Below are 230,686 nucleotides of genomic sequence, written 5' to 3'. Positions count from 1 at the left end.
TTAGAGCAAGACGTAAGCAAAGATTTAGACCCGTTCGATCTTATTTGCCACGTAGTTTACGACCAACCGGCGTTAACGCGTAAAGAGCGCGCTGACAGCGTTAAAAAGCGCAATTACTTTACCAAGTATTCAGACGTAGCCCAAAAGGTGTTAAATGCCTTGCTTGACGGTTATGCCGATGACGGCGTCAAAGCCATTGAAGGTAAAGATGCGTTAAAAGCCAATACCATTGTTGATTTTGGTCGGCCGCTCGAAATAGCGAAAAAAGCCTTTGGCGGCGCAGACAAATATAACAATGCGATCACCGAGTTGGAAGAGCTATTATACGACTCGCCCAACAAGTCAGCGTAGCGCCCTTTAAATCGAGTTAAGTAATTAAACAGATGAACGCTAATAGATAACAAACAACTTAAACCAACCTAATGCGAAAAGTCATAGCCAAGCTAGCAAACCAAGTTAGCAGCCGTGACTTCACAAGATAAAATAAACCAAAGAGAAGTCCATGTCAGTCAGTTCAGTAATAAAGTCCATTCAAGATATTATGCGTAAAGATGCCGGTGTTGACGGAGATGCCCAACGATTAGGGCAAATGTCTTGGTTACTGTTTTTGAAAATATTCGACGCACAAGAAGAAGAACTAGAATTTGAACAAACGGATTACCAATGCCCGTTACCTGAGCAATATCTTTGGCGTAATTGGGCTGCCGACAACGAAGGTATAACCGGTGACGAGCTTCTTGAATTTGTTAACGACCAACTGTTTCCGGATCTTAAAAACCTTACTGCACCTATTAAGCTAAACCCGCGTGGTTATGTTGCTAAAGAAGCGTTTAGCGACGCGTTTAACTATATGAAAAACGGCACGTTACTGCGCCAAGTGATCAACAAGTTAAACGAAATTGACTTTACCGACTCAGAAGAACGCCATTTGTTTGGTGATTTATACGAGCAAATATTAAAAGACTTACAAAGTGCCGGTAATGCGGGCGAATTCTACACGCCTCGTGCCATTACACGCTTTATTGTTGACCGCGTAGACCCTAAGCTAGGTGAAAGCATTATGGACCCTGCCTGTGGTACGGGTGGCTTCTTAGCTTGTTCGTTTGACCACGTAAAAAACAACTATGTTAAAACTGCCGATGATCACCAAACTTTGCAACAGCAGATTCATGGCGTAGAGAAAAAGCAATTACCGCACTTACTGTGTACTACCAACATGCTGCTGCATGGCATTGAAGTACCGGTGCAAGTTAAGCACGGCAATACCTTAAACAAGCCGTTAGCAAACTGGGACGATGAGCTTGACGTTATTGTCACTAACCCGCCGTTTGGTGGCACAGAAGAAGACGGCATAGAGAAGAACTTTCCTGCCGATTTACGTACCCGCGAAACAGCTGATTTATTTTTACAACTTATTATAGAAATATTAGCTTCTCCAAAAAACGGTAAAAACGGTGGCCGTGCAGCCGTGGTGTTACCCGATGGCACTTTATTTGGTGAAGGCGTTAAAACTAAGATCAAAAAGTTGTTAACCGAAGAATGTAATCTACATACCATTGTCCGTTTACCTAACGGCGTATTTAACCCGTATACCGGCATAAAAACCAACATACTCTTCTTCACTAAGGGCAAGCCAACCGAAAAAGTGTGGTTTTACGAGCACCCGTACCCTGACGGCGTTAAAAACTATAACAAAACCAAGCCGATGAAGTTTGAAGAATTCCAAACCGAAATTGACTGGTGGGGTAACGAGGCAGACGGCTTTGCATCGCGTATTGAAACTGAACAAGCATGGCAAGTCAGTATTGACGAGATTATTGCTCGTAACTTTAACCTTGATATTAAAAACCCGCATGTTGGCGAAAAAATAAGCCACGACCCACAAGAGCTATTGGGCGACTACGCGAAACAACAAGCAGATATTCAAGCCTTGCGCGGCCAGCTTAAAGGTATTCTAGCTAATGCCTTATCTAATAAAGAGCAGGGCGCGAAATAATGGCTGGCGTTGAAAAGTTAATCACTGAGCATATTGATGTTTGGACTAGCGCGATTAAAAAACGCAATGCCACCGGCCGTGGTACGAGTAAAAAAATTGAATTAACTGGTATTAAAAAATTACGTGAACTGATTTTAGAGCTCGCGGTACGCGGTAAATTAGTACCGCAAGATGCTAGTGATGAACCGGCAAGCGTATTGCTTGAAAAAATAAGTCAGATAAAGCAACAGTTAATTAGTAATAAAACAATAAAGAAAACTCGAAAACAACCTGAAATATCTACAGAAGATCAATTATATACGCTTCCAAGTGGTTGGGCATGGGCGCGTTTAGAAGATGTTTATGATGTTAGAGATGGAACTCATGATAGTCCTAAGGCGCAGTTAACAGGCTACCCTTTGGTAACTAGCAAAAACCTTTCTTCAGGGAAATTAGATCTTTCTGATATTAAATATATTTCTGAGGCTGATCACCTAAAAATTATTGCTCGCTCAAAAGTTGATAGAGATGATATTTTATTTGCGATGATTGGCAGTATAGGCAATCCGGTAATCGTGGATTTAGAGCCAGACTTTAGTATTAAGAATGTAGGTCTTTTCAAGTATTTCGATAAAGATCTTTCTGTACCTTTATTTTTAAAAAATTACCTAATATATGCTTCAGTTATAATAAAAAGTCAATCTGGTGGAGGTGTTCAACCCTTTGTGTCCTTAGGTAAGCTCCGCTCATTTGTTATTTCTTTACCTCCTCTAGCCGAACAACACCGCATTGTTGCTAAAGTCGATGAACTGATGGCCTTGTGTGACCAGTTAGAGCAACAAACTGAGCAAAGTCTGAGTGCACACCAAACCTTAGTGGAAGTGCTGCTAGCAAGCTTAACAAACGGCACATCGGCAGACGATGATAACAAAGAAGACTTCCAAACCAGCTGGCAACGCATCGCTGAGCACTTTGACGTATTGTTCACCACCGAAGCAAGCATAGAGCAGTTAAAGCAAACCATCTTACAACTCGCCGTCATGGGTAAACTCGTGCCGCAAAACCCCAACGACGAACCAGCAAGTGTACTACTTGATAAAATCGCAGAAGAAAAAGCGCAACTCATCGCTGATAAAAAAATCAAAAAGCAAAAGCCATTACCTGCCATTACGGACGAAGAAAAGCCGTTTGAGCTGCCGAACGGTTGGGAGTGGACGACTCTATCTCATATTGGTGTATTCACTGGTGGAAAAACGCCAAGTAAAGCTAACTCTGATTATTGGAACGGTGACGTACCTTGGGTTACGCCTAAAGATATGAAAGTTGAAGAAATATTTGATAGTGAAGATCATGTTACCAAGTTAGCAATAACTGACGGTTTGGCTCAAATAGACACAGAGTCACTTTTGTTTGTAGCTAGAAGTGGAATATTGAGAAGAAAGTTCCCTGTCGCAATTACTAAGTCTGTTTGTACTGTTAATCAGGACTTAAAGGTCTTGAGCTTAATCGATAAATATATAGCAAATTATGTTTTGCTTATGATGAAAGGTTTTGAAATGTATATATTAGAAAACTTGACAAAGATTGGCACTACAGTTGAAAGCTTAAGGTTTGATGATTTTTCTAAACATTATTTCATTATGCCTCCGTTAAAAGAACAACAGCGAATCGTAGCCAAAGTAGATGAGTTGCTCGCCTTGTGTGACCAACTCAAAGCTCGCCTAGGCGACGCCCAAACCACCCAACTGCACCTCGCCGATGCCGTGGTTGAAAATGCCTTAGGAGATGCCTTGTAATGACAATGCCAAGACCTGTTCGACTGTTTCATATTACTGCTATTGATAATCTCAATATGATTTGTCAGCAGGAAGCATTGTTAAGTAAAACTAAAAGTGAGGAATTAGATTTGCACTATCATAATATTGCTCATGGTGGTGCACAAGGAGCGCGTTCAATCAAAAGTGTCAATAATCCACCAGGTGGATTAATCCATGAGTTTGTACCTTTTTATTTCGCTCCTCGTTCGCCTATGTTATCGGCTATTCATCACGGGAGAGTAAATAATTGTCAGTATGACCAAACAGGTATTATCTACTTTGAAACCACCATTGAATTAGCGCTTAAAAATGACTTACAAGACTTCGTTTTTTACGACCGTAATGCAACCCTAGATTACAGCCAATGTTTTACAGACTTACGTATGTTGTCGAGCTCTGTCGATTGGGCTACGATGACAGAAAGTCCTCGCCTTGATGGATTTTGTAAATACTTTATGAATTCTCATGCCAACCCTCGATATGTAGATAGGGTGGAAAAAAGACAGGCGGAATTTTTGATAAAAGAAAAAGTTCCGCTTACTTTGATGACCAGAATTGGTGTGTTAAATCAAGCGAGAGCACAAGAAGTTAATGCTATCTTGGCACGAAATGGCGTAAACTTAGCGGTAGAAGTAATGACAGACTGGTATTTTTAGGACAAAACATGGCAATTAATTTAAACATTCATTCAATGAAAGGTGATCTTCTTAAACAAGAAGATGTTGATGCTATAGTAAATACAGTTAATTGTGTTGGTGTTATGGGTAAAGGCATAGCACTGCAATTTAAGAAAAAATGGCCAGATAATTTTAAGGCTTATGCGCTAGCCTGTAAAAATAAAGAAGTAGAACTAGGGCAAATGTTTACTTTTGAACTAGGCGCTTTAGCAACACCTCGTTTTATTATTAATTTTCCAACGAAAGATCATTGGAAAAGTGCTTCTAAAATTGAAGATGTTGAATCTGGCTTACAAAGTTTAGTAGAACATATTGCACGCTTTGATATTCGCTCTATCGCGATCCCTCCATTAGGTTGTGGCCTAGGCGGTTTAGCTTGGAATGAGGTAAAACCATTAATAGTTAAGTACTTAGGTTGTATAGAAAACTTAGAAGTGAGGCTATTTGAACCGAATGATGATATTAAAGCAACGACTATTGAAACTAATACAGTAAAACCTAAAATGACCGCGGGTAGAGCGGCCATCCTCGCATTGTTAGAAACTTATCAGACGGTAAATTACGGTTTGTCAAAAATAGAAGTACAAAAGCTTGCTTATTTTTTACAAGAAGCCGGCGAAAATATGAAACTTCAATTTGAGAAGCAGACGTATGGCCCTTATGCTGATGCCTTGCGTCATGCATTAAACACTATGGATGGCCACTATATCGAAGGTGTTGGCGATGGGGTTGTTGAGTCTGAAATAACACCTATTGCTTCAGCATTAGCGGATGCAAAACAATTTTTAGCTGAATCCAATGACGATATTAAGTTACGAATTAATAGAGTAGGTGAATTAATCGATGGCTATCAATCGCCTTATGGTGTCGAACTTTTATCGACAGTGCATTGGGTTGTTAAAAATGAAGGTGCTAATAGCCCCGAAGAAGCTCATCAAGCTATTCAGCAATGGAATGAACGCAAAGCTACGCTAATGACGCCTGCACATGTTAAAACGGCATGGAATAGATTGAAAAATACAGGGTGGATTCATTAAACTCTAATGGCTATTTATCAAATAACAGATAATGAAATTAAAACGATTTCTCGTACAACTTTTTCCGAATCAGGATTAAAAGAACGCGATGATTTACAGCGCTTGCTTAAACACCAAATTGAAATTATTTCTCCTGATACACTAGTGGTAGCTGAAGAATTTGGTGAGTGGGATGAAAGCCGCAGACGTATCGATTTGTTAGGGATTGATAAGCAAGCCAATATTGTTGTGATTGAACTAAAACGTACTGAAGATGGCGGTCATATGGAGCTGCAAGCTGTCCGTTATGCTGCAATGGTTTCAACTCTTACCTTTGATCGTTTAGTTGATATTTATGCTGATTACATCAAAAGCAATACCCTTGAATTAGATGCTGAAGCTTCAATATTAGAATTTTTAGGTTGGGATGAAAAAGAAGAGGATGAATTTGCCCAAGAGGTAAAGATTGTTTTAGCATCTGCTGAGTTTTCTCGTGAGTTAACAACGACTGTAATGTGGCTCAATGATTACGGTTTATCTATTCGATGTGTGCGTATGCATCCATATGAAAGCGAAGGTAAAATCCTTTTAGATGTTCAGTCTGTTATACCCATTCCTGAGATTGAAGATTACCAAGTTAAGATTCGTGAAAAACGTCAAAAAGAACGGGCGTCTCGTTCTGGGGGCAGAGATACAAGCCGTTATTCGATATTCTTTAATGACGAGCAAGCTTATGGGCATATTCGTAAATCAGATATTGGGTTTTGTACTGTGCAATTACTAAATGATAAAGGTTTAATCGGTCAAGAGACTTTGGATTTCTTAAGAGCTGATAATACCTGTGCCTTTCAATTACTAAAGCTGGAGTCTGAAGTAACTGAAACCAACAAAAAGTATAACAAATATCGAGTAGCTCGTGAGCCTGAACTTATATACTCAGACAAAGGGTATTATGTTGCCCGTAACTGGGGCAAAGAGAGTGCAGAAGTGTTCGCAACAAAAATAACAGATAGATTTCCTGCAATTAAATACAAGTTGCATACTGACTGATTTATTTTCCCTTAGAGAGCCTTTGTTTATGAGCGCCTATCAGTAAGTCATTTAATTTTTAACGTTGCTAAAGTCAGTCATGACTTCGTCAAATTCTTCAGCCGTAAATGCTGCTTCCCAATCTTCTAGCCATTCATCGACCGTTTGTTCTTCAGGACGTTTTTTTTGTAAACTTACCTCGTTTATATTTTCATCTACTTCTTTATCATTTGTATTGTTAATAGGTGTGTTATCTAAACCAACCCCTGTACTTGCGTAATATCATGAAGCCGATCGGTCAATACTATTCAAGCCGATCACTTTTTTGTCTGCCAGTAGACCTTAGTAAAATCTAACTTGAGTGATCGCCATCAGTCAAGGAATTTAGTTTTTTTCGCATCGATTCGCCTTTTAATTCCAACTTTATTGCTCCGTGAACAAGCCGATCTAGGATCGCATCAGCATGTGTCGATTCTCCGATCATTTCATACCAATTTTCTATCGGTAATTGGCTGGCAATTAAGGTCGATTTTGTGTCATATCTCGCATCAATTAATTCCAGTAAATCACTGCGTTGTTGAGCTGTTAATGGCTCTAATCCCCAATCATCTAGGATCAGTAAATTGGCAGAGCTAAGCTTGTTGATCAGTTTTCGATAACTACCATCGGCTTGCGCTAAGAACATCTTTTCTAATAGCTCTTTAAGCCTAAAATAATAAACGCTACTCCCTTGTTGGCAGTGGTTTTGACCAAGAGCACAAGCGAGGTAAGTTTTGCCACACCCCGTTGCTCCCGTGATCAAAATGTTTTGGTGAAGGCGTAGCCATTCACCTTGTGCTAATGAACGGATCTGAGTTTTATCTAGTTGTCGTGCTGCGCCATAGTTGAGTTGAGCAAGCGTACCGCCAACTCTGAACTTTGCTTGTCGAGTTAGGCGGTCAATTTTACGCTGATCACGCTGAGTTATTTCATGGTCAAGCAATAAGCTTAGTCGCTCTTCGAAGCTTTGTTCAACGTAGAGATTGGGTTGCTCATATTGCTGCAATAGTGCATCACGTATACCGCTTAGCTTTAAGTTACTTAACTGGTTATTGACTTGTTGATTGATATTTTGCATAAGATTTCCTTTGGTTTGTTAGTTTTGATTAATGGTAATAGTTGTTGCCGCGGATATTTTTATGATCAATATCTTGTAGTAAATCACCTTGAGCTTGTGGCAAGGGTTGCTTATCCAAGCCCTTTTCTAAAATGTTTTTTACTTGTTTTACGCGAGTAACACCTGTGGCTAATGCGCGATGACAGGCTGCTTCAAGACGTTGGTCAGTAAACTTCTTACCTAGGCTTAATAACCCCATACAAGCACGGTAGCTTTGCTCTGGATGCTTTTTAGCTTGCATCAATTGCATAACAAACTGCTCCGTTGAACCACCGAACTTAGCTGCCCAACGTTCGAACCGTTGTGGTGACCATTGCTGCTGCTTTTGATGAGCTATTGGCATATGTAGATCAAGCGTGGTGTGTGCACCTTCTCGGTGTGATCTTGGGTGAACGGCTACTTGAACACCCTGATGGTAAAGTGTCACCAGTTGACCTGTGGCATGGGCTTCAAGCTTTTGTTTGATCAAGGTATGAGGTACTGAGTAGTAGTGTTTTTCAACTTCGACATGATAATCAATATGCACGCTTACTTGTTTGACTAAGGTGTAACTGTAAGCCTGTGTGGGTAGTGGTTTGAGAGCAGGTTTATCAATGGATTCAAACTGACTGAGCCTTGAACCAGGGTGCTTCTTCATTTTCCGCTGGTTTAAGTCGACAAGCAGTTTTTGTATCTTTAGGTTTAATTGGCGCAAGCTAAAGAAGCTTTCATTGCGAAGCCGTGCCATTATCCAGCGTTCGACAATTTGCACACCCACTTCTGCTTTGGCTTTATCCTTGGGCTTATAAGGTCTAGCAGGCACAATGACCGTATTGTAGTGTGTCGCCAATTGTTGGTAGGTTGGATTTAAATCAGGCTCATATCGACAAGGTTTAGTTACCGCACTTTTTAAGTTGTCAGGGATTACCAGCTCTGGCACACCACCAAGAAACTCAAAACAACGAGCATGACTCATCACCCAATCTTCTAGCTTTTGGCTATACGTTGCCTCCGCATACGTATAATTAGATGCGCCCATAACTGCGACAAACACTTGAGCTGTACGGTATTCACCTGTACTAGCATCAACAATATTCATAGTTGGGCCGCAGTAATCAACAAACAGTTTTTCACCTGCTTTATGGTTTTGTCGCATGGACGGTTTTTGACATTTAAGCCATGCCTTGTACTGTCGGCAGAAGTGGGTGTAACTGTAAAATCCTTCCTCGTGTCGCTCTTTGTATTCTTGCCAAAGCAGCAATAGCGTCATGGTTTTGGGTCGCAGCTCCTGCTGAACTAACAACCAGTCAGGAATACTAAAGCCTTTTAGTCGGGGCTTTGTTTTGAAGAATGCTCGTTGCAGAGAATGATCATCCCATTTTTCATCAAGCGGCCAGCAAGTGATACCTAACTCTGCTGATTTACAGGCATATTTAGAAACAATTGAAGGTGAAATAGATAAGCTGTTTGCTATCTTTCGATGACTGAGTTTACAGTCGTATTTTAGTCTTAAAATCTCTTTAAGTTTACGCATTGAAATAGGTGCCGTTGGCATGGTTATTCTCATCATCAAAAATGAAAAGAATAACGGTTAAAAACACCTACTGGATAGACAAAAATGAGTATAAATTGAACGATACCATTCAAGCCGATCACTCAATACCATTTTGACCAAAAAGTGATCTGCATCGATGGTATTGAGTGATCGCGATGGATAGTATTAAGTGATCGGCTTAGATGGTATTAGGTGATCGCGATGCATGAGAATATGCAGTACTTAAAGCCTCCTTCCTTATAACCGTATTACCGTACTTTGAAGTACACGTACTTTGATTTGCTGCTAGCCCATTATGTGTATACTTATGCTCGATATCCTTAGCGGGAAAACTTAGCGGTTGCTTAGCGGTGTATTGGCGAAAAATTAGCGGCGGCTTAGCGGTTAACTCATCGTTTTGTTGACCGGTTAAAGCTACTCTGTGTCTGTCTAATAGTTCGTGAAAGTTTATATCGAGTAGCGGTAGTTTTTTATCTGTGATCCTGTTATTGAAGTCTATCGCACTTGTAAATACTAGTGGCTTTAACTTCCCCATACATTCATAAAATTTGGACGCTGATCTAGGTAAAGGCAACCCAGTAGAGAGCCAAAACTTATATAAACCGCTTCTTTCGCCAACAATAAACTGCTTACCTGGCAATGGGTCTCCTTTTTTGCCGTTCTTATTAGTTCGACTTCTTTCTAGACTAGCGTTATAAATTATGTACGCATCTTCACCTGTCTTTAAGTTACAAAATTGAAGTGTTATGCCTTGGCTTTTTTTAGCGCCATAACGACCGGTTGTGTAACTAATATAACGAAGTGGAACTATGTTAAATAAACAGCAAATATCATTGATTAGCAATGTCTCATTCTGCTTTAGCCAGCCCAAGGGCACTGCAAGGCCACTACTAGGTTTAATAAGTAGCTTGCCTTGAACAATATCAATCTCGTCACCTTTATGCAGTAACTTGGCTAATAAGCTTGAGTCGCTGACAACGTTATGATTTTTTAGCTTTAGCATAATCAGCACTGTTGTTAGTTTGCTCGGGATTTTTATTGTTCATCGTTAATCTCCTTTCTATTGGCACGTTGAGATAACAGTTCGTCCAAACACTCTACTAGGGTAATTGCTTGGTTTACTATTTCATTTGAATAAGGATCAAATGAATGGCTAATAATCAACTTTGCTAAGTGCTCGCCTACCGCTTCAGTATCTATGACTTCACTTTGCTGTCTGCGATTAATTTGGACTATGGTCATTTTTATCTTTAACTCCCTAAATGCTGGCGTTGGGTATTTAAAGACTTAACTAGTGCTTTGATTTCCTCTTGGCTCTTATCGGTAGCCATGGCTATTAAAACGGCTGTTACCTCATGCTTAAAATACCCCTTAGAATTTGCACCAAGTGTTATAGCTGCTGGTAATAGGCCGGCATTTATCTTGTTATGGAAGTTGCTCTTAGATATGCCAAGCATGGTTAATGCTTGTGGTCTGCGGATTATTTGTAAGTCGGGTGTTTGTACATTAATTGACTTTGGGGTTTGTACAGTATGTTTCATGGTTCGCCTCAGTTGTTTTCGATTGGATTAACTGAGGGTATTTTGAAGGGCTATTAAAAATGGTGTGGTAATTACTGATAAACAGTTGGCAATTAGTAATTAGGATTGGTAGTTACCAAATGATATTTAGGCATCCCTTAATAGTTCAACGCCTTGTTTTACCTTTGTTCTTACTGTTTTATCACCTAACCCTATAGGCTCTAAAGGAAGAAACTCTAGTAACGTTTTATAAATTTGATTAGCATTTATATTATTTATATCACCAAATCGGTTTGGGTTCTTTTTTGCAATAGCCAGTGACAACAAGCCTATAGTTTTATAGAGATTATCCTTTTCCCTGGTGGATAAAAAATTACTGTCTATGTTGTTATTTTTTAAATCTTCAATCACTCTACTTGGTTTGCTAAATAAAGCTTCTTGCCATACGTCAGGCAATGTTTTTTTAAATTGCTCTATGGTTTCATTAGTGACTTTAGTATCGCTAAAAAATTCGGATATATCATTAAGCTTTTCTCTTGCTATTTCTTCTGGGGGGGTGGTTTGCTGATTAACCGTATCATATCGAGCACTAGCTAGCTCACAAGCAGCTATTATTGTTTCTTCAAGTATTCCGTCACAGTACTTCAAATATTTATTAGCAGCTTGTTTGAGGTTGAAGTTACCATCAGGGGCAATTTTAGATAACCTTTTTAACTCACGAAATGTACTGTCATCACTAATTATTGCCTCTACAAAAGCAACGTTTAAATCAATACCAACTTCTTTCGCATAAATAATAAAATCAGGTAAGTATATTTTGCTACAAGCTAAATAATTGTGGAGAGTAATATGGTGGTCTATAGGGGTTATCGAATAACCTATAAGGTTTTGGTTTTGGACACTCGAAAAGTGACACAACTCTAATCTTACCTTAATCTTATCCTGCCACTCTCCTCCGTAATCAAAACCGACTTTGCACATACCCGATATCTTTCGAGTTAGTGTTGTGCCTGCTCCATCGCTAGCACTAACTTTACAAATATCAAAAACATAGGTATATAAATCCAATTCATTAGCAATATGTTCTATATATTTATTTTTATCACTTAACAGTGCAAACTCATCAAAACAGTTTGCCGCTGTTTCAAGTGAAATGAATGGTTCCCCATTGCTAATATGCATCTTGAATCCCTCAATACAAAACCTCAAGTGAAAGCACCAAGTCAAGGCGGTGAGGTTACCGCTTGTTCGGGAGCTACCCTAGAATTGATTGGCTAGTATTCTATCTTTGGTCTGTTTATTTATCCAGTGCTTTTATTCTGGATTGGATGGGATTGGTCAAAAAGATATTAAATAGCCTTCAATAATTTTGTTCCTGATAAGGAAAAATTACCTGTCGCACACTTTTCAATATGTTCAGACCACCAAGCCATCATTGATGCTCTGCGCTTTAAGTAATCAGCTCGGTTATAAGCGCGTCTGACTTCGTTATCATCAACATGAGCTAGAGCAGATTCAATTACGTCAGCATCAAAGCCTTGTTCGTTAAGTGTAGTACTAGCGACAGAGCGTAGGCCATGAGCGACTAACTTTGCTTTGTAGCCCATTCTTTTAATTGCCGCGTTTGCTGTTGATTCGTTTGCGTGACTTCTAGGATTCCTATCTGCCGGAAATATATATTCTCTATGCCCACTGATAGGCCTTATCGATTCAAGTAGGCTCAATACTTGATCTGAAAGAGGAACTGAGTGAGGACGTTTTTTCTTCATTGTTTCAGCTGGTATATTCCAAAGCTTTTCAGTGTAGTCAATTTCAGCCCATCGAGCCTTTACTGCTTCACCTGGTCTAACCATCGTGTGTAATTGCCACTCAATCAAATGCCGAGTAACAATCTTGATACTGGCAACACTTAACGCTTTCATGAACATAGGCAGTTCGTCAGGTTTGATAGTAGGCATATGCTGTTTCTTAGGCTTCTCGAACGCGGCCTTGATACCAGTTAAAGGGTTAGAGTGTATAACACCTGTATTTACCGCATAGTTCATGATTTCATTTAGACGTTGATTAATACGCTTAACAGTCTCTAGACTACCTTTTGCTGCAATTGGCGTAACGGCTTTAATGGCAATAGGGGCTGTTATTTCTGAAATGGGATATTTGCCAATCTCTGAGAAAGCATGCAACTCAAGAGAACGCCAGATATCAATGGCATAATCTGGTGTCACTTCGGTCTTTTTAAGCTCAAACCATTTTGAAGCCACATTCTGTAAGGTGCTTTCTACCCGTTCTTTTTGCTGGTTTGCTAAACTTTCTTTGTCTTCTTTTGGGTCGATGCCTCTAGCAAGTAGCTCTTTTGCTTCAGCTCTAAGTTTTCGCGCATGAGCCAATGAAACGTCAGGGTATACACCAAACGTTAGGTTGGTACGCTTCTTATCAGATGGTTTGTAGTATTTAAAAATCCATTTTTTAGTACCTGAAGGATTAATTTTTAGCTCAAGGCCTCCCCCATCAAATAAACTACATATTTTAGTTTGAGGCTTAGCCTTATCTACTTCAGTATTCGTTAAAGGCCTAGTAATTCTAGCCATTGTGATCTCCATATTAGTACCACAAATAAATGGGTTTTTATTCTTAGGTACTAACCATGGTACTAAAATGTATGGTCACTATCAATCTAGGCTGGACAGGATTGGCTTGAATTATATGGGTAGACATTGATTTTAAACGAAAAAAAAGACGCCCTAGGACGTCTTTAATTCATTGTGTGGTGGAGCGGGGGGGGATCGAACCCTATCAAGGGGCAGTAAAAATAGGGGGTGTGGCGTTTTTAAAGGGCTTCGCTATACCATGATGTGCAATAAAACCCAGTTTAATACATCGAGTGCCGCCACTTTGTCGCCACTTTTGCTTCAGGGGGTTATTCGGGGGTTAGTGGGTTTAGCTTTACCGCATCGGTTAAATGCGTTGGTGAAAAGTGCGCATACTTCATTGTTTCGGTGATACTGCTATGGCCTAAAATTTGTTGCAGCACTAATATATTGCCACCGCGCATCATAAAAAAGCTAGCAAAAGTGTGTCGTAAAACGTGAGTTGATTGCCCTTTAGGGAGTTGAACCCCCGCCCGAATTGTTGCCATTTTAAAAGATTTAATACAATTGCTAAACAGCCGTGCATTGCCCTTGGCTTTCGGTAGTTCGTCGAACAATTCTTTACTGATCGGAATGCTGCGATTTTTATTCGATTTAGTATTTAAAAAAGTAACTTTGTTATTGCTCAACTGCGAACCTGTCAAATTCTCAGCCTCACCCCAACGGCAACCAGTAGAAATACAAATTTTAGCAACAAAATAAGCATCTTTATTGCGGCCCTTTGTTAACTCGTCAAAAACTAGCGGTATTTGTTCAGCAGTTAAAAAACCCATAGGTGGCGTGCGATATTTTAACGCGCGTAAATCGTCAATCGGGTTGCCATATTGCCACTGGCCCAACCGTCGTAACTCATTAAACAAGGCATTAAAATAAGTTTGATCATTATTCACCGTTTTAATGCTAACGGTCTGTAATCGTAATTCACGATACTTTGAAAAGTCAGCCTTTGAAATAACCCGCGCTATCGGGTTATTCATCAAATCAGCCATCGCCAACATTTTACTTTTACGTTTAACCCCATCAGCTAACGCTTGGCCGTGCAGGGTAAACCACGTTTCAACCAAATCAGCCAATCGGCGGTTGTCGGCTTTATCAGGCAGCCATGGCTTTTGCTCAGCTTCATTTAATTGAAATTGTTCAAAGCGTTTTGCCTCTGTTTGTGTCGCAAAAGTTTTACGAACGCGCTTACCGTCGCGCCCGTTCGGGTACAACTCAACTAAATACTTACCGCTTTTTTGTTTTCGAATAGCCATATATACTTAACACCATCTTTAAAAGACACTAACCTATTTATAAATAAAAAAAAGGACGCTCAAGTGATAAACATCATCAGTTGGATACTAGGAACAATTTTCATACTTTTCACTATCGGTTTTTTTGGCGATGGTGCAATAATCGCTGGCCTCATTGGTGTAGTAGCCATATGCCAAACCTTGCCAGTTACCTATAAACTCATACATAAAAAAACCATGGCCGCTGCAAAAGAAAAAGGCATTGAAGAAAAACCATTAAAACAAAGTGCTGGTCTAACTATCGGTTTATTTTTATTTGTTATTTCGCTTGTTGCATTTGGTTTTAGTATAGATAGCAACAAACCAAAAACAGAATCCGAAATAATTGCTGAACGTAAAGAAGAATGCGAAGACACCATAACGCCCATGTTTTATGTTCAAAAAGCTGTAAAGCAAAACTTAAAGTCTCCTGCAACGGCGGAATTTCCTTTTTATGATGATAGCCAAATACAACATATAGGCGATTGTGTTTACCAAGTGCGTTCTTATGTTGATTCACAAAACAGTTTTGGCGCAACAATTAGGACCAGTTTTTACGTTAGAATAAAACGAGGTGAAACGGAAAATGACTGGCAAATACAAAACATAGAGCTACATTAATCACCAAAGCCGCATTCACCCGAACGCGGCTTAACTTTCAAACCTAAAGTTCTTTTCCCGCAAAAACCACCTTACCCACAACCGTACAATTGCCGTTTATTTCTATAAATTTATTAGGCCAATCAGGGTTAAGTGCTTTTAAGTATTTTTTATTGCCGTCAATAATTAATTGCTTAAAAGTCGCTTGGTTCTCATCGTCTAATCGAGCGATAACAAAAGATCCGTTAATTGGCTGAGATTCAGGGTCAACATACAATAAATCGCCAGGTACAAAAGCATTCATCATGCTATCTCCCTCAACCCGTACAACAAATGAGTATTTGCTGCAATTAACTGGGCAAGGATAAAGCTTAGTATCTGAAACAGGCGGCTCTTGAATTTCAGACCACGCACCCGCCTGAACCATGCTCACTAAAGGTAAATAATTATTAGCGGCAGCTACTACCACGCCGTTATCTATATCACCAACGCCAAACTGTAAAAATTCAGGAGAAGTGTTTAAAGCAGCTGCTAACTGCTTAATATTTCTAGGGCTTTTTGTTAATCCTGCCTCAATTTTCTGTAATGCTGTTTGGCTGGTCAATGCTGCTTCAGCAAGTTCAGCTTGCGTTAAGCCCAGCTGTAAACGTCTTTTTTTTATTCTTTCTGCGATATCCATAAAAACACCCTAAATCAATTGGTTATTAAGTTAATAAAACACAATAACAACTTTTAGTTATTGTTAAAACTTTTTAGGGTATTTACAAAGGATAAAAAGTAATATCTAATACGCTAAAAGGTAATATAAGGATTTAAAGGGATATGAGTAACATTAAAAAAGTAGTTGAAATAATCGGAAGTCAAACAAAAACGGCTGAAAATTTTGGGTTAAGCCAAGGTCATGTGTGGAAGTGGATAAATGTAAACGGCCAAGCCCCCGCCAAATACATAAGAAAGTTATCAGAACTAACCAACAACGAAGTCACCGTTGAACAGTTACTCGCTGATCACGAAAAAACACAAACAAAAGGGTAGTTCGCACCATGTCAAAAATTACCATTCAAGTCGAAAAGCCATTGCTATCAATAAAAGCTTACGCGCAGTTAGTCAACGAATCTGAAAAAGCAATCAGCAACCAAATTGACGACGGCATGTTGCCATACGTACAGCCAAAACCACGCGGCAAACGTTATATAAACATGACCGCACTATTAATGCTAACGCTACAAGCTGAAGAGAAAAAGCCAACGCACAACCGCGCGTCGTGGAACTAGCCGTTTAATTTAATTGTAAATAAGCAACAGGTGAACACATGAGTTTAGCAACACAACAAACCGCAAGCATTGAACCAAATGCCGAACCAAGCACAGCGCCAACGCTCAAGTTAATTTCAAACCAAGTTAACAGCACAGCAGGGCAAAAGTGCATAGCCGAAATACGCGCGAAGTTAAGCAGCAAAACCAGAAACCCAGCTTATATCTACAACAAAATACTAAACACTAGGCAGCGAAAAACACTTTGCTTTAGCGCTGGCCTAACACGCACCGATTTACAAACACCGTTTGAACAACTGAGTGACGATTCACGCCTAGCCATACAAAAAGCCATTTTATTGTGCGGCCACTTGTTCGACACCTTTAACCAAGCGCAAGCACTCGACGCCAAGCAATACGTTAAGTGCAAATAATGCTGAACGCATTCGAGCAAGCGACGCTTGAACAGCTAGTAAGTTACAAAGCCAAAAACGAAAACGACATTGCCAGATTTATGCAATGTGAAAAGTTACAACAAACCGCTAAAGCACTTTGCAAAAAGTGGAACAAGCAAAGAACAAACAACGGGTGGGAGCCTTGGACATGAGCAACAACACAGCACAATTTTTAGACCCTAAAAAAGTCAAACCAGAGTCAGACGTTGAATATTTAGTCATAGATGAAAACCAGTGTTTTTACACCGCCTTTTTTAACCCGCTTGGTTATAACGGTTGGATGGACGTTAGCAACAACCGAGAGCTAAACGTAGTGGCCTACCAAGAATTGCCCAACACAGACGACGCATTACTAGCTGTATACAAAACCAAAAAAGCCATAAGTAAAGTGCTCAACAACTACTAAGCCCAAGGATAAATAATGATTGAACAAATAATACAAGCAAAAAACGAAGAAATTTACGCCGACATCACCGAACAAGTGATCGACACCGCCAACTACGCCATAAATTTTTACTTTGCACGCCCCACGCGCCAAAGCCTCGTTTATGTAGAAGACACACTTTTCGACTTAGTGCCATTTGCCCAAATCACCACAAAATGCAGATTAGCAAACAAACTCGTTTGGGCATTAAAAGAACGCTTACAAGCAATACAAAGCGGCGGCGTAGTAACCGAAATCGACAGACTAGACATGTTGACCAATTTTCCACACTTTTCAAAAATGGGAGGTTAAATCATGCAAGTACTAAACAACCAACACAACACAACAGGCCAAGCAGCCCCAGCGCATATTGTCGCGTTAGCTAAAAAAGTTAATCACCTAAACCGTCTGCAATTTTTAAGAAAGCACGGTTTTACCGAGCAAAACAACATTGCCCAATATCAACAAAAACTAGCCGACAACCGCAACGCCCGTTTATTCCGACAAGCGAAAACACTGGCCAGAAAAATGCGCGCGCTTAACAAGCAAATTGACCGCGCGCTAGGGTTAGCATGAACCGCGATATAAAAACAAATCTCGATACCCTTAATTTATCGGGTATCGCGTGCGGCATTATCAGCTCAATTGACGATGTACGGGATCATAACTTTATCGCCAAAGGATTAGGCCGCCTGCCTTTTCCTTTGCAATCTCGCATCGCCCGTAAATACATCGAGCGTTACGAAACCAACAACCCAAAAATAAAATACAAAGCCAACCGCTGGTTCGACCGCACCATACAAAAACTAAAGCCCCGCTTTAACATACTATTCAGTATTACTCAGAATATGCCATTACCATGGCATATTCTCAGTAATAAAGATAAAACAAAAAATTACAGCAACACAACTGCAAAGGAATGCACCCGCCTATTAATCGAAAGCGCCGACGGCATAACAACCGAAAGCTACGAACAAAACCTACGCGCCGCTTTTGAATACATTGGCGACTACGCACAAACCATGCAAGTAACGCCCGACCACTGGCACAAGCGCGATAAAAAAACCGTCGAACAAATCGAAAGCGCCATGCTAAAACTGCAGTGTGATAAATGGTGGGCAAACAAATTAAAAGGCGTTCGTGCCCGTTACTTAGAACTAATAGAAATTGCCACCGGCCAAGTGGGAAAAGATTTATACCACGTCAAAAAAACTAAACAAACCGTGCGCCGTGGCATCAGCCCGTATTCATCAAAACAAGCACAGGCCGAATACATAACAGCGCAAAAGTCAGGCCGTGAATATCTCGACAAATTAGAACTACAAAACGAGCAAGGCGAAGTCATAAACCTACTGCAAGCCGTTGACGCAGGCATGGCAAACCCCGTAAACCGCCGTAACGAACTTATGTTACGCATGCGCGAAACTGAAGAACTCGCCAACGAAATGAACTACATCGGCGTTTTTTACACCATGACATGCCCGTCAAAATATCACGCAAATTCTGACCACTGGAATGGCGCCACCCCAAAAGACGCACAAAATTATTTAGTTAACACCTGGGCACGCGCACGCGCAAAGCTTGACCGACTAGGGCTTGACTATTACGGCATTCGAGTAGCCGAACCACACGCCGACGCCTGCCCACACTGGCACATGATGTTATTTATTCCACAACACCGCGTGCAATGGGTAACCGCCATATTACGTAAATACTTTATTGCTGAAAACGTTGAAGAACTGCGCAAGCGCGGCAGCAAAGAACAGCGCCAAATACTATTCAAAGCCTACAAGCAAAAGCGCCAACTTTGGGGCCATAAAAAAAGCCAAGGCATAAAAGCCAAAGCGCCCGAAAAGTTTTACCGCACCTTTGCGCCACGTTTTACCGCCGTAGTAATCGACCCCAAAAAGGGCAGCGCAGCCGGTTACATTGCCAAATACATATCAAAAAATATTGACGGATACAAAATACATGATCACGAAGATGCAGAAACAGGCGAAAGCATAGCCAACGAAAAGCACGGTGTTAGCCCCGTTTTGGCATGGGCAAGTACGTGGAACATACGCCAATTTCAATTTCAAGGTAGCCCAAGCGTAACCGTTTACCGCGAATTACGTCGCGTGCGTGAGCCTATAGAACAATTCGATCTTGAACGCATTCGCCAAGCTGCCGACCAAGGCCAATGGAAAGAATTTGTAAAACTTATGGGCGGCATGCGCATTGGTCGCAATGCCAACTTTAAAACCGCTTATGAAGAAATAACCATGGGCAACCAATACGCTGAAACCGTTAAAAAAATAAAAGGCGTAGCCACCGGCACCACAGCAGTTGCCCAAGCCCTGCGAGAAATGCGCGGTGAAGTATCGGTAATTGAAGACGCAACACTGCTTACCCGTGTAACCCAATGGACCAAACAGTTAAAGGGAACAGCGGAAAAATTAGCGGCGCAGGAAGTTGGTTTTGTCGGCCCCGCCGACCAGTCTTGGACTAGTGGGAATAACTGTACTCCAAGCAAATCAGGGGTTGCCACCACGTCGAGCCAAAACAACAAGCTCGACTCGCTAGGATTATCAGACACCCAGCTACATACCCTAAAAAGCGGCAAGCGGGTGCGGATAAAAGACCAAATTTTTCAGCTTTGCGGTGATCAAATAAAAATAATTAACAGTGATCAACAACTCGAACAACAAAAACGCGCTGAAATCGCCCATTTTGCCAACGTGCACGGCATACAAAACAACTTAATAACGCGCGTTCGCTTGCCCAATGGCGAATACAGCTTGCACGAATACACGCAGCCGCCGCGCCAAAGTTTTCAGCATTCAACCGATTTAGTAAATATTGCCTTTAACCAGGCAAAAAATAACGGGCGAAGAACACCAAACCAACACGACTGGCAACACGCCAACGCCGTGGCCAACGGCGAAGCCGAAATTGATTGGTGGGACTGATCATAAAATTTATTTAAACGTTTTGATCTTACTTAATTTTAAAAGGGGAAATGCATGGCAAAAACAAAACAAGGCAATATCGACATTGATTTAGGGTTAAGCGTGCTTTGCACAATAGCCCAACGCGGCGACACATTAAACACCGGCGAAATTGCCGACATATGCGGCTGCAGTCAACAACATATTTCAAACATTATTCGCAACGCGCTTAAAAAGCTACGCGGACCACGCGGCCACAAATTACGTGAACACTGGCAACTATAGCCAAAAACAACAGATAAAAATTTTATTAAACGGGATGGGAGTCCACAGCATGTCAAAAACACAGGTTAACTTTTGTATCAACGTATTTGATACCGAACAAACAAAAAAAATAAAAATATATAAAACCGAAAAAATAGCCAAACGCTACATCGACCAATGGCTAAAAAAATCAGGCCATAACTATTGTCGTGTTTACAGCTTCACGAAAGAAAAATGGTTTACCTACTGCACAGCATAATTTTTTAGGGATGGGAGTCCACAACATGAACGAATTAACCAAAGCACTAGAACTAGCAGACAACACAAATACACTAGACATAAACGAATTATTAACCGTAGTAACAGAGCTACAAAGCCATTGGGTTGGCAAGTATTTAGCCAAAGCATTTATCAGCTGTTATCGCGGCAAAAAAAGCCCGATTGATTTACGCCAGTTCAGCAATCTTGACCATGACAACCGTGAACTATTTATCCAAATTTTAAACATGCGCACGCACTCAAATTGGAACGACGAAAACCTATACCAATGTGAATTATGGCTAAAAAAAATAGTAGGTATTAAATAATGAAAAAAAACATAAAAAAAGAATGTGAAAAATTTTGCGCAGCCTTGGGTTCAAAAGAATGGTCAGAAATTCAAACTAACAGCATGCAATCTAGTTTCTATTCGGGAGCACTTACCGCATTTATTTTATTTTCTGAGTTAAGCGCAAGTGAAAACGAAGATATAGCCGTTACTCAGGTTCAAGCGTTATACGAAGAAATCAATAAAAACATTACCGAGCAACAGCAGGTAATGCAAAAGATATGGAATAAGAAAAAACATCATTAAGGACTTAACCATGAGCGCTGCAATTGAAATAGCCGAAACGGCCAGCAACAACATTGAGCAACTATTGCAAGAAATGTTCGCCGGTGACTACGCCAACAACGAAATAGCCCTTGGCGTATTACTTGACGGAAAAGAAGAAATACAAATACAGCTAAAAGTTACCCGAACCCCGTCGGAATTTATCGATACCGACTTTTACGACGACGAAAGCGCAATTAAACCGCTTGATCAACAACTGAAAATTGAAAGCTAAAAAAATTAACTAACCAAAGGAAAAAACCATGAACAATCAGAACCAAAGCCAATATGCACCAAAGAACCACCCGCAAGCCCATGGCACAAACCAAAGCTATGCACCGCAAAACCAAGCCCGTAGTCAAGTGATCGACAAAGGCCGCGTTGTTGCCGCCGTTGACAAATTCCCCGAAACCATTAACGGCCAACCGGTATTTATACCAGGTACACAAACACCAAAATTAAAAAACAAATGGATGGCCATAGGCGAAGCAACCAAATGGCAACACCCCGACGGCAACATTAGCATAAGAGAAAAAATTTACCTTAAACCCGTGAATTGCCAAAACACCTATTTTGAACAAAAAACCTTTTGGGACAGCGAAAGCAACCAGAACGGCCAAGGCCAAGGCAGCTATCGAGGCTAAAAAAAAGCAAAGTCCGGAGTTAGCCAAGCAGCTCCGGACATTAATAAAATAAACGGGAGTATTAAAAGAATGATTTTACCAGATGAGTTAGTCGTTGATAATTTTGCAGGGGGTGGCGGTGCGAGCACTGGCATGGAAATGGAGTTAGGATTAAATCGTTATGTTGATATTGCAATAAACCATGATCAAGATGCTATCGACATGCACAGAATGAACCACCCAGAAACAAAACATTATTGTGAATCAGTGTGGGACGTTGACCCCGTTGAAGCGTGTAATGGTAAGTCGGTGGGGTTGGCTTGGTTTAGTCCCGATTGCAAACACTTCTCAAAAGCAAAAGGCAATATTCCAGTTAATAAAAACATTCGTGGCCTTGCTTGGGTTGCTGTTCGTTGGGCGGCTCTTGTGCCAGTTAGAATGATAATGCTTGAAAATGTTGAAGAGTTTTTAACATGGGGGCCAGTAGAAGACGGTAAAGCCTGCAAAGAACGTAAAGGCGAAACATTCAAAGCATTTGTTGCAGCCTTATCAACAGGGTTATCATTGAATCACCCAGCCATAGATGAAGTAAAGTCAGCATTAGGTGATGATTTTGACTTATCAGCTATTGAAAAAGGTTTGGGCTACACCGTTGAATGGAAAATATTAAAAGCGCATCACTACGGCACACCAACCATTAGAAAACGTTTGTTTCTAGTTGCGCGTAATGACAATAAACCCATTAAATGGCCTAGCGCTACACATGGCGATGGATTACTGCCATTTAAAACCGCAGCAGACATTATTGATTGGAATGTGCCAGTTAGGTCTATTTTTAATCGTAAAAAACCATTAGCTGAAAAAACAATGGCACGTATTGCAAAAGGTTTAGAAAAATTTGTAATTAACTCGAACAAACCATTCGTCGTTCCTCAAGAATGTTCAACACCTTTTATTACTGAACATGCAAATGGTTCAAGTCAACGTAATATGGCATTAGATGAACCGTTAAGAACTATATGCGCCCAAGTAAAAGGAGGGCATTTTGCTTTAGTTTCAGCGCATATTGCAAAGCATTACACAGGCGTTAATGGCTCAGATATTCAAACGCCATTGCATACAGTTACAGCCAAAGACCATAACGCGTTAGTAACAAGTCACATGGTTAAAATGCGCGGCGATAATATCGGCCACGGAACAGACGAACCAGTTCATACCATTTCAGCCGGTGGTTTTCATATTGGGGAAGTAAGAGCATTTCTAGTTGAATATTATGGCACTGGTAATGCTCACCGATTAGATAAGCCTTTGCACACTGTAACCACTAAAGACAGATTTGGCCTGATCACAATTAAAGGTGAAGATTATCAAATTGTAGATATTGGCATGCGTATGCTTGAACCGCATGAGTTGTTCGCCGCTCAAGGTTTCCCAAGTGATTATTTAATTAGTCATGACAGCAACGGGAAAAAATTATCAAAGGCAAAGCAAGTGGCTAGATGTGGTAACGCTGTTTGTCCACCAGTAGCGCAAGCTTTAGTTAGTGCAAATATAGGGGAAGAGAAAGAAAATCAATTTGCAGCATAAACTAACAACTATTCAACAAATCCAATTGCGCTTGCCGTGGTAACTGCTTCAACAGTGCCGCGGCCATTTCAGTGGTATTGGTCACCGGTGGGTTTAAAAAATGGTCAAAGCTTTGGCAAATTCTAAACGTAGCGCCGCACGCTTTCGTGTTATTACACGAGCAATACAAATGTACAACATGGTCTGATTGTTTTTCGCGTGACGTTACCGTTGCTTTCGCCAAACAATTAGGACAATTAACCCGTGCCATATTTCACCCCATGAACATAATTTATACTGTTATTTTATACAGTTGTTGTGAGGTCAACAACAACAAAGTAAAATAATTTATCAGTTAAGTGATAAGTTTTAACAGCACCAATAAAACCAAAAAAGTGCTAATAGGGCAGGCATAAAAAAATGAAGTGTTTATACAAAGGTTCACAAAGCCAAAAAAGACTAAATTTACTAGTAAAATTTAGCAGCATAAAAAGCGAAAACATAAAAAACGCACTAAGTGATCACCTAGTGCGTGGCATAAATAAAACCGCAGCGGCAGCGTTGAACAGCGTGCCCAGTAGCAACTTAACCCGCGCATTAAAAAAGCTAGAACAACACGCGCAAATTATCGAACAAATAAAAGAACACGATTGGGTAGGCCGTTAAGCCCTATCGTCAAGTTGTTAATTATTCAACCTCTAGATCAAACACCAACTTTAAACGACCGCCAATTTCAGCGTCGTTCGCCACCGCATCAATCAACTTTTTAATTAAGGGTTTAGTCTCATTTTTAAAATACACTTTATCGGTTTTTTCAGGGTCGCCAAAGCCAGCCGTATTTGCCGGAATAATACCCGCCAAGCCCGGTGGAAAACGGTGCGCGTTTAACACGTCTTGCGCCGACACATTTTTAACGTTCATAAACTCGTCTTTGCTTTCAAAATTACCCACGGGAATAATTTGTAAGCCTTTTTCTTTACCGTTAGGAATATTGACAAACAAACTTTTAAAATTGCCCACACCTTTACTGTCTTGAATTTTTGCTTTAATTTCGTCTTCAACATCAGGGTCCATATTCGGATCGGTCGAATACAAAATAAACCCCATGTGCGCGCCATTAATAAAATATTTACGGCGAAATAACGTCGCATCTTCATTTAACAAGGCCGCTTGTAAACCGCCTAAATAATCAGGGCAACCATAAACTTGTTGCACAACGTCGTACTGTTTTACCCACACAATATCGCGCGCTTTATAACGCTTAATGTTATTTTCGCGCTCAAGCACCGCAGCGCCACCGTCACCCGTAACGCGCGTTCGGTAGCTGGGCAACGGAAACAACCGCACAGGCACGCCAAAACCGTTCCGTATTTTTAACAATGCCAAATCACCAAATTGCACCAAATTAATCAGCCCCGCTTCAACCTGTTCGTTGGTCATGCCGCCGCTTTCAAAACGCGCCGCGGCCATTTTAGCGCGCGCATAAATAATGCCGCCATGCTGCGCGTTTCGTCTTACTAAATTAGCCAACAATAAACGGTCAACGGGCGGCTCCCAATAACCGTCGCCGTCGTTATAAAATAACGAATCGTAATCGGTTAGCCACATATTTGGCATAACCGTTTCGGGCATACTAAACACCACAGGCGCGTTTTGTTGTTTTTGCGGAGATTTATCGCTTGGCGTGTCGCCTGGTGTATTTGTTGTTAATTCTGCATTGCCCATGATGAAGACCTTTTATGTGCGTGGTTAAGTGGTTCGTTAATAACAGCGTGGCTAATGGCAAAAAACACATCAGCGTGGCCCGTTACATTATCGCGGCTAGCTTTAAACGTAATACTGCTGCCGCTATCGGTAGTTGTTCGCCTAATCGCTAAACAACTCATTGCTATATCTTTATGGCTCGCGTCAAATTCCAAGCGGCCACCCTCAATAATATCAATCATTTTCAACACCAAGCGCGTTTTACTGCCTACGCTGTAATGAATAGCCGTCGCTTCACGCGGAAACAACGTGCTAATTGAATCAAATACCCCTGCGCCAATGCCGGTAGTATCAACCCCAATATAAGTAACTCTGTACTTAGCGTATATTTTTTGAATCTCGCTAACATGGTGCGAAAAGTTCAAACCGCGCCAATAGTGTTTTTCTAATACTCTGAATTTTTCGCCTTTTTTCTCCCCTGGTGCAACAACCACCAACGTGGCATTGTCGCGCGTTCGTGACGGGTCATAACCAAGCCAAACCTCGCGGTTACCAAATGGCCTTGGCTCGGCAGGTTTATGGTCTTGCCAACGTGCCGCATCAACCATACATTTTTCTAAGTCGCTAAACTTAAATACACCGTCGGCATCATCAACAAAAATGCACATAAACAGGTTGTTAAAATCATCGGCGTTGTATTCGTCGCGCAGTTCTTCAATGTCGAATAACTCACAACCACCGGCTAAGGCATCTTCAATAGTGACAATAAAGCGCCATTGCTTATCAGGGCAAAGACGCCCTTTGTCGCGCATTTCAATAAACGAGGGAAACTCGATATTTTCGCGATCAGCTTTACCCCGTCGCCAGTGATCACCCGTCCAAAAGTTGTACGCGGGGTGCGCTTTGGTCGACGGCGTACTAAAGTAAGTTTTACGCCAATTTTTATGCGTAGCCATGGCACTGGCCAGTTTGTTCAACTCGTCAAACTTACCTATCCAAAAGTATTCATCTATATACACATGGCCATGATAACTTTGCGCGGTTTTACTGTTGGTACTTAAAAACCGCAGTTCGGCCTCGCCGTGTGCGGTATTTAATACAATAGGGTTGCCGGTTAATTCAATTTCGAAAAACTCATGGGCAATAGCAATAATATACGTGCGAAAAACTTCAGCTTGTGCGCGCGAAGCCGACAAGAATATTTGTGGGTCGCCGGTTAATACCGCTTGTTCAAATGCTTCACCGGCAAAATAATACGTTGCGCCAATTTGCCGACTTTTTAAAATATTACGAATACGCTGGTGCAAATTCTCGTGCATGGTTTTTTGGTATTCAAACAACGAGTCATACCAAGTGCCAAAGTCTTCAGCCACCAAATGGCTAACATCGTTCTTTTTCTTACGACCACTTTTTTTATGATCGTTTTTCCCATTTTGGGAATCACCACCTTTGCCGCGCTTACCATTTGGGGAACTTGTCGCGGCAGCTGCACCGCCTTGTTGCCTTTGTGCTTGTTGTTCAGCATTCGCCCGTTGCTTTTTCAGCTTTACATGCTTTTCAATCAGCATGTCTAATTCTTTAATTTGGTTGCCGCTTTTGTCGCTAATATCCGTCAGCATTACAATGCGGCGTGCAATCGCCTCGTCAACGTCTTCCTCGCGTAGCATATCGCGCCAATTGTGCTTGTCTGCCCAATAGTAAATAACGCGGTTATTTGGCAAGCCCAATTCATTGCGAATTTCATCTGGGGTATGGTGGCGTAAATAAAGCCGTTTTGCCGCCTCCCTAATTTCTACACTATATGCCATTGCGTTTAATAAAATACCCACTAAGTTTAATAACTCGTCACAGTGTATTCATTTGCAACACGCATATAACGCATTAAAAAACCTAGCTTTTCCTAAAAGTCAAATCTAGGAATTCACCAAAACAATACCGATTTAATCAGCGTGTTTTTATGGCTATGCTGCAAGCAATTAAACAAATAATTGCAGGCTATAACATGGCATCAGATAAAACAGCGAAAACGGGTTGGGTAGTTGCCGCCAAAGAGGGCGCAACCGTTGACGGTCGAACGATTACCAAACAATGGATCGAAGACATGGCCGAAACCTATTCAATCGAAGAATACACCGCTGTTATTTGGCCGGAACATTTCCGCTCAAGCTGGGGACCATTCGAAGGCAAAAACTGGGGCACAGTTGACGCCGTAAAAGCCGCGAAAAAAGGCGGCAAACTTTGCTTATTCGTTAAACTTACCGCAAATAGCTATTTACTCGACGCCAACAAAGACGGACAAAAGTTGTTTATGTCAATCGAACCTAACCTAGATTTTGCAGGTAGTGGCAAATGTTACCTACAAGGTTTAGCGGTTACCGACAGCCCCGCCAGTACCGGCACAACCATGCTTAAATTCTCTATTGGTGATAATGAAATACAACACGACTACAGCGAATTAGAATCGCTGCAACACAGTGACTTCATTATCGCCGCCCCACAAAGCACCGCCAACACCGCAGCCGCAACACAAGAACAAGCCAAAAGCTTATTCAACCAACTTATTAATCTCTTTTCAACATCACAAACGGCTGAGGTTGAACCCAATATCGCCGAGGAAAACACCATGACTAAAGAACAACACGACGCCCTAATGGCTCAATTCGGCGATATTACGACAAAAATTGACGGCATTGAAACAAAGTTTAGTGACCTTGAAGCTAAAGTTGAAAAATTCAACGTGGCAGCTCCTGCAGAAGAACAAGCACCGGCAGAAGAAACAGCCGCGCCAAGCGTTACCGCTGAACAATTCGACGAACTAAATAACACATTAGGCGGTTTAGCTGAAAAGTTCGGCGCCATTGAAACAAAGTTTAACGCACTTAGCCAAGAAACAGGCGGCCAAGAACCCGACCCAGCAGGCAACGGCGATAGCGTTTCACTCGTTTAAGTAAACGCTTAAACAAAAACCGTAACTGTTATTAAACCCATATTTAAGCGAGCAACCACATGCAATTAAATAAACAAGCGTCGGAATTTTTACAAAATTTCGCTGAACAATTAGCAAAAACATACGGCGTTGAAGCCGTAAACCGCCAGTTTGCCATTACTGGCCCACAAGAAACCAAACTAAAAGCCGCGCTTTTAGAATCGGTTGAATTCTTGTCGATGATCACAACCATGGAAGTTGACCAAATCAAAGGTCAAGTGGTTAAAGTTGGTAATTTTGCCATTGCTACAGGCCGCAAAGGCGGCGCACGTTTTGTTACAGAACAAGACGTAGACGGCCACACTTACGAGTTAACCGAAACAGACTCATGTTCAGCATTAACATGGGCGTTATTGTCAGTTTGGGGCAACGCAGGCAGCCAAAACGAATTTATGCGTTTAATCAACCAAAACGCAACACAACGTTTTGCGCTTGACATGCTACGCGTTGGTTTTAACGGTGTATCGGCAGCCGCCAACACTGACCCAGTGGCAAACCCACTTGGCGAAGACGTAAACATTGGCTGGCACAAATTAGTGACCGACAAAGCCGCAGGCCAAATCATGACCGCGCCAATTTTCTTTGACCCAGCAGGCGGCGGCGACTATGCAACACTTGACGCTATTGTTACCGAATTACGCAACACGCTAATTCACCCAGCGCTACGCAACGACCCACGTTTAGTGGTATTGGTTGGCTCTGATTTAATCGCGGCAGCACAAACAGCCATGATGAACAAAGCCGACACGCCAAGCGAAAAAGTGGCAGCGCAGCAAATGGACAAATCCATTGGCGGCCTAACAGCGTACACGCCACCGTTTTTCCCTGGCAAACGTATCGTAGTAACCATGCTTAAAAACTTACACATTTACACGCAGCGCGGCACAAAACAGCGCAAGTCTGAAAACGTGGAAGACCGTAAGCAGTACGAAGACAAATATTGGCGCAACGAAGGTTACGCGGTTGAAGAGTACGAAGCATATGCAGCCGTTGACGAATCAGCCCTAACCATTGGCCCAACGGTTTAAGCCCAAGCTTAACCTTGTAATGCACAAATAGCGCAGCCGCACCGCGCTATTTGTGCAAAACCCAAACATAAAAGAGTGATTTACCCATGAGTAAAATTGCCGAATTTAGACAACGCCAATTAAAAATTGCTGCAGAAAACGCCAAAAAAGCCAACCAAGCGCCGGTTAACCCTGCACTGGCATTACTGGCACAACTGTTAAATGTGCCCGAAGAAAACGCCATAGTAACCGCCCAAAAATACATTGATGAAAACATCAGTTTTTTTGCCGCAGATATCGCAAAAGGTGAAGACGTAACCATGACCGCAAAAGTGGAAACGAACGACCAAGGCGAAATCACCAAAATTTCAGACGTTGACGAACTTAACGCCGTTAAAGACGACATTGAAAACAGCGCCGACAACGTAAACGAATCAGCCGCCAACGTTGACCAAGCCGCCGATAATGTCAGCCTAGCCGCTAGCGATTTGGCCTACACAGCCGACGACATTAACAACGCGACTGAAACATTGAAAGAGGCAACCACCGAGCTAAAAAAGCCATCGGCGGCGCGAAAATCCTCCAGTTCAAAGAAAGCCAAAAAGCCGAAAAGCAGCTCGAAAAAGTAACACTAACGGGCGACGGAACTTACGCCCCAAGTCTGCATTTGCAGATAATTGAACTTGAAAGCGACGTTAAAAAGCTTAAAAGCTTTGTTAGACGCGCCGACAAAATAGCCCACAAACGCGATGTTTTATTGCCGAAGTGGTTACCGATAACCGAACAATATTTAAAGGTTCTACCAAATGAAGAAAAGCAAATTGATAATCCCATCTTTAGTTTTTGCATTATTTGGCTGTTTGACACAGGCAGCTACAGCCGCGCCATTGAGTACGGCATCATCGCCATTGAACAAAATCAGCCTATGCCCAACATTATCAAGCGAAAGTGGCCCGGCTTTATCGCCGACACTGTTTTCGAGTGGGCAGAAACTCAAGCAGAAAACGGCCAAAGTATCGAGCCATATTTTAGCGACGTATTCACCAAAGTTGTTAACGAGTGGGCGCTACCAGAGCAAGTTACCGCAAAATTTTATAAATTTGCCGGACTCGCCTTACTTAGAAAAAGCAACGGCGACGTTACACCAAGCCACGTTGGCGACCTTAAACGGCTACGAAAGGCCGACGAACTACTGGCAAAGGCCGCAGAACTACACAAACATGCGCAAGTTAAAACCGTGCGAAATAAAATCGCCATGCGTATTAGAGCCATTACCGAACTTACGGCCAGTTAATAGCTAGCTGAACAGTAACGGCAGAACCAGCTCCCAACCCTCCAGAGCGCTAGCCGAGCATTTAAAAGGCGACTTTTAATAATTGCGTCGACGCTAACCGCTCTGAACCCTTTTACAGTAACGTTTTTAAAAATTGGAATACGGCATGACATTTGGATTTGAAGCAGAACAACAAGCAAACATCATTATCGACACCGATAGTGGTTGGCCTGTTTTATCTACTGCAGAATTTAGACAACACCGCCGCATACCTGAATTTTATGAAGAAACGGTACTGGCCGACTCGCTTAACCGCAGCGTTAGCGAAATTCAACAACAAGTGCTGTCCATAGCCACCGGAGATTACAAGGACGTTGCTCCAACCTTACCGTTTACATTATCGCTTGGCGTGCCCGAATTTTCAGAAATGCAAATCAGTATTTATCGCGGCGCAGTATACGCCCGTTCGCATGCCGACTTAATGGGGTACTTTTCAGCGGTTGACCAAAAAGACACAGGCAACAACAAAGCCCAAGACGCAGACCAACAAAACGCGATATTAGCCCAAAGTAACCGCAGCGTGCGTTTATTGCTTGGCCTTGGTCGAGCAGGGGTGCACACGCTATGAGCCAATGCAGCCAAAAAACCCAATTACAACAACTGGGCGAACACCTATTAAAAAGCCTACAGCCGGTTATAAAAACCAACAATATTGACGCGTGGCAAGAAAGCGGCACGCTGATCATAAACGGCGAAGACCGAGGCGAAAACGGTTACCAGGTTGCAAAATGGAAACATACCGGCGTAATCGTTATTGAAAATTTTCCACACCGCCGCATAGCAGCTTACTCCCTATTAGCTATGGTGGCGGCTTTTTTAATTGACCACGATAACGAACGCGACATTTACCAATTAAATGATCCTGAAATTGACATAGACGAAATCAGCAGCGACAACGCCACGGTAATTATTGACGTTGAACTGATCGACAACATCGAGCTAATACCCGACGTTAACGGCCCCGTGTTTTTTAATAACGCCCGTTACAAAGTCAACAGCGCACCGATCAACATCGCTGAAAACGTAGACGTAACCGTACAGCAACAAAATTAAACAGGTTTAACCGTATGCAATTAAGCATTAAGCCAAACGCTAAGCAGGCACTAAACCTAAAACAACAAATGCAATTGTTAGCACTACCAGCCAACAAGCGCATTAGGTTATTAAAAACACTGGGCAGGCAACAACGCGCCAAGGCACGTAAAAGAATACAGGCACAAAAAACCGTAACGGGTGAAACATTCACCCCAAGGGCAAGCGGCAAAAAAGGCAAAATGCTAAAAAAGCTAGGTCGCACATTAGAGCCTTACGTAAAAAATGCCAAACGCTTAGAACTAAAGCACAAAAATGTATTAACAGGCCGTATTGCCGCATTACAGCAGGGCGGCGGTAGCGAAAAAATGACCGCTAGCCGTATGGCACGCATACACGGCAAGCCAGATTACAAAGCGCCATGCAGTCGCAGCCAAGCCAAAGCATTACGGGCCGAGGGTTACAAAGTAAAACGCGGCAAGGGCAACCGATACCGCCGCGCCAGTATTAAAGAAATTATGGCAACACTGAGCCACGGCAAAGCCGGGTTTATATTGCAAAAATTGCGTAACAAAACGGTAAAAACAAATTGGCAAATACCCGTACAAGCAAGGCCATTTTTAGGAGATAACGCGCAAGCGGTGCAGCGCGACCTAGCAAAAATATTACAACAACTTAACCGTTAATAAACGTATTAACGAACAGTAAAACCAAACAGCAAACCAAGAGGAAAAAACGATGTCATTAGGCAAAGTGCAAGTAAACAATTTAAATCTAGGTCAGGGCGATATTGCCGCCGTTGAACGTCATTTTCTTTTCATTGGTTTAGCAGGCCATGTTGATGAAGAAAGCCAACTGTTTAGCGTAGGTGCACAAACTGACTTAACCGACGTATTCGCCAATAGCGACCTACGCACGCAATTAATTGCCGCGCAGCTTAACGCAGGGCAAAACTGGACAGCAGCGGTTTACCCGTTAGCCGCAGTTGAAGACCTATTTGAAGCATGCGACCGCGCCAACGAAGTACAAAGCTTTGAAACCATAGTATTTTGTGACCCGCAAACCACCGCGCCAGAGCTTACCGCCACGCACGACTACCTAAAAGCATTACAAGCCAGTTTAGGCCGCTTTGTTTCCGGCTTAATTGCCTTGCCAGGTATCGACGACGCAACACAAACATGGTCACAGTATGAAACGGCCAGCATTGCGTTGCAAAACGGCATTGTCGCCGAATTGGTTGTACCCGTACCGCAATTGCACACTAACAACATTGGCGTATTAGCAGGCCGATTATGCGACAGCAGCGTTAGCATTGCCGACAGCCCAATGCGCGTAGCAACAGGCGCGGTTTTAGGGTTAGGCGCAGCGCCTACCGATAGCGCAGCCGCACCGCTAACACTTGCCACACTAGAAACCTTAGCCAACAACCGTTTAAGTGTGCCGCAATGGTATGCCGATTTTGAGGGTATTTACTGGGGCGACGCCACCACGTTAGACGCGAACGGCGGCGATTATCAATACTTTGAACATTTACGCAGCGTACACAAAGCCAGTCGCAAAGTGCGCGTGTTAGCTATTCGCCGCGTCGGTAATCGTGCGCTTAACTCAACGCCGAACAGCATCGAGTTAAACAAAAGCTACTTTATGAAGCCACTGCGCGAAATGAGCAAAAGCACCACCATTTTAGGCACGCCGTTCCCCGGTGAAATACAACCACCAGTCGAGGGTGACATTTTAATTGAATGGACCAGCAACAAAAGCGTAGTGATCTACATGGTAGTTCGCCCATACAACAGCCCGAAAGAAATTACCGTCAACATTTTATTAGATTTATCTAACGAGTTAGGAGCATAAACCATGCGTTTATCAGGAATGAATTTTAACGTTAACTTGGGCGACATCATGGTCCACGTTGACACAGCAACACTAAACATTACCGACAACAGCGCCGTCAGCCAAACCAGTGGAGTGCCAGACGGTTACGTTGATGGCGACGTATCAGCAAGTGGAGAAATTGCCGTCAATGCCAGCAACTTTAAACTGATCTCAAACGCGGCAAAAAAAGCCGGTTCGTGGCGCGGCATGAAAACCTTTGACATTTTATTTTATGCAAAAACAGCAAAAGACGAAATGAAAGTTGAAGCCTTTGGTTGCCGCATCAAGCTTAGCGACATTTTAGACATCGACAAAAAAGGCGGCAGCGCCTCAATGTTCAAAATACCGTTTGACGTAACCGACCCTGATTTTGTCAACATCAACGGCGTGCCATATTTGCGCCCAGAAGAAATCAAAAACATCCAACAGTAAAAAAGCAAAAGCTAGGAAAAAGTAAAAATGCAAAGTTTAAAGCAAACGTTAATCGCACAAGTTATCCGCGCCGAGGGTGGTTACAGTAACGACCCAAGCGACCGTGGCGGCGAAACCATGTACGGCATTACCAAAGCGGTAGCGCGAGAAAATGGTTACACCGGCCCCATGGCAGACTTGTCGTTTAACGTGGCCTTTGCACTTTACGAAAAACGCTATTGGCAACCGCTAAAGCTTGACCATATCGCTAGTTACCACGACGACTTGGCCGTGCAGCTGTTCGACTTTGGCGTACATTCGGGGATCACCAAAGCAGGCAAAACCCTGCAACAAGTGCTTAACGTGCTTAATCAGCAACAAACGCTTTATAGCGATTTAACCGCCGACGGTATTGTTGGCAGTAAAACCCTTGAAGCGTTAAAGCTGTTTTATCAGCACCGCCAAAAACAAGGGTTAGTGGTGTTATTTCAAGCCATTAAAAGCAAGCGCATTAGTTTTTGTATAGACATTGCACTAAAAGACCAAACGCAAGAGCGCTACCAATACGGTTGGTTAAAACGCATCGTAAATTTATAAGGGCAATAACATGGGCTGGTTTAGCAAAATAATAGGCACTGGTAACCCAATTGAAGCCATCGGCAAAGCAGGCGACGCGCTGTTTACGTCAGACGAAGAACGCGGCCAATTACAAAACGACTTAGCCGAAATAAAGCAAAAGCCGTTATTAATGCAAGCCCTTGCCAATGTTGCCGCCGCGAATCACCGCAGCAGTTTTGTTGCTGGTGGTCGGCCTGCATTGCTTTGGGTTGCCGCGCTAGGCTTGTTTGTGTTTTTTCCGGTTAAATTTGCCATTGGTGCATTTATTTGGGCGCAAGCGTGTTTGGCGCAAGACGTTATTTTAGCGTTTCCGTTTACCGGCGACAATATTATGGAACTTGTCGGCATGTTGCTTGGCTTAGCCAGTTTGCGCACCGTGGAAAAAATAAAAGGCGTAGCCAAATAATGAGCGATAAAAATCCAAGCGAATGGCACTTAAAAAAAGAAGTAAACCTTACGCACATTATATCAACGGCCATTGTCACTATTAGCGGGTTTTGGTTTATTTCGGGCATTGATAAACGCGTTGATTTAAACAGTGTTGAAATATTGCATTTACAAAAAATACGCGAAGAAGATCAAACCCGCAGCATGAAGCAGTTTGACAAAATAAACGCCAAGTTAGACCGATTATTAGAAAGCAAATAAAAAAAATTTAACAACACGTAACACTATCGAGGGTAAACACATGAAAAACAAAATTACATTAACCATTGCAGGCACCGACTTTAATTTTAGCATTGCCGTACAAGACCACAGCGCCTTTGTTGACAGCGCCGCGCGTGGTGAGTCAATGACCGCCGCAGCCCATAACTTTTGCATGCGCACTATTGACGCAAACCAAAAAGACGACTTTAAAAAATTACTGGAAGATTCGCCAGGCACAGAACTGCAGATAGCAGGCACGTTAAAAGCTGAATTTTCGCCCATTTTGGAAATTACCGTAAAAAAATAGAAGCGCTGATCGAATCAATTGAACAAAACGGCTTTGAACAACTGCTAACCATTCGCCGCCACTTGCTACCACACGAAGCCGACGACGAACACAGCCTAGCCAGAGCCGCATGGTTAATGAAAAGACAGCGAGAAGACCTAGAAAACATAGTAGTAAACGCCGTAAGTAAGGCATTTTCGGGCTAGTTTTTAACTAGTAAACCGATAGAAATAGGATAACCACGAATGCTACCAAAGCAATTAATGTTTACCGTTGGACTGATTGACCAAATAACTAAGCCTATTGCCAAAATAACCAAAGGCTTAAACGGGTTAACGTCTAACTACCAACAAGGCACCATGCAAATGGCGTCGGGTATTGCAGGTATTGCGGCCAGTGGTTACGCCTTAAAAAATGCGCTTATGCCTGCAATTGAAATGGACCGCGCACTAGGCGAAGTAAAAAGTTTAGGTGTGCGCGAAAGCGCCCTGAAACAATTGGCTGAAACCGCATCATTATTTTCAATTGAATATGGAAAATCGGCCACCGAGTTTGTTAGATCAAGTTATGACATACAATCAGCCATTAGCGGTTTATCCGACGCTGATTTATCCGCCTTTACGTTATCAAGCAACGTATTAGCCGCCGCCACCAAAGCCGACGCCGACACGATTACAAGCTATATGGGGGTTATGTATGGCATCTTTAAAAACCAAGCCATTGGTATGGGCAAAACCAACTGGGTTGAACAAGTAACGGGTATGACATCAACCGCCGTAGAAATGTTCAGAACTACCGGTGCGGGTATGTCAGGTGCATTTACTGCTATTGGCGCAGAGGCCACAAGCGCTGGCATTGGCATGAACGAACAAATGGCAATATTAGGCACATTGCAATCCACATATTCAGGCAGTGAAGCAGGCACAAAATACAGAGCCTTTTTAGCCGGAGTGGGTAAAGCACAAAACGCCCTCGGCTTAACCTTTACCGACAGCGCAGGACGAATGCTGCCCATGGTAAACATATTAGAAAAAATAAAAGGCAAATACGGCGACACCTTAGAAGTGGCCGAAAGTGACGAGCTAACTAAAGCGTTCGGATCCAAAGAGGCCGTTTCCACCGTTAAGTTATTAATGAACGACATCGACGGTTTAAACGGTTCAATAAAAGATTTAGGCAAAGTAAAAGGCATGGAACAAGCCGAAAAAATGGCCGCCGCCATGACTGACCAAAGCGAGCGATTAAGCCAAAGCTGGACAGCAATAAAACGTACTTTCGGAATGGCTATTCTACCCATGTTCAATAGCTTTGCTAGTTGGCTGTCTAGTGTTGGAAGTGACGTGGTGTGGTTTACAAAAACATTTCCAAATCTTACTAAATTCATTGGTTATACCACCGTTGCTATTATCGCCATGATTGCAGCAGGGGGGTTATTCACCTTAGTGATGGGCGCAAGCAAAATGGCAATGGTAGCGTGGGGCGTTGCCGCCATGTCATGGTCAGGCATTACCGCCGCATTAACACTTGGACTGTCAGGTTTACGGTCAGTATTACTTGCCGTAAATATAGCCATGTTTGCCAACCCAATTGGCCTAATTGTCGCGGGTATCGCCTTGGCGGTAGCTGCCGTTGCTGGCTTAATTTATTACTGGGACGACCTAAAAGCGTCAATGGGTGATGTTGGTTGGATAGATTTTCTACTGTTTCCATTAAAAGCGGCGTTAACGTTATTAAAAGGTTTTTTAAATGGGGTTATGTGGGTAATTGATCAGGTTGCAGGGTTTACTGGTTTAGATATCAATCTCAATTCATCAGGTACCATTGCTCCAAGTGTTGATGCGGTTGCCCCAATTAAATCACGTGTAGAAAACGGCGGCATAACTCAGCAAATATCAAACGCGAATCAACAAAAATCAACATCAATTGGCAACGTTAATGTTTACCCAGCCAAAGGTGAAACCAACTTTATGAACTTTGTGGAGATGCACGGCTAATGGCAATTTATATGGATTTACATATTGAAAACGGCGATGTCATGCTAGACGCAGGAAAAAACCCAACCTACTTAACCGACCGCAACGCCATAGCGCAAGACATAGTGCACGCGATTATAGAATCAGGCTTAGCGAAACTATTAGTTAGCGACCGTGGCACAGGCGTAGGCGCCGACACCCAAACCCGTATTAAATTATTGGTTGAAGACGATTTGCGCATTATGCCAGGCACAGTAACCGTGCAACAAAACGACATTAAAAAGGGCGAATGGTGGGTAAGCGCACAAACCATTGAATTTGGCACAATTAACACATTAGTAGGCGCATAACATGGCATTAGAAAACCCAAACATTGACTTTAAAAGCATTGTTGAAAACGCAGGCATACCCACAACAGAACAAGGGTGGAAAGACCTATTTAAAAACGACGTTGAAACCGCGGGCAGCATTATTGCTAACGACTCGCCATTTTCACCGTTTTGGCGATTAATTACTGCCATTGTTGCCAAGCCTGCAAACTGGATAGTAAACAAAGTCTTAATCGACACTATGTTGCCAAACCTGTTTTTACAAACCGCGACCGACAGCGCCTTTATTGAAGCAAAGGCGTGGGAGCATGACATTACCCGAAAAAGCGAACAAGCCGCCCAAGGCCATGTTGTTTTTTATCGCGCGGCAAGTACAGGACCAAGCTTATTAATTGCCGCTGGCACCGTAATACAAACCGACGAAATAAACGGCCAAGTGTACCGAGTGATCACAAATAACGACGTAATACTGCCCGAAAACCAGTTAAGCATTAACGTACCCGTAACCGCAGAATTTGACGGAGAAGATTATAATTTAGGCGCAGGATATTACCATATCTTACCATCAGCAGTTACGGGCATTGGTAGCGTAAATAACGACGCTGACTGGTTAACAACGCTAGGCGCTAATGCCGAAACCAACGACGAACTAAAGCTAAGAACGCGCAACGCTTTTACCGCTGCAGCGCCTTGGCACATTGACGCGGTTTACCGCGCCATATTAACCGAGCAAAGCGGCTTAAATACCGACAATGTTTATTTTGAACACGACGCGCCACGCGGCCCCGGCACAGCAAATGCGTTTATATTGTTAGACATTGGCGAACCCGCCGCGCAATTACTCAGCGACTTAAACGACTATGTTATGGCGAAAGGCTACCACGGCCACGGCGACGACTTACAAGTATTAGCCATGCCAAGCACAAGCGAAACCCTTGGCGTAACCATTTACCCGCATAACTACTTATTAGCGGAAGAAGTCACCGCGCTACTCGCCAATATTGACGACTTTATCCGCTGCGCGTTTCGTAAAAACAACAACTACACCGCCACCAAAACCACGCCAAACAGCCGTTTTAGTTTCAGCCGATTAAGCCAAGAACTACACCGCGAATTTAGCGGTATCGACTCAATAAACTGGGCACAAGGCGATATTACAAGCGCCAACAGCGTACCGCGCATTAATACCTTAACCATTACGGACGGTAACGCCTAATGATCGACTGGCAAAATATTACAAAAATGCCCTACTGGTTGGCAAAGCCTGCCAGTGAACTAGACAAATTACGCCAAGGCAGCGTGCTTTTTTGGCAGCGTTTCGCCGACATGCTGGCATGGCCAGCTAAACAGCTTGACCCCATGACCGCCGAACTAGCACTAGTGCACCTACTCGCATGGGAACGCGACATTAGCCAAATACCCAACGAAACTGAGCTAATGTACCGCACCCGCGTTAAATACGCCCTGCCATTTGCTAAAGGTGCAGGCAGCAAAAACGGCTGGCTTGATATGTTTGAAAAGCTTGGCATGCCGTGGATAACAATTGACGAGCGAATAAGCACCGTTGATTGGGATGTAGTGAGCCTGCAGTTATTAGATACGGACCTAGGCGCAAGGCAAAATTTAATAAATGCGCTGTGCCGCCAATACGGGCGCACAACTAGACGCTATGAATACGTAACTATTGCAAAACAACCATTAGCAGCACCACCAAAAAACTTTGATGGCGACAGCGATTACACCGTTGCCACAATTAACACCAATTTATTACCAGCAACCCGATTTATGACGATGGACAGCCATGCTGAATTTACCGTCGCAAATGTTAAACAGGAGTACTAAACCATGGCACAAGTTATAACCCTTGCAGGCGAAAAGTTATTTGCAACTAAAGCACAAGCAAACCAGCAGCTAGATATTGATACCTTTATTTTTGCCAACGTAGCAGGGCAAGACCCAGCCGCCGCAATTGATCGTAACGAAGGCATTCCAACTAACGCTATTGTGCATCAACAAAATGTGCAACAAACAGGCCGAATTAACGACAACGTAGTTGTTTACTCAACCGTGCTCGACAGCGTAACGGGCCCGTTCGAATTTAACTGGGTGGGTTTGTATTCATCTGTAAACCAAACATTAGTAGCCATTAGCCATGTACCAACTGTTGCCAAAACAATTACCGCGCCAGGCAGTGCCGGTAACACACTAAACCGTAACTTTGGTATTGAGTACTCTGGCATAGCCGACCTAGCAGGCATTAGCGTATCACCCGAAACATGGCAGTTAGACTTTACTGCACGTTTAAGCGGCATGGACGAACTAACCCGAAACTTAGCAAAAGATTTAAATGGCACTGATTCATTCATTGATAATGGTTTTAAAGTTGAATCGCGCAAAACCGAAAACAGCTTTAGCGTATTGGCGGGGGTTGGCTATGTAAATGGGTTACGTGTAGAACTTGAAGAAATGGTAATATTAACAGCATCAACTTACCCACAAAATATTTATGTAGACGCCTACTTTGATGGGGATGACTCAAGTGCTTGGAAGCCAAAGCACGGATTAAGGATAGTCAGCGACGAATTAACAAACTACATAGACGAAACAGGTAAGCAACACTACTTAGTGAAAATTGCAGAAGTAACGTCCACCGATGAAATTAAAGATTTACGAAATTTATTTAATGACTTTGCATTAATACGTACAGATATAACTACACTACAAAATGATTTAGAAATAGAAAAATTAAAAGTCACCACAAACAAAAACAACATTGAAGCGGAAAAGGAAAAAATAAGAGCGAATGAGAATAGTATAAGTGAGATTGGCCTTAACTTAGGTTCGGTTAAATCAACAGTAATAACACACGGTAATGACATTGCTGGGTTAAAAACAAATCAGCAGTCTGGTGTACTTGTGTTTCAAAATTATGCCCTGCTCGATGCCTACACACCTGTAGATGCTACAGAGCAGAAAGCGTCATATAAGGTAGTGAATGACCCTAACAGATCATTAAATGGCTATTATTACTGGGTAAGCGATAACACTTATGCTAAAGATGCATCCATAATTAAAAATGAGCTCGACTTGTCGAATACAAGTGACCCTGTGAGTGGTAGCGCCGTTTTAGGTTTTTCTGGTAAGCAAGTTCGCAGGTTAAGCTTAGCTGATATACAGACCGACAGTGTTAATCTGTTGTCCACGGTAGAGAATAGCGGTGCAGGGTCTAGAGCTGATATTGATATATTAAATGACAGTTTTACATATAGAAAGGAAAACGCTAATTACAGCTGGCTTACAATGGATGCATTTACACCCGATGTAACTAAAGTTGTTAATATTAACTTTTATGCTGAAGTTGATAATGACCTAGCTTTTCCTACTGTCAACGGGGTTAAAGTTATACTAACCGACGAAAATTCATTTTCAGGGAATTTTCAAGTTGAATTGATGGTACTCGTAGAGTCTGGAAAAGTTAGTTTATCATTCGATCCTGCCGAGTATTATAACCAATACGGGACAACACAGTTTAGAATAATTTTTAACAACTCCCCGATGCAAGCAGGCGATTATGTACAAGCGAAGATAATGAACTACAGAGTCACGCAAGATGTGACAAAAGCTCCATTTGATAACCTTGACGGCAATACAAGTAAAGAGCTATTTGAATCTGTAGATCGAAACTTTAGTAATGGTGTAAATCTCTCACGAGTAAGTAATGGTGATATAACAACACTTAGTGACATAGAAACATTAACTGAAAATGGTCCTATGACTGAGCTGGATATAGCTAATAATAGTTTTGTGTATACTAAAACGGGGGTGGGTAACTCGTGGATTGTTACAAATAAATTTACTCCATCTGGCAGCAATATTGTGACGATTAAGTTTGATGTAGTGTTTAGCAATATAGACTCTTATAAAGGGCTGCAATTAGTAGTAGCTGGAGGTACGAGAGCTACTGATTATTACAATATGATTGGAACCCCTATAACTGAAGATGGTTCAGTTACAGTGACGTTCGATCCCGCTTACTACACTGTCTACCATGGGCTAACAAGTTTTTATGTGTGGATAAATAACCAAACAGGTCAAACGTCTACAGAGACAGTTAGAGCAACAATATCTAACTTCAGAATATATGAAGCCAACGGTGCGGTTTCAGGTACGTATATAGATGGAGATAATGCAAAGCAGCTATTTGAAGCGACAGACTCTGCGATTGGAAATATAGATCAGAAAGTGGGTAGAACTCCGACTGTAACTGCTGCAGATGGAAAGAAATACGAAATAGGTGCTACTACAACAGGTGAAATAAAGCTGCTACCAATGGTGCCGACAAAAGCTGCGTACTTCGGTAACTCTCTGATATCTGGCTTTGGTGACAAGTTCGCGATGGCCTCGTCTGCGATAACTAATGGTTACTACCAGCTAATTAACAACTACATACTCACACTAAACCCCCAGTTTACAGCTACAGGTCAGAGCGCATCCGTGATAGAAAACATAGCAAGTCCAGAGCATGTCGCAGCTAATGTACAGTTATACGTAACAGATAAGCTTGACGGCGATGAAACACTAGTTGTAGTCCAGCTTGGTGATAACGTTAGTGCAGGCGCTATTGATAACTGGCCTTTCATGTGTTTATCGATACTACAAGCTATCAGAGGAAAGTGCCCGAACGCGAGGGTCTTCTGGATGGGTATGTGGTACGGAGGATCAGTTAAGTACGATGCCATAATAGCGGCGTGCGAAGCTACGGGCAGTACATTTGTTAATATCGGAGCTTTACGCAATATAAGTGGATCTATGGCCAGTATCGGAGATTTAATCAATAGAGGCAGTGAAACTAGGGTGCTAGAAAACGTGACCTCTGTGACTGAGAACTCACCTACAGAGATAGTATTTGATATGGCAGGTAGAACCATAACCATGCCAGTGTCCAGCTACTCCCTTTCTGGAAGTACATTAACATATACTGGTAATTACTATGTGATAACCACAGGCGGAGTTGCATCACACCCATCTGATTATGGGTTCAGGTTAATAGCTAATAAGTTTTTGTTAGAATCTCAGATTACAACTAATGAAGCAATTTATAGCAATTAATATACAATTCGAAGTGTTCAATTTTACTAAAACGCTGCGGCTAACTTAACAATTTAAAAAGACCATATGCTAACCCTAAATACAATTAACATTAGCCTAAAATCACTTCGCATCACCGCAAGCCAAGAACTTGCGAGTGAAGACGCAAGCGGCCAAAGCTCAAGCACCGACGTAGCCGAGACGGGCACGAAAGCAAAAACGCTCAGCGTTAGCGGTTACATACCGTTTAACAATGCCGAAAACTTGTCGCAATTATTCGACTTGGCCGAAGCATTAGAAAACGGCTCGCGCGTTATTTATCGGGTAAGTAACCACACGGCCAGTGCACTAGGTATTAAACAAGTGCGCTTTAGCAGCAAAATTGAAGCGGTTGAACAAGAAACAACGCGCCAGTGGCGCATAAGTTTTGCCTTAACCGAACACCGTTCAGTGCCCGAAAAGGTAGAAGAACGCCAACCCGAAACCACCGCCAACGTACAAGGCGGCGACGCTAATTTTTCTTTCGCCAATATTCAACAAGGGCTAGAAGAAAACTTTAATAAACTACGCACAGGCACAGCATAATGAGCCAAACCAACGCACGTTTTATTGCCAAAGCTTATGTAAACGCTAAACCCGTAAACATAAAAAACCATTGGGTTGTGCTGCAAGCGAAAACCCCTGGTACTTGCCAACTAACCGTGCAAAAAAGTGCTGATCAAACCTTTAACCAATTTGGCCAAGTGGCCCTTGATTTAGGTTGGGGTAATATGATTGACCGTGTGTTTTTTGGTTACATTGAGCGAGTAATGCCAAGCGAAAATGGTTTTGTTACCTTGTTCTGCCGAGAACTGGCCGCCGCGTTAAGTTTTAATTTTAACGTCATGTTAAGACACCCAACACTGAAACAAGTATTAGACGAACTGGGCAAACAAAGTGGCCTTGAATTTGTGGTGCCAGAAAAGGCATATGCGCAAACGTCAATACCGTGTTTTTATTATGACGGCTCAGGTTATGGCCTATTAGACAATATTGGCCGCGCTTATCAAATTAAAGACTTTATCTGGCAACAACAGGGTAACGGTAAAATATTTATTGGCAGTTATGCCGACTCGTTCTGGGCAGATAAACCGATACAAATACCGCTAAATTTAATGACCGGACACCAAGCAGGCAACACCGCAACTATGGCAGCCGCGCCAATGATCCGACCTAACGTGCTTGCTAATAATCAGCGCATTGAAAAAATAGAATTTAAAGCCACCACAATGGAAATAACTTGGTAACGCCAATATGGAAAAAGTGATCAACAGAATAATAAAACGCCTATTGCCAGAGCTAACCGCAAGTTTACACTTGCCACGGTTAGCCAAAGTGGTGGCCCTGCCAGAGCTGCCAGAGCAAAACGGAGAACGTGCAAGCGATGCGTTTTACCCACGCTACGCGGTAGACGTGCAATTACTCGACGAAAACGGCACCGCCACCAAAGCCAAAGTTTTACAGGCCGTGCCATTACCATTGCCAGGTGCAGGCAACAAAGCAGGCCGACTAGAGCCGCCAACCATTGGCGCCATTGTAGAAATAGCCTTTGCTTATGGCAGGCCCGACAAACCTTTTATTCGAACAGTGCTACCGTTCGGCTTTGACCTACCGGCCATAAAAGAAAAAGAAACACGCGTACAAACGCGCGACGGTGTTTACCAGCACATTGATGAAACCGGCAATATTGAAAGTAAAACCGACGAGTCAATGGCAGAGATTATCGGAAAATTAGCAACGTTAGAATGTAAAACGCGTACCGTTACCGCAAGCATTGAGCAAAGTCATAAAAGCCCAAAAACATGGTTGGGATCAGATGGCGAAAATGTATTAAAACTTTTGTCAGAATTAATGGCCACAGTAACCGAACTGGCAACCACATGCGCACAGCATAAGCATTTAGGTGTAGCAACAGGCACAGGCAAAAGCGGCGTACCAGATAAAGCCGGAGATTTTAACGACCAAAGTAGTGAAGCAACCGCACAAAAAGAAAGACTCGATCCAATAACTAAGGCTGGTGAATAATGGCGTGCAAGATAGCGGTATTAAAAGACAACTTAGGAAAAAAACGAAAGTTCGATTGTCTCAAGGCATACAACGTTACTGATTCGCTTGGTGCGGCAGTTGAACCTGTTGGCGGTCATTATCTTGTGTTGGTAATATTGGACCGCGATAAAGATGATGCTGATATAATATCGCTAACATCGCCTTGGGTAATCATAAACCCTACATTTGACGCCAGTGACGAAGATTCATCACCATACATAAGTCATCCTGAGTTTGATAGAAAATTCAATGTAGATTTATCTAATTTATCAATCACAGATGACAGATTAGAAGTTAACATGTCTGTCATTAGCGAGCTGATAGTGGAGCGAGATAATGCCTAGATTAGCGCTTGTTGGTGATGAACATGACGGAGATCATGATTATTTAGATAGTGATTTGTGGTGGGCTGCCGAGTCTCAAACTGACTATGGCGCACCCATAAAGGCGCTATGTAAGGGTAATATCGGTTTCGTCAACTTGTCAGGTAATACGCCTAATGGTTATGAGATTGACTCGATAGACAGCATTTATGACGGGAAGAATCACAATAACTTACCCGTCTTTAGTGGCCTAAAAACATTATCACCAAATGGCGTAATCAGTAACTTTTTACTTACTGATCCTGTTGGTTATCAAAATGCTTTTTTAGAGTCTGGCGCAGACAATGTACTAATTAAAAATTTCTATTTGAAACCATCGGCTAGCCCGTCATCCCACATGTATGCAATGTATTTGTACAGCGCATCAGTTAACAGGGTTGTAAGAAATTGTGTTATTGACGCTCGCAATATCGGTCAAAGCACATTAATAAGAACAGGTTACAATCGGCCTTTTAACGTAAGCAATTACGTCATCTTTGGTGGTGGCGTTAACTGTGCAGGCTCCGCAGGCATTCAGAACTATATCAACGGATTATCTTATAACTCAACAACATCAAATTATGATGCAACAACGGAAAAAACAAATGCTGCATCAGAAGATAATACAGGCTCCGTAGGTTGGACCGGATACAATGGCGGAGAGCTAGTTGATCCTGAAAATGAAGACTTCAGGACCAAAAAAGATTCACCTTTAGCTGATGATGGTAATGGTAATGGTGGGTTTATTGGTGCATTTTTAGAAAAAAGTAGCACACCAAACGAAAGCTATAATTTTTCAGCAATCATAAATCAACAAATAAAATTTAGCGGCACAACGAATAAAACCGGCAATGCTAACGCGCTAATAGCACAAAATTACCAAGCTAACTCGTTAACAACAAAAACCATAAATTACGCAATTAACCAAAAACAAGTTGTAAGCCTAAACAGCAATACAATAAAAAGCGCGAACCTAAACAGCGTTATAGCTCAACATTATCAAAAAACCGCCACGGCCAACAAACAAAATAATGCCACAGGCGCGATCACACAAACGGTTTTATTAATGGGTTATTTCAATAACTCAACAATTGAAACGCATCAATTTAGCGCCAACATAACCATAAACCCAAACATTAGCGCAGCGCTAACCAAGCAAAACACACTTGGTGGCGACGTAAAACAGACGCAAGCACTAGCCGCCACCGCAACTAAAACCGCAACACTACAAAGCAATTGTTTTTACCAGGTAACGTTAAGCGGCCAAAGCACAAAACAAACAAATATTAGCGGCCTGATAAATCAAACCGTTCAACTTAACGCATTATTTATCAATACTGCCGCCCCGATACATTTACGCCTATTTCGTATTGACGGCCAAATAGCGTTTCAACGATTTAACGGCGCAATAGCAAAACAACGATTTAACGGAGCATTAACCTAATGTCATGCGAGCAACTATACCAAGAAAGTGATCAAGAATTTTTAACGGCACTAACAACAGGTGAATCAGCGGCCGACTTCAGTGCAGCAAAATACGAACTATTCGAACAGTTCGCCCAAACACCGTTTCTAACCAAAACACTAGGCAACGGCATAGTAGTCATTGGTGACGAATTTAAAACAACAATCAACAAAAGCGAACTGCCAAAAGCAGGCACGTTTTACCACCAGTTCACCCTAAGTAATCAACTAAACCAAGAGTTACCGCCAATATTTAGCGGCTCTGTCAAAATTAAGGAAGTCAGATAATGCCTTTAACTACCGCAACAAAAAACATAATGCTTGACGCAATAACGCCCGATTCAATTAAATTACACTCAGGCGACCCAACAGCCGCCGGAACAGCTAACGAAATTTCAGGAGCAACAGCTGCATGCACATACGCAGCTGCCGCCAGTGGCGAACGCGACCTAAGCGCAACCCTAGAAATTGACGTACCGCTAGGGGCAACAGTCAGTCATTACACAGTTTGGCAAGGTGAAACATTACGCGCCTACCACCAGTTCGACAGTAATCCAGAAACATACGCCAACGCAGGCAAAGCAAAAGTAACCAGCGCAAAAATATCATTGCCCGACGTCTAACGTGCCAGGTTAAACACTACGTTTAACCAAGCCAAGCAACAAACAAAAAGCCCAGCAAATTCGCCGGGCTTTTTTACGCCTAAAACCCACCAACCCACACAAAAACACACCCCATACAACGCAATATAAACACCATAGGCAAACATTAAATAAAAACAACCACAGCCACGAATAAAGCAAATAAACACCACAGAGCAACGCCCAAGCGCTTTAATGACGTAAAACAACACCACACAGAAACTATTTGACGAAATCCGCACTCTTCCACTCCCTCCTGCGCGCTATTTGTCATTAATTTTTTACAGTTTTTGATTACTACAGTTCTAAACGCTAGGCCGCGTAGTTACTAAGCCTTTGTGATGATCGAAAAAATGAAAGGATCGAAACAAATTACACTAAAATGAAATAATAGGATCGAATTAAGTGCGCTATAAAAATAAACATCTTTGATTTAAAAGGGTTTTTGTAGTTTATGTGAGGATCGAAAAGAAAGCATGAAAAACAAAGGTAAAATAAAAGCTATATAAAACAGCAGTGTAGCAAAAAATAAAATGAAATAAAAAAAGTGTAAACGATCAAATAAAAAGACAAAGAAAAAAGCAGGTAAATAAAAAACAGCCGCCGCCACTTTGTCGCCACTAAAAAGAAAAGCCCTTTGCAAGATATTGATTGCAAAGGGCTTTATGTGGTGGAGCGGGGGGGAATCGAACCCCCGTCCAAAAAACCTACATCCTCGGTACTACATGCTTAGTCGATTATTTGTTTAACCAATTAGACGCCAACCGACAGGCTTCGTCATGGTGAGCTTAATACTATTTCGCGGTTCAGCCTTAAGCGTGCTTCCCTCGCTATCCTATTTGGGGTGACCATCGATCCTCTAAACAATAGGAGAATTTTTGAGGCGATGGCTAGCCTAAGCGGCTAGTGCGAACGTTTCGTCGTTTGCAATTATAGTTTTGCGGCTTTTTACGAGGCCAACCGCCCCTCGGCATGCACCTTGGGTTTCGTGAATCTTGTCGAATCCTAGATCCGCCCCAAAGTTTAACTCTTTTTCTATAAGCTAATGTTAGCCTATAAAACGTATTGTACAGCGCTTAGATTAAATAGACAACGTGGTATTTTTTAACCAGTTATCGCTCTAAGTTTTTATTTTTCATGATACGGCCTTTATCAACAGCCCATTCACGATCTTTAATGTCAGCGCGTTTGTCATGATCTTTTTTACCTTTACCTAGATAAAACTCAAGTTTTACCCAGCAGGCTTTCCAGTACATTGCTGTAGCAATGAGTGAATAGCCATCGCGGTCAACGGCACCAGCAAGCACATCCAGCTCTCGACGATTTAGCAGCAGCTTGCGCGAACGGTTAGGATCACATACAACATGACTTGACGCGGCGTTCAGCGGCATAATTTCTGCGCCCACTAAATAAGCTTCACGGTCTTTTACAAAAACATAACAGTCAGATATATTGACCTTTCCACTGCGTATGCTTTTAATTTCCCAACCTTGTAAGCTCATACCTGCTTCAAACTTGTCGGTTAAGTTATAGTTATGACGCGCTTTCTTATTCAGAGCGATAGTATTACTGCTTGTTGATTTTTTTTTCTTTGCCATTATATTTCCATTCTGTTTACTACCAAAAATAGCAATCGCCAACATTATACGGAGTATTGTTGTTATTTAAATGGCTTATTTATCATTTTTGCCAATAATGTGTTTTTTAAAGATATTTGCTATGATAGCGCCCTTGAGAATTGGAGGGTGAATGCCAAAAATAAGCCGTAGTGCATTAGTGATGCACAGTGTAGAAGATATGTATTATTTAATTAATGATGTGCTTGCCTACCCAAAATTTTTACCAGACTGTAGTGATAGTAAAATTATTGCCCAAGATGAGCACTCGATGACTGCAGCGTTGTTGGTATCTAAAGGTGGTTTAAAAAAGTGGTTTACCACGGAAAATATTTTGATCAACAATCAAGAAGTAAAAATGAATTTAGTTGATGGACCATTTAAACAGTTGGTTGGTGGTTGGCAATTAAAGGCGTTGTCTGATGACGCTTGTAAAATTGAATTGAATTTAGATTATGAGTTTTCTAATAAAATGTTTGATTTAGCCTTTGGCCGTGTGTTTAATCATTTAGCCAATAATATGGTCCAAGCTTTTACGCAGCGAGCTAAAGAAGTATACGGTTAGCACCTGTTAAATAAGTACAATAAAGCTTTAACTTAGTATGAGTGAAGATGTGATGAATGAAGATAATGACGTATTAGAACAGCTAACTATTGAAGTGGTTTATGGCACACCAACACGACAGGAAATTATCAGTTGTCAGGTTGGGCCTAATACAACCATAGAACAAGCGATTTTATCGTCAGGCATTATTGAAGAGTTTCCCGAGATAGACCTAGCGGTTAATAATGTTGGCATTTGGAATCGTGCGGCGAAGTTAACCGATATGGTCAAGGATTTAGATCGTATTGAGGTTTACCGCCCCTTACTTGCTGATCCTAAAGAAGTACGTAAGCGCAGAGCGGAAAAGGCGAAAGAGGAAGGGCGTGCAGACAAAATTACCGGTGGTCGAGTTGATCCACGTAGAAGCAAGGCGGGCGAATCCTCATAACGAAACTTTTACTTCACGATAATCTGCTAATAAAAAAGCATGGCTATAAATAGACATGCTTTATATTCAATTTGAACTTTATCTCACACTTAAACTGACTTTAAAGAGTGACAATGTTCACTGAGAACTTTTGTTTAACTAATGATTCAATCTAGTTAATCATAGGTACATAATAACTTTCAGGTAATTCAAAATCACCTTCAGCATTAACAACTTTATTATCATCAAAGGTGATAGTAAATTGTTTTTTTGCGTCAAATTCTTCACTTTTACCCGACTTAAAACGATAAACATAGTGCCAAATGTTTTTGTTGAAGGTGTCTTCAACTACTGGGCTACCTAAGACAAATTTAACTTGCTCTTTTGTCATGCCAATTTGAAGTTTATCAATGTCTTTTTGTTCTAGATAGTTACCTTGTGGAATATCGATGCGATAAACCCAGCTTGAACAGGCTGAAACAGATAGGGCGATAACAATAGCTAATACTCGAAACAACATGGTAATTATATTTATCCTTTTTAGTTTGAACGGGGATAATAGCGAAGCGGGCTAAGAGATACAAAATAATTTTTAGTTTATTTCACCCGCTTGCTGCAATTTGCTTTATCCGGCAAGTAATTCTTGCGCGTTGGCCAAGCTATTTTCGGTAATTTTATCACCGGCGAGCAAACGGGCAATTTCTTGGACGCGGCCATCGCTAGAAAGTTCCGTCACTGTGGTTTCTGTGTGTTCTCCGTCAGTTAATTTAGCCACAAAAAGCTGTTGATGGCCTTTGCTGGCAACTTGCGGGAGATGAGTAACACAAATCACTTGAGTGTTTTTAGCCAGTTGTTGTAATTTTTTACCGACCATTGCAGCGGTAGGACCACTAATACCCACGTCAACTTCATCGAATATCAAGGTTGGGGTAATAATTTTATCGGCGAGAATTACTTGCATGGCTAAACTTATTCGAGAAAGCTCACCACCTGAAGCAACTTTATTCATCGCTTCGAGAGCTTGTCCTGGATTTAAACTGGCAAGGTAGCTAACACTGTCGTTACCATTCACCGATAAACTTTGATTTTTATCTTGGTAGATGTCGATGAAAAACTTGCCGTGTGGCATATTTAACTCCGCCATACTTTTACTGATCAGTTTACTGAGTTTTACCGCGGCTTTACTTCTTGACTCTGACAATGACTGTGCGGCTTCTTGATATTTTTGTTTTGCCGCATCGATATCATCATTAATTTGTACTAAGCGTGTTTCATCAGAGCTAAATAATGCTAACTCTTGTAATAGTTGTTGATGGAAGTCAGCCAAGGCATTAGGCGCCACTTGGTGCTTTTTCGCCAATAACACCGCTGTAGAATAACGTTCTTCAATTAACGAATAAGCTTGCGGGTCTAGTTCAAGACATTCGTAATAATGTTTGATTTCTTGGCTGGCGTCTTCAACTTGAATCAAGGCTTCGTTTAGCTGCTCGGCTATAGCTTTTAAAGCAGGGTCGTAGTTACCTAAGGATGCGATTTGTTCGCTACTGTGGCGTAAACCATCAACCACGTTAAACTGTTCATCCTCTGATAATTGCTGCACAGCGATTAACGTTTGGCTTAATATATGTTGGCCATTGCTTTGGCGCTGATAATCAACTTCTAAGCTTTCAAATTCATCAGGCTGCAATGAAAACTCATTCAGTTCATCGACTTGATATTGAAGTAATTGTTGTTTGGCTTCACGCTGTAGCTTGCTTTCTTGCAATAGTTTAGCTTCTTGGCTGAGTTCACGCCATTGATGATAATAATACTTTACCGCATCAAGTAAATGTTGATGGCTGGCATAAGCATCAAGAATATTTCGTTGTTCGTGTGCTTTTACAATTAGCTGATGGTCATGTTGACCATGAATATTAATCAGTAATTGCCCAATTTCTTTTAATTGTGCTAATGGTACTTGGCTACCATTAATATAAGCTTTTGATCGGCCTTCAGCAGAAATTACCCGACGAAGAATACATTCATTGTCGAGCAACATGTCGTGTTTTTTTAACCACTTTTTTGCGAACTTATTATCGGCAGTATCGAAGGTGGCGGCCAGTTCAGCTTTTTTACAGTTAGGTCTGACAACATTGGTTACGGCGCGATCGCCTAAGCAAAGGCCTAAGGCGTCAATGGCAATCGATTTACCGGCACCGGTTTCACCAGTAATGGTGGTCATGCCTTGTTGCCAATCAATGTCGAGTGAACGCACAATGGCAAAATTTTGAATGTTGAGTTGCAATAACATAGTTGTCTCACTATTTTTATCGCACTGATGTGCGATTAACGTGTAATAACCAAAAAAACCAGATACTGTTAATTTATACAGTATCTGGTTTTTTTTCAAGCTATGTTTGTAATTTAATTTATATATTTTGGCTTATAGTTTGAAAAAGTAAAAATAAGCATAGGAAAATTATACATATATATTGTTGTTTAAATCCTCAGTTTAATTTAATTTCAGCAATATATATCTTCTGTTTATTTATATGTAGTATAACCTTTGAGGTGGTAACTCGACTGCTCGTCTTATGAATCAGCCTAGAGCTCTTTCTTATTGCACATTTATGCATGGCTTAAGTTCAATGCCTAGAATGGAGAGTCAATGGTATAGCAGTCAATATCAATGATGGCACTTATGCCCAACTACCATTTACTTGATATATCTGATAGACACAGTTGGTGGAATTCATCCATCAAATTTATTCAAATTATATGCGTAGGTTAGTCGCTTTTTAACCCCTGAATACATTGAAATGATGTACTACTGGTATAACTTAATAGGTATGAAAATAGTATGAACCAACACAATATATACTTATTCATGGCTGCAACAGCCATGTTATTGGCAGCACCGATTTTGCAGGCGCGTGACGTTTATGTCTAACCGCACGGTGTCGACTCTAATGCGGGCACTAAAGCGCATCCGGTTGCCAGCATTACAGCCGCGCGTGATCTACTGCGCCAGTCAGGTAAGCTTGGTGTCGAGTCTTGCGAAGTAATTATTTCAGCGGGCGTGTATCGTTTGAAAGAACCGATCACTTTCACACCCGCTGATAGTGGCACTGAGCTTTATCCAGTAACCTATAAAGCAGAGGAAGGGCTGAAAGTCGTATTAACAGGCGCACAAACACTTACTCCTGATTGGAAGCGTTGGAAAGACGGTATTTATCGCACAAAGGTTGGAGAAGAAAATACCATAGATCAATTAATCGTGAATAACCGTCGTCAGATTATGGCACGTTACAGAAAATTAGTAGAGTTTGTTACCCCAACCGAGTTTATTTCGTAAGACATTAAAGTAGTCGTGATCTAAAGGATGAATTAAGCGTAAAGTGAACTCGCTTTTTTTAATGATAACTTCATCACCAGGCATTACCGCTAAAATAACATGGCCGTCGCAGCTGACTTGTAAATTTTCATAGTTTTCATTGGCCAGCTTTAATTTAATTTCGCTGTTACCGTCAACCACAATAGGGCGACTGGTTAAGGTATGAGGAAACATTGGCACTAATGACAGCGCGTTTAAATTTGGTGTTAAAATAGGACCACCGGCTGACATTGAATACGCGGTTGAGCCGGTAGGCGTTGAAACTATCAAACCGTCAGAGCGTTGACTGAACATAAAGCAATCATCAATATACACTTCAAACTCTATCATGTTGGCGACTTTACCCGCATGTAATACCGCTTCGTTTACCGCACTGTTTGAGCTTTTAAGTTTGCCATGACGATACACTTCGGCTTCGATAATAAAGCGTTGCTCCGCACGTGACTTACCTTTTAAAATAGCTTCTAGTGGGGTTATTAAGTCATCAGGTGACAAATCCGTAAGAAAGCCTAAGTTGCCACGGTTTACGCCGATAACACCGACGTTATAGCAAGACAGAACACGTGCAGCGCCAAGCATATAACCATCGCCGCCAATAACGATAGCAAGATCGGCTTGTTCACCAATTCTGGTAAGCGATGCTGTAGTGATACCGTCAATATCAATCGATTGGGCAACGGAGTTTTCTACTAACACTCGATAGCCTTGTTCAGATAAATACTGTTGTAAAGCTTCTATAGTAGCGGTGGCACCTTCATGATTAGGTTTTCCGATTAAGCCAATGGTTTGGTATAAATTACTCATACAGTGCTTATATAATATGGAATGTAATTGAGGACTATCAGCAGTTTCGCGCTATTTTACTCGCTTGTAAAGTTGACTTTTTCCCAAATGATTCACTTTTGTGCTTGAATCATAAAAACAAACCCCCATAATTAGCAGTATTGTGTTTTTCCTATTTTGAAATTTAAGATCTATTTTGGAGTTTTTCATGGCCAACGAGTCAACAGAAAATAAAAGTGCTGAAGAGATAGCAGCAGATAAATTAGCCGCTGAAATTATTGAGCAAGCTGAAGAACAAGTGGAAGTGCAACATGAGCATGCTCACGAAGTTTTGAGTGAAGAACAAGAAAAAATTAATGAGCTTGAGTTAGCATTAGCTGCAGCTAAGTCTACGGTAGCGGATCAAAAAGATTCAGTGATCCGTGCAAAAGCTGAAGTTGATAATGTTCGTCGTCGTGCTGCGCAAGATGTTGAAAAGGCACGTAAATTTGCTTTAGAGAAATTTGCTGCTGAAATGTTAACTACCGTTGATAATCTCGAGCGTGCGTTACAAAGCATCGACCGTGATGATGAGCGTAATACCGGCATTATTGAAGGTATTGAATTAACTTACCAAGGTTTATTAGCGTCTTTAGAAAAATTCGCGATTAAAGCGATTGATCCACAAGATCAACCATTCAACCCTGAATTACATCAAGCAATGTCAATGCAAGAAGTTGAAGGTGTTGCTGCTAATACCGTTATTGCGGTAATGCAAAAAGGCTATGAGCTAAACGGCCGCTTAATTCGCCCTGCAATGGTGATGGTGTCAAAAGCTAAGCCAAGTGTCGATGCTACGGCTTAACACTTGTTGAAGAGAAAATAAAAACCAGACCAATGTCTGGTTTTTTTATGCCTTTTTTTTGTCTAGAACGAGATTATTAATCTGCTTAATTGGTTTTAATAAAGAGTGGCAGAAATAAAATTTAACATTTTTTAGTTTTTTTCGATAAAAATAGTTGAAAAGACTTTTTCCTGCCCCCACTAACTGTTCATCGAAAGATTTAATCTTTATTTTTAACATTATAAGTATTCGGAGATCCTAAAGATGGGCAAAATTATTGGTATTGACCTAGGGACAACAAACTCTTGTGTTGCTGTACTAGATGGTGGTAAAGCACGTGTAATTGAAAATGCTGAAGGCGATCGTACAACGCCATCAATCATTGCTTACACCGAAGAAGGCGAAACATTAGTTGGTCAACCAGCTAAGCGCCAGTCTGTGACTAACCCTAAAAACACCTTATTCGCTATTAAGCGCTTAATTGGTCGTCGCTTTGAAGATGAAGAAGTTCAACGCGATATTAAAATTATGCCATTTGGCATTGTTAAAGCTGACAACGGTGATGCTTGGGTTACGGCACGTGATAAAAATATCGCACCTCCACAAGTTTCTGCTGAAGTATTAGCAAAAATGAAAAAAACAGCCGAAGATTATTTAGGCGAAAAAGTAACTGAAGCAGTAATTACTGTTCCGGCTTACTTTAACGATTCACAACGTCAAGCAACTAAAGATGCAGGTCGTATTGCCGGTCTTGATGTTAAGCGCATTATCAACGAGCCAACGGCTGCTGCTCTTGCTTACGGCATGGACAAGCAAGAAGGCGACAAAGTTGTTGCGGTATACGATTTAGGCGGTGGTACATTTGATATCTCTATCATCGAAATTGATGAAGTTGAAGGCGAGCACACATTCGAAGTACTTGCGACAAACGGCGACACTCACTTAGGTGGTGAAGATTTTGATAACCGTTTAATCAATTACCTAGTCGCTGAATTCAAAAAAGATCAAGGCATGGACTTAACGCAAGATCCATTAGCAATGCAACGTTTGAAAGAAGCAGCTGAGAAAGCGAAATGTGAACTTTCTTCTGCACAACAAACAGACGTTAACTTACCGTACATCACTGCTGACGGTTCAGGCCCTAAGCACATGAACATCAAAGTAACACGTGCTAAGTTAGAGTCTTTAGTTGAAGACATGGTTAAAGCAACCCTAGAGCCGCTTAAACAAGCGCTTAAAGATGCAGACCTTTCAATCAGTGATGTAAACGATGTTATCTTGGTTGGTGGTCAAACACGTATGCCAATGGTACAAAAAGTTGTTACTGAATTTTTCGGTAAAGAGCCACGTAAAGATGTTAACCCTGATGAAGCTGTAGCTGCCGGCGCTGCGATTCAAGCGGGTGTACTTTCTGGTGATGTAACTGACGTACTTCTTTTAGATGTTACGCCATTATCATTAGGTATTGAGACTATGGGCGGCGTGATGACGAAAGTTATCGACAAAAACACCACTATCCCAACTAAGCAGTCTCAAACATTCTCAACGGCTGACGATAACCAAGCTGCTGTGACTGTACATGTTGTGCAAGGTGAGCGTAAGCAAGCTTCAGCAAACAAATCTTTAGGTCAGTTTAACCTTGAAGGTATTGACCCAGCACCACGTGGCACACCACAAATTGAAGTAACTTTCGATTTAGATGCTGATGGTATCTTGCACGTAACGGCAAAAGATAAGAACACTGGTAAAGAGCAAAAAATTACCATTAAAGCTTCTTCTGGTTTATCAGATGATGAAGTTGAACAAATGGTACGCGACGCAGAAGCAAATGCTGACGAAGATGCAAAATTTGAAGAGCTTGTTCAAGCGCGTAACCAAGCTGATGGCATGGTGCACGCAACACGTAAGCAAATTGAAGAAGCGGGTGACGACTTACCAAGCGAAGACAAAGAGAAAATTGAAGCAGCATTATCTGAACTTGAAGTTGCCCTTAAAGGTGATAGCAAAGAAGAAATTGATGCTAAATCTCAAGCCGTTATAGAAGCTTCAGCTAAGTTAATGGAAATTGCTCAAGCGAAAGCACAAGCACAAAATGGCGCACCTGAAGGAGAAGCTCCTGAAGCTGATTCAGCAGGCGGTGATGATGTTGTTGATGCTGAGTTTGAAGAGGTTAAAGACGACAAGTAGTTAATTGTTTGATTGTCTCTGTATCGCTCAATAGCAGCGTTGGACATGCTGACATACCTTTGTATGCTCCGCGTGTCTGTCTTGCTCTAGAACGATACAGTAACAATTTAAAGGTTAAACTTTGTTGTTGAGTTCAAACAATTAAAGCGTCGATAGCCATCGGCGCTTTATTATGTCAAATAGTAATGAAATGTTAGTTAATACACGATGGTAATTTGCTTGGATTTTTAATGTTTTAAAGCAGTTTTTTGAAGCGTCTAAGTAAGAAGTTAAACAAATTAGTATCCACCAATTTGAAGTAAAGAAATAAACCTATGTCAAAACGCGATTATTATGAAGTGCTAGGTGTGTCAAAAGATGCAGCTGAGCGCGATATCAAAAAAGCTTACAAACGTTTAGCAATGAAATATCACCCAGATAGAACACAAGGTGATAAATCAAAAGAAGAACAGTTTAAAGAAGTTAAAGAAGCTTATGAAATATTAAACGATGATCAAAAACGCGCGGCGTATGATCAATACGGTCATGCAGCGTTTGAACAAGGTGGCCATGGTGGCGGCGGTGGTTTTGGCGGTGGTCAGGACTTTGGCGATGCCTTTGGTGATATTTTTGGTGACATTTTTGGCGGCGGTGGTCGCGGTCGTGGCGGTCAATCTCGTCAACGTCGTGGCAGCGATTTACGCTACAATCTTGACCTTAGTCTTGAAGAAGCGGTTAAAGGTAAAACCTTAGAAATCAAAGTGCCTACCTTTGTCAGCTGTGAGCCTTGTGATGGCAGTGGCGCTAAAAAAGGCACCAGTGCAAAAACCTGTTCAACTTGTCATGGCCATGGTCAAGTGCAAATGCGTCAAGGGCTGTTTGCTGTACAACAAACTTGTCCAACATGCTCTGGTCAAGGTAAAGTTATTTCAGACCCTTGTACTTCATGTCGTGGTAAAGGTCGAGTTGAGAAGAATAAAACTTTATCGGTTAAGATCCCACCAGGTGTTGATACCGGCGATAGAATCCGCTTATCAGGTGAAGGTGAAGCGGGCGAGCATGGTGCACCAGCGGGTGACCTATATGTACAAGCCAATGTGCGTGAACATAAGATATTTGTTCGTGATGAAAACCATTTATATTGTGAAGTGCCTATTAGCTTCACAACGGCTGCGTTAGGCGGCGAAATTGAAGTACCGACACTTGAAGGTAAGGTTAAGCTGAAAATACCAAAAGAAACGCAAACGGGTAAAATGTTCCGTTTACGTGGCAAAGGTGTTAAATCAGTACGCAGCCATTCAACCGGTGATTTAATGTGTAAGGTTGTGATTGAAACGCCGGTAAGTTTATCAGGCGATCAAGCAGACTTATTGCGTCAGTTAGAAGAAAAAATGGGTAAAAGCACCAGTAAGCATAGTCCAAAAGAAACCGGATTTTTTGACGGTGTAAAAAAATTCTTCGATGATCTTAAAAGCTAAGCTAATTCGACAGTAACAGTACAATAAATCCCGCACTAGGCGGGATTTTTTATATTTGAACAAGCTATAAAATGAGGTGAGCTAACAAAATTGCTTCAACTCTATAGCTTTTATGCTTTGCTGAAAATTTCCCTCAGCTTATATATTGAGAACGTCTTTATGAAAAAATTGTTTATTGGTATTTTGGTTTTATTGAGCCAAATAAGTTTTGCTGAGGATGAAGTTAAAGAATTACCACCGATAGACCCAGCATATATGGGTATACATGGCATGGTGCTATTTACTCAAGGTTCTAGTGTTTATGCCTCACACATGCCGCTTTATCATAAGCCACATGACGTGCAATTGTTATATAAATTAGATAATAATGATTTAGCAGTATTGCAAACCATTAGAGATGGCGATCTTATCACGATTAAACCCAAGCCTTTTAACTTACAGCGTTTAATGCGTGGAGAGAAAATGGTGATTAATGTTGATTTATATGCCGGACATTTTGAGCGTGATGGCATGTTAGTTTATGAAAATATTCCGCTGACGTTTGAGCAACTACTTTATGTACGTACTTTTGGTGATATTAAGCCATCAAGTAATAAGCAAGCGTATGAAGTTGTACCATTAAGACAAAACTATAACCTGTATATTCATAAAATATTACAAGCTCCTAGTTATGATCACATTATAGGTATTGACCAAGAAGCGGGTTGTTTAGAGCACTTTAATACTTCCTCAGCGGTACCTAAACGTAGTGAACTGCAATATAAATTTTTGTACTGCGGTACGATGAAGCCTTTACATTTTGAAACTGAAGATTTTGCCAAGCCCTAAGTTTTGGAGATACTGAGGGCACTTGAAATTATCTTTTTAGGTTTCAACTTTATTCATCATCAAAGTTAGGCAGTACACCACTTCGACTATGCTCAAAAATGAGTGAAGTTTCTACTGTGGTGACTTCTTCGCGTGAAGTAATCGCATTGAATACGAATTGACGTAAGTGCTCACTGTCTTTTACCGACATGTGAATAAAGTAGTCGTAGCTTCCACCCATATGATACAAACTGATAATTTCAGGTAGCTTGAGTAGGTCGTCTCTGAGTTTATTGACAATTAATTCTGAATAAGGCTGTAACTTAATTGCCGCAATCGCTTCAATATTTCCACCAATACTTTTAAAGTTAATATCAATAAAAGCATTGTTTATAACGCCGTTATGCTTCATGCGTTTTACACGCTCTAAACAAGTAGAAGGAGCTATGCCAATCTGCGCTGCAAGATCTTTATTCGTGATATCCGCATCTTTATAGAGCAAGGTGAGAATACGTAAATCTATATCATCAAGTTTTTTCATTAATACCTTAGCCTGAGGTTAGCCCTCTTGGTTTTTTATCCATTAGATATTACACTTATTAAATCCAATATTACCAGTATATAGGTTATAAATATGAATTTTTTTCGATATTCATATACCTTTCCGAATTATTAGCATTTAGTGAAGAATTATAAATTTATGTCCTATTGAATTGTATAATAACTCAATGTGACATATTATGTCGTAATGGGTAAAATAAAAATGAGAAAAAATGATTATTAAAAGTATTAATGACTTCTTAAAACTAGAAGCAGCAAGTGGCATTATTCTGATGTTTGCAGCAGTAGCGGCGATGATTATTGCGAATTCACCGTTGATGACTTATTACGATATGTTGTTGAATATTCCCGTGCAAGTGTCAGTAGGAACGTTTGAAATAGCTAAACCACTTTTGTTATGGATTAACGATGGTTTGATGGCACTGTTTTTTTTCCTTGTGGGCTTAGAGCTAAAGCGAGAATTTCTCGAAGGTGATCTATCACAGCCAGGGCAAGTAACACTGCCTGCTATAGGTGCTTTTGGTGGTATGTTAGTACCAGCCTTATGTTATGTGGCATTTAATTATAATGATCCTAAAGCCGTTAATGGTTGGGCAATCCCAACTGCGACTGATATTGCCTTTGCTTTAGGTATTTTATCTATCATTGGTAGCAAGGTGCCGTTACAACTGAAAGTATTCTTAACGTCATTAGCTATATTTGATGATTTAGGCGCTATTATTGTTATCGCTTTGTTTTACACCGATCAACTATCGATGTTGTCTTTAATTTTTGCGAGCAGTGTTATCACCATTTTATTTATTATGAATAAACGTGGCGTAACGAATACCGCGCCTTATATTTTCCTAGGTATTGTGCTTTGGATAGCGGTATTAAAATCGGGTGTACACGCAACATTAGCCGGTGTGGTATTGGCATTTTTTATCCCGATTAAAGGTAAAGAAGGCGAGTCATCGCCACTCAAATCTTTAGAGCACAATTTACACTCATTAGTTGCTTTTATCGTTTTGCCGGTATTTGCGTTTGCCAATGCAGGGATAAGCTTTGCTGGTATCGGCATTGAGCAAGTTATGGCGCCTGTGCCACTAGGAATCATTGTCGGTTTAGTGGTTGGTAAACAACTTGGGGTGTTCGGTTTTTGTTTTATCGCTATCAAATTAGGCTGGGCTAACTTGCCGACTAATGTGAATTGGCGACTGCTTTATGGTGTCGCGATATTATGTGGCGTTGGCTTTACGATGAGTTTATTTATCGGTTCGCTAGCATTTGAACAAGATAATGGTGCAGCGCTTATTTATCAAGATAGATTAGGTATTGTTATCGGTTCAATCATATCGGGTATTTTGGGCTACTTTGTGATTAAAGGTGGTTTAGACAGTGTTGAAGATCATGACACGATAGAAAAATAAAAAATTTACAAATAAAAATAATAAAACTTACATAAGGTAAAAATTAGTCATGAACGTTGAAAAATTAAATATCCCAGTAAAGTCGATTATTATCGCCGCCGGAACTATTATTGCAGGCTTTAATTCTGTTTATACGGTTAATGAAGGTCATATTGGTATCGTTAAACGCTTTAGTGAAGCAAAAGAGCAGGTAAATCCAGGTTTGCATTTTAAGGTGCCTTTTATTGATAGTGTTGAAGAAATTGAAGTACGAACGCGTAAAAATGAAGAAAAAATGGCTTCTAGCACGAAAGAGCAAATGCCAGTAACTATTAGTGTTTCGGTAAACTGGACGGTTGATAAAACCGCGGCATTAGAGCTATTTCGTCAGTATGGTGGTTTAACGCAGTTTGAAAATAGAATATTAGACCCGCGTTTTAGATCGGCAACTAAAGACGTTATCCCTCAGTACGACGCAGAAAAGTTGATTCAGGATAGAGCCAGTGCCATTCAGGCGATTGAGGCTAATTTTATTGAAGAAATGAAAGGCTTTCCGGTTACCGTTGATAATATTCAAATAGAAAATATTAATCTACCGGCAAAGTATTTAACGTCAATTGAAACAAAGCAAACAGAAAAAAACCTAGCTGATGCAGAAAAACATAAATTAGCAAGGCAAAATCTTGAAGCTCAACGTGATGTTAACACCGCAAAAGCTAAGGCTGATGGTATTAAACTAGTGGCTATCGCCGAAGCTGAGTCTATCCGTATCAAAGGTTTAGCTGAAGCAGAAGCCATTACGGCGAAAGCTAAAGCTTTAGGTAATAATCCGCTTATTGTTAAGTTAACTGAAGCGCAAAACTGGGATGGTAAATTACCAGCGACAGTGCTTGGTAGTAGCAATATGCCAATTTTAGATATGCGAACCCCTACCAAATAACGTTGATTCGAACATAATCAATTTTAATTGTATTTTTAACGGCGATGTAGTCATCGCCGTTTTTTGTTTATCACTCATACGAAGTTTGTCGGTAACACCCTTTCAATGCTTTTGATGGTTTAATTGGAAATAAAGATACGGCTAAATGAATTCGGGTGGCATTCGTCTTGGCATTAATTTTTAATGATTAAGATATGCTTGCCACTTTGTTTCAGATATTAATAAGTGATGCTTAAAATCTTAAGGATGTTCGTTGAGTATTGGTTACCATATTACGAATTAATTAAATGATATCTAAGCACTCATTGAAAACGCTTCAAACTGCCTATTTCCTTTTGTATCATCATATATAAACCTAAGATGATTGCCTGTTACTGAGGTAATCGTTATACATGAGGAAATTTAAAACATGTCAGGAATAACTGAATTAGATGAATTATTGCGTGCTATGAGTCCTAAGTTATTGGATTCTGAGTTTGTATTTTGTACTGTAAAAGGTAAGTTAAATGACTATGTTGAGCTTGACCCTGTTGCGACATTTATTGAGTCAGAAGGTTTGACTTTAGTACTTGAAAAGTCAGTAGCAGAAAAAGCAGGTTTAGCGTTTGACGGTTCATTTAGCCAAATAACATTAACAGTACATTCAAGTTTAGAAGCTGTTGGTTTAACGGCAGCCGTTGCAACAAAACTTGCTTCTAAGGGAATAAGCGCTAATGTCATCGCGGCTTATTATCATGATCATGTATTCGTACAAACCAGTAAAGCGGGTGAGGCATTATCTGCGTTACAGGAGTTTAGTGCTTAACGTTGTTACTTTGCAGACAAATGAGCACTAATAAATGACTGTGTAGGGCGTTATTGATATAAAAAGTTATTGGGATTCAATGCTAATCAGTTGATGTCTGGCTTCTTAGTGTGTCAAAATCTTGCCTTTGTTGTCTAGCGGCTATTTTTATTTTATGTGTGTCTAAATTAACTTTGGATACTTATGGTTTTGGTTGGAATATGCACAAATGTACAGATTTAATTCAGCTATTTGATACGACTTTTTATGACAAGTACAATATACGGTTGGTTAAGGGGAATGATGAACCCATTTATCTGCCGAGTAATGAACAATGTGAATTTAACCAAATAGTTTTTGCCCATGGTTATTATGCTAGTGCCTTACATGAGATTTCTCATTGGTGCTTAGCTGGTGCAAGCCGACGATTATTAGAAGATTTTGGTTATTGGTATGTACCTGATGGCCGAGATCAAAGTCAGCAACAAGCCTTTGAACAAGTCGAAATTAAGCCACAAGCAATAGAGTGGGCGCTATGTGTTGCTGCAGGAAAGCGCTTCGATGTTTCTTCAGATAATCTGTTAGGTGATGGCGAGACTGATCGCTTTGCTTTTAAAGCGAAGGTTTTTCAGCAGGTGCTTGCCTATCTTGAGTCTGGCTTTCCAAATGATGCTGAAATATTTATTAAAGCTTTAACAAAATATTACCAAAATCCATGGCCGTTAAACTCAGAACACTTTCAATACCGGTGAGCTAATTACTGTGCAATTAACGAGATTAATTTATGAAACAATTTAAATTAGGTTTAGTGATCAATCCTATCGCAGGAATTGGTGGTAGTGTGGCATTAAAGGGTAGTGATGGTGTGGGTATTGCTGAACAAGCTATCGCGCTTGGGGCTACTGCGAAAGCTAATGCCAGAGCGTCATTAGCGCTAGAAATACTTTTACCTTATCAAGATAACCTCGTTATTTATACCGCTGCTGATGATATGGGAGAATGCGCAGCAAGAACATTAGGTTTTAATACGAAAGTGATATATCAACCTCAGCACAAAGTTACCACTGAGAATGATACTGAGCAGGCTGTGAAGGTACTTATCGATGAAAGTGTTGATTTATTGCTTTTTGCCGGTGGTGATGGCACCGCGCGGAATGTTTGCCATATTGTTGCTGATAAGTTCCCAGTGTTAGGTATTCCCGCCGGCTGTAAAATACATTCGGGTGTTTACGCTATTACCCCTAAAGCGGCTGGTCGAGTGGTTGAGTTGATGATAACTCATCAATTAGTCAGCTTAACCGATGCTGATGTTATGGATATTGACGAAAATTTATTTCGCAAAGGTATTGTAAAAGCAAAGCGCTTTGGTGAAATGCGAGTACCATCAGAGTTACGTTATATTCAAGCGGTAAAGTCAGGTGGTAAAGAATCTGATGAGCTAGTTTTACAAGATATTGCTGCTGATGTTATTGCTAAAATGGATGATGAACTCTTTATTATTGGTTCAGGCTCTACCACGGCTTTTCTGATGGAAGAGCTAGCACTTGAAAACACGTTGCTTGGCGTTGATGCTGTTTGTCATCAGACATTGCTTGCTAATGACTTAACTGAATCACAATTATGGCAATTAATTGCAGATTACTCTACAGAGCAAGTTAAGTTAGTTATTACACTCATAGGCGGGCAAGGCCACATCTTTGGTCGTGGTAATCAACAGTTAAGCTCACGGGTTATTCGTGCGATAGGTAAAGACAATATTATGATCATTGCCACGAAAGCAAAACTGAATGCTTTGCAAGCACGACCTTTAATTGTTGATACCGGTGACAGCGCTCTTGATATTGAATTATCAGGTTATCTGCCGGTTATTACCGGTTATAATGATCAAGTATTATATCCGGTTGTCAGTCCGCAATAATGTCAGACCGCAATAATAAAGAAGTAAACTACAAATATTTATATCAGGTTGAGTTGATAAACTTGACTAAATTAATTTGGAATTGAATATGCAATTTGAAAACCTTACCGCGCTATATCACTATTTAGATGAGCAAGTGGTACAAGATGTTAGTGCCGATGAACTTTTTGCCGGTAGCTATTTAAGAGGCTTTATTAGTTTAGCCAGTAGTGAGTATGGCGACGAGTCACAACCGCCAAGTCAGCAATTAGCCGATAATATTAGTGAAAAACTACAAGCAGCACGCACTGAGCTTAATCCGCATGACCGCCAAATAGTACAAGATTATTGGCAGCATTTACAACAAGCTTTTTCGGCTTAACAGCCTTTTAATTGACTTTACTGACAGCAGCCGCCGATTTTTAAGTGCCTGCTGTTTTGTCTTAAGCTCAAGCAAATTTACGACGAATGATATCGCGGATAACAAAGCGATTAGGTGCAAGATTAAATAACTGCTCATTATCGAGTGGATAAGGTGTACCACAAATATCAGCCGTTAAAACATCAGCCAATAATGGTGCAGTGCAAAGCCCTCGTGCACCTAAACCTGTCATCATATAAAGGTTTTTAATCATCGGGGCTTGCTGATTATAACGCCAGCGTTTGTCTTTACTCAGGTGTTGATATTGCGCTTTGTGAGCTTCAATATCTGGCATAGCACCAACCATTGGCATGTGATCGGGTGTCATGCAGCGTAAACGTGCTTTACTGCTAATAACATCACTGTTTTGCCATTGTGTTAAGCCGGGTAAGCACTTTTCGATCATATCAAGATTGAACTGGTCTTCTTCTGGTTTGCTGTCGCTATCAAAGCTATTTTTCTTGAATGTCGCCCCAATACAATGAAGGTTATTATTGGCTGGTGTTAAATAGCCTTTATGACAAATAACGGTTGATAGCTTGGCAATTTTTTCGTTACTAGCCATACTACTGACCTGACCGCGCACTGATGTTAGTGGTAATTGCTTGATCATATTCAGCGGAATACCTTGAGCGCCACCACAATAGATAAGTACATCGGTGAGGTAGTCTTTTTTCGAACTATGCAGTAGCCACTTACCGTCAGATTGCTGACTGATTTTATCGACTTTACAGCCAGTTTCTATGCGCAAGCGATTACTTGATTCTGCCGCCTTAAATATTTGTTTCACTAATTGCGCTGGCGCTACCCAACCGGCTTGAGGGAAAAATAAACCACCATTATTTAACCTTATACTTGCGTGATGACTGGCCTGAACTTTATCAATACTCTTAACTAAGCTTTTTGGCCACACAGCTGAGTTTGCTATGTGTTGTTGACGCAGCTCTAAGGCCGGTTTATATGATATTTCTAATAGCCCGCACCAATCGTGGTCAAAGTTAAAACCTTGCTCTTGAATAGCTTTATAATAGTCTACCGCTTGCTCGAAAGCGCGTTGATAAAATAGACTTATATCGTCAGCCTGTTGATGGATCAAAGGGTAAATTGCGCCAATATTATTACTGGATGCACCTTGAGCGACGCTGAAGTCCTGGCAATATACCGTTACTTTGACGCCGCTTTTTGTTAACGCATAAGCGGCACATGCTGATGCTATACCACCGCCAATAATACTGACATGTTGAGGCTTAGCAATAATTGCTCGTTGTTGATAGCCTTTCCCCGAGTTGGGGTTTTGCTGAAATACTGCGCTCAGTAGTTCATTTTTTTTGCCTACGGCTTGGCGTTTCTCGACCCGAAATCCAACCGCGATTAACTGGCGTCTTACTTTACCCGCAACGGTGAACGTGGTTAAAGTTGCTTGCTCTTTTGATAAGCGAGCGACTTGTTGAAAAAGTCCGGCATGCCACATTTCAGGGTTTTTTTCCGGTGAAAAGCCATCGAGAAACCAAGCGTCTACCAGTGCTTGGTTATGCGGTTTTTCTTTTGAGTTCAGTGATGCCAAGCCCTGCGTAGCGTCGTCAAATATCAACTGTAAGGTTACTGAACCATCAAGAAAGCTTAGGGTAATATTATTAGCTGGCGTTTCAGGGTATTGTTCGATCAGTTGTTGGCTAAAAAATGTTAGCTGTGGCAAAGCCTTTAAAGACTGTGTTAGCTGTACTTTTGATAGTGGATACTTTTCGACACTAATAAAGTGTAATTTGCTGGTTGTCGAATTACCTGTATCGTGCTGGTTTTGGCACTGCTTTAGCCGATGAAAAACTGCAAGTGTTAGGAGAAAGTTTAAACCGGTACCAAAACCAGTTTCTGCAATAACAAAATCTTCAGGATGTTTTGCTAATCTTGCGCTAATATTATTGCCATCAATAAATACGCACTCACTTTGGCTGGTGCCCTGATTAGTATCAAAATAAATATCATTAAATTGATGAGAATAAGGCGAACCGTCATTTTGAAAGCTAATATTTGTTTGATTAGTCACAATCTTTAATGTCTTTTAGTTGTTGTTAAGGCCAAAAAAAGGTTATTTTACCGCATATTACAGAGCTCTGTCATAAAAATGAAAATATTCAGTGTACAAGTGTACGCTGGACAGACCAGTATAGGGGGCAAAATTATGTATGATACGCCCAGATTTTTTAATTGAATATGGTTATTTAAATGAAACGTGTAGTTATCACCGGATTAGGCATTGTATCAAGTATTGGTAATGATGCAGAAGAAGTATTAGCGTCATTACAAACAGGACGTTCAGGTATCACTCGCTCTGAGAGCTTTGCAGAGAAAGGTTTACGTAGTCAAGTTTGGGGTAAGCCTGAAATTGAAGTCAAAGACCACATTGACCGTAAAGCCCTACGTTTTATGGGTGAAGCCTCAGCTTATGCTTATATCGCCATGGATCAAGCAATTAAAGATTCAAAACTTGCCCCTGAACAAGTGTCGAACTTCCGTACCGGTATTGTTGCTGGCTCTGGCGGTGCTTCTTCAGAAAACGTAGTTAATTCAGCAGATACCCTGCGTGAGAAAGGCGTTAAACGTGTCGGTCCCTATGCGGTACCTAAAACCATGTCGAGCACGATTTCGGCATGTTTAGCAACACCATTTAAAATTTTAGGCGTTAACTATTCTATTAGTTCTGCTTGTGCGACCAGTGCCCATTGTATTGGTCATGCGGCTGAATTGATTCAGTTAGGCAAACAAGACGTGGTATTTGCCGGCGGTGGTGAAGAAGTTCATTGGTCACTTGCTATGATGTTTGATGGCATGGGCGCGTTGTCGTCTAAATACAATGATACACCAGAGCAAGCCTCACGTACTTACGATGCAGACCGAGATGGTTTTGTTATTTCTGGTGGCGGCGGCATGGTGGTTGTTGAAGAGCTTGAACACGCATTAGCACGTGGCGCACATATTTATGCTGAAATTGTTGGTTACGGTGCAACGTCAGATGGTTACGATATGGTGGCTCCAAGTGGTGAAGGCGCTATTCGTTGTATGCAACAAGCTATGCAAGGTGTTGACGCGAAAGTAGATTACTTAAATACCCATGGTACTTCAACGCCAGTTGGCGATGTTAAAGAATTGGGAGCTATTCAAGCGGTATTTGGTGATAGCTCACCTGCTATCAGTGCCACAAAAGCGATGACAGGCCATGCTTTAGGCGCGGCTGGTGTGCATGAAGCTATTTTCTCATTATTGATGATGGAAAATAACTTTGTTGCGCCTTCGATTAATATCAATACCTTAGATGAAAAAGCTGAAGGTTTAGATATTGTCACTGAAAAGCGTGATATGGAGCTTAACTTAGTAATGTCAAACAGCTTTGGTTTTGGCGGTACGAATGCTACTTTGGTGATGCAAAAATATAAAGCTTAATGCATTGCATGATTAATTTTTGCTATGAATAAGTCACTAAGTGATTAAATTTGTTCTACTCAAAAGCCGCTAACTAGCGGCTTTTTATATTCAGGACGAATAGTATGACGTGTTCACATGGCCATCCTTAGCTTCACGGCATTAATACTTCCGTGTATGTTGATGTGAGAAAGCGTCGATATTCAGGCCTTTCCTAGCCATTCATGGCTTCAAGGCATCCGTGCCTGTCGCCTTTTTTAGCGCTCTCGGCAAATGTCGCTGATATTACTTTAATGCTGTTCATTTCGAAAAAACAGTATGACGACATTAATGTATCCATAGATGGTGGATGAAAATATGCCATTATTTAAACTCATAGGCATCTATGGCTAAAGTATTAGATAAACGAGCTAAATAACCCAGTAAGCGATATTCTTTTTATCGCTGAACTTAGTTACAATGCCCATCTTGTCTGTTATTGATTATGTATGCTCATCATGCCTCATTGTATTATTGAATATTCTGCAAAAATTACCGAAACCTTGCCGGTTGAACAATTAACACACGCTGTTTATAAAGGTGCCAATCAAAGCGAACTATTTAGCGCTAGCGATATTAAAGTGCGTGCATGCGCTTATGATGACTTTTATTTACCCGGAGCAGAACAAGTGTTCGTTCATGTAAATTTAAAAATATTATCAGGACGTGATTTGTCGCAACGAAAAAGTTTGACTACAAGTGTTAGCAATCAACTTGAGCGTTTAGGCATTGAGAACGCAGTTATTACGGTTGAAGTGACGACTATTGAAAAAGAAAGTTATGTTAAGAAAATCACCTTGAGTGCGTAATAGATTTTCTTAGAGCTAATTCGGGAAACTTCAAATGAATATTTTTTATGACGAAAATATGCCGTTTGCGGCAGAGTTCTTTGCTGATTTAGGCGTATTGACGGCATTTTCTGGCCGTAACTTATCAGCAGTAGATGTAAGTGCTGCCGATGTGTTGCTGGTGCGTTCAATTACCCAAGTAAATGAAATATTGTTACAGAAAAATAAAAGCTTAAACTTTGTTGGCACCGCTACCATAGGTGTTGATCATATAGATCAAGATTACTTAACTTCCCGAGCGATTAATTTTCATGCTGCTCCGGGTTGTAATGCTGTTTCTGTTGCCGAGTACGTACTCAGTGCCATGGTGGTGTTAGCCGAACGATACCTACTAACACTATCTGAATTAACGGTAGGTATCGTTGGTGCGGGTAATACCGGCTCTCGATTAAGCGAAAAATTAAGTGCTTTAAATATTAAACATGTCTTGTGTGATCCTTTGTTAGCAGAAAAATCAACAGATAAGCGAGATTTTGTTGCACTTGAACAGGCTTTAAACTGCGATGTGGTGTCGTTACATGTGCCGTTAACACGTGAAGGTAAACATGCGACCTACCATTTGTTAGATGCTGCACGTTTAAAGCTATTGCGCGACAAACAAATATTGATTAATGCTTGCCGTGGTGAGGTTATCGACAATTCGGCTTTATTGGCCTTGAAACAAAAGGGCCATGCTTTAAAGCTTGTGCTTGATGTTTGGGAGAATGAACCTAATATTCTGACTGACTTGATAGCTTATTGTGAAATCAGCACGGCACATATTGCTGGTTATAGCTTAGAAGGAAAAGCTCGTGGCACTGAAATACTCTATCGGGCATTATGTCAACAGCTCGATATTATGCCAAATAAACAGCTTACTGACTTTTTACCGGTACCAGCTATTAGCAAGGTTGAAATTAAACATAAATTTGATGAAATACTGCTAAACCAGTTGGTAAAAATGGTATACGATGTCAGACGAGACGATGCAATTTTTCGTCAACAAATTAGTATTCAAGGATTTGACCATATTCGTAAAACTTACCCGACTCGCCGGGAGTTTTCTGCGATAACCGTCGACTTGGATCACGCGTTGAGCTCAGATGTGCCACATCAGCTTGGCTTCAATAAAAAAACTGGATAAAAGAGAGAGGATCATGGCACAGAAATTTGATGTTTGCGTACTAGGTGCAACAGGTTTAGTAGGTAAAACAATTATTGAAATATTAGAACAACGTGATTTTCCGATAAATAAACTCTACCCGCTAGCAAGCGCTCGTTCAGCTGGTGAATTTATTGAGTTTAATGGTGAAAGCATTGAAGTTTTAGATGCTGATAACTTTGACTGGAGCCAAGCGCAAATTGGTTTCTTTTCAGCAGGTGGTGCTACGTCAGCAAAGTATGCACCAATAGCCGGTGATGCCGGTTGTATTGTTATTGATAATACCTCAGAATTTCGCTATGACGCGGATATACCATTAGTGGTCCCCGAAGTTAATCCGCAAGCACTTGCGGAGTATCGTAACCGTAATATTATTGCTAACCCGAATTGTTCGACCATTCAAATGATGGTGGCATTAAAACCGATTTATGATGCTGTTGGTATCTCAAGAGTGAATGTAAGCACTTATCAATCGGTTTCTGGTGGTGGTAAAGCGGCAATGGATGAATTAGCAAAACAAACTGCTGATTTATTATGTGGCAAGCCTGTTGAGTCAAAAAACTTTTCTCGTCAAATCGCTTTTAATGTTATTCCACAAATTGATGTATTTCTTGAAAATGGTTACACCAAAGAAGAAATGAAAATGGTATGGGAAACGCAGAAAATACTCGGTGATGATACTGTGCTTGTCAACCCAACCGCGGTACGAGTGCCGGTATTTTTCGGTCATGGTGAATCATTACATATTGAAACTAAGTCTCCTATTTCAGCTGAAGAAGTTAAAGAACTATTGAGTAATTCACCGGGCTTAGTGGTTTGCCATAATGACGAAGACTTCCCAACACAAATTAGCGATGCTAGTGGTAAAGATGAAACCTTTGTTGGTCGAATTCGCGAAGATATTAGCCACAATAGTGGTATTAATATGTGGATCGTTGCAGATAATGTTCGCAAGGGTGCTGCAACTAATAGTGTGCAAATTGCAGAGTTATTAATCAAAGATCATCTTTCTGAGTATTAATCACTGTTAAACCACCGATTTATTAAAGAAAAATGAAAACCCGTCGTTATAATAAGCGACGGGTTTTTTGTTTTGTTTTATGGTTAATTTAGCTTATATTAAATTAACCATATGCTAAATATCGTCACGGTAATTTGATAACATAGTGAAAAGCTAGTAAGTATTTAACCAAGCTCATAAAAGTAATTATTAATAATTGGAATAATCTTTGCTTTACAATCTCCTGACTTGGCCCCGTCAATGTATTGGCGAATCATTATTATAAATAGGAAGTTTTTAATGCAACAATTTTTACGCCTGTGCCTATGGCAGGTACTTATTATTAGCATTAGCTGTTTTAGTATGCCTATTTCTGCTGAAGATGGCGGTATACGTATCCGTGGTCCAAAATCAACTGATGCCTTTCCTTATGACCGTTATGGTCCCATTACTGGCAATGATACCTTATGGAATATCGCGTTAAAAGTACGCCCTGATCCTCGCTTATCAGTTTATCAAGTCATGCAAGCATTATTTGAAAACAACCCGGACTCTTTTAAAGACAGCAACTTGAATCATATGATCAACGGCCAGTATTTAAAGATCCCGTCAATAGAAGTAATGCGAGCAATCAGTACTGCCAATGCGCAGCAAAAATCACGTAGCGATGATAAAGCATGGCAAAAGAAAGTGGTCAAAGTTGTCGCTAAAAAAGTGAGACCACCAGAAGAAGCATCGGTTAATAAAAAAGATTTAGATGCAGCAAAATCAGAAATCAACGTTCAATTAAAAGCCATTGATAACACCCAACAACAACGTCTAGCGACGATTCAAAATGATGTTTTAGATTCTATCGATGGCTTACAAAGTTTATTAAAAGAAAATGAAGCATTACGCCAGCGCTTAGGCAGTTTTAATGAACAGCTTGATGTTATGCAAAGTGAAGTCGCAAAGAGCAAAGAAATTAAAATCCAGATGGACAGCATGATCGCGCTGCAACAGGAATTATTAGCAAAAGCAGAAGCTAGAGAGCAGGCATTATTACTAGAAAAACAAAAAGCAGAACTCGAAGACAGCAGTTTTATGTCGAGTACTTGGTTTGTTGCGTTAATGGCCACCTTACCTGCATTATTGCTACTGTCTTTAATTGCTATTTTATTACGACGCAGATCAAACAAAGACAATGATGTAAGTGTTGTGGCAGCTAAAAAAGAAAAGGTTACTGAATCTGAACCTGAAGCTAAAGTAGCGGCAACAGCAGAGCAAGATAGTGTAGATAATGAATTATTGTTAGAAGATGAGGTCTCTTTAGATAGTGAACTCTCGCTTGATGACGAGCTATCGATAGATTTATCTGAAGTAGATGATGAGCATGATGATTTATTTTCTGATGACTTAGGTTCACTCGATGATGAGTTACTCGATGATGACGTAATTCAACTTGACGATGAGCTTGCTGATTTGGATGATCTTGAGGACATTTCTTTAGATGATGATTTGGAAACACTCTCGTTAGATGAAGATATTGTTGAGAGTGATGCTTTAGAGGGCGGCCAATTAGATCAAAGTGATTTAGACTCTTTGTTTGCCGGTTTAGAGGATGAAACCAGTACCAACGATGACACGATTGATATACTTGACAGTGATCTTGTTGAACAAGGCGATTTAGACGGCCTGTTGTCTGAAAATGAATTAGTAACAAGTGAAAATACAGATCTACTTAACAAACCTGAAGATATTGATGCCCTGTTAAATGCCGCAGATGAAGCAAATAATGATGTTTCAGATCCCGATGATATTGATGCACTGCTAGATGCAGTAGTCGCAGAAAATAACGATGTTTCAGACCCTGATGACATCGATGCCCTGTTAGATGCTGCAGTTGAAGAAAATCACGATGTTTCAGACCCTGATGATATTGATGCCCTGTTAGATGCCGCAGCTGAAGAAAATAACAATGTTTCAGACCCTGATGATATTGATGCTCTGTTAGATGCCGCAGTTGAAGAAAATAACAATGTTTCAGACCCCGATGATATTGATGCGCTATTAGCATCGATAAATACTGAAAATGATACGCCAGAGCCAGAAACAACGTCAGCCAAAGACCCTGATCCCGAAGCTAATGTTGATGTTTCAGACCCCGATGATATTGATGCGCTGTTAGCATCGATAAATGCTGAAAATGATACGCCAGAGCCAGAAGCAACGTCAGCCAAAGACCCTGATGCCGAAGCTAATGTTGATGTTTCAGACCCCGATGATATTGATGCGCTGTTAGCATCGATAAATGCTGAAAATGATACGCCAGAGCCAGAAACAACGTCAGCTAAAGACCCTGATGTCGAAGCTAATGTTGATGTTTCAGACCCCGATGATATTGATGCGCTGTTAGATTCAATAAATGGTGCAGATGATGCAGCAGAGCCAGAAACAACGTCAGCCAAAGACCCTGATGCCGAAGCTAATGTTGATGTTTCAGACCCGGATGATATTGATGCGCTGTTAGCATCGATAAATGCTGAAAATGATACGCCAGAGCCAGAAACAACGTCAGCTAAAGACCCTGATGCCGAAGCTAATGTTGATGTCTCAGACCCCGATGATATTGATGCGCTGTTAGATTCAATAAATGGTGCAGATGATGCAGCAGAGCCAGAAACAACGTCAGCCAAAGACCCTGATGCCGAAGCTAATGTTGATGTTTCAGACCCGGATGATATTGATGCGCTGTTAGCATCGATAAATGCTGAAAATGATACGCCAGAGCCAGAAACAACGTCAGCTAAAGACCCTGATGCCGAAGCTAATGTTGATGTCTCAGACCCCGATGATATTGATGCGCTGTTAGATTCAATAAATGCTGAAGATGATGCACCAGAGCCAGAAGCAACGTCAGCCAAAGGTGCTGCAGTGGAAGATATTAGTGAGACAGATAGTGAAAGCCGCGATGATGAAAGCACTGAGGATGAAAATACCCAGCTTATTAATAATTTTAGTGATGAATATGTAAAGTCGTTTATTGATGCCGACTTTAGTGAACTTTTAAATGAATTTGTTGATGAGGCTGAAACTAGTGCTGCAGCAGATAGCATTGGTGAAGTGGACGAAAATGAAGGGATTTCAGACGATTTTGATATTGATGCATTAATTGATGAAGTTAATGATACTCCCCAAGTTGATGATGAAGCAGAGCTAGATATTGGCGATGACTTACTCAGTACCGAAATCACAGATGATGAATTATTAAGTGAAGATGATGAAAGCGAATCATTAGAAAATAAAACTGCTGATATTGATGATGAAACGTTACAAGCCCTATCGGGTGATTTTGATGAATCAACTTTATCGCAGCTATTAAATGACGAAAAAGAAGTGGATTCTACGGTAGAGCTGTCACCAGACTTTACCGACAGTAATGTCTTAGCTGACTTATTAGCTGAAGACAGTTATGTAGCTCAACAAGCTAAAGGAAATAAAGAAGAAGTAGATGGTATCAAAGAGCTTGATAACTTAGATTTTGATGATTTATTGGCGAATATTGAAGAAGAAACCAGTACCTCTAGTAACGATGAATTTGAATTTAACGAAAACTTTGAGATAGGTGATGATTTCGATAGCGATATTGTCGATGATATTAAGTTAGATGGCAGTGACTTAACTAACGAGAATGATGAAAGAGATTTTATTTCTGTCGATTCTTTATTATCGGATAGTTTATTAGATGGCAAGCCCACTGAACCTTATGAGAAAATGAATATTGACGTTGGGCTTGGTGAATTCCCAGAGTTTTCAGGTAATATTAGCGAAGATGATATTGACGATGATGACAATGGTATTGCAGCTAAGCTGGATTTAGCGAAGGTCTATCTTGAAATCGGTGATAACGAGAATGCCGAAGTTATTCTCCTTGATGTTGTTAAACAAGGCGATGCGCAGCAACAATTTGATGCTCAACAATTATTAGATAATATAAAGTAGTTCACTTTAAGCTTTATTAAAAAAGGCGGCAAATTGCCGCCTTTTTAATGCATTTTTATTATTATTTAATAGTCGCTTGGTAAAAAAGCTTAAAATAATGGATAATGCCATCACCTTAGCAGTGGAGGATAAAATGCGTTACGCTTTAGGCATAGAATACGACGGTAGTAATTACTATGGTTGGCAAAGACAAAAGAACGTTATCAGTGTGCAAGAGTCACTAGAAAAGGCGTTATCTAAAATAGCCAATGAGCCAATTGAGGTGGTATGCGCAGGTCGAACAGATACCGGTGTTAATGCGACTAATCAGGTTGTTCATTTTGAAACAGATAAAGTGCGAAAAGATGTGGCATGGACGTTAGGAGTTAATACTAATTTACCGAAAGACATTGCGGTATCATGGGTGAAAGAGGTCAATGAAGACTTTCATGCGCGCTTTAGCGCAACCGCTAGGCGTTATCGTTATATTATTAATAACAGTCGTTTACGCTCGGCTATTTTAAGTTCAGGTATCAGCTTTTGCCATTACCCGCTTAATGAAAATTTAATGCACCAAGCTGCACAATATTTAGTTGGCCGTCATGACTTTACCTCGTTTAGAACCGTGCATTGTCAATCGCATTCCCCGATACGTACGTTATATCATTGTAATGTTTCTCGCCAAGGTGAGTTTGTTATTATTGATGTCAAAGGTAATGCGTTTTTACATCATATGGTAAGAAATATTGCCGGTAGTTTGATGAAGGTTGGTCACGAACTAAAACCAGTGAGTTGGATTGATGAAGTACTAGAGGCAAAAAATCGTTGTGTTGCGGGTATAACAGCGCCGTCAGCTGGATTGTACTTTGTTGATGTTGATTACCCTGAAGAGTTTGCTATTCCAAAGCGTAGCCCAGGACCATTGTTTCTACTATAATCAGTGATAACAAAGAAAACAGACCAGTTTTTCCTATAATTGTATAGGTGTTCTATGGTCTAATTCAAAGTTATATATGTGAATAGTAAAATTTTATATTTAATGGTTGTATTTTGAACAATTATTGAATTTCTCGTGCATAGGCAAAAAATATATTATGAGCTGGATTGAAAAAATTCTCCCGAAAGCAAAGTCGACACAAAAAAGAAATATTCCGGAAGGTGTTTGGAGTAAGTGTACTAGCTGTAACGCGGTTCTATATAAAATTGAGTTAGACCGACAAATGTCGGTTTGTCCAAAGTGTGATCATCATATGCGAATTTCTGCGCGTAAACGTATTGATGGTTTTCTTGATCAAGGCGAGCGTGTCGAGTTAGGTGAAGAGTTTGAAGCACAAGACATTCTTAAGTTTAAAGACTCTAAACGTTATAAAGATCGTATTTCTGCAGCACAAAAAAGTACCGGTGAGAAGGATGCTTTAGTCGTTATGAGAGGTGAACTTCATGGGCAACCGATCGTCGTTGCAGCATTTGAGTTTGCTTTTTTAGGTGGCTCTATGGCTTCGGTTGTTGGTGCTCGTTTTGTTAAAGGCGTTGAATATTGCTTAGAACATAATATACCGTTTGTATGCTTTTCAGCCAGTGGTGGTGCACGCATGCAAGAAGCGCTATTTTCATTAATGCAAATGGCAAAAACCAGTGCCGCGTTAGCAAAAATGAGTGAAAAAGGCCTACCATACGTCTCAGTATTAACTGATCCAACTATGGGTGGCGTTTCGGCCAGTTTAGCAATGTTAGGTGATATTAATGTTGCTGAGCCTAAAGCTTTGATTGGTTTTGCTGGCCCACGTGTTATCGAACAAACCGTGCGTGAAAAGTTACCTGAAGGTTTTCAGCGCAGTGAGTTCTTGAAAGAAAAAGGCGCGATAGACTTAATTGTTGATCGTCGTGAAATGCGTAGCACTTTAGCGCGTATGCTTGCAAAGTTTATGGGACAAGATAGCCCAGCACCATAACGGTAAACTCATGTCAAAAATGATTAAAGGCCATTCATTTAAGAGCAATCTTACTGAATGGCTTTCTTATTTAGAAAGTATTCACTCAGTCGAAATTGATCTTGGCTTAGCACGTATCAATACTGTAGCAAAAAAACTCAATATTGATTTTACGCACTCAACAGTGATAACCGTGGCCGGCACCAACGGTAAAGGTACAACCTGTGCATTTTTAGAAAATGCTTTTTTAGCCCAGAGCCTAACCTGTTCGGTTTATTCTTCACCTCATATTGAGCGCTTTAATGAGCGTTTGCGGATTAACCGTTGTGAGGTTGATGATAATGCCTTAGTTAGTGCCTTTGAAACCATAGAAAGCGCCCGTGGTGATATTACGTTAACGTATTATGAATACACAACGTTAGCGGCCTTGCTTGTGTTAATGGCTGAACAACCTGATGTTATTATTCTAGAGGTTGGTTTGGGTGGACGCTTAGATGCAACCAATATTATTGACGCTGATATTGCGGTAATTACCACTATTGACTTAGATCATCAGGCATTTTTAGGTGATACGCGAGAGGCTATTGGCTTTGAGAAAGCAGGCATTATGCGAAGTAATACGCCTGTGGTTATTGGCGATGTAACGCCGCCTAAATCATTAGCAGTTCACGCTGATAATATTGCCGCTAAGGCATTTTTTCGTGAGCAAAGTTTTACAACTAAGTTGGCTGATGACAACGCTAGTTGGTCTTGGTCTAGTGATAAAAATAATTTCTCGGCGCTAAGTACTTGCCACATTCCACAAGATAATGTCGTAACGGCTATTATGGTGCTAGAGCTTTTGGCGGATAAACTCAGCTTATTGCTCACTAGCCAGTTTTTAAATCAGATTATCGCCGAAACTAAAGTAGCCGGAAGAATGGAGAGGTTCACGCTTGACGGTGATATTATTTTAGATGTTGGTCATAACCCACAAGCGGCACGATACTTAGCGAAAAAGTTGCGTGAGCTAAACTATCCTAAAGTGCATGCAGTGTTAGGGATGCTTGTTGATAAAGACATTAGCAATACCGTGTCAGCGCTTTTAGCTGAAGTTGATCATTGGTACTTAGGCACACTCGATGTGGCTAGAGGTTGTAAAGCAGAAAACATCGCTAAGCAGATGTTAATAAACCCGAGTAAGATGAATTGTTTTGACAATGTCTCTCAGGCATTTAAAATGGCTAAACATAATGCAAAAGCAACTGATCTTGTTCTGGTTTTCGGATCCTTTTACACCGTTGCTGAAATAAGGCGTTTATTAGTTTAGCAAAGTTTGGAGTCTAATTTGTCTACACCGTTTCAAAATCGCTTAGTGGGTACTATTATTGTTGCTGCTGTCGCGATTATATTTTTGCCTGATGTACTTGATGGTGATAAAAAAACCTATCAAGATAACTTTGAAACGATCCCTAAAGCGCCTCAGGTAGATTTTCCATTAGCGAATAAAGAGTTTCCACAAGCAAAGCTAGCCGATTTACCTAAGGAAAGCATTTCTGATGATGTTGCGCTAGATAGTGCTATTGATGCCAGTAAAGCATTGAGTGAAAAGGGGGTAACTGTCTCCACTTTGGCTAAAGAGTCGGCATTTACAGTCCCCCCAACCGAAGTTATAACAAAAAAATCTGCTGATATTGCGGTAAAAAAAGCACCGAGTACCGCAGTACCTAAACAAGCTTGGGTTATTCAATTGGGCAGCTTTCGCCATCAAAATAATGTTGACGATCTGGTTAGTAAATTAAAAAAAGCAGGCTATACGGCCTTTACTAAACCGATTAAAACCAAAAATGGTAAGTTGACCAAGGTTTTTGTCGGTCCTGAATTAATGAAATCATCTTTAGAAGAAAAGCTTCCTGCTTTGAAAAAGTTGACTAATGTGCAAGGAAAAGTTGCCCGTTTTTACCCGACTAAATAATAAAATCATTAGCAAACTCTATCGGCCTTCTGGTAGAATGCGCGCCTCTAATCAATGAGAATATTCGATTTATGGTTTGGATAGATTATGCCATTTTGGCTGTCATTGGCATTTCAGCTTTAATTAGCTTAGTGCGGGGCTTTGTCAAAGAAGCTGTTTCCTTAATTGTCTGGATCAGTGCCTTTTTTGTCGCAAGTAGTTTCTATATGAACTTGTCGACTCTACTTACCAATATTTCCGATCAGCTGCTGCGTAATGCTGCCTCGATTGCTATTTTATTTATCACCACGTTAATTTTAGGTGCGCTCGTTAACTACATTATTGGTCAACTTGTGAGTAAAACTGGCTTGTCGGGTACTGACAGAATGCTCGGTATCGTATTTGGTGCTTTAAGAGGCATTTTGATCACTGCGGCGGTATTGTTTTTTATGGATGCATTTACTCCTGCTTCCTCGCGGATATGGTGGCAGAATTCTCAATTGATTCCAGAATTTACATTAATAGTTGAATGGTTTTTTGAGTACCTCAAACAATCATCAAGTTTTTTAGCTTAGTATTTAAACTTAGTTCGTCGGAGAGTAAGTTCATGTGTGGTATTGTTGGTATTGTCGGTAAAACACCCGTTGGTCAGGCTTTATATGATGGTTTAACGGTGTTACAACATCGTGGTCAAGATGCAGCAGGTATCGTGACTATTCACGATAATACCTTTAGATTACGTAAAGGTAACGGCTTAGTGAAAGATGTTTTTCATACTCGCCATATGTTGCGCTTGCAAGGCAATATCGGTATTGGCCATATTCGTTATCCTACTGCAGGTACGTCAAGTTCTTCAGAAGCTCAACCTTTTTATGCAAACTCACCATTTGGTATTTCATTAGCGCATAACGGCAATTTAACCAATGCTGATGAACTAAAGTTTTGGCTTAATACTGAGGCACGCCGTCATGTTAATACCACTTCTGATTCGGAGTTGTTGTTAAATATTTTAGGTCATGAATTACAAAAATCTGATCAACAAACACTTGACCCAAGTGATATTTTCACTGCCATTAGCAATGTTCATAAGCGTGTACGTGGTGCTTATGCAACGGTAGCCCTGATCGTCGGCTATGGCATGGTAGCGTTTCGCGATCCTAATGGAATTCGACCTTTAGTATTTGGTAAGCGCGAAACCGAAACCGGTATTGAGTACATGGTGGCTTCTGAGTCGGTAGCACTTGATGCCAACGAGTTTGAGTTTGTTCGTGATGTTGCGCCGGGTGAAGCTATTTTCTTTACTGAATCAGGAAAAATTCATAGTCAGCAATGTGCAGAAAATCCATCTTTTCATCCGTGTATTTTTGAATATGTTTACTTTGCTCGTCCGGATTCATCAATTGATAAGATTTCAGTTTATGGCTCTCGCGTTGATATGGGTAAAAAGCTAGGCGATAAGATTGCCAAAGAATGGGATGACATCGATATTGATGTTGTTATTCCTATTCCTGAAACATCGTGTGATACGGCGTTAGAAATTGCTCGTCACCTTAATATTCCATACCGCCAAGGTTTTGTTAAAAATCGCTATATTGGCCGTACTTTTATTATGCCAGGGCAAGAACAACGTAAAAAATCTGTGCGTCGTAAGCTTAATGCCATTGGTGCAGAGTTTGTTGGTAAAAATGTTTTACTTGTTGACGACTCTATTGTTCGTGGCACAACCTCGGGACAAATTATTGAAATGGCACGAGCTGCCGGCGCTAAAAAAGTGTATTTTGCTTCTGCAGCACCAGAAATTCGCTTCCCTAATGTTTATGGTATTGATATGCCAAGTGCAAACGAGTTGATTGCTCATGGCCGTGAACTTGATGATATTTGTCAGTTGATTGGTGCTGATAAGTTGATTTTTCAAACATTAGAAGATTTAGTTGCGGCGGTTTCAACCGCGAATCCAGATATTACTGAATTTGAAACCTCAGTATTTAATGGTGAGTATGTCACCAAAGACATAGATCAAGGCTATTTAGACCGATTAGACGCAATGCGTAATAATGAAACTAAAGAAACCTCAGATAAAAATGCCGATTCAATTATTGATATGCATAATGAAGGTGCTGAATAACTGATTAAATGTCAGTATTTTAAAATAAAAAAAACCGCTAATTAAGCGGTTTTTTTATACTTCTTTTAGTTAACTGATGTATTCAACCCCTAAACCCGAGTTGAAAACAATAGCACTTGCAGCCATAAGTGCGACAATAAGTACTAAGCCACAAGTGACTACTGAACTAGAATAAATAAAGCCTTTTTCTTCAGGAATATTCATCATAATTGGTACGCCGGAATAGAGTAAATATACCGAATAACATAACGCTGCTAATCCCGCGAGTACAACAAACCAAAGCACAGGAAAAAGGGCTGTTAATCCTGCCATTAACAGTGGTGTTGCAGCATATGCTGCTAATTCTAATGACTGAGTGAAGTCTGGTTTTGAATCAAAAGTTTTTGCCATCCATTGAATTAACACCGCCAGTGATAAAACTCCGAATATTAAACCTATATACAGAGCAGCAGACATAAATAGGGCGTTAGATTCGGTTAGTTTAATTGGGTCTCCTGCGCCTATTGTCCAACCGATATGAGCGGCGGCATAATAGCTACAAATTGCTGGGATTAGTGCAATGGTGAAAATATGCACCATAGAATACGTTAAACTTTCGTGGCGCTTCTCGATGGTTTGCCACTCTTTTTTAGGTGCAGTATAAAGCCCCCATATATGATTTAAGATCATGTTGTATACCTCTCTGTCCCCAAAAAATAATGCAGATATTAAGTCAAATTCTGCGGCTTTAGCTTCAAATCAACATTGTTTTTTTTATTGTTGATATTCTATTTATGTAAGATGGTAAGGGATTCGTCAAGAATTGATTGATATTTCGGCGAAAATAGTTTTTTTTAGCCATCTATCAGTCCGTTATAGAGGGTTTTATTTTAAAATGTGATCAACATACCTTAATACGAACAATTTTCATGATTTCTATTTCAAAACCTGCAATGGTTTCATTCGCAGGATAATAGGTAATATTAACCTGTTGGCTTTGTAATGATTTATAGCGTTTTTTTCTGCGGTATTTAAAAGGCACATCTAGGTCTTTTAACATGATGGTATTAAGGTACCAGTCATCGACTTCACGTTGCACATGTGAAACAACCGTTTGTTGTTCAGTATGGATAAGTGATTCGTGTTTATCTGTTAGTGATTTCGCGTCTGTTTTTTTCATCGTATTTTTCACTATATTTTGCTAAAAATAAGTAGCTTCCGTTAACGTATGAATGCAATATCATAACAAATAGTGAAAAAAAAATTTAGTTAAATGTTGCTTTTTAAAACAATTAAACAGTATTCTTAAAAAGAACCCTAAGTATTTAATATTATTTAATGATTACAGTTACTTGATGAGTCTTTGTGTCAGATAAATTTACAAATAAAAAAATCGACATTACTGCTAATTCTTACTTGATTGAAAATAAAAGCTATTTATTTGTTGGTATGGTTTATGCTTAATTAGCTGTAAGATAAGTGATAACGTTCACTTTTAGCATTTACCTTCAAATTTTATCGTGAAGGGATTAAAAGGAATAATAAGATGAAAAAAACAGTTTTTAAAGTACTAGCATTAGCCTGTGTGTTGTTATTCACCACAGTATCAAACGCGACACTAATAACCTTAGATGATCTTCCAGGCAATAACTTTAGAGTTGAAGCTAGTCCAATTTACTTTGAAGCTGGGTTTCAAATATCTGTTAGTTGTACTAATTGCGTTAATGTGATTAGTACGTTGAATGAGTCTGCTAACTTTTCTAATAGTAGTGAGGCAAAAGATTGGGGCGCCAACGGGCGCTTTCTTGAAACTTGGAATACTCAAGCCGTTTTTACCTTATCAGCTATTTCCGGACAAGCATTTGATTTCTTAGGCCTTGATATGGGTTGGTATAACAACAATACTGACATCGCTAGCTGGGAAATTATCAGTCTAGATGCCGCTAATAATCAAGTTGAACAATTAAACCTTTTTGGTAAAGGAAATTTTGCACTGTCTATGACCGGTGTTAATGCAATTCAATTGAGAAATATTGCTGGCTTTAGCTCATTCGATAACTTACAAGTATCTGCAGCTAATCAACCGGTAACCGTTCCTGAACCATCAACGCTTATTATTTTAGGCTTAGGTTTGATCGGATTAGCATCACGTCGAATTAAGTAACACTAGAGCCTGAACGCTTCGATTTTATAAAAAACACTAAGGGTCATCATTAGTGTTTTTTTGTTTTGGGCTGGTGAGTTTTTTAGTGGTCTTGCGTAATATATAAGCCGTTAAAAAGTTGCAGCTAAATGTGTTTAAAAATAAGCTTAAATTTTTGTGGTTTTTATTGATATGGTGTTGTCAGCGACCAGAGTATTTTACTACAGATTACTTCCTTGCTGTGAGCTGATACAGTTTATCTCTGGTTTGATAAGGTCATTAAACTTGAAAATTTTACTCTGCATTTTCTAACCTTATCAGCAGATAATACCAATTTTACAAAGCTCTGAGTGGGAACAAACTTAATAAACGTGGTATAAAACTTAGTAATTAAAATGTAGTTATTAAACCTTTGCATTATCAGCGGGTGAAATAAAGCTTTGCAGGAAAAGTGTACGAGGTTATTTTTTATATAGCTTTAATTTATTGCTATTTAACAATATATTACTATTTGATTTTAACCTTAAGTCACGTAGAATCGAAGCACTTTTTCTAAATCTGTTTGGCTAAATCGTTGTTATAATGCCCTCTAAAACTAGTTATTCGCCGGTACTTTCTTTTTTTCCTCGATTCATCGTCGCATTAACTCTATTGCAGTGTTTGGTATTAGCGATACATTCATCACCAACAACCAGTTCAATAATTCAGCGTATATTAACGCAAACAGTTGCTTTAATTCATGCAGCATTAGGCACATCATTTACCGTTAATGGTAATGTTTTAACTCATCAACCTAGTTTGCAATATGTGATTGTTGATAACGAATGCACAGGTTTAATGCTTTTAGCTAGTGTCTGCGCTGCTATTATTGGCTTTGCGCGTTCTGCGTTAAAGACATTGAAAATGATAACAATTGCTGTGATAATTTTGTCCATTGAAAACGTGATCAGGATCGCACATCTATTTTTCGAAATAAGACTACCGAACAATAATTTTGAGTTTTACCATTTATATGTCTGGCAGATAGTTAATTTTATCACCGGATTAGTCGTCCTTTTATTTCTAGAAAAAAAGTTTAACAATAACAGGGAACTTCATGAATAAAATTCTTCTAGCCGTATTATGTTGCTTTTGTGTTTTTTTTGCACCGCTCACTTTTGCCGGCGGTGGCGGTGGCGGCGGTGGAACAACGGGGGGCTCAAGTGTTCCTTCTTTACATATCTTAGTTCAGTTGTTTTTTGTGCTCTTGATTGCTCTCTGGTATCGAAAACCCAAATAGCATGCAAGTACTGGCATATTTTAAGGCAGCGAATAAATCTGAATTTAGGCAACAGTCACTCGAGTTGCTGTTAATACTCAGCACAGTAAGCCTTTTTTATTTAGCCTTTCCTACTAAGGGATACAGTAACCTAGCATGGTTTGCCCTTATTCCTGTTTGCATGGCATTAAAAAACCAAGATAGACGTCAAGCCTTTGTTACGGGATTTTTGGCCGCAACGTTAGGTTGGTTTTTCAGTATTTGGTGGGTAGTTCCTGGCCTAAGTAGCATTACCGCAAGTACACAAAATTTAATTGTTCCCTTTGTTTTATTGTATTGTTGTTTATCAGCATTGCCATATGCATTAGGTTGTTGGCTTCATGTTTATCTTAACTGTCGAGAAAGTGTTGTTGGGGCTTTGCTCTCGGCACTGAATTTTACGGTTTTAGTCAACTACACGCCACAAATATTACCAGGCAACTTAGCGCATGGCTTGTATAACAAACCGATGTTTATCCAAGCGGCAGATATTGGTGGGGTACCTTTAGTTTTCTTCATTATTCATAGTGTTTGCTTTTTATTGGCAAACGCTATAACGATAGACAAGACAAATAGTAAGCAAAAAGTCGCTTGCCTTTTACTTGCCATCATCGTGTTTTGTGCTAATTACGGCTATGGATATTTTAAAATAAATCAAAGTGATCCGGCTAATATAGCCACGAGTAAGCAAATTAAGGTTGCTATGGTACAACCTAATATTTCTATTGAAAACCGAACGAGAGACGATTGGCAGCAGTTAGCACCTGAGCTTATGACGATGATCCGCAACATCACTGAAAATGAAGCGGTTGATTTACTGATACTACCGGAACTTCCAGTGCCAGTCTCATTTCAATATTTTGACTTTGATAAAGATTTGTTGAATAAATCGCTACTAAATACCAAGCTTTTACTGACGGCTATTAAACCAATAGCTGGTACGTTAGATGATAGCAAAGGTTATTTCAATACCATGGAGTTAGTCGTTGATAATCAGCTTGAGCAACGATACGCAAAGCAAGTTTTGTTGCCTTTTGGTGAATATTTACCCTTTGAAGCTAACCTACCTTGGTTGAGGAAAGTTTTTCCTTACGCCCCAAATTATAAGCAAGGTAGTGCAAACATCTTATTTGAATTGCCCTTATCACAACAGAGCATTAAGTTTGTCCCACTTATTTGCTATGAAGCTGTATTTTCAGACACGGTTGGCCATGGAGTAGAAGCGGGTGGTGAACTGTTAATTAATTCGTCAAACGATGCTTGGTTTGGTAAAACAGCAGGGCAAAGTGTACATTTAGCGCTAAGTACATTTCGTAGTGTTGAATATCGAAAAAACCTCATTCGAAACACCAATAACGGTATTAGCGTTATCATTGACCCTTATGGTCGACAAATCGTCTCTTCAAAAATTACGCCGCATACCCGTGGTTATTCCGTCACTGCGTTAAATATTGTTGCTAATAATAGTTTTTATCAACAATTTCCGTACTTTATAAAATGGCTTTTCATCATTATTATGGCCTTTGCTGTCGTAGTAGTCCGAAATCGCAACATTAAAAACAGGCAAATAAATGCATAATATTGAAGAGAAATTACACGCGATATTCAGTGAGTATACCGATGAAGACTTTGCTGGTCTTACTGATGCTCAAACACTTGATGAAGTAGGTATCGATTCATTATCGACAGTTGAAATTATTTTTGATATTGAAGAAGCATTTGATATTAAAATTCCTGATGACAGTGTGTTAAATGCTCAAGGAAGCTCTTTAAGCTGCTATGCCGATATACTGGCACTGGTTAAAATATTGGTTAAAGAAAGGCAAGAAAATGTCTGATGCTATTGTCGTCAGTGGTATGGGCTGTATTTCCGCTGCGGGTAAAAATGTCGCTGAATTTTCATCAAGTATATTTCAGCCCTCATTAAGTAGCTGTATTAGTACAACAAATATTTTAAAACCCGATGAAAACATTTCCTTTCTTGCTGCGCAGGTAAAAGATTATGCCGCGAATGACTATTTTACTAAAAAAGAACTGAAGCTCTTAGACCGTTATGCACAATTTGCTTTGATCTCAGCAGAGCAAGCAATAAAAGATGCTAATTTAGTGTTTGACGCTAGCAACCAACAACGAAGCAGTGTTGTGCATGGCACCAGTATTGGCGGGCAAGAAACTATTGAGCATGCTTACGCTGAGCTATTCGAACAAGGTAAATCGAGAACTCACCCTTTTACAGTACCTAAGCTTTTACCCAGTTCGGCGACTGCGCATATCGCGATGAAATACGGTATTAAAGGACCAACCTTTGCTACTTCCTCTGCATGCTCATCTTCAGGTCATGCCATTGCTATGGCTGTTTTAATGCTACGTAGCCACTTAATCGATTATGCCATTGTCGGCGGTGCTGAAGCATGTCTTAGTAAGGGTAACTTTTATGCTTGGAACGGCTTACGTGTATTATCTAATGATGCTTGTCGACCTTTTTCAAAAAACCGTAGTGGCTTAGTGATGGGAGAAGGAGCCGCTAGCTTAATTTTAGAACGCGAAAGTACGGCTAAAAATCGTGGTGCCACCTTATACGCCAAGCTAGTTGGCATTGGCATGAGTTCTGATGCTTACAATATTGTTCAGCCGTTAGCCGAGGGTGCAGAATCTGCTATGGCTGCCGCGATAAGTGATGCAGGGCTGAATGCCGCTGACATTGGCTATATTAATGCGCATGGCTCTGGCACAATACAGAATGATAAAACGGAATCTGAAGCCATATTGTCGGTGTTTAAGGATAGCGGTATAGCACCACTTGTTTCTTCAACTAAAGGCACTCACGGGCATATGCTTGGTGCTGGTGCTGCTTTAGAGTCAATAGCAGCAATACTTGCATTAAGAAAACAAACAGCACCTGCAACCTGTAATTTTGATGAAAAAGATCCTCTGTGTAATATTAATCTTGTTGTTAATAGTAAAGTAAACGCTAATTTATCGCATGTGATGAGTAATTCATTTGCTTTTGGTGGTTTGAATACATCGTTAATTTTTCAGCTAGCGGATAGGCAATAATAGACAATAGCGAGTTTTCTCTGGCGTTGTTTTTCTGTGGTTTTGATAAAGCATTTTTATCAAATGCTTACGGGAGAGTTGAGATTCTATCTTATTGATATTTTTCATCGCTGATATCGCCAATTTTGACTGGTTAGCAATAGTCGAAGATACTCCAGTATCAAATTAAGACTATTGTTTTTTGCTAAAAATTGCCTCTTAGATCATTGCTGCTTTATGGTAAAATGCAGCAATGTTCATAAAAGATAACTTTTACTCATGTTAAACTCACCATCATCATCATCATCATCATTATTATTACCGATTAAATCTTTCCTCAAATGTGAAACCCCGCAAGCTTGGCTCGATGAAGCTGCCAAAAAAGAAAACCTATCAGTAATATTAATCGATCATCTGATCTGTGAGTTAAAAGCCGCGCAATCGGCAATGTTCTTAATTCGTAAATATGCCGTTGATAAAATCAGTGGTGATGCACTGTTAGCTTGGCTACAACCATTTGAAACGCTTATTTATAAGCGAGAAGGTGACTGGCGTGATCTGGCGGCTAAAAATAAATTGACTAAAGCAGTGATTCCTAAATCTGACTCTTTTTATGGGCAAGACCTGATAGATAAAATGGTGTTATTAATTAAAGAAGAGTTACATCATTTTTATCAAGTACTGGAAATGATGGCTCACTATGGCATTGAATACCGCAGTATCACGCCATGTCGTTATGCTAAAGGGATGTTAAAGCATGTTAAAACCTTTGAACCTGATGCACTTATCGATAAACTTATTGTTGGCGCCTATATTGAAGCGAGATCTTGTGAGCGTTTTGCAAAGCTGGCACCTCATGTTGATAAACGCTTAGGTGATTTTTATATTTCATTATTACGCTCTGAAGCACGACATTATCAAGACTACTTAACGTTAGCGAAAGAAATCGCTGGACCAGAGCAAAGCGCTAAAGTTGATAGTCGAATTGCTTTTTTTGCTGAAGTTGAAGCTGATTTAATCACCAGTACAGATACTGATTTTAAGTTTCATAGTGGAATGCCTGTAGAGTGAACTCAATGCAGGTAGTAATTTTTCATACTTATTGTTAAGTAATAACTGATAAAAACTCCTTGTTAAGGTTTTTCATTCTCTTCATAAGTCGATAGTATGTCATCTTAGCTTGGAGCTATTGCTAAATGGATAATAAATTAATTCGACGAGTTTACATCGTATTGTTGACTTATGCGTTACTCATTCCACATCATATAATAAGGAAAATAATTAATGCGCACTATGATTGCATTGGTTGCAGCGGTAGCTAGTTTATCTGCTTGCCAACCTAACAGTTCATCACAAACAGCTACCCAAGAGCCAACCGTTGTCGAAGCCACTAAAACCGTTGTAGAAAGTAAAGCTAATGAATCGAAACGATTAAATGAATGGTTTGCGGTTAAGTATGAAGAGCAATTACAAAGCAGCCCGGTCATGCTGACATTTCTAGGTCGTAAAGAGAAATACGACCAAATGAATGATATGACAGAAGCTTTTGAACAAGAGCAATTAGCATGGCAAGCAGCCAGCGTTGCTGAGCTAACCACTAATTTCGATTATAACAATTTAACTTCAGAAGCTAAGATTTCATATGATATTTGGCTGTATCAATATCAACAAGCAAAAGCAGGCGCGAAGTTTAATAACAATAATTATATTTTCACTCAATTTAATGGTATTCAAGCTTTTGCAGCACAGTTTTTAATTAACTTTCATCAAGTTGATGAACTCAGTGATATGCAGGCCTATGTTAAACGTATTGCCGGTGTTAGTACGGCTATTGATCAATTACTGGTACGAGCAAAAGAAAATGCGGCCTTTGGCACTCGCCCGCCTAAATTTGCTTACGAAGGCGTTATTGAGCAGGCAAGCAATCTTATCACAGGCCGACCATTTACTGAGGATGAAGCGGCGGTTGACTCGCCACTGTGGATGGATGTACAAAGAAAAATAACAGGTTTAGTTGAGGCTAAAAAAATCACCAAAGAACAGGCAGAGTCTTTAGAATCTGACGCTAAAAAACAATTGCTTGCAACATTTTTACCGAGCTATCAGGCATTAATTTCTTGGTTCGAAAGTGACATTGTTAACAGCAAAAGTAATCCTACGGGCGTGGCAACTCAAACGAATGGTCAAGCGTTTTATAATCATATGATTAACGCATCAACAACCACTGAATTATCTGCAGGTGAAATTCATGCCATTGGGGTTAAAGAAGTTGCGCGTATCACCAATGAGATGATCGCGATTAAAGAGCGTGTTGGTTTTGATGGTGATTTACCGGCATTTTTTAACTTCATTAAAACCGACGAGCAATTTTTCTATCCAAATACTGATGAGGGACGTCAAGGCTATATTACCGATACAGAAACTTACTTAGGCTTTATCAATGAGCAGTTACCTAAATATTTTAGCCTTTTACCTAAGGCTGACTTAGTGGTTAAACGTGTAGAAGCATTTAGAGAGCAAGATGGTGCAGCGCAACATTACAGTTCTGGTACACCAGATGGTAGTCGCCCTGGTGTTTATTACGCACATTTATCTGATATGACAGCGATGCCAAAAAATGAAATGGAAGGTGTTGCCTACCATGAAGGGAATCCAGGGCATCATATGCAAATATCGATTGCTCAAGAGCTAACATCGATACCACAGTTTCGCACGCAAGCGAATTTTACCGCTTACAGTGAAGGTTGGGGCTTGTATGCAGAACAATTAGCGAAAGAGATGGGTGCTTACCAAGATGACTACTCTGACTTCGGCCGTTTAGTTAATGAAATATGGCGGGCAGTTCGCTTAGTGGTTGATACTGGCTTACATGCACAAGGCTGGACTGAAGAACAAGCTATCGCTTATTTTAAAGAGAAAACACCGATTGCCGAAGAAGCGATTGTTTCTGAAGTACGTCGATACTTAGTGCTACCGGGGCAAGCTACTTCATACAAAATTGGCATGTTAAAAATTCTTGAGTTGAGAGAAAGTGCTAAAAAAGCTTTAGGAGAGCGCTTTGATATTCGCGGCTTCCACGATACCGTACTCGGTGGTGGCGCTATGCCATTGGCTATTTTAGAGCGCAGAGTGAATGACTGGGTAAGTAGTCAAATGGCTAAGTAAAGTTGAATTTTTTTATTTGCTCTGAAAATATTGCCTTTATATACGCTGTTCGCATACCTGTTATTCGGAACTCAGGTTCAGTAGTAATGATGTAGTTTACCTGCAGTACGAACAAAAATGCCTAAACGAAAGTTTAGGCATTTTTATGTTCAGGATGAACGGTATATCGCGAGCGCATGGATGCGCAGGAGCGTGTATGTTCAGGATGAACGGCCATTTTTTGTTCCCGAAAAAAACTAGGTACCTGTGTCACTGTAGGCAGTATCGCGAGCGCATGGATGCGCAGGAGCGTGTTTATCCAACGTGGTAAATATTAATCATTCGAATGGACTATCTAGCAACTCCATACTATCAGGGGTGACTTTTAGCCAAGCACCTTGCTCATACCAATCACCTAATACAATTCTTTGTGCTTCTTCCCCATTTGCTTTTATCTCATGCACTGCAGGGCGATGAGTGTGGCCATGGATTAAAATTTGACTTTGATGTTGCTCTAAACAGTGAATAACTTCACTTTCAGTGACATCCATAATATCTTGTGATTTCATCGCAGTAGCTGTGGCACTTTGATTGCGATAGTTGTTCGCGATTTTACGTCGAACAAATAGCGGTAAGCTTTTTATCATCGTTTGCCACCACCAACTACGTGATTTCTTACGAAAAGCTTGATAACCAACATCGCGTGTACATAAAGTATCACCGTGCATAATTACCACTGGCTTGTTGTATAAATCTATTAAGGTGATTTCAGGAAGTAGTTCCATACCCGATTGCTTAGCAAAGCGTTTGCCGAGTAAGAAATCACGATTGCCATGAATGAAATAAATTTTACAACTCAGCGTTGATAATTTTTTTAGCGCCTGGGATATTTCGACAATAAAAGTACTGTCATCATCATCACCGACCCAATATTCAAATAAATCACCCAAAATATATAAAGCTTGTGCTTTTGGCGCTTCATTTTCTAAAAATGATAAAAAACAGGCCGTAATATCGGGCCTGTTTTGGGCAAGATGTAAATCAGCAATAAAATATGTTAAAGCTGATTTATTACTTGAATGAGAAATTTCGCTCATAGCGTTAGCGGCGGTAATATAAAATTACGCGACGATTGTTTCTTCGATTAAAATTTCTTCTTTTGGTACGTCATCGTGAAAACCCATACGACCGGTATCTACTAGCGTCATTTTGTCGACAATGTCCATGCCTTCAACTACTTTAGCAAATACGCAGTAGCCCCAGCCTTGCACGTCTTCACTTTTGAAGTTAAGGAAGTCGTTATCAGCTAAGTTAATGAAAAATTGTGCTGATGCTGAATGTGGGTCTTGAGTACGTGCCATAGCTAAAGTGCCACGCGCATTGCTTAAACCATTATTTGCTTCATTTTGAATTGATTCACGACTATCTTTTTCGTCCATACCTGAGGCGAAACCACCACCTTGCGCCATAAAACCTTTAATAACACGGTGAAAAATCGTGCCGTTATAAAAGCCATCTTCAGCATATTGTTGAAAGTTTTTTGCCGTAACAGGGGCGTTATCAAAATCTAATTCAATTTTAATATCGCCTAAGGTTGTTTTAAATGTGATCATTTTTTTACTCATAAATCTAAAGGAAGTGTAATTAGGCAAATTGTAACCCAATAAAAGAAAGATTTCTCGGCAAAATTTATCAGCAAATACCTTTAGGTTAATGATTCATACCAATACTTCGGGTACAATTGCGATAATTCTCATGTTGAGAATACAACCCTTTAATCAAGTATTGATATTACATAGGAAAAATCGTCATTATGTTGCAGATTTATAATACCTTAAGCAGGAAAAAAGAAGTTTTTAAACCAATCACTTCCAACAAGGTAGGCTTATATGTTTGTGGTATTACTATTTATGACCGTTGCCATATTGGTCATGCGAGAACCTATGTTGCCTTTGATATTATTGCCCGTTACTTTAAGTACTTAGGTTACGACCTAACACATGTGCGTAATATTACTGACGTTGATGATAAAATTATCCAGCGCGCTAATGAAAATGGTGAAAGCTGTGAAGCTTTAACTTTACGCATGACCGAACAGATGTATCAAGATTTTGATGATCTCAATATTATGCGTCCTGATATTGCCCCTACCGTAACCGGACATATGGATGAAATTATAGCCTTAGTTGTGCGTCTTATTGAACGCGAACATGCTTATGTTGCGAGCAATGGCGATGTGATGTTTGATGTCAGTAGTTATAAAGATTACGGTAAGTTGAGTTTACAAAATTTAGATATGTTGCAATCTGGCTCTCGTGTTGATATCGATGAAGCTAAACGTAATCCATTAGATTTTGTACTGTGGAAAATGGCTAAGCCAGACGAGCCTAGTTGGGATTCGCCATGGGGCAAAGGCCGACCAGGTTGGCATATTGAATGTTCCGCGATGAATAGCAAACACTTAGGCGAGCACTTTGATATTCATGGTGGTGGCTCTGATTTACAATTTCCACATCACGAAAACGAGATTGCGCAATCATGTTGTGCCTTTGATACACCTTACGTAAATTATTGGATGCACGGCGGTATGGTGCAAATAAACAAAGAAAAGATGTCAAAATCTTTAAATAACTTTTTTACTTTGCGTAGTGTACTCGATAAATATGATGCTGAAAGCGTGCGTTTCTTTTTAACCTCAAGTCATTATCGTAGCCAATTAAATTACTCACAAGATAATTTAACCCAAGCGCGAGCAAGCTTAGAGCGACTTTATACTGCCTTGCGTGATGTAACACCTATTAAGGTTGAGTTAACAGGTAATGAATACGTTCAGCGCTTTGAAAAAGCTATGGACGATGACTTTAACTGTCCTGAAGCCATGCCGGTTTTGTTTGAACTAGCAAAAGAAATCAATCGCCTCAAAGCAAGCGATATTGAAGCGGCTGGAAAGCTAGCTTTTATTCTCGTTTCGCTAGGAGAAGTGTTAGGGATTGCTCAAAATTCCCCTGAAGACTTTTTACAAGGTAGTAATGACGATAGTGATGATGTTGCTGAAATAGAAGCTTTGATTAAACAGCGCAATGACGCACGTGCTAACAAAGACTGGACTATGGCTGATGATGCTCGTGACAAATTAGCGGCTTTGAACATTATTTTAGAAGATAGTGCTGGCGGTACAACGTGGCGTAAAGGTTAGGGCGCTAGCAAAACGGTTCGTTATCGTTACCAACTAACGAACCTATAGCGCTAATTTGAGTAAGCTGACTTTTACTCAAGCAATTCTCTTTTGATGGCAAACTAACGGTACTTGCAAGCTGTTAACTCGGGCTATGCTATAAGTTTTGATTGAATTAAGGCTTATGGCATTGCGATAAAATAAGCTTAACAATGTTTATTTAACTATCTCTATCAGCTTGAACCTCATTATTAGCCTGAAATTATCTCAGCGTTTTTTATTGGCTTTAACTGCTTTTACGGTGTTTGTTTTACACTGTTTTCTTTTTAAATAGGTATATACTTTCTTTCTGAGCGCTCAAACTTGGGCTTATCCTATCGAGAGTTTAATTGTATCGAGGTGTGAATTAAGCGATTTTTTCTTTTTGAATCACTTTGCAGCGCGAAAATGACAATAATTTTAATGCTGTCATGAAACTGTCACAATTATTTATCACAATGTTTGTTATACGATTTTATATTTAGTCATCAGGATGGATACATGAATAGACAAATTTTAGTTGTCGAAGATGAAGCGCCAATAAGAGAAATGATCACCTTTGTTTTAGAACAGAATGGTTTTAACGCCATAGAAGCTGAAACCATAGAGCAAGCGCAAGCAAAAATTAAAGAACCGTATCCTGATTTAATTTTACTTGATTGGATGTTGCCCGGTGGTACTGGTGTAAAGTTAGCAAAATCGTTAAAACAGAATGAATATACCCGTACGATTCCTATTATTATGCTCACGGCTCGAGCTGACGAAGACGATAAAGTGAAAGGCTTTGATGCCGGTATTGATGATTATGTTACTAAACCGTTTTCACCCAAAGAACTCATTGCCCGTATCAAAGCGGTTATTCGACGTGTTGCGCCAACAGCATTGGAAGAGTCAATTGAGTTTCATGGCATTAAGCTCGATCCTGTTGCGCATCGTGTCTCCATTAATGATAAAAGTTTAGATCTTGGCCCTACAGAGTTTCGTTTACTGCATTTTTTCCTTACCCATACCGAGCGTGTTTATAGCCGAGAGCAGCTGCTTGATAATGTTTGGGGAACCAATGTTTATGTTGAAGATAGAACTGTTGATGTTCATATTCGACGTTTACGTAAAGCAATTGCTGGCGAAGGGCATGAAGACTTTATTCAGACGGTAAGAGGCTCTGGTTATCGTTTTTCAGGAAAAACTAAAGATCGTGTGTAATTGTTAACTTAGCATAAATACATGGTTCTATAAGGCCATTTGCAGCAGGCATGATTTTTTTATGCTTGCTAAGCATTTATTAGTACTGTCCAATACTCGCCATATAAGTAAGCTTGGGGTAAAACACAAAAAGCGTGTGTTATTGCTTTTTCACTTTGGCAACACAACGAACAAAATTATTTAATGTTTGAATGTAAATTATTAAAAGTAGAGGTGTTAAACTACATGTTCGAATATTCATTATCCCGAATTCAGGTTAACGACTAATTTATGTATTTTCGTATCTCAGCGAGAAAACTCCTTACCCGTATCACTAGCGTTATTATTGTCAGTGGCTTTATCGGTTATCTTTTTGGTCACACCTTTCTTGTTGTTAGTGCTGTGTCTATTGGCTTACTTGCTTGGCACTACAATCATTTATTTAAATTAATTAATTGGTTATGGCAAGGCAAGTCAATATCGCCACCGCAAGCTAAAGGGATTTGGGGACGAATATATGATGGCCTATATCGACGTATTCGTAAGCAACGTTTAAAGCAAAAGCAACTAAACGAGCGAATTCGAAAATTTCGTGATGGCGCCGAAGCTTTGCCAGACGCAGCATTAGTGCTTTCAACAGAATTGACTATTTTATGGGGTAATAAAAAAGCCTCACAACTTTTAGGTGTACGTTGGCCTAGTGATGTTGGTCAACGTATTGATAATTTGATCCGTTTTCCCGAATTTGCTAAATATGTCAATAGTGGCAATTATGACAGCCCATGTTTAATTATTTCGCCAATAAATAATGAGTTACAGCTTGAATTGCGGATGATGGCATATGGTAGCGACCAAATTTTATTACTTGCTCGTGATATTAGTAAAATACAACGATTAGAGGAAATGCGTCGTGATTTTGTTGCTAATGTTTCGCATGAGTTAAAAACCCCTTTAACTGTCGTGCGGGGTTATGTTGAGATGGTGCAAAGCAGTGGTGCAAGTTTAGAGCCGCACTGGCAAAAAGCGTTCACCACCATAGAAACACAAGTATCACGCATGGACAGACTAGTTGAACAGTTACTGGTGTTATCCAGAATTGAGAATAATGTTGAAGACGACAATCACCAACAAGTTGATTTATCACGCTTAATATTAACAATAGTGGAAGATGTGCAATGGTTGAATCAAGATAAAAATCACACGATTAACGACCATATTTCACCTGAAATAAAAATTAACGGTAATGAGCATGAGTTAAAAAGTGCCTGCATGAACTTAATTTCAAATGCTATTGCTTATACCCCCGCAGGTGGGGTTATTGATGTGATTTTATGTAATGACGGTAATAAAATACGTTTTAGTGTCAAGGATAATGGCCCTGGCATTAAACCTGAGCATGTTAATCGTTTAACTGAGCGCTTCTTCCGTGTTGATATGTCTCGATCACGTAATACTGGTGGCTCAGGGCTAGGCTTAGCGATTGTTAAGCATGTTTTGAACCATCATAATGCTGAACTTGCTATTGAAAGTGAATGGCATAAAGGTAGTGAATTTATTATTTATTTTACTGCCACAATAAATGAATAGATTATTTATGGCGACAGCAGTCGCCATTTAAATGCTCAGCTAACGTCTTAAATACCGTAACCGCCATTAGTCGAATAACGCCTTGCTAGCAAATTTGCATCTTTATTAAAGTATCCAAGTTTAATTGCCGTTTTTTATTTTTCATAGCACGCTGTTTTATGTGAAAACAATGACACTTTTATGATGCCTGTAATATAAGTGTCACAAACTTTACTTATTATTGTCATATTCACTTTATATAGTGTTGGCAAATTAATTACAATTCTCATCGGAGAGTAACATGAGTTTAAAACGTGCATTAGGCGTTATCGGTTTATCAAGTTTTATTAGCTTCTCGGCATTTGCTGTTGATAGCGATTTACCAGAATACAAAAAAGTTAGTGGCGTATCGGGCAATGTTTCATCTGTTGGCTCTGATACCTTAGCTAATATGATGACATTTTGGGCGGAAGAGTTTAAGCGTACTTACCCAAATGTAAATGTACAAATTCAAGCAGCTGGTTCATCGACTGCGCCACCGGCATTAACGGAAGCGACTTCAAACCTTGGCCCTATGAGCCGTAAAATGAAGTCTCGTGAAATTGAAGCTTTTGAAAAACGTTATGGCTATAAACCAACAGCGGTGCGTGTTGCTATTGATGCTTTAGCTGTTTTTGTACATAAAGATAACCCTATAAAAGGTCTTCGTATTGAGCAAGTTGACGCGATATTTTCAAATAACCGCAAATGTGGTGCAGAAAAAGATGTCGACCGTTGGGGGGATTTAGGCTTAACTGGTGATTGGACAGGTAAAGATGTGCAGTTGTACGGTCGTAACTCCGTATCAGGCACTTACGGTTATTTTAAAAAGAAAGCGCTTTGTAAAGGCGATTTTAAAAATAGTGTTAATGAACAACCGGGTTCAGCATCGGTTGTACAATCAGTATCAGCGTCATTAAATGGCATTGGTTACTCCGGTATTGGTTATAAAACTTCGGGCGTTAGAGCACTTCCATTAGCGAAAAAAGGCGATAACTTCGTTGAAGCTAGCATGGAAAATGCCATTTCTAAAAAATACCCTTTATCTCGCTTTTTATATGTCTATGTAAATAAGCACCCAACCAAGCCTTTAGCTCCGATGGAAGCTGAATTTTTGAAAATGGTTTTATCTAAGTCAGGTCAAACGATTGTTGAAAAAGATGGTTATATTCCATTACCTGCGTCAGTTGTCGAAAAAGAATTTAAAAAGTTAGATTTAGCTTTATAAGCTTTAGCTAATAAGTTTTAGTTGCACAATTGCTAAAACCGATAAAAAAGTCCGCATTCAGCAATGAGTGCGGACTTTTATGTTCAGGACGAACGGTATGCTGTGATCACAAGGATGTGAAAGAGCAGCCATGTTCAGGACGAACGGTATGCTGTGATCACAAGGATGTGAAAGAGCAGCCATGTTCAGGACTCTATGTTAAGTAAGCTTCTTAGATATTCTATGTTACGAATATCACATTGCTGTTAATTACCTAGCGAGAAATATCCACCATTAAGTCATCCGCTAAGTTCTCAAGGGCATCAATCATGGCGTCTATATTCTGGTTGTTAGCAGAAACAGTGACTTTAGCTTTAAATAACTCATGACCTGCATGGGGCGCTATTTCTTGCGTACTGACCAGTTTAAGTAAATTACCACCTTGATGATGAATAATTGATGATATTTCTTGTACTATGCCTGCTCTATCGTTTGCCGTGAGCTCTAGAACAAGTACAGCTTCAGGTGCTGACTTATCTTGTTGGGCATGCTCAATCTGCATTTTAAAGCCATCTAATGCAGCAAGCTCATCGGATAATGCGGATAAATTTTCCGGTGCGGTGGCAATTTCAATAACACCAGCAAACAGGCCTGACATTTGATGTAAGCTAGATTTTTGCCAATTACCCTTATGCTTTGTAATTAAGTCGGATAAAACCTCTACTATGCCGGGACGGTCAGCGGTGATAAAAGAAATGATAAGGTGATTCATGATAAGTCCTTTGAAAATAAAAATGAGAAGTGATTGCAGCTTGGTTAATTTTCGGTACGTGTTAACTGCGATAGTTCTTTATGCAGTTGCTCATCGTCGCCTAAATTCAGCTCTATTAAGCGTCGCAATAAACTAACACTGTCGATATCAATGGCATTACATTGCACACCAATTTCGTCACCTTCTTGATGGACAACCGCAATATTCATGATAATTTCACTGTTATTATTATCTAATTGAAATGACAATAAACCAAGTTGTCGTGTCAGTATTAACCCTTTGCAATCCAAATAAAGTAATGCACCATTTAATGAAATATCATGCACTTTTACCTCAAACTGTTCTTCGCTTACAGACAGTTTTGCTTTCATGGAAAAGAGCACGCGAGTAAATTGACGTCGATTTTGCATTGAATTTAATTTTGGCTAAAGTGGTATATTTAGCATAGCTTGCTTTAATATCAAACGCATTAATTAATTCTCGTTAAATGAGCAATAAATTAATTCGCTTGCGATAACAAAAAAGGCAGCTTAATTAATTCATTAAGCTGCCTTTATCTTGTTAGTTACTAAATAGTTAACTGTTGAGTTAGCCTATTTTTTTATATTTTATACGATGTGGTTCAGTTGCAGATGGACCATAAGTTTTTCTCAACCAAGCTTCATAATCAGTGAAATTACCTTCATAGAAATTAATTTGCCCTTCATCGCGGTAATCTAAAATATGGGTGGCAATGCGGTCAAGGAACCAACGGTCATGGGAAATCACCATCGCACAACCTGGGAACTCTAATAACGCTTCTTCAAGTGCGCGTAAGGTTTCAACATCGAGATCATTGGTAGGTTCATCGAGTAATAATACGTTACCACCGGTTTGCACAAGCTTAGCTAAATGTACACGATTACGTTCACCACCAGATAAATCGCCGATGATTTTTTGTTGATCATTACCTTTAAAGTTAAAGCGACTTGCGTAGGCACGACTTGGAATTTCAAAATTACCTATGTTTAAAATTTCATGACCTTGCGAGATCTCTTGGTAGACGGTTTTGCTATCGTCCATGTCATCACGGAACTGATCAACACTGGCAAGCTTAACCGTATCACCAAGTTCTACTGTGCCAGAATCTGGCTGTTCAGCACCAGACATTATTTTGAATAAGGTTGACTTACCGGCACCGTTTGGCCCGATAATGCCGACGATAGCACCTTTAGGGACGCTAAAGCTTAAGTTATCAATCAGCATTCTATCGCCAAATGATTTTGTTAAATTAATAACATCTAACACCTTATCACCGAGACGAGGCCCCGGTGGAATATAAAGTTCGTTAGTTTCGTTACGTTTTTGATGATCTTGGCTATTCAATTCTTCAAAGCGAGCCATACGAGCTTTGCTTTTAGATTGACGTGCTTTCGGATTTGAACGTACCCATTCAAGTTCTTGTTTAATGGTTCTTTGTAAGGCATTTTCACTTTTGCTTTCTTGCTCAAGGCGAGCATTTTTTTGTTCTAACCAAGAAGAATAGTTACCTTCATAAGGAATACCATGACCTCTATCAAGCTCTAAGATCCAGCCGGCAACATTGTCTAAGAAATATCTATCATGGGTGATGGCGACGACAGTACCAGCATAATCATGTAAGAAGCGCTCTAACCAAGCCACAGACTCAGCATCTAAATGGTTAGTTGGCTCATCAAGTAGTAGCATGTCAGGTTTTTGTAATAATAAGCGACAAAGGGCAACGCGACGACGCTCACCACCACTAAGAACAGCAATTTTTTGCTCCCAAGGCGGTAGGCGCAAAGCATCTGCAGCACGCTCTAAAACGTTGTCAATGTTGTGGCCGTCTTGGCTATTAATAATATCTTCAAGTTGACCTTGCTCTTTTGCTAGGGCGTCAAAATCGGCTTCAGGTTCAGCGTATTCAGCATAAACTTGGTCCAAGCGTGCCATGGCATTTTTTACTTCAGAAACCGCTTCTTCCACAATTTCACGGACGGTTTTTTCTTCATCTAATATCGGCTCTTGAGGTAAATAGCCGATATTAATGCCAGCTAATGCTTTTGCTTCGCCTTCAAACTCGGTATCAACACCGGCCATAATACGCAGTAACGTTGATTTACCTGAGCCATTTAAACCTAGTACACCAATTTTTGCACCAGGGAAAAAAGACAGTGAAATATCTTTTAAAATTGTACGCTTAGGAGGAACCACTTTCGAAACGCGGTTCATCGACATGATGAATTTATCAGGTAATGGTTGAGCCATGAAAAACCTTATATTTGGATTGGAAAGACAATAATGGCAATATTTTAGGTTAAAGGGAGAGGGCAAGCAAATGAGATTAAGTTAATTCTATTTTTTTCAGACTGAAATGCTAATAATGATGACTAAAAACATATTCCTGAGGTTTAATTCTGTCGCGACTGTGTGATCTAATGAAAAGGGGGTAAGGGATAATTCGCCAAGCGATGAAAAAATTATGTATTATAAAAGCAATACCAATAACTAATAACTTAAATGCAGACTTTAAATCCTTATTTAGCTCCGATACTTGATGAGCTTGATGATTTCCTGAATTGTTTTTCGCTAAGCAATGAATACCAAATAATCAAACATTTGCAAGTTAAGAAAATTCCGCCTTTTGAACATTTTACCTTAGCTAATAGTAAAGATTTATTTAGTGCTCACTTTCTTTGTATGCATGCGCTTTATCACCTAAAGCGTCAATATCAACGCGGGCAAAAATTTACCCTTAGTATTCAATCGGTACGCGTAGAGAGGATAGTGACAAATATGCCGATAGTTATTAATGATAAATCACAAAGCGTGCTTGAAACAGTCGATCCGCTCGAAAATTATTATTTAGATACTAAACATTATTTTGTCACCCAAGCAGATGAAATAAATGGCCTGTTGAAATCATTTTGGCAAAAATATGCTGCACAAGATCAAAAACAAGAAGCACTTGCAGTTTTAGAACTACCGATAGATGCGGATGCGAAAATGATCAAAACTCAATACTTACGTCTTGCCCAAAAGCATCATCCCGACAAAGGCGGTTGTGCTGATATGTTTACTAGAATTCGTCAAGCGAAAGTCGTGCTGGATAAAATATAGTCACTTTATTTATCTGCTGTAAAGCGTTTTTGATAAGCTAGTATCGATAATTATGTTAGTTTGAGATAGGATTTAATTAGCATATATCTATTGCTAAAACACTATTGCTCTCTAGAGCCGTTATTGCCCAATTTTTAAGATATCTCAGCTTGCTAGTCAATTAAGTAGACGTTATTTCTTCCCATGGACTTTGCTTTATACAAAGCAATATCAGAGCGAGCGTATAGATCTTGAAAACTCGTGTCGGCTGCTTTTAGAACAGAAACACCAAGGCTAATTTTGATGGCTAAGCAAATGTCGTTGGCAATGGATATTGGGTTTTCATCTAATAAATGACGTAGCCTTTCTGCAGTTTTTTGGCTTTCAAGCTTTGAAGTATTTGGTAATAATATGGAAAATTCTTCTCCGCCGATACGAGCAAATATATCTTCGGCTCTGATGGTGGGGGTAATTAACTGGGCAATTTTGACTAAAACTTGATCACCAATAGGGTGGCCGTATTTATCGTTAATTGTTTTAAAGCGGTCAACATCTATCGAGATAACGGCAAGTGCTTGTTGATATCTTTCAGCACGGTTAAACTCACGATTAGCATTATCAAAAAAATACCGTCGGTTGTATAAACCGGTTAATTCATCAATATTAGCCAGTTGTTCAAACTTTTCTTTTAGTTGATATAATTCAGTTACATCGGTAGAAAAACCGATTAAAGTTTTGCAATCATCTTTAAAGTGACAAGGTACTTTAACACTCAGATAATGATGTAGTTTGTTATCCGCTGCTTTTAATGTTTCGTTAATAACAACTTTATCATTACTTTCAAAAGCCAGTTTGTCGGTTTGCCAAAAATGATCGGCATCAGCCTGTGAGATAACATCACTATCACGTTGGCCTATTATTTCTTTGGCCGGACGACCAAAAAGCTTGGCAACACGGTCATTAACATACCTAAAATGACATCTAGTAAATACTTTTGTTCTTGGTTTTCAGCTTCAAGCGCTTTTTTTTCTGTAATATCAACAGATATGCCTGAAATACCGATGACATTGCCGTTGCTATCAAGTAGCGGTTTTTTGATGATTTGATAGGTACTGACTTTACCGGTAGACTTTATAACGTTATTTTCTTCTGATACGAGTGGGACTTTATCACGAATAACTTTTAGATCATTTTGACTTAATTCATTAGAAATATCTAAATCAAAAAAGTGACTATCATCTTTACCAATAACATCTTGCACGGTGGTCTGAAATAATTCTGCTACATCAGCATTAACATAGGTGTACTTTCCTTCGAGGTCTTTGCTGTAAACGTAAGAGCCAATATTATCGAGCACACTCGACAAAACTTGCACTTGCCGTAATAAAGCCTCTACATTATTTTTTTTATCTGACATTTGCTTTCCGGTTACTAGACTTTGGCCTTAATTCATCTATCTTGCATTTAACGCTTAATTTATTCGCTATATTGCAATGATCACTTTTTCATGAAAGCACTTTGCTGTGTATACTTCTTTAATGAATAATGAATAATGAATATCAAATTTATAATACCAAAATGCAAATGTAACCTCCCGTAGAGAAGAATCATAAAATATTATAGATATAAAATAAGAGATTAGTCTTATATTTTACTATTTAGTAACAAATTATAGCAGAGTTTGAAAGTGAGATAATAGATTGCTATGTTGATAGCAATCACACAGTAATTAAAAGTATTCTAAATAAAATGGCATACTTATTAATACTAGCTAATAAATGACTTTATCTTGGTGATACGGTTGAATTCGATACTTGTTCGGTCATACTAACCTTCATGCTTTACTAAAGAGTGTTAGCCCTTTGTCAGATATTACCTTTACTTTAGATAACCAATTTACTAGAACCTTTGCTGCTGATGAAGTTGTGAGTAATTACCCACGACAAGTACAGTCTGCCTATTCTTTTGTTGAGCCTAAAAACACTAAAAATCCGCAGTTAGTTGCTATCAGTAAACATGTGGTAAAACAAATAGGGCTGACGGAGCAGCAGGTAAATTCTGCTGAATTTTTACAACTTTTTTCTGGTAATGGTTTATTGCCTGATATGAAACCATTTGCCATGTGTTATGGCGGTCATCAATTTGGTCACTGGGCTGGCCAATTGGGTGATGGTAGGGCTATTAATCTTGCTGAAGTGATGACCGAAAACTACGGTCATAAAACTTTACAGCTAAAAGGGGCCGGTCCAACGCCTTATTCACGCACAGCTGACGGCCTAGCGGTATTACGTTCTTCAATACGTGAATTTCTTTGTTCTGAAGCTATGTATCATTTAGGGGTGGAAACAACCCGAGCATTGAGCCTCTCACTTACCGGTGATAGTGTTGTCAGAGATATGTTTTATGACGGTCACGCTAAGGCAGAGCCGGGTGCGGTGGTGTGTCGAGTATCGTCATCTTTTATACGGTTTGGTAGTTTTCAATTACCCGCATCACGACAAAATATCAGCTTGTTAACGCAACTGGTTGATTATGTTATTACACGAGACTTTCCACATTTAGGTGCGCCAAGCCCTGCAGTTTATCTTGCCTGGTTTAATGAAGTGTGTGATAGAACTTGTAGCCTAGTTGTTGACTGGATGCGAGTTGGCTTTGTCCACGGTGTAATGAACACTGATAATATGTCTATTATTGGCGAAACTATTGATTACGGACCTTATGGCTGGATTGATAATTTCGATTTAAATTGGACGCCTAATACCACAGATGCTCAAGGTAAACGTTATCGCTTTGGTGCGCAAGGAGAGATGGCACAATGGAATTTATTCCAGCTTGCGAATGCAATCTTTCCGTTAATTAACGATGCAGAGCCACTACAAAAAGCACTTAATAACTTTGCTAAAAATTATCAACAGCAATGGCAATTTATGATGGCAGCTAAACTTGGTCTCGAATTATCTAGTGAACAGGCTAATGAAGATGAACTCAAGCTATTTATTGCTCTTGAAGACGTATTAATGGCTGTTGAAACGGATATGACGATATTTTATCGACGCTTAGCGGATTTACCTAATGATAGGTCTTTATGGCTTAATCACTTGTCTGCCTGCTTTTATAATCAAGATGAAATTAGCTCAGCTTATCAAGCAAGCTTATTTAGATAATTGGACTCCCTCACCCTTAACGAGTGAGGTAATATAAAAGTTACCACACCAATATATTATAAAGAGTCCTGATATGTATCGTACTAGAGTTGGCGTTGATTTAGCAAAGAAAGTTATTCAAGTTTGTATTTATAGAAACAAAAAAGTGCAATCGAATATCGAAATGACACCGGAAGAATTTCTCTCTTGGCTTATCAACAACAAACCCGTCACGATAATATTTGAAGCCTGTAGCACGTCGAATTATTGGAAACAAAAGGCACTTCAAGCAGGACATGATGCACGCTTAATCTCTGCTAAGTTAGTCTCTGTCGTTAGACAAAATCAAAAAACCGACAAAAATGATGCCCTGGCGATTGTCCAAGCGACCTTTATGCCTGATGTCACTTTTATTGGTGGAAAAACCGTAGAACAGCAACAATTGCAGTCGATTAAACGGCTAAGAGAGTTAGCGGTTAAACAACGTGATGCCTCTCAAAAACAAATCATCGCTTTACTTTTTGAATTGAATATAAAGATATCGAAACGTAGAGGTGGAATAATCTCAGCAATCGAAAGCGTTTTAGAAGATGCAACTAATGAATTATCGGCTGAATGTCGAAGAGCCATTTTCTTAGCTAAAGAGCATTTAAATGGGCTGTTCAAAGATGTTAAGCATTATGATGAGTGTATGGAGAAATCTGTTAATACACATCCAGAGTGCAAGAAGCTATTGAGGTTAGAAGGCGTTGGAGCAATGAATGCAATTAACCTTTACATTGCTCTTGGCTGCACAGAGCTCGGCTGCTTCAGTAAAGGTAAAGATGCATCTGCCTGTATCGGGTTAACACCAATCCAGCATTCATCCGGCGGTTTTGTAAAACTTGGCTCTATAGGTAAATTTACTAAGAATAGTCGCTTAAGAAGTCAATTAATCTGTGGGGCAACCGCAGCAGTTCAACATGCCATGAAACGACAAGCTAAAACAAAAAAAGATGCGTGGATACAGGGCTTAGTTGAGCGCAGAGGTAAAAAGTGTGCGGCAGTCGCACTGGCGAATAAAACCGTTAGAACGGCGTTCGCTATGCTGACACAAGGTACAGAATACAAAGCTGAGTTACTCGCAGCCTAAAAAGAGTTCACACAACAAAAATGCACTAACGAAGATAAAAATCAACTGGTTTAGTCAGTAGCCAACTAAGAGCCTAGCGCTCGCTTTATAGATTTGACAACCAGTTCGCGTAAATATCAAAGAGCCTGAGATAGCCTCTCACTAGAGAGCTCGTACATAAGTATGCATTAATTTCTTTGTTTCAGTATTTTTTTGTTGTTGACAAGAGGGAGTCCACATAAGTTGGCTGGAACGTTATATTGCTTTGCGTGACTTGAGCAATAAAAGCAGACAAGCCATTAGTCAGAAAATGAATGCGACTAATCCTAAGTATGTATTACGCAATTATTTAGCTCAACAGGCAATCGAATTAGCTGAGCAACAGGATTACGCTTTACTTCATCAATTACAGCAAGTGTTATCTAAGCCCTACGATGAGCAACCTGAGTTTGAACACTTTGCTGGAAAGCGCCCCATATGGGCGAAAGATAAAGCTGGGTGTTCAATGTTGTCTTGTAGCTCTTAAAGCTTTGTTGTTAAAGCTGCTGGTGTTTTCGGCGATATTGTAGCGCAAGCACCTTAATAATATCACGCCAAGTAATAATGCCTATAGGTCGCTTGTGTTCGTCGATAATAGGCAGACAAGATATATTGTGATCATAAAATAGTAATACCGCTTCATTGATCGTGACATCTTCTGTGGCAGTGATCAGATCTCTAGCCATGATCAAATGTACTTTTTTATTCAATATAAAACTATCTTGTGAGGTTTCATTACGAGTACCTACCGTCGGACTTAAGTTCTGCCATAAGTCACTGTCGGTAATAACACCTGCTAATGTTGCTTCATCTTTGATTAAAATATGATGAATATTATGCAGTTCAAATAAATCTTTAGCACTTTCTAAAGTGTTGTCTAGACCTAAAGTAATTAGATTTCGGCGCATAATTTGGCTAATGGCCATATTATTATCCTTTTCCAATAAAGCATTGTTAACTAGTCAATAAATCATAATACAAGCTAAGTGCATCAGCAACAATAGTACTATTATATTAATGATTCACTTTAATTACTCACTTTAATTACTCAGCACTAAAAAAATATGTAATAAGCTTGAGAGAATGTTGTCACTTGAGATAAAAGTACCTTGTCACAAAACTGTCATACAACTGTCTTATAATCACTGCAGTTATAAAAATTATCATAGTTAAAGGTATTTCTAAGTGACCATTGCTTCTAAATCAGCAAACTCTAGAAAGGTAAAAAATTCATTAGCAAAATGGATGATAACACTAGGCGGTATTAGTGTTTTATTTACCTTGGTATTAATATTCATGTATTTACTTTACGTGATCAAACCTATTTTTGAATCGGCAAAAGTTGATGCTAAGGCGCAGTTTGTCATCAAAGAAGAACATAAAGTGCTGGCAACCGGCATTGATGAATTAAAGGAAGTTGCTTATAGCATAACTGAACAAGGCTATATTGATTTTTATCAATTAGTTGATGGCGGTGGCTATAAAGCGGGTGAAAAGATACTTTCACAACCGCTGGTTGCCGATGGCGAAAGTTTAGCGCAGCTGATCAATATTGGCCAAGAGCAGAAGCTATTGCTTGATAGTGCAGGCAATGTACAGTTGGTTGTACCGCACTTCTCCGCTAATTTTGATAGCGGTGAGAGGGTGATTATACCGAGTGTGCGTTATCCGTTAGGTGAAGCATATTTACCGGTCGATGAAAACAATGCAGCACTGACTAAACTCTCTTTTGCTATGGACGATGAAAAAGCTATTTTTGTTGGTTTTACTGAAGACAAGCGTTTGATTAAAACCACACTATTAGCTGAAGACGATTTTAGTTACGACATTGCTTATGAAGTGCAATATCAAGAAATTGATTATACCGCCAAGCGTATTGATGATATTTTGGTGACACCTGATTTAGCTATGGTGTTTGTACGCGAAAGCGATCAAGTTGCCGTGTTTTCACTCGACGAAGATAGCGAGCTAAAAGCCACTATTATTCCGCAATTAGCGCAAAACAAGTCGACGCCAAATCATATTACCGCGATGGCATTATTATCTGGTGGTAGTTCAATTTTATTGGGCGATGATAGTGGTACGGTGAGTCAGTGGTTTGAAGTAGCAACGGAGCAAGGGCGAGAATTTAAAAAAGTTCGCAGCTTTAATGTCAGTGACAGTGAGCCGGTTGTGGCTATTTATACCGAGCAATTTCGTAAAAGCTTTTATACTGAAACACCTTCTGGTGAAATGGGCATGTTCTATACCACCAGTGAAGCAGACTTATGGCGTGGTCAATTACATCAAGGCAATGCTCAAGCATTCGCCATTGCCCCTCGTGCTGATGGCCTAGTTATATTTTCAGAAAATGAACTTGCTATTTTCGCGGTAGAAAACGAGCATCCAGAAGTTACTTGGCAAGCACTTTGGCAAGAAGTTTGGTATGAAGGTTATCCTGAACCTGAGTTTATTTGGCAGTCAACCTCAGGGTCTGATGATTTTGAAGCGAAATTTTCTTTAGTACCGATTTCTTTTGGCACCATAAAAGCCGCTATGTACGCGATGATGTTCGCGGTGCCTATTGCCTTAACCGCGGCAATTTATACCGCTTACTTTATGACGCCGGGTATGCGCAGAAAAGTTAAACCAACCATTGAAATGATGGAAGCATTACCTACAGTTATTCTAGGCTTCTTGGCCGGTCTTTGGTTAGCTCCGATCATTGAAATTTACTTACCGGCGATATGCCTTTTGTTAGTGTTTATTCCATCCTCAGTATTTATTACTGCATTTGCTTGGCACAAATTACCACGAGCCTATAAAACACTTATTCCGGAAACGTGGGCACCAATAATCTTAATTCCTGCTATTTTATTGGCAGCTTATGCAGCTTTCGCGTTGTCGCCGGTATTGGAATTGCACTTTTTTGGTGGTGATATTCGCCAGTTTATTACTAATGATCTAGCTATCGACTTTGACCAAAGAAATGCCTTAGTGGTTGGTATTGCTATGGGGTTTGCGGTTATTCCGACCATTTTCTCAATGGCTGAAGATGCTATTTTTAGTGTCCCTAAGCATTTAACCAGTGGCTCATTAGCACTAGGCGCTACGCAATGGCAAACCTTAATTAAAGTGGTACTACTAACCGCCAGCCCAGGAATATTCTCTGCGGTTATGATGGGCTTAGGTCGTGCTGTGGGAGAAACCATGATTGTGTTAATGGCGACAGGTAATACACCAATTCTAGATTGGAGTATTTTTCAAGGCATGAGAACGCTAGCAGCGAATATTGCGGTTGAAATGCCAGAGTCAGAAGTAGGTAGCTCGCATTACCGTATATTGTTCTTAGCAGCATTTGTTTTATTTGTTTTTACCTTTGTATTTAACACGCTTGCTGAGTTTATACGTCAGCGTTTGCGTGAAAAATATAGTTCATTGTAAGGAAGGCACAGTAGCATGAATAATTGGTTTAAGTCTGGCTCTCCTTGGGTGTGGTTGTCAGCAGGTGGTGTTAGTATCAGCCTGATATCAGTGGTAGGTTTACTTTGGTTAATCGCCTCACGTGGTTTAAGTTATTTTTGGCCGGCAGATATATATCAGTTCGAAATGACCGATGAAAAAGGTAAAAACTTAACGGTTATTGGTGAAATCTATGACCGAGAAAGTATACCGGTATCACAGTTGGTGCATCTCGATCTCGATCTTGATAAGTCAGCTGAAACACTTGAGCGTTTATTAATTAAAACCGGTAACCGAGAATTAGTCAGTTTAGATTTTCGCTGGATTTTGGTGCCGCAAATTAATAAAACTTCATTGCCGGAAGAGCTTGTAGTGATTGAGCGCCGCACCAACGGTAACTTCTACGGCTACATCGAAGCGATCATTCTCGATGGTCAAGTGGTTGAACAAAGCCAAATGGCAGAGTTAGTTACTCGGGTAAGTGACTTTCAAGCAGAAATTGAAGCACTGCAAAAATCTGACATTGGTGCGATTAATTATCAAATTGAACGCACACGTTTAAAAGAGCGTAAACATAAACTTGATGACACGCTTACCCCACAGTTAGCAGGAGAATTTAAAGCCAAAGTTGCTGGCTTACGAGCTGAATACGAAGTGCTAGAACGTAAATTGATGAGCTTACGTGAAAAAATTTCTCGTGATCAGATAGTAATGCGTGCCATGGACGGGCAAAAAGTTACTATTAATTTTGAAGACGTCTTACACGTTACCTTTAATAATAAGTTAAGTGTTTTCGAAAAAATTAAATTATTTTTCAGTCAGATAGTCGCATTTGTTACTGATGATCCACGAGAAGCCAACACCGAAGGTGGTGTATTCCCTGCTATCTTTGGTACGGTGTTAATGGTGTTATTAATGACCGTTATTGTCTCGCCACTGGGTGTGGTTGCTGCGATATATTTACATGAATATGCGGGTAATAATACGCTCACAAAACTGTTGCGTATTGCGGTGATTAATCTTGCCGGTGTACCGTCGATTGTTTACGGTGTCTTTGGTTTAGGTTTCTTTGTTTATATGGTGGGGGGGAGCTTAGATCAATTATTTTATGCCGAAACATTACCTAGCCCAACGTTTGGTACACCAGGTGTTATGTGGTCAGCGATTACCTTAGCTATCTTAACTTTACCGGTGGTGATTGTATCCACGGAAGAAGGGCTATCACGTATTCCTTCAGCAATGCGACACGGTAGTTTGGCATTGGGCGCAACTAAGGCTGAAACCTTATGGCGTATTATTTTACCTATTGCTAGCCCTGCTATTATGACCGGTATTATTTTGGCGATAGCACGTGCTGCCGGTGAAGTTGCTCCATTAATGTTAGTTGGGGTGGTGAAAATGGCGCCTAATTTGCCGCTTGATGGTAACTTCCCATTCTTACATTTAGACCGTAAATTTATGCACTTAGGTTTTCATATTTATGACGTTGGTTTCCAAAGTCCGAATGTTGAAGCGGCAAGACCGTTAGTTTATGCCACGGCATTATTACTCGTCACTATTATTGTCGCTCTGAATATGACTGCCGTATCGATTCGTAATCGCTTACGGGAAAAATATCGCATGCTAGAGCACTAAACTAATCTGATAAAACGAACTGTTTAGCAATAATTTAAAGATGAACGGGAAGTAATTCCCCTCTATTGAATAAGATTTAAAGAGAATACTATGATTTCTGTTACGCCAAAAAATTTATCAGAACACAATATTAAGCTCGATCTTAATAATCTTTCGCCAGAACAAGTGGCGTTGGAAATTAAGAACTTAGACTTGTATTATGGTGACAAGCAGGCCTTACAAGACATTTCAATGTTGATCCCTAAGGGCCAAGTAACGGCCTTTATCGGGCCAAGTGGTTGTGGTAAATCAACACTATTACGTTGTATTAACCGGATGAACGATTTAGTTGATATTTGTAAGATTAAAGGTCAAATAAACCTCAACGGTGAAAATATTTACGATCGCCATACTGATGTTGCGGCTTTACGCCGTAAAGTGGGCATGGTGTTTCAACGACCGAATCCTTTTCCTAAGTCGATTTATGAAAATGTGGTTTATGGTTTACGTATTACCGGTGAAAATAATCGTCGCGTGTTGGATGAAGCAGTAGAAACGTCTTTACGTAGCGCCGCGTTATGGAATGAAGTTAAAGATAGGTTACATGAAAGTGCTTTAGGGCTTTCAGGTGGTCAGCAGCAGCGCTTAGTGATAGCGCGTGCGATCGCTATTCAACCAGAAGTGTTATTATTAGATGAACCTACTTCAGCTTTGGATCCTATTTCAACGTTAACTATCGAAGAGCTAATTAATGATTTAAAGAAACAATTTACCGTGGTTATTGTTACCCATAATATGCAACAAGCGGCACGTGTTTCCGACCAAACGGCGTTTATGTATATGGGGGATCTTATCGAGTATAGCGATACCAATACCTTGTTCACAACACCGACAAAGAAGAAAACCGAAGATTATATAACCGGCCGTTACGGTTAGACAATATTGACCATAAATAGAGGATTTTACTGTGGATAATTTAAACATTGGTCGTCATATTTCTGGCCAATTTAATGAAGACTTAGAGCGTATTATTAACCATGTCATGCACATGGGCGGTTTAGTGGAGAAACAACTGACTGACGCCCTGACATCGGTTTGCGATGCCGATGAGGCGTTAGCAAAAAAAGTACTACATAACGACTTTCTTATTAACAATGCAGAAGTCAGCATAGATGATGAGTGTACGCGTATTATTGCTAAGCGCCAGCCAGCAGCGGGGGATTTACGTTTAGTAATGGCAATTGTTAAAACCATTACTGACTTAGAGCGCATTGGTGATGAGGCGGGTAAAATTGCTAATGTGACATTAGAAAGCTTATCGAGTGAACATAAAGATTTATTGTCTAATCTAGATAACTTAGGGCGTCATGTGTTGACATTCCTACAAGCAACCTTAGATGCTTTTACTCGGATGGATTTTGATGCCGCCGTTAGAGTGCATAAAAGTGATGACAAAATTGATCGTGAATATGAAGCGCTAATGCGTCAATTAATGACCTATATGATGGAAGACCCACGCTCAATTCCACAAATAATGAGTGTTATTTGGTCGGCACGTGCCCTAGAGCGTATCGGTGACCGCTGCCAAAATATTTGTGAATACATTATATATTTTGTTAAAGGTAAAGTCGTTCGTCATACGACACCTGAAGATTTTGAATCATTATCTTAAAACGATAACGGTTGATTGAGTAAAATTAAAAGTGTGCAAGTAACTTGGTTTAAGATTAAGTAAAGTGTAAATATAAACAGTGGCTATAGTTGATAACCACTGTTTAATTTCATAATTATCTAAACCTGCACAACAACAATGTTAAGCTTAATTAAATAATATATAAGCTTTTTTCACTAAGTTTTTTATTAATTAAAGACTAAGTTTCTATTTGTACTATAAGTTTATTATTGACTCAATTGCCCATTGCACAATAAATAGGGTATATACTTTTAAGTGAACTTATAATAACTAATCATTCTATAAACAGCCGTTATCTTGTTATAAAGCCTTTGAATTAACTTTCAAATGCTTTAATATCCGCGGCGAATGAAAAACAAAGAGCAAAGGCTCCTGGAAATTAATTATGGCCAGAAATTCTATACTTGGCATATTTGCAAAATCGCCAATTAAACCCATAGAACAACATATTCGAATTGTACATAAATGCAGCCGACAACTTGTGCCTTTTTTCGCAGCCGCGACCGAGGAAGATTGGACTAAAGCAGGAAAAATTCGTAATAAAATATCTAAACTAGAACGTGAAGCTGATGATTTAAAACGTCAAATTCGTTTAGAGCTTCCTGGCGGTTTGTTTATGCCCGTCGACCGTGCTGATTTATTAGAGTTATTAACTCAACAAGATAAAATTGCCAATCGCGCTAAAGATATCGCTGGGCGAATATTCGGCAGAAAATTAACCATTCCCACCGAATTACAAGCACAGTTTATTGCCTATGTGGCTCGTAGTGTCGATGCTGCTGAAAAAGCTGCCGATGCCATTAATGAATTAGATGACTTATTAGAAACCGGTTTTCGTGGTCGTGAAGTCGACTTGGTCACAAAAATGATCAGCCAGCTTGATGAAATTGAAGATGATACCGACGGTATGCAAATTGAGTTACGTAAGAACTTATTAGCAATTGAAAAAGATTTAAATTGTGTTGATGTAATGTTTTTATACCAAATTATTGATTGGGTTGGTGATTTAGCTGATCTTGCTGAACGTGTAGGTGCACGTTTAGAAATTCTTTTAGCTAGAAAATAAGGCTTACTCATGGATATTCTACTTTCGCATGGCTCTACGCTAGTCATGATTGCCGCTGTTGTTGGTTTTTTTATGGCCTGGGGCATAGGAGCCAACGATGTTGCTAATGCAATGGGTACATCGGTTGGTTCAAAAGCGTTAACAATAAAACAAGCCATTATTATCGCGATGGTGTTCGAATTTGCTGGTGCTTACTTAGCCGGTGGTGAGGTGACTTCAACGATACGTAAAGGCATTATTGACCCATCACTATTTATCGATATTCCAGAACTTTTAGTTTTTGGTATGATTTCCGCTTTATTTGCTGCTGCAACTTGGTTGCTAGTCGCTTCAATTTTAGGCTGGCCAGTATCAACAACACATTCAATTGTCGGTGCTATTATTGGTTTTGCTGCTATTGGTGTAAGTCCAGATACCGTGGCTTGGGGAAAAGTAGGTGGTATCGTTGGTAGTTGGATTATTACGCCGTTAATTTCTGGTGTTATTGCCTTTATTATTTTTAATAGCGCACAAAAACTTATTTTTGATGCTGAGAAACCGTTAGAACAAGCCAAGCGCTATGTACCATTTTATATGTTTTTAGCCGGCTTTGTTTTATCCTTGGTAACGATTAAAAAGGGCTTGAAACATATTGGATTAGACAATATTAATCTCGGCTTTTATAACTTCGAAATTGGTGGTGCTGGCGGATATTACTTAGCTATTATTGTTGCTGTGGTTGTTGCTGTGGTTGGTAAATACTTTATTAGTCGCCTTAAATTTGACGAAAAAGCTGATAAAACGACACATTATGCCAACGTTGAAAAAGTGTTTGCTGTTTTGATGGTAGTAACGGCTTGTTGTATGGCCTTTGCTCATGGCTCAAATGATGTTGCCAATGCTATTGGACCATTAGCGGCAGTGGTGAGTATTGTTGATAACGGTGGTGAAATTGCGAAGAAATCTGCATTAGTTTGGTGGATTTTACCACTAGGTGGTTTAGGTATTGTTGCTGGTCTTGCTTTATTTGGACATCGTGTTATCGCTACGATAGGTAATGGTATTACACACTTAACACCTAGCAGAGGTTTTGCTGCTGAGTTAGCGGCTGCCTGTACGGTAGTGATTGCTTCTGGGGCTGGCTTACCTATTTCAACAACACAAACCTTAGTTGGCGCTGTATTGGGCGTAGGAATGGCACGTGGTATTGCTGCTATTAACTTAGGTGTTGTGCGCAACATTGTTATTTCTTGGGTGATTACTTTACCGATAGGTGCAGGACTTTCTATTATCTTCTTCTGGTTAATGAAGTCGATATTTAGTTAATAAAACACCTGCAAATACAAAATTAAGCCAGTAATTATACTGGCTTTTTTATATGCGATTTTTGCCCAAACACGCTATTTTTGTTGGTTTTTTATGCTAACGATGATAATTATCAATGCAGGTAAAGAAAATGGCTTGCGAGTGAGATTAATTCACTATATTATGTCGCCTCTTTCGCAGCGAATGTAATATTTATATTGTTGTTCTAATGAAAGACAGTGCCTTGATAGCTCAGTCGGTAGAGCAGAGGATTGAAAATCCTCGTGTCCCTGGTTCGATTCCGGGTCAAGGCACCATATTTTATTTGTGATAAAAATCTAAAGCCTTAGCAATAATATTGTTAAGGCTTTTTTGTTGTCTGAATTTTACTGACATTCTTCGCTACTCAGCTCGTGTGGTTTTTGTATAGATAATGCAGCATGAGTATTACAGGCATAAAAAAGCCCGCTGAGTCGCAGGCTATTATATGATGCTGTAATGTAAAACTATGTTTTATTTTGTGCTTGCTTTTCAGCGTTCTTCGTTGCTCTTCGTTGTTCAATGACTTGTTTTATTTCGCCACCAATATGCTCTTCGCCACGCGCCTTCGCTAAATTAATTTGCTTTTCACGTTCTTGGAAGCGGCTTCGTTGTTCATCAGTGTATTTATCATAACAACGAGGACAACTAACCCCTTGAATATAATGTTCGCTGGTCTTTTCTGCTTCGGTGATTGGATATCGACAGGCAAAACATTGATCATATTGACCACGCTCTAGGCTATGATTGACAGCTACTCTAGCATCGAAAACAAAACATTCGCCTTGCCATAAGGTTTCTTGTTCAGGAACTTCTTCCAGATATTTCAATACCCCACCTTCTAAGTGGTAAACATCTTCAAAACCTTGTTCTTTCAAATAAGCCGTCGATTTTTCACAACGGATGCCACCGGTACAAAACATGGCTACTTTTTTGTGTTTTGTTTTATCTAGATTTTTTGCAACATATTCAGGAAACTCACGAAAAGTTTCTGTATTCGGGTTAACGGCATTTTTAAAAGTACCAATTTCGACTTCATAATCATTACGTGTATCTATTAATAGCACCTCAGGATCAGAAATAAGTGCATTCCAGTCTTTAGGTTTAACATAAGTGCCGACCGTTAATGTGGGGTCGATACCTTCAACCCCCATAGTGACTATTTCTTTTTTTAATTTAACTTTTGTGCGCTGAAAAGGATTGTCTTGATGAAAAGAGCATTTAGAAGAGACGCCGGCAAGGCGACTGTCACTATTAATAAATGCTAATACAGTATCGATGCCTTTTTGTGAGCCAGCAATAGTGCCATTAATACCTTCAAGCGCTAAAAGTAAAGTACCTCTAACGGCATTGTCTTCCATTACTTGCTGTAACGGTGTTTTAATGTCTTCGAAACTTTCTAAACGAACAAATTTATATAACGCGCAAACAGTGATGTTATTCATGTAATTATTGACCCATTGAGCGAGCCTGACAGTAAATCAGGAGCTGTAGATTGATTGTGGCTGCCACTAAGGCAGCAATTAGTTGTTTTATCATTTGATAAAACGGCAACATTCTAGCAAATGTACCTAACTGAAAGTAGTATTTTACTGATTTATTGTTATACGCTCTGTTATCAAGGTGCTCACGCTAAGCGCTATAAAGTGGTAAAAGTAAAACTATTGCTATGTAAACTTAGCGCTGCAACATATTGTTGACAGTTGTTTATCAAGTATATTTTATTGACATAGCCTTTATAGGAGCGCTTGTTATAATATTGCGCTACTGCGTACTTATTTTTTCTCTGGAGTTGTTTAAGCCATGCCTAACACCAATTTACTTAACGAAACACATAACCCTGCTTTAACTAGTTGGGTTGAATCCGCTAACTTAGAAAATTGTGATTTTCCAATACAAAACTTACCTTTTGCTAGCTTTAAACGTAAAGGCAGCGTAGAAGATTTTCGAGCGGGTGTTGCTATTGGTGATCAGGTTTTAGATTTAAAAGCATTATTTGCTTTGAGTATCTTTGACGGTGATGTGCAATCGGCTTTAGCGCAATGTTGTCATAGTCAGTTAAATGCTTTTATGTCGATGGGTAAACGTTATTGGGGTGCTGTACGCCAAGCCTTGTCAAAAGGCCTAACCAAAGGCTCTGAGCTACAAATAGCGTTAACGTCATGTTTAATTGCACAAGCCGATGTTGAATATGCGTTACCATGCCAAATTGGTGATTACACTGATTTTTATACTTCTATTCATCATGCGACATCTGTTGGCAGTAAATTCCGCCCTGATAATCCATTGTTACCTAATTATAAATGGGTTCCTATTGGTTACCATGGTCGCTCTTCTTCAATTGAGGTATCAGGCAGTAACTTTAAACGTCCTAAAGGTCAAACTAAAGCACCAACAGCAACTGAACCATCTTTTGGTCCATGTAAACGTTTAGATTATGAGTTAGAAGTTGGTGTGTTTATTGGCAATGGTAATGATTTAGGTGAACCTATCAGTATTGATAATGCTGAAGAGCATGTTTTTGGTATTTGTTTATTTAATGATTGGTCTGCACGTGATATCCAAGGTTGGGAATATCAGCCTTTAGGACCATTTTTATCAAAAAGTTTTGCTTCAACCATTTCTCCTTGGATTGTTACCTCAGAAGCACTCGCGCCATACCGAGCACAATGGACCCGTGATGAAGCTGATCCTCAGCCTTTACCTTATTTGGAGTCAAAGCATAATCGTGCGTTTGGGTCTTTAGATTTAAATTTACAAGTATTAATTGAAACTGAAACAATGCGTAATTCAGCGCAAGCAGCGGTGCAGTTGTCACAATCAAACTTTAAAGACTCCTATTGGACTGTTGCGCAAATGGTAGCGCACCATACGGTGAATGGTTGTAATTTACGCCCCGGCGATATGTTTGGTAGTGGTACACAGTCAGGACCTAATCCTGAAGAAGCCGGTTCAATGCTTGAATTGTCAAATGCAGGTGCAGAGCCTATTAGCTTACCTAATGGCGAAACACGTACTTTCTTGGAAGATGGTGATTGTGTGATTATGAAAGGCTGGTGTAAAAAAGCAGGAGCTGCACGTATAGGTTTTGGTGAAGTGAGCGCAACCGTTTTAGCTGCAGATTAAAAAATATCTTCAATCCTTATCTGAAAAGCTTCATATTATTGAAGCTTTTTTTTTTGTTAAATGTATAAAATTATTTACTCTAGCCCTAAACTTAGTTTTCATCAAAGCATCTATTAACAAGACATTAACCTTTTAAACGTTATTTTTATCAATCAAATAATCTAATTGTGAAAAAGTTCATTTTTTTTATATTTTTTTTTGTCTATTTTATATGCAATGACGGTTTATTTAAATACGAAAAATTTCGCACACTAACTGTTTGAATTTTTTTCTACAAGCTATATGGGCTCTTGGTTACAGATTGGTTACATATGTTGATGTAACCCTACATAGTCTTCGTAGCGCTTTGTTGATCGTTTCTTTTTATTCACTCGTTGCTAATTCTTAGACGAAAACACTACTTGTAAAGCATTTCTAGCTGTTTTATAAATAATCAAGCCTTTTAGTTTATTTACACTAATATTAAGCAAGTGTTGGTGTGGTGATTAGCACAAAAGGTAAAAATAAAATTATAAAAATAAATAGCTATAAAATTATATTAAAATATTAGGAAGGAAATAACATGTCTACTAAATTTCGTACTGGTACGTTAGCCCTTGCAGTGGGTCTAGCACTAGGAACAGCACCAAGCTTTGCTGCAGAAAGCGACTCAAAAGTAAAAACTAAAGATATTGAACGTATTGCCGTTGTTGGTTCACGTTCTGCACCACGTTCAGTGGCAGAATCACCGGTGCCAATTGATATTATTGGTGGTGATGAACTCGGTAAAAATGCTTCAAGTGATATGCTAGACATGCTACAAGCAGCAGTACCATCATTTAATGTTCGTCAGCAACCTATTTCAGATGCAGCATCATTTATCCGTCCGGTCAACTTACGTGGTCTATCTTCGGACTCAACATTAATCTTGTTAAATGGTAAACGTCGTCATCGTGCCTCAGTTATTGCCTTCCAAGGTGGCGGTGTAAATGATGGTGCTCAAGGGCCTGATATTTCAGTCATACCTTCTATTGCCTTGAAGCAAGTCGAAGTATTGCGTGATGGTGCTGCAGCGCAATACGGCTCTGATGCTATTGCTGGGGTTATGAACTTTGTGCTTAAAGATGATGCCGACGGTGGCTCTATCTCAGTTAAACAAGGCGCTTATTACGAAGGTGATGGTGACACGACTATTGTTGACGGTAACATTGGTTTACCATTCACTAAAGATGGCTTTGTTAACCTTTCTTTTCAATACAAAGATGCTGATGCAACGAGCCGAAGTGTTCAACGTCCTGACGCACAAGCCTTAATCGATGCCGGTAATACCAGTGTTGCAACGCCAGCGATGACTTGGGGTAATCCAGAAATTAAGGATGACATCACTCTGTTCGCTAATGTTGGTCTTGATTTAGGCAATGATAAAGAGTTTTACATGTTTGGTAACTATTCAAACCGTACCGGTACTGGTGGTTATTATTACCGTAGCCCTCATAACCGTGGTGGTGTTTTTACTGATGGCAATGGTGATTTATTAGTTGGTGCAATGGACGGTAATGCTGACGCATGTCCTAATATTCCAATCACGGCTGGCGACGTTAGAAATCAGCAAGATTACATTGATGGTGTTGCCAATAATGACAATTGCTGGGCATTTAATGAATTACTTCCTGGTGGTTACACACCACAGTTTACTGCGGATATTAATGATACTTCATTAACGATGGGAACTCGTGGTGAGATTAAAGGCGGCTTTTTAGATGAAGCCCTCTATGATATTAGTGGTTCTGTCGGTCGTAATAAATCTACCTATACTTTGGTTAACACTGTAAACCCATCATTGGGTGCTCTGAATGCGGATCAGCCAGGTCTTTCGTTTGAAGCGGGTTCATATATCCAGTTAGAAAAAGCTTTAAATGCTGATTTAGTTAAAAGTGTTGATGTCGGCTTATCTGAGCCTATCAATGTCGCGACAGGTTTTGAATGGCGCCAAGAGAGCTTTGAAATTGTTTCAGGTGAGCAAGCATCATGGCAACAAGGTCCGCTAGCAACTCAGGGCTTTAGTGTTGGTTCTCATGGCTTTGCTGGTTTCTCACCAGAAGCTCAAGGACTTGATAAGCGTCAAAGTATTGCGGCTTATTTAGATGTTGAAGCATATGTAACTGAAGACTTGTTATTAGGTGCGGCATTACGTTATGAAGACTTTTCATCATTCGGCGATACTACCAATTATAAGTTAACTGCACAGTATCGATTGACTGATGAGTTATCTGTTCGAGCATCGCATAGCACTGGTTTCCGTGCCCCAACGGTTGGGCAAGCGAATGTAGTTAATACTCAAACATCGCTGGTAAGTGGTGAACTTGTACAATCAGCTACATTTCCACCGACACATCCAGTATCAGCACAAAAAGGTGGTGTAGAGTTACAGCCTGAAGAGTCAGTAAGTTATGCAGTAGGCCTTGTATACCAAAGTGGTGACTTTTTTATGACGGTTGATGCATATAATATTGAAGTATCAGACCGTATTGCACAAACGGACAAGCTTGATATTACTCAAGCCGATGTTGATGCATTAGCTGGTAAGTATCCGAGCCCTGAATTATTACTCGGTGGTAAGGTTACTTTTTTTGCTAATGATTTTGATACGACCACACAAGGTGTTGATATCGTAGCTAACTACGGTATGGAGTTAATGGGTGGAGATACTAAATTTAGCCTTGCTTACAACTATAACAGCACAGAAGTTGATGATCCGGGTAGTTTTACTACAGGATACAAAGTTAGACGTTTAGAGGAAGGTATTCCTGAGCACCGCGCTACATTTACCTTAGCGCAAAGTTGGGAAAATGTTAGTATGTTAGTACGTGCCAACTACTTTGGCGAGTGGTTTGCAACGCATGCTGATGAACCAGATGAATTTAGCTCATATGGTTGGTCAGAAACGGTTGGCTCTTCTTATACCATTGATGCCTCAGTAAGTTACTTCTTAAATGATAGCTGGACATTATCAGCGGGTGCTAACAATATTTTTGATACTGAAGCGCAAGAATTGCAAAAAGATGGTGGTGCTTACGGTGTAGTAAGTGGTGTTTATTACGAAAGTGGCCCATTTGATTACAATGGTGGTTACTACTACGTGAAAGCGGCTTATAAATTCTAATTTAGCCGTCAGTTGGTGCTAAGTTAATCTAATGTAGTGCTAACCTAATACAAAAAACCATATCAATTGATATGGTTTTTTTATGTTCAGGATGAACGGTATGCTACGCTCACATGGATGTGAAAGAGTAGCAATGTTCAGGATGAACGGTATGCTAGGCTCACATGGATGTGAAAGAGTAGCAATGTTCAGTAATCATATTTACAATTAGTTACGGCAATTGGAGGCAATGGTATTTTGCTTTAGGTAGTTTTGTTTAAATTGCTTTAAGTCTGCAAGTCTTTGCTGTGTTATCGCTTCTTTTATTGCGAGGCCTTTTAAACCCTTTTCAACAAATGGCCTTGCTGTAACTTTATTAAGTAGCATAAAGGCACTGAAGAGAAAGTCTTTCTGCTGATAGTGTCGGTTTTCAAAACCAAGACGGCCGGTAAAATCAGCTTGGCAGCAAAGTAAAAAGTCTTCAAATTCTGCAGGTTTTCGCCAAGCATCTAGTTGATCAAATAACTTTAAAATAGAGCTAGCCTTTAATTCAAAGGCCTTATGTGCATGGAGGTGAAATTGACAAACCTTTAATGCTAGAGACTTATGAGTACTTGGTACGCGTAGGCGAGTGCAAAACGCTTCTATTAGTGGTAAACCTGCCGTTTCATGACCAGGGTGGGAAGGTAAATTATCTTCTTCAGTTAATGATTTTCCGAGATCATGGCAAACACTAGCAAACCTGACTGAAGTTTTCTTTGATAGTCGAACTGCTTGTTTTAGCACCATCATGGTATGCACGCCAGAGCAAATTTCAGGATGCCATTTCTTGGGATTTGGGATCCCCCACATGTTATGCAAATCAGGCCAAAGCGATTGCAGTGCTTGGCATTGATAAAGCACTTGAAAGAATACTTCAGGATGATCATCAGCGAGGCTTCGATGCATTTCCTGCCACACCCGTTCACCTGAAAGACTCAATAGTTCGCCACTTTCGCTAAGCTCGGTCATTAAAGCGAGTGTTTCTAGTGCGATAGTAAAGCCATATGCATGATATCTAGCCGCAAAACGAGCAACACGTAACACTCTTAATGGATCTTCAATAAAGGCAGCTGAAACATGACGTAGTACGCGGTTAGTTAAGTCGATTTGTCCATGATAAGGGTCAATTATTTTACCGTTATCATCCATCGCCATGGCATTGATGGTGAGATCTCGACGTAGTAGGTCTTCTTCAAGGGTAACATTCGCCGAAGCGTCACAATCAAAGCCGGTATAACCTTGACCTGCTTTTTTTTCGGTACGAGCTAAGGCGTATTCTTGTTTAGTTTTTGGGTGCAGGAATACCGGGAAATCTTTACCTACTTGCAAAAATCCGAGGGAAAGCATTTCTGCAATGCTAGAGCCGACCACAACATAATCTTTGTCGACAACAGTTCGATTAAGCAGGGAGTCTCGAACGGCACCTCCGACCAAAAAATAATTTAATTGTTGATTTATGTTTGACATTTAGCGCTACAAGCCTCTGAAAATGAATGATATAGAATAATAATATCATTAAAGTTTAACACAATTGTTGACTGATTTTTGACATATGCACGTGTTCAGGTTAATTTCATTGGGTCGATTCATCAGTTAAGATTTTCTATGTACACAAGTTATTTTGGTTTAGAAGAAAAACCATTCTCCATTGCGCCAAATCCTGATTATTTATTTATGAGCGATCGCCATCGCGAAGCGCTCAATCACTTAACTTATGGCTTGGGTGATACTGGCGGGTTTGTCTTGTTGACCGGGGAGGTAGGTACAGGTAAAACTACCATTAGCCGTCGTTTAATGGAAAATTTGCCAGAAAACACCCAAGCGGCTTTTATTCTCAACCCAACCCTTTCCAGTCAAGAGCTTTTAGCCACGCTGTGTGATGAATTAAAAATACGCTATCGTAAAACCGGCGCAACCTTAAAAACGTTAACCGATAAAATACAGCAAAAACTGCTGAAAAATCATGATGAAAATATTAATACTCTGTTGATTATTGATGAAGCCCAACATCTACAGCCAGAGGTACTAGAGCAGTTACGGCTGCTGACAAACTTAGAAACTAATACCAAAAAACTTTTACAAGTTATTTTAATTGGTCAGCCAGAGTTACAACAGTTATTACAGCGTCGAGATTTACGGCAATTAGCACAACGAATAACCGCACGATATCACTTGTTACCGCTAAATAAGCAAGAAGTAGCACAATACCTTAAACACCGACTTTCAGTGGCAAAATGTTTCCGTAATATTTTTGATCAGAGTGCGGTCAATGCTATTCATAAAATTTGCCACGGTATTCCACGTTTAATGAATCTGCTAGCAGAGCGCTCGTTAATGAATGCCTACAACAGTAATAATGCCGTGGTTAATCGTAAAATAGTGCTACAAGCTGCGCATGATGCTCTTGGGGATGAGTTTGAAGTTATATCATGGTGGCAAAATTCGTGGATAAAAGCCGGTAGTTTACTTTGTACGCTGCTGGTTGTTTTAGCTGCAGGCGTTTGGTGGGGCACGCAGCAACTTGTCGTTGTTGATAATACCGTGAAGTTAAGCAGTGAAACTCAAAAGCAAGCTCAAACGCTTATCGATAAAAAGCCACTGACGGAAGAAGGCGTCGATACTGATAAGCCTGAGCTTGCCGCCAGCATTGTTAACGGTGCTAATAAACTTGTTGCTAAGGTAAAGGATAGTGTTGAGCCTAGCACTGATAATGCAAATATCATTGAGAAAAATACATCAACAGCAGCTGATAATAATGATGATAGTCAATTTGTTGTTAACGAGCGCCAGTTAGCTGAGCAGCAAACGACTAAACAAACACATCAGCAAAGGCCACAAAAATCTGTAGCCACAAACTTTATTGTGGAAGCTGAAGACGGTGTTTCTGAAGAGCTATTAGCAAGCTTTCAATCTGCAATTGAAGAAACCAAGCAAAGTGACAACCCCTTAGAACAAGTGAAAGTAGATAATAGTGATGTTTTACCGCTCACGCAAATGCCCACCTGGGTTCAAGATGGCGTGCCATCATTAGAGTTTGAAATGCATATTTATGCCAGCGACGGTCAAGGATGGGTCAGAGTCAATGGTCGTGATCGCTACGAGGGTGACTACATTGCTCGTGAATTACTATTGAATGAAATCCTACCGCAGAAAGTAGTGCTGAGTTTTCGCGGTGAAAAATTTACGATGGACGCTTTATCTTCTTGGAACTAGTGTTATCTATAAACGCAGAGCTTAGTTAGGAAATATTTGAGCCACCAGATGTTTAGTCTGATGGCTCTGGTTACTTACTTATTGCCATACCGGCATTTTTGCTTCGTAACTTTCTATTTTATCAATCTTATTTAACGTCCAACCGACACTATCTACACCGTTCTCTAAACAGTATTTGTGAAATGGTGTTAACGTAAAACTATATTCTGCATCTGCTGTTTTAACTTTGCTGGCGGTTAAATCAATCGTTAGGTACTGCAAATCAGCTTTTGATTGCTTGAATAACTCAGCTATTTCAACTTCTGTTAATATAATAGGTAAAACACCGATATTAATACAGTTTGCATAGAAAATATCTGCAAAACTTGAAGCAATAATGACTTTGAAACCATATTCTTGCAGAGCCCAAGGCGCATGTTCGCGACTCGAACCACAACCAAAGTTTTCACCTGTTAGTAAAATACTCGCGCCTTGATATTGTGGCTTATTAAGAATAAATTCAGGGTTATCTACTTTGCCTGCGTTATCTAGATAGCGCCAATCATTAAATAGATGTTGACCAAAACCTGTGCGAGTCGTTTTTTGTAAAAACTGTTTTGGGATAATTTGGTCAGTATCAACATTCGCTGCATCTAATGGCAAAACTAAACCATAATGCTGGGTAAAATTTTCCATGTTATGCTCCTTTAGCTTGTGAGTTAATCGCGGTTAAGTCGACAAAATGTCCTGCAATAGCAGAAGCAGCCGCTAACTCAGGGCTAACTAGATGTGTACGACTACCACGGCCTTGTCGGCCTTCAAAGTTGCGATTACTCGTTGAAGCACAACGGTCGCCTTCGGTTAACACGTCATCATTCATGCCTAAACACATTGAACAGCCCGGTAATCGCCATTCAAAACCCGCATCAATAAACGTTTGTGCTAAGCCTTCAGCTTCGGCTTGCGCTTTAACGCGGTATGAACCTGGTACAACGATAGCATCAACCGTTGGAGATACTTTTTTACCTTTGGCAATAGCTGCCGCGGCGCGTAAATCTTCTATTCTAGAGTTGGTACATGAGCCAATAAACACTTTATTGATGGTGATATCGGTAATTTTTGTACCGGCAGTTAAGCCCATGTATTTTAAGGCAGCAATACAAGAGTCACGATCTACAGGGTCAGAAAAGTCTTCAGGTGATGGCACAACATTATCAACTTGGGTTACTTGACCCGGTGTTGTTCCCCAAGTCACTTGGGTTTTAATATCTTTTGCTTCAAGCGTTAAGTAGCTATCAAAGGTTGCATCAGTGTCTGATTTTAGCTGTTTCCAATCATTAACTGCTTGTTCCCATACGTCACCTTTTGGCGAGTAATCTTTGCCTTTTAAGTAGTCAAATGTAGTTGCATCTGGGGCAATAAGCCCCGCTTTAGCACCAAACTCAATACTCATATTACAAACCGTCATGCGCTCTTCCATGGTTAAGCGCTCAATGGCATCACCACAGTATTCAACCACATAACCCGTTGCGCCTGCGCTGCCAGTTTTGCCAATAATCGCTAAGATAATATCTTTAGCGCTGATGCCAGGAGCGACTTGGCCTTTTACTTCAATTCGCATTGTCTTAGCTTTAGTTTGACGTAAAGTTTGAGTAGCAAATACATGCTCAACTTCAGAAGTACCAATACCAAATGCTAAAGCGCCAAAAGCACCATGTGTAGCCGTATGCGAGTCACCACAAACAATTACTGTACCGGGTAAGGTTAAGCCAAGTTCTGGCCCCATTACATGCACAACACCTTGGTTTTTATGGCCCATGCCAAATAATTCAATACCAAACTCTTTACAGTTTTTCTCAAGAGTTCTTAATTGATTTGCTGCGCCTTCACCGGCGGCATTAATTTCAATAGAGCGAGTAGAAATATTATGATCCATAGTCGCAATAGTACGTTCAGGATGGCGTAATACACGGTTATGAAATTTCAAATTAGCAAAAGCTTGTGGTGATGTCACCTCGTGGATCAAATGACGATCAACAAAGATTAACGGCGTTTCATCAGCTTTTTCTTCGATAATATGATTTTGCCATAATTTTTCGTATAAAGTGCTGGCCATGCTATTTTGCTCCTGAAGTTGTTTTATTATCACGAATGTATTGGCAAATAATATCGCCCATTTCGTTGGTAGACTTAGCTTTGTGGCGCTCTTCTGGGCTAAGTAAGTCGCCGGTAAAGTTACCTGCACTCAGCGTTGCCGCTACCGCGTTTTCTATTGCACTTGCCGCTTCAACTTGATTTAAGCTGTGACGTAGCATTAATGCCGCAGAAAGAATTTGTGCTATTGGGTTTGCAATGCCTTTACCTGCAATATCAGGTGCTGTACCACCGGCAGGTTCATACATACCAAAACCTTGCTCATTTAAGCTCGCTGAAGGTAAAAGTCCCATAGAGCCGGTGATCATGGCGCAAATGTCAGATAAAATATCGCCAAATAAGTTTGAACATAGCATAACGTCGAACTGTGCAGGGTCGCGCACTAATTGCATAGCAGCGTTATCAACATACATATGCTCAAGTTCAACCTTAGGGTAGTCTTTTGAAACCTCTATAACCACTTCTCGCCATAATACAGAAGATGCTAATACATTGGCTTTATCAATAGATATAACCTTGTTACGGCGCTTTTGAGCTGACTGGAAGGCTAGGTGTGCTATTCGGCTTATTTCTTTACGCGAATAAATCATAGTATCAAAAGCAGCTTCGTCTTCTTGGCCTTGATTTTTTCGTCCTTTAGGTTCACCAAAATAAATACCACCAGTTAGCTCTCGTATCACTAAAATGTCAAAACCAGCTTGTGAAATATCGGCACGTAATGGTGAAAGGTGAGACATAGCACTTTGAAGCTGCGCTGGGCGCATATTACAAAATAGTCCAAAATGACCACGTAAACCTAATAAAGAGGCTCTTTCTGGTTGCTCTGTTGGTGGTAAGTTACTCCACTTTGGACCACCGACTGAACCAAATAAAATAGCATCGGCTTGTTCACAGCCTTTAACAGTGCTTTCTGGTAGTGCTTCACCGTGATTATCGATAGCGCAACCACCTACGTCATAGTGTGTTGTACTAATTTCAAAATCATACTGCTGGGCAACTGTTTGTAAAACTTTTTCTGCTTGTGCCATAACTTCTGGCCCAATGCCATCACCGGCTAATATTGCAATTTTCGACATAATGTTTAAAACCTATAAATTTACGTTATAAATGAATACTTTTGTTGACTAGCCCGCTGCGATTAAATCGCACTTTTAGCTTCAGCAGCCGTGTCTTTTTTTAACTCTGTTTTCAGTTCAGCAATGGTAATAGCACGATGAATACCATTAAGTGCATTGACTAAAGCATTGCCTGAGGCTTTAATAACGTCAGTATCTAAGCCGTAGCCATGAAAGTTTCGTCCTTGCCACGACACCACAATGTCAGCCTTACCTAAGCCATCTTCACCTTGACCTTTGTTTGATATTTTGTAGTCACTGACTTCAAAATCGATATCAATGGCTTTTTTTATCGCCCTATAAAGCGCGTCAACAGGGCCATTACCGGTGGCAGACACAATTTTATGCTCATCACCTAATGCAAGCTTGATACTTGAGGTGGCAAACTCGCTGCCACCGCTTTGCACATTTAGCGTTTGTAAGTGATAAAAGTCTTGTTGATCTTGTTGTTGAATATTAAAAAGTAAGGCTTCTAAATCGTCATCAAAAACTTGGCCTTTTTTATCCGCTAAGGCTAAGAAGTCAGCGTAAAGGGCTTCAATTTCATAATCTGACTCTTGATAGCCCAAGCTTTCCATACGATGCTTAATAACATGACGGCCGCTGCGAGAAGTTAAGTTCAATTTAGTTTTACTGATGCCGACACTTTCTGGTGTCATAATTTCGTAGGTGTTGCTGGCTTTTAACATACCATCTTGGTGTATGCCCGATGAATGACTAAAAGCGTTACCACCGACAATGGCTTTATTTAATTGCACAGGCATATTACAAAGCTGGCTGACTAATTTTGAGCTACGGGCAATTTCTTGATGATTAATACGTGTATGAACACCTAATAATTCTTGGCGAGTTTTCATGATCATGGCTACTTCTTCAAGCGAACAATTGCCAGCGCGCTCGCCAATGCCGTTAATGGTACATTCAATTTGTCTAGCACCGGCTTGTACGGCTGACATTGAGTTAGCAACAGCTAAGCCTAAATCATTATGACAATGCACAGAAATAACCGCTTGATCGATATTAGGTACACGATTAAATAAGGTTTCGATGATGCCACCAAACTCGTTTGGTAATGTGTAGCCCACAGTATCAGGAATATTAACGGTAGTGGCACCCGCTATAATGGCTTGTTCAACCATGCGACATAAATTGTCAATTGGGGTTCTGCCAGCATCTTCACACGAAAACTCAACATCATCTGTGAAACGGCGGGCATATTTAATTGCATGCACGGCCATGGCTTGTACATCAGCAAAGCTTTTTTTCAATTTTTGCTGAACATGCACATCAGAGGTAGATATAAAAGTATGAATACGAAATTGGTCAGCAGGTTTCAACGCATCAGCACAAGCTTTAATGTCGCCTTCAACGGCTCGGGCAAGGGCACAAACTCGAGAGTTTTTCACGGTTCTTGCTATTTCTTGTACGGACTGGAAATCACCCGGTGATGAAACTGGAAATCCTACTTCCATAATATCAACACCTAAACGTTCGATAGCGTGCGCTATTTGTAGTTTTTCATGTACTGACAAACTTGCGTTTAATGCTTGTTCGCCATCACGTAATGTAGTGTCAAAAATAATTACTTTGTCGCTTGATGTGCCCATGTGTTGTCCTGATTAATATAAGTTTTAGCGTTAAATAACGGGCATAAAAAACCCGCGGTAGTTAGCGCGGGTTTAGTGTTTTATTATCTTTGTCTATTTATTTTTCAAGCATAAAACCTAACCGCGCATGGATAATACGAGGAGGAGGTTAATTCGAATAATGCTTGATGAATTTTTCATTTTTTTGCTTTAATTCTCTAGAAGTAAATAAATAGTCAGTAGCTTATTAATAACGTATTTCTTTGGTTGCTGTCAATGAAAAATCAATCTAAAACGAATATATTATCTTTAACCTTGGTTGTGTCATTTTAAAAACTGGCTGTTGAACTGTTACAGAGGCTGAGGCCAGCAGCGAAAATATAATGTATCTATTTGAGAATGTTGTTTATTTGTTAGCTAAATATTATAATTTAACCTGATTTTTGCCATGTTATCATTGCCTTTATATTCATTATTACCATGATTGCTCAATAAGCATCACTTTCACGCAACTAGATTTTATTGATCGCAATCGAACATTTAATTGGTAAAGTTAATAAAGCTGATATGATTATTTTAATAGCAGCATGTGCTTCACTGAACAGGAATGATTTCGCTAATGACCGTTAAAAAGTACCTTTTTTTTATCAGCCAGAATTATAGTTTTTCAATTTTGAGACCGATACAAACACAAGCGCTAAACCGCGGCGATAAGGTGGCATGGTTTGTTGAAGGAGATGCCGTTGACAAGGAACTTTTTGATGATGACGAACAACAATTAGCCGATCTTAGTGCGATATTTGTTTTTAGTCCTGACGCAGTATTATATCCTGCTAATAACGCACCGACTTTTCTTCCTGGGATTAATGTTGCTATTTTTCATGGTTTTGATGCCGGTAAATTAGATAAAAAGGGTAATAACGACCATTATAAAGATAGGCGTTGTTTTGATCTTTATTGTACGCAAGGGCCTGAATCAACAAGAGAATTTTTAGCATTACAAGGCTCACCCAAAAAGTTTAATGTCATTGAAACTGGTTGGAGTGCATTAGATAGCTTATTTGCTTCTGATCTTCCTGTGATTTCAAATAATGCAAAACCGACAATATTATTTTGCTCAACATTTTCAAAGCGCTTATGTGCGGCCCCGCACTTATTATCGATAATAAAGCAATTGAGTGAGTCAGGTCGTTGGCGTTGGTTAGTACAATTTCACCCTAAAATGTCGCGAAACATAGTGGATAGTTTTAAAGAAATTGAAAGTGAATATTTGACGTTTGTAGAAACGAGCGATGTTATCCCTCTGTTAAAACAAGCTGACGTTATGGTTTGTGACACATCTTCGGTAATGCTAATGTTTTTATTACAGCACAAACCTGTGGTTACTTTTAAAAATATTAACCCAAAAGCTCATTTATTTGACATTCAAACTCCGGCAGAGCTTGAACAAGCCATAGAATATGTGTTAACACGACCAAAAGCGTTAATGGATTATATTCAAAGCTTTATTAATGAGGTGCATCCATATAACGACGGACTCTCTGCACTGCGGGTTTTAGTTGCAATTGACAAAACAATAGAAGATAAAGCCAGCCTGGCTTCTCACCCAAAAGATTTTATTCGTCAGTTTAAAATGCGTAAAAAACTTAACTATTGGCGTTTTTAGCCTGTAGGTTAATATAATTTATTCTTATGTTGCTGAAAAAAAGTTCTTGTTTTTGAGTAATTCAATAGCTGTTTTAGCAATAAGCTCGGGTGAGATATCCAATATTTGGTCATCATCATTAATATAGTTGCCAGCATTGTTTATCACTGTCACTTGCATACCTTTAGGGCATACGTTGCTAAAGGGGCTTGTACCTTTACTCTGTAGTGCTATGGTTGTAGTTTTTGTTGCTGCCGCGACGTGTAATGGCCCTGAATCCACGGTAATAAGAAGATCCAAGTCAGCAATCGTATCAATGAGTTGAGTTATAGTCGTTTTTCCTGCCAAAGAGTGAGTGTTTACAATGCCTTTTTCTTGGCACAAGCATACTACTTGCTCAGCTTCTGATATTTCTTCTGGTGCACCTAACATATAAAACGAGGTTGTTTTCTGGAGCTGTTGATTCAATAAATAGATCACTTCAGCAGTATGTATTGTGGGATAATGTCGGCTTAATTTGGCTTTACTAACGATACAAAATCCAACTTTTATGCTCTTAATATCAGCTAAAACACTTTGCTTTTTATCGTAATCTAGCTCTACGTCAGGTAAATAAGTGTGTGAGTTTTCACACAGAGCATTACCTAGATAAGCATAGCGGTTGATGTAATGACGGTTGATATCAAGCTTTAATGCTTTATTTAAAAGAGCGTTGCGCATCTCTTTGTTGTAACCAATTAAATTTCTTACACCGCTAATTCGAGCAATAGCAGCATCAATAAAGGTATTAGTCATTAATATGCCAGCATCAAAGCTTTCATTTTTTAAAGACTTAATAAGGGAAATAATCCCTTGTACTTTATTTTTGGGTCTTTCATCAATGACCAGTTGAAACTTTTCACTTCTATTAAACGCTTGTGCTGGAATTGCTCTGATAACCAGTGTGATTTTTGCGTCTGGATAGCTCGTTTCAATAAGTTTAAGTGCAGGTGTACAGTTGATACAATCACCTAAAAATCGAGGCATAAAAACAACAATGTTTTTGAAGGGCTTAATAATATTTGTCATATAACTTTCTTCTTAAGTTAATTCAAAATTACCAACGGATTTTGAAGCTGGAGCGTAAAAACTGGTCGCCTATAGCATCTTCACCTAAGTTTAACTTAACTTCAAAAAAAATGCTTTTTATCGCTTTTGCTATTGATATTTCAACCTCATGAGAGCGTTGATATTGATAAATGGTTGATGGGTTAAATTCTGCTGAACGATATAGCATTGAAAGTTGGTAGCTGCCAATGTTTTGCCAATCGAATCTCATACTCATTGCACTACCGCCTACGCCATCGTCTGATGCTTTCAAATTACCCCACCAATGGCCCATTTTAACTTTGTCGTTTGAGTAACCCTCATCATAGATATGATGTACATACCATGCACTATGAAACTTAGTATATTCAAAGTTCATCGAAGTATTCGTCGTCAAATATGGGACAAACAGACCAAAATTTTGTGCAATATTGCCCAGTTGGTAATTTTGGTACTCTTTGGTATCTTCGCCGGCATATTCCCACGTTAAGCTTAATGGGAAATCAAATGGAGCTATATCAAACTTATTGCTAATTGAGGCTTGTTGGTTGCCAAATTCTTTAGAGCAGTCCTGCAACTCGGTGCCACTTCCGCCACAATTATCACTATTTACAGGATCAGTTATACCATTCCATATGTCTTTTATCGATATATCGTTATCGTCTCCTGCAAACATCAAGGTTCGATTAAAACCTATAGTCCACCAATCAAATGGTTGAAAGCTTAAATGCATAGACATAAGTGCTGGTTTACCTGAAACGGGTGCTCTTTTGGTATCAAACTGTATGCCGCTTTGTCTTTCTAAGACCCCTACAGACATCTCATATTTAATATTCCAATCGGTTAATAGTTCAGGATTACTAACAGTCACATTAAGCGCTGGCTTAGCTTGAGTGGATAATAGTAACGCACCTTCTTGTGTCGGCGATAACCAGTGTTCTCGATAGCCAATATCAACTTGTAATACATCCCAGCCAAAAGAAATGTAGCTATTGTTTGGGATTACTTCACCGTTATACAGTGTGCCACCACCATTTAAAATAAGGTGCTCATTTATTTGCCAAAAGCTGCTTGTTGTTATTTTAAAAGAATCGCCAACATCAAGGGCGCGCTGATTGGCAAGTAAAAAATCATCTTTAAATGAATGACTAATTTGTGCTGAAAAATGCGTGAGTGCTTTCTTTTTTTTGTAGCGTTTTATATAAGCATTTAGCCTTTGATATAAAGTAGGGTGGCTACTTTTAACTTTGTCTAAGTACTTATAGACTGTTGCTGCGTGGTATGGGCGTGTTAAAATCGGTAATTTGGTTATGGTAGCAAGCTTTTCAAGCTCTAATTCAAATAGAGGATCGGTTTTTAAGGGTAAATAGGGAGAAACGCCATTTGCCTGAGCAAAAAATGACATGAGAAAAATTTTGAACAGACATATATAAAGCAGAGGTTTCAACAGAGGGTTTCCTATAATGGGATTTAAAGGCTCTGAGAGAGCCTTTATTTTTAAACTAAAGACTAATTCCAATTCTCTAAGCTTGCTTTACGTTTTGAAAATAAACGTGGTAAAACTAAGCCAAATAATAAGCCGATGCCTAACACGATAGCACCATTAAAAAACCATTGCTTCTTAATATCAGTATCTTGGCTTTTTAACTGTGATTTAGTTTTTGTTAAGTCCATATTGAGTGCTGAAATGCTGTTTTGTAAATCACTACGCTCTGACTTTAGTGCTTCTATTTCATTGGTCGCCTCATCTAATTGACGAGTAATTGTACTTTTCTCTGCTCGAAAACTTGCTAACTGTTCATTGAGATCAGCAATAACAAAACGCATGCCTGGTTTGTTTGATACATACTTGCTTTCAACCCAACCGGTACGATTTTTATCGGTTGTTATCTGACTATAATCATTATCAGACTCACCAGTTACTTGTACTTTCTCACCAGAGTTTACCGTACCCTGTATACGATAATTTTTACCTGCGCCGGTATGTATATAAACAATTAAATCTTCAGAAATATAGCCGGTAGTTGTTACTACATCGGCCTCTTCGGCAAAAGAAAATAAGGACGTACAGCATAATAAAGCAACGAATGTTTGTTTTATGTTCATCATGAAAGAACCAATAGCGCCATTTAAACAAAGAATGGCAAAGATAGTAGGACTTTGCAGGAATGATAGCAAGTGATGTTGCTTAGATTTCTGAGATTTTTGATATAAAATATTAATCATGTAAGATTGAGGTTACTATTTACCGTGTTAGCTCAATAAAATATTGTTGCTACAGAAAATAAGCTTGATTTATAACCAATATTGGAAAAATATGACAACCGAAATAGAGCTTAAATATTTAGTTTTAAGTGATAATGTTGCAACAAAAATCACTCAAATGTTTAATCGTGAAAAAATTCAATTTACCTATCAAGAAAAGCAACTTGCCAATTGTTATTTTGATACTACAGATTTAAACCTGCGAAAACATGACATGGGCTTAAGAGTTCGCCGTTGCAATAACCACATTGAACAAACAATTAAAACAGCAGGGCAAGTTGTTGGTGGCTTGCATAGTCGCCCAGAGTACAATGTTGACATTGAAAGTAATTTTCCTATTTTGACACTTTTCCCAAGTGAAATATGGCAACAAGGCCAATCTGTAAACGCTATTCAAAATGAGCTGATAACATTATTTAGCACTGATTTTATCCGTTGTACTTGGTTGCTCACTGACGTAAGGGGCAATGTTATTGAGTTAGCGTATGATCAGGGCGAAGTTGCCAGTGCTGAGCAAAAATCTGCTATTGATGAAATTGAACTAGAGCTTGTTAAAGGCAACAAAACGGCATTATTTAATTTAGCGTCACTACTTTTTGATGAGCTAGCGCTAAGACCAGGATTAAAAAGCAAAGCGGCGCGAGGTTATGCGCTTTCGCGTGCAGAGCCTTGTGAAGAAAAAATCCAACAAGAGCGTTTTATTTGTCAAGAGCGTAGCGACGCAATTGGCACGGCTTTTACTTCGGGGTTAAGTCGTAGCCTAACCAGCTTACAACAAAATATTGAATATTATTTAGCGAGTGAAACATTAGTTGCTTTGGCGAAGATAGAGGCAAGCTTGGCTGTTATTCGTCATGGTTTTTGGCTGTTTTCAGAATATTTATCTCCTGAAGAGTTATTGATCAGGGCTGAGTTGAGCCATTTTGTTCATTTGTTATCTTGGGTTGATAATGCAATACATTTACAAGAACTTACCAATAAAACCGGTAATTATCGTAAAAAGCTCGACTTCAGTAAACAGTTAATTAAGCAGCTAAAAATTGAAAAACGTCGGTTCCCAAGTACGGATGATATTTGTCAACTCCTGCACAGCGCTAGGTTTAATCAACTACAGCTTAACATATTGCAGCTCTATTTATCACGGGCACAGACACCTGTTTTAGCCGGTAGTGAAGGCGGCAATACGCTGATTAAATTTGCTCAAGATAGAATCCAGTTCAGTTTACGTGAAATAAGTACACAAATGAAAAGTGCTGAGCATTTTACTTGTCAACAATATATAGCCCAAAGCAAACTCTTAAACCGTAGTTTGTTAACGGGGATTTGGTTGGCCGGATTATTTGATTATGATTTACGTGATAAGTTTCGCCGACCGTGGTTAGATTTACAGCAAGGCATAAGCGAATTACAGTCCTTGTGGATTATTCAAATGCAACTAGAGAAACTATCTGAGCCCTCGAAACGACTGGTACAATGGCAAAGTAGTAAAGTCGAAGGCTTGCTGTTAGCGTTAGATAATACCAAAGCGATTGCTACTGAAATGCAGCCTTATTGGCTTGAACCTTTTTAAGCTAAGCCTTTGCAATTTGTGATTGGCTATGTTTTTTATTATTGGCGTGGAGACCGTTATTATTAAATCATATTTTTTGGCTAGAGTTAATGGTAGTGCTTTAGCTTGTTGCTTATTACTGTGCAGCTTAGTTACTTCGGTATGTTTTGCTAAAGTTTACCCACTACCAGCGCCCAATTCGCGGTTAATTGGTGAAATGCAATATCATGAAGTGGTCAAAGGTGATTATTTTCAACAGATTGCCGAAAAATATGATGTTGGTTTTTTGGCCTTGATGGCGGCTAATCCCGGAATCGATCCTTTTCTACCAGCTATAGGGCAACAATTGATTATTCCAAGTCAGATGTTGTTGCCGTATGGTAAACGTGAAGGCATTGTTATTAACTTACCTGAATTACGTTTGTATTACTTTCCAGCCAATAGTGACAAAGTTCATGTTTTTCCTGTCGGTATTGGTCGACAAGGATTAGCCACGCCAAAAACTGTTAGTTACATAGGTGAAAAACGTAAAAATCCTGTTTGGCGTCCAACGGCTGAAATGAAGCAAAGACACTTCGTTGAATATGGAACCAAGCTGGCTGATGAAGTGCCCGCTGGGCCGAATAACCCGTTTGGTCAATATGCTTTGCGTTTAGGTACCAGTGTTTATTTATTGCATGGTTCAAATCGACGTTTTGGCATTGGCATGAGAGCAAGCTCAGGCTGTATTCGTTTGTACGATGATGATATTGAATGGCTTTACCAGCATGTTGAAATTAATACTCCCGTGCGTATTGTCGATCAGGCCATAAAGTTATCTTATGAAGCCAATAAAAAACTATTTGAAGTGCATAGTCCGTTAACGGCAGATGATGGCCGCGTTAGCCAACCTGAAATTAGTAATGCCGTATCTCAATTTATCGGTGATAGCCCTGATAATATGCAGTTGTTATTACAGCAAATAGCAAGCCCTAAAGGTTTAGTTACTAAGTTGGTTAATGATTAACCAGTAGCGTAAAATTCAAAAGCAGATAGAAAAAACACATAAACCAAGGTTTAGTGCTTTCTCTTTCAATACGGCATTTAAACGCTATCAGTGCTATTTTTTATAGCTAGCAACCATATTGTCGATACGGTCGTTGGCTTTTTCTACTGCCATTTTCGTTTCTGCTTGTGCTGAGCTTAAATCATTAACCTCAGTTGATATTGACTTTGTCTGTGAGGTTAAGCTGTCTACTTGCTTTGTTAAGCGGTCTACTTTTTGGCTTAGTTGGGAAATGTTTTCTTCTAATGCCGATGTATTGGCACAGCCACTAATAATGGCAACTAAGGTAATTAGTGTTATTTTTTTTAATAGCATGGTATGTCCCTTATCTTTGATGATATTTTACTTTTTAAAGTGAAAGAAATAATTGCATTAATGAGTATGACATAAAACGCCTATAGCGCCTATAGCGCCTTGTGGTGTCATCGCTTAAGTATGTCAGTTATGCGAAGTTAGGTATTAGTTAAACAAGATGAATTTATTGAGGTAATCACAGCTGTCGGGGCAACTATAATTAATCGTTGTTAATTGCTTAGCAAGCGTTATTTTAGGCTCTTTGTTATGGTATCTAGTTTTTCTTCTAATGTTATCAGCTTTCTACTGATTTCATTATTTTGAGCGATGATTTGAGAATTTTGCATCCTTAACTCTCTGTTTTTGATGTTGGTATCTGCAAAGCCGAATATTTTATTGGCAAATACTGCGCCCATGCCACCAAGTATACCAATACCCAAAATAAACATAATAAAAACGGATGCGCGGCCGGTGAAGGTAATGGGGTAGATATCGCCAAAACCAATGGTGGTTGAGGACATTACCATTAGCCAGATAGCATCAGTGTAATTTTTTATCGGTGAGGCTTCAAGTCCAAGCTCAGCTTGATAAGTTATATAACCTAAAGTTAAATTTAACGTAAAAAATAAAATAAAAGAAGCAATGGCGATAAAGCCATAATTGTAATTTTTTACCCCGAAGCCATCAACGTTATATAAATGACTTTTATCCATGGCTTTTTGCACAATTATCATTTTAATCTCTTACATTATATATCAGTTGATAATAGTTAAGTATTTTAGTCTATGAGTTCATTATCAACATAGTTGATCAAATCATCCATTAATTTTTTCTTAATTTCAAGTTGTTGTTCTGCTTGCAAGTCATATTTTTCTGCAAGTAACTGATAATCTTCAGATGATAAGCTGACCGTTAGTCTTGGACGCTTTGGGCGCTTATTGGTTGGCAGGCCTAAAATATCACGAATCTGCTCTGAGGGGCTAATACCGCCCTCTAATGCTTGCTTTCTGATCGCTAGCTGAATTTTTTCATCCATATCAAAAGCAACTTGTACCGCTTTCACTGCTTTGATGGATGATTGCCATTTTTCAGGTAATTTTCGTGCCACAATTAACTTCCTGGATACATATCGACAATATCTGTCGTTGGTTTAAATAAGGTTAAAAATACTTCAGTATCGCCATCTTGCCATACTTCGATATCAATGCCTTTATCTTGATCCTCATTGTAGAGAGAATACAGTTCAAATTGTTCACCACTGTCTTTCCCCTCATAAGCGGATAAGGCGTCTTTGCGATAATCTTTTCGATGGAAGTAACCTACTTGGGCGAAGCTACTTTGTTGATAAAGTTCACTGCTCCAACCTGAGGTATTATCACTGTCGGCTAAACGGCTTAATTGTGCTTGGCCCGGCTCGTCAAAAATTTCAGCAAATTGCTCAAGATCAAAAAGTGTTTCCACATCTTGATGCAGTATCTTCAGAGAAAACTTCAAGTAAGTTTTATCGTCAACATCTAAGGTTAAGTAAAGTTCAATATCATTACTGCCGAGTAAAACCCATTCAATTTGATTTTTATGTTCAAATTCATAGCTATTAACAGCGCTAACCTGAAACTCTTGCGCTCGTAGCGCCGTTGGTAAACCAAAGCTATCCGACAGTACGATAATGTCACCTAAGGTGAGCGCTTCGACATTATTGAGCTTGCGCTCTTGTGCTGGCTTTTTAAATATGTTTTTGAAAAAACTCACTATTTACTCCTAATGTTCGCGGTGAATTATGCTACAGGTGTAAACTAAAAAACCGCTTAACATCATTGATATTAAGCGGTTATTGGTATTAGTTAATTACTTTTTTTTAGCTTTTAAACGTTCTAGCACTGAATTAGCGCTATTATCACTAGCACCAATCCCCGCTTCTTTAAGTTTAGCTTCTAGTGAAGTATCTGAGTTTTCTGATTCCAGTACCTCAGCGGCCTTCATGCGATCATCAAACTTTTGTTGCTTAGCTTTAATACGTTCTAATGAGTCTTTAGCATTTAATAACTTAGAATTACTTGATGAAAAGTTATCGGTAATTGCTGAAGTTGCTTTTTGTACGCTTTCTGTAGTTTTCACCATAGATAATTGGCGTTTGTATTCAGCAACGTGACGCTCACTCTTTTTCACTAGCTCTTTTAAGCGCTCTGCATTACCTTGAAAACTATCAAGTGCTTGTTGTTGGGTACTTAATTCATTCTCAAGTGTTGAAATTTTTTCGGCAACAGCAAGTGCAAGAGCGTCATCGCCTTTTTCTAGTGCTTGAACGGCATAACCTTCATGTTCAACAATTTCACGTTTGATACGATCAACGTCTCGGCTTGATGACATTTGTTGTGCCATTACGCCGGTTAAATCACGTTTTGCTTGTGTTAAGTGATTTTCTGCATCACGAATTTCTTGTTCAAAAATTCTGGTGGCATTCGAGTCAATAATTGATTCACCTACTTCAGTGGCACCGCCACGAATCGCGGTCATAATTTTTTTAAAAATACTCATAATAATACTCCTAAGGTGGCTGCTTAAACTAAGTAATCACTCATGTCGTCAATAATTTCTAGCGCATTGTTACTTAATACGCCAAGTTCGAGTTCGATGTCATTAAATGTTGAACTAATCGCTAGTGCACCAAAAATAACGTATTTATCACCAATTTTTGAAAATGAAGATAGTGGCATAGGAATGTTCATCTCTAACATACTGACATGCATTTCATTCATCTTATCGGCTTTTACTTCTTCTTCACCCCAGAGGTAAGTGATGCAAATGATTTGATCATCAGTTACCGAAAGAAATATAGGTAATTCTTCACGGCCAAGTACCGTAATTTGTAATACATCAACTTCGCCTGAGATAGGCTGACAGTCAAAAACCATCCCAGTGTCTGATTCGTCGGCCAATGTATTTAGGTAATCAGCTATCTTATGAATATTCATGTTATTCCTCATGCGCTAATAAGTAGCGTAAAAATCAGTATGACTGTTTTTACTTAACGACATAATATGTCGTATTGGGTTAATTTAGCACTCTGACATATTATGTCAAGTGTTGATTTGATTTTTTTATCTTAAGTTATCTTAACTTATTTACAGTTACTGTAAATGGGCATTATTTAAGCCTTGCTGATCTTGCCATGCTTGCTGATGCAATTGATAAATAGCATGGCTGCCAAGGTAATTAATCGGCACCTTGTCACTATCTTGATAAAAATCTTGTGAAAACTCAAAGGCATTGGTTACCAGAGGTAAAGTAAGCCAATGATGAGGGATAGGCAACTCGGTTAAAGCTTTTAATCTTGTTAAAGGTGCCGCGCCCATTTTATTGGCGATAGTCCATCCCCATTCACCAAAGCTTGGCACGTTATCGTGATATTGTTGTACTGTTGAATAACCGGCGGCTTGTACGGTTTTCCCAATGGCAATAAAAGCATTTTTTGCATGATATGGACTTGCTGATTGAATGCCTATTAAGCCATCACCTGCCAATAATTGTTTTAATCGGGCGTAAAAATTTACTGAATAGAGTTTATTGAGATCAGGATGACTTGGGTCGGGTAAATCTACAATAATAGCGTCGAAGGTTTGTTGGTTTTGCAATAGTTGGTCGATGGCAATAAAAGCATCGGCAGAAATGATTTTAACACGCTTGTCGCGTAAACTTGCGGCATTTAACGCTTCAATCGCATCGGCAAGGTCAAGGGGGAGTTTTTCGTGTGGATTTTCAAATATTTGAAGAAGCTCGGTATCTAAATCAACTAAGGTGACTTTTTTCGGTTGCCACTGTAAAACATCTCGAAGCGCTAAACCATCGCCGCCACCAATAATAAGAATATTATCATGGCGCGCTGAGCCCGCTAACACCGGGCTAACTAGATAACTGTGGTAGATAAACTCATCTGAAGATGAAAACTGTAAGCGGCCATTTAAATAAAAATTAATAATGTTACCTTGACTAGCACCCATATTTCGCTGAGTAAAGGTCAGTTGCTGATAGCGAGTTTTGTCGCTATAAACGACTTTGTCGAGGTATAGTAAATTACTCATTTGACTTAGCCAACCGTTACCAAATTGATAAATTGCCATGATCATTACCAACAATACAGCATGAGCAGTAAGTAAAGTTTTTCGCCAAGTCAGTTTTTGCCAATAATAAAGAATAAAAACACTGCCGGCGACAAGATTTAACGCTGCAGTTAATGCACTGGCTTTGCTAATATCGATGGCGAGTAAAAACATCACCCAAATGGCAGCACCGATGCCCGCGCCGACATAATCCGCGCCGTAAATAGTACCCAGATTATTTTTCAGGTGCTTTTGATGTATTTCTTCTCGGATGCGGGCAATAAGCGGTATTTCCATACCGATAAAAAAACCTAAAATTAAACCGAAAAAATATGGGCTATTAAAGGCGATAAAACTTAATTGTTTGAACAGGCCGCCCCGAGGATAAGCATCAGGCGGTAAGTTGAACATAGTGCCTAATACTTCAGGAAAGGTCTGCGTTAGGGCGATTAAACCGCCAATAATAAGAATGGAACTACTACCCAGAAAAGCAATAATAAGCTCTAACCAGACAAAACCATTAAAAGCACATTGAATTTTGCGTGCGGCAAATGCACCCAAACCCATAGCGACAATCATCAGGCCAATCATCGCATATATGGTGCTTTCCATGATACCCAAAACTCTGCCGGCGTAATGAGAGAGCAGGTATTCATATATAAGTCCACAACCGGCCAAAACAGCCATAGTTAAAATCAGGAGCACATCGTCCCACAGCCGATTTTTGTTGCTTACCATGAATATTCCTAGTTTGTTTTAAAAAATTGCGATAAAAAAATTCAAGCTCCAATTGATAAAGCTTGAATTTTACGGCTGCAGCTTACCTTGGCAATTACGACATCAGGGCTGTTAAAATAAGCGCGATAGAAATGCTGATCGCCATCTCTACACTGGCAACACCAATATTATGCTGTTGATCGACTTCTTCCACTAGGTTAATACCCATAAGCACGAGGCGCTTAGCAATTGATGTTAGAGCGGCAACCAATAACGTCATCACCATACCGAACACCAACCAACCCACTAAGTTAATGAGTAATGTGTCTGGGCTATAAGTTAAAAAGTGGCTGGCCGCTGTGACGGCTAAGGCGGTACTAATAACTTGTCCTGCATAGCGAATAGCCAACGCCATTTGACCTTCAGCAAAAGCATTTTGCATGCTGCTGTTTTGATTGTTGGCAGCATATTGACGCTCTTTAATGCGAGTGACTAATACCAGCATCGCCTGTGAAACAATGAAGCCTGCTGCAATTGCGGTAAAAGTATTAATGTCTAAACCATAAACCCAAAGTAGTACCGCGCGAATAATAATGGCGGTAGCAATAGCGCCAGAGGCATCGACAATACCGACAGTAATATTACGCGCTTTTATTTGTGCATTTTTATCGATTTGGTTTAAGGCAAATCGATCATGAAATACACGACCAATTTTAATGAGTATTAAGCCAAAAATACCGTAACTGGCCATACCGATAGCTTCCATTAAATAGCTTTCAGCGTTTTCGCCGGTAATGGCACCGGTTAGGACAATACCCAGTGCAGCAACACTCCCTGCAACACTGATACCAAAAGCAAAGTTATCTTCTTTAGCCAGTTCGTCAGTTGAATTTACTTTCGCTGATAAACCACTAATAAAGCGCATGGCACCCAGTAATATAATGGCAATGGTAATATCTATAGCTAAGAAAATCAGTAGCTCTTGATTCAGGCCGGTTATTTCAATAAATGTATTCATATTTATCCCTACTTTCCACGTCTAAAGCTACGTGAGGTTGTACTTTTACTGTTTCTGAAACTAGCATTTTTGGCACTTTTGCTTGATTTTGCATAAGCGCTTTTATTACTTGCTTTGCTAGTAAATCGATTGGCACTGGTTTGTGCGCTTTTACTTTGGCTAGAGATACTTGAAGCGCCAGTTCTATTTTTACTGTAAGCACTAGTATATTTTTGGCCACGGCTTTCAAATGATTTTTTGGTGCGAGTATCTAAGTCAGTTTGTTTGTTTAGCTGACTTGGTGAGCTATAGCGCTTGCGACCGTAGTCATTGTAATAACTATAGTTTCGGCTACGGCCCCAATCATTGTAGCTTGTACGACGAGAGCCAAATAAATCGCCCATCATTGAGTACATGCCATACCAAGCCCAAAACGACATACCATTAGAGCCAGTAGTCCAATTACCGTAAGCGGGATTACCAATAAGTTGTTCACCAGTACCAAAATCCTGCGCTTTATTGGCGGCAAGGCTTTGTGCTTTTGACAAGGCATTAACGCGCGGTAATGTGCCTTCAGACATATCAGCTAAAACATTAAGCGGATCGCTCAATGCATCTGAATATAAAACCGGATCAGCGGCTTGATAAAGATTTAATAACTCATCATAAAGCGCTTGAGAATCTTTAAACATTTGCGGCTGTTTTTTTACTGTATTAAGTCGATCAACTAAAGCAAGATACATTGGCCCTTGGGTCCCCGCGTCTTTTAAAAATTCATCGATTAAAGGTTTATAGTCAGGTTTATCTTTTAGTAATCTGTCTGCGTATTGACTAATTAAATTAGCATTACGTACTTGGCCGTTATCGAGGGCTTGAGCAAGCAATTCAATACGTTGTTCAGTGAGTGGAATTTGCTGGGTAATTTGCTCTTTTATTGGATCTCCACAAGCGGAGAGTAAGAACATCAGCAAGATTATAATTGATTTTAGTGGCTGCATTTCTGCCATAGTGTCCTCAAAAATGCTATGGTTATCATTCATTAATATCACTTATGACATATTATGTCTATTGTTTTAGGCAAATCAGTGAAATTAATTTTTCACCATTACATATTATTGCTAATTTTGTCATTGTAGCTTTTATCGAGGGTAACGTGTCTACTTTATCACAATTGTCATTTCCGCCTTTACTGGAAAACCAGAAAAATAATAGCTGGTTACAGTTTTCTCAACAACACCCTAGCGTTAGCGATAAGTTATCAGCTGAGCGCTTAGCGCTATTTAAAAAAGCTTTAGCGTTAAGCGACTTTATATTACGTAGTGCTTTGCAGGCACCTGAATTAGTGATAGCGCTTTTTAACAGTGAGCGGTTACTGTCGAGTAATACACCCGATTATAAAGCGACACTGGCTGAAGAAATTGCTACATGTTCGACAGAAGAGCAATTGCATCATAGCTTGCGCTTGTTTCGTTTAGTAGAAATGAGCTACATTGCGGTTGGTGATTTTTTATTGGCTATACCACTTGACGAGTCACTTAAACGGTTATCCTCATTAGCTGATCAATTAATCATTGCTGCTAGCAATTGGCTATCTACGTACTGTCAAAATAAATGGGGCGTACCAGTTAATCATGCCGGCGAAACACAAGAGCTATTAGTTTATGGCATGGGAAAATTAGGTGGACAAGAGCTAAATTTCTCGTCTGATATTGATTTGATCTTTGTCTATCCAGAAGCAGGAGAAACTCAAGGTCTTAGACGCAGTATTGATAATCAATTGTTTTTTACCCGTTTAGGGCAAAAATTAATTACCGCGTTAAACCAGAAAACCGTTGATGGCTTTGTGTATCGGGTCGATATGCGTTTACGACCTTTTGGTGAGAGTGGCCCTGTCGTTTTGTCATTTAATGCCATGGAAAATTATTATCAGGATCAAGGACGTGACTGGGAACGTTATGCCATGCTAAAAGCACGTTTGATTGGTGAAGGAAAGTATCACGGGCAATTGTCAAACATGTTACGGCCTTTTGTGTATCGACGTTATATCGATTTTAGTGTTATTGATAGTTTACGACGTATGAAAGCGATGATTGCGCAAGAGGTGAGGCGTAAACAGCTCAATAATAATATTAAATTGGGTGCTGGTGGTATTCGAGAAGTTGAATTTATTGTACAAGTGTTTCAAATGATCAGGGGCGGACGAATTAGCGAACTACAGCATCGTAATTTATTGACGGTACTGCCTTTGCTGGTTAAGCATGAAGAAATCACAGCGCAAAGTGCGCAAGTGTTGACTGATAGTTATCGTTTTTTACGGCGCGTTGAAAATATTATTCAAGCGTTAAATGATCAACAAACTCAAACCTTGCCAGATAATGATTTAGATCAGCAGCGCTTAATCACTATTCTAGCTGATGCTCACTGCATCGATTGGCCGAGTTTCCTAACTCAGCTTGCCTTTCATATGCAAGGGGTTCATCAACAATTTGGTGAGCTTATTGGTGAGGAAAGCCCTAATCGCCAGGCGGTTGATCAATACTGGACTACGCTATGGGATAGCCAGTGGAGTGATGAAGAATCGATTACTTGGATCGAAAATTCGCCTCAGTTACAGCATGAAACAGATGGTAAGCAGATTTGGCAAAGTGACATTATATGGCAAGCACTGCGAGACTTTCGTCGTGAAATGATCAAGTGCAGTATGGGAAATCGTGGTCGTCAAGTACTTGATAAACTGATCCCTACGCTGCTGTGGCATCTTGCCAATTTAAAATTAACTGCTCAGTCATTAGCACGTGTTCTAGCGGTACTAACAACCGTAGCAACGCGAACTGCCTATCTAGAGTTATTATTTGAGAATGAAGGGGCATTAAAGCAACTCATTCAATTGTGTCGAAATAGTAGTTGGGTAGCGGAATATATCGCTAAGTATCCAATATTGCTCGATGAATTAATTGATCCAAAATTATTTCGTCAACCACCATTATTATCTTCTTATGTCGCTGAATTGCGGGAAACTATGTTGCGAGTGCCAGAAGATGACCAAGAAGCGCAAATGATCGCGTTGCGTGAATTTAAGCAAGTTAAACAATTGCGTATTGCGGCTGCGGATATCACGGGCATTTTACCGATCACTAAGGTTAGTGATCATTTAACGGCATTAGCTGAGGCGATAGTTGAAGAAGTGGCTAATTTAGCATGGCAACAATTATCACTACGTTTTGGTGTGCCGTCTAATCGGTTGGCTAGCGAAAATAAAGGTTTCGCTATTATTGGTTATGGTAAATTAGGTGGGATTGAGCTCGGATACAGTTCGGACTTGGATTTAGTCTATGTTCATGATGCCAACCTTGAGGAAATGACCACTGGGCCCAAAGAGATCTCGGCAGGACAATTCTATTTGAAATTGGCGCAACGTATGATGCATTTATTTAATACCCGTATGAGTAATGGTATTTTATATGAGTTAGATATGCGCTTGAGGCCCTCAGGAAGTGCCGGATTATTAATGGTACATATTGATACTTTTGCACATTATCAAGAAAATGATGCTTGGACTTGGGAGCATCAAGCGTTAGTTCGCACACGAGTTATTTATGGTCATCAAAGCCTAGCCGCTCGATTTATTGACATTAAACGCCAAGTGTTAATGAAAGTGCGCGATAAGACGCAGCTACGAGAAGATGTTATAAATATGCGTAATAAAATGCGCCAACACTTAGATAAATCATCAGCAAGTGAAATAGACATTAAACAAGGACTTGGTGGCTTAGTTGATATCGAATTTATTGTGCAATATTTAGTATTACTCCACAGTGCTCAACATCCTAGTTTGAGCGCTCATTCAGACAATATTAGTTTACTGGAATACCTAGCCAATATCGGGGTGATTACTAAGCAGCAGCAGCAGACTTTAATGAACAACTATTGTAAGTTACGGGATTTTGGTCACCGTGCAACCTTGCAAAATAGTGCCGCGATGATAGCCTCTACAGAATTTGATGCTGAGTATAGTGAGGTGATGACTATTGTCAATAAGCTATATCAATAGTCCGGCTTGTTTATTGTTGAATCAAAATGATAAATATTATATTAACGTCTAGCTTTAGGTAGTAGCATGCATTCATTTGCTAGGTAAGGAATGTCGTGCTCTATCAAAACAATAGTACGTTGTTGATAACAAAAATAGACTGAAAGACCATTTTCAAAATGCCCTGCAATGGCTTTACCGACTTGGTAAGAAGTGGTGATAATATTTTTATTAATTCTAAAAGCATCTTTAACTAAAAAGTCACGATCAAGCCACCATATTACTTCAAGACCATTATCATCAGCATATTCTGATAATTTTTGAAATAAGGTTTCACCAAGACGAAAGGGATGGTTTTCAGTTTTTCCGGTCCAGTTTTTACGTAGTGGCCGAGTGGTTAAACGTCTTGCTTCTAATATTCCCTCTAAATCACCTTTAGGCTCTGGTAAATAGACAATGTTATTGCGAATTTTAGGTCCTTTTTCGTTCATATCACCGTGTAAGTTGGCGTAAAACCGAGAAAGACCTTCTGCAGCTGCATTTTTACTTTCTTTAGGTCGAAGCACGTCTCGTGTTATTTCTGTTGCTAACGGCGTGTTTTTCCCTTCGTGATGTATATCAGCTGTTGATGCCGCAATATCCTCAGCAGCCTCTTGATCGGTTGAAAATAATGATTCTTGGTTCATCAATAAAGCTGCCGCTAAGCCAGTTAGAATTACTGCTAAAATAATGTTTCGTAGCCAAAAATTCATAAGTTACTTATAGTCAAATTTACATCTTAAAGCATACCATAACTAACAATACTCATTTATACAATGACGGATCATCTTCATTTGGTCGGGTTTTAAAGCGTCGATGCAACCACATGTATTGTTCAGGCTTAACCATAATCGCTTTTTCTAATTCCTGATTAACTCTTTTCACATCCGCGGTATCATCACCGGTTGGAAAGTTTTCCAGCATAGGTTTTATCTCTAAAGTGTAACCGCTGCCATCGTCATTTCTGGTAGGAATGATCATATGTGTTTGTGTGTTTTTTTGTCGAGCGAATATTAATGTTCCTGTCGTTGAAGCGGCTTCTGGTACTGCGAAAAAAGGCACAAAGATACTGCGACTGCGTCCGTAATCTTGATCAGGTAAATAAATACAAGCTTCACCATCTTTTAATGCTCTAAGTAAGCCTTTAACATCACGCTTGCCTAACATGTATTTGTTAGATCGGCCACGACCTCGAAACTGAAAGTACTCCATTAATGGGTTGTTATGCGGACGATAAAAAACCACCATAGGATGACCTGAGCCAATGCCACGACAATTTATTTCCACACTTAAGTAATGCATGGCTAGCAAGAGAATACCTTTACCTTGCTTTTGTGCTGCTTCGATATGTTCAAGGCCAATAATTTTTATTTTGTTTTTTACTCGCCAATTTGGCCACCACCAACCCATACCGGTTTCTAATAGCGCGATACCGGTATTTTCAAAGTTGCGTTTTAGCATAACCTGGCGCTCGGCATCTGGCATATCAGGGAAGCAAAGTTCTAGATTACGTAAGGCAACTTTTTTTCGGCTAGAGCCTATTTTATAAAGTAAACGTCCGATCATTTTGCCAAGAAAAAGCTGAAATCGATAAGGTAACCACGAGATGGTGTAAAGTACTAATACGCCAATCCAGGTCAGCCAATACTTAGGTAATAAGAAAGATATTTTAAAATTTGGTTGTAAAACTTTGTTTTTACTCACGGGATGATTTCAACTCATTGAATTGCTTGTGATACAATATTAGTTATTATATCTGTTATAGGGTACAGGATGAAAGTAGATATTCCCGCTTTTGAAAAAGCGCGTGTTTTAGTTGTTGGTGATATCATGTTAGATCGCTACTGGTCTGGACCAACACAACGTATTTCACCCGAGGCACCTGTGCCGATTGTTAAAATACATCAAGACGAAGATCGCCCAGGAGGCGCAGCCAACGTAGCTTTAAACATTGCTTCACTAAATGGTCAAGTTACTTTGCTTGGTATTACTGGCGAAGATGAAGCGTCTGAAACTTTGCAAACTCATCTGTCAGCAATGGCTATCGATTGTAAATTTATTCAGTCTGCTACTCACCCAACGATCACAAAATTGCGTATTTTGAGCCGAAATCAACAATTATTGCGCTTAGATTTCGAAGAATCGTTTGCTGAAGTAGATAAAAATCCGCTGACTGAGCAAGTTAAAATGCTGGTTGCTCAACACGATTTGTTACTTTTGTCTGATTATGACAAAGGAACATTATCAGAAGTGCAAGCGCTGATCAGTGCTGCAAAGGCAGAAAACATTCCGGTTTTAGTTGATCCAAAAGGAACTGATTTTTCACGCTATCGTGGGGCGACATTAATTACCCCTAACCTTGCAGAATTTGAAGCCGTTGTTGGACATTGTAAAAGTGAAGCTGAAATTGTCAGTAAAGGCCAAGCACTCCTTGAAGAATTAGACTTAACCGCAATGTTAGTGACGCGTAGCGAGCAAGGTATGACCTTACTACGCCATGACCATGAAGAGTTTCATTTACCTACGCAAGCGAAAGAGGTTTATGACGTTACAGGTGCTGGTGATACCGTTATTGCGACGTTAGCACTTGCTATAGCGGCAAAAGCTGAATTTACTCAGGCCAGTGCTTTAGCAAATATTGCTGCCGGTATTGTGGTTGGTAAATTAGGCACGTCGACCGTAAGTGAAACTGAATTAAGAGCTGAAATATCATCAGGCCAAGAAAGTGGTTTTGGTGTAATGTCCGAAGAACAGCTAAAAATTGCCGTCGAGTTAGCACAAGCGCGTGGTGAAACTATTGTTATGACTAATGGCTGTTTTGATATTCTTCATGCCGGACATGTATCATATTTAACTAGCGCAAATACCTTAGGTACACGTTTAATTGTTGCCGTTAATGATGATGCTTCAGTAACTCGATTGAAAGGTCCAGGTCGACCGGTGAATCCTGTTGATCGTCGCATGGCAGTACTTGCGGGTTTAGGCGCAGTTGATTGGGTAGTGCCGTTTACTGAAGATACCCCACAACGACTAATTGCCAATATCTTACCTGATATACTGGTTAAAGGTGGTGATTATAAAGTTGAAGACATTGCTGGTGGGACTGAAGTTATTGCCGCCGGTGGTGAAGTTAAAGTGCTTAATTTTGAAGATGGCATTTCAACGACAAAAATTATTAATGCTATAAAACGAGAAGATTAATTCGATAGCGTTGATTGAGATATTTATTTGAAAGAAAAAAGCAGCATTGATGCTGCTTTTTTATTATTTTGAACTTGGGGATGATTTGCTATTATTTAGCGGCAATCAAACCTTGATTAATATCTTTTAGATCTTGTTCGGTAATGGTACCGCCAGCACGTTTTAGTGCTAAGACATTTTGAATATAATCATATCGTGTCGATGATAAGTTCCGTTTGGCGTTATATAAGTTTCTCGTACTATTTAAAACGTCAACAATAGTACGAGTACCCACTTCAAAACCGGCTTCTGTTGCTTTTAATGCACTTTGGGCACTAACGACCGCTTGCTCTAACGATTTAATAGCAGATACCGCAGCGATAACAGTATTATAAGCATTACGCGTGTTACGCACGACATTACGATGTGATTGCGCGAGATTTTGGCTAGCAACAACATAATTACTTTGTGCTTGACGAACACTACTTGATATTGAGCCACCAGAATAAATTGGCACGGTTAGTGTAATACCAATTGAATGACTATTGAGTGCAGGGTTCTCGAAACTTACCCCTCTAACTTCATTATCTTGATCTCTATTACTGTAACTGCCTCTGAAATCAAGAGTTGGATAATGACCAGTTCGGGCAATATTAATATTTTCTTTGGCAATATCAACATTAACTTTTTCAGCAATCAAATCTAAATTTTTTGCTTCAGCAGTTTGTTGCCATTCATTAGCACTATCTGGAAATGGACGTGATGTACCAAAGCGTTCAGTATTTAAAATATTTAAATCACGTGGATAAATATTGGTAATAACGCGCAGCGCTTCTTCGGCATTAAAGACTTTATTTTCAGCTCTTATTTCATCGGTTACCGCATTATCATATTGCGCTTGTGCTTCATGGACGTCAGTAATAGCGGTTAAGCCGACTGAAAAGCGTTGTTTTGTTTGTTCTAATTGACGTTCTATTGCGGTTTTTTCAGCAATTGAAAATTCTAAATCATCTTTTGCACTGAGTACATCAAAGTAGGCTTCAGTGACTCTAACAATTAGATCTTGTTTAGCTACTTGATAAGCAATATCACTTTGATGAGCGAGTTTTTTTGCATTATCCATCCGTAACCAAGAATCATGATGATAAATTTGCATATCTAATTGCAAACCATAACTTAGTGTATCGCTTTTATTTCTTAATGTTAAACCACTAGATTGCCCGTCATCTGAAGTGGGAATAAATTCACCACTTGCTTCAGTATAACTACCTGAGGCGTTAATTTGAGGTAATAAAACTGCACGGGCTTGCTCAATGCCTTCTTCTGTTGCTAAAAATCTAGCATGTGCACCTAAAACAACCGGATCATTAGCTTGTGCTTGTTGGTATACGGATAATAAATCTTCGGCATTAGCTAAGTAGCTACTTGCAGCGCATACAAGGCCAATAAATGACGCGGTTAATGTTTTTTTCATGTTGGAGCGGTCCCTATAATAGTTAAATTATATCAATGTGGTTAATAAATTAGTCGACTTAAATTGTCGTATGGTTTATTTATTTTAAATCATTATTAGCTTGCTAATGAACTCACTAAGTGAGTAATTAATTAATCAATTTGTTATTACTTTTATTTTTCTTATTGTTACTATCTTATCGCGAATAAGGAATTAGCTAAATAAAATAAGTGTTTAGGAAAGTATTCTAGTGTAACAAAATGTTAAGTGCTAGTGTATCGAAAAATAACTTAAGAGCTAGCAGGAGTTTGACTGTGAACATGACTAAAGAGCCGCTATTACGCTTTAATTTGGCAGACGTAGAGATAGTTGAAAAAACAAGAAAATATCAGGGTTTTTTCGCACTTGACCAATATAAATTTCGCCATAAACGCTATGCTGGTGATTATAGTTCCGTAATAACGCGAGAAGTATTTGAACGTGGTGATGCGGTTGCTCTATTACCTTATGATCCAATAACCGATTCTGTGGTACTAATTGAACAATTTCGTCCAGGTGCGTTACGCAGTAAAACGGGGCCATGGCAATTGGAATTAATTGCTGGCATGTTTACAGAGAATGAAGCGCCACTCGATGTAGCTATAAGAGAAGCTAAAGAAGAGGCTGACCTAACAATATTGCCTGAAAATGTAACAAAAGTGATGGACTATCTGTCAAGTTCAGGCGGTATGAGTGAATGTATTCATCTTTATTGTGCTTGTGTTGACAGTCAAAATGTTGCTGGAGTACATGGCCTCGAAACTGAAGGCGAAGATATTTTAGTGCACGTAATTGCTCGTCAAGATGCTGAAAAGTTACTGGCAGAAGGAAAGATACCTAATGCTGCTACTATTATTGCGTTACAATGGTTGGCTCTCAATCTTGATAAGCTTAACGTAAGCTGGAAATAAATGTCTGCTGTTGCGAAAAAATATCGTCCCCATTTACCAACGTTAATGGCCTTGTGTGAGGTTAATTATATGTTACTGCTACGTATTCTTGCAGATAAAGAACAAGTGGGTGAGCAGCGGTGCTTTTTTATCTCTGATTTTTTAAGTTACCGAGTCAGTGTTAATGAAGTCACTAAATACACCACGTTAGTAACGATTCACCAAGAAGCTAATATTCACGGTTATAACTTAACCGAGCTATTTCGCCCTAAAATGGTGGTGCGACTGTATCATGATGCTCGCATGGCTGAAGTGATCAGTAATCAAGATGTACAGCAAATCAAGCCTCGTTATGACTATCCAAACGAAAAAATGCATTTACCAGATGAAAAACAACAAATAAACTATTTTTTAAAAGAGTGGTTACAGCTATGTTTGCAACTGGGACAGGTACATTTTAATTTAGTTGAAAAATCTTAAGCTTATGGCAACAAAATTTACTTTAGCGCAAATCAGCGATAGCCACTTATTTGCCGAACAGGATGGCAGACATCATGGCGAAAATGTTTACCAAAACTTACTAAAAGTGTTGCGGACAATTAAACAGCAACCGGCAATTGATGCGATAGTTTTTACCGGTGACTTAACACAAGATCATAGTGCAGAGTCCTACCAACTTTTTGTACAAGCCTTTGCAGTGGCCGAAATTACAATACCTGTATATTGTCTTGCCGGTAACCATGATGATGCCGCGTTATTGAAATGTTATTTATCGCCAGCCCCTTTTTGCCAAGGCACAGTAATTGAGAGTGACTTCTGGCAAGTGCTATTGCTGGAAAGCAAAAGTGCTACACCCGCAGGGATTTTTAATACGGCGCAGGCCGATACAATCGCGGCGACTATTGATAAAAATAAATCGCAACTAGCATTAATGCATCATCATGCGGTTGATGTAGGATATTTTATTGATCGCCATGGTTTGGAGAACAAAGCCGAACTTCAACAGTTTTTAACGCAATTTTCTTCGATAAAAGCGTTAGGTTGTGGCCATGTTCATCAAGCATTAACATTACCGCTAAAATTACCCGATAGAACACTTAATTTGTATACTTGTCCAGCAACATCAATTCAATTTGATATCAATTCAACCATTGCTAAATCTAATGGTCAAACGGCAGGTTACAGACTCTTTATCATGGCTGAGCATGCAGAAATATCTAGCCAAGCATTTTTTGTTTAACTATATCGATAGATGATGATTTATTATGATTAGCGTGTTGTATATTCATGGCTTCAACTCTTCACCTCAGTCGATGAAAGCAGTGCTAACGAGAACGTTTTTTACCACTCGTTATCCTGAAGTTAACTTTTATTGTCCGCAAGTTGCCTGTTCGCCCAATATGGTGATTGCACAGCTTGAGGGTATTATTAAACAAGCCCCCAATAGTACTTGGCTAATTATAGGCTCATCGCTAGGAGGTTATTTTGCTACCTTTTTGGCTGAAAAATATCAACTACAAGCGGCATTAATTAATCCCGCGGTAAAACCATTTGATCTCATGCAAGATTACCTTGGCGAGCAAGTAAACCCATATACTCAAGAGCGCTATAGCATAGCAGCGAAGCATATAGTTGAGCTAAAAATGCTCGAACAGAACAATATTTCGAAAAATAATTACTTGGTCATGGTACAAACCGGTGACGAAGTGTTAGATTATCAACAAGCCGTTGAAAAATACCGTCATTGCCAACTGGTAATAGAACAAGGTGGCGATCATAGTTTTATTAACTATGAAACTATCCTACCTAACATTGCGTTATTTTTTAATTTACAATCATATTCAGCCTAAGATTATCAGAACAATTAAATGAGCGAACAATATAATTCCGACTCCATTGAGGTCCTGAGTGGCCTTGACCCGGTACGCCATCGTCCAGGCATGTATACCGATACAACTCGCCCTAATCATTTAGGCCAAGAAGTGATCGATAACTCTGTTGATGAAGCATTAGCCGGGCATGCACAAAATATTACCGTAATTCTTGATAAAGACCAATCATTGGAAGTTATTGATGATGGTCGAGGTATGCCGATTGATATCCACCTAGAAGAAGGGGTTTCAGGGGTCGAACTTATTTTTTGTAAGCTACATGCCGGTGGTAAATTTTCCAATAAAAATTATCAGTTCTCTGGTGGTTTGCATGGTGTTGGTATTTCCGTAGTTAATGCCTTATCTACACGTGTAGATGTTTCTGTCAGGCGCGATAGTAAAGTCTATGAAATGGCTTTTGAAAATGGTTATAAGGTTGAAGAGTTAAGAGAAACTGGTACCGTGGGGCGTCGTAATACCGGCACACGAGTGAAGTTTTGGCCGGATGAAAAATATTTTGATTCAGCTAAATTTTCAGCACGTCGATTAGTACACCTATTAAAAGCGAAAGCCGTACTTTGTCCAGGATTAACCATTAAATTCCATGATAAAAACGAAGATAATAAATATCAATGGTGTTATGAAGATGGCTTAGTTGATTATTTAAAAGAGTCGGTTAAAGGTTATGAAAGTTTGCCAGAAGAACCGTTTGTTGGCAGCTTTACCTCGCAACACGAAGCCGCTGATTGGGCGGTAACTTGGTTGCCCGAAGGCGGTGAATCAGTAGGCGAGAGTTATGTAAACTTAATTCCTACCGTGCAAGGTGGTACGCATGTCAACGGTTTGCGCCAAGGCTTGCTTGAGTCAATGCGAGAGTTTTGTGAGTTTAGAAATTTGTTGCCTCGAGGCGTCAAGTTAACACCGGATGATATTTGGGATAAATGTTCTTATATATTATCGGTAAAAATGGAAGACCCACAATTTGCTGGGCAAACTAAAGAGCGCTTATCGTCTCGACAGTGTGCGGCATTTGTTACCGGAGTTGTTAAAGACTCTTTTAGCTTATGGCTAAATGAACATACTGATATCTCTGAAGCACTCGCAGAATTTTGTATTTCTAATGCTCAGCGCCGATTACGTGCTAGCAAAAAAATTATTCGAAAAAAGGTCACGCAAGGACCAGCATTACCCGGTAAATTAACTGACTGTGGTAGTCAAGATATTTTACGTACTGAATTATTTTTGGTCGAAGGTGACTCGGCGGGAGGCAGTGCAAAACAAGCACGAGATCGCGAAATTCAAGCGATTATGCCACTACGAGGTAAGATTCTAAATACTTGGGAAGTCGACTCTGGACAAATTCTAGCTTCGCAAGAAGTTCATGATATTTCGGTGGCCTTAGGTATTGATCCAGATACCGAGGATTTATCAGGGTTACGCTACGGTAAAATTTGTATTCTTGCCGACGCTGACTCCGATGGTTTACATATTGCGACTTTGCTTTGTGCACTGTTTACTCAACACTTTTTACCTTTGGTACAAGCAGGGCATGTGTATGTTGCTATGCCGCCGCTTTACAGAATAGATGTTGGTAAAGAGGTTTTTTACGCTCTAGATGAAGCAGAAAAAGACGGCATACTCGATCGTATTGAAGCAGAAAAGAAACGCGGAAAAGTTAACGTGCAACGCTTTAAGGGCTTGGGTGAAATGAATCCGTTACAGTTGCGTGAAACCACCATGGATCCTAATACTCGTCGTTTAGTACAACTAACCGTTGATGAACATGCTGAAACCATGGAGTTAATGGATATGTTACTCTCTAAAAAGCGCGCAGGCGATCGTAAAGAATGGTTGCAATCTAAGGGCGATATGGTTGAATTAGCATAATTGATGATTAGTAAACTATAAGCTGACAAAAGATATTCTGCTTATATTGGCGAGCATAGCTACACGTTTTTAATCAAAATCACCAAAAAAATATTTTCTTTTCTGATAAACGATTATTTAACTTTTGCTCTGAGTAATTAGTGCTTACCAATATTTACTTGAGTTGTAGTTAAATTTGGGCCGGCTGCCAAGAAATGATTATTCAAAATGATAGCATCTTAATGATATTATCATTTTGATTGCCAGTTTGTTTTTTATCAGCTAGATTGGTAGTCAATAAATACAAAAATAATGTGAATGTTGCTTGAACGATTTAACAAATATCAACTATGCACAACGTGAACGCCTTGCTTTTATTGATTTTTGCCTACAATTTTTCGGGCAAATATCGCGTGCCGACCTAGTTAACCATTTCAAAACAGGGCTAGCATCGTGTTCTCGTGACCTAACTTTGTACCGTGAACTTGCTCCTGATAATCTCACTCTCAAACACGAAACCAAACAGTATTACCGTACTGTGCAATTTTCTCCCGTATTTGAACACAATCCTGAAGCCACGCTTAACAGTTTATGCCGTGGCTTCGGTGATGGTTTTTCTAATGGAATTACGCCATCTAATGTCTGCATTGATGCTACAAGATTAATCCATCCAAGTTCTGATGTTATCGCCACCATCATGCGTGCGATCAACAATCGACAAGCTATATCATGTGACTATGTTTCATTGTCTTCTGGTGAAACTAAACGCACTCTTGTGCCACATAGTCTCGCCAATAACGGCCAGCGCTGGCATGTACGTGCTTTTGATAAAAAGAATAAAGCTTTTAGAGACTTTGTTTGTACACGATTACAAAACGTTACTGAAATTGAAAAGCCAATAGCGACAATACAAGCAAGAGAATTTGATAAGCAGTGGAACAACATTCACAAAATCATCTTAGTGCCACATCCGACTATCAAGCACTTTAAAGCGATAGAGCTAGATTATGCAATGATTGATGGAAAAATTGAATTAAACGTGCGAGAAGCGCTTTTGGGTTATTTAATGCGCCAATGGAACGTAGATTGTAGTGCTCACGCAGCACTCACGGGTGGCGAGCATCACTTATGGCTCAGCAACGTAAACGAATTAGAAAATTTGGCGAGTATGACTATTGCGCCAAGTTAGAAATAAATTTAAAAATTAAATTAGGAAGCGAAAGAATCGTTGCCTATTAGGAATACCAATGGAGCACAGCGGACATAACAAACTTATCTCATTTAACTGGTGTTACACCTCGCTCAGAAAAGAGCGTTACTATGATTGCTGAAGATTATCGTGGCTCTAAAAGCTGCCAAAAGAATGACTTTGTAATGAATGTTATATGGGCATGGATGAGAGGATCAGATCGTCCCAGTATTGTTAGTTCTGCTTGTTGTATTTTACGACAACGCCCTTAAATATTTTCAATCCAGTTTATCTTGAATGGTTATTGAAAATGGTTGGCTATATCGAACATTACAATAAAACCTCAACTGGTTTGCACTTCTCAAGATTAAGATTTTATTCTCATATGTTCTTAGATATTGAAATCGGTTATTCAAGTAGAGAAGGGCAAGATGAAATTGTTACTGATATCGAAAAACAATCTTTCAATATTGACGATGCTGCTCCACAGTGCCGTTACGGAAAAGTCAAAGTACCAGAAGTGGACTCAGAAATTAACTAACAAGGAAGTGGTATGTCAGTTGTAGTCGCAAGTTGTACCTTAGCGCAGTTATTCAGTAAAGATAGTATTGTTAGCTCTAATGAAATTTACATTCATGGCGAGTTAACCATTCCTGAGTATCAACGCCCTTATCGTTGGGGCGAAGAGCAAATTAAAAAAATGCTAAGTGATTATCAGTTGTTTTTGAGCGATCTAGCGAATAGCGATACTGAATATGGCTATTACTTAGGCAGTGTTATTTTGCATCAGTCAGCAGAAAATGGTCGGTTAAATATCATTGATGGCCAGCAACGCTTAACGACTTTGGCATTGATTGCCTTTATGCAAAGTTTGGTCAACTCAGCAGCGGGTAAACATCCTGCGGAGTTTAGCCTAAGTTATGACTCGCCTGAGTCGCAACAACAAATCATAAAAAATTTAGCGTGGTTGAAAAACAGTGGCCTTAAACAAATAGAGACATTTGATGCAGCTAAAATTAATTTAACTTTGGTAGTCACACGCTCAGAAGATGATGCTTACCGTTTTTTTGAAACCCAAAATACCGGTGGTGTAAGGTTGAGTGGCCCAGACATTATTAAAGCCCATCACCTTAGAGCAATTGAACGCCACAACCAAAATGAGTTTGCCGCTAAGTGGGAAGCCTTGGGTGATTTAAACCCCGTTGTAGGGGCACTTGTTAAAGGCCGCTACTGGCAAAAGCTTTATAACCGTAATGTGCCCTCTCATCGTCAACCACATTTAGTGAGAACTGCGGTGGTAAACGAACTTGGGGAAAGCACAGGTAAAGGTGATGATATCGCCTACGGGCGATTTGAGCGTGCATACTTAGCTGATGGTGGTCAAATAGATAAGCAAGCGCAACAGGGGTACGAGCTACGACAGCCATTAAATAGTGGTATTAATACCATTCATTACTTAAGTTATTTTGAGCAATTGAGAAGCAAGTATCTCACCAGTAAAAGTAAAAATGACACGAAAAGTATCAATAAACAAGCTAATGGGGCTAATAAAGGGGCTGGGCCACTTTCAAACTTCTTCAATTTTTATCAAAACTTGATTTGCCAACTTGATGGTTGTAGCTATGTGAAAGGCTTATACGATACTGCCTTGCTAATTTATATTAGCCAATTTGGCGAGCAGCAATTAGACGTTGCCGCGAAAAAACTGTTTCGGGTAATTTATTCACCACGTGTAAGCAATCAAAAAGCGGTCAGAGAAAATTCAATATCAGCGTTTGTCCGTGATAACCCTGTATTAGATTGGATTACTGCCAGTTACACACCCAACATGTGTTTTGATTATTTAGATCGTTTTCATTTTAAAACAGACCCTGCCAATTTAGCTGTTGATAAAAATAGCGTTAAAAAACGTTTTATATTTAACGTGTTAAACTACCTTGAAATAGATGTGATTTTAAGCCTTTCAGCGCAAGAACTTGCTAACAGATATACCGCAGAGTTAGATGCTTTTATTCTTCCATTAGGACATGGAACGGTTGGTATGGATCAGGTAAGCAAGCTAAGAAATAATGGAGAGCAACATGGATAATTTATTTGTTAGCCATTGCAATGCTGAGGAAAAGCATGTGATACAGCATAATGTTGAAACTCAAGTACTGACGTTAAATTACATTCAAACTCATGAATATCAATTTTGTATACCTAGTTACCAACGGCCTTATGTTTGGCCAGACGAGGCAGTATTAAAGTTATTTAAAGATATTGATGATGCACGTATCGCCGAAGAAGCTAATTACTTTATTGGTACAGTTCTTACCTCCATAGAGCATGACGACGATGGTAATGGCATTTATGAATTAATTGATGGGCAGCAACGCACTACCACGTTAATGCTTATTGCACTTGCCTTTAAAATGGCAAAAGTAGAGTCGAGTATTGCTGATATCGCGGCTTTTAAAAAACAGCCGAGATTGCAATTTACTATTCGAGATCAGGTTCAACATTTATTAGGTAGCTTGGCTGGCCTAGATGATTATGTCTTCCCAGGGCTAGAAGCCATTGGTGAAAACCCATACTTAAAGCGTATTTATGCTGCATTACAAGTATTAGAGCAACAAGTAAAAGCCTTAAAGCAAGAAGATCGTATTTTGCTTGGCGATTATATTTTTAATAATGTGCAATGGGTGAATAACATAGTACCTAAGCAAATGGATTTAAATCGCTTATTTGCCACGATGAATACCGCAGGTATACAGCTTGAACAGGCTGATATTTTAAAATCAAAACTGCTTAAGCAAGTATCTGCTGATAAACCTCTGTTTGATGCAATTTGGCTAGCTTGTGAGCACATGGAAAACTACTTTGAACGTAATGTGCGTAAAGTTTTCCCTAATGCACCGTGGAATGATATTAAAGCAGAGCATTTGTCTTGTTTTGATGAAGCACTATTTGTGAAGAGTGCTGGGAGAACGCAGCAAAAGCATGGTTTAACCATTATGCAGTTAGCCGAACAATTAAAAGAAAGCACATCGAGTAGCGATAAAGGTAGCGTTAAAAATAATGACGAAAGCGCAGACAAAGATAATGACAACGAGCAGGATACTGGCACATACGATTTAGAAACCGAAACCGTTTATTGTCGCCCAATCATCAGCTTTGCGTTATTACTTATTCACGCTTATCGCATTTACTTAGCAAAACGAGATGACGGTTCGGGCGATGTACTGCCTCGCGTACACGCCGATAAATTACTGGAAACTTTTGAACCATTAACGCAAGCCAGCGAAGATGAAGTGAAATACTTTATTAAGATTTTATGGCAGGTGCGCTATCAGTTTGATCGTTGGGTGGTTAAATGGGTTGAGCGTGATGATAGTGATGATGAGCAATTGCGTTTAACCTACCTGTCACGCAGTGAATCAAGTGGGAAATGGTACATTAACCGTACTCAGAAAGAACTTAATGAATTGGTTATGCTACAAAGTGTGCGCAATTTCACTGGTGAACGCAGTGCTCAATACTGGATTACTCCATTCATTGCAGGGTTAATAAATGGCAACGTCACCGAAGATCCACAAGCCATAGCGCTACTTGAAAAAATTGATAATGGTCTATCATTGGCCAGTAAATCTGAAACTCAAAAAACAGCCAGTTTTAAGCAAGCAAAACAACAGCAACCGGCAGTCAGGTCTTGGCAAGCAAACGTTGATTATTTTGCAGAAGCTAGAGGAACCAGCTTTGAGCATTACTGGTTTCAAAAACTGGAGTATGTATTATGGAAACAAGAATCGGATAGGCATCTAGAGCAATTTAAGAAATATCGTATAACCGCGAAAAATTCTGTTGAGCATGTATACCCCCAGCATGAAGAGCACCAAAATATATTGGAAAGAGATTTCTTAGATGCATTTGGTAATTTAGTACTACTAAGCCCAGGTGAAAACTCTTCATACAGCAACCAAGCGGTTAAAAAGAAATTGGTCGATTTTGAAGCTAAGCCACAATACGATTCATTAAAATTAAAAGCCATGTTCAAATTATTAAAAGAACAAAATAATTGGAAAAACAAACAGATAGAGCAGCATCAGAAAGAAATGTTAAGTACGTTAGCTGTGCATTATGGTGACAAGGAATAATTATGAACAGTCAAACCAGCGAGCAAGCATTATACCAATTCTACTAAGTTTGTTTCCACTCAGTGAAATTTAAAAAGCTTAACGGGCACTTGCTTAGAAGTCCTAAAAGTCGGTGTACAAGAAGCGGCATCTGACTTTAACAATAGCTTATAATGTTGATGGGAAGCCTGAATCTGAACTTATGTTATAAATCACGTTAAGTTGGAGTTAATATCTCCACTGGTTTAGTTCTTATTGCGTACTAGAGGCTGGGTAGGGTTGCTTTCTTTAAGGCGTGTCACTACTTAGCATAGTACAATAAAACTAATGCTAAGGGTTGTAGGGTTTATTTTATTGTCAGCTTATGGTTGAATTAGCATAACTTCAAGGGTAACAAGCAAAGTTTTGTTGAGTAATCGTTTTGTTTCTACATATTGTTGATAATTAATATTGTTAATAAAAGGTATAGTGTCATAAGGCTATACCTTTTTTGTTTAGTAAGGAAAACTGATGATTGAGCATCGTCGTTTACGCAGTATCTGTCATGCCTCTATTGGTACTAATAATTTAGCACAAGCACAAGGTTTTTATACGCCCGTCCTAGCAACTTTAGGTATAGATTTGGTTAGCGAATATGAACAAGCATTAGCCTATGGCAAGGGCTATCCTGAATTTTGGTTACAACAACCTTTTGATAAACTGCCTGCTACTACAGGCAATGGCACTCATTTTGGTTTTGTTGCCTTAAGTAAGCAACAAGTTGATGAGTTTTATCATTGTGCTATCGCATTGGGCGCTCGTTGTAATGGCGCTCCGGGTGTAAGACCTGAATACGGTGCACCCTATTATGGTTGTTTTGTTATCGACCTTGATGGCAATAAAATCGAAGCAAGCTATTGGCAAGCTACTGAAAAATAGATTTAATTATGTTTTGTTTTTGAGTTTTTATATTTATATTTTTAACGATTAAAATAACAGTTTATTGTTGAGTTGAATTCGTTTTATACTGTCAATTGTCGTTTATCGTATAGACCGTTGGAGCAGAGCGTTTGCTGAGAAGTTTTGTAAAATTAACCTTTCAAAATAGTGGCCCGATTGTCCTTTTTTTATTGTTAATATCTTGTAAATCAAATGCTTTGCACTCTTTAACTGATAGCGACTTTAATGCTTTTTTATTACGAGCAGAGCAACTTAATGATCGAGATCCTAAAGCCGCATTACTGTTATTAAATACCCACAAAGATGAGTTAAGCTCACAACCGCTCACTAGCCAAGTTAATTACTTTCGAATTCAATCCACAGCATATTCTGATCAGGCGCTTTATAGTTTAAGTGCAGCCTCAGCTGAGCAAGGCTTAAAGCTAGCTAAGCAAATGAACAACCCCAGTATATTTATTGCTGAACTTGCTTATATTAAAGGCTTTTCATTAGAAAGTCAGGGGGATTTTGACGGCGCTTTTCAGTTTTATCAAAATGGTTTAGATGTAGCTCGTTCAATGACTAATCAGAAACTAACGGCGCGTGGCTTGATCAATATTGGTGCTATATATTATTTAAGAAAAAACTATAAACAGTCATTGATCACACTCAATTATGCTTTGACCTTGGCTAATGAAATAGCAGATGAAGCGCTTTTAGGCGATATCAGTAGTGAATTAGGCATTTTGTATGGTTACTTAGGTGAACAGCAACAAGCAAATGATTATTTTCAACAGTCATACCAACACTTTAAAAATGCCGGTAAGCACAATTATGCGTTAAATAGCTTACATAATGTTGCGATTAATCATGCTAACCAAAATAACTACGAACAAGCCATTAGTGTTTATCGTCTTCTCGAAAGTGAAATACAGGAGAATACTAGTAATGAGTTTATTGCCGGTGTTTATCGCAGCTTAGCTTGGGCGCTATTAAACAAAGATGATAGCGATACAGAAAATGCTTATCGTTATATTTTGTTAGCTGGCGAATATGTTAAAGAAACCGAACAACATTTAATGAAGCTGCAATACCTTATTGATAAAGCTTATATTTTAGAAAAAATGAAGCGTTATGATGAGGCGTTACTGAACCTAGAACAAGCAGAAAAGTTACTCGAAGGTAAAGCCAGTGATATTTATGATACCAGCGAGTTAAATATCCTCTTTCTACGTGCTGAGCTTTATTACACTTTAGGTCAGTATAACAAAGCATACCAAATTCAAACGCAGTATTTTACTAAGTCGATTGCCTATAACGAAGTGCGTGAAACCACTGAAATTGATGAGTTAAGGTTACAATATCAAAGCGAAACCACTCAACGTAAGAAAAATATTTTGGAAACAAAACAAAGTATACAAAACTTACAGCTGCAACAAATAACGCTTGATACCAATAACCGACAGGTTCTTGTCGGTTTATTGGCAATTTGTTTATTGATCTTAGCATGGGTCTTATATCGAGTGATTAAAGGTAAACGAAACTTAGTGCGAGCAACGCGAACCGATAGTTTAACCGGTGTGACGAATCGGCGACGATTACTTGAGTTGGGCGAAAGGTATTTCCAACAGGCAATAGAGCAGCAACAGTCTTTTAGTGTTTGTATGATAGATGTCGACTTCTTTAAGAAAATCAATGATATTTTTGGCCACCGTGTAGGTGATAAAACACTTAAAGAAATTGCTATTCATGGCCAAAGCTTGATGAGAGCAAGTGATGTATTTGGCCGCTTTGGCGGCGAAGAGTTTATTGTCTTATTGCCAAATACCGGACATGATGATGCGCTTGAAGTTGCACAGCGCTTAAGAAAGCATATTGAACAGGCGAAGTGGCAAACGCAAGAGATTAATCAATTAACCATCAGTCTTGGTATTGCTACCTTGAGCAAGCAAAACTACCGTGACTTTCCTACTTTGTTAAAAGCTGCCGATGCGCAATTATTAAATGCCAAGCATTCTGGTCGCAATAAGGTTAGTTATGATCAATAAGGATTGGCGACTAAAAAGTATTATTTTTTATAGTGTGTTGATATTTTTTAATAGACTTGCTTTTGCAGATGAAATTTTAGGTCAACAGCAGGTTTTCAATAAAACGGATCAGCTTTATGTCAGTCAACAAGTTGCAACAGAAGTTTTGGCTATTAATGTAGAAATATTATCGTTAAAAAATTTAAGTGAACACGACCGAGTGTCAGCTCAAGTTAAATTACTGAAGTTTCAAGAATTAGACTTAACGTTAAATCAAGCGGAGCAATATATTCTCCACCTTATTCGTGCCAATATTGCAAATATTGAAGGTCAAGAGCACAAGGTGGTTAATTGGCTAAATAAGGCAATAAAACTTGAAGCTTTTATTGCTAAAAAGCAGCTTGATGAGCCGTTATTTGCCAGTGCTTATTTAACCCTAGCAAGTATTTACCAAAGGCAAGGTGAGGCTAAAAAGGCCTTTGATAGTAAGGAACAGTATATTAGAAAATATTTTGCACATTTAGAGCAGCAAAAAAGCTTACGGGTTAAGCGCTTGAGTGCTAAATATGACATTGAAAAAAGACATGAAGAAAATGAATTACTTAGTCAAAACAGCAAAATAAAACAGTATGCTCTGGCGCATGCTGAATCGGAGCGACAACAGCAAAACCGTAATATTGCGATTTTTATTGCTGCGGCCATCGTCTTATTTTTATTACTACTACGACAATTTAAAATTCGTAAAGCATTAACCTTACTTGCAAAAACCGATAGTTTAACTCAGTTGCCTAATCGTCGTGCTTTTTTTGATAACGGTTACATCTTTATGGAGCATGCTTTACGAGAGAATAAAGAGTTGAGTATTTTAATGTTAGATATTGACCATTTTAAAAATATAAACGATCAGTTTGGCCATGATATTGGTGATGAGGTTATTTGTAATATCGCAGCATTAGCGGGTGAAACCATGCGCTCTCGAGATTTTCTTGCTCGGATCGGTGGTGAAGAATTTGCCGCTATTTTACCTGATGCAAATATTGCGCAAGCGCGTGCAATTGCTGAGCGTATACGGGAAAAAATTCAGGATAAAAGTTATCAAGGTCAACAGGATAATATTCATATTACCGTTAGTATAGGTTTAGCAAGTATTAAGGTGGTTAGAGAAAGTTTTGATAGCTTACTACATGCAGCGGATATGGCTATGTACCAAGCAAAAGCTAACGGTCGCAATCAAGTGTGTAGCTATTGTACAGAAAGAAAAGAAAAAACAGATTAATCACCATTTCATGATATTTATCGCCTAAAAGTATTCTTTCCACAGGCATAATCAGCTAAGCTAACCCCAGAGCAATAATAGTAAAAGTTACGCTTGATAATTCGACATTAATCGAACTTTTTAGGAAATATTTTCATGTCAGATGCAATCGACTTTAGTTTGGACGGTATTGAGCAGCGCCCTTTAAGACAGTTCACTGAAGAAGCTTATTTAAATTACTCGATGTATGTCATTATGGATCGAGCTTTACCTCATATTGGTGATGGTTTAAAGCCAGTGCAGCGTCGTATTATTTATGCGATGTCAGAGCTTGGTTTATCGGCATTAGCAAAATATAAAAAATCAGCCCGTACTGTTGGTGACGTTTTAGGTAAATTCCACCCCCATGGTGATTCAGCCTGTTATGAAGCTATGGTGTTGATGGCACAACCGTTTTCATATCGCTATCCGCTGGTTGACGGTCAAGGAAACTGGGGAGCACCAGATGATCCTAAGTCTTTCGCGGCCATGCGCTATACCGAAGCACGTTTATCACGCTTTAGTGAGGTTTTATTAGCAGAGCTAGGGCAAGGTACGGTTGATTGGACGCCTAATTTCGATGGTACCATGAAAGAGCCTAAAACTTTACCAGCGCGTTTACCGCATATATTACTTAACGGTATTACTGGTATTGCTGTGGGTATGGCAACCGATATTCCTCCTCATAATGTTAGAGAAGTCGCCAGTGCTTGTGTGCATCTTATTGAACAACCCAAGGCAGAGTTAGCAGATTTACTTAATATTATTCAGGGACCTGATTATCCAACCGATGCTGAAATAATTACCCCGAAAGCAGACATTGAAAAAATTTATCAAACCGGTCGCGGCAGTATTAAAATGCGTGCGGTTTATGAAATGCTACATGGTGAAGTGGTTATTACAGCTTTGCCTCATCAGGCATCTGGCGGAAAAATATTAGAGCAAATTGCTAATCAAATGCAAGCTAAAAAGCTACCTATGGTGGTGGATTTACGTGATGAATCAGATCATGAAAACCCGATCCGTTTAGTGATTGTGCCACGCTCTAATCGTGTTGATATTGAACAATTAATGCAACATTTGTTTGCTACCACGGATTTAGAGAAAAACTTTCGTGTTAACCTCAACATGATTGGTTTAAATAACAAACCCGCAGTTAAAGATATTAGAACCATACTAAGCGAGTGGATAGAGTACAGACGTGAAACTATCCGTCGCCGTTTACAATATCGCTTAGATAAAGTATTGGCGCGCTTACATATTTTAGATGGCCTATTGGTTGCTTACCTCAATATTGATGAAGTTATTGAAATAATTCGAGGTTATGACAACCCGAAAGCAGAGTTAATGTCGCGCTTTGAGTTGTCTGAACGTCAAGCTGAATCAATATTAGAAATTAAACTTCGACAACTTGCCAAGCTTGAAGAGATTAAAATTCGAGCAGAGCAAGACGAATTGAATATTGAGCGCGAATATCTTGAAAAAACGCTTGGTTCTAAAGCGCGCATGAATACCTTAATGAAAAAAGAAATACTCGAAGCTGCTGAGAAGTATGGTGATGATCGTCGCTCTGTGCTTGTTGAGCGAAATGAAGCTAAAGCGCTGTCTGAGAAAGATTTGATGCCGAGTGAGTCAGTAACTGTTGTTGTCTCTCAAAAAGGTTGGGCACGTTGTGCTAAAGGTCATGACATTGATGCACAAGCGTTAAGTTACAAGTCAGGGGATGAGTATTTATGCTCAGCGAAAGGGCGTAGTAACCGACCTGTGGTCTTTATTGATTCTGCCGGTAGGGCCTATGCGACTGATGCTCATAGTTTACCTACCGCTCGAAGCCAAGGTGAGCCACTCACTGGACGCTTTAATTTAGCTAGTGGAGAAGCCTTCGAAAAAGTGTTGATGGCTGAAGATGATAGACGTTATTTACTCAGCAGTGATGCGGGTTATGGTTTTGTTGCTAGTTTCGCGGATATGGTCAGTCGTAATAAAAATGGCAAAGCACTATTGAGTTTGTCTGCAGCAGCTAAAGTAATGACGCCAAGGTTTATTAGCAGCTTAGATAACGAGTTAGTCCTGTCAATTACCTCTGAAGGGCGGATGTTAGTCTTTCCTGTCAAAGACTTGCCGGTGCTAAGTAAAGGCAAAGGTAATAAAATTATTAATATTCCTTCAGCGAGAGCCAAAGCGCGTGAGGAATATGTAACATTGCTTGAAGTGTTACCACCAGAAAGTGCGGTTACTTTGCATGCAGGTAAACGTAAATTGACCCTAAAGGCGAGTGATATTGAGCATTATAAAGGTGAGCGTGGCCGACGAGGTAATAAGTTACCAAGAGGCTTACAACGAGTTGATCATATTGTTATAGAACAACAACCTTTAGAGATAACGCCGGAAACACCAGAAAGCTAATAGCAATAGGGCCTTAATCTTCAATTATTAGGGCTCTACCTACCTTAGGTTCGCGAAATTAACAATTACAGCAAGCTATTATCAGTTTCTCAGCAAGGCCATAACTATTGAGTGATAATCGCTTACAGTAGCTTTGACGGCTTTTTACTGGCGTAGATAGCTTTAAACAAGTTAAAGATCACCTTAGTCATAAAACTGTCACAAAACTTCCTTAGAATCATCATTAATTAGGAGAGTGACGTGAGTATAAACATAAATGACATTATCAAAGCTAAAGCTGTTAGCACTGTATTTCAAGCAATATTTAATACTCAAGAACAATGTATCGTTGGCTACGAAGCACTAACCAGAGGTCCAGAAGCTAGCGCTCTGCATTCACCAGACGTTCTATTTCAACACGCTATGCAAGCGGGTTTACTTTCTGAGCTTGAGATATTGTGCCGTGATAAAGCAATTAAGCGCTTTGCTGAGCTACAGTTAACCGGCAAACTATTCCTTAATATCAGTCCGCTTGTGTTGCTTAATAACAATCATCCTCAAGGTGAAACAGTGAAATTTGTTGAACAAGCGGGATTAAATTGCCAACAAATTGTCATTGAATTAAGTGAGAAGTATCCTTTTCCTAATCATCACATCTTACGTGATGCTTTAGCGCGCTATCGACAGTTTGGCTTTAATGTCGCTATTGATGATTTAGGTGCCGGATATTCTGGGCTTAAACTATGGAGCCAACTTGTACCTAACATTGTTAAAATTGATCGTTATTTTGTCGAGAATTGTCACCAAGATAATTTTAAACAAAAGTTTTTAAAAGCGATATTTGATTTAGCTAGCGCGGCTGAAGCTGAAGTTGTGGTGGAAGGTATTGAGTGTCAGCAAGAGTTCGACTACTTGCAGGCTTTAGGCATGGTGTATGCTCAGGGCTTTTATTTGGCTAAACCAGCTTATCAGCCGATTCGTGAATATCCTAAGCATTTAATAGCTCCTTTATTATTGCAAAAAAAACAGGCGCTTTGGGTTAACTTGTCAGTTGTTTGATAAGACCACTCAGTTGGCTGATCTTTTTATTGGATAATTGTCGATAATCGAAATATGGGCAAATAATAATGCCCAATTCTGTATTAATGGCAAAGTCATGACTAAGCCAAGTACAGTTGCTGCTAAGGCCAAGGTGTTCGCTATAGCCTTTGCCTAATATAACCTGCAACTTTTTATTATCCTGCCTTGCTAAAGTATTGGCGGTTGAAAGCCCAAGTGTGCAAAGTTCTGGTGGAGAAAAAAGTAAGCAATGGTTACTGTCAGTTTGCAAAAGTGCTTTATCTCTTAGCTGTTGCCATGAAGAAAACTGCTCTGGGCATAACTCGAATAATAACTTGGCGTAAACATTAAATATTTTTCGCCAATGATTACCAGTTTCATGGCAAATATAGGCAATTTCATTGCTTGCTAAGGGCTTAACAGTGCTTAAATTTTGATATAAAGCGAGGGGAGGACGATTTTTTATATAGAAAACAAGTTTGGCGTTAATATCACCAAAACCGATGGCTTTATTATTCATGTCATTATTTCCAATAAAAAGCCAATAAAAAGCCAATAAAAAACCCGGCTACGTCCGGGTTTTAGTCAGTTTTAACTATTTGACTAACACTAAGTTAAAACTCTTCCAACATACGTTCTAAAGAATAATCAAAAGCTTTTAATTCTTTTTCCAGTTGAAATTTTTCTTTCAGTTGTTCAATTTCACGCCATTTTCTTTTCTTATTATTACTTGAACTTGATTTAGGTTGTGTACCTAAAGAGTCCATTACTTGTTGAAATTTTGCCATGGTATGTTCCTTTTTTCTACAACTGCAGCTGTTTAATAACACAGTTCTGTATGGAAAAGAAACATTTTTTTGCACTTTGGTGACAAATTCATGGTTTTCACTGTTTCAAATTTTAAAATGGCGCTATTTAAGTGTTTAGGTAAGCCTTTAAGCTTATGTTTGCCAAGTATGGCTTAAAGCAAAGCTGTTAATTGTTGCTCAAGTTTTACTTGGTCAATGGTGAAGTTTCGAATGCCTTCCGCGAGTTTTTCTGTTGCCATGGCGTCTTGATTCATTTGCCATCTAAATTGTGCTTCGCTAAGTGGTGCTTTATTGGCTAACGGTGCTTGTTCGCTGAATAATTTTTGGCTGATTGTTGCGGTTGAATTTGCTAATTCGTCCATCAGATTAGGACTGATGGTTAATCGATCACAACCGGCCAATTCAAGTATTTCATCAATATTTCGAAAGCTGGCCCCCATAACTACAGTGTTATGGCCCTTAGCTTTGTAATAGTTATAGATGCTGGTCACCGACACTACACCGGGATCTTCGCTAGCTGGGTATTCACTGCGCCCGGTGTCTTTTTTGTACCAGTCTAAAATGCGACCTACAAAAGGAGATATCAGGTAAATGTTGGCTTCAGCACAGGCTTGGGCTTGGGCAAAGTTAAATAGCAAGGTTAGGTTACAATTAATACCTTCGCGTTCTAATTGCTCGGCCGCTTTTATACCTTCCCATGTTGAGGCAATCTTGATCAATATACGATCATTGCTAATACCTGCTTCGTTATACATGGCAATCAGCTTGTGGGCTTTAGTAATTGATGCTTGCGTATCAAACGATAAACGCGCATCAACTTCTGTTGATATTCTACCGGGTACTATTTTTAAAATTTCTAAGCCAATGAGTACTGAAAGCTTATCGGCGGCATCAATAACTTGTTGTGTCGCATCGTTAGATTGAGTTTTAGCCCACTTCACAGCGGTGGCTAATAATTGTTGATAATTAGGTAAAGCAGCCGCTTTTAATAATAAAGATGGATTGGTTGTGGCGTCTTGCGGTTGAAACTTAGCAATAGCTTCGATATCGCCGGTATCGGCAACAACAGTGGTCATTTTTTTTAATTGAGAAAGTTGATCGGTCATAACATGTCCCTTGATATTAATAATGGAATCAGATGAATGTCTTAGTTAATTTTAGTGAAGTATTACAACGTTTTTCGAGCAACATAGATTGAAATTGCTAGGTATCTGTCTTATTCACCTATATTAGTATCAAATTTTCATAAATTAGCAAGGGTGATAATGAAATAACTTAGATAAAAAGGCTATCGTATCTTACATCGGTTAATGAGTCGGCGAAATTATTCGCTGAAGCCATGTTAATAAATCATTCGTGGTCAGATGCCGCAGCAAACAGTTAATGGAATGGCTGTTATATTGGTTTTTTCTTATGCTATAGTGGCAAAAATTTTAAAGATAGAGTAAATAAATCATGTTGCTTGTTGTTTCTCCCGCTAAAAATCTAGACTATGAGTCTACTGTTGCTACTGAAAAATTCTCTCAACCGGAGTTGTTAACACACAGTAAAGTACTGATGAAAAAGTGTAAAACACTAACACCAGCTGATATTAGTTCATTAATGTCAATCAGTGATAAATTAGCGGGCTTAAATGCGGCGCGTTTTGGTGAGTGGACAACACCTTTTACACCTGAGAATGCTAGACAAGCAATATTGGCTTTTAATGGTGATGTATACGCTGGCTTGGATGCTAACTCTTTCACTGATGATGACTTTGCTTTTGCTCAGCAGCATATGCGGATTTTATCAGGCTTATATGGCTTATTAAGACCATTAGATCTGATGCAGGCTTATCGACTCGAGATGGGCAAGAAACTCGATAATGAACGTGGTAGTAACTTATACCAATTTTGGGGGGATATTATCACTGAGCACTTAAATGCAGCACTTGCTGCTCAAGGTGACAAGATATTGATTAACTTAGCGTCTAATGAGTACTTTAAATCAGTGAATAAAAAAGTATTAAAAGCTGAGGTGATAACACCGGCATTTAAAGATTGGAAAAATGGTCAATTTAAAATGATCAGCTTTTATGCGAAAAAAGCCCGAGGTTTAATGGCGCGTTATATTATTGAAAACCAAATCAGTGATGTGGAAAAATTAAAAGCGTTTGATGTTGCTGGCTATCAATATTCGAGTGAATTAAGTAAAGGCAACAACTGGGTGTTTACTCGTAAAGAAACATAATTATATGCTAGGAGCAATTATGCCTAGTGTCTGATTCGCGCTGATATTTTAGCGGTTTAGGTCAGTTGTTATTACATTGACCTCTTAAGTCAGTATTTCTCTGCTAAGCTCAATAAGCTGATATTAATAAAAAGGTTTATCATGAATATGCGTCAAACAATTACAATTAAGTCGATTTTCTATGTACTCATTACTTTGACACTAACCGCGTGTGCAACTATGGGCGACGGTAATAAAGTTGAGCAACAGCAAAAAATATTACAAATGAAGGATACGGTGTTAACACAACTGTTTGCTAATAAACCTGATACCCGTGAGCAATTAAGTGCCGCGCCTGGCTATGCGGTATTTTCAAATGCTAATATTAATTTAATTTTTATCGCTGCAGGCACTGGCTATGGTGTCGTTAAAGATAACCAGAAAAACACACATACCTATATGAATATGGCAGAAGGTGGTATTGGTCTAGGTCTCGGAGTGAAAGACTACCGTATTGTTATGGTTTTCCATAGCAAAGACGCCATGAATCATTTTGTTAATAGTGGCTGGACGTTTGGTGGTAATGCTGATGCATCGGCGAAGGCGGGTAACAAAGGCGGTTCAGTTGAAGGTGAAGCTTATTATGGTGATGTCACAGTTTATACTTTGACCGAAAGTGGCTTAGCATTGCAAGCAACCATTAAGGGCACTAAGTTCTGGCGTGCTGATGCCTTAAATTAATGTCAGCTTTGCATTAAAAGTTCAGCGCAATACCGGCATAGAAATAGGCACCGTTATAGCCAAATGGTGCCGAGCGGCGGGAATATTCAAATACGCCATCACTATCAACAATGGTATTACCTGCGTCATCAACGATCTGGCCTTGCCTTGAGTTGCCGATAGTATTTTTATCAGGGTAGACATCAAATAGGTTATTACTGCCAAAGTAGACCTTGGTACTTTCATTAATATGGTACTCAGCCCGTACATCGGTTAACAGCTTGGCTGAGTATGTTTGTTTATCGCCATCAAGTACGCTGTATTGTCCAAAACGATTGAATGTTAAATTAAACAGCCAATTTTTTTGCTGATAATTAATGTTAAAATTGATACGGTTTTTCGGCTGCCAACTTTCGATAATGGCGATGTCATGTTGGGAAAATACCTGCTCTACCGGTAAGTTATTTAAAGCACTGCTTTTTGGCGTAAATAATTGACTCACTTTGGTGTCGGTAAAATTCGCCGCTAAAGTCAAGTCAAGTACGCCTTGGAAAATTGGATATTGCCAAGTGGCAATAAGGTCTACACCTTGTGTTGTGCTATCAATACCATTTAAAAACACTTGTGCTTTATCAACATTTTCAACCATTAATGCTTGGTCTAATACGGTATTCTCTCCAGAGCAAAGACTACTGCTCAAGACAATTCTGTCGTCAATGCTGATATGATAATAATCAAATGTGATGGTAAGGCCATTGCTCAAGCTTGCAACAGCGCCCAAACTCAAATTTTTTGAGCTTTCTTCTGTTAACTTTGAAATACCTATGCTGCGAGCTAAGTTACTATCATTTCTGAAAGTTGCGACTTTTTGACCGATCAGTTGGCCATCGTTGTTTACTAAAAACTGGGTACTGGTGTTATTAAAGTAAAGTTGTTGCATGGACGGGGCTCGAAAACCGGTATTGAAGGCCGCTCGATAAGTTAGCCAGTTATTACTCTGCCAGTATGCCGCAACTTTAAGGTTTGTCGAGGCACCAAAATCATCATAGTCATCATATCTCAAGGCACTATTTAGCGATATATCAGAGCTAAGCTGTTGCTCTAGTTCTAGGTATGCAGAGCGAACATAACGTTGTTCGTCAACGACTGCATCAGGGGCAATACCCGGAAATCCTTGTATTCCAGCAATAGCGTCATGGTTATACTGGGCTTGGTTATCTAGAGTGTTGTAATCAAAGTAGCTGTATTTTTCACCGGCTTCAACTTGATAATGATCACGTCTAAGCTCAAACCCTACAGCTAAGGTTGCCCAGTCAAGATCCTGCATAATATCTAAATTTAAAGTTTGTAAAGATAATGATAAATCATAAGCGTGAGCTGTACGCGGAATTGTTGTACGAATATCATCTGCAGCCTGTGCCTCATGATAACGTAGAAAGTTAGCATACGAGGCGTTAATAGAGTTTTTTGTCCAGTAGTTAAGTGAGTTCTTACCATAGGTATATGATGCATCAATAGCGGTGCCATTATCGAGATCGAAGGCGTAGCCTAAATTGACTGACATGTCTTTGATACTGGTGGCAATTTTAGGTAAGTAACCATTGTTTACTGTTGCTTGCCCGTCTTGTAGTTGCGGGTTAGTACTGTTATCTCTAGCGGTACGGAAAAAAGCAGCAGAAGTATTATCTCTTTTAGAATAGCTAGCAAAGCCATAGAGTTCACCTAAAGCAAGTGGGTAACCGGCATTGATCACAACCGCTTGCTGTTGTGATTTAGGATTACCAATTTCAAATGTTTGGCGATTGGCAGTAATTTCATTATTGCTGCTAGTAAAGTATTTTTCAGGTGCGATGCTAATACAGTCTTGATAAATACAGGCGCCATCTTGACCAGCGCGATTTGTTGCTTGAAAGTCACTGATACTTAAGGAAGTATTAATAAACCCTTGTTCTAATAAGCTGAAGGTTTTATTGAACTCAAGTTGTTGGCTAGCACCATCACCTTGACCGTACTGCCCGTAGGACATTTCAACGTAATCTTGAGCAGTGTCATCTTTTAGCACTAAGTTAATCACGCCAGCGATGGCATCGGAGCCATATTGCGCTGCGGCGCCGTCACGCAATATTTCAATGCGCTTAATTGCGGCTAGCGGAATGGCATTCAAGTCAGTACCTGCTGTGCCACGTCCAACAGAGTTGTTGATATGAATTAAACTGGCTTGATGTCGACGTTTGCCATTGACTAACACTAAGGTTTGATCTGGGCCTAAACCTCGCAGTGTTGCTGGTTGTAAAACATCGCTGCCATCACTAATAGCTGATTTTGAAAAGTTAAAAGAAGGTGCAACCGCTTGTAGCATATTGCCAATATCCGTCTGGCCTGATTGTTTTAATTGTTGAAAAGAGAGTATATCAACAGGTACTGGCAAATCGATAATGGATCGACGAGCGGTACGGCTGCCAACAATGGCTATTTTTTCTATGCTGACTTGAGCTGGCGGGATGTTTTGTTTACGGTTGTCATTTGTCGTTACAGCGATGAGTTTTTCAACCGGGGATTCGTCGGCAATAATGGCAATTACCCCGTCGTTATTTTTGCTAAAAGTCAGTCCAGAGTTTCTTAATAACTTTCTTAATGCAAAGTCAGTGCTGTAATAACCTTTAATAGGGGTACTTTGGGCTATCGTTGCGAGTTCAAATGAGAAAAGGAGAGTTTGTTGGCTTTGCTGAGCAAAATTGATCAGTGCTTGGTTAGCATTTTTTTCAGTTATATCGAAATAGATAAGTTGCTCAGCTTTACTAAAAAATGACATAAAGCTCAGTACAATTATGCTCGATATCAATTGCTTGTTAAATGCTGAAAATAGCATTGCTATTCTATCTAAGCCCAAAAGGTAAAAAGTATTATTCATCAAGAGCCAAATTCCGTTGAAGCATTAATTTTATTACTTGTTACCGGCCTATTTTAATTAAAAATTACTCAGTATGTTACAAGCTTTTGTTATTATTGATTTGTATTTGAGCTACTAGAAAGTGCATAGGTATTTGTTGTTATTTTTTTAGCATCGATTGCAAAGTTGTAATGAAGAGACTGTAATAGCGCGTTAAGGTCATTAGTTTTAAAGTAACCAGAAACTCGCAACTTTGCTAGGTCATTATCTATTGGCATAAATTTAATGGTGTTATAGCGCTGAACTTCTTTTAATACTTGTTTGAGTGGCTCGCCATCAAAAATCAATATGCCTTGCTGCCAGGCTAATTCTTGTTTAACTTCTTGCGCTGATAATGACTGTTTTTCAGAAGCAATATCATTAGCAATCGCGACTTTTTCACCAGCAGAAATAATGTTGTTATTGCTTGGGCTTCGAAGAGCAGGGTTTAGGTGAGGAGAATTCTGCTCAATTGGAGTATTTATTGCGTTCAGTAACTTATCAACAGGGGCATTAGCTTCAGCAATTAATACCCTACCTTCTTTTACCAGTAATTCAGCTGAGCTAATATTATCACGCTGAACGTTAAAAATGGTGCCAAGCGCGGTAAAAGAATTATGGCCAGAAACTACAGTAAAAGGGCGGTTTTTATCTTTTGCTACATCAAACTTAGCTTCCCCACGTATCAAGGTTATTTTACGTTGAAGTTTACTATAAGCGACTTCTATGACGGTATTGGTATTGAGTTCGACAATACTGCCATCGTCTAAAGTAAGTTGTTTTTGTTCGCCATATTGGCTGCTATATTTTTGATATGCGAGCGCTGGGTTGACATGGTGCTGTGAGCTTGGCCATATTTTATTAACGTCGCTAAAAAGGTTTGCTGTTAATAATGCAACGCACGCCAAACCTGCAGCTAATAATCCCTTCATGAAATAATCATTTTGTGACTTGGTTTCTGCCTTATGTGAAAATAAACCACTGAGTTCGTGTCTAGTAGCAAGATCACTCCATAAGAAAGAAATTTTATTTAAAGCAGCATAATGAGATTCATCTTGATTGATCCATGCAATTAATTGCTGTTTTTCGGCTCGAGATAATCCCTTATCAAGGCGTGTTATCCAGAGGTTAGCTTGCTCTTGGACCGATTTTTTATCGTTTAACGTCTCGGTTATCATCAACTAATTATCATATAAAGGTTTTAGATTACATATTGTAACATTCTTCGGTAAGGACTTAATGTAAACGAAATTATATGCTGGTGCTATGGAAATTTTAAAAAAAACAAAAGTTATAACTTTTAGTTGGCAATAAATTTGTACACAATATTTGCTATTAACTAGCTTTGATGAAAAACAGCATAGGTTAAAAGGTGGAGCTTTGTAGAGCAGCAATAACTGCTTGCTAAGATAATATTGGCAGGATAAAAATAAAAAACCTAAACCTTCAGTTGCTCATTAAGGTTTAGGTTTATTTGAAAGCTGAAAGCTGAAAGCTGAAAGTTAAGTTATTACTTATTACGCTTTGCTTGTTTTTTCGCTTTAGCTTTCTTTTGTGCAACGGTTCTTTTGACTTTCGCCTTTTTCATTGCCACACGTGCTTCTTTATATTTTGGTCTCAGTGTCTCAATTACTCGGCGAGGTAAGCGCTCTTTAATATAACGCTCAATTTTACCTATCACTGTCATGTCATGTGCTTCAACCAATGAGATAGCGGTGCCTTTATTACCAGCTCGACCAGTACGACCAATGCGATGTAAATAAATATCGGCAGTGCGCGGCAAATCAAAGTTTATAACATGCGTTATATCATCAATATCCAGACCACGTTCAGCAATATCAGTGGCGACCAAAACACTCACCGTGCCATTACGTAAACGTTCGACAGAGGTGTTGCGTTTGTCTTGTTGCATTTTACCTTCAAGCCAAACACAAGGCATGTTGTCAGCATAAAGTTTGCCTGATAGGTATTGTACAGTTTCACGTTTATTGGCAAAAACAAGCGCACGCTCTACGTCTTCTTGTTGCAATAAGTTGAGTAATAAAGCGTATTTATGATCTTTGTCGTCTGCTAAATGCATCCATTGATGAATTTTTGCTTTTTCTTTACGAGAAGGGTTCGCTTCTAAAAATACCGGCTCATTGAGAAGTTCACGCGAAAAACGTACCACGGCAGAACCTTCCAGTGTTGCAGAAAATAGCATGGTTTGTTTACGCCAACGTGCTTCAGCAACAATGCGACTAATCGTTTCTGCAAAACCCATGGTTAACATACGGTCAGCTTCATCTAAAATTAAAATTTCAATTTCGCGACTATCAAATTGTTCCGTTTCAATGTACTCCATCAATCTACCTGGAGTAGCAACCAAAATATCGGTATTACCTGTGAGCACTTCTTTATGACTACCGTAATTAACACCACCAGTAATGACCGCTGATTTAATCTTGGTTAAGGCGGTTAACTTTTCGCATTGCTCATGCGTTTGTATGGCAAGTTCACGTGTTGGCGATAAAATCAGCACGCGCGGAAAACCAGGATTTTTGCGAGGGTAATCTAATAAATGCTGAGCAGCAGGTAAAATAAATGCCGCTGTTTTTCCCGTTCCTGTTGGGGCTGAAGCTAATACGTCTTTGCCTGTCATAGCCACAGGAAGTACTAATTCTTGGATAGACGTTGGCTTTTTAAAGCCTGCATTTTCAACGCCGCCTAATAACGCGGAATCTAGGTCAAACTGTTCAAACATGTAATAATTTTCTTTGGGGATTAATAATTGCGCATTATAATGGCAAAATCATATTTATCCTAAAGATCTTGCCAAATTTGTTTATTTATTATGATATTTTAACTAATCCGACAGAATATCGGCAATTTCAGTGGTTATTTGTTCACACCAACGTTTAATACGCTCTTCACTAGCATCATATTGGTTGTCTTCATCAAGCGCTAAGCCAACAAAATGTTGCTCATCTGCTGTTAATGCTTTTGAGGTGGCAAAGTCATAGCCTTCATTCGGCCAATAACCTATGACATAACCTCCTTGTGCAAGGACTTGCTCATGCAGCATACCGAGCGCATCTTGAAACCAGTCGGTATAACCAATTTGATCGCCCATACCATAAAGTGCGACAATTTTACCTTCAAGATCAATGTCAGCTATTTCTGGCCAGTGTGACTCCCAATCTTCTTGAATTTCACCGTAGTCCCAAGTAGAAATGCCTAAGATTAAAACCTCGTGGTCAGCCATTTCTGCCAGTGGAGTGTCTTTTATATTAAATAAACTGACGATATCGCTACCAAGCTCTGCTTGAATCTTTTCTGCCGCTATTTCGGTATAACAAGTGGTTGAGCCATAAAATAATGCGATGTTCATTGATAAATTACCGAGGTTTGTTGCGAACCATTCTAAATGGTTAGTGAAATAATGACGGGATTTTAACAAAATTTTAGTAAATAAGAAGCTTTCCATTGCCAGAGCTGACAATATTTTTAAAGTGAAATATGCTCTAGCTGATCAAGCGTTATTGCAATTATATGCTTTTCACTGTAATTTTAGTCCGTTAAAAGCGGTCTTTGTGTTTACCTAAAATTACAAATGTAATTTTCCGCTCACTTTTCTCTCAACAAGGTATGGAATTGATTTATGTCTAAGAAGTTTTTATTGGCTGCAGCGCTTGGCCTGTTAAGTTTGGCCAACAATGTCAACGCGTATGTTGAGCCAACAACCTCAGTTGCAAACAGTGTTATGTTAGCTACAGCACAACCTGTAGCTTTTGATGCAGTAAAAGCAAAACTAACTAATACCTTAGGGCTTGATGTTGCTAGCATTAAACCATCTCCTATGGCTGGATTGGTTGAAGTAGTTACTGATCAGGGCTTATTTTATGCTAGTGCTGATGGTGAATTTTTATTGCAAGGGAAAATGTATGGTCTAGGTAATAATGTGACTAATTTGACCGAAGCAAGCTTAGCATTAATACGTATTGAGGGGATGGCGAAATTCTCCGATGCCATGATTGTTTTCCCAGCAAAAGATGAAAAGTATGTGGTTACTGTTTTTACTGATATTACCTGCGGTTATTGTCGTAAAATGCACGAACAAATTGAAGATTATAACGATAAAGGTATTACTGTGCGTTACTTAGCGTATCCACGTGCAGGAGTAAAAGACCGTACGGGTAATTATTCTCAAGGCTTTAAAGATTTACGCTCAATTTGGTGTCATGAAGACCCTCAACAAGCCCTAACCAAAGCAAAAACTGGCGCTGATGTTGCCGCCCGTATTTGTGATAAACCCATTGAAGAAGAGTTTAATTTTGGTCGTCAAGTGGGAGTTACCGGAACGCCAGCGATTATGTTAGCCAACGGCATGATGGTACCTGGTTATCAAGAGCCAAGTAAATTATTTATGTTATTGGAAACTACTTTATAAAGTAAACCATAGCTATATCCATACCGCATGTGGCTTTCAGGACGTTTGAACGAACTCTGCTTCTTGAAGTTTTATGGAAACAGATTATTTATCTAGAAAATGGCAAGTTAATGACTTGCCATTTTTGTCTCTACTATTCTCATTATTAGTACTATTTATTTAAGAAGAGTGATTGATGCAAAAAGAAATTATTCGTCGAGAACACATTAGTGATGAACATTTACCCAGTTCGCTTCATCCTATTGTCCGACAAATATATGCCCGTCGTGGCGTTACTTGTAAAGAACAGCTTGAGTTAACGGCCTCACATTTATGTCCCGTTGAAACATTAAAAGGCTTACCTGAAGCGTGTGAACTTTTATATCAGGCACTAAAAGGGCAAAAAAATATTACCGTGATTGGTGATTTTGATGCTGATGGTGCAACCAGTACGGCACTCATGATGGAAGCATTACAAATGCTTGGCTCAAGCAATCACCACTTTTTAGTACCTAATCGCTTCAAGTATGGTTACGGTTTAACTCCTGAAATTGTTGATATTGCTGTATCACAAGGTGCAGAGGTTTTAGTCACTGTTGATAATGGCATTAGTTGTATGGCAGGGGTTAAAAGGGCGAAAGCGTTAGGATTACAAGTGCTGGTTACCGATCATCACTTGCCCGGTGCCACAACGCCGCCTGCGGATGCAATTGTTAACCCTAATCAAGTGGGGTGTAACTTTGCCAGTAAATCGTTAGCTGGGGTCGGGGTCGCTTTCTATTTTATGTTGGCATTAAGAAAGTATTTACGTGAACAGCAATGGTTTGAGCAGCAAAATATTAAAGAGCCAAATATTGCGCAATTACTCGATTTAGTCGCCTTAGGGACGGTTGCGGATGTGGTGTCACTAGATGCTAATAATCGTATTTTAGTCGAACAGGGTTTAAAACGTATTCGTGCGGGTGCAACACGGCCAGGTATTCAAGCCTTAATTGAAATAGCCGGTAAGAATCAACAAAAATTAGTAGCGAGTGATTTTGGTTTTGCATTAGGGCCAAGGATTAATGCAGCAGGGCGCTTGGATGACATGGCTTTTGGTATCAATTGTTTATTAGCGAAAGATTTGTCAACGGCAAGGGTGATGGCGGCAGATTTGGATGACTTAAATAAAGCGCGTCGTGAAATAGAGCAAGGCATGCAAATCGAAGCTGAGCAAGTACTCGCGAGTTTACAGTTTAGTGAAGAAAATTTACCACACGGTATTAGTTTATTTCATGCTGATTGGCATCAAGGTGTTATTGGCATTGTCGCCGGACGGTTGAAAGAAAAGTATCATCGACCGAGCATTGTTTTTGCTAAAGGCAGCGATAAAAACGTTGCTGATACAAATAACAATAGCGATGAAATTAAAGGCTCTGCACGTTCTATTCCTGGTTTACATATTCGTGATTTATTAGAATATATCGATAGCCAACATCCGGGGATTATTGCAAAGTTTGGTGGTCACGCTATGGCCGCAGGCTTATCAATAGCTAGAGAGCAATTTGAAAGCTTTTCGATGCTATTTGAGCAATATGCTCAGCAATGGTTAAGCCAAGAAGCTTTAACTGGAGTTCTAGCTTCAGATGGTGAATTACTGACTCGAGATATGACATTGACCTTCGCTCAGGTATTACGAGATGCTGGCCCATGGGGACAAAACTTCCCTGAACCATTATTTGATGATGTCTTTACGTTAGTACAGCAACGTATTGTTGGAGAAAAACATTTGAAATTAGTGGTAGAAAAAGATCAGCAAATATTTGATGCCATTGCCTTTAATGTTGACATTAAACGTTGGCCTGATCATCAAGCGAAGCAAGTTAAGCTTGCTTATCGTCTTGATATCAATGAGTTTCGTGGTAAGCAGTCGGTGCAATTAATGGTCGAACAATTAGAATAGCGTTTAGTGTCAGCATAAATGGCTAGTGCTACTAATAATATTTATGTTTTTTAGCTCAAAAAATATCGTAAAAAGGCGATTTGATCAGCCAAGCAAGCATTTATTTCATTGCATAATTAGGCTACAATGCGCGACTATTTTACCCTTAGGTCTTTAGCTGTGACTTGGTCACCAAAATCATATGTTAGAAGTTAATCCAGTACTTAATAAAATTAAAGAAATTCGCGAACGCACCAATATGCTTCGGGGGTACCTTTGACTACGACCAAAAGTCAGAACGTTTGGTTGAAGTTGTTCGTGAATTAGAGTCTGCTGATGTTTGGAATGACCCTGAGCGTGCACAAGCCCTAGGCCGTGAACGAGCCGCATTAGAAGCTGTGGTTGAAACCATTGATGAAATGGATTCCGGCTGTGAAGACATTGAAGGCTTAGTTGAGCTGGCGGTTGAAGCTGACGATGAAGAAACTTTTAATGATGCTGAAGATGAAACACAAGCATTAGAAGCTAGTCTTGAAAAATTAGAATTCCGTCGAATGTTTTCCGGTGAACAAGATGCTAATAACTGTTATTTAGATATCCAATCTGGCTCGGGCGGCACTGAAGCACAAGATTGGGCCGAAATGTTGATGCGGATGTATTTACGTTGGGGGGAAGCTAATGGCTATAAAACAGAAGCCATTGAAGTTACCGATGGCGATGTTGCGGGTATTAAAGGTTGTACCATTAAATACACCGGTGAGTATGCCTTTGGTTGGTTACGTACCGAAACCGGCGTGCATCGTTTAGTACGAAAATCACCGTTCGACTCAAGTGGTCGTCGTCATACCTCATTTGCTTCGGCATTTATTTATCCTGAAATAGACGATAATATTGAAATTGATATTAATCCCGCTGATTTACGTATAGATACTTTCCGCGCCTCTGGTGCTGGGGGGCAGCATGTTAATAAAACTGATTCAGCTATCCGTATTACCCATTTACCAACCGGCGCTGTTGTCGCATGTCAGGCCGATCGTTCACAGCATAAAAACCGCGCAACCGCGATGAAGTTGCTAAAGGCGAAGTTATATGAAATGGAAATGCAAAAGCAGAATGAAGGTAAGCAAGAATTAGAAGACGGAAAATCTGATATTGGTTGGGGTAGTCAAATTCGTTCTTACGTATTAGATGACAGCCGAATTAAAGATTTACGCACCGGCATAGAAAACCGCAATACTCAAGCGGTGTTAGACGGCGACTTAAACAAATTTTTAGAAGCTAGTTTGAAGTCTGGCTTATAAACACCTTAATTAATTTTAATTTTTTAAATAGCATATTACGTTAAACACGAGAAATAAAATGACTGATCAAGCAAACCAAGACGAAAACAAGTTGATTGCCGAGCGTCGTGGCAAATTAGTAAAAATTCGAGAAAACTGTCCGGCAAATGGTCACCCTAACAAGTTTGATCGAAAACACTATGCTGCTGATTTACAAGCTGAACATGGCGAAAAAGATAAAGAAACGCTTGAAGCTGAAACTGCTGAATACAGCATTGCTGGTCGTGTTATGGCAAAACGTGGTCCATTCCTAGTCTTACAAGACATGTCTGGTCGCATTCAAGCTTATGCTCATAAAACTGTGCAAAAAGATATTAAAGAGCGTTGGGGCACGTTAGACATTGGCGATATTATTGGTGTTACCGGCACTATGCATATGTCAGGTAAAGGTGACTTATATGTCAACATGGATAAGTACGAGCTATTAACTAAATCGTTACGTCCATTGCCGGAGAAATTCCATGGTTTATCTGATGTTGAAACGAAATATCGTCAACGTTACGTTGATTTGATCATCAATGAAGATACCCGTAATACCTTTAAAATTCGTTCAAAAATAGTTGATGGTATTCGTAAGTTTTTAACTGACCGTGATTTCATGGAAGTTGAAACGCCAATGCTCCAAACTATTCCAGGTGGTGCATCAGCTAAGCCTTTCGAAACCTTTCATAATGCCTTAGACATTCAAATGTATATGCGTATAGCACCAGAGCTTTACTTGAAGCGCTTGGTGGTTGGTGGTTTTGAGAAAGTTTTTGAAATTAATCGTAACTTCCGTAACGAAGGTTTATCAACACGTCATAATCCAGAGTTCACTATGATTGAATTCTACCAAGCCTATGCTGATTATCATGATTTAATGAACCTTACTGAAGATATGCTACGTACTTTAGCAGAAGATGTTATGGGCTCAGCAATTATTCGTAACACAGTTAAAAATTCTGATGGTGAAGTAGTAGAAGAGAAGTTTTATGACTTTGGCCAGAAATTTACGCGTTTATCTATGGTTGATGCGATATTAAAGTACTCAACTGATTTAGATGAAAATGTTTTACGTAATCCAGAAGCAAACTTTGACGCGCTTAAAGCGATGGCAAAAGCTGTTGGCGTAAAAGAAACTGATGCGTCTAAAGTCTGGGGTGCAGGTAAATATATTTGTGAAATTTTTGAAGAAGTTGCCGAGCATATGCTTGATCAACCAACCTTTATTACCGAATACCCATGGGAAGTTTCACCATTAGCTCGTCGCAATGATGACAATCCATTTATTACCGATCGCTTTGAATTTTTCGTCGGCGGTCGAGAACTAGCTAATGGCTTCTCAGAGCTTAATGATGCTGAAGACCAAGCGGAACGCTTCCAAAATCAAGTTGCAGGTAAAGATGCGGGTGATGACGAAGCAATGCATTATGATGCTGACTATATTCAAGCACTTGAGTATGGTTTACCACCAACAGCAGGTGAAGGTATTGGTATTGATAGATTGGTCATGCTATTCACTGATTCACCAACCATTAAAGATGTTATTTTATTCCCGCATATGCGTCCACTTGCTGAATAAAAATAAACAGAGTAGTTGTTGCTCAAGCAGATAATGAAAAAAGCACCTAAGGGTGCTTTTTTTATAGGCTTGATATAACGTAAATACCGAGCCTATTTAAATAGAATCTGAGTAACTATATCCATATAACGAGTCATTAGGTTAGATATCGGTCAGGCCCCAAAAGAAAGCCACAATAGCTGTTAAGATGATTAAGTTGAAATAAATTATGCCGATAACGGAAAATTTTACTAAGGTCAACAGATAGCCTTGTTGATAAACACGCTTTTGTATAAGCAATAAATAACATGGTAACCAAACGAGTAATAACATGGCTAGATAGCCTAATCCGTTAGCGACATTAGGCATTAAGGTGATTAAGTGCTCTTGGCCGTATTCGAGAATGTTGACTAAAAAAATGATTAAGAAAATAAAACTGTGGCTATGTAGTGCTACGGTAAGGTGCTCAAGATATAAACGATTAGCAAAGAGATAAAATATCTTAAGAATCAGGGCGAAAAGAGGTAATAAAATAAACATTAATTGCGGTAGCTTGCTAATTGATTGCTTTATTAACGGTCTAGCATCAGAGTTTAGTGCCTGTAGGCCCTTTTTTTCTAATGTTGCTATTTTAGTGTTTAAACGTTTATTATTTTCATCAGATAAAAAGTCAAAGGTTAGTGAGCCGTCATCGTTATTGGCAATGGAGAAATTTCTTACTTCGTTTGAAGCGGTTTTATCTATTTTTATTTGTGCTAATTTCTCCTTCAAGTCACGCAATTTTTGCTGACTTTTATCTGATATCGGCTCTTCATTATTAATAATACTAAATTCGTATTCGACAATTTCTTTAGTTAATTCAGATGCTTTTGATGCGCTGCTTAGCGATAAATCTGCTTGATATTGTTTATATTGCTTAATTTTTTCTAGCTGTAACTTTTTTTTGATTAGTGATAAATCGTTAAGTGAATGCTCAAGCTGCCCAATATATTGAGTGACTTGTTCTAAAGGCGCAGCCATTCTTTGCTCATGTACAAGCTGATCTTTACCGTCAACGGCGAAAAAATTAAGTGAAATGAAGAAAATAATACTGATGAATAAATAAAGCCGCAGTGGTGGTACGTAATGAACACGCCTACCTTGGATATATTCTTGAGTTAAAAATCCTGGTTTTAATAGTAAAGGCTTTAATGTTCTAGATGCACGAGAGTCAAAACTAAAGATATCATCGAGCAAGTGCAACAGCACGCTCCAAAAATACTTTATAGTTGACTCAATTGATTGACCACATTGACTACAGTAAGAGCCACTTACTTTCGCGTGGCAATTTTCACATATGACAGCGTCAGTTTTATTATCGGCTATTAATAATGCAACGCCGTTGTTATTTTTATCGTCAAGCATAATATTTGCAGTAAATAAAACAGTTACTTAGCATAATAGCATTGATTTTTTTTGGCGCAAATTGAATTTTGATGCCTATTTTTGCTAAAAATTACAGTAATTTGAAAGAATGTAAATAAAAATTGCTTTTATTTACAATTAATCGTTAATATTTTCTATATCTATAGTGCTGTATTGATAATGTTCTGTTAAATTTAGAGGGTTACTGATCAAAGCAAGCCAAATAGCAGGAGAATTATAATGGCATTTGAAGTTACCTTCGAGTTGAAAGAGTCAGATTTAGAGCATTTTCGTAATGTGATGAGAGAATCAAAGTCGGGCGCCAAAAGTTTAAGTGAAGCAGAAATTTTAGCAAACGCAAAAAGTCTTAGCCAAGATGTTAAAGGCGATGTGCCAGTATTTGTCAGCGAAAGAATTCAAAAGTTAGAAACTTTAGTGGCAATGATTGAAGATTCTGAATGGAACATACCTGAAGAAGAACGTGCAGACGTGTTAAGTGCGCTAGCGTATTTTAGTGATCCAGAAGATTTAGTACCTGATCATATTCCGGTGTTAGGTTTTTTAGACGATGCTATTATGATTGAGTTGGTTGCTGAAGAACTTAAAGATGACATTGAAGCCTTTCTTGAGTTTTGTGCTTATCGTACTCGTGAAGAAAACCGTAAGGGTGATGTTGCGGTTACTCGTGATGAGTGGTTGGACGCAAAGCGCAGAGAGTTACATAGTCGAATGAGAAATCGCCGCTCAAGTCGAAGTGGTCGTTCAGGATTTCGTTCAATTTTCTAATTGATAATTTCCCTGTTAGCTTTAGCTAATATTAGATATTTAAAAAAGCCACTGTTGTGGCTTTTTTATCTTTGGCAATAAAGTTTTGCTATCAAGACATCAGGAAAAATCTGCCAGACTCCAACATTCGTTAATTTGTCAGGAACAGCATGAGAACAAAGAATGCGATAATAGTGCCATTAAAGGCGAATATATAAGCAAATCCTTTCAAGCCTTGCTTGATGGTATAGTTGTTATTTTTTAAATACCAATACCAAATAGCGCACATAATTATTGGTACGAGGAAAAATAGTCGGATCATGTTTATACTGTCTCCTGAGTTATTTGCTTAGCGGGTTCTCGCCAAGGTGCGACCTTAAATAACATTAACATACCAGGTATAGCTAATACCGTGCATAAAAAGTAAAAATTAGTCCAGCCTACTTGCTCGACAATAACACCAGTGGTGGCATTAGCAAAGGTTCGTGGTAGTGCGGTTAACGCAGTGAACAACGCAAATTGTGTTGCTGCAAAGGCTGGATTAGTTGTTCTAGCGATAAAAGCGGTGAAAGCGGCAGTGCCAAGACCAACACCTAAATATTCAAAGCCCATCGCCATGGCTAAAGCGTAGGTGTTGTGACCAATTTCTGCTAAGGCAGCAAAGCCTAATATACTGATTATTTGAACAACGCCAAATAGCCATAAAGCACGATTAATACTTAGTTTAATCATGACGATACCACCAATGGCCAAGCCTATGGTCATTGCGATCAGTGAGGCAGTTTTAGCTACCACACCTATTTCGGTTTTTGTAAACCCAAGGTCAATAAAAAAGGGGGTTTGCAAAGCGGTTGCCATACTATCACCGAGTTTATAGAGAAATAAAAATGCCAGTATTTGCAGTGCGGCTTTAGTGCCTTTCCTACTGATAAAGTCTTTGAATGGTAAGACAATAGCATCCTGTAAGGTTTTTGGTGCTTGCGGTGCATTTTTCAGCTCTTTGATGGATAGACTCAAGAAAATACCTACCAACATAAAACTGGCAACAATAATAAATACCGATTGCCAGCTAATATGATCAGCTAGAATAAAGGCTAAAGAGCCGGGTACTAAGCCTGCAAGTCGATAAGCTTGTACATGAATTGAGTTACCTAAGCCAAGTTCGTGCTCTGGCAGTAATTCACGACGATAAGCATCAAGTACAATATCTTGACTGGCACTAAAAAATGCTACAGCGGCAGCTAAGTAGGCAACACTCCAAATATTCATCACCGGATCAACAAAGCCAAAAGCAGCGATCGAAAACAGTAGTAGCACTTGAGTGAGCAGCATCCAACTGCGTCGGCGACCGAGTACAGGCAAAGAATAGCGGTCCATCAGGGGCGACCAAATGAACTTCCATACATAAGGAATACCAATCAGTGAGAATAAGCCAATCTCGGCTAAGCTGACGCCTTCTGAGCGTAACCAACCGGGCACTAATTGATAAAGGATAAATAAAGGCAGGCCAGAACTAAAACCGGTAAAAATACAAATTAGCATGCGGCGATTAAATATTGCTTGCTTAAAGGTTGGTGATGGCATTGCTCAAAGCCTAATGAATACGAGAGGATAATGTTGTTAGGCTATCAAAATGTATTAGTAAACAGAAGTTTAATCTGTTCTAACTGGAAATTAGTTAGCTGATGTAACCCGCATTAAACCGGTATTATTGCCAAGGTGTTATGGGTTTTACGGTAATGGTCGCCAGCCAACGCAGTCAATAGGGTAGCCGCCAACACCAGAGAAAAACTCTAAACAAGTTGATATTTCACTTTTGAAATATAAATCGCTGTCAAACTTTTTTGAGCTATGTAAACTCAGCTCATGCATTATATGCCAAAATACACGTTCTCTAGCACTGCTTGGAGTTTCATCACTGACATTAAGTAAGGTCCATTCAGACATGGTGTGCTCTACAAATAGATCAAGTTCGGTGTAGTGGAGTGTGTGATTAATCACCGCATTAATATAAACCCGAATTTGAGTGATTTTCTCATTAATAAAATGCTCAATCGCCATGATATTCCTTGTTTGCCAATATCCTGCTTCAAGTGTTTAGCTAAGTCGAAATATCCGTATAAACCGCCTAGTGATGTCATTTACTTTGTTTAGTTATCGACGATAAACTGCAAATTGTCAAAATTAAAATTGTAACCAAAGTGTAATGTAAGGCTCTTGGTTGCTGGAAATATAGGTGTTTTTTCAATTCAACCCAAGAGGCTATGGCTAATTTTCAATATAACATCGTTGGAAATTGTTAAAGTAGATAACTACAACGGACATTTTTCGCCTTGTTACCTCAAAATTAGCTAATAGTAGAAACTAAAATGAAAGATCAACAGCTCCTAAGGTATTGCAAAACTATATAAATTTTTTGTTTGCACATCCATCCTCGTTAAACTGCTTTTTAAACTTAATTGGCAATAGATAAAATGCTGAGTAATACCAATTTTACTAAGTTTCTTCCCACTCAGTGAACAAACTTAATAGATTTGGTATAAAGCTATCTGTGTTGGATTTGTGAATAATAGGTGTTTGTAGAGTAAGATAATCTTGCAACAGTTTTACTGTAAATTTAATCAACATTAGCGAGCAGCATTGAGCATACTACTTTAGCTTTAGTGATTTAGAAACATTGGCTCATTAACTCAATTGTTAAGAGACGTTTATTTTTTATGGGATGTTTAGTAAAAAATGTCAGCTCTATAAGCTGAAATTAAAGGGCTCAACATTATGAAGTTAAGCCCAAGTCATTAAAAATGATGATTATCTATGGTTTTATATTGCAGGTAATAAACTGGCTTTAATCAGCATAATAGGCTCGATAGGTACATCTTCCCAAGCCATCTCTTCATTATAATCGGTTTTTACTAATGCCATCGCGTCGATGACTTCTTGGCCTTCAATAACACTACCGAAGACAGCATAGCCCCAACGTCTGCCAGGGTCTAAATTGGTGTTGTCGGCGACATTGAAAAAGAACTGTCTATTCGCGGTGTGAGGGCGGTTTTCTTTCGCCATTGCGATAGTGCCACTCTCATTCTTCAAACCGTTGCCTGATTCGTTAATAATATCTTCACTAACTTTTTTTAGTACAAAATCTTGGCTGTAACCGCCTCCTTGTACAATAAATTCGGCAACAACACGATGAAAAATAGTATTATTGTATTCGCCAGTAACGACGTAAGTTAAAAAGTTATCAACGGTTATTGGCGCACGCACTCTATCAAGCTCAACAATAATAATTCCCATTGACGTTTCTAACTTAACCTGTGGGAATAAATTATCAGGATCAATCGCTAAATTTTTTGCACTACAAGTTAATGAAAGTAATAATAATATAACTGAAAAAATTCTCATTGTGGTTATCTCAAAATTAATGCTCTAGTGATTATTTATTTAACAAACTCTTGTATTTCTTGATTTCGGACTATCTGTGTTAATAGTTTTGCTAGTTGCTGATTAAAGTCTCGTTCTAGTACGGCAATATCAGCTTTTAATGGTCCGTTACTTTTGCCGATTATTTTAAATGATTTTGTTAACGTGCCGCTGGCATTGTTGATAACAACACGAAAGTCCATTTGATTATTGGCACTATATTTCAATAGTTCTTGCTGAACATTAATTAAAGCATTATCAATGATTACTTCAATTTTATTTGCTGCCAATGACGTTACTTGTAAACCGTTAGCTTTTAACGCTGACGTCAGTGATTGTTCGACAATATCCACTATGGGCTGTTGAGAAGAATATAACTGTGCTGGCTCATCAAGGCGGAGAATTTGTACAATGTGGTTTGAGCGACGTAAGTCGGTAAAACGTAATTGCACCTGTTTTTGTTGGTAAACATCACTGATACCGGTACTGAGCTCAGGACTAACAATGACATGTTTAATTGCTGTGCTACAGGCAAGCAGAAATACTGTAGTTGAACTGAAAAGTAAGAACTTAATTATTGATGATTTCATATGATACTCTTAAAGTAAATTAACGTTTTATAGCTGAAATGGTGACAAACTTGTCATTACTCGCGACAAGTTTTTCATTGCCAAAAATGCGTTTTAATTTTATATGATAGCCAAGCTGACGATTACCAATAATGCGCAACTCGCCCCCTTTTTTCAAGACTCTATGGCTGTCTTTAAACATCTGCCAAGCGATATGATCTGTGGTGGCGGTTTGTTGATGAAATGGTGGATTGCATAAAATAACATCGACGCTACCGCCCTCAACACTGGTTAAACAGTCATTTATTTGAAACTGACATTGCTCAAGGGTTGAGGGTAAGTTTTTCGTCAGGTTTAGTTTGGCTGATGCAATTGCCATGTAAGATTCATCAATAAAGAGCATATTTGCAGTCGGCTGTTTTGATAATACTTGTAAGCCAATGACGCCATTACCACAACCAAGATCAATAACTTGAGCACCTGCTGCAACGTCAGGCAGGTTTTGCATAAAATAGCGCGCACCAATATCAAGCTTTTCTCTGGCGTAAACGTTGGTGTGATTATTAATGGTAAACTCTGTGTTCTCTAATGGCCATGAGCTAAGAGAAGAGGCCAATAACGCTTTTTCATTATCTAATTGACTAAACACTAAACGCGCTTTCTTTACCGCTAGTGAAGTTTTGGTCGTGCCTAAATAATTTTCAAATAGCTTCAGTGTTGAACTATGAATTTCTTTTGCGCGATCAGCGGCAATGAATATTACTTCTTGGGAGAGTTGCTGCTTAATTTGACTTAATTGATAACATAACAATGTTTTGCTTTTAGGAATTTTGAACAACACGATACTGATGTCTGAAGGCAAATCGTCTAAGCTTGTTAGTAAGGTTAGGTTTTCATTTGATATGCCATTTTGCTGAAAATTATACTCAATACCTTGGTGGCTTAAAAATGAGTCGTTAACGCAATAAAGTTGATGTTGAGCTAAGTTGCAGCTTAAAGCGCCAAAACTATCATTAAATATTAAGATTTTATGTTTAGCGGATGTTAACTGCTCTTGTTCTAAGTAATTCAGCAGATATTCATCTGCGGCATCCCAAGCCTGTAAACTACGGTTCACTTGTCCGGTTGGGAATCGATCGAGGAAAAGGTTTTTGTCATTGATTATAAAAGGGCTGATCATAGCGATAAATACTTAGTTGGCGTGGCTGATATTGTGACAAAGTTTATCATTGTGGGCCAGTTAATTGCAGGTTTTATCGAGATAATGCGATTAAAACAGAGCGAGTGAGTGGCAAAGTGATGAATAAGGAGCTTATTGGTTTGAAAATACTTTTACCTGACGCTGATATTACTTATATTGAAAATTTTTATGCTAAAGATGAAGTATACAAACTTTTTCATCAGTTAGCGCAAACAGTAGCTTGGCGACAGGATGATATTCGAATGTTTGGTAACATCATGAAAATACCTCGGCTGCAAGCTTGGTATGGTGATCATAACTTACATTATCGTTATTCAAATATGACCTTGATAGCTAAGCCATGGACAGCGAGTTTATTATCCTTAAAAGCAAAGGTTAGTGATTATTGCCAGCATAACTTTAATGCGGTGTTAGCGAATATGTATCGTAACCAACATGATAGTGTTGGCTGGTATAGTGATAATGAGCCTGAGCTAGGTAAAATGCCGGTAATCGCCTCATTATCTTTTGGTGCAAAGCGTGACTTTCAGTTAAAGCATATTAAAACTCAAGAGAAAAAAACCTTATTCTTGATTCAGATAGTTTGCTGATCATGCAAGGCGAGACACAAAACTACTGGCAACACTGTGTACCAAAAAGAACTCGAATAATAATGCCGCGGATTAACTTAACTTTTCGAAAGATAACGCGCTAAAGTCACTTTTTTAGCCATAATTAGAAGATAAAAATATTAAAAATAACGCTGTCAGCCGTCTAGATAGATGGCATAATTACTGGCAACGACTAAAATTAAAGATGATCTATAACTCGATCAATCTTAGGGAAAATAATATGACAATAGAAGCTGTTATCGAAGAAAAATTACTGTCTGCTTTCTCACCACTTCACCTCGACGTAATAAATGAAAGTCATCAACATAATGTTGCACCGGGCAGTGAATCGCATTTTAAAGTTATTATCGTTTCGCAAGACTTTGAAGGTGAACGCTTAATTAAGCGCCACCGTGCAATTAATGCCCTATTAGCGACAGAGCTTGCTGATAGTATTCACGCCTTAGCGCTACATACCTATACTGAAAAGGAATGGAAAACTTATTATGCTGAGAATACGCCGCTTTCACCTAAGTGTTTAGGTGGCAGTAAAAAAATAAGCTAAATTATTCCCACACCCTTGGGAAGCCATCCGTTATTTCACTTCAGCCGTTAGTTTGATGACTGAAGTGATAAATACGTCAATTTTTACATAATACAATATTCATAAAAATGCGTGTTGAAAAACATTAAGCTAAGAGCTCAGTTTTGATTAAATAAAAGCTGTTAGAACTTTTACGGATAGTAATAAATAATAGAAATGTTAACTTTTATGGTAAAGGTAAGAGATTAATTTTGCAAAAAACTGACTAAAACCGGTAATATTTTATAAATATTAACCAATACTGTCGGATATTGTTACTGGTCGCACCTCATAAAAGGTAAAGCAAGAGTAAACTAGTCGGCAAAATTATATGCAGACTTTATATTTAAACAGTAAATTTAAGCTTGATTAATTTTAATTAAGTATTTTTAAACTCAAATTGTTGCTTTACATAATCTGTTACTACGATACGGTTATTGAGTGTTGCTAGTTATCATTATTACAGAGTGACGTTAAGAAGGTATAGTTATGGTTATTAAGCCAAAAATTCGTGGTTTTATTTGTACAAATGCTCACCCTGCCGGTTGTGCTGCACATGTTAATGAGCAAATTGCTTACGTTAAAAGTCAGCCTCAAGCGAGTACTAAACCAAAAAATGTTCTGGTTATTGGTGCTTCGACAGGGTATGGCTTGTCATCTCGAATTACTGCCGCTTTTGGTAATGAAGCTAAAACATTGGGTATTTTCTTTGAAAAGCCGCCTACGGAAAAGAAAACCGCCTCAGCGGGTTGGTACAACACAGCAGCCTTTCAAGCGGCGGCAGAAGAAGCCGGTTTATGGTCAAAAAATATCAATGGCGATGCTTTTTCTCATGAAATTAAAGCTAAAGCGATTGAAACGATTAAAGCTGAGTTAGGTGAAATTGACCTGATTGTTTATAGCTTAGCCTCACCACGCCGTACAGATCCTGACACCGGTGAGATCTATTCTTCAACACTAAAACCTATTGGTGAAAGTGTTACCACGAAAAATTTAAATACCTCTAAACGTATTATTGACTCAGTGTCAGTGGAAGCGGCTTCAGAAGAAGAAATACAAGGTACCATAGATGTTATGGGTGGCGCTGACTGGGAGCTTTGGATTAAAGCACTTAGTGATGCAGGTGTATTAGCTAAGGGTTTCAAAACTGTAGCTTATACCTATATTGGCAAAGAATTAACTTGGCCTATCTACGGACATGCAACCATTGGTCGCGCGAAAGAAGACTTAGATCGTGCTTCAACGGCCATCAAAACTTCAACCGCTGATATTAAAGGTGAAGCTTATGTTACCTCACTTAATGCGGTAGTAACGCAAGCCAGTTCAGCCATTCCAATTATGCCGTTATATATTTCAGCGATGTTTAAAGTGATGAAGGCTGATGGAACTTACGAAGGCTGTATTGAACAAATTCAAGGCTTATTCAGAGATAATATCTACGGTGAAAACCCAGTTATTGATGAAGCAGGACGCTTGCGTCAAAACAATAAAGAGCTTGAAGATAGTGTGCAAAAACGTGTTACGGATATCTGGAATACGGTCGATAGCGATACGATTGATCAACTTACCGATTACGTTGGCTACCATCAAGAATTTTTAAAATTATTCGGCTTTAGCGTTGCAGGTGTTGACTATGAGTCAGACATTAGCCCTGAAATTGTGATCAATAACTTACTTTAATATGCTACAGGTATTAGCTTAATCTTATGATAATCACTGCTCATTACAGAGACATTGATTGACAGATATTATTAAAAAAACCGACCAATCGTCGGTTTTTTTAATATTCAAAGTACGTTATATAGACGGTTAATTAACCTCAGCTCGGGATAAGAATTAATTAAATTGAACTAAGTGCCCGTTCCACGATCCGATCTTTCGACCAAGAAAAAACAGAAAGATAATAAGGAACGGGCATGAATAAACTAGTTGAAATATTCTGTGATGTCGATGATTTTTGTCGCGTATTTATCCCACAATGGGAGAAACAATTAATTGCTGATGGAAGTATCAAGCGAAATCGTCCATGCCGTATGGCTATGAGTGAGATAATCACTATATTAATTGCTTTTCATACATCAAATCATCGCGACTTTAAAAATTATTATAAAGGTTATATTGCTAAGTTTTATCGTTCACATTTCCCTAGCTTATTGAGCTACACTCGATTTTTAGAAGTGATGCCTAAAGCGGTCGTTCCACTTTCTAGCTACTTTTCAATACTTAAAGGTGAGTCTACAGGTATTGAGTTTATTGACTCTACAAGCATAAAAGTATGCCATAACTTAAGAATTCCTAGACATAAAACATTTGACGGTATAGCCGAACGGGGCAAAGGAACAATGGGTTGGTTTTATGGGTTCAAACTACATTTAGTCACTAACTTTAGAGGTGAAATAGTTGAGGCTAAATTAACTACTGGCAATGTTCACGACACAAAGCCCGTATTAGCCTTAGCTAAAAACTTAAAAGGGAAGTTATATGCAGATAAAGGCTATATAAGCAAAAAAATTAACAGTTGGTTTGAAGGAAAAAGGAGTTGATTTGATAACAACCGTGCGCCGTAATATGAAAGCCAAAGCTATGTCGTTATGGGATAGAGCAATGTTATCTAGACGGTTTATTATTGAAACGATAAATGATCAATTGAAGAATATATCTCAAATAGAGCATTCGCGTCATCGTAGCCCTAATAGTTTTATGTTGAATTTACTGGCAGGTTTAGTGGCTTATTGCCTTAAAGAAAATAAGCCAACCCTTAATATTAGTGACGTAGAGAAGAATGCTATGGTTAGGGCTTAACCCGATCTGAGGTTAATTAATTTTATGAGCTTGGTACGCGAAAGAAAAATCGCCAAAACTTTATGATTTTCTCTACTGAATAGTAGAAAGTTTTGCTATAAAAGAAAATTTTTCGCTATTATTGCCTGAAATAAAGATTATTCGACTAAATTGTTATTTATTGTCGCGCTATAGATAGAATCAAAATATCGTTTTGTGCTAGAATCGCGCCAGAAATTTTAACTAGAGCCGGTGAACCTTAATTTATCAAAGGTAAATTAAGACTTTGCTGAAATACACTGAAATCGATGCTTATGTTAGTTAACTACTTCAATTACTGTGATTTATGGCAAAAATTGAAGTAGTTAAATAACTAGAAAATTGATTTTGATTACTCCCATCAAAAGTAGTGCAAGTGTTTATGATTACAATAAAAAAAGGTCTGGATGTTCCTGTAGTAGGTGCCCCCCAGCAGGTAATCCATGATGGTCCGTCCATCAAAACTGTTGCAACATTAGGTGAAGAGTTTGTGGGTATGCGCCCAACCATGTTTGTTAAGGTTGGAGATAGCGTTAAAAAAGGTCAGGCACTTTTTGAAGATAAAAAGAATCCTGGCGTTAAATTCACAGCTCAAGCTTCAGGTGTTGTTAAAGAAATTAATCGTGGTGAACAACGCGTATTGCAATCGGTCGTCATCGAAGTTGATGGTAACGAGCAAGAAACGTTTACTCGCTATGCTCCTCAAGAACTTAATGCCATTGCGCGTGAAGATGTTGTTGCAAACCTGGTTAATTCAGGTTTGTGGACGGCGTTACGTACACGTCCATTTAGCAAAGTTCCAGCGATAGCATCTACGCCAATGGCGATATTCGTCAGTGCTATGGATACTAATCCTTTAGCTGCTGACCCTGCTGTTATTATTGCTGAACAAAGTGAAGCCTTTATTAACGGCTTAACAATTCTAGCGCGCTTAACTGGCGGTGAAGTTTTTGTTAGCAAAGCACCAGGAAGTGATATTGCGGTTAATTCATCTACTAAGGTAAATGAATTTGCTGGTAAGCATCCTGCTGGTTTAGTTGGTACGCATATGCATTTCTTGAAGCCTGTTAGTGCTGATAAGGTTGCATGGCACGCTGGCTATCAAGACGTTATCGCCATGGGTAAGTTATTTACTACCGGTGAGTTAGATAACAATCGTGTTATTTCTTTAGCAGGTCCGGCGGCGAAAAGCCCTCGTTTAATTCGTACTGTTTTAGGCGCAAATGCTAGCGAAATTACGGCGAATGAAAAACTTGATGGTGAGTTACGTGTTGTTTCTGGGTCTTTATTATTAGGCTCAGAGGCTTCCGGTGTTCATGGTTACTTAGGTCGCTATCACACGCAATTGTCTCTGATCCTTGAAGGCAGAGAAAAAGAATTTATTGGCTATATGTACCCAGGCCCGAATAAATTCTCGGTTACACGTGCGTATATGTCACATTTCTTCCCGAAGAAGTTGTTCAATATGACGACAACAACTAATGGTAGTGCTCGCGCTATGGTGCCTATTGGTAACTTTGAACGTGTGATGCCGTTAGATATTTTGCCAACAATGTTATTGCGTGATTTATGTGCCGGTGATACCGACAGTGCGCAACAGCTTGGTGCCTTAGAGCTTGATGAAGAAGATTTAGCCTTATGTACGTTTGTTTGCCCAGGCAAAACAGACTACGGCGTGATCCTTCGTGATTGCCTAACCACAATTGAGAAGGAAGGTTAGTCATGGGCTTGAAAAAGTTTTTTGAAGATATTGAACCGCAATTTGAAAAAGGCGGTAAATTTGAAACTTGGTATGCGCTTTATGAAGCGGTAGCTACGGGTTTATTTACCCCCGGCCAAGTAAACCAAGGTCGCACGCATGTGCGTGACAGCATTGATCTAAAGCGTATCATGATCACAGTATGGCTAGCGGTATTTCCTGCCATGTTCTGGGGTATGTACAATATAGGTTTTCAAGCGACTGACGCATTAGCGGCAGGTTTTGCTTTACCTGATACCTGGCAAGTAGGTTTATTTGAAATGTTGGGCGGTAGCTTATCGGCAGAATCTGGTTGGTTCAGTATGATGCTTTACGGCGCAATGTTCTTCTTACCTATTTATGCAACAGTATTTATTGTTGGTGGTTTTTGGGAAGTACTGTTTGCGACTGTTCGTAAACATGAAGTTAACGAAGGTTTCTTTGTTAGTTCAATTCTTTTTGCCTTAATCCTTCCTGCAACCATTCCGTTATGGCAGGCCGCTATTGGTATTACTTTTGGTGTTGTAGTTGCTAAAGAAGTATTCGGTGGTACAGGTAAAAACTTCTTAAATCCTGCATTAGCGGGTCGTGCGTTTTTATTCTTTGCCTATCCGACTGAAATCTCAGGTGATGCTGTTTGGGTTGCTGCTGATGGTTTCTCTGGTGCAACGGCATTAAGTGCTGCCAATCAAGGCTTAAACGATTATACGATGAGTGCTGACTGGTGGAATGCTTTTTGGGGTTATATTCCTGGCTCTGTTGGTGAAGTTTCAACAGCAATGATTTTACTTGGTGGTGCCTACATCCTTTATAAAGGTATTGCTTCATGGCGTATCGTATTAGGTGTTTTTGCTGGTATGGTTATTACCGCCATGCTATTTAATGCTATTGGCAGTGACACGAACGCTATGTTCGCTATGCCTTGGTATTGGCACTTAGTAACCGGTGGTTTTGCCTTTGGTATGATGTTTATGGCAACAGATCCCGTGTCGGCGTCATTTACTAATACCGGTAAATACTGGTTCGGTGCGCTTGTTGGTGTCATGGTAGTTTTAGTACGTGTTGTTAACCCAGCATTCCCTGAAGGCATGATGTTAGCTATTTTATTCGCTAATTTATTTGCGCCTCTTTTCGACTACTTTGTCGTGCAAGGGAACATCAAACGGAGGCTTGCTCGCAATGTCTAGTAATAAAGAAACGTTTGGCAAAACAGTTGGTTTTGTATTTATTGTTTGTTTAGTTTGTGCTGCACTAGTGTCTGTTTCTGCGGTTGGTTTAAAACCTCTCCAAACAGCAAACAAGTTGCTTGATAAGCAAACTAAAATTCTTGAAACTGCGGGTCTTTTAGAACTTGCAGGCAATGATATCGTTGCTACTTATGAAAAATTTGTTGATGCTAAAATGATTGATCTTGCAACCGGTAAAGTGGTTGAAGGTGATGTTGTTGCTTTTGAAGAGCGTGCTGATGCGCGTGATAAAGCTAAAAGCTCAAAGCCTGAAAATGATATCGCTGGTTTAAATCGCCAAGCTAATAGAGCGGTGGTTTATTTAGTGAAGGATGAGCAAGATAACGTATCAACTATTGTATTACCTATTGTTGGCTCTGGTCTTTGGGATCTAATGTATGGTTTTATCGGTCTAGAAGCTGATATGAATACCGTGAAAAGCGTTATTTACTCTGATCTTAAGGAAACCCCTGGCTTAGGTGCGGAAGTACTTAATCCTCGATGGAAAGCTTTATGGCCAGGTAAAAAAATGTTTGACGAGCAAGGCAACGTCGCCATTAGAATTGTTAAAGGTGGTGCTAAAGCCGGTGATATTCACGGCGTAGACGCTTTATCTGGTGCAACATTAACCAGTAATGGTGTTGAGCGTACGCTACGATTTTGGTTAGGTGAAGAAGGTTACGGCCCATTTATTACTAACTATCGTGCTGGAGGACTGAACTAATGTCTACCGATACTAAAAAGGTTCTATTTGGACCTATTGTTGATAATAACCCTATTGCTTTACAAGTGCTTGGTGTTTGTTCTGCGCTTGCAGTAACAAGTTCACTTGCTAACGCTTTGGTTATGACCGTTGCCGTTATGTTAGTAACCGGCTTTTCGAATCTGTTTATTTCACTTATTCGTAATCAAATCCCATCAAGTGTACGTATTATTGTGCAAATGGCGATCATCGCTTCTTTGGTAATTGTAGTTGACCAAGTGCTAAAAGCATTTTCTTACCAACTATCAAAAGAGTTATCAGTATTCATCGGACTGATCATTACTAACTGTATTGTTATGGGCCGTGCTGAAGCTTTTGCCATGAAAGAAAAGCCAGGCGTTAGCTTTTTAGATGGTATTGGTAATGGCTTAGGCTACGGTGCTGTGTTAATGATTGTTGCTTTTTTCCGTGAACTATTTGGCTTTGGTACATTGTTTGGTGCTGAAATATTTACTTTAGTGCAAAACGGCGGTTGGTATCAAGGTAACGGCTTGTTAGTTTTACCTTTTAGCTCATTCTTCATTATCGGTTTGATCATCTGGGCACTGCGCCAGTACAAACCAGAACAAGTAGAGAAGGACTAAGCAATCATGGAACATTATTTAAGTTTGTTTGTTAAGACCATATTTATTGAAAATATGGCATTAACCTTTTTTCTTGGTATGTGTACATTCTTAGCGGTTTCTAAGAAAGTGAGCACAGCGATAGGTCTAGGTGTTGCGGTTGTTGTGGTATTGGGTATTGCGGTACCGGCTAACCAAATTATTTATCAAGCGGTTTTAGCGCCAGGTGCGTTAGATAACTTGATGGGTGTCACCGATCCAGCTAACTCTATTGATTTAAGCTTCTTGTCTTTCATTACCTTTATTGGTGTGATTGCGGCATTAGTACAAATTCTTGAAATGGTATTAGATAAATACTTCCCGGCTTTATATCAAGCGCTTGGTATTTTCTTACCGCTGATCACAGTTAACTGTGCCATCTTCGGTGGCGTTTCATTTATGGTTGCGAAAAACTTAACTCTTGGCGAAAGTGTTGTTTACGGCATTGGCTCAGGTATAGGTTGGATGTTAGCCATTGTATTGATGGCGGGTATTCGTGAAAAGATGAAATACTCAGATGTACCTGATGGCTTAAAAGGCTTAGGTATTACGTTTATTACTGCAGGATTGATGGCATTTGGCTTTCTTTCTTTCGGTGGTATTTCACTTTAGGTTTATGTCGGTTTTAGCTGGTAGATACTTTTCATAAAGTCGCTCAGCTAAAACCCTTAAAGAAGATTAAAGGAAAAGTCGATGGAAATAATTATTCTCGGCGTATCGATGTTTACCGTGATAGTACTAGCATTAGTGATGGTGATTTTATTCGCCAAGTCTAAGTTAGTTTCTTCAGGTGACGTTACGATCAGCATCAATGGCGACCCAGAAAAAGCAGTAGTCACTGCTGCTGGCGGTAAGCTTTTAGGCGCCTTGGCTGACCAAGGTATTTTTATACCTTCAGCCTGTGGTGGCGGTGGTACTTGTGGCCAGTGTCGTGTAGAAATTCATTCAGGTGGTGGTGATATTTTACCAACTGAATCAGGTCATATAAACAAGCGTGAAGCAAAAGAAGGTTGTCGTTTAGCCTGTCAAGTAGCTGTTAAACAAGACATGGATATTGTACTTGAAGATGAAATCTTCGGTGTTCAACAATGGGAATGTGAAGTTATTTCTAACGATAACAAAGCAACCTTCATTAAAGAACTTAAATTACAAATCCCTAATGGCGAATCAGTACCTTTCCGTGCTGGTGGTTACATTCAAATTGAAGCTCCAGCTCATCACGTAAAATACAGCGATTTCGATATCGATGAACAGTATCGTGGCGATTGGAATCATTTTGGTTTCTTTGATGTAGAATCAAAAGTGGATACTGACACCTTGCGTGCATATTCAATGGCGAACTACCCAGAAGAAGAAGGCATTATCATGCTGAATGTTCGTATTGCTACGCCGCCTCCAGGACGTTTGCATTTACCAGCAGGTAAAATGTCGTCTTATATTTTCAGTTTAAAAGCGGGTGATAAAGTAACTATTTCAGGTCCCTTTGGTGAATTCTTCGCGAAAGAAACTGATAATGAAATGGTATTTATTGGTGGTGGTGCTGGTATGGCGCCGATGCGTTCACACATCTTTGATCAACTTAAGCGTTTAAAGTCAAAACGTAAAATGTCGTTCTGGTATGGTGCTCGTTCTAAACGTGAAATGTTCTATGAAGATGATTACAACGGCCTTGCTGCTGATAATGATAACTTTAATTGGCATGTTGCGTTATCTGATCCACAACCAGAAGATAACTGGGGCGGCATGACAGGTTTTATTCATAATGTACTTTATGAAAACTACTTGAAAGATCATGAAGCGCCAGAAGATTGTGAGTACTACATGTGTGGTCCCCCAATGATGAACGCTGCAGTTATTCATATGCTAAAAGATCTTGGTGTTGAAGATGAAAACATCATGTTAGATGATTTTGGTGGCTAATTAGCGCCAACGAATTCATTAAGTGAAAAGGCGGCCTTGGTCGCCTTTTTAATACCTCATTCTTATGGGCGTTGAAACATTTATCAAGCTAGATTTATTTAGTTAAGGCATACCAAGCTTAAGTGTATGTCTTAACTAAATAAATTTTATGAGGATATTGTTATGCAATATAGTTTTAATCAGAATAGACGCAAGTTGGTCGTTAAATTATTGGCGTTAACCGCTGTACTGTTAGTGCTTGGAGGTTGTTTTCCAAGTAACGATCTCGCTCGTCAAGAATATCTCATGCAAGGAAATACCATGGGCACGACTTATAATATTAAGGTCGTTGGTGAAAATATTGATAGCGTTAAATTGCAGCAAGGTATTGATGAAAAACTTAAACAGCTGAATCAAGAAATGTCGACTTATATTAATGATTCTGAATTGTCGACATTCAATCAGTCGAGCTCACTTGCGCCGGTAAGCGTTTCTCCAGGTTTGGCGCGAGTGCTTAAAGAAGCTATCCGTTTAGGCAAACTAAGTGAAGGGGCACTTGATGTTACTGTCGGACCTTTGGTTAATTTATGGGGCTTTGGCCCTGAATATCGCCCTGAGACAGTACCAAGTGATGAATTACTAGCGCAAACTAAGGCGCGTGTAGGTTTAGATAAACTGGTATTTGAACAGGGTATGTTGAGTAAAAGCATTCCAAATCTTTATGTTGATTTGTCTACTATTGCTAAAGGTTATGGTGTTGATTTAGTAGCAGAATTTATTGAAGCTAATGGTATCAATAACTACTTAGTCGAAATTGGTGGTGAAATGCGGCTGAAAGGCTTTAAACATACGGGTGAACTTTGGCATGTTGCTATCGAAAAGCCGTTAACTAATGAGCGTGCTGTTCATCAAATTATTATTCCAAAAGATAACGCTGTCGCCACATCGGGTGATTACAGGATTTACTTTGAAGCTGACGGCCAACGATTTTCGCATATCATAGACCCAAAAATTGGAAAGCCAATCAACCATAAACTGGTCTCAGTTACAGTAATACACCCGTCTTCAATGACAGCAGATGGTTTATCGACTGCCATGATGGTGATGGGAGAAGAGAAAGCGCTAGCGTTTGCCGAAGAAAATGATCTTGCTGTTTACATTATAGCGAAGACAGATCATGGCTTTGTTGAACAAAGCACGGTAAAATTCATGCAATACCTCAAGTAGGTTTGCACTTTTTTATATTAATGATTCAAAGCTTAGTTTTGCTGGCAAGTTTTGAGAAGTAATAAAATAGGTTTGTAATTATTATGGCTATATTTTTAATCACTTTAGGTTTTTTTCTCGTTATTGTTATGGCAATGGCAGTGGGGTATATTTTTCAAAAGAAAACCCTTGCTGGTAGCTGTGGTGGCCTAGCAAATGTGGGTATTGAAAAATCATGTAATTGCGATAATCCATGTGAAAAGCGTCAAGAACGTGAGCGCGTTGCAGCAATGGAAATTGGCAATATTAATGTGAAAAATATTTGATTTTATAACACCGGTAACGTTTAGTTATCGCTAAAAATTGTTCAATGTAGGCGTTATAGAATTAGGTATTAAAAAGGTGAGCATAGCTCGCCTTTATTATTTCTGGCAGATAATAATATCTATCTACTCATGGTTTGACCGGCTTAAGTTATGCGTTCAATAAGCCAATAACTTGCGATAATAGCAATAGCAACATTGAGCGTAAGTACCAACTTAGTTTGGTACCAATTCTTCGCCCTAAAAGGCAGCAAGCATATAAAAGCTAAAGCGATAACGGTCAATTGTCCTAGTTCAACACCTATGTTGAATGAAATTAAACTAAGTGCATACTGACTTTGTGGTAAGCCAACATCAGCTAACACTGAAGCAAAGCCTAAACCATGCAATAAACCAAAAGCAAATATTATTGGCATACGGCTATGACTTATTTTGTTATTTTTTGCCCGATATATATTTTCTAATCCGACATAGACGATAGATAGGGCAATAAGTGGCTCTACAATATTGCTAGGCAGCGATATTATGCCATAAATGCCTAACGCTAAGGTTATGGTGTGCGCTAAAGTAAATGCTGATATTTGCCAGATTAAGGTACTACGCCGTTTAGCAAAGAGAAAAAGCGCTAAGACAAATAGAATATGATCTAGCCCTCTAGGTAAAATATGCACAAAGCCTTGGTAAAGGTAATCGCTAGCAAGCGTTAATATCTTAGTGAGTGTATTACTTCTATCTTCTCGCTTGGTATTTACTGTACTGATTTGATAACGATTACTTAATGCTGCAGTGCTCAGTATCTCTTGCTCAGGTCGAACGACCTTGAGTATTACGTTACCTAATAGTGGTGAAAAACGAAGAGTAACCGTATTCATATTTTCAGGAATATTCCCCGTAGCCTGTAATTGTGCCTTATATTCAGATAAGTTGACTTGTTGAGACAAAATCCGTTTTAACTGCTGTAATTCTAAACCTTTAAAACTGCTGATACTCTGGGCAATGTTATCAAAGTAGATACTTGATTGCTGGCTGAGAATATTCTTAAGTTGTTCAAGGAGTTTTTTCTGCTCTAAAAAACTCTGTTGATTAAGTGCCTTTATTACTTTGTCATCATCGCCTGAAATATTTAAGTGTTTTTTTAGGATATGAATAAAGTCAACGGTCACGGTCAACTGGTAGTGTTCACCATTCTCTAATGATAAAGTTGCTTGATTAATATCATCAGTATGAGCAAAGCTAGCGTTTGAAAAAAGTATCGAGAAAAATAAAGTGATAAAAAAATAAAAACAGGACAGTGTGCGGGTATGCAAAATAAAAACCTTTCTAATGTTAAAAAATAGCGTTAAACAAGCGCATCTTCCCTAAAATTAAGCGAATTGTCTACTTAGAAGGCCGTTTTTATCTTCATTATAAAAATACTAATAACGCAGCATATCTGCTATTACCGCTTTTGATTATCAGTGTAACGAAGAACATTTTTTTTATATTATGATTTATCGCAAAAAGATTTAAAAATATAAGCGACAAGCTGATTTAGAGGATTATAATAGCGCGGATATTTTAGCATCGTTGACGGCTTATTTGGCGGTGAATGATTTAATATTACGGGCTAGCTATTCGCTCAGTGCTTATCACTGTTATAGCAAGAGTGAAATACAATAGTCTAATTAACATTTTAACTAACCCTAACTGTACCAATTTAAAAGCAATTTTACTTTTTGGTTAACGGTAATAATCAGAACAATTTATTGTTCATTAGGTACTTATGTTTAAAAAGATACTATTAATCCTGTTACTTTCCTGTCTTTCTTCTACTTCTTGGGCATCAGGTCCTGGCAGCATTGATTTAACCAATTCTATATTTGGTTTTACCGCACTGATTTTATTTTCAATTGCTTATTTGCTTGTTATTGGTGAAGACTTAATTCATTTAAGAAAATCTAAACCTGTGCTTGTTGCCGCCGGTGTTATTTGGTTGATTATTGGCTGGATATATACGCAAAATGGTATTCCATTAGAAGCTGAAGAGGCTTTTAATCATAACTTACTCGAATATGCACAATTATTATTATTTCTTCTGGTTGCTATGACATATATAAATGCCATGGAAGAACGAGGTATCTTTGATGGCTTGCGCTTATGGATGGTTTCTAAAGGCTTAAGTTTAAGAGCCTTGTTTTGGTTGACGGGTATTTTAGCCTTTGCTATTTCTTCATTTGCCAACAACTTAACAACCGCTATGTTGATGTGTGCAATTATTTTAAAAGTAGCATCTCAAGATAAAAAATTCATTAATATTGCTTGTATTAATATTGTTATTGCCGCCAATGCCGGTGGGGTATTTAGCCCTTTTGGCGATATCACCACCTTAATGATTTGGCAGTCAGGATTAGTTAAGTTTGAGCAATTTATTGTTTTATTTATTCCATCTCTAGTTAATTTCTTGGTGCCGGCCATTATTATGAGTTTTTTCATCTCAAATGAAAAATCGGCTCCAGTAGTAGATGAAAAATTCAAAATTAAAAGGGGAGCAAAACGTATTGTATTGCTCTTTATTCTTACTATCGCTACGGCAGTGTTATGTCACAGCCTAGTTAATATGCCGCCAGTACTAGGTATGATGATGGGACTTGGCTATTTGAAATTTTTAGGATTTTATTTACGGATGAGCTTACCTCGCTCTTTAGATAAAAAGCGGACACTGGCCGAAGCAGAAAACGATGAGGAAGAGTTGAAAAAACTTGGCAACATTATTCCTTTCGATATTTTTGATAAAATAGCGCGGGCTGAATGGGATACCTTGTTGTTTTTCTACGGCGTAGTAATGTGTGTGGGGGGGTTAGGCTTTATGGGCTATTTAAGCCTAGTTTCTGAGGCGTTATATAGTAATTGGAGCCCAACTTATGCCAATATTGCTGTTGGCGTGCTGTCGGCAATTGTCGATAATATTCCGGTGGTATTTGCTGTATTAAGTATGAATCCTGTTATGGATCTACAGCAATGGCTACTAGTAACGATGACCGCAGGTGTTGGTGGTAGTTTATTGTCAATTGGCTCAGCGGCAGGTGTTGCGTTAATGGGGCAAACAAAAGGTGTTTATTCATTTATGGGGCATCTGAAATGGAGTTGGGTTATTGTTTTAGGTTACGCGGCGAGTATCGGGGTACACTTTTTAATTAATGGCTAAACAGTTTCCTGGTTGACATTAACTGACGATAAAGCCTTTGCATACCTATTATTACAGTTAATAATAGGTAATTAACGTTCCAAGTCTTTAACAATAGCTCTCATTGGCGGCTGTTGTTTTTTCAGGAGAAGGCTTATTCAACTTAAAAATGCTTTAATCACTGTATAAGTTTTGTAATATAGTTGTTTTCTGTGAAACGCGAGTGACAAAGCGCGGAGTGTCTTTAAATTTAAATATAGAGCGATAAAAAATTTAAAAAGCTCAACTGTCTCTAATCTTGGCTGCTTTTCTATGCCGGCTCTTACTCTTTCTTTATCTTAGTACCTTGGGATTTATTACCGAATGCCTAACAAAGTATGGTAAGTCCACTGTATGCTTTATTGACGAAAATTTATAATATGATAAGATGGCTGTATATATATACAGTTGTTCGGGACTGTAGTTTATACGCTTTATTAATATTAATACCAATTTCACTAAGCTCTGAGTGGGGACAAACTTGGTATAACTTGGGGATAGAAAATGCTGAATACTAGCCCTTCGACAAGGAAGATAATTGATCTAAATATCGCCTATGATGGTCAATGTAGAACTGTGCAATATATAACAACTCTAATTAATGCATTTCTCCTACAATCTTTAACGGTCTTATTTTTTCGTATAAAAAGTTCATCTATGTTTTCTCGTCGAGGCTGCTGATGAGAAAGATCATTCACGTAGATATGGATGCATTTTATGTATCCGTTGAAATTAGAGATGAGCCAAGTTTAGCTGGAAAGCCTGTAGCTGTTGGTGGCAAATCTGATCGACGTGGCGTACTTTCAACATGTAATTATATTGCACGACAGTATGGTGTTAGTTCAGCAATGGCAACAGCATTGGCATTGAAAAAATGCCCTGATCTTATCGTTGTTCCCGGAAGAATGCATGTGTATAAAGAGGTAAGCCAGATCATTAGAAGTATTTTTGAACGCTATACCGATATAATTGAACCGCTTTCGTTAGATGAAGCCTATTTAGATGTAACCAACTCTGATTTACATCATGGCTCAGCAACGTTAATAGCTCAAGAAATAAGAGAGGAAATTTACCAGGCAACTGGGTTAACTGCTTCGGCAGGAATTGCTCCATTGAAGTTTATCGCGAAAGTTGCTTCTGATCTAAATAAACCTAATGGGCAATGCACTATAGGGCCAAACGACGTTTATCGTTTTATTGAAAAGTTGTCTTTAAAAAAAATCCCTGGTGTTGGTAAAGTCACATCTGAAAAACTACAAAAACTCGGTTTTGAAACATGTGGCGACATTAGAGCATCCGATGAGGCTTTCTTGGTAAGTAAGTTTGGTAAGTATGGCCAAGTTCTTTGGCACCGGAGTCATGGAATTGATGAGCGAGAAGTTCAAGTCAGCCGAATAAGAAAATCTGTTGGGGTGGAAAGGACCTTTGAATATGATATGAGCATTAGCCATGAAATGGCTGATGTTCTTAAGCAAGAGTTAATACCTGAACTTAAGAGAAGGGCGGCTAAGTACTTAGCGAATAGAAAGGTTAATAAGATTGGTGTAAAAGTAAAATTTCAAGACTTTCAACAAACGACAAAGGAACAGGCTTGTACAGAAATAAATATTGATTTATTTCTCAAGTTGTTAAGTGAGGCTGTCAGTCGTGGAAAAGGCAAATCTGTTAGATTATTAGGTGTTCATATTGGTCTTGCTGATGAGAAAGTAAATGAATTACAGCTTGGCTTAGATTTATAATCGCGCTTTGGGGCTATTAGCAAAATAGAAACAAGCTAGCTTCGGATGCAGTGTTATCAAGCTTTCATTTTCTCTAGTGGTTTTCAAAAGTTTGTACTTTTTTAGACTAAGCCAACGCGTCATTTATAGTCATACATCGCAGTTTTTTGTGCCGCATAAATAAAGCCACTTCCTCTTTCTGATAAATATTCATTCTATTTTTGTGATTAGAATTGCTCTTATTAAGATTTGTGATGAGTTATGACGGTTTTCGAAGAAAATACATTCAATCACAAGTGAAATTAAATTGTCAAAAACTAGCACTTTTAATTTTTTAATTTATGTTAATGTACAATTGTTCCTCAAGTCAAAACACCAAATGTTTCCGCTATAACCACAGGCTACTTTTATTACATCAAGCGAGATGATTACTCATTTACTCGCTTTTTTATCGATCTCAACATTTTACCGATCAAGCCGTTAGTTACAAAATTTAAGGACCTATTATGATCACAGCTAAATTGAAAGAATTAAATTATGACTTACTTAATGCCAATGACTACGAGACATACTTCATTGATGAGTGTATTACCTTAGTGAGAATACTTTCTGAATGTGCTTGGAAATCCATTTCAAAACATACAAAAAAACAACCAGTTGTAGTATGGAATGAAAGTTCAACAGAAGATAACGACCATGCTGTTTTTATGGCCAGTACTAGTGATGGTCAAGTAGCCATCTTTAACTTTAAAGATAAAGTTTATACCCAGTCAGGTAAGTTTATATCATTCTACCAATGGCTAAAAAAGCACTATCAGCTGCTACCTTACCTAATGCCCATCGGTACAAAATATAATATTCTAGCCATTACTATTCACTCTGAAAGACCTATTGCAGATAAATGTTATGAAGACATTTTAGAAGAAGATGAGCTGTTCTATGAAAGTGACGGGTTAATGCGCTGTGCACACGCTAGAGCCGCGGCAATAAAACTCGACGGCATGCTAGTGCGCTATCTTCTCGATACTATAACTTTTGACGAACGGGCCTTAGCCTTAGCTTGTGAACCCATGGCTATAACCTTGTTTCTTGATGCCACGGCAGAAGAAAGGCTATCAGCGATAGAAAAAATCCATTCATTGTTTGCGACATAGATGCTATTAACTTAAAAGCGCTTACTCTGGCATTTAATGCAAGCAGTACAGATGGAGCAAAACTAACCGCAGTAAAATTTAATCAAATCACTAAAGACGAGCAATTTTTACCAATTAAAGATAAAGAATCCTTTATAAAAAGCATTTCAGTTGAAAATATGCCTGATTCTATAATTTTTGATATTGATGATAGCCTAGTTTTTTGTTTCAACTGATACCAAGTCTATTAAGTTTTGCTCCCGAAGGTTGATTTTAAAAGGCTTACAGGCCGCGTTATTGATTTCGATAAGGTTCTCACAGGGATGTGAATCATTAGAACAACGCAGGAGCAGTTGTCGAGAATAACCATTACCTTCAATCAATGCTTTACCTACAGGGACGTACTTAGGTTCAGTCTAGAACTGTGAACCTGTGCCTCTAAAGCTTTTAAATTTCACTCAGTGGGAACAAACTTAGTTGAATTGGTATGAGACTACAAAATCGCCATTCACAACTTGTTTGCGACAATTAATGACGCAGCTGTAATTTATAATAATTTCAAAGCTAATCAATGAGAAAAATAATGGAAGAACTTTTGCAAACACGAGCAGAAATACTTATTACTGTCGTTGGTATTGGAGGTTGCGGTTGTAATACCGTTAATATGTTACATGAAAGCAATCTAGGTCATAGTGTTAATTTACTTGCCGTTAATACAGATTTAGCAACGCTGAACTTCATCGATGTTGAAAATAAAGTGTTGATAGGTGAAAACTTAACCAATGGCTATGGAGCTGGTGCAGACCCTGCTGTTGGATTGAAAGCCGCACAAGAAAGTGAGGAAGCCATAGAAAATGCGCTTCAAGGTAGTGATGTAGTTGTTATTACCGCCGGTTTTGGTGGTGGAACAGGCACAGGCGCTAGCCCCTTGGTGGCGAAAGTAGCTCGTGAATTAGGCATAAGTTGTATAGCAATTGTGACCTTACCATTTGAAAGTGAAGGTAAAATGCGTATGGATTACGCGTTACAAGGATTAGGTGATATTAAGGAGCCAGCACAAGCCTTTATTACACTATCCAATGATTTACTGCTTAAAGGGCTTTGTGATAGTGTCGGGCTATTTTCTGCTTTCAAGCAAAGTAATGACGTATTAAAAAATTTAGTTTCAGCCTTGGTTCAAATGTTTACTCAAACAGGTTTCATAAATGTTGATAAAAATGATTTTTCAAGAATATTATCATATGAAGGGGAGTCGATACTTGGCGTCGGTAAAGCTGAAAGCGAAGACCAATACCTAGAAGCTTTAGAGCAAGCGCTTAATAATCCACTGGTATCTATTGCCAATATTGACACCGCAAAAGGCATTATTATTCAGATCGTTTGTCGAGAAGAGATACAATTATCGACATACGACGGTATACCTAAACAAATTCGTTCTAAATTAGCCAATGAATCAGCCCTTATTGTTGTTGGTGTAACCTTAGATCCCAATTTAGATTCAGCCCTTGAGATCTTATTGATAGCATCAGGAATAAGCTGTGCGGATAAGCAAGTAAGTAACAAAGAACAAACCAAGAAAGTTTCATATTTAGATGATGATTTATCTTTTATTCGTCATGAAAGTAGCTCAATTGAAAGTAATGAACAGGTAGCTTCAGCTGAGGCTGATTATACTGATATCCCAGCAATAACGAGAAAGCTATTAGAAGCTCAACGATTAAACGATTTAGCCCAAGTAAAGGTGTGATCTAGTGTATTTCTAATGCAAAATTTATTGATACTTAGTGAGTAACTCTTGCGCTAGTGCTTTAAAATATGTTCTTAAAACGTTAGGTTCTAGCACTTCTATCGAGCTGCCCAGACCACGTAAAAAAGCCCGTAGTTTTGGATTATCTTCAACAGTTGCACTAATTTTTACTAGTTCCGAATTTTCAGTTTCAATCGTTGTTTGATTATCACTGAACTTACCATTACTCATAACAAAGTAACTGTCTTTACGAGCTAACAGAACGAGTGATATTTTTTCATGTCTAAGGTTAGAGCTGAAATATGAGTTTTTTATTTGTTCGAAATTAAACTGCTCTGGAACGCTGACCTCAACATCATCTATCTCAACATTTTTAATAAAAGCGATGGGGAATTTGTAAATTTTTTGATGAAAGCTTCCTATGCTACATATCAAGGTTACAACATTTTCTCGTTGAATTAAGCCTAATGGGTTTATGTGCTGATAGCGTTTCCAGATAGGATTTTTATTAGCCAATAAGTAACGTTTTAAATCTGCTGATATTTGTTTCTTGAAGTAAATTGCTTGCTTGATGATAGATAATGCTTCCTCATCAGGTAACGGTAAAGACACCAGATTATTACTATTAATTAAAGCAACTGAGTTTTTCCAGTGAGAGATCAAGGGAGATTTTTCATTTTTAATGATAATGTCTGCTTTTTGAAAATATGCAGAAAGATCATCTAAGGTCGACTCTGGCAGTAAAGTGCCCGCCACTTCTTTTAACGTTGAAAATGCCAACGCAGAATTAGCATCCATTAAAGAAATATTAAGTTTTTTCCAGTTTAGGTTGATTGACCAGCCATAAGGTTTTGAGCGCTTATCTACTTCAAGCCCAAATATACCTAAAGATTCAATCGCTTCTAGGTCACGCTGTATTTTTCTAATAACTAGCTTTTCATGGCCGTAAGACTCAAGTAAATCAAGTAGTTGCCGTGTAGAGATTTTATTAGGGGAGCGTGGAATATGATCAAGTAAATCTAATCGTCGCTGAAATGCTAACAAAGCCTGAGCCTCTAGTATGATTAATCAATTATATTAGAGGCTATCATACTAATGCGACAATAAGTGTCGCACTAGTTGTTATTAAATACAAAAACCATGGTAGTAAGGTATAGTCTTGTTTTAACTTAATTAAATTTTAATATTTTAATTAAACTGCCTGTTTTTATTAAACCGCATTAAGGAATGTCTATGTTTGGAGTACGAGTTTTTGACACTGTTTTAAATGAAAACCACAAAGATACTGTAACAAGAAATGCAGCTGATTTTTGGAAGCCATTTTGCCAATCAGCTGGTTGGGATTTTAATTATGAAAGAGTGCACTCTTTACAGGATTTAGAATACTTTCTATCAAGGAAAATAAAAGAAGATATTATAATATTCTCAGGTCATGGTGAATATGATGGCTTTCATTTAACGAATAAAAGTTGTTTTGATGGGGATAATTTAAAACCGTTACCTGAAAAAAACCATGGGAAATTAGTTATATTTTCCTCCTGTCTCATTGGTAAGAATGAAGAGTTGGCTCATAGCCTAAAAACATATTTTAAAGCCTCGGCATTAATTTCGTATCGTGAGCTTATGATGGACCAATTCTGTTTCTTATATGAATCCACACTATTATCATTTATTGAACACAAGTTAAGTAAGAAAAAGAACAGTTTTACTTTAAATGATTTTTCAGAGTTCCAAGGTTATACAGAATTTATGAAGAACATGAATAAAGAAAATGCAAAATTACACCCGATGGTTTGGACCTGATTCATCGGGTATTACATCTACGTTATGAATCTAAAACAATAGAGTTATTTACTTGTACAGAACATATTTAATATTCTTAAAGGGACTATCCTATCGATGAGTTGGTGAGGGAATTTTCATGATAATGTTGTAGCTGAAAGTTTTCTAGCCACCATCACAAAGCAGATTATTAAAAATAAGATATACTCAACACGTAACGATGGGAAGTTGAGGTAGTTAATTTACTGTCTACGAATTTCTTAAAGCATCAAATTACATTAGTAAGCTATGGACTTCCCAGACTGAACTTGGTACAGGTTATTTACGTAACATAAATCTGAAAAAGTCCAATGTAAATTAAAGAAATTTATTCGCCGTACTAGGGTCTATTCTGTAGTTGTTGAGTTCAATTTACTTTTATTACTAAATCATTTTTATATAAAATATAACGGGAAAATTATGTTGAGAAAATCTTTAGTGACGTTGGCACTGTTATTGGGCGTTTCTGCGGTTGCATCGGTTGCCGCACAAGATATGGCTGATGCCAATATAACGGTACAACCGGCTGCCGGTGATGTTTATATGCTACAAGGTCCCGGTGGTAATATTGGTGTATTAGCAACAGAAAAGGGCTTATTGCTGGTTGATGACAAGTTTGCGTCTTTAGCTGAGAAAATTGAATTTGCGATGAAGGGCATTGAAGATAATGAACTTAAGTATGTGATCAATACTCATTATCATGGTGATCATACTGGCAGCAATCAGTTCTTTGCTCATAAAGCACCTATATTTGCCCATGAAAACGTCCGTAACCGTTTAAGTAGTAAAGCTGGGCTTAGTGCTGAAAGTTTACCGGTTGTTACTTACAAAGATGGCATTACCATTTATTTAGATAATGAAGAAGTCCAGCTAACGCATTTGCCCGCGGGACATACCGATGGCGATACGTACGTGTATTTTAAAAACGCTAATGTTTTGCACACGGGAGATTTATTTTTTGAAGTCGGTTTTCCTTACGTTGACCTAAAAAGTGGAGGCAGTATTAAAGGCTATTTAGCCAGTGTTCGCCATATGATAGCTAACACGCCAGATGATGTAGTGATAATTCCTGGTCATGGCAAATTAACTAATAAAAAGCGTCTAGTTGCCTTTGCTGAAATGATGGCTTATAGCATTGATAAAGTCAGTAAAGCATTGGCTGCGGGTAAGTCTGAAGCAGATATTGTTGCACAAGGTATTGGGGAGAAGTATCAGCATTTATCTTGGTCATTTATCACCGAAGAGAAATGGTTAAAAACTTTAATTGCTGATTTAAAGTAAACAGTATCAACTACAATAGTAATAGCAAGTCTGTTAAGTTTGCTCCCGAAGCGGGATTTTAATAGGCTTACAGGTCGTGTTATTGATTTCGATAAGGCTCTCACAGGGATGTGAGTCATTAGAACAACGCAGGAGCAGTTGTCGAGAATAACCATTGTCGAAATCAACACCTTGCCTAAATGGATGTAGCTACTTAGCTTCAGTCTGGAACTGTGAAGCTGTGCCGCTAAAGCTTTTAAACTTCACTGAGTGGGAAGAAACTTAGTAGAATTGGTACCAATTTAAATCTGTCAACTTTATGCGTGGTCGCAGTATTCAAAATCCACTAGTGATTAGGAGAATGTCAAAATTTAACTGAGACACAAATCAAAAACAATTATTACGCGTTGTGGAGAAGGAGCTAAGTTTGTCTGTAATGGGTTTAGCGCAAATAGACAGTAATTAAGCTGAACTCGGGATAATAAATGCTTTTCTAGCCGCTATCTTTCCTGATTTCTACACTTAATTCACTTGCAATAGATCTCGCTATTGACGCGTGAATTAAGCTTGAACTGAGAAAGTCCTTGCGCCAAGGTTTTCACCAAGGCACAAGTCCGCTGTGTGAAGAGAACGTAATTTATCAAAGATCAAAACCCTTAACGCCGTGGCAGTGGGAATGAGACCTACAGGGATTAAAAGTTTACGTAAGCACCTAATACAAAAGAGGTATCTGACTTATCATTCCAGTCAAAATTGGTTTTTTCTATACCGGCTTTAAGGTTTAAATTTTGCCCTTTCATAAAATAAGTAAAACCTAAACGGACTGAATCGAAGGTACCAATATTAGCTGTATCGGTAGAATCCCATTGTTCATAACCCGCCCAAACTTGCCAATCATTAACTAAAAAGCCGGTTTGTGCATAAAAACCATCACCTTCTGAATTTTTACCATTACCACCTGTTTGTAATAAACCTGCGCCGTCTAATTCCATTTTACTGTATGCTGCTTCAGCAGATAAAGTACCATTACCAATGGGTTGCTCTATAAAACCGTCAACGGTTAATAATGAGTAATCAACAGCCTTACCTGTGTCAACTTCAATAGTCGCGTCTGCTTGTGCGGTATATGATACCCCTAATGAATAAGTTTCCTTTTTACCTAAATAAGTAGATGCGTTGTAGTAACCGCTTTCGGCGTCACCAAAGTTAACTTGAAAACGTCCTGAATACATATAACCATCACTTGCCGCGTCGTCGGCACCATTATATAAGCCAATATAATATTTGTAATGAGTGTCGTTGCTGATATTACCCTTACCAAAAACAGTAGCACCGCCATCACGAACCGCGTATTTTGAACCAAGCCCAGATTTAGTTTCACCAATGGTGGTATTAGAAAACGACTCTAAAGCGCGGCCACCCCAGTTTAATGATTTATAAGCAATGCCTGGGCGATCCAAGGTCATTAATGCTGCGGATGAAGTTAAATTTTGGCGTGATGCAGGCACCATATTTTCACCAACAATAATATTAAAATTTTCACTAGGCTTAAAGGTGATAAAGGCATCGATCATATCCATGCTTTTACCCGATACGTCAGTTTGTAAGAAAATGCTGGCTTTATCAGTAAGGGTTGACCCTAAGCGAAAACGCGCACGGCGTACTTTAAATTCATCTTCTGTATTAACGTCGCCGCTGCGGGTGATTAATAAAGTTTGTAAACGAAAGCCAAGGTCGATTGTGGCATCATCGTTTATTTTAATTTTAGCACCAGCATTAGCTGTGCCTGCCGCGCTTAATAATGCTGCGGTGGTAATAGCAAGAGTTACATTTTTCATTGTTTTCCCCAAAATTCATATAAAGGTTGATTTATTTTTCTAGATTGTTTTTGAATGTTACTAAATGGTATTTCTTTGTATCTATCTCAATATTGCAAGCAGCATACCAATAAATAAAAAAATCAACCTATTGAAAAATAATAAGAAAATATTTATAGATGTTTTTGTTGGGTGAAATTCCACCCAATTACTTTAGTGATGGGTGGCTTTGGTATGTCGGTTATCATCGCGATAAAATAATGGCACTGAGCTGTTATGAGTTGAAAATATCAAAAATAAATGAAAACAGAAAATATCAGGCCAAACAAAATATCAGGCCAGCCATAAGAACAAAATATCAGCAAAATATCAGGCCAGCCATAAGAAAATATCGGCCCAAAATATCGGCCAGCCATAATAGCTCGTCTACATTTCATCTAATAAACTACACTTAATTTACCCTTACTAAGTTCGGTGATTGTCATGCCTAAGCCCCGTTCACAACAAATTAGTTTACTCGATACGCCTTATTATCATATTTGTAGCCGCACGGTACGAAAGGCATTTTTATGTGGTGTAGATAAAGAAACGGGTGTGAGTTATGCGCACACGCGCAGTTGGATAGAAAAACGTATATTTCAATTATCTCAAGCCTTTGCTATCGATATTTGTGCCCATGCTGTTATGCATAACCATTTACACTTGGTATTACATGTAGATAGCGAGCAAGTGAAAAGTTGGACAACAGAAGAAGTATTAAGGCGTTGGCATCGTTTATTTAAAGGCACATTGCTGACTCAGCAATACACAAGTAAACATCCTCTCGATAAGTTTCAACTGGCAATAGTTGAAGAAACCGCGAACATCTATAAACAACGGTTAATCGATATCAGCTGGTTCATGCGCTCGTTAAATGAGCCTATCGCCCGTCAAGCCAACCGAGAAGATAAATGTACAGGACATTTTTGGGAGGGACGCTTTAAATCACAAGCCTTATTGGATGAGGGCGCACTGCTGTCGTGCATGGCTTATGTTGACTTAAACCCCGTCCGTGCGGGTATTGCATCGACACCGGAGCAGTCCGACTTCACCAGTATCCAATTACGTATTAAAGCAGCAATAAAAGGCAGACAACCAGCCGTGTTACTGTCTTTTAGCGGAAATGAACATAAAAGCAAAACCACAGGTATTCGATTCAACTTACAAGATTACTTCACCCTTGTGGATGAAACCGGCCGCATACTCAGAGATGATAAGCGTGGCGCTATTAATCCTAAGGTAACTAAGATACTGGTAAGACTACAGATCAGTGATAAAGGTTGGTTAAAGTTGACCACTAACTTTGAAGGTATTTTTACCGGCGCGGTAGGTACAGCAGAGCACTTATGTGAATTTAGTGAACATGTAGGTCTAAAAAGAACCCACGGCCTAGCGAATGCTAAAATATGTTTGAATAGCGTTTAAGTTTCTTTTTTTAACCCTCGCGAAATCAATGTTAGCTTAAGAGTGGCGGGCAAAGTTCCGCTAACGTTCAGTGAATAGCAAATATTGTGCTCAAATGAGCGGTTAGAGCCGGTAAATTTAGTCAATTACTTTTAAATTGCTCAAAGTGCATCACTCGGTGCGTCACCATTATTGTTTGTATTTATTATGGATGGCATAATTAATTAATTGATTAATTGATTAATTGGCCTGTTACTTGGGCATAGGTCTTTTTATCAAATTACGGAGTTTTAAATCATGGATGAGTCAAAAACTGAAAATATTTATTGGAGATTTATAAAGTGTTTAATCTCAATATCTTTATCAATTGTATTACTTGATCTTTCTGGTGTGGATGCAGCAAAAGCAAATGTTTTTTCATTTGATACGTTTTCATTTGCAATATTAATTCTTCTTTCAAGTTGCTTATATGCTTTTGATAATATGCTTAAAAGTATTGCAGAATTGTTTAATAAACAAGTAAAACATCCTTGAGTAATTAAAAATATAACAAATTAATCAAACGAAAATTGCTGACCAGTGACTACGGCTTAAATAGTCAATAATTTCTTGATTTTAATATCTGTAATATCGGGGCAACTACTGTTAACCTTGCTATTGTTATCGGCTACTTAGGCGACAGAACAGCCAAGTATGAAGTACATTTAATTTTAAAATAAGGACATTTATGAAACATATTTTATTCACCATGATTTTATTAGTGCTCAGCGCTTGTGGCGGCGGGGGCGGTTCTGATAAAAAAGCTGACGACGTCAATAATTTCCCAGATGAAACAGAAAGCTTTACTTTACAGAACATCAGATTTGATTCAAAAGATTACTATGAAGGAGAGCTGGTTACGGTTACAAAAGGGACTAGCTTTGAAGTGCAGTGGGTATCCCCCACCTCAGCATCCTACAAAATAGATTTATATTTATCGGCTAACGATGAAGTACATTCTGATAATAATAAAATAGTAGAACTTAAATGTGGCAGCACTTCTTTCTCACTTTGCCCAAACGCAACTGGTGAAGTTCAATGTAAAATTGATGACAGCAAATTATCTTGCTCTATTGGGAGTGACTTTGTAGGTAGTGCGAATTTTCTGGATGAAAACCTATCAAGCCTAAGGTTTATTATAAAAGGTTGTGACGCCCTCAGTAACTGTGATCTAAAAACGTTTAATTTGTCGGTACAAAATAATACGGGTGATTAAGAATAACCTTGTAGTTAAAAATATCCTATGAAACGTTATTTATTGGAAATCCTACGGGTGCTATTAATATAGCTGGTGTGAACATTTCCTTAGAAAAAGTGAAGCCTATCAATTGTCTATGGTGTTCTACATAACATCAGCTCGGATTGGGTAGTACCATAACTTGTCGATTTATAACGTTATTGGTTGAATTATTCATTAACTCTCTTTAAGTGACAGGTTAACAAAACCGCAATGATACAATTTAGCTGCTAGCAAAGCATTTTACCAACCAATAGTGTGCTATTGGCCGTGAAATAACGCTGATAAACGCTTAAATAGTAGGTAGAATAAAGCGGCTTATACCAATTCTATTAAGTTTGTTCCCACTCAGCGCTGGTAAGCTCCCTAAGGGGGATTTTAAAAGGCTCACAGGTCGCGTTATTGATTTCGATAAGGTTCTCACAGGGATGTGAGTCATTAGAACAACGCAGGAGCAGTTGTCGAGAATAACCCTTATCTTCAATCAACACCTTGCCTCTAAACCTTTTAAATTTCACTGAGTGAGAAATTGGTATTATTATGCCTAGCTACTGATGTGAACGAAATCTTAACGTTGTAGCGTCAGCATCGTAAATCAGCACTCGTTGATAAGCCGGCATTAAGTAACTTTGCGCTGTGGCATTGCTAATAACCTCAGACCATAGTTCGACTTGGGCATTGTTATACTTACTGTAAGTAACACCTAGCGTTGGGTCAAAGCGATAGAAATAGCTATTATCATCAGTATCTGTGCTGGTGTTAAACGTTTGCACGTTAGCATTGCCTTGCAGTAGTCCGTTATCTGCGTAGGTGGTGCCATTAAAACTTGCCCATTCGCTAACATTGTCGGCGGTATATATAGTATTGCCGTCATGGCTGATAGCAAAGTTAGATAAGTTATCAAAAGCTACGTTGGTATAAGCAGGCTCATTGGTTACTGAAACCATTTCACTAGCATAAGCATTATAAGCCAAGACAAAGCGTTCAAGCGATGTTGTTGATTGATTATAAACCATATACACATCAGCACTATTTGCTTGGGCGATTGTTGAGGCAAAAAATGCATTTTCTTGATCCCAGTACTGACGCACTAAGTTAAGATCGGCATACTCAAGTGTTTGGGTAATAACAACAGGTGCACCCGCCACTATTTTTATCATTAGCGGGCGAAAATCTATGGTGATATCATCGCTGTTGATTTGACTAAACTGATAAAGAGTTAAGTCAAACTGATAGTGGTTAACTCGAGTCTGCTCCACTTCATCTTCATTAAGGTAAGTTTCACTATTTGATGCTAAAAGCATAGAGCCATCAGGATGAATGACTAAATTAGTTAAATCGACTCCAGCTAAAGGTGAAGTTGTTGTGTTAATTAATGCGCCAGAAATAATATGATAGGTGCTCAGGCTATCACCACTAGCAACATAAACGTATGGGCGCATAGGATCTAAAACAATCCCTGAGGTATTAAAGCTGATATTTTCTATATCAACATCAATAGCATCACTTGAACCTTTATTGAATGTTACATTAATGCTGCCAGATAATGCTGAACCCGCGGTTGTCGGTGATAAGGTAATTACCGCATTGTGAATACCGTCGGTAGCTATATTTGCTGGCAATCCTGTAATCGTAAGCGTGTTGTTAATGTTATCAGTTGACAGCGATAACCAGTTTACATTTGTACTTGCTTGCCAAGCTATGTTGGTTTCACTATTGGTTATAATATCAACGGTATGCACTAGTGTTTGTTCTGTCGCTAAGCTGTTAAAGGCAAGCGCAGGGTAGTTGCTACTTAATCTGATAGCATCAACCGCAAGTTCAACTAAAATAACTCTTGTGGTGTCAGTTATAGGGTCATAAATTGCAATACTTGCCGTCATTAACCCCCAACCGGTAATTGAGCTACGGTCGATATCAATTAAAATACTATCGCCATTTTCATCACTTTGTTGGGTTAATATTAGCCAAGGCGCATTCGTTGTTGCTTGCCAATCCGTACCAATATTTTGTAGAGTAAGCTCTTGCTGCGCTATTGCGCTGTTACCAAAACTTGTTGTAAAAGCGAGTTTTTTAGCAGAAGTAGAAAATTGACTTAAGTTGATGACACTGATGGTGTTAGCACTTGTTGATGTTAGCACTGCTCGGCTATCGCCATTAGCAATGAACATATTGGTTGGCTGATTTTGCCCTAATTCAATACTATTCGCTATGCTTTGCTGTTCATTGTATACATCAACTTTAAAACCAACAGCATCTTCAAATCTAACGTAGTGAGGGCGATCATTAGCGCTATGAGCAAGGGCCAAATTTGTTAGTGTATCGTCACTATTTAATACGCCATTATCGGTAAATGTTGTACCGTCAAAGCTAATCCATTCGCTGGTTGGGCTGATAGCATAGATATTTTTTTCATCAGCGGTGACATAAAAATCACTAATTTGGTCATTGTCAGCTAAAAGCTCGGGGCGGTAAGTATGACTAATTTTACTGCTAATTGGATTACGGCCAAAATCGTTCACTTTGATATCGATGCGTTTTATCGACATGACGTCAACACTGGTATCTAGCGCAAATAATGCTTGTGTTTGTTCAGCAATATTAAATGCTCGCGCAAAAAAGGCACTGGCGCTATCAAAGCCAACGCGGTTTAGATTCTCATCTGCATATTCTAATACGGCGGTTGCAACGAAGTAGCGTCCGTCAATGCGGACAAACTTTACAGGCTCGCTGATGATATCGGTATCAGCTAACTCAATAAAGCTCATGTCAGCTAAGTTAATTTGATACCTGTGGGTAACTGTTTCGCTGGTCTCTTCATCAATTATCGTCGTTTCGATAGCCTTAGCTAACATGATAGTGGCATCAGGATGAATAATGAGTTGCTCTAATAAGGTTTCTGCCGGTGCGATAACTATCGTTGATAGCAACTCATTGGTATATAAGTGGTAACTGCGAAGCTCGTTGTTAGTGGCAACGTAATATTGAGGCAGTAACGGGTTAATGACTACACCACTGGTGTTTTCACTGTTATTACTATTAGCGACAACTTCAACCGTATTGTTTTTAGTATTTGCATCTGACTTGTAAAAACTGACTTGAATGCTCTGTGCTATTGCGCTCGTTGCTTCGTCACCAGTTAAGGTGATTTCGGCAACTGTTGTGCTGTTATTCGCTAAAGTTGTACTGTCTGCACTGATGGTTAATTGATTGTTTTGTGGATCAGCGGTTAATGTTAACCAACTTGCGTCAGTGCTGGCTTGCCATCCCCAGGGCAAAATACTATTTGAATTGATATTAATCGTGGTTTGGTTGTTACTAATATTACCCGTTTCAGCTAAAGCAACCGTCGCTTTATTAGCAAATAAATGTATGTTATCTAAACTTAATTCAACAGGATATTTAGTGGTGCCTAACGGAGTTGTTATATCTATAGTGCCACTATATAAGTTAGCTTCAGTGAGCTCGCTAAGGTTTGGGGTAGCGGTTATGGTTGTTATACCGTCGGCAAAGCTTTTATCAACACTTAACCAAGGCACTGAACTGGCTAAGGTAAGGTTATCGGAACTTGAACTGAGGCTAATTGTTTTCGCGGCAATGCTTTCAACACCAAAAGTATCATCAAAAGTTAGCGCCTGCCAAATCAGTAGTGAAACATTAATATCAGCATGAGCAAAGTTAGTAGTTGCTGCATCGCCACTGGATAACCTGAGTGTAGTGCCGTATAGGTCTGGGTTAATTCTATCAGCATTAACCACATCAATATGAATGGTAGCGGTGTTACTGGTTAGGTTTTCAATGCGGTAATTTAACCAACCGACGGGGCTTGCAGTAGGGGCAAAACCAAGTAATAAACCATTACCATCAAAGGTAACATCTACGGAAATAGTGTGGCCTTCATCTTGCAAGAATTCATTGGTAAATGCTACCGATGAAAGTGATGCATTAATGTTAAATGTTGGCGTTTGATCACTTGAACCACCACATGCTTGTAAAAATAGTGAACTACATAAAATTAGCCACACTAGACGCATGTTTTTAATTTGTCCTTTCATACAGATCCCTGTTTTTATTAATAGCTAGAGTTTAGCTTTTATTTATGACTGTAAGTAATATCAATGCTATCGACGAATAGGCGATTTTTGAGTGTTTAAAGGGCTTATTCATTCATTACTTTTATAAGTATGAGTTTATTTTGCGCGATTATTAACATAATGTAAAACTTATCCTCATTAATCAACGTGTGATGCTTTTATAGCGGTACTTTTTCTTGCTCTGTGAAGTTGTAAGCTTGACTATTCATCGGTCTATAGCAATGAATATCTTTAGCTATAATGCAGGTTAATTACGTACTTTTAAATCACCTTATTTCAGCAAAGCTATTGTTTTATTATCGCTTAGCAAGAACTTAGCGAAATTAGAGAGGTGAATAATTACAATAAAAGTTGAGCGTAATCTGAGGGATAAGAAGGAATATGGCGATTATTGTGTGCTCTATTATATAACGAACTTTGAATGAAAGGCCTTTCAGCGATAATATGTTAAGTCACCAAATTGTTACAACAGATGCTTGTTGTAATGCCAAAAATGAACGGGGATAAACAACCGTTAATGGCAAAACTGTGTAAAAATTAGCAATAAATCCTTAAATACATTGGTATCTTTAAGCTGAGCTTGCGTATAATAAGCGCTTTGGTGCGTCCCTAATAAAAGTTCAAATAGATAAAGCTAGAACAGTGCGCTTTATGCAACAGCGTGGTTTCTCTATCAACGAAATCATGACACTATTAAACGCTTAAACAGAATTAATTTTTCGAAAAGTTGGAAATTCAAATGATTGAAACTAGTGCCCAATTGCGTCAGGCATTTTTAGATTTTTATGCTTCTAAGCAGCACCAAATTGTTGCAAGTAGCTCTCTTGTTCCTGGCAACGATGCGACATTACTATTTACTAATGCCGGTATGGTACCGTTTAAAGATGTATTTCTTGGTGGTGATACCCGCAGTTATACACGAGCTACGTCAGCACAGCGCTGTGTGCGTGCCGGCGGTAAACATAATGATTTAGAAAATGTCGGCTATACCGCACGTCATCATACTTTTTTCGAAATGTTAGGTAATTTCAGTTTTGGAGATTACTTTAAAAAAGATGCTATTCACTATGCGTGGGAATTTTTAACCACAGTATTGGCATTACCCAAAGAAAAGCTTTTAGTGACTATTTATGAGAGTGATGAAGAAGCATATAACTTTTGGCTAAATGATATTGGCATACCAGCAGAAAAAATTATTCGTATTGGTGATAAGTCAGCAGATAAAAAGTACGAATCTGATAACTTTTGGTCGATGGGTGATACGGGACCATGTGGTCCATGTTCAGAGATTTTTTATGATCACGGAGAAGATATCTTCGGTGGCCCTCCTGGTTCGCCTGATGAAGATGGCGATCGTTTCATCGAAATTTGGAATATTGTTTTCATGCAGTACAACCGTCACGCTGATGGTACGATGGAACCGCTCCCTAAACCGTCGGTTGATACGGGCATGGGATTAGAACGCATTGCAGCAATCATGCAGGGTGTGCATAGCAATTATGAAATTGATATTTTCCAAGGCTTAATTCGTGATACCGCTAAATTACTTGAGTGTGACGATTTAGCGCATAAATCATTGCGCGTTATTGCTGACCATATTCGTTCATGTAGCTTTTTGATCACCGATGGTGTTATGCCGTCAAATGAAGGACGTGGTTATGTTTTACGTCGTATTATTCGTCGTGCTATCCGCCATGGTCATAAATTAGAAGCCAAATCATTCTTCTTTCATAAAATAGTCGCCTCCTTAGCTGAGCAAATGGGGCAGGCATATCCTGAACTTGTTCAGCAACAAGCTATTATTGAAAAAATCTTACGTATCGAAGAAGAACAATTTGGCCGAACATTAGATCGCGGTATGACGTTACTAGAAGATATTCTAGCTGAACTTAAAGGCGATACCATTGCCGGCGATGATGTCTTTAAATTGTATGATACTTATGGCTTTCCAGCAGATTTAACCGCGGATATCGCTCGTGAACGTCAATTAAGCATAGACCTTGAAGGTTTTGATGCTGCGATGACTCAGCAACGTATTCGAGCGCAGAAAGCCAGTCAATTTGGTACTGATTATAACAACACAATTAAGTCTGATCACCGTACCCAATTTAAAGGTTACACCCGTAATGAAATATCATCGACGGTTGTTGAGCTTTTTAATGATGATTCATCCGTGGTTGAACTAAATGCCGGCGAAACTGGTATTGTTGTGCTTGATAAAACGCCATTTTATGCTGAATCTGGTGGACAGGTTGGTGATAGCGGCGTGCTGCATATTGATGATGGTATATTTGAAGTAACAGATACTTTTAAATTAGGTCACGCATTTGCCCACAAAGGTATTGCGCATCACAACATTGGTTTGAACCGCCGTGTCAAAGCAGAGATTAACAGTGAGCGTCGTGCAGCTATTGTTAAAAATCATACCGCTACACATATTTTACACGCGACATTGCGTAAAGTACTAGGTGAACATGTCACGCAGAAAGGTTCTTTATGTGATGCTGAAAAATTACGTTTTGACTTTTCTCATTTTGAAGGCGTTACACGTGAAGAATTAAGCACTATTGAACGTATGGTCAATGAACAAATTCGCAGTAACTTAACTCGTGAAACGCAGTTAATGCAAATTGACGAGGCAAAAGAAAAAGGTGCCATGGCATTATTCGGTGAAAAGTATGACGATGAAGTACGTGTTGTTACTTTAGGCGGCTTTTCTACCGAACTTTGTGGTGGCGTGCATGTTGATCGTACCGGTGACATTGGGTTATTTAAAATTGTTTCTGAGTCAGGCATTGCTGCTGGTGTACGACGCATAGAAGCGGTAACAGCTGAGGCGGCATTAAATTATTTTACTGCCCAAGAGCAAATGTTAAACACTATTGCAGTATTAGTTAAAACTGACCCGGTAAATGTAACCAGTAAAGTTGAACAAGTTATCTTGCGCAATAAAGAGTTAGAGAAAGAACTCGCCCAATTTAAACAGCAATTGGCTAGTCAAGCAGGCTCTGATCTAGTGAGTCAAGCCATTGAATTTAATGGTGTGAAAGCACTTATTGCTAATTTGAACGGTGTTGAGGCTAAATCTCTGCGTGGTATGGTTGATGATCTGAAAAACAAGATGGGTTCAGGCATTATATTGCTAGCTACAGCTAGTGATAATAAGGTGAGCTTGATTGCTGGCGTGACTAAAGATCTTATTGGTCAAGTAAAGTCAGGCGAATTAGTTAATGTCGCAGCACAAGAAGTTGGCGGTAAAGGTGGTGGACGCCCTGATATGGCACAAGCGGGTGGTAGTCAGCCAGAAAACATTGAAGTCGCTTTAAAGGCAGCAAAAGGCTGGTTAGAAGATAAATTAAGCTAACTTAACACCAGAGATTATAAATATACTTAAAGGGGCTTTAGCCCCTTTTTTATTGGCTTTCAAAAAGCTAATAATAGTATAGCTCAGTTCGGGTTAAGCTACTTTATACCAATTCTACTAAGCTTGTTCCCGCTCAGTGAAGTTTAAAAGCTTTAGTGGCACAGGTTCACCGTTCCAGACTGAACCTAAGTACATCCATGTTGGCAAGGCATTGATTAAAGATAATGGTTATTCTCGACATCTGCTCCTGCGTTGTTCTAATGACTCACATCCCTGTGAGAACCTTGTCAAAATCAATAACACCGACGGTAAGCCTTTTAAAATTCCCCTTAGGGAGCTTACCAGCGCTGAGTGGGAACAAACTTAATAGACTTGGTATAACCTTATTTACAACACTTGTGCTATCACGCCCACTGTTTTAGGTGAACACTACACTGTCCTTTGCAAGTGCCACAGGCGTTAAAGTGTAAATTTAAATAATTCCCTCCTTAGAGCGAATTTTTTCCTCACTTTTCTGGTCTTTTGTTAATAGTGTGTAACGATAATGGCGGTTATTTTTATTGTTTGATAAAAATTTACCTAAATTTACAAAAAACTATCAATATAGTGTTTATTGTTTCATCAAGGTTGTTAAAATGAAGGCTAATGGTTGCAATTGTATTCTACTAGAGCTTTTATAAGTTTTCTGTTAAACACTGATAATTCGACGTTGTCGATGGAAGCTTCAATGTTTGATAAGTATTTTAGATACTTATTGTGAACTTTAATGCACTTTTGCAAAAATTAGACTAAATTTAATTTGTTACTAGCTTATATATATTTAGTGGATATCGTTTTTAAACATAAAGGAAATTAGGATGTTAATATTAACTCGCCGAGTTGGTGAAACGTTGATGATCGGAGACGACGTCACAGTGACAGTGTTAGGGGTGAAAGGCAATCAAGTACGTATTGGTGTTAATGCGCCAAAGGAAGTGTCGGTTCATCGTGAAGAAATCTATATGAGAATACAATCAGAAAAAGGTGAGGGTGAATCCTCAGGTAATAAATTTTAATTGGTGCTCATAATTAAAGCCGACGTTTGTCGGCTTTTTTGATTTTACGATATGTATTATTATCACTTTTCTCTGGCTTTTTCGTTGATTAATGTTTGAAAAACGAGCGTGTTGTTTGAATTCTCGACAAACAGTCAGAAAATAGAAAAAAATGCTGAAAAAAGTTTGACTTATTTTTTTAATCCCTTATTATTCGCACCCATTGGAGAGGTGGCCGAGTGGCCGAAGGCGCTCCCCTGCTAAGGGAGTATCTGGTTTATCCCGGATCGAGGGTTCGAATCCCTCCCTCTCCGCCATTCTTTCAGATTGGCATCGTACGAACAACGATAATGAAATAGTTCAAGTGAATGGATATGATATTGACTAGGTTGTCTACCTAAGTAAATATTGTTTAGTTCACTATCTCTTGAACTTAGAGATATAAATAAAAAGTTTGTTAAGGACGCGTAGCTCAGCTGGATAGAGTACCTGGCTACGAACCAGGCGGTCGCAGGTTCGACTCCTGCCGCGTCCGCCACTTTTCTTTAAGTGGCTAAATAATAAAGAGTAGCTAATATTAAAGCTAATCAAAAATAAATATGTAATTAATGTTAGGTAAGTTATTAATATTAGTTTATTGCGGACGCGTAGCTCAGCTGGATAGAGTACCTGGCTACGAACCAGGCGGTCGCAGGTTCGACTCCTGCCGCGTCCGCCACATTGAGAAAGCCAGTCAGATGACTGGTTTTTTTCTATTTAATATTTTACTTCATTATGTCGGTATATTATTAAAGTATTGTGGATAGTACGTTAAGTCGTGGTATTCATTATCTCCTAAACATGAGATATTAAAAGCAGTTTATTGCGAATACGTAGACTAGTTGGATGGGATTCTAATGTTAATGGCTACGAGCTCTGTTCGTTATCTCCTAAACATGAGATATTAAAAACAGTTTATTGCGAATACGTAGACTAGTTGGATGAGTTATCTAATGTTAATGGCTACGAGCTCTGTTCGTTATCTCCTAAACATGAGATATTAAAAACAGTTTATTGCGAATACGTAGACTAGTTGGATGAGTTATCTAATGTTAATGGCTACGAGCTCTGTTCGTTATCTCCTAAATATGAGATATTAAAAACAGTTTATTGCGAATACGTAGACTAGTTGGATGAGTTATCTAATGTTAATGGCTACGAGCTCTGTTCGTTATCTCCTAAATATGAGATATTAAAAACAGTTTATTGCGAATACGTAGACTAGTTGGATGAGTTATCTAATGTTAATGGCTACGAGCTCTGTTCGTTATCTCCTAAATATGAGATATTAAAAACAGTTTATTGCGGACGCGTAGCTCAGCTGGATAGAGTACCTGGCTACGAACCAGGCGGTCGCAGGTTCGACTCCTGCCGCGTCCGCCACATT

General features: G+C 39.2%; 211 protein-coding genes, 5 tRNA genes, 1 other RNA gene and 4 pseudogenes (1 of these 221 only partly in view). 153 read left to right on the top strand and 68 right to left on the bottom strand.

Translation table 11 applies throughout. The annotated features are described in order from the left end of the window. The 6 genes and pseudogenes from FGD67_RS06570 to FGD67_RS06545 all read left to right on the top strand — a co-directional run. Nucleotides 1-351, top strand: a pseudogene (locus FGD67_RS06570) (type I restriction-modification enzyme R subunit C-terminal domain-containing protein); its annotated part reaches 648 nt to the left of the window's first position; the annotation flags it as partial. 151 nt (nucleotides 352-502) lie between these two features. Continuing rightward, nucleotides 503-1,996 (top strand): type I restriction-modification system subunit M, encoded by a 1,494-nt coding sequence (locus FGD67_RS06565; RefSeq protein ID WP_257174247.1) that lies wholly within the window; start codon nucleotides 503-505, stop codon nucleotides 1,994-1,996. Next, entirely contained in the window at nucleotides 1,996-3,771 is a 1,776-nt protein-coding gene (locus FGD67_RS06560; protein WP_257174246.1) for a restriction endonuclease subunit S, read from the top strand. The genes FGD67_RS06565 and FGD67_RS06560 overlap by 1 nt, the downstream gene beginning before the upstream one ends. Then, on the top strand, nucleotides 3,771-4,448 hold the full coding sequence (locus tag FGD67_RS06555) for a DUF4433 domain-containing protein (protein WP_257174245.1): 678 nt from the start codon (nucleotides 3,771-3,773) through the stop codon (nucleotides 4,446-4,448). Before FGD67_RS06560 ends, FGD67_RS06555 begins: the two co-directional genes overlap by 1 nt. Nucleotides 4,449-4,456: 8 nt before the next feature. Then, nucleotides 4,457-5,506 carry a macro domain-containing protein gene (locus tag FGD67_RS06550; RefSeq protein WP_257174244.1) on the top strand — a complete coding sequence of 350 codons (1,050 nt, stop codon included), beginning with the start codon at nucleotides 4,457-4,459 and terminating at the stop codon, nucleotides 5,504-5,506. 6 nt (nucleotides 5,507-5,512) lie between these two features. Further along, nucleotides 5,513-6,535: a hypothetical protein gene (locus tag FGD67_RS06545; RefSeq protein WP_257174243.1), complete on the top strand. Its 1,023-nt coding sequence runs from the start codon at nucleotides 5,513-5,515 to the stop codon at nucleotides 6,533-6,535. Between the two features lie 331 nt (nucleotides 6,536-6,866). Here the strand turns inward: FGD67_RS06545 and istB are convergent, their stop codons facing one another. From istB to FGD67_RS06505, 8 genes are all read right to left on the bottom strand, one after another. Beyond that, the gene (istB, locus tag FGD67_RS06540; protein WP_257172029.1) at nucleotides 6,867-7,631 is read right to left on the bottom strand and encodes an IS21-like element ISShfr5 family helper ATPase IstB; all 765 of its coding nucleotides are present in this window, start codon (nucleotides 7,629-7,631) and stop codon (nucleotides 6,867-6,869) included. A gap of 28 nt (nucleotides 7,632-7,659) precedes the next feature. Further along, complete coding sequence (istA, locus tag FGD67_RS06535; protein WP_257172053.1) at nucleotides 7,660-9,204, bottom strand: IS21 family transposase; 1,545 nt, start codon at nucleotides 9,202-9,204, stop codon at nucleotides 7,660-7,662. Nucleotides 9,205-9,382: 178 nt separating this feature from the next. Beyond that, nucleotides 9,383-10,207, bottom strand: a complete 825-nt coding sequence (locus tag FGD67_RS06530) for a hypothetical protein (protein WP_257174242.1) — start codon at nucleotides 10,205-10,207, stop codon at nucleotides 9,383-9,385. Between the two features lie 32 nt (nucleotides 10,208-10,239). Continuing rightward, entirely contained in the window at nucleotides 10,240-10,446 is a 207-nt protein-coding gene (locus FGD67_RS06525) for a hypothetical protein (protein ID WP_257174241.1), read from the bottom strand. Between the two features lie 8 nt (nucleotides 10,447-10,454). Next, nucleotides 10,455-10,745, bottom strand: coding sequence for an AlpA family transcriptional regulator (locus tag FGD67_RS06520; protein WP_257174240.1), 291 nt, complete (start codon nucleotides 10,743-10,745; stop codon nucleotides 10,455-10,457). Between the two features lie 126 nt (nucleotides 10,746-10,871). Further along, a complete protein-coding gene (locus FGD67_RS06515) occupies nucleotides 10,872-11,906 on the bottom strand; it encodes a hypothetical protein (RefSeq protein WP_257174239.1) in 1,035 nt (344 codons plus the stop codon). A 167-nt stretch (nucleotides 11,907-12,073) separates the two neighbouring features. After that, a complete protein-coding gene (locus FGD67_RS06510; RefSeq protein WP_257174238.1) occupies nucleotides 12,074-13,312 on the bottom strand; it encodes an integrase domain-containing protein in 1,239 nt (412 codons plus the stop codon). A gap of 329 nt (nucleotides 13,313-13,641) precedes the next feature. Then, nucleotides 13,642-14,625 carry a tyrosine-type recombinase/integrase gene (locus FGD67_RS06505; protein ID WP_257174237.1) on the bottom strand — a complete coding sequence of 328 codons (984 nt, stop codon included), beginning with the start codon at nucleotides 14,623-14,625 and terminating at the stop codon, nucleotides 13,642-13,644. A gap of 63 nt (nucleotides 14,626-14,688) precedes the next feature. Here FGD67_RS06505 and FGD67_RS06500 point away from each other — a divergent pair, with 63 nt between their 5' ends. After that, the gene (locus FGD67_RS06500; protein WP_257174236.1) at nucleotides 14,689-15,264 is read left to right on the top strand and encodes a hypothetical protein; all 576 of its coding nucleotides are present in this window, start codon (nucleotides 14,689-14,691) and stop codon (nucleotides 15,262-15,264) included. 43 nt (nucleotides 15,265-15,307) lie between these two features. Here FGD67_RS06500 and FGD67_RS06495 read toward each other — a convergent pair whose 3' ends face one another. After that, nucleotides 15,308-15,922, bottom strand: coding sequence for a LexA family transcriptional regulator (locus FGD67_RS06495; protein ID WP_257174235.1), 615 nt, complete (start codon nucleotides 15,920-15,922; stop codon nucleotides 15,308-15,310). A gap of 143 nt (nucleotides 15,923-16,065) precedes the next feature. Between FGD67_RS06495 and FGD67_RS06490 the strand changes: the two genes are divergently transcribed. From FGD67_RS06490 to FGD67_RS06420, 15 genes are all read left to right on the top strand, one after another. Continuing rightward, nucleotides 16,066-16,278 carry a helix-turn-helix domain-containing protein gene (locus FGD67_RS06490; RefSeq protein ID WP_257174234.1) on the top strand — a complete coding sequence of 71 codons (213 nt, stop codon included), beginning with the start codon at nucleotides 16,066-16,068 and terminating at the stop codon, nucleotides 16,276-16,278. Nucleotides 16,279-16,286: 8 nt separating this feature from the next. Then, a complete protein-coding gene (locus FGD67_RS06485; RefSeq protein WP_257174233.1) occupies nucleotides 16,287-16,517 on the top strand; it encodes a hypothetical protein in 231 nt (76 codons plus the stop codon). 38 nt (nucleotides 16,518-16,555) lie between these two features. Beyond that, a complete protein-coding gene (locus FGD67_RS06480) occupies nucleotides 16,556-16,930 on the top strand; it encodes a hypothetical protein (protein WP_257174232.1) in 375 nt (124 codons plus the stop codon). Next, complete coding sequence (locus FGD67_RS06475) at nucleotides 16,930-17,103, top strand: hypothetical protein (protein WP_257174231.1); 174 nt, start codon at nucleotides 16,930-16,932, stop codon at nucleotides 17,101-17,103. Before FGD67_RS06480 ends, FGD67_RS06475 begins: the two co-directional genes overlap by 1 nt. Then, nucleotides 17,100-17,357: a hypothetical protein gene (locus tag FGD67_RS06470; RefSeq protein ID WP_257174230.1), complete on the top strand. Its 258-nt coding sequence runs from the start codon at nucleotides 17,100-17,102 to the stop codon at nucleotides 17,355-17,357. Before FGD67_RS06475 ends, FGD67_RS06470 begins: the two co-directional genes overlap by 4 nt. A 15-nt stretch (nucleotides 17,358-17,372) precedes the next feature. Next, nucleotides 17,373-17,687, top strand: a complete 315-nt coding sequence (locus tag FGD67_RS06465; RefSeq protein WP_257174229.1) for a hypothetical protein — start codon at nucleotides 17,373-17,375, stop codon at nucleotides 17,685-17,687. Between the two features lie 3 nt (nucleotides 17,688-17,690). Then, entirely contained in the window at nucleotides 17,691-17,951 is a 261-nt protein-coding gene (locus FGD67_RS06460) for a hypothetical protein (protein WP_257174228.1), read from the top strand. Beyond that, the gene (locus tag FGD67_RS06455) at nucleotides 17,948-20,326 is read left to right on the top strand and encodes a replication endonuclease (RefSeq protein WP_257174227.1); all 2,379 of its coding nucleotides are present in this window, start codon (nucleotides 17,948-17,950) and stop codon (nucleotides 20,324-20,326) included. The genes FGD67_RS06460 and FGD67_RS06455 overlap by 4 nt, the downstream gene beginning before the upstream one ends. A 54-nt stretch (nucleotides 20,327-20,380) precedes the next feature. Next, on the top strand, nucleotides 20,381-20,590 hold the full coding sequence (locus FGD67_RS06450) for a sigma factor-like helix-turn-helix DNA-binding protein (RefSeq protein WP_257174226.1): 210 nt from the start codon (nucleotides 20,381-20,383) through the stop codon (nucleotides 20,588-20,590). A gap of 49 nt (nucleotides 20,591-20,639) precedes the next feature. Beyond that, nucleotides 20,640-20,828, top strand: coding sequence for a hypothetical protein (locus FGD67_RS06445; protein ID WP_257174225.1), 189 nt, complete (start codon nucleotides 20,640-20,642; stop codon nucleotides 20,826-20,828). A 25-nt stretch (nucleotides 20,829-20,853) separates the two neighbouring features. Continuing rightward, on the top strand, nucleotides 20,854-21,156 hold the full coding sequence (locus tag FGD67_RS06440; RefSeq protein WP_257174224.1) for a hypothetical protein: 303 nt from the start codon (nucleotides 20,854-20,856) through the stop codon (nucleotides 21,154-21,156). Further along, on the top strand, nucleotides 21,156-21,422 hold the full coding sequence (locus tag FGD67_RS06435) for a hypothetical protein (protein WP_257174223.1): 267 nt from the start codon (nucleotides 21,156-21,158) through the stop codon (nucleotides 21,420-21,422). Before FGD67_RS06440 ends, FGD67_RS06435 begins: the two co-directional genes overlap by 1 nt. A 10-nt stretch (nucleotides 21,423-21,432) precedes the next feature. Continuing rightward, nucleotides 21,433-21,675 carry a hypothetical protein gene (locus FGD67_RS06430; protein WP_257174222.1) on the top strand — a complete coding sequence of 81 codons (243 nt, stop codon included), beginning with the start codon at nucleotides 21,433-21,435 and terminating at the stop codon, nucleotides 21,673-21,675. A gap of 28 nt (nucleotides 21,676-21,703) precedes the next feature. Then, complete coding sequence (locus FGD67_RS06425) at nucleotides 21,704-22,084, top strand: hypothetical protein (RefSeq protein WP_257174221.1); 381 nt, start codon at nucleotides 21,704-21,706, stop codon at nucleotides 22,082-22,084. A gap of 69 nt (nucleotides 22,085-22,153) precedes the next feature. Continuing rightward, nucleotides 22,154-23,650: a DNA cytosine methyltransferase gene (locus FGD67_RS06420; protein ID WP_257174220.1), complete on the top strand. Its 1,497-nt coding sequence runs from the start codon at nucleotides 22,154-22,156 to the stop codon at nucleotides 23,648-23,650. A gap of 1 nt (nucleotide 23,651) precedes the next feature. Here FGD67_RS06420 and FGD67_RS06415 read toward each other — a convergent pair whose 3' ends face one another. Beyond that, nucleotides 23,652-23,900: an ogr/Delta-like zinc finger family protein gene (locus tag FGD67_RS06415; protein ID WP_257174219.1), complete on the bottom strand. Its 249-nt coding sequence runs from the start codon at nucleotides 23,898-23,900 to the stop codon at nucleotides 23,652-23,654. A gap of 149 nt (nucleotides 23,901-24,049) precedes the next feature. Between FGD67_RS06415 and FGD67_RS06410 the strand changes: the two genes are divergently transcribed. After that, complete coding sequence (locus FGD67_RS06410; protein ID WP_257174218.1) at nucleotides 24,050-24,295, top strand: adhesin biosynthesis transcription regulatory family protein; 246 nt, start codon at nucleotides 24,050-24,052, stop codon at nucleotides 24,293-24,295. A 21-nt stretch (nucleotides 24,296-24,316) separates the two neighbouring features. Here the strand turns inward: FGD67_RS06410 and FGD67_RS06405 are convergent, their stop codons facing one another. Continuing rightward, nucleotides 24,317-25,354 (bottom strand): phage portal protein, encoded by a 1,038-nt coding sequence (locus tag FGD67_RS06405; protein WP_257174217.1) that lies wholly within the window; start codon nucleotides 25,352-25,354, stop codon nucleotides 24,317-24,319. Then, entirely contained in the window at nucleotides 25,336-27,141 is a 1,806-nt protein-coding gene (locus tag FGD67_RS06400; protein WP_257174216.1) for a terminase large subunit domain-containing protein, read from the bottom strand. Before FGD67_RS06400 ends, FGD67_RS06405 begins: the two co-directional genes overlap by 19 nt. A gap of 149 nt (nucleotides 27,142-27,290) precedes the next feature. Between FGD67_RS06400 and FGD67_RS06395 the strand changes: the two genes are divergently transcribed. From FGD67_RS06395 to FGD67_RS06275, 26 genes are all read left to right on the top strand, one after another. Continuing rightward, the gene (locus FGD67_RS06395; RefSeq protein ID WP_257174215.1) at nucleotides 27,291-28,280 is read left to right on the top strand and encodes a GPO family capsid scaffolding protein; all 990 of its coding nucleotides are present in this window, start codon (nucleotides 27,291-27,293) and stop codon (nucleotides 28,278-28,280) included. Nucleotides 28,281-28,339: 59 nt separating this feature from the next. After that, nucleotides 28,340-29,347 (top strand): phage major capsid protein, P2 family, encoded by a 1,008-nt coding sequence (locus FGD67_RS06390; RefSeq protein WP_257174214.1) that lies wholly within the window; start codon nucleotides 28,340-28,342, stop codon nucleotides 29,345-29,347. A gap of 86 nt (nucleotides 29,348-29,433) precedes the next feature. Continuing rightward, nucleotides 29,434-29,955, top strand: coding sequence for a hypothetical protein (locus tag FGD67_RS06385; RefSeq protein WP_257174213.1), 522 nt, complete (start codon nucleotides 29,434-29,436; stop codon nucleotides 29,953-29,955). A gap of 38 nt (nucleotides 29,956-29,993) precedes the next feature. Continuing rightward, nucleotides 29,994-30,620 (top strand): phage terminase small subunit, encoded by a 627-nt coding sequence (gpM, locus tag FGD67_RS06380; protein ID WP_257174212.1) that lies wholly within the window; start codon nucleotides 29,994-29,996, stop codon nucleotides 30,618-30,620. Nucleotides 30,621-30,765: 145 nt separating this feature from the next. After that, a complete protein-coding gene (locus FGD67_RS06375) occupies nucleotides 30,766-31,227 on the top strand; it encodes a head completion/stabilization protein (RefSeq protein WP_257174211.1) in 462 nt (153 codons plus the stop codon). Continuing rightward, complete coding sequence (locus tag FGD67_RS06370; RefSeq protein ID WP_257174210.1) at nucleotides 31,224-31,712, top strand: phage tail protein; 489 nt, start codon at nucleotides 31,224-31,226, stop codon at nucleotides 31,710-31,712. Before FGD67_RS06375 ends, FGD67_RS06370 begins: the two co-directional genes overlap by 4 nt. 14 nt (nucleotides 31,713-31,726) lie before the next feature. After that, entirely contained in the window at nucleotides 31,727-32,377 is a 651-nt protein-coding gene (locus FGD67_RS06365) for a hypothetical protein (protein WP_257174209.1), read from the top strand. Nucleotides 32,378-32,429: 52 nt separating this feature from the next. Next, entirely contained in the window at nucleotides 32,430-33,545 is a 1,116-nt protein-coding gene (locus FGD67_RS06360) for a DUF2586 domain-containing protein (RefSeq protein ID WP_257174208.1), read from the top strand. Between the two features lie 3 nt (nucleotides 33,546-33,548). After that, nucleotides 33,549-33,998, top strand: a complete 450-nt coding sequence (locus FGD67_RS06355) for a DUF2597 family protein (RefSeq protein WP_257174207.1) — start codon at nucleotides 33,549-33,551, stop codon at nucleotides 33,996-33,998. A 27-nt stretch (nucleotides 33,999-34,025) separates the two neighbouring features. Next, nucleotides 34,026-34,574 carry a glycoside hydrolase family 108 protein gene (locus FGD67_RS06350; protein WP_257174206.1) on the top strand — a complete coding sequence of 183 codons (549 nt, stop codon included), beginning with the start codon at nucleotides 34,026-34,028 and terminating at the stop codon, nucleotides 34,572-34,574. A gap of 10 nt (nucleotides 34,575-34,584) precedes the next feature. Beyond that, entirely contained in the window at nucleotides 34,585-35,001 is a 417-nt protein-coding gene (locus FGD67_RS06345; protein ID WP_257174205.1) for a hypothetical protein, read from the top strand. Next, nucleotides 35,001-35,243 (top strand): hypothetical protein, encoded by a 243-nt coding sequence (locus tag FGD67_RS06340; RefSeq protein WP_257174204.1) that lies wholly within the window; start codon nucleotides 35,001-35,003, stop codon nucleotides 35,241-35,243. The genes FGD67_RS06345 and FGD67_RS06340 overlap by 1 nt, the downstream gene beginning before the upstream one ends. Nucleotides 35,244-35,283: 40 nt before the next feature. Continuing rightward, on the top strand, nucleotides 35,284-35,550 hold the full coding sequence (locus FGD67_RS06335; protein WP_257174203.1) for a putative phage tail assembly chaperone: 267 nt from the start codon (nucleotides 35,284-35,286) through the stop codon (nucleotides 35,548-35,550). Nucleotides 35,551-35,612: 62 nt separating this feature from the next. Further along, entirely contained in the window at nucleotides 35,613-35,735 is a 123-nt protein-coding gene (locus FGD67_RS21890; protein WP_373567852.1) for a hypothetical protein, read from the top strand. 39 nt (nucleotides 35,736-35,774) lie between these two features. Beyond that, the gene (locus tag FGD67_RS06330; RefSeq protein ID WP_257174202.1) at nucleotides 35,775-37,523 is read left to right on the top strand and encodes a phage tail tape measure protein; all 1,749 of its coding nucleotides are present in this window, start codon (nucleotides 35,775-35,777) and stop codon (nucleotides 37,521-37,523) included. Beyond that, nucleotides 37,523-37,852 carry a DUF2590 family protein gene (locus FGD67_RS06325; RefSeq protein WP_257174201.1) on the top strand — a complete coding sequence of 110 codons (330 nt, stop codon included), beginning with the start codon at nucleotides 37,523-37,525 and terminating at the stop codon, nucleotides 37,850-37,852. Before FGD67_RS06330 ends, FGD67_RS06325 begins: the two co-directional genes overlap by 1 nt. 1 nt (nucleotide 37,853) lies before the next feature. After that, complete coding sequence (locus FGD67_RS06320) at nucleotides 37,854-39,047, top strand: baseplate J/gp47 family protein (protein ID WP_257174200.1); 1,194 nt, start codon at nucleotides 37,854-37,856, stop codon at nucleotides 39,045-39,047. After that, nucleotides 39,047-39,673: a hypothetical protein gene (locus FGD67_RS06315; RefSeq protein WP_257174199.1), complete on the top strand. Its 627-nt coding sequence runs from the start codon at nucleotides 39,047-39,049 to the stop codon at nucleotides 39,671-39,673. Before FGD67_RS06320 ends, FGD67_RS06315 begins: the two co-directional genes overlap by 1 nt. Before the next feature lie 3 nt (nucleotides 39,674-39,676). Continuing rightward, complete coding sequence (locus FGD67_RS06310) at nucleotides 39,677-42,940, top strand: phage tail protein (protein ID WP_257174198.1); 3,264 nt, start codon at nucleotides 39,677-39,679, stop codon at nucleotides 42,938-42,940. A 66-nt stretch (nucleotides 42,941-43,006) separates the two neighbouring features. Then, a complete protein-coding gene (locus FGD67_RS06305) occupies nucleotides 43,007-43,504 on the top strand; it encodes an adenine glycosylase (protein WP_257174197.1) in 498 nt (165 codons plus the stop codon). Next, on the top strand, nucleotides 43,504-44,205 hold the full coding sequence (locus FGD67_RS06300; protein ID WP_257174196.1) for a hypothetical protein: 702 nt from the start codon (nucleotides 43,504-43,506) through the stop codon (nucleotides 44,203-44,205). The genes FGD67_RS06305 and FGD67_RS06300 overlap by 1 nt, the downstream gene beginning before the upstream one ends. A 7-nt stretch (nucleotides 44,206-44,212) precedes the next feature. Beyond that, entirely contained in the window at nucleotides 44,213-44,983 is a 771-nt protein-coding gene (locus tag FGD67_RS06295; protein WP_257174195.1) for a hypothetical protein, read from the top strand. Then, the gene (locus tag FGD67_RS06290) at nucleotides 44,983-45,348 is read left to right on the top strand and encodes a hypothetical protein (RefSeq protein ID WP_257174194.1); all 366 of its coding nucleotides are present in this window, start codon (nucleotides 44,983-44,985) and stop codon (nucleotides 45,346-45,348) included. Before FGD67_RS06295 ends, FGD67_RS06290 begins: the two co-directional genes overlap by 1 nt. Further along, nucleotides 45,341-46,810 carry a hypothetical protein gene (locus tag FGD67_RS06285; RefSeq protein WP_257174193.1) on the top strand — a complete coding sequence of 490 codons (1,470 nt, stop codon included), beginning with the start codon at nucleotides 45,341-45,343 and terminating at the stop codon, nucleotides 46,808-46,810. The genes FGD67_RS06290 and FGD67_RS06285 overlap by 8 nt, the downstream gene beginning before the upstream one ends. Continuing rightward, on the top strand, nucleotides 46,810-47,118 hold the full coding sequence (locus FGD67_RS06280) for a hypothetical protein (RefSeq protein ID WP_257174192.1): 309 nt from the start codon (nucleotides 46,810-46,812) through the stop codon (nucleotides 47,116-47,118). The genes FGD67_RS06285 and FGD67_RS06280 overlap by 1 nt, the downstream gene beginning before the upstream one ends. Further along, nucleotides 47,118-47,453 (top strand): hypothetical protein, encoded by a 336-nt coding sequence (locus FGD67_RS06275; protein ID WP_257174191.1) that lies wholly within the window; start codon nucleotides 47,118-47,120, stop codon nucleotides 47,451-47,453. Before FGD67_RS06280 ends, FGD67_RS06275 begins: the two co-directional genes overlap by 1 nt. Here the strand turns inward: FGD67_RS06275 and FGD67_RS06270 are convergent. From FGD67_RS06270 to smpB, 3 genes are all read right to left on the bottom strand, one after another. Continuing rightward, nucleotides 47,450-47,713: a hypothetical protein gene (locus FGD67_RS06270; RefSeq protein WP_257174190.1), complete on the bottom strand. Its 264-nt coding sequence runs from the start codon at nucleotides 47,711-47,713 to the stop codon at nucleotides 47,450-47,452. The two genes, FGD67_RS06275 and FGD67_RS06270, sit on opposite strands and share 4 nt — an antisense overlap. A gap of 426 nt (nucleotides 47,714-48,139) precedes the next feature. Further along, nucleotides 48,140-48,489, bottom strand: a transfer-messenger RNA (tmRNA) gene (gene ssrA / locus FGD67_RS06265). A gap of 94 nt (nucleotides 48,490-48,583) precedes the next feature. Further along, nucleotides 48,584-49,069, bottom strand: coding sequence for an SsrA-binding protein SmpB (smpB, locus tag FGD67_RS06260; protein ID WP_257174189.1), 486 nt, complete (start codon nucleotides 49,067-49,069; stop codon nucleotides 48,584-48,586). A gap of 151 nt (nucleotides 49,070-49,220) precedes the next feature. On the opposite strand from smpB, the gene FGD67_RS06255 reads away from it, so the two are divergent. After that, a complete protein-coding gene (locus FGD67_RS06255) occupies nucleotides 49,221-49,652 on the top strand; it encodes an SRPBCC family protein (protein WP_257174188.1) in 432 nt (143 codons plus the stop codon). 37 nt (nucleotides 49,653-49,689) lie between these two features. Continuing rightward, complete coding sequence (locus tag FGD67_RS06250) at nucleotides 49,690-50,079, top strand: RnfH family protein (protein ID WP_257174187.1); 390 nt, start codon at nucleotides 49,690-49,692, stop codon at nucleotides 50,077-50,079. A 151-nt stretch (nucleotides 50,080-50,230) separates the two neighbouring features. Here FGD67_RS06250 and FGD67_RS06245 read toward each other — a convergent pair whose 3' ends face one another. Both FGD67_RS06245 and recN read right to left on the bottom strand, forming a co-directional pair. Further along, nucleotides 50,231-50,578 carry an outer membrane protein assembly factor BamE gene (locus FGD67_RS06245; RefSeq protein WP_257174186.1) on the bottom strand — a complete coding sequence of 116 codons (348 nt, stop codon included), beginning with the start codon at nucleotides 50,576-50,578 and terminating at the stop codon, nucleotides 50,231-50,233. A 105-nt stretch (nucleotides 50,579-50,683) separates the two neighbouring features. Beyond that, complete coding sequence (gene recN, locus FGD67_RS06240) at nucleotides 50,684-52,348, bottom strand: DNA repair protein RecN (protein WP_257174185.1); 1,665 nt, start codon at nucleotides 52,346-52,348, stop codon at nucleotides 50,684-50,686. Between the two features lie 777 nt (nucleotides 52,349-53,125). On the opposite strand from recN, the gene FGD67_RS06235 reads away from it, so the two are divergent. Then, nucleotides 53,126-53,392, top strand: coding sequence for a hypothetical protein (locus tag FGD67_RS06235; protein ID WP_257174184.1), 267 nt, complete (start codon nucleotides 53,126-53,128; stop codon nucleotides 53,390-53,392). Here the strand turns inward: FGD67_RS06235 and nadK are convergent. Beyond that, nucleotides 53,354-54,235 (bottom strand): NAD(+) kinase, encoded by an 882-nt coding sequence (nadK, locus tag FGD67_RS06230; protein ID WP_257174183.1) that lies wholly within the window; start codon nucleotides 54,233-54,235, stop codon nucleotides 53,354-53,356. The genes FGD67_RS06235 and nadK overlap by 39 nt on opposite strands. A 187-nt stretch (nucleotides 54,236-54,422) precedes the next feature. Between nadK and grpE the strand changes: the two genes are divergently transcribed. The 4 genes from grpE to FGD67_RS06210 all read left to right on the top strand — a co-directional run bounded on the left by grpE (nucleotide 54,423) and on the right by FGD67_RS06210 (nucleotide 59,509). Continuing rightward, nucleotides 54,423-55,058 (top strand): nucleotide exchange factor GrpE, encoded by a 636-nt coding sequence (gene grpE / locus FGD67_RS06225; protein WP_257174182.1) that lies wholly within the window; start codon nucleotides 54,423-54,425, stop codon nucleotides 55,056-55,058. Between the two features lie 243 nt (nucleotides 55,059-55,301). Beyond that, nucleotides 55,302-57,224, top strand: coding sequence for a molecular chaperone DnaK (dnaK, locus tag FGD67_RS06220; protein ID WP_257174181.1), 1,923 nt, complete (start codon nucleotides 55,302-55,304; stop codon nucleotides 57,222-57,224). Nucleotides 57,225-57,538: 314 nt separating this feature from the next. Continuing rightward, nucleotides 57,539-58,681, top strand: coding sequence for a molecular chaperone DnaJ (dnaJ, locus tag FGD67_RS06215; RefSeq protein WP_257174180.1), 1,143 nt, complete (start codon nucleotides 57,539-57,541; stop codon nucleotides 58,679-58,681). Between the two features lie 159 nt (nucleotides 58,682-58,840). Beyond that, on the top strand, nucleotides 58,841-59,509 hold the full coding sequence (locus FGD67_RS06210; RefSeq protein WP_257174179.1) for a hypothetical protein: 669 nt from the start codon (nucleotides 58,841-58,843) through the stop codon (nucleotides 59,507-59,509). A 49-nt stretch (nucleotides 59,510-59,558) separates the two neighbouring features. Here FGD67_RS06210 and FGD67_RS06205 read toward each other — a convergent pair whose 3' ends face one another. After that, complete coding sequence (locus FGD67_RS06205; protein WP_257174178.1) at nucleotides 59,559-60,029, bottom strand: Lrp/AsnC family transcriptional regulator; 471 nt, start codon at nucleotides 60,027-60,029, stop codon at nucleotides 59,559-59,561. Between the two features lie 232 nt (nucleotides 60,030-60,261). Here FGD67_RS06205 and nhaA point away from each other — a divergent pair, with 232 nt between their 5' ends. The 6 genes from nhaA to FGD67_RS06175 all read left to right on the top strand — a co-directional run bounded on the left by nhaA (nucleotide 60,262) and on the right by FGD67_RS06175 (nucleotide 65,440). After that, nucleotides 60,262-61,458 (top strand): Na+/H+ antiporter NhaA, encoded by a 1,197-nt coding sequence (nhaA, locus tag FGD67_RS06200; protein ID WP_257174177.1) that lies wholly within the window; start codon nucleotides 60,262-60,264, stop codon nucleotides 61,456-61,458. Between the two features lie 49 nt (nucleotides 61,459-61,507). Further along, nucleotides 61,508-62,377: a prohibitin family protein gene (locus tag FGD67_RS06195; protein ID WP_257174176.1), complete on the top strand. Its 870-nt coding sequence runs from the start codon at nucleotides 61,508-61,510 to the stop codon at nucleotides 62,375-62,377. 409 nt (nucleotides 62,378-62,786) lie between these two features. Further along, the gene (locus FGD67_RS06190; protein WP_257174175.1) at nucleotides 62,787-63,182 is read left to right on the top strand and encodes an ACT domain-containing protein; all 396 of its coding nucleotides are present in this window, start codon (nucleotides 62,787-62,789) and stop codon (nucleotides 63,180-63,182) included. A gap of 200 nt (nucleotides 63,183-63,382) precedes the next feature. After that, nucleotides 63,383-63,913: an elongation factor P hydroxylase gene (locus FGD67_RS06185; RefSeq protein ID WP_257174174.1), complete on the top strand. Its 531-nt coding sequence runs from the start codon at nucleotides 63,383-63,385 to the stop codon at nucleotides 63,911-63,913. Between the two features lie 32 nt (nucleotides 63,914-63,945). Then, a complete protein-coding gene (locus tag FGD67_RS06180; RefSeq protein ID WP_257174173.1) occupies nucleotides 63,946-65,079 on the top strand; it encodes an ATP-NAD kinase family protein in 1,134 nt (377 codons plus the stop codon). An 88-nt stretch (nucleotides 65,080-65,167) separates the two neighbouring features. Continuing rightward, on the top strand, nucleotides 65,168-65,440 hold the full coding sequence (locus FGD67_RS06175) for a YfcL family protein (RefSeq protein ID WP_257174172.1): 273 nt from the start codon (nucleotides 65,168-65,170) through the stop codon (nucleotides 65,438-65,440). Nucleotides 65,441-65,507: 67 nt separating this feature from the next. Here the strand turns inward: FGD67_RS06175 and mnmC are convergent, their stop codons facing one another. Then, nucleotides 65,508-67,523: a bifunctional tRNA (5-methylaminomethyl-2-thiouridine)(34)-methyltransferase MnmD/FAD-dependent 5-carboxymethylaminomethyl-2-thiouridine(34) oxidoreductase MnmC gene (gene mnmC / locus FGD67_RS06170; protein WP_257174171.1), complete on the bottom strand. Its 2,016-nt coding sequence runs from the start codon at nucleotides 67,521-67,523 to the stop codon at nucleotides 65,508-65,510. 179 nt (nucleotides 67,524-67,702) lie between these two features. Between mnmC and fabB the strand changes: the two genes are divergently transcribed. The 11 genes from fabB to purF all read left to right on the top strand — a co-directional run bounded on the left by fabB (nucleotide 67,703) and on the right by purF (nucleotide 81,873). Beyond that, nucleotides 67,703-68,917: a beta-ketoacyl-ACP synthase I gene (gene fabB, locus FGD67_RS06165; protein ID WP_257174170.1), complete on the top strand. Its 1,215-nt coding sequence runs from the start codon at nucleotides 67,703-67,705 to the stop codon at nucleotides 68,915-68,917. A gap of 476 nt (nucleotides 68,918-69,393) precedes the next feature. Continuing rightward, nucleotides 69,394-69,744, top strand: a complete 351-nt coding sequence (locus tag FGD67_RS06160) for a 5-carboxymethyl-2-hydroxymuconate Delta-isomerase (RefSeq protein WP_257174169.1) — start codon at nucleotides 69,394-69,396, stop codon at nucleotides 69,742-69,744. Nucleotides 69,745-69,778: 34 nt separating this feature from the next. After that, nucleotides 69,779-70,906 carry a 4-phosphoerythronate dehydrogenase gene (locus tag FGD67_RS06155; RefSeq protein WP_257174168.1) on the top strand — a complete coding sequence of 376 codons (1,128 nt, stop codon included), beginning with the start codon at nucleotides 69,779-69,781 and terminating at the stop codon, nucleotides 70,904-70,906. 13 nt (nucleotides 70,907-70,919) lie between these two features. Beyond that, nucleotides 70,920-71,945, top strand: coding sequence for an aspartate-semialdehyde dehydrogenase (locus FGD67_RS06150; RefSeq protein ID WP_257174167.1), 1,026 nt, complete (start codon nucleotides 70,920-70,922; stop codon nucleotides 71,943-71,945). A gap of 279 nt (nucleotides 71,946-72,224) precedes the next feature. Further along, on the top strand, nucleotides 72,225-75,905 hold the full coding sequence (locus FGD67_RS06145; protein ID WP_257174166.1) for a FimV/HubP family polar landmark protein: 3,681 nt from the start codon (nucleotides 72,225-72,227) through the stop codon (nucleotides 75,903-75,905). 133 nt (nucleotides 75,906-76,038) lie between these two features. After that, nucleotides 76,039-76,821 (top strand): tRNA pseudouridine(38-40) synthase TruA, encoded by a 783-nt coding sequence (truA, locus tag FGD67_RS06140; protein ID WP_257175081.1) that lies wholly within the window; start codon nucleotides 76,039-76,041, stop codon nucleotides 76,819-76,821. A 157-nt stretch (nucleotides 76,822-76,978) separates the two neighbouring features. Continuing rightward, the gene (gene accD, locus FGD67_RS06135; RefSeq protein WP_257174165.1) at nucleotides 76,979-77,836 is read left to right on the top strand and encodes an acetyl-CoA carboxylase, carboxyltransferase subunit beta; all 858 of its coding nucleotides are present in this window, start codon (nucleotides 76,979-76,981) and stop codon (nucleotides 77,834-77,836) included. Nucleotides 77,837-77,846: 10 nt separating this feature from the next. Beyond that, on the top strand, nucleotides 77,847-79,124 hold the full coding sequence (gene folC, locus FGD67_RS06130; protein ID WP_257174164.1) for a bifunctional tetrahydrofolate synthase/dihydrofolate synthase: 1,278 nt from the start codon (nucleotides 77,847-77,849) through the stop codon (nucleotides 79,122-79,124). Nucleotides 79,125-79,142: 18 nt separating this feature from the next. After that, nucleotides 79,143-79,769, top strand: coding sequence for an SPOR domain-containing protein (locus tag FGD67_RS06125; protein WP_257174163.1), 627 nt, complete (start codon nucleotides 79,143-79,145; stop codon nucleotides 79,767-79,769). Nucleotides 79,770-79,840: 71 nt separating this feature from the next. Then, nucleotides 79,841-80,323 (top strand): CvpA family protein, encoded by a 483-nt coding sequence (locus tag FGD67_RS06120; RefSeq protein ID WP_257174162.1) that lies wholly within the window; start codon nucleotides 79,841-79,843, stop codon nucleotides 80,321-80,323. A gap of 32 nt (nucleotides 80,324-80,355) precedes the next feature. Beyond that, a complete protein-coding gene (gene purF, locus FGD67_RS06115; RefSeq protein ID WP_257174161.1) occupies nucleotides 80,356-81,873 on the top strand; it encodes an amidophosphoribosyltransferase in 1,518 nt (505 codons plus the stop codon). Between the two features lie 69 nt (nucleotides 81,874-81,942). On the opposite strand, the gene FGD67_RS06110 is transcribed toward purF, so the two are convergent. Then, nucleotides 81,943-82,542, bottom strand: coding sequence for a Yip1 family protein (locus FGD67_RS06110; RefSeq protein WP_257174160.1), 600 nt, complete (start codon nucleotides 82,540-82,542; stop codon nucleotides 81,943-81,945). A gap of 211 nt (nucleotides 82,543-82,753) precedes the next feature. Further along, nucleotides 82,754-83,032 carry a hypothetical protein gene (locus FGD67_RS06105; protein ID WP_257174159.1) on the bottom strand — a complete coding sequence of 93 codons (279 nt, stop codon included), beginning with the start codon at nucleotides 83,030-83,032 and terminating at the stop codon, nucleotides 82,754-82,756. A gap of 366 nt (nucleotides 83,033-83,398) precedes the next feature. On the opposite strand from FGD67_RS06105, the gene FGD67_RS06100 reads away from it, so the two are divergent. The 8 genes from FGD67_RS06100 to FGD67_RS06065 all read left to right on the top strand — a co-directional run bounded on the left by FGD67_RS06100 (nucleotide 83,399) and on the right by FGD67_RS06065 (nucleotide 91,493). Continuing rightward, complete coding sequence (locus FGD67_RS06100; RefSeq protein WP_257174158.1) at nucleotides 83,399-84,016, top strand: PEP-CTERM sorting domain-containing protein; 618 nt, start codon at nucleotides 83,399-83,401, stop codon at nucleotides 84,014-84,016. A 561-nt stretch (nucleotides 84,017-84,577) separates the two neighbouring features. Next, entirely contained in the window at nucleotides 84,578-85,099 is a 522-nt protein-coding gene (locus FGD67_RS06095; RefSeq protein WP_257174157.1) for an archaeosortase/exosortase family protein, read from the top strand. Continuing rightward, entirely contained in the window at nucleotides 85,092-85,274 is a 183-nt protein-coding gene (locus FGD67_RS06090) for a hypothetical protein (RefSeq protein WP_257174156.1), read from the top strand. The genes FGD67_RS06095 and FGD67_RS06090 overlap by 8 nt, the downstream gene beginning before the upstream one ends. Further along, the gene (gene lnt / locus FGD67_RS06085) at nucleotides 85,246-86,871 is read left to right on the top strand and encodes an apolipoprotein N-acyltransferase (protein WP_257174155.1); all 1,626 of its coding nucleotides are present in this window, start codon (nucleotides 85,246-85,248) and stop codon (nucleotides 86,869-86,871) included. The genes FGD67_RS06090 and lnt overlap by 29 nt, the downstream gene beginning before the upstream one ends. Further along, nucleotides 86,864-87,130, top strand: a complete 267-nt coding sequence (locus FGD67_RS06080) for an acyl carrier protein (RefSeq protein ID WP_257174154.1) — start codon at nucleotides 86,864-86,866, stop codon at nucleotides 87,128-87,130. The genes lnt and FGD67_RS06080 overlap by 8 nt, the downstream gene beginning before the upstream one ends. Next, the gene (locus FGD67_RS06075) at nucleotides 87,123-88,349 is read left to right on the top strand and encodes a beta-ketoacyl synthase (protein ID WP_257174153.1); all 1,227 of its coding nucleotides are present in this window, start codon (nucleotides 87,123-87,125) and stop codon (nucleotides 88,347-88,349) included. Before FGD67_RS06080 ends, FGD67_RS06075 begins: the two co-directional genes overlap by 8 nt. 258 nt (nucleotides 88,350-88,607) lie before the next feature. After that, nucleotides 88,608-89,399 (top strand): tRNA-(ms[2]io[6]A)-hydroxylase, encoded by a 792-nt coding sequence (locus FGD67_RS06070; protein WP_257174152.1) that lies wholly within the window; start codon nucleotides 88,608-88,610, stop codon nucleotides 89,397-89,399. A gap of 213 nt (nucleotides 89,400-89,612) precedes the next feature. After that, nucleotides 89,613-91,493 (top strand): DUF885 family protein, encoded by a 1,881-nt coding sequence (locus FGD67_RS06065; protein ID WP_257174151.1) that lies wholly within the window; start codon nucleotides 89,613-89,615, stop codon nucleotides 91,491-91,493. Between the two features lie 317 nt (nucleotides 91,494-91,810). Here FGD67_RS06065 and FGD67_RS06060 read toward each other — a convergent pair whose 3' ends face one another. Together FGD67_RS06060 and FGD67_RS06055 are read right to left on the bottom strand one after the other, a co-directional pair. Then, nucleotides 91,811-92,569 (bottom strand): UDP-2,3-diacylglucosamine diphosphatase, encoded by a 759-nt coding sequence (locus FGD67_RS06060; RefSeq protein ID WP_257174150.1) that lies wholly within the window; start codon nucleotides 92,567-92,569, stop codon nucleotides 91,811-91,813. 24 nt (nucleotides 92,570-92,593) lie between these two features. Next, the gene (locus FGD67_RS06055) at nucleotides 92,594-93,085 is read right to left on the bottom strand and encodes a peptidylprolyl isomerase (protein WP_257174149.1); all 492 of its coding nucleotides are present in this window, start codon (nucleotides 93,083-93,085) and stop codon (nucleotides 92,594-92,596) included. Nucleotides 93,086-93,285: 200 nt separating this feature from the next. Between FGD67_RS06055 and cysS the strand changes: the two genes are divergently transcribed. From cysS to FGD67_RS06035, 4 genes are all read left to right on the top strand, one after another. Further along, the gene (gene cysS, locus FGD67_RS06050; RefSeq protein ID WP_257174148.1) at nucleotides 93,286-94,668 is read left to right on the top strand and encodes a cysteine--tRNA ligase; all 1,383 of its coding nucleotides are present in this window, start codon (nucleotides 93,286-93,288) and stop codon (nucleotides 94,666-94,668) included. Between the two features lie 519 nt (nucleotides 94,669-95,187). Next, nucleotides 95,188-95,889, top strand: a complete 702-nt coding sequence (gene phoB, locus FGD67_RS06045) for a phosphate regulon transcriptional regulator PhoB (RefSeq protein ID WP_257174147.1) — start codon at nucleotides 95,188-95,190, stop codon at nucleotides 95,887-95,889. Nucleotides 95,890-96,159: 270 nt separating this feature from the next. After that, on the top strand, nucleotides 96,160-97,455 hold the full coding sequence (phoR, locus tag FGD67_RS06040) for a phosphate regulon sensor histidine kinase PhoR (protein WP_257174146.1): 1,296 nt from the start codon (nucleotides 96,160-96,162) through the stop codon (nucleotides 97,453-97,455). A gap of 280 nt (nucleotides 97,456-97,735) precedes the next feature. Next, nucleotides 97,736-98,701 carry a PstS family phosphate ABC transporter substrate-binding protein gene (locus FGD67_RS06035; protein ID WP_257174145.1) on the top strand — a complete coding sequence of 322 codons (966 nt, stop codon included), beginning with the start codon at nucleotides 97,736-97,738 and terminating at the stop codon, nucleotides 98,699-98,701. 253 nt (nucleotides 98,702-98,954) lie between these two features. Here the strand turns inward: FGD67_RS06035 and FGD67_RS06030 are convergent, their stop codons facing one another. From FGD67_RS06030 to ettA, 3 genes are all read right to left on the bottom strand, one after another. After that, entirely contained in the window at nucleotides 98,955-99,452 is a 498-nt protein-coding gene (locus tag FGD67_RS06030; RefSeq protein WP_257174144.1) for a glycine cleavage system protein R, read from the bottom strand. 44 nt (nucleotides 99,453-99,496) lie between these two features. After that, on the bottom strand, nucleotides 99,497-99,862 hold the full coding sequence (locus FGD67_RS06025) for a PilZ domain-containing protein (RefSeq protein WP_257174143.1): 366 nt from the start codon (nucleotides 99,860-99,862) through the stop codon (nucleotides 99,497-99,499). Between the two features lie 178 nt (nucleotides 99,863-100,040). Beyond that, entirely contained in the window at nucleotides 100,041-101,720 is a 1,680-nt protein-coding gene (gene ettA, locus FGD67_RS06020) for an energy-dependent translational throttle protein EttA (protein ID WP_257174142.1), read from the bottom strand. A gap of 252 nt (nucleotides 101,721-101,972) precedes the next feature. On the opposite strand from ettA, the gene FGD67_RS06015 reads away from it, so the two are divergent. Further along, nucleotides 101,973-102,572 carry a DNA-J related domain-containing protein gene (locus FGD67_RS06015; protein ID WP_257174141.1) on the top strand — a complete coding sequence of 200 codons (600 nt, stop codon included), beginning with the start codon at nucleotides 101,973-101,975 and terminating at the stop codon, nucleotides 102,570-102,572. Between the two features lie 152 nt (nucleotides 102,573-102,724). On the opposite strand, the gene FGD67_RS21885 is transcribed toward FGD67_RS06015, so the two are convergent. Together FGD67_RS21885 and FGD67_RS06010 are read right to left on the bottom strand one after the other, a co-directional pair. After that, nucleotides 102,725-103,468, bottom strand: coding sequence for a GGDEF domain-containing protein (locus FGD67_RS21885; RefSeq protein ID WP_373567877.1), 744 nt, complete (start codon nucleotides 103,466-103,468; stop codon nucleotides 102,725-102,727). Then, on the bottom strand, nucleotides 103,468-103,968 hold the full coding sequence (locus FGD67_RS06010; protein ID WP_257174140.1) for a PAS domain-containing protein: 501 nt from the start codon (nucleotides 103,966-103,968) through the stop codon (nucleotides 103,468-103,470). The genes FGD67_RS21885 and FGD67_RS06010 overlap by 1 nt, the downstream gene beginning before the upstream one ends. 445 nt (nucleotides 103,969-104,413) lie before the next feature. Between FGD67_RS06010 and FGD67_RS06005 the strand changes: the two genes are divergently transcribed. From FGD67_RS06005 to FGD67_RS05995, 3 genes are all read left to right on the top strand, one after another. Beyond that, nucleotides 104,414-105,715: a YdiU family protein gene (locus FGD67_RS06005; RefSeq protein ID WP_257174139.1), complete on the top strand. Its 1,302-nt coding sequence runs from the start codon at nucleotides 104,414-104,416 to the stop codon at nucleotides 105,713-105,715. A 73-nt stretch (nucleotides 105,716-105,788) separates the two neighbouring features. Beyond that, nucleotides 105,789-106,826, top strand: a complete 1,038-nt coding sequence (locus tag FGD67_RS06000) for an IS110 family transposase (RefSeq protein WP_257174138.1) — start codon at nucleotides 105,789-105,791, stop codon at nucleotides 106,824-106,826. 253 nt (nucleotides 106,827-107,079) lie between these two features. Continuing rightward, the gene (locus FGD67_RS05995; protein ID WP_373567850.1) at nucleotides 107,080-107,331 is read left to right on the top strand and encodes a hypothetical protein; all 252 of its coding nucleotides are present in this window, start codon (nucleotides 107,080-107,082) and stop codon (nucleotides 107,329-107,331) included. 10 nt (nucleotides 107,332-107,341) lie between these two features. On the opposite strand, the gene FGD67_RS05990 is transcribed toward FGD67_RS05995, so the two are convergent. After that, nucleotides 107,342-107,770, bottom strand: a complete 429-nt coding sequence (locus tag FGD67_RS05990) for a CBS domain-containing protein (protein WP_257174137.1) — start codon at nucleotides 107,768-107,770, stop codon at nucleotides 107,342-107,344. Nucleotides 107,771-108,089: 319 nt separating this feature from the next. Here FGD67_RS05990 and FGD67_RS05985 point away from each other — a divergent pair, with 319 nt between their 5' ends. The 7 genes from FGD67_RS05985 to FGD67_RS05955 all read left to right on the top strand — a co-directional run bounded on the left by FGD67_RS05985 (nucleotide 108,090) and on the right by FGD67_RS05955 (nucleotide 116,259). Continuing rightward, nucleotides 108,090-110,267, top strand: a complete 2,178-nt coding sequence (locus FGD67_RS05985; RefSeq protein ID WP_257175079.1) for an ABC transporter permease subunit — start codon at nucleotides 108,090-108,092, stop codon at nucleotides 110,265-110,267. 15 nt (nucleotides 110,268-110,282) lie between these two features. Further along, a complete protein-coding gene (gene pstA, locus FGD67_RS05980; RefSeq protein ID WP_257174136.1) occupies nucleotides 110,283-111,920 on the top strand; it encodes a phosphate ABC transporter permease PstA in 1,638 nt (545 codons plus the stop codon). 90 nt (nucleotides 111,921-112,010) lie between these two features. Then, entirely contained in the window at nucleotides 112,011-112,835 is an 825-nt protein-coding gene (pstB, locus tag FGD67_RS05975) for a phosphate ABC transporter ATP-binding protein PstB (protein ID WP_257174135.1), read from the top strand. Between the two features lie 31 nt (nucleotides 112,836-112,866). After that, complete coding sequence (phoU, locus tag FGD67_RS05970) at nucleotides 112,867-113,571, top strand: phosphate signaling complex protein PhoU (RefSeq protein WP_257174134.1); 705 nt, start codon at nucleotides 112,867-112,869, stop codon at nucleotides 113,569-113,571. 406 nt (nucleotides 113,572-113,977) lie between these two features. Then, nucleotides 113,978-114,658 (top strand): TIGR00153 family protein, encoded by a 681-nt coding sequence (locus tag FGD67_RS05965; RefSeq protein ID WP_257174133.1) that lies wholly within the window; start codon nucleotides 113,978-113,980, stop codon nucleotides 114,656-114,658. Between the two features lie 9 nt (nucleotides 114,659-114,667). After that, on the top strand, nucleotides 114,668-115,963 hold the full coding sequence (locus FGD67_RS05960) for an inorganic phosphate transporter (RefSeq protein ID WP_257174132.1): 1,296 nt from the start codon (nucleotides 114,668-114,670) through the stop codon (nucleotides 115,961-115,963). Between the two features lie 220 nt (nucleotides 115,964-116,183). Continuing rightward, nucleotides 116,184-116,259: transfer RNA gene (locus tag FGD67_RS05955), tRNA-Phe, on the top strand. A 189-nt stretch (nucleotides 116,260-116,448) separates the two neighbouring features. On the opposite strand, the gene FGD67_RS05950 is transcribed toward FGD67_RS05955, so the two are convergent. Beyond that, entirely contained in the window at nucleotides 116,449-117,426 is a 978-nt protein-coding gene (locus FGD67_RS05950; protein ID WP_257174131.1) for a rhodanese-related sulfurtransferase, read from the bottom strand. A 358-nt stretch (nucleotides 117,427-117,784) separates the two neighbouring features. Between FGD67_RS05950 and fahA the strand changes: the two genes are divergently transcribed. Together fahA and FGD67_RS05940 are read left to right on the top strand one after the other, a co-directional pair. Continuing rightward, a complete protein-coding gene (gene fahA / locus FGD67_RS05945) occupies nucleotides 117,785-119,107 on the top strand; it encodes a fumarylacetoacetase (protein ID WP_257174130.1) in 1,323 nt (440 codons plus the stop codon). 562 nt (nucleotides 119,108-119,669) lie between these two features. After that, nucleotides 119,670-122,249, top strand: coding sequence for a TonB-dependent siderophore receptor (locus tag FGD67_RS05940; RefSeq protein WP_257174129.1), 2,580 nt, complete (start codon nucleotides 119,670-119,672; stop codon nucleotides 122,247-122,249). A 207-nt stretch (nucleotides 122,250-122,456) separates the two neighbouring features. Here FGD67_RS05940 and FGD67_RS05935 read toward each other — a convergent pair whose 3' ends face one another. Continuing rightward, nucleotides 122,457-123,737 carry a multifunctional CCA addition/repair protein gene (locus FGD67_RS05935; protein ID WP_257174128.1) on the bottom strand — a complete coding sequence of 427 codons (1,281 nt, stop codon included), beginning with the start codon at nucleotides 123,735-123,737 and terminating at the stop codon, nucleotides 122,457-122,459. Between the two features lie 138 nt (nucleotides 123,738-123,875). On the opposite strand from FGD67_RS05935, the gene FGD67_RS05930 reads away from it, so the two are divergent. Beyond that, nucleotides 123,876-125,483: an AAA family ATPase gene (locus tag FGD67_RS05930; protein ID WP_257174127.1), complete on the top strand. Its 1,608-nt coding sequence runs from the start codon at nucleotides 123,876-123,878 to the stop codon at nucleotides 125,481-125,483. A 78-nt stretch (nucleotides 125,484-125,561) separates the two neighbouring features. Here FGD67_RS05930 and leuD read toward each other — a convergent pair whose 3' ends face one another. From leuD to leuA, 4 genes are all read right to left on the bottom strand, one after another. Beyond that, a complete protein-coding gene (gene leuD, locus FGD67_RS05925) occupies nucleotides 125,562-126,158 on the bottom strand; it encodes a 3-isopropylmalate dehydratase small subunit (protein WP_257174126.1) in 597 nt (198 codons plus the stop codon). Nucleotide 126,159: 1 nt separating this feature from the next. Further along, entirely contained in the window at nucleotides 126,160-127,578 is a 1,419-nt protein-coding gene (leuC, locus tag FGD67_RS05920; protein ID WP_257174125.1) for a 3-isopropylmalate dehydratase large subunit, read from the bottom strand. Nucleotide 127,579: 1 nt separating this feature from the next. After that, on the bottom strand, nucleotides 127,580-128,692 hold the full coding sequence (leuB, locus tag FGD67_RS05915; protein ID WP_373567849.1) for a 3-isopropylmalate dehydrogenase: 1,113 nt from the start codon (nucleotides 128,690-128,692) through the stop codon (nucleotides 127,580-127,582). A 62-nt stretch (nucleotides 128,693-128,754) separates the two neighbouring features. Beyond that, complete coding sequence (gene leuA, locus FGD67_RS05910) at nucleotides 128,755-130,338, bottom strand: 2-isopropylmalate synthase (RefSeq protein WP_257174124.1); 1,584 nt, start codon at nucleotides 130,336-130,338, stop codon at nucleotides 128,755-128,757. Nucleotides 130,339-130,936: 598 nt separating this feature from the next. Here leuA and FGD67_RS05905 point away from each other — a divergent pair. After that, nucleotides 130,937-131,983, top strand: coding sequence for a CDP-glycerol glycerophosphotransferase family protein (locus FGD67_RS05905; RefSeq protein ID WP_257174123.1), 1,047 nt, complete (start codon nucleotides 130,937-130,939; stop codon nucleotides 131,981-131,983). Nucleotides 131,984-132,007: 24 nt separating this feature from the next. Here the strand turns inward: FGD67_RS05905 and FGD67_RS05900 are convergent, their stop codons facing one another. The 3 genes from FGD67_RS05900 to FGD67_RS05890 all read right to left on the bottom strand — a co-directional run bounded on the left by FGD67_RS05900 (nucleotide 132,008) and on the right by FGD67_RS05890 (nucleotide 135,157). Further along, entirely contained in the window at nucleotides 132,008-133,030 is a 1,023-nt protein-coding gene (locus FGD67_RS05900; RefSeq protein ID WP_257174122.1) for a glycosyltransferase family 9 protein, read from the bottom strand. A gap of 28 nt (nucleotides 133,031-133,058) precedes the next feature. Further along, nucleotides 133,059-134,453 carry a capsule assembly Wzi family protein gene (locus tag FGD67_RS05895; RefSeq protein ID WP_257174121.1) on the bottom strand — a complete coding sequence of 465 codons (1,395 nt, stop codon included), beginning with the start codon at nucleotides 134,451-134,453 and terminating at the stop codon, nucleotides 133,059-133,061. A gap of 104 nt (nucleotides 134,454-134,557) precedes the next feature. Beyond that, a complete protein-coding gene (locus tag FGD67_RS05890; protein WP_257174120.1) occupies nucleotides 134,558-135,157 on the bottom strand; it encodes a TIGR04211 family SH3 domain-containing protein in 600 nt (199 codons plus the stop codon). A 208-nt stretch (nucleotides 135,158-135,365) separates the two neighbouring features. Here FGD67_RS05890 and FGD67_RS05885 point away from each other — a divergent pair, with 208 nt between their 5' ends. Further along, complete coding sequence (locus tag FGD67_RS05885; protein WP_257174119.1) at nucleotides 135,366-136,883, top strand: CYTH domain-containing protein; 1,518 nt, start codon at nucleotides 135,366-135,368, stop codon at nucleotides 136,881-136,883. Nucleotides 136,884-136,911: 28 nt separating this feature from the next. Next, nucleotides 136,912-137,868 carry a L,D-transpeptidase family protein gene (locus FGD67_RS05880; protein ID WP_257174118.1) on the top strand — a complete coding sequence of 319 codons (957 nt, stop codon included), beginning with the start codon at nucleotides 136,912-136,914 and terminating at the stop codon, nucleotides 137,866-137,868. Nucleotides 137,869-137,961: 93 nt separating this feature from the next. Here the strand turns inward: FGD67_RS05880 and FGD67_RS05875 are convergent, their stop codons facing one another. The 9 genes from FGD67_RS05875 to FGD67_RS05835 form a co-directional block, all read right to left on the bottom strand. Then, nucleotides 137,962-138,222: an Lpp/OprI family alanine-zipper lipoprotein gene (locus tag FGD67_RS05875; RefSeq protein ID WP_257174117.1), complete on the bottom strand. Its 261-nt coding sequence runs from the start codon at nucleotides 138,220-138,222 to the stop codon at nucleotides 137,962-137,964. Nucleotides 138,223-138,449: 227 nt separating this feature from the next. Beyond that, the gene (locus tag FGD67_RS05870) at nucleotides 138,450-138,935 is read right to left on the bottom strand and encodes a potassium channel family protein (protein WP_257174116.1); all 486 of its coding nucleotides are present in this window, start codon (nucleotides 138,933-138,935) and stop codon (nucleotides 138,450-138,452) included. A 44-nt stretch (nucleotides 138,936-138,979) separates the two neighbouring features. Next, nucleotides 138,980-139,309: a hypothetical protein gene (locus FGD67_RS05865; RefSeq protein WP_257174115.1), complete on the bottom strand. Its 330-nt coding sequence runs from the start codon at nucleotides 139,307-139,309 to the stop codon at nucleotides 138,980-138,982. Nucleotides 139,310-139,311: 2 nt separating this feature from the next. Then, nucleotides 139,312-139,950 carry a hypothetical protein gene (locus FGD67_RS05860; RefSeq protein ID WP_257174114.1) on the bottom strand — a complete coding sequence of 213 codons (639 nt, stop codon included), beginning with the start codon at nucleotides 139,948-139,950 and terminating at the stop codon, nucleotides 139,312-139,314. Between the two features lie 96 nt (nucleotides 139,951-140,046). Continuing rightward, nucleotides 140,047-140,736 carry a PspA/IM30 family protein gene (locus FGD67_RS05855; protein ID WP_257174113.1) on the bottom strand — a complete coding sequence of 230 codons (690 nt, stop codon included), beginning with the start codon at nucleotides 140,734-140,736 and terminating at the stop codon, nucleotides 140,047-140,049. 23 nt (nucleotides 140,737-140,759) lie between these two features. Continuing rightward, a complete protein-coding gene (locus FGD67_RS05850) occupies nucleotides 140,760-141,173 on the bottom strand; it encodes a YjfI family protein (RefSeq protein ID WP_257174112.1) in 414 nt (137 codons plus the stop codon). Nucleotides 141,174-141,329: 156 nt separating this feature from the next. Further along, the gene (locus FGD67_RS05845) at nucleotides 141,330-143,036 is read right to left on the bottom strand and encodes a polyamine aminopropyltransferase (RefSeq protein WP_257174111.1); all 1,707 of its coding nucleotides are present in this window, start codon (nucleotides 143,034-143,036) and stop codon (nucleotides 141,330-141,332) included. 94 nt (nucleotides 143,037-143,130) lie between these two features. Next, nucleotides 143,131-144,033 (bottom strand): DUF350 domain-containing protein, encoded by a 903-nt coding sequence (locus FGD67_RS05840; RefSeq protein WP_257174110.1) that lies wholly within the window; start codon nucleotides 144,031-144,033, stop codon nucleotides 143,131-143,133. A gap of 8 nt (nucleotides 144,034-144,041) precedes the next feature. Further along, nucleotides 144,042-145,052 carry a hypothetical protein gene (locus FGD67_RS05835; protein ID WP_373567848.1) on the bottom strand — a complete coding sequence of 337 codons (1,011 nt, stop codon included), beginning with the start codon at nucleotides 145,050-145,052 and terminating at the stop codon, nucleotides 144,042-144,044. Between the two features lie 11 nt (nucleotides 145,053-145,063). Here FGD67_RS05835 and glnE point away from each other — a divergent pair, with 11 nt between their 5' ends. Beyond that, complete coding sequence (glnE, locus tag FGD67_RS05830) at nucleotides 145,064-148,063, top strand: bifunctional [glutamate--ammonia ligase]-adenylyl-L-tyrosine phosphorylase/[glutamate--ammonia-ligase] adenylyltransferase (protein WP_257174109.1); 3,000 nt, start codon at nucleotides 145,064-145,066, stop codon at nucleotides 148,061-148,063. Between the two features lie 41 nt (nucleotides 148,064-148,104). On the opposite strand, the gene FGD67_RS05825 is transcribed toward glnE, so the two are convergent. Next, entirely contained in the window at nucleotides 148,105-148,794 is a 690-nt protein-coding gene (locus tag FGD67_RS05825) for a toxin co-regulated pilus biosynthesis Q family protein (RefSeq protein ID WP_257174108.1), read from the bottom strand. Between the two features lie 52 nt (nucleotides 148,795-148,846). Then, the gene (gene lpxL / locus FGD67_RS05820) at nucleotides 148,847-149,785 is read right to left on the bottom strand and encodes an LpxL/LpxP family Kdo(2)-lipid IV(A) lauroyl/palmitoleoyl acyltransferase (protein ID WP_257174107.1); all 939 of its coding nucleotides are present in this window, start codon (nucleotides 149,783-149,785) and stop codon (nucleotides 148,847-148,849) included. 69 nt (nucleotides 149,786-149,854) lie between these two features. Between lpxL and hldE the strand changes: the two genes are divergently transcribed. Next, on the top strand, nucleotides 149,855-151,282 hold the full coding sequence (gene hldE, locus FGD67_RS05815) for a bifunctional D-glycero-beta-D-manno-heptose-7-phosphate kinase/D-glycero-beta-D-manno-heptose 1-phosphate adenylyltransferase HldE (protein WP_257174106.1): 1,428 nt from the start codon (nucleotides 149,855-149,857) through the stop codon (nucleotides 151,280-151,282). A 91-nt stretch (nucleotides 151,283-151,373) separates the two neighbouring features. Here hldE and tolC read toward each other — a convergent pair whose 3' ends face one another. Beyond that, nucleotides 151,374-152,735 carry an outer membrane channel protein TolC gene (gene tolC / locus FGD67_RS05810; protein ID WP_257174105.1) on the bottom strand — a complete coding sequence of 454 codons (1,362 nt, stop codon included), beginning with the start codon at nucleotides 152,733-152,735 and terminating at the stop codon, nucleotides 151,374-151,376. A 299-nt stretch (nucleotides 152,736-153,034) separates the two neighbouring features. On the opposite strand from tolC, the gene FGD67_RS05805 reads away from it, so the two are divergent. The 14 genes from FGD67_RS05805 to FGD67_RS05740 all read left to right on the top strand — a co-directional run bounded on the left by FGD67_RS05805 (nucleotide 153,035) and on the right by FGD67_RS05740 (nucleotide 170,367). After that, nucleotides 153,035-153,664, top strand: a complete 630-nt coding sequence (locus tag FGD67_RS05805) for an NUDIX domain-containing protein (protein WP_257175076.1) — start codon at nucleotides 153,035-153,037, stop codon at nucleotides 153,662-153,664. After that, a complete protein-coding gene (locus FGD67_RS05800; protein ID WP_257174104.1) occupies nucleotides 153,665-154,123 on the top strand; it encodes a DUF1249 domain-containing protein in 459 nt (152 codons plus the stop codon). A 4-nt stretch (nucleotides 154,124-154,127) separates the two neighbouring features. Beyond that, on the top strand, nucleotides 154,128-154,883 hold the full coding sequence (locus FGD67_RS05795; protein ID WP_257174103.1) for a metallophosphoesterase: 756 nt from the start codon (nucleotides 154,128-154,130) through the stop codon (nucleotides 154,881-154,883). Nucleotides 154,884-154,908: 25 nt separating this feature from the next. Continuing rightward, a complete protein-coding gene (locus FGD67_RS05790; protein WP_257174102.1) occupies nucleotides 154,909-155,493 on the top strand; it encodes a YqiA/YcfP family alpha/beta fold hydrolase in 585 nt (194 codons plus the stop codon). A gap of 18 nt (nucleotides 155,494-155,511) precedes the next feature. Further along, nucleotides 155,512-157,401: a DNA topoisomerase IV subunit B gene (gene parE, locus FGD67_RS05785; protein ID WP_257174101.1), complete on the top strand. Its 1,890-nt coding sequence runs from the start codon at nucleotides 155,512-155,514 to the stop codon at nucleotides 157,399-157,401. A 304-nt stretch (nucleotides 157,402-157,705) separates the two neighbouring features. Continuing rightward, complete coding sequence (locus FGD67_RS05780) at nucleotides 157,706-158,569, top strand: WYL domain-containing protein (RefSeq protein ID WP_257174100.1); 864 nt, start codon at nucleotides 157,706-157,708, stop codon at nucleotides 158,567-158,569. Nucleotides 158,570-158,879: 310 nt separating this feature from the next. Next, the gene (locus FGD67_RS05775) at nucleotides 158,880-159,110 is read left to right on the top strand and encodes a hypothetical protein (protein WP_257174099.1); all 231 of its coding nucleotides are present in this window, start codon (nucleotides 158,880-158,882) and stop codon (nucleotides 159,108-159,110) included. Between the two features lie 12 nt (nucleotides 159,111-159,122). Further along, entirely contained in the window at nucleotides 159,123-160,658 is a 1,536-nt protein-coding gene (locus tag FGD67_RS05770; RefSeq protein WP_257174098.1) for a DUF262 domain-containing protein, read from the top strand. Then, complete coding sequence (locus tag FGD67_RS05765) at nucleotides 160,651-162,705, top strand: DUF262 domain-containing protein (RefSeq protein ID WP_257174097.1); 2,055 nt, start codon at nucleotides 160,651-160,653, stop codon at nucleotides 162,703-162,705. Before FGD67_RS05770 ends, FGD67_RS05765 begins: the two co-directional genes overlap by 8 nt. 489 nt (nucleotides 162,706-163,194) lie before the next feature. Then, entirely contained in the window at nucleotides 163,195-163,602 is a 408-nt protein-coding gene (locus FGD67_RS05760) for a VOC family protein (RefSeq protein ID WP_257174096.1), read from the top strand. 131 nt (nucleotides 163,603-163,733) lie between these two features. Then, nucleotides 163,734-165,650 (top strand): tetratricopeptide repeat-containing diguanylate cyclase, encoded by a 1,917-nt coding sequence (locus tag FGD67_RS05755; RefSeq protein ID WP_257174095.1) that lies wholly within the window; start codon nucleotides 163,734-163,736, stop codon nucleotides 165,648-165,650. Next, a complete protein-coding gene (locus FGD67_RS05750; protein WP_257174094.1) occupies nucleotides 165,640-166,905 on the top strand; it encodes a GGDEF domain-containing protein in 1,266 nt (421 codons plus the stop codon). Before FGD67_RS05755 ends, FGD67_RS05750 begins: the two co-directional genes overlap by 11 nt. Before the next feature lie 135 nt (nucleotides 166,906-167,040). Continuing rightward, nucleotides 167,041-169,329 carry a DNA topoisomerase IV subunit A gene (gene parC, locus FGD67_RS05745; protein WP_257174093.1) on the top strand — a complete coding sequence of 763 codons (2,289 nt, stop codon included), beginning with the start codon at nucleotides 167,041-167,043 and terminating at the stop codon, nucleotides 169,327-169,329. A 240-nt stretch (nucleotides 169,330-169,569) separates the two neighbouring features. Then, complete coding sequence (locus tag FGD67_RS05740) at nucleotides 169,570-170,367, top strand: EAL domain-containing protein (protein ID WP_257174092.1); 798 nt, start codon at nucleotides 169,570-169,572, stop codon at nucleotides 170,365-170,367. Here FGD67_RS05740 and FGD67_RS05735 read toward each other — a convergent pair. The 3 genes from FGD67_RS05735 to tal form a co-directional block, all read right to left on the bottom strand. Further along, entirely contained in the window at nucleotides 170,348-170,887 is a 540-nt protein-coding gene (locus FGD67_RS05735; protein WP_257174091.1) for a hypothetical protein, read from the bottom strand. The genes FGD67_RS05740 and FGD67_RS05735 overlap by 20 nt on opposite strands. A 94-nt stretch (nucleotides 170,888-170,981) precedes the next feature. Further along, nucleotides 170,982-171,134, bottom strand: a complete 153-nt coding sequence (locus FGD67_RS05730; protein WP_373567876.1) for a DUF3545 family protein — start codon at nucleotides 171,132-171,134, stop codon at nucleotides 170,982-170,984. A 194-nt stretch (nucleotides 171,135-171,328) separates the two neighbouring features. Continuing rightward, the gene (gene tal / locus FGD67_RS05725; protein ID WP_257174089.1) at nucleotides 171,329-172,282 is read right to left on the bottom strand and encodes a transaldolase; all 954 of its coding nucleotides are present in this window, start codon (nucleotides 172,280-172,282) and stop codon (nucleotides 171,329-171,331) included. Between the two features lie 349 nt (nucleotides 172,283-172,631). Here tal and yaaA point away from each other — a divergent pair, with 349 nt between their 5' ends. Both yaaA and FGD67_RS05715 read left to right on the top strand, forming a co-directional pair. Beyond that, the gene (yaaA, locus tag FGD67_RS05720; RefSeq protein ID WP_257174088.1) at nucleotides 172,632-173,405 is read left to right on the top strand and encodes a peroxide stress protein YaaA; all 774 of its coding nucleotides are present in this window, start codon (nucleotides 172,632-172,634) and stop codon (nucleotides 173,403-173,405) included. 147 nt (nucleotides 173,406-173,552) lie between these two features. Beyond that, nucleotides 173,553-174,125, top strand: a complete 573-nt coding sequence (locus FGD67_RS05715) for a YSC84-related protein (RefSeq protein ID WP_257174087.1) — start codon at nucleotides 173,553-173,555, stop codon at nucleotides 174,123-174,125. A gap of 13 nt (nucleotides 174,126-174,138) precedes the next feature. Here FGD67_RS05715 and FGD67_RS05710 read toward each other — a convergent pair whose 3' ends face one another. The 4 genes from FGD67_RS05710 to fldB all read right to left on the bottom strand — a co-directional run bounded on the left by FGD67_RS05710 (nucleotide 174,139) and on the right by fldB (nucleotide 180,403). After that, nucleotides 174,139-177,015 carry a TonB-dependent receptor gene (locus tag FGD67_RS05710; protein WP_257174086.1) on the bottom strand — a complete coding sequence of 959 codons (2,877 nt, stop codon included), beginning with the start codon at nucleotides 177,013-177,015 and terminating at the stop codon, nucleotides 174,139-174,141. Nucleotides 177,016-177,107: 92 nt separating this feature from the next. Beyond that, nucleotides 177,108-178,211 (bottom strand): FecR family protein, encoded by a 1,104-nt coding sequence (locus tag FGD67_RS05705; RefSeq protein WP_257175075.1) that lies wholly within the window; start codon nucleotides 178,209-178,211, stop codon nucleotides 177,108-177,110. A 332-nt stretch (nucleotides 178,212-178,543) separates the two neighbouring features. Then, entirely contained in the window at nucleotides 178,544-179,776 is a 1,233-nt protein-coding gene (gene srmB, locus FGD67_RS05700) for an ATP-dependent RNA helicase SrmB (protein ID WP_257174085.1), read from the bottom strand. Between the two features lie 102 nt (nucleotides 179,777-179,878). Further along, entirely contained in the window at nucleotides 179,879-180,403 is a 525-nt protein-coding gene (gene fldB, locus FGD67_RS05695) for a flavodoxin FldB (protein WP_257174084.1), read from the bottom strand. Between the two features lie 270 nt (nucleotides 180,404-180,673). On the opposite strand from fldB, the gene dsbC reads away from it, so the two are divergent. The 4 genes from dsbC to lysS all read left to right on the top strand — a co-directional run bounded on the left by dsbC (nucleotide 180,674) and on the right by lysS (nucleotide 186,263). Then, nucleotides 180,674-181,462, top strand: a complete 789-nt coding sequence (dsbC, locus tag FGD67_RS05690; RefSeq protein WP_257174083.1) for a bifunctional protein-disulfide isomerase/oxidoreductase DsbC — start codon at nucleotides 180,674-180,676, stop codon at nucleotides 181,460-181,462. A gap of 175 nt (nucleotides 181,463-181,637) precedes the next feature. After that, nucleotides 181,638-183,383 carry a single-stranded-DNA-specific exonuclease RecJ gene (gene recJ / locus FGD67_RS05685; RefSeq protein WP_257174082.1) on the top strand — a complete coding sequence of 582 codons (1,746 nt, stop codon included), beginning with the start codon at nucleotides 181,638-181,640 and terminating at the stop codon, nucleotides 183,381-183,383. A gap of 181 nt (nucleotides 183,384-183,564) precedes the next feature. Beyond that, nucleotides 183,565-184,663, top strand: a protein-coding gene (gene prfB, locus FGD67_RS05680; RefSeq protein WP_257174081.1) for a peptide chain release factor 2 whose coding sequence is annotated in 2 segments (ribosomal slippage) — nucleotides 183,565-183,639 and nucleotides 183,641-184,663 — 1,098 coding nt in all. Because the reading frame shifts where the segments join, the coding sequence is not laid out codon by codon here. Nucleotides 184,664-184,721: 58 nt separating this feature from the next. Then, entirely contained in the window at nucleotides 184,722-186,263 is a 1,542-nt protein-coding gene (lysS, locus tag FGD67_RS05675) for a lysine--tRNA ligase (RefSeq protein WP_257174080.1), read from the top strand. Between the two features lie 141 nt (nucleotides 186,264-186,404). Here lysS and FGD67_RS05670 read toward each other — a convergent pair whose 3' ends face one another. Then, nucleotides 186,405-187,646 carry a DUF3667 domain-containing protein gene (locus FGD67_RS05670; protein WP_257174079.1) on the bottom strand — a complete coding sequence of 414 codons (1,242 nt, stop codon included), beginning with the start codon at nucleotides 187,644-187,646 and terminating at the stop codon, nucleotides 186,405-186,407. Between the two features lie 240 nt (nucleotides 187,647-187,886). Between FGD67_RS05670 and FGD67_RS05665 the strand changes: the two genes are divergently transcribed. Then, the gene (locus FGD67_RS05665; protein WP_257174078.1) at nucleotides 187,887-188,432 is read left to right on the top strand and encodes a YkvA family protein; all 546 of its coding nucleotides are present in this window, start codon (nucleotides 187,887-187,889) and stop codon (nucleotides 188,430-188,432) included. Nucleotides 188,433-188,735: 303 nt separating this feature from the next. Here FGD67_RS05665 and FGD67_RS05660 read toward each other — a convergent pair whose 3' ends face one another. The 5 genes from FGD67_RS05660 to FGD67_RS05640 all read right to left on the bottom strand — a co-directional run bounded on the left by FGD67_RS05660 (nucleotide 188,736) and on the right by FGD67_RS05640 (nucleotide 193,580). Further along, a complete protein-coding gene (locus FGD67_RS05660) occupies nucleotides 188,736-189,995 on the bottom strand; it encodes an AmpG family muropeptide MFS transporter (RefSeq protein WP_257174077.1) in 1,260 nt (419 codons plus the stop codon). A gap of 147 nt (nucleotides 189,996-190,142) precedes the next feature. After that, complete coding sequence (locus FGD67_RS05655) at nucleotides 190,143-190,472, bottom strand: hypothetical protein (protein WP_257174076.1); 330 nt, start codon at nucleotides 190,470-190,472, stop codon at nucleotides 190,143-190,145. 759 nt (nucleotides 190,473-191,231) lie between these two features. Continuing rightward, nucleotides 191,232-191,813, bottom strand: a complete 582-nt coding sequence (locus FGD67_RS05650) for a peptidylprolyl isomerase (protein ID WP_257174075.1) — start codon at nucleotides 191,811-191,813, stop codon at nucleotides 191,232-191,234. Between the two features lie 35 nt (nucleotides 191,814-191,848). Beyond that, nucleotides 191,849-192,421, bottom strand: coding sequence for a YajG family lipoprotein (locus tag FGD67_RS05645; RefSeq protein ID WP_257174074.1), 573 nt, complete (start codon nucleotides 192,419-192,421; stop codon nucleotides 191,849-191,851). 19 nt (nucleotides 192,422-192,440) lie between these two features. Continuing rightward, the gene (locus tag FGD67_RS05640; protein ID WP_257174073.1) at nucleotides 192,441-193,580 is read right to left on the bottom strand and encodes a methyltransferase; all 1,140 of its coding nucleotides are present in this window, start codon (nucleotides 193,578-193,580) and stop codon (nucleotides 192,441-192,443) included. Between the two features lie 119 nt (nucleotides 193,581-193,699). Between FGD67_RS05640 and FGD67_RS05635 the strand changes: the two are divergent. The 12 genes and pseudogenes from FGD67_RS05635 to nqrM all read left to right on the top strand — a co-directional run bounded on the left by FGD67_RS05635 (nucleotide 193,700) and on the right by nqrM (nucleotide 205,354). Beyond that, nucleotides 193,700-194,295 (top strand): annotated as a pseudogene (locus FGD67_RS05635) (alpha-ketoglutarate-dependent dioxygenase AlkB). Nucleotides 194,296-194,432: 137 nt separating this feature from the next. Then, nucleotides 194,433-194,756, top strand: coding sequence for a BolA/IbaG family iron-sulfur metabolism protein (locus FGD67_RS05630; RefSeq protein WP_257174072.1), 324 nt, complete (start codon nucleotides 194,433-194,435; stop codon nucleotides 194,754-194,756). A gap of 507 nt (nucleotides 194,757-195,263) precedes the next feature. After that, on the top strand, nucleotides 195,264-196,454 hold the full coding sequence (gene fabV, locus FGD67_RS05625; protein WP_257174071.1) for an enoyl-ACP reductase FabV: 1,191 nt from the start codon (nucleotides 195,264-195,266) through the stop codon (nucleotides 196,452-196,454). Nucleotides 196,455-196,690: 236 nt separating this feature from the next. Continuing rightward, a pseudogene (locus FGD67_RS05620) lies at nucleotides 196,691-197,576 on the top strand (IS982 family transposase). Between the two features lie 400 nt (nucleotides 197,577-197,976). Further along, nucleotides 197,977-199,314 (top strand): Na(+)-translocating NADH-quinone reductase subunit A, encoded by a 1,338-nt coding sequence (locus FGD67_RS05615; RefSeq protein WP_257174070.1) that lies wholly within the window; start codon nucleotides 197,977-197,979, stop codon nucleotides 199,312-199,314. A 2-nt stretch (nucleotides 199,315-199,316) separates the two neighbouring features. Further along, nucleotides 199,317-200,519: an NADH:ubiquinone reductase (Na(+)-transporting) subunit B gene (locus FGD67_RS05610; RefSeq protein ID WP_257174069.1), complete on the top strand. Its 1,203-nt coding sequence runs from the start codon at nucleotides 199,317-199,319 to the stop codon at nucleotides 200,517-200,519. Then, a complete protein-coding gene (locus tag FGD67_RS05605) occupies nucleotides 200,512-201,282 on the top strand; it encodes a Na(+)-translocating NADH-quinone reductase subunit C (RefSeq protein WP_257174068.1) in 771 nt (256 codons plus the stop codon). Before FGD67_RS05610 ends, FGD67_RS05605 begins: the two co-directional genes overlap by 8 nt. Next, the gene (locus FGD67_RS05600) at nucleotides 201,282-201,905 is read left to right on the top strand and encodes an NADH:ubiquinone reductase (Na(+)-transporting) subunit D (protein ID WP_257174067.1); all 624 of its coding nucleotides are present in this window, start codon (nucleotides 201,282-201,284) and stop codon (nucleotides 201,903-201,905) included. Before FGD67_RS05605 ends, FGD67_RS05600 begins: the two co-directional genes overlap by 1 nt. 6 nt (nucleotides 201,906-201,911) lie before the next feature. After that, complete coding sequence (gene nqrE, locus FGD67_RS05595; protein ID WP_257174066.1) at nucleotides 201,912-202,535, top strand: NADH:ubiquinone reductase (Na(+)-transporting) subunit E; 624 nt, start codon at nucleotides 201,912-201,914, stop codon at nucleotides 202,533-202,535. Nucleotides 202,536-202,616: 81 nt separating this feature from the next. After that, nucleotides 202,617-203,843 carry an NADH:ubiquinone reductase (Na(+)-transporting) subunit F gene (gene nqrF, locus FGD67_RS05590; RefSeq protein ID WP_257174065.1) on the top strand — a complete coding sequence of 409 codons (1,227 nt, stop codon included), beginning with the start codon at nucleotides 202,617-202,619 and terminating at the stop codon, nucleotides 203,841-203,843. A gap of 162 nt (nucleotides 203,844-204,005) precedes the next feature. Beyond that, nucleotides 204,006-205,049 (top strand): FAD:protein FMN transferase, encoded by a 1,044-nt coding sequence (locus tag FGD67_RS05585; protein WP_257174064.1) that lies wholly within the window; start codon nucleotides 204,006-204,008, stop codon nucleotides 205,047-205,049. Nucleotides 205,050-205,132: 83 nt separating this feature from the next. Further along, a complete protein-coding gene (gene nqrM / locus FGD67_RS05580) occupies nucleotides 205,133-205,354 on the top strand; it encodes a (Na+)-NQR maturation NqrM (RefSeq protein WP_257174063.1) in 222 nt (73 codons plus the stop codon). 143 nt (nucleotides 205,355-205,497) lie between these two features. On the opposite strand, the gene FGD67_RS05575 is transcribed toward nqrM, so the two are convergent. After that, nucleotides 205,498-206,658 (bottom strand): HupE/UreJ family protein, encoded by a 1,161-nt coding sequence (locus tag FGD67_RS05575; protein WP_257174062.1) that lies wholly within the window; start codon nucleotides 206,656-206,658, stop codon nucleotides 205,498-205,500. 455 nt (nucleotides 206,659-207,113) lie between these two features. Here FGD67_RS05575 and nhaD point away from each other — a divergent pair, with 455 nt between their 5' ends. The 4 genes from nhaD to FGD67_RS05555 all read left to right on the top strand — a co-directional run bounded on the left by nhaD (nucleotide 207,114) and on the right by FGD67_RS05555 (nucleotide 213,151). Beyond that, nucleotides 207,114-208,535 carry a sodium:proton antiporter NhaD gene (gene nhaD / locus FGD67_RS05570; protein ID WP_257174061.1) on the top strand — a complete coding sequence of 474 codons (1,422 nt, stop codon included), beginning with the start codon at nucleotides 207,114-207,116 and terminating at the stop codon, nucleotides 208,533-208,535. A gap of 698 nt (nucleotides 208,536-209,233) precedes the next feature. Next, nucleotides 209,234-210,292: a DNA polymerase IV gene (gene dinB, locus FGD67_RS05565; protein WP_257174060.1), complete on the top strand. Its 1,059-nt coding sequence runs from the start codon at nucleotides 209,234-209,236 to the stop codon at nucleotides 210,290-210,292. Nucleotides 210,293-210,777: 485 nt separating this feature from the next. Next, nucleotides 210,778-211,425, top strand: a complete 648-nt coding sequence (locus FGD67_RS05560; protein ID WP_257174059.1) for a hypothetical protein — start codon at nucleotides 210,778-210,780, stop codon at nucleotides 211,423-211,425. A gap of 562 nt (nucleotides 211,426-211,987) precedes the next feature. Further along, complete coding sequence (locus FGD67_RS05555) at nucleotides 211,988-213,151, top strand: cell division protein FtsZ (RefSeq protein WP_257174058.1); 1,164 nt, start codon at nucleotides 211,988-211,990, stop codon at nucleotides 213,149-213,151. 24 nt (nucleotides 213,152-213,175) lie between these two features. Here FGD67_RS05555 and FGD67_RS05550 read toward each other — a convergent pair whose 3' ends face one another. Beyond that, nucleotides 213,176-214,195 (bottom strand): YafY family protein, encoded by a 1,020-nt coding sequence (locus FGD67_RS05550; protein ID WP_257174057.1) that lies wholly within the window; start codon nucleotides 214,193-214,195, stop codon nucleotides 213,176-213,178. Between the two features lie 189 nt (nucleotides 214,196-214,384). Here FGD67_RS05550 and FGD67_RS05545 point away from each other — a divergent pair, with 189 nt between their 5' ends. The 3 genes and pseudogenes from FGD67_RS05545 to FGD67_RS05535 all read left to right on the top strand — a co-directional run. Next, a complete protein-coding gene (locus tag FGD67_RS05545; protein ID WP_257174056.1) occupies nucleotides 214,385-214,954 on the top strand; it encodes a hypothetical protein in 570 nt (189 codons plus the stop codon). A gap of 438 nt (nucleotides 214,955-215,392) precedes the next feature. After that, nucleotides 215,393-216,253: an MBL fold metallo-hydrolase gene (locus FGD67_RS05540; protein WP_257174055.1), complete on the top strand. Its 861-nt coding sequence runs from the start codon at nucleotides 215,393-215,395 to the stop codon at nucleotides 216,251-216,253. Nucleotides 216,254-216,530: 277 nt separating this feature from the next. Next, nucleotides 216,531-216,695: pseudogene (locus FGD67_RS05535) on the top strand (PhoH family protein); the annotation flags it as partial. Nucleotides 216,696-216,924: 229 nt separating this feature from the next. On the opposite strand, the gene FGD67_RS05530 reads toward FGD67_RS05535, so the two are convergent. Then, nucleotides 216,925-218,070: an OprO/OprP family phosphate-selective porin gene (locus FGD67_RS05530; protein ID WP_257174054.1), complete on the bottom strand. Its 1,146-nt coding sequence runs from the start codon at nucleotides 218,068-218,070 to the stop codon at nucleotides 216,925-216,927. Nucleotides 218,071-218,532: 462 nt separating this feature from the next. On the opposite strand from FGD67_RS05530, the gene FGD67_RS05525 reads away from it, so the two are divergent. The 3 genes from FGD67_RS05525 (at nucleotide 218,533) to FGD67_RS05515 (ending at nucleotide 220,747) form a co-directional block, all read left to right on the top strand. Next, nucleotides 218,533-219,513: a transposase gene (locus tag FGD67_RS05525; protein WP_257174053.1), complete on the top strand. Its 981-nt coding sequence runs from the start codon at nucleotides 218,533-218,535 to the stop codon at nucleotides 219,511-219,513. 276 nt (nucleotides 219,514-219,789) lie between these two features. Then, nucleotides 219,790-220,026, top strand: a complete 237-nt coding sequence (locus FGD67_RS05520; RefSeq protein WP_257174052.1) for a hypothetical protein — start codon at nucleotides 219,790-219,792, stop codon at nucleotides 220,024-220,026. Between the two features lie 193 nt (nucleotides 220,027-220,219). After that, nucleotides 220,220-220,747, top strand: a complete 528-nt coding sequence (locus FGD67_RS05515; RefSeq protein WP_257174051.1) for a hypothetical protein — start codon at nucleotides 220,220-220,222, stop codon at nucleotides 220,745-220,747. Between the two features lie 569 nt (nucleotides 220,748-221,316). Here the strand turns inward: FGD67_RS05515 and FGD67_RS05510 are convergent. Beyond that, nucleotides 221,317-224,823 carry a hypothetical protein gene (locus FGD67_RS05510; RefSeq protein ID WP_257174050.1) on the bottom strand — a complete coding sequence of 1,169 codons (3,507 nt, stop codon included), beginning with the start codon at nucleotides 224,821-224,823 and terminating at the stop codon, nucleotides 221,317-221,319. 778 nt (nucleotides 224,824-225,601) lie between these two features. On the opposite strand from FGD67_RS05510, the gene alaS reads away from it, so the two are divergent. From alaS to FGD67_RS05480, 6 genes are all read left to right on the top strand, one after another. After that, nucleotides 225,602-228,226 (top strand): alanine--tRNA ligase, encoded by a 2,625-nt coding sequence (alaS, locus tag FGD67_RS05505; RefSeq protein WP_257174049.1) that lies wholly within the window; start codon nucleotides 225,602-225,604, stop codon nucleotides 228,224-228,226. A gap of 857 nt (nucleotides 228,227-229,083) precedes the next feature. Then, nucleotides 229,084-229,281: a carbon storage regulator CsrA gene (csrA, locus tag FGD67_RS05500; RefSeq protein ID WP_077285603.1), complete on the top strand. Its 198-nt coding sequence runs from the start codon at nucleotides 229,084-229,086 to the stop codon at nucleotides 229,279-229,281. Nucleotides 229,282-229,485: 204 nt separating this feature from the next. Continuing rightward, nucleotides 229,486-229,577 (top strand) — tRNA-Ser (locus FGD67_RS05495). A gap of 144 nt (nucleotides 229,578-229,721) precedes the next feature. Next, nucleotides 229,722-229,798, top strand: a tRNA-Arg gene (locus FGD67_RS05490). Nucleotides 229,799-229,901: 103 nt separating this feature from the next. Next, nucleotides 229,902-229,978, top strand: a tRNA-Arg gene (locus FGD67_RS05485). Between the two features lie 627 nt (nucleotides 229,979-230,605). Further along, a tRNA-Arg gene (locus FGD67_RS05480) sits at nucleotides 230,606-230,682 on the top strand. The last annotated feature ends 4 nt before the right edge of the window (nucleotides 230,683-230,686 follow it).

It is taken from the genome of Colwellia sp. M166 (assembly GCF_024585285.1).
Taxonomy (GTDB): domain Bacteria; phylum Pseudomonadota; class Gammaproteobacteria; order Enterobacterales; family Alteromonadaceae; genus Cognaticolwellia.
Note: the sequence above shows the minus strand (reverse complement) of the source record. Positions and strands in the feature narration are given on the sequence as shown.

Bases quoted from the DNA above. Each gene is read 5' to 3' on its own strand.
- FGD67_RS06565 (WP_257174247.1), top strand. From the start codon at position 503: ATGTCAGTCAGTTCAGTAATAAAGTCCATTCAAGATATTATGCGTAAA.
- FGD67_RS06560 (WP_257174246.1), top strand. From the start codon at position 1,996: ATGGCTGGCGTTGAAAAGTTAATCACTGAGCATATTGATGTTTGGACT.
- FGD67_RS06555 (WP_257174245.1), top strand. From the start codon at position 3,771: ATGACAATGCCAAGACCTGTTCGACTGTTTCATATTACTGCTATTGAT.
- FGD67_RS06550 (WP_257174244.1), top strand. From the start codon at position 4,457: ATGGCAATTAATTTAAACATTCATTCAATGAAAGGTGATCTTCTTAAA.
- FGD67_RS06545 (WP_257174243.1), top strand. From the start codon at position 5,513: ATGGCTATTTATCAAATAACAGATAATGAAATTAAAACGATTTCTCGT.
- istB (WP_257172029.1), bottom strand. From the start codon at position 7,631: ATGCAAAATATCAATCAACAAGTCAATAACCAGTTAAGTAACTTAAAG.
- istA (WP_257172053.1), bottom strand. From the start codon at position 9,204: ATGCCAACGGCACCTATTTCAATGCGTAAACTTAAAGAGATTTTAAGA.
- FGD67_RS06530 (WP_257174242.1), bottom strand. From the start codon at position 10,207: ATGCTAAAGCTAAAAAATCATAACGTTGTCAGCGACTCAAGCTTATTA.
- FGD67_RS06525 (WP_257174241.1), bottom strand. From the start codon at position 10,446: ATGACCATAGTCCAAATTAATCGCAGACAGCAAAGTGAAGTCATAGAT.
- FGD67_RS06520 (WP_257174240.1), bottom strand. From the start codon at position 10,745: ATGAAACATACTGTACAAACCCCAAAGTCAATTAATGTACAAACACCC.
- FGD67_RS06515 (WP_257174239.1), bottom strand. From the start codon at position 11,906: ATGCATATTAGCAATGGGGAACCATTCATTTCACTTGAAACAGCGGCA.
- FGD67_RS06510 (WP_257174238.1), bottom strand. From the start codon at position 13,312: ATGGCTAGAATTACTAGGCCTTTAACGAATACTGAAGTAGATAAGGCT.
- FGD67_RS06505 (WP_257174237.1), bottom strand. From the start codon at position 14,625: ATGGCTATTCGAAAACAAAAAAGCGGTAAGTATTTAGTTGAGTTGTAC.
- FGD67_RS06495 (WP_257174235.1), bottom strand. From the start codon at position 15,922: ATGGATATCGCAGAAAGAATAAAAAAAAGACGTTTACAGCTGGGCTTA.
- FGD67_RS06490 (WP_257174234.1), top strand. From the start codon at position 16,066: ATGAGTAACATTAAAAAAGTAGTTGAAATAATCGGAAGTCAAACAAAA.
- FGD67_RS06485 (WP_257174233.1), top strand. From the start codon at position 16,287: ATGTCAAAAATTACCATTCAAGTCGAAAAGCCATTGCTATCAATAAAA.
- FGD67_RS06480 (WP_257174232.1), top strand. From the start codon at position 16,556: ATGAGTTTAGCAACACAACAAACCGCAAGCATTGAACCAAATGCCGAA.
- FGD67_RS06475 (WP_257174231.1), top strand. From the start codon at position 16,930: ATGCTGAACGCATTCGAGCAAGCGACGCTTGAACAGCTAGTAAGTTAC.
- FGD67_RS06470 (WP_257174230.1), top strand. From the start codon at position 17,100: ATGAGCAACAACACAGCACAATTTTTAGACCCTAAAAAAGTCAAACCA.
- FGD67_RS06465 (WP_257174229.1), top strand. From the start codon at position 17,373: ATGATTGAACAAATAATACAAGCAAAAAACGAAGAAATTTACGCCGAC.
- FGD67_RS06460 (WP_257174228.1), top strand. From the start codon at position 17,691: ATGCAAGTACTAAACAACCAACACAACACAACAGGCCAAGCAGCCCCA.
- FGD67_RS06455 (WP_257174227.1), top strand. From the start codon at position 17,948: ATGAACCGCGATATAAAAACAAATCTCGATACCCTTAATTTATCGGGT.
- FGD67_RS06450 (WP_257174226.1), top strand. From the start codon at position 20,381: ATGGCAAAAACAAAACAAGGCAATATCGACATTGATTTAGGGTTAAGC.
- FGD67_RS06445 (WP_257174225.1), top strand. From the start codon at position 20,640: ATGTCAAAAACACAGGTTAACTTTTGTATCAACGTATTTGATACCGAA.
- FGD67_RS06440 (WP_257174224.1), top strand. From the start codon at position 20,854: ATGAACGAATTAACCAAAGCACTAGAACTAGCAGACAACACAAATACA.
- FGD67_RS06435 (WP_257174223.1), top strand. From the start codon at position 21,156: ATGAAAAAAAACATAAAAAAAGAATGTGAAAAATTTTGCGCAGCCTTG.
- FGD67_RS06430 (WP_257174222.1), top strand. From the start codon at position 21,433: ATGAGCGCTGCAATTGAAATAGCCGAAACGGCCAGCAACAACATTGAG.
- FGD67_RS06425 (WP_257174221.1), top strand. From the start codon at position 21,704: ATGAACAATCAGAACCAAAGCCAATATGCACCAAAGAACCACCCGCAA.
- FGD67_RS06420 (WP_257174220.1), top strand. From the start codon at position 22,154: ATGATTTTACCAGATGAGTTAGTCGTTGATAATTTTGCAGGGGGTGGC.
- FGD67_RS06415 (WP_257174219.1), bottom strand. From the start codon at position 23,900: ATGGCACGGGTTAATTGTCCTAATTGTTTGGCGAAAGCAACGGTAACG.
- FGD67_RS06410 (WP_257174218.1), top strand. From the start codon at position 24,050: ATGAAGTGTTTATACAAAGGTTCACAAAGCCAAAAAAGACTAAATTTA.
- FGD67_RS06405 (WP_257174217.1), bottom strand. From the start codon at position 25,354: ATGGGCAATGCAGAATTAACAACAAATACACCAGGCGACACGCCAAGC.
- FGD67_RS06400 (WP_257174216.1), bottom strand. From the start codon at position 27,141: ATGGCATATAGTGTAGAAATTAGGGAGGCGGCAAAACGGCTTTATTTA.
- FGD67_RS06395 (WP_257174215.1), top strand. From the start codon at position 27,291: ATGGCTATGCTGCAAGCAATTAAACAAATAATTGCAGGCTATAACATG.
- FGD67_RS06390 (WP_257174214.1), top strand. From the start codon at position 28,340: ATGCAATTAAATAAACAAGCGTCGGAATTTTTACAAAATTTCGCTGAA.
- FGD67_RS06385 (WP_257174213.1), top strand. From the start codon at position 29,434: ATGAGTAAAATTGCCGAATTTAGACAACGCCAATTAAAAATTGCTGCA.
- FGD67_RS06375 (WP_257174211.1), top strand. From the start codon at position 30,766: ATGACATTTGGATTTGAAGCAGAACAACAAGCAAACATCATTATCGAC.
- FGD67_RS06370 (WP_257174210.1), top strand. From the start codon at position 31,224: ATGAGCCAATGCAGCCAAAAAACCCAATTACAACAACTGGGCGAACAC.
- FGD67_RS06365 (WP_257174209.1), top strand. From the start codon at position 31,727: ATGCAATTAAGCATTAAGCCAAACGCTAAGCAGGCACTAAACCTAAAA.
- FGD67_RS06360 (WP_257174208.1), top strand. From the start codon at position 32,430: ATGTCATTAGGCAAAGTGCAAGTAAACAATTTAAATCTAGGTCAGGGC.
- FGD67_RS06355 (WP_257174207.1), top strand. From the start codon at position 33,549: ATGCGTTTATCAGGAATGAATTTTAACGTTAACTTGGGCGACATCATG.
- FGD67_RS06350 (WP_257174206.1), top strand. From the start codon at position 34,026: ATGCAAAGTTTAAAGCAAACGTTAATCGCACAAGTTATCCGCGCCGAG.
- FGD67_RS06345 (WP_257174205.1), top strand. From the start codon at position 34,585: ATGGGCTGGTTTAGCAAAATAATAGGCACTGGTAACCCAATTGAAGCC.
- FGD67_RS06340 (WP_257174204.1), top strand. From the start codon at position 35,001: ATGAGCGATAAAAATCCAAGCGAATGGCACTTAAAAAAAGAAGTAAAC.
- FGD67_RS06335 (WP_257174203.1), top strand. From the start codon at position 35,284: ATGAAAAACAAAATTACATTAACCATTGCAGGCACCGACTTTAATTTT.
- FGD67_RS06330 (WP_257174202.1), top strand. From the start codon at position 35,775: ATGCTACCAAAGCAATTAATGTTTACCGTTGGACTGATTGACCAAATA.
- FGD67_RS06325 (WP_257174201.1), top strand. From the start codon at position 37,523: ATGGCAATTTATATGGATTTACATATTGAAAACGGCGATGTCATGCTA.
- FGD67_RS06320 (WP_257174200.1), top strand. From the start codon at position 37,854: ATGGCATTAGAAAACCCAAACATTGACTTTAAAAGCATTGTTGAAAAC.
- FGD67_RS06315 (WP_257174199.1), top strand. From the start codon at position 39,047: ATGATCGACTGGCAAAATATTACAAAAATGCCCTACTGGTTGGCAAAG.
- FGD67_RS06310 (WP_257174198.1), top strand. From the start codon at position 39,677: ATGGCACAAGTTATAACCCTTGCAGGCGAAAAGTTATTTGCAACTAAA.
- FGD67_RS06305 (WP_257174197.1), top strand. From the start codon at position 43,007: ATGCTAACCCTAAATACAATTAACATTAGCCTAAAATCACTTCGCATC.
- FGD67_RS06300 (WP_257174196.1), top strand. From the start codon at position 43,504: ATGAGCCAAACCAACGCACGTTTTATTGCCAAAGCTTATGTAAACGCT.
- FGD67_RS06295 (WP_257174195.1), top strand. From the start codon at position 44,213: ATGGAAAAAGTGATCAACAGAATAATAAAACGCCTATTGCCAGAGCTA.
- FGD67_RS06290 (WP_257174194.1), top strand. From the start codon at position 44,983: ATGGCGTGCAAGATAGCGGTATTAAAAGACAACTTAGGAAAAAAACGA.
- FGD67_RS06285 (WP_257174193.1), top strand. From the start codon at position 45,341: ATGCCTAGATTAGCGCTTGTTGGTGATGAACATGACGGAGATCATGAT.
- FGD67_RS06280 (WP_257174192.1), top strand. From the start codon at position 46,810: ATGTCATGCGAGCAACTATACCAAGAAAGTGATCAAGAATTTTTAACG.
- FGD67_RS06275 (WP_257174191.1), top strand. From the start codon at position 47,118: ATGCCTTTAACTACCGCAACAAAAAACATAATGCTTGACGCAATAACG.
- smpB (WP_257174189.1), bottom strand. From the start codon at position 49,069: ATGGCAAAGAAAAAAAAATCAACAAGCAGTAATACTATCGCTCTGAAT.
- FGD67_RS06255 (WP_257174188.1), top strand. From the start codon at position 49,221: ATGCCAAAAATAAGCCGTAGTGCATTAGTGATGCACAGTGTAGAAGAT.
- FGD67_RS06250 (WP_257174187.1), top strand. From the start codon at position 49,690: ATGAGTGAAGATGTGATGAATGAAGATAATGACGTATTAGAACAGCTA.
- FGD67_RS06245 (WP_257174186.1), bottom strand. From the start codon at position 50,578: ATGTTGTTTCGAGTATTAGCTATTGTTATCGCCCTATCTGTTTCAGCC.
- recN (WP_257174185.1), bottom strand. From the start codon at position 52,348: ATGTTATTGCAACTCAACATTCAAAATTTTGCCATTGTGCGTTCACTC.
- nadK (WP_257174183.1), bottom strand. From the start codon at position 54,235: ATGAGTAATTTATACCAAACCATTGGCTTAATCGGAAAACCTAATCAT.
- grpE (WP_257174182.1), top strand. From the start codon at position 54,423: ATGGCCAACGAGTCAACAGAAAATAAAAGTGCTGAAGAGATAGCAGCA.
- dnaK (WP_257174181.1), top strand. From the start codon at position 55,302: ATGGGCAAAATTATTGGTATTGACCTAGGGACAACAAACTCTTGTGTT.
- dnaJ (WP_257174180.1), top strand. From the start codon at position 57,539: ATGTCAAAACGCGATTATTATGAAGTGCTAGGTGTGTCAAAAGATGCA.
- FGD67_RS06210 (WP_257174179.1), top strand. From the start codon at position 58,841: ATGAAAAAATTGTTTATTGGTATTTTGGTTTTATTGAGCCAAATAAGT.
- FGD67_RS06205 (WP_257174178.1), bottom strand. From the start codon at position 60,029: ATGAAAAAACTTGATGATATAGATTTACGTATTCTCACCTTGCTCTAT.
- nhaA (WP_257174177.1), top strand. From the start codon at position 60,262: ATGATTATTAAAAGTATTAATGACTTCTTAAAACTAGAAGCAGCAAGT.
- FGD67_RS06195 (WP_257174176.1), top strand. From the start codon at position 61,508: ATGAACGTTGAAAAATTAAATATCCCAGTAAAGTCGATTATTATCGCC.
- FGD67_RS06190 (WP_257174175.1), top strand. From the start codon at position 62,787: ATGTCAGGAATAACTGAATTAGATGAATTATTGCGTGCTATGAGTCCT.
- FGD67_RS06185 (WP_257174174.1), top strand. From the start codon at position 63,383: ATGCACAAATGTACAGATTTAATTCAGCTATTTGATACGACTTTTTAT.
- FGD67_RS06180 (WP_257174173.1), top strand. From the start codon at position 63,946: ATGAAACAATTTAAATTAGGTTTAGTGATCAATCCTATCGCAGGAATT.
- FGD67_RS06175 (WP_257174172.1), top strand. From the start codon at position 65,168: ATGCAATTTGAAAACCTTACCGCGCTATATCACTATTTAGATGAGCAA.
- fabB (WP_257174170.1), top strand. From the start codon at position 67,703: ATGAAACGTGTAGTTATCACCGGATTAGGCATTGTATCAAGTATTGGT.
- FGD67_RS06160 (WP_257174169.1), top strand. From the start codon at position 69,394: ATGCCTCATTGTATTATTGAATATTCTGCAAAAATTACCGAAACCTTG.
- FGD67_RS06155 (WP_257174168.1), top strand. From the start codon at position 69,779: ATGAATATTTTTTATGACGAAAATATGCCGTTTGCGGCAGAGTTCTTT.
- FGD67_RS06150 (WP_257174167.1), top strand. From the start codon at position 70,920: ATGGCACAGAAATTTGATGTTTGCGTACTAGGTGCAACAGGTTTAGTA.
- FGD67_RS06145 (WP_257174166.1), top strand. From the start codon at position 72,225: ATGCAACAATTTTTACGCCTGTGCCTATGGCAGGTACTTATTATTAGC.
- truA (WP_257175081.1), top strand. From the start codon at position 76,039: ATGCGTTACGCTTTAGGCATAGAATACGACGGTAGTAATTACTATGGT.
- accD (WP_257174165.1), top strand. From the start codon at position 76,979: ATGAGCTGGATTGAAAAAATTCTCCCGAAAGCAAAGTCGACACAAAAA.
- folC (WP_257174164.1), top strand. From the start codon at position 77,847: ATGTCAAAAATGATTAAAGGCCATTCATTTAAGAGCAATCTTACTGAA.
- FGD67_RS06120 (WP_257174162.1), top strand. From the start codon at position 79,841: ATGGTTTGGATAGATTATGCCATTTTGGCTGTCATTGGCATTTCAGCT.
- purF (WP_257174161.1), top strand. From the start codon at position 80,356: ATGTGTGGTATTGTTGGTATTGTCGGTAAAACACCCGTTGGTCAGGCT.
- FGD67_RS06110 (WP_257174160.1), bottom strand. From the start codon at position 82,542: ATGATCTTAAATCATATATGGGGGCTTTATACTGCACCTAAAAAAGAG.
- FGD67_RS06105 (WP_257174159.1), bottom strand. From the start codon at position 83,032: ATGAAAAAAACAGACGCGAAATCACTAACAGATAAACACGAATCACTT.
- FGD67_RS06100 (WP_257174158.1), top strand. From the start codon at position 83,399: ATGAAAAAAACAGTTTTTAAAGTACTAGCATTAGCCTGTGTGTTGTTA.
- FGD67_RS06095 (WP_257174157.1), top strand. From the start codon at position 84,578: ATGCCCTCTAAAACTAGTTATTCGCCGGTACTTTCTTTTTTTCCTCGA.
- FGD67_RS06090 (WP_257174156.1), top strand. From the start codon at position 85,092: ATGAATAAAATTCTTCTAGCCGTATTATGTTGCTTTTGTGTTTTTTTT.
- FGD67_RS06080 (WP_257174154.1), top strand. From the start codon at position 86,864: ATGCATAATATTGAAGAGAAATTACACGCGATATTCAGTGAGTATACC.
- FGD67_RS06075 (WP_257174153.1), top strand. From the start codon at position 87,123: ATGTCTGATGCTATTGTCGTCAGTGGTATGGGCTGTATTTCCGCTGCG.
- FGD67_RS06070 (WP_257174152.1), top strand. From the start codon at position 88,608: ATGTTAAACTCACCATCATCATCATCATCATCATTATTATTACCGATT.
- FGD67_RS06065 (WP_257174151.1), top strand. From the start codon at position 89,613: ATGCGCACTATGATTGCATTGGTTGCAGCGGTAGCTAGTTTATCTGCT.
- FGD67_RS06060 (WP_257174150.1), bottom strand. From the start codon at position 92,569: ATGAGCGAAATTTCTCATTCAAGTAATAAATCAGCTTTAACATATTTT.
- FGD67_RS06055 (WP_257174149.1), bottom strand. From the start codon at position 93,085: ATGATCACATTTAAAACAACCTTAGGCGATATTAAAATTGAATTAGAT.
- cysS (WP_257174148.1), top strand. From the start codon at position 93,286: ATGTTGCAGATTTATAATACCTTAAGCAGGAAAAAAGAAGTTTTTAAA.
- phoB (WP_257174147.1), top strand. From the start codon at position 95,188: ATGAATAGACAAATTTTAGTTGTCGAAGATGAAGCGCCAATAAGAGAA.
- phoR (WP_257174146.1), top strand. From the start codon at position 96,160: ATGTATTTTCGTATCTCAGCGAGAAAACTCCTTACCCGTATCACTAGC.
- FGD67_RS06035 (WP_257174145.1), top strand. From the start codon at position 97,736: ATGAGTTTAAAACGTGCATTAGGCGTTATCGGTTTATCAAGTTTTATT.
- FGD67_RS06030 (WP_257174144.1), bottom strand. From the start codon at position 99,452: ATGAATCACCTTATCATTTCTTTTATCACCGCTGACCGTCCCGGCATA.
- FGD67_RS06025 (WP_257174143.1), bottom strand. From the start codon at position 99,862: ATGCAAAATCGACGTCAATTTACTCGCGTGCTCTTTTCCATGAAAGCA.
- ettA (WP_257174142.1), bottom strand. From the start codon at position 101,720: ATGGCTCAACCATTACCTGATAAATTCATCATGTCGATGAACCGCGTT.
- FGD67_RS06015 (WP_257174141.1), top strand. From the start codon at position 101,973: ATGCAGACTTTAAATCCTTATTTAGCTCCGATACTTGATGAGCTTGAT.
- FGD67_RS06010 (WP_257174140.1), bottom strand. From the start codon at position 103,968: ATGTCAGATAAAAAAAATAATGTAGAGGCTTTATTACGGCAAGTGCAA.
- FGD67_RS06000 (WP_257174138.1), top strand. From the start codon at position 105,789: ATGTATCGTACTAGAGTTGGCGTTGATTTAGCAAAGAAAGTTATTCAA.
- FGD67_RS05990 (WP_257174137.1), bottom strand. From the start codon at position 107,770: ATGGCCATTAGCCAAATTATGCGCCGAAATCTAATTACTTTAGGTCTA.
- FGD67_RS05985 (WP_257175079.1), top strand. From the start codon at position 108,090: ATGATAACACTAGGCGGTATTAGTGTTTTATTTACCTTGGTATTAATA.
- pstA (WP_257174136.1), top strand. From the start codon at position 110,283: ATGAATAATTGGTTTAAGTCTGGCTCTCCTTGGGTGTGGTTGTCAGCA.
- pstB (WP_257174135.1), top strand. From the start codon at position 112,011: ATGATTTCTGTTACGCCAAAAAATTTATCAGAACACAATATTAAGCTC.
- FGD67_RS05965 (WP_257174133.1), top strand. From the start codon at position 113,978: ATGGCCAGAAATTCTATACTTGGCATATTTGCAAAATCGCCAATTAAA.
- FGD67_RS05960 (WP_257174132.1), top strand. From the start codon at position 114,668: ATGGATATTCTACTTTCGCATGGCTCTACGCTAGTCATGATTGCCGCT.
- FGD67_RS05950 (WP_257174131.1), bottom strand. From the start codon at position 117,426: ATGAATAACATCACTGTTTGCGCGTTATATAAATTTGTTCGTTTAGAA.
- fahA (WP_257174130.1), top strand. From the start codon at position 117,785: ATGCCTAACACCAATTTACTTAACGAAACACATAACCCTGCTTTAACT.
- FGD67_RS05940 (WP_257174129.1), top strand. From the start codon at position 119,670: ATGTCTACTAAATTTCGTACTGGTACGTTAGCCCTTGCAGTGGGTCTA.
- FGD67_RS05935 (WP_257174128.1), bottom strand. From the start codon at position 123,737: ATGTCAAACATAAATCAACAATTAAATTATTTTTTGGTCGGAGGTGCC.
- FGD67_RS05930 (WP_257174127.1), top strand. From the start codon at position 123,876: ATGTACACAAGTTATTTTGGTTTAGAAGAAAAACCATTCTCCATTGCG.
- leuD (WP_257174126.1), bottom strand. From the start codon at position 126,158: ATGGAAAATTTTACCCAGCATTATGGTTTAGTTTTGCCATTAGATGCA.
- leuC (WP_257174125.1), bottom strand. From the start codon at position 127,578: ATGGCCAGCACTTTATACGAAAAATTATGGCAAAATCATATTATCGAA.
- leuB (WP_373567849.1), bottom strand. From the start codon at position 128,692: ATGTCGAAAATTGCAATATTAGCCGGTGATGGCATTGGGCCAGAAGTT.
- leuA (WP_257174124.1), bottom strand. From the start codon at position 130,338: ATGGGCACATCAAGCGACAAAGTAATTATTTTTGACACTACATTACGT.
- FGD67_RS05905 (WP_257174123.1), top strand. From the start codon at position 130,937: ATGACCGTTAAAAAGTACCTTTTTTTTATCAGCCAGAATTATAGTTTT.
- FGD67_RS05900 (WP_257174122.1), bottom strand. From the start codon at position 133,030: ATGACAAATATTATTAAGCCCTTCAAAAACATTGTTGTTTTTATGCCT.
- FGD67_RS05895 (WP_257174121.1), bottom strand. From the start codon at position 134,453: ATGTCATTTTTTGCTCAGGCAAATGGCGTTTCTCCCTATTTACCCTTA.
- FGD67_RS05890 (WP_257174120.1), bottom strand. From the start codon at position 135,157: ATGATGAACATAAAACAAACATTCGTTGCTTTATTATGCTGTACGTCC.
- FGD67_RS05885 (WP_257174119.1), top strand. From the start codon at position 135,366: ATGACAACCGAAATAGAGCTTAAATATTTAGTTTTAAGTGATAATGTT.
- FGD67_RS05880 (WP_257174118.1), top strand. From the start codon at position 136,912: ATGTTTTTTATTATTGGCGTGGAGACCGTTATTATTAAATCATATTTT.
- FGD67_RS05875 (WP_257174117.1), bottom strand. From the start codon at position 138,222: ATGCTATTAAAAAAAATAACACTAATTACCTTAGTTGCCATTATTAGT.
- FGD67_RS05870 (WP_257174116.1), bottom strand. From the start codon at position 138,935: ATGATAATTGTGCAAAAAGCCATGGATAAAAGTCATTTATATAACGTT.
- FGD67_RS05855 (WP_257174113.1), bottom strand. From the start codon at position 140,736: ATGAGTATTTTTAAAAAAATTATGACCGCGATTCGTGGCGGTGCCACT.
- FGD67_RS05850 (WP_257174112.1), bottom strand. From the start codon at position 141,173: ATGAATATTCATAAGATAGCTGATTACCTAAATACATTGGCCGACGAA.
- FGD67_RS05845 (WP_257174111.1), bottom strand. From the start codon at position 143,036: ATGGTAAGCAACAAAAATCGGCTGTGGGACGATGTGCTCCTGATTTTA.
- FGD67_RS05840 (WP_257174110.1), bottom strand. From the start codon at position 144,033: ATGAATACATTTATTGAAATAACCGGCCTGAATCAAGAGCTACTGATT.
- FGD67_RS05835 (WP_373567848.1), bottom strand. From the start codon at position 145,052: ATGAATGATAACCATAGCATTTTTGAGGACACTATGGCAGAAATGCAG.
- glnE (WP_257174109.1), top strand. From the start codon at position 145,064: ATGACATATTATGTCTATTGTTTTAGGCAAATCAGTGAAATTAATTTT.
- FGD67_RS05825 (WP_257174108.1), bottom strand. From the start codon at position 148,794: ATGAATTTTTGGCTACGAAACATTATTTTAGCAGTAATTCTAACTGGC.
- hldE (WP_257174106.1), top strand. From the start codon at position 149,855: ATGAAAGTAGATATTCCCGCTTTTGAAAAAGCGCGTGTTTTAGTTGTT.
- tolC (WP_257174105.1), bottom strand. From the start codon at position 152,735: ATGAAAAAAACATTAACCGCGTCATTTATTGGCCTTGTATGCGCTGCA.
- FGD67_RS05805 (WP_257175076.1), top strand. From the start codon at position 153,035: ATGACTAAAGAGCCGCTATTACGCTTTAATTTGGCAGACGTAGAGATA.
- FGD67_RS05800 (WP_257174104.1), top strand. From the start codon at position 153,665: ATGTCTGCTGTTGCGAAAAAATATCGTCCCCATTTACCAACGTTAATG.
- FGD67_RS05795 (WP_257174103.1), top strand. From the start codon at position 154,128: ATGGCAACAAAATTTACTTTAGCGCAAATCAGCGATAGCCACTTATTT.
- FGD67_RS05790 (WP_257174102.1), top strand. From the start codon at position 154,909: ATGATTAGCGTGTTGTATATTCATGGCTTCAACTCTTCACCTCAGTCG.
- parE (WP_257174101.1), top strand. From the start codon at position 155,512: ATGAGCGAACAATATAATTCCGACTCCATTGAGGTCCTGAGTGGCCTT.
- FGD67_RS05775 (WP_257174099.1), top strand. From the start codon at position 158,880: ATGGTTGGCTATATCGAACATTACAATAAAACCTCAACTGGTTTGCAC.
- FGD67_RS05770 (WP_257174098.1), top strand. From the start codon at position 159,123: ATGTCAGTTGTAGTCGCAAGTTGTACCTTAGCGCAGTTATTCAGTAAA.
- FGD67_RS05765 (WP_257174097.1), top strand. From the start codon at position 160,651: ATGGATAATTTATTTGTTAGCCATTGCAATGCTGAGGAAAAGCATGTG.
- FGD67_RS05760 (WP_257174096.1), top strand. From the start codon at position 163,195: ATGATTGAGCATCGTCGTTTACGCAGTATCTGTCATGCCTCTATTGGT.
- FGD67_RS05750 (WP_257174094.1), top strand. From the start codon at position 165,640: ATGATCAATAAGGATTGGCGACTAAAAAGTATTATTTTTTATAGTGTG.
- parC (WP_257174093.1), top strand. From the start codon at position 167,041: ATGTCAGATGCAATCGACTTTAGTTTGGACGGTATTGAGCAGCGCCCT.
- FGD67_RS05735 (WP_257174091.1), bottom strand. From the start codon at position 170,887: ATGAATAATAAAGCCATCGGTTTTGGTGATATTAACGCCAAACTTGTT.
- FGD67_RS05730 (WP_373567876.1), bottom strand. From the start codon at position 171,134: ATGGACTCTTTAGGTACACAACCTAAATCAAGTTCAAGTAATAATAAG.
- tal (WP_257174089.1), bottom strand. From the start codon at position 172,282: ATGACCGATCAACTTTCTCAATTAAAAAAAATGACCACTGTTGTTGCC.
- yaaA (WP_257174088.1), top strand. From the start codon at position 172,632: ATGTTGCTTGTTGTTTCTCCCGCTAAAAATCTAGACTATGAGTCTACT.
- FGD67_RS05715 (WP_257174087.1), top strand. From the start codon at position 173,553: ATGCGTCAAACAATTACAATTAAGTCGATTTTCTATGTACTCATTACT.
- FGD67_RS05710 (WP_257174086.1), bottom strand. From the start codon at position 177,015: ATGAATAATACTTTTTACCTTTTGGGCTTAGATAGAATAGCAATGCTA.
- FGD67_RS05705 (WP_257175075.1), bottom strand. From the start codon at position 178,211: ATGATAACCGAGACGTTAAACGATAAAAAATCGGTCCAAGAGCAAGCT.
- srmB (WP_257174085.1), bottom strand. From the start codon at position 179,776: ATGTTTGAACAGTTTGACCTAGATTCCGCGTTATTAGGCGGCGTTGAA.
- fldB (WP_257174084.1), bottom strand. From the start codon at position 180,403: ATGAACATCGCATTATTTTATGGCTCAACCACTTGTTATACCGAAATA.
- dsbC (WP_257174083.1), top strand. From the start codon at position 180,674: ATGTCTAAGAAGTTTTTATTGGCTGCAGCGCTTGGCCTGTTAAGTTTG.
- recJ (WP_257174082.1), top strand. From the start codon at position 181,638: ATGCAAAAAGAAATTATTCGTCGAGAACACATTAGTGATGAACATTTA.
- lysS (WP_257174080.1), top strand. From the start codon at position 184,722: ATGACTGATCAAGCAAACCAAGACGAAAACAAGTTGATTGCCGAGCGT.
- FGD67_RS05670 (WP_257174079.1), bottom strand. From the start codon at position 187,646: ATGCTTGACGATAAAAATAACAACGGCGTTGCATTATTAATAGCCGAT.
- FGD67_RS05665 (WP_257174078.1), top strand. From the start codon at position 187,887: ATGGCATTTGAAGTTACCTTCGAGTTGAAAGAGTCAGATTTAGAGCAT.
- FGD67_RS05660 (WP_257174077.1), bottom strand. From the start codon at position 189,995: ATGCCATCACCAACCTTTAAGCAAGCAATATTTAATCGCCGCATGCTA.
- FGD67_RS05655 (WP_257174076.1), bottom strand. From the start codon at position 190,472: ATGGCGATTGAGCATTTTATTAATGAGAAAATCACTCAAATTCGGGTT.
- FGD67_RS05650 (WP_257174075.1), bottom strand. From the start codon at position 191,813: ATGAGAATTTTTTCAGTTATATTATTATTACTTTCATTAACTTGTAGT.
- FGD67_RS05645 (WP_257174074.1), bottom strand. From the start codon at position 192,421: ATGAAATCATCAATAATTAAGTTCTTACTTTTCAGTTCAACTACAGTA.
- FGD67_RS05640 (WP_257174073.1), bottom strand. From the start codon at position 193,580: ATGATCAGCCCTTTTATAATCAATGACAAAAACCTTTTCCTCGATCGA.
- FGD67_RS05630 (WP_257174072.1), top strand. From the start codon at position 194,433: ATGACAATAGAAGCTGTTATCGAAGAAAAATTACTGTCTGCTTTCTCA.
- fabV (WP_257174071.1), top strand. From the start codon at position 195,264: ATGGTTATTAAGCCAAAAATTCGTGGTTTTATTTGTACAAATGCTCAC.
- FGD67_RS05615 (WP_257174070.1), top strand. From the start codon at position 197,977: ATGATTACAATAAAAAAAGGTCTGGATGTTCCTGTAGTAGGTGCCCCC.
- FGD67_RS05610 (WP_257174069.1), top strand. From the start codon at position 199,317: ATGGGCTTGAAAAAGTTTTTTGAAGATATTGAACCGCAATTTGAAAAA.
- FGD67_RS05605 (WP_257174068.1), top strand. From the start codon at position 200,512: ATGTCTAGTAATAAAGAAACGTTTGGCAAAACAGTTGGTTTTGTATTT.
- FGD67_RS05600 (WP_257174067.1), top strand. From the start codon at position 201,282: ATGTCTACCGATACTAAAAAGGTTCTATTTGGACCTATTGTTGATAAT.
- nqrE (WP_257174066.1), top strand. From the start codon at position 201,912: ATGGAACATTATTTAAGTTTGTTTGTTAAGACCATATTTATTGAAAAT.
- nqrF (WP_257174065.1), top strand. From the start codon at position 202,617: ATGGAAATAATTATTCTCGGCGTATCGATGTTTACCGTGATAGTACTA.
- FGD67_RS05585 (WP_257174064.1), top strand. From the start codon at position 204,006: ATGCAATATAGTTTTAATCAGAATAGACGCAAGTTGGTCGTTAAATTA.
- nqrM (WP_257174063.1), top strand. From the start codon at position 205,133: ATGGCTATATTTTTAATCACTTTAGGTTTTTTTCTCGTTATTGTTATG.
- nhaD (WP_257174061.1), top strand. From the start codon at position 207,114: ATGTTTAAAAAGATACTATTAATCCTGTTACTTTCCTGTCTTTCTTCT.
- dinB (WP_257174060.1), top strand. From the start codon at position 209,234: ATGAGAAAGATCATTCACGTAGATATGGATGCATTTTATGTATCCGTT.
- FGD67_RS05560 (WP_257174059.1), top strand. From the start codon at position 210,778: ATGATCACAGCTAAATTGAAAGAATTAAATTATGACTTACTTAATGCC.
- FGD67_RS05555 (WP_257174058.1), top strand. From the start codon at position 211,988: ATGGAAGAACTTTTGCAAACACGAGCAGAAATACTTATTACTGTCGTT.
- FGD67_RS05545 (WP_257174056.1), top strand. From the start codon at position 214,385: ATGTTTGGAGTACGAGTTTTTGACACTGTTTTAAATGAAAACCACAAA.
- FGD67_RS05540 (WP_257174055.1), top strand. From the start codon at position 215,393: ATGTTGAGAAAATCTTTAGTGACGTTGGCACTGTTATTGGGCGTTTCT.
- FGD67_RS05530 (WP_257174054.1), bottom strand. From the start codon at position 218,070: ATGAAAAATGTAACTCTTGCTATTACCACCGCAGCATTATTAAGCGCG.
- FGD67_RS05525 (WP_257174053.1), top strand. From the start codon at position 218,533: ATGCCTAAGCCCCGTTCACAACAAATTAGTTTACTCGATACGCCTTAT.
- FGD67_RS05520 (WP_257174052.1), top strand. From the start codon at position 219,790: ATGGATGAGTCAAAAACTGAAAATATTTATTGGAGATTTATAAAGTGT.
- FGD67_RS05515 (WP_257174051.1), top strand. From the start codon at position 220,220: ATGAAACATATTTTATTCACCATGATTTTATTAGTGCTCAGCGCTTGT.
- FGD67_RS05510 (WP_257174050.1), bottom strand. From the start codon at position 224,823: ATGAAAGGACAAATTAAAAACATGCGTCTAGTGTGGCTAATTTTATGT.
- alaS (WP_257174049.1), top strand. From the start codon at position 225,602: ATGATTGAAACTAGTGCCCAATTGCGTCAGGCATTTTTAGATTTTTAT.
- csrA (WP_077285603.1), top strand. From the start codon at position 229,084: ATGTTAATATTAACTCGCCGAGTTGGTGAAACGTTGATGATCGGAGAC.